The organism is Vibrio cyclitrophicus (genome assembly GCA_023206055.1).
GTDB lineage: Bacteria > Pseudomonadota > Gammaproteobacteria > Enterobacterales > Vibrionaceae > Vibrio > Vibrio cyclitrophicus_A.
The window spans coordinates 115344-346029 of record CP065366.1; the positions used below are offsets into that span (position 1 = coordinate 115344).

Sequence of the window (230686 nt, forward strand, 5' to 3'; positions counted from 1 at the left end):
GCTGATGAAGTACCTGCTGTTACCGTTCCGTTTGCTGGGTCAAATACCGGGCGAAGCTGAGATAGACCTTCAACCGTTGTTTCTGGGCGAATAACTTCATCGTAATCCAGAGTGAACAGTGAACCGTCTGCTGCGTGAGCTTCTGTTGGTAGGATTTCGTTCTTGAAACGACCTTCTACTGTTGCAGCTTGTGCTCTAGCGTGTGAACGAGCAGCGAAGGCATCTTGGTCTTCACGACTGATACCGTGCATTTTGCCAAGCATCTCAGCCGTTAAGCCCATCATTCCTGCTGCTTTTGCTACGTGTTTAGACATGCCTGGGTGGAAATCGACACCGTGGTTCATAGGTACATGACCCATGTGTTCTACACCACCTATCAAGCAGATTTCCGCATCTCCAACCATGATTGAACGAGCAGCATCATGCAAAGCTTGCATAGATGAACCACATAAACGGTTCACCGTTACTGCACCAATTTCAATCGGTAGGCCAGCAAGCAAGGCAGCGTTACGAGCCACGTTAAAGCCTTGCTCTAGCGTTTGTTGTACACAACCCCAGTAAATGTCTTCAATTTCGACAGGGTTTACTTCTGGGTTGCGCTCTAAAATGCCTTTCATCAAATGTGCCGATAGATCTTCAGCACGAGTGTGACGGAAAGCTCCACCTTTGGAACGTCCCATTGGGGTACGAAGGCAATCAACAACAACTACATTATTCATTTTGCTATTCCTTTTCCAAATGTGGGTTACAGAGAACTGGCTTGTTGGCCGTCGTAAAAGCTTTCGCCCTTCGCTGCCATATCAAGCAATAGTTGAGGAACTTGGTACATTGCACCTAAGTCTTGGTAGCTCTTCGCCATTTCAACGAAGTTACCAATACCCACACTGTCTAAGTAGCGGAATACGCCGCCTCTGAATGGAGGGAAGCCTAAACCGTAAACCAGTGCCATATCCGCTTCTTGCGGTGTTGCGATGATGCCTTCTTCTAAACAAAGCACCACTTCGTTGATCATTGGAATCATCACACGCTGGATAATTGTCTGGTCATCAAAGTCTTGCGGCTGTTGGCATACGTCAGCCAAGATAGGAAGAATGTCTTCAGAGAAGGTTTTCTTCGGGCGACCGCGTTTGTCCACGCTGTATGTATAGAAACCGCTGCCGTTCTTCTGGCCGTATTTCTCAGCGACGTAAAGCGCGTCAATTGCATCACGACCTTCTTTACCCATACGCTCAGGGAAACCTTGCGCCATTACTGCTTGTGCGTGGTGTGCTGTGTCTAAACCTACAACGTCTAGCAAGTAAGCAGGGCCCATTGGCCAACCGAACTTACGCTCCATGACGTTATCGATCTTCGTGAAGTCAGCACCGTCACGTAGCAACATGCTGAAACCGCCAAAGTAAGGGAAAAGTACACGGTTAACGAAGAAGCCTGGGCAGTCGTTAACAACGATAGGGGATTTACCCATCTTCGCTGCGTAAGCAACCACACGATTGATCGTTTCTTCTGAAGTATGCTCGCCACGGATGATCTCAACCAAAGGCATGCGGTGCACTGGATTAAAGAAGTGCATGCCACAGAAGTTCTCTGGGCGTTTCAAAGATTTCGCTAACAGGTTAATCGGAATCGTTGAGGTATTTGATGTAAGAACCGTGTCTTCACCAACCAAACCTTCCACTTCGCTCAGTACGGCTGCCTTTACTTTAGGGTTCTCTACAACGGCTTCCACAATCACATCTGACTGCTCAACACCTGCGTAATGTAGGCTTGGAGTAATAGAAGACAGAATACCTGCCATCTTGAATCCATCGAGACGACCGCGCGATAAACGTTTATTCAACAGCTTAGAAGCTTCATTCATTCCTAGATCAAGTGATGCTTGTGCGATGTCTTTCATCATCACTGGCACGCCTTTCAATGCTGATTGGTAAGCAATACCGCCGCCCATGATGCCAGCGCCAAGTACCGCTGCTCGTTCAGTCGCTTTGTTGGCAGACTTACCCGCTTGTTTCGCTAGGCCTTTGATGTATTGGTCATTCAAGAATAGACCGACCAATGCTTTTGCTTCTTCAGATTTCGCTAGCTTAACGAAGTGTTTACGTTCGATGTCGAGTGCTGCATCGCGATCACTACGTGCTGCTTCTTCGATAGCGATAACCGAAGTGATGGGTGCTGGGTAATGAGGCCCTGCTTTTTGAGCCACTAAGCCCTTAGCCATGGTAAAGCTCATCATCGCTTCTAGTTTGCTTAGTGAAAGCGCTGATGTTTTTTGTTTACGACGTAGCTGCCAATCGAGTTTTTCATTGGCTGCCAGAGAAACGGTGTTGATAGCCGATTCTAATAACTGGTCTGTATCTACAATGGCATCTAGCAAGCCAACCTTAAGCGCTTCATCAGCACGGCATGCTTTGCCTTGAGTGATAATTTCCATTGCGCTGTCAGCACCGATAACACGAGGCAGGCGTACACAACCACCAAAGCCAGGCATGATGCCAAGTTTGGTTTCAGGTAGGCCAATGCTGGTGGTCTTGTCACCGATACGGAAATCGGTAGCCAGTACACATTCACAGCCTCCGCCAAGGGCATGGCCACGCATCATTGAAAGAGTTGGGACAGGAAGGTCTTCGAGCTTGCTGAAGATTGAATTTGCGAATCTTAACCATTCATCAAGTTCTGCTTCTGGCTTAGCGAATAGGCCAAGAAATTCAGTGATGTCTGCGCCTACAATGAACGCGTCTTTGTTTGAAGTTAAGATTAAACCACGTAATCCTGCGTGAGCATTAAGAGCGTCTAACGCTTTATCTAGTGATTCTAAAGTAGCAAGGTCGAGTTTGTTTACAGAGGCCGGAGCGCAGAAGCTTAATTCCGCAATACCATCTTGTAATTCCTTTACCTGTAGGGTGTTAGCTTGGTAAATCATTGTCTATCTCCATGACATACAATCCACGATTGTTTGAGAGAATCTTGTTATCTTTCTATTATTGTAGAATACCTGGTAAGACCAGTTACCTTAGTCTGTACCTCTGCTTGGTGAATTTCAATACATTTTTTAAACAATTGTTTAACATTGTGCGATAGCACAGATCCTCTAACCCTTATTATTCACGCGTGATACACTTCGCCGCTCTTATTAATTAAGTTAACGATATGAATGAACAGCCCTATTTAATACCGTCTGCGTCGGCTCTGTTTGAAGAAGAGATAAAAAAGAGCGTCTTTATTACTCATCTTGCTCATACTCCAAGTGTAGAAGCTGCCAAACAGTTCGTAGAGCAGGTAAAGAAAGAGCATTCTTCAGCGCGACATAATTGTTGGGGTTTTGTGGCAGGGCGACCTGAAGATTCAATGCTTTGGGGCTTTAGCGATGATGGTGAACCCTCAGGTACAGCAGGTAAGCCGATCTTGGCACAACTGTCTGGTTCTGGTGTCGGTGAGTTAACGGCTGTGGTGACTCGTTATTCAGGTGGAATTAAGCTTGGAACGGGTGGTTTGGTTAAGGCCTATGGCGGAGGAGTGCAACAAGCTCTCAAGCTGCTTCAAACAATCGAGAAAAAAATAACCACAAAATTACGGCTAGAGTTAGACTATGGCTTTGTGCCAATTGCGCAATCCATCATGGCTCAGCATCAAGCTGTTGAGGTCCAAGCGGATTATGGTGTTCAAGTTGAGCTTATTATTGAAATAGAGCTCCTGCAGGTAGATTCGTTTACCCAAACCATGATCAATAAAAGCGGTGCTAAGGCACTGGTAACGAAAGTCAAAGATAACTAGGAAGTGTGAAGCATTTCGCTTCGTTCAATAGCTCATGCAATTTCGCTCAATTATTCGAATCGTCGGATTATTATTAGCACTTTTTAGTGTATCAATGCTCGCACCTGCGCTAGTCGCACTTATCTATCGAGATGGTGCGGGTGTGCCATTTGTGACGACTTTTTTCGTTCTATTATTTTGCGGAGCAACTTGCTGGTTTCCAAACCGCCGCTATAAACATGAATTGAAAGCGCGTGATGGTTTTTTGATTGTTGTTTTGTTCTGGACGGTAATCGGCAGTGCGGGTGCGTTACCGTTTTTGATCGCTGATAACCCGAGTGTTTCGGTAACCGATGCCTTCTTTGAATCCTTTTCTGCATTAACTACCACAGGGGCGACGGTTATTGTCGGCCTTGATGATCTGCCTAAGGCTATTTTGTTTTATCGCCAATTCCTGCAGTGGTTCGGTGGTATGGGTATCATCGTATTGGCGGTAGCCATTCTTCCTGTTCTTGGTATCGGTGGCATGCAGCTGTACCGAGCTGAAATTCCAGGCCCTGTAAAAGACAGTAAGATGACCCCGCGTATCGCTGAAACGGCAAAAGCGCTGTGGTACATCTATCTCAGTCTAACGATTGCTTGTGCGGTAGCGTTTTGGCTAGCCGGTATGAGTTTCTTTGATGCGATCAGCCATAGTTTCTCGACTATCGCTATTGGTGGCTTCTCAACGCATGATGCAAGCATGGGCTATTTCAACAGTCCTGCTATCAACATGATTACGGTTGTGTTCCTTCTTATATCTGCGTGTAATTACTCACTTCACTTCGCTGCTTTTGCTTCAGGTGGTGTGCATCCTAAGTATTACTGGAAAGATCCTGAATTCCGCGCTTTTATCTTTATTCAAGCAGTGCTGTTTTTGGTTTGTTTCTTATTGTTACTGAATCACCACTCTTATGACTCGTACTACGACGCTTTCGATCAAGCCTTGTTCCAAACCGTGTCTATATCTACAACTGCTGGTTTCACCACGACTGGTTTTTCAGAGTGGCCACTGTTCTTGCCCGTACTGCTTTTGTTCTCTTCTTTTATAGGGGGATGTGCAGGTTCTACGGGTGGTGGTATGAAAGTGATTCGAATCTTACTACTTACTCTGCAAGGTGCTCGTGAAATGAAGCGTCTTGTTCACCCGCGCGCTGTCTATACCATCAAGGTTGGTGGTTCTGCACTACCACAACGTGTCGTGGATGCGGTTTGGGGTTTCTTCTCTGCATACGCTCTGGTTTTTGTGGTTTGTATGTTGGCTCTTATTGCAACCGGCATGGATGAGTTGAGTGCGTTCTCTGCCGTGGCCGCAACATTGAATAACCTCGGCCCGGGCCTTGGCGAAGTAGCGGTGCACTTTGGCGATGTGAATGACAAAGCAAAATGGGTACTTATTGTATCTATGCTATTTGGCCGATTAGAAATTTTCACCTTATTAATCTTATTGACCCCTACGTTTTGGCGTAGCTAAGGACAACATTGTGGCAAAAGCTCTATTTTTGTATTCAAGCCGTGAAGGCCAGACCAAGAAAATCTTGAACTATATAAAAGAAGAAATGAATGAGTTCGAATGTGAGCTTCAAGATCTGCACACAACTGGTAATGTCGACTTTGCTCAATATGACAGGGTATTGATCGGTGCATCGATTCGTTACGGCCACCTTAATAAGAAGCTATATCAGTTCATTGATGCCAACCTTAGTCAGCTGCAATCAAACAAGGTTGCGTTCTTCTGCGTGAACTTAACAGCGCGTAAAGAAGACCAAGGCAAAGATACACCAGAAGGGAGTGCTTACATTAAGAAGTTTCTTATAAAGTCTCCGTGGCAGCCGACGTTAATCGGTGTATTTGCCGGTGCCCTCTATTACCCACGTTACAACTGGTTCGATAAAACCATGATTCGCTTCATTATGAATATGACTGGTGGCGAAACGGATACAACCAAGGAAGTTGAGTACACAAACTGGGAAAAAGTCTCTTTATTCTCTAAGAAACTGCAAGAGATGTAAGAGAAAAGCCTACTTTTGAGGCGTTTTGTGCTCTTTTTAATCGAACGAATAAAAAAACGAGAAAAACTTCAAAAAGGGCTTGCCAGTGTGATCGAAATCTCTATAATGCCACCTCGCTGACACGGGATGGCTTCGAAGCTTAGGTTTCAAAAGCAGGAACGAATCAGTAGGTCAAATTAGCCAAGCTAAGCGCTTGAAAAAAGTTTTGAAAATAGTGGTTGACACTAAAACTTAAATCGCTAAAATGGCCGTCCGATTTGAGCGAAGCTCAAAAAGGAAAAGCTCTTTAACAATTTAAACCTATCAATCTGTGTGGGCACTCGTTGATGAATATCAAAACGTTATTACTTAGGTAGTAACAGTTACTTCGGTAACAAACTTGATTTCAATGAACTGAGTGACCAATACAAAATTAAGTTTACTTAATTTTGGCACAGTCAATTCATTACCATTCTGTTGGAATGGTAATAGCTTTAAAATTACACTCTTTATTTATAAAGAATAGTTTTGAAGTCAGTATTCGTTGAGTCACAAAATCTTAAATTGAAGAGTTTGATCATGGCTCAGATTGAACGCTGGCGGCAGGCCTAACACATGCAAGTCGAGCGGAAACGACACTAACAATCCTTCGGGTGCGTTAATGGGCGTCGAGCGGCGGACGGGTGAGTAATGCCTAGGAAATTGCCTTGATGTGGGGGATAACCATTGGAAACGATGGCTAATACCGCATAATGCCTACGGGCCAAAGAGGGGGACCTTCGGGCCTCTCGCGTCAAGATATGCCTAGGTGGGATTAGCTAGTTGGTGAGGTAATGGCTCACCAAGGCGACGATCCCTAGCTGGTCTGAGAGGATGATCAGCCACACTGGAACTGAGACACGGTCCAGACTCCTACGGGAGGCAGCAGTGGGGAATATTGCACAATGGGCGAAAGCCTGATGCAGCCATGCCGCGTGTATGAAGAAGGCCTTCGGGTTGTAAAGTACTTTCAGTTGTGAGGAAGGGTGTGTAGTTAATAGCTGCGCATCTTGACGTTAGCAACAGAAGAAGCACCGGCTAACTCCGTGCCAGCAGCCGCGGTAATACGGAGGGTGCGAGCGTTAATCGGAATTACTGGGCGTAAAGCGCATGCAGGTGGTTCATTAAGTCAGATGTGAAAGCCCGGGGCTCAACCTCGGAACTGCATTTGAAACTGGTGAACTAGAGTGCTGTAGAGGGGGGTAGAATTTCAGGTGTAGCGGTGAAATGCGTAGAGATCTGAAGGAATACCAGTGGCGAAGGCGGCCCCCTGGACAGACACTGACACTCAGATGCGAAAGCGTGGGGAGCAAACAGGATTAGATACCCTGGTAGTCCACGCCGTAAACGATGTCTACTTGGAGGTTGTGGCCTTGAGCCGTGGCTTTCGGAGCTAACGCGTTAAGTAGACCGCCTGGGGAGTACGGTCGCAAGATTAAAACTCAAATGAATTGACGGGGGCCCGCACAAGCGGTGGAGCATGTGGTTTAATTCGATGCAACGCGAAGAACCTTACCTACTCTTGACATCCAGAGAAGCCAGCGGAGACGCAGGTGTGCCTTCGGGAGCTCTGAGACAGGTGCTGCATGGCTGTCGTCAGCTCGTGTTGTGAAATGTTGGGTTAAGTCCCGCAACGAGCGCAACCCTTATCCTTGTTTGCCAGCGAGTAATGTCGGGAACTCCAGGGAGACTGCCGGTGATAAACCGGAGGAAGGTGGGGACGACGTCAAGTCATCATGGCCCTTACGAGTAGGGCTACACACGTGCTACAATGGCGCATACAGAGGGCAGCAAGCTAGCGATAGTGAGCGAATCCCAAAAAGTGCGTCGTAGTCCGGATTGGAGTCTGCAACTCGACTCCATGAAGTCGGAATCGCTAGTAATCGTGAATCAGAATGTCACGGTGAATACGTTCCCGGGCCTTGTACACACCGCCCGTCACACCATGGGAGTGGGCTGCAAAAGAAGTGGGTAGTTTAACCTTTCGGGGAGGACGCTCACCACTTTGTGGTTCATGACTGGGGTGAAGTCGTAACAAGGTAGCCCTAGGGGAACCTGGGGCTGGATCACCTCCTTATACGAAGATACTTACGATGAGTGTCCACACAGATTGATTAGGTTTAGAAAAGCAAAGAGATGAAGAACTCCCAAGTTCTTCAAGGTTTGTTTCTACTTTTTAAAGTAGAGATGAATTAGCAGTGTCCCGTTCGTCTAGAGGCCTAGGACACCGCCCTTTCACGGCGGTAACAGGGGTTCGACTCCCCTACGGGATACCATTGGGTCGTTAGCTCAGTTGGTAGAGCAGTTGACTTTTAATCAATTGGTCGCAGGTTCGAATCCTGCACGACCCACCATTCTTTCTCCGCGAAGGAATTAAAACTATCGTGGGCGATTAGCTCAGTTGGGAGAGCACCTGCCTTACAAGCAGGGGGTCACTGGTTCGAGCCCGGTATCGCCCACCATTCTCTAAATATTCTTGGAAGTTAAATCTCCAAACCACTTCTTATGTCGTTGGTTGGATTTTTCGACTGTGAGAGTCTTTAGAAAATGTGAATTTTAGAACACTGGTTCTTAAAGTCTCATGCTCTTTAACAATTTGGAAAGCTGACTGATTTGATTACTTACGAGTAATTCAAATCAAATTTAAAAGTTCTCAATGTTTACCTTTATGGTAAACACAACAAACACATTCAAGTGTCTTGTATTCGAATCAATGTTTACATTGATTCACAATTGAGTCCGGCAAACAGTTATCAAGAATTAACCCTTCTTGATGACAACCAAAAACCTTGGTTAGTTGCCATACGCTAAGACCCTTTCGGGTTGTATGGTTAAGTGACTAAGCGTACACGGTGGATGCCTTGGCAGTCAGAGGCGATGAAAGGCGTAATAACTTGCGATAAGCCCAGATTAGGTAGTAATAACCTTTTGAGTCTGGGATTCCTGAATGGGGAAACCCACTTGCATAAGCAAGTATCCTGTTGTGAATACATAGCAACAGGAGGCAAACCGGGGGAACTGAAACATCTAAGTACCCCGAGGAAGAGAAATCAACCGAGATTCCGAAAGTAGCGGCGAGCGAAATTGGATTAGCCCTTAAGCTTTTAATGAGACAGATGAAGGCTCTGGAAAGTGCCGCAATAAAGGGTGATAGCCCCGTAATCGACATCTCATAATCAGTGAAAACGAGTAGGGCGGGACACGTGATATCCTGTCTGAATATGGGGGGACCATCCTCCAAGGCTAAATACTACTGACTGACCGATAGTGAACCAGTACCGTGAGGGAAAGGCGAAAAGAACCCCTGTGAGGGGAGTGAAATAGAACCTGAAACCGTGTACGTACAAGCAGTAGGAGCACCTTCGTGGTGTGACTGCGTACCTTTTGTATAATGGGTCAGCGACTTAATTTTAGTAGCAAGGTTAACCGTTTAGGGGAGCCGTAGGGAAACCGAGTCTTAACTGGGCGTACAGTTGCTAGGATTAGACCCGAAACCAGGTGATCTAGCCATGGGCAGGTTGAAGGTTGAGTAACATCAACTGGAGGACCGAACCGACTAATGTTGAAAAATTAGCGGATGACTTGTGGCTAGGGGTGAAAGGCCAATCAAACCTGGAGATAGCTGGTTCTCCCCGAAAGCTATTTAGGTAGCGCCTCGGACGAATACTACTGGGGGTAGAGCACTGTTAAGGCTAGGGGGTCATCCCGACTTACCAACCCTTTGCAAACTCCGAATACCAGTAAGTACTATCCGGGAGACACACGGCGGGTGCTAACGTCCGTCGTGGAGAGGGAAACAACCCAGACCGCCAGCTAAGGTCCCAAAGTATAGCTAAGTGGGAAACGATGTGGGAAGGCTCAGACAGCCAGGATGTTGGCTTAGAAGCAGCCATCATTTAAAGAAAGCGTAATAGCTCACTGGTCGAGTCGGCCTGCGCGGAAGATGTAACGGGGCTAAGCTATACACCGAAGCTGCGGCTACGTACCTTAGGGTATGTGGGGTAGGGGAGCGTTCTGTAAGCCGTTGAAGGTGGTCTGTAAGGGCTGCTGGAGGTATCAGAAGTGCGAATGCTGACATGAGTAACGATAAAGGGAGTGAAAAACTCCCTCGCCGGAAGACCAAGGGTTCCTGTCCAACGTTAATCGGGGCAGGGTAAGTCGACTCCTAAGGCGAGGCCGAAAGGCGTAGTCGATGGGAAACGGGTTAATATTCCCGTACTTCTTACAATTGCGATGGGGGGACGGAGAAGGCTAGGTGGGCCTGGCGACGGTTGTCCAGGTTCAAGTATGTAGGCGGAAAGTTTAGGTAAATCCGGACTTTCTTAACGCTGAGATACGATGTCGAGCTACTACGGTAGTGAAGTCATTGATGCCATGCTTCCAGGAAAAGCCTCTAAGCTTCAGATTGTAAGGAATCGTACCCCAAACCGACACAGGTGGTCGGGTAGAGAATACCAAGGCGCTTGAGAGAACTCGGGTGAAGGAACTAGGCAAAATGGTACCGTAACTTCGGGAGAAGGTACGCTCTTATCAGTGAAGTCCCTTGCGGATGGAGCAGACGAGAGTCGCAGATACCAGGTGGCTGCAACTGTTTATTAAAAACACAGCACTGTGCAAAATCGTAAGATGACGTATACGGTGTGACGCCTGCCCGGTGCCGGAAGGTTAATTGATGGGGTTAGACTTCGGTCGAAGCTCTTGATCGAAGCCCCGGTAAACGGCGGCCGTAACTATAACGGTCCTAAGGTAGCGAAATTCCTTGTCGGGTAAGTTCCGACCTGCACGAATGGCGTAATGATGGCCACGCTGTCTCCACCCGAGACTCAGTGAAATTGAAATCGCTGTGAAGATGCAGTGTACCCGCGGCTAGACGGAAAGACCCCGTGAACCTTTACTACAGCTTGGCACTGAACATTGAACCTACATGTGTAGGATAGGTGGGAGACTATGAAACCGCGTCGCTAGATGTGGTGGAGTCGTCCTTGAAATACCACCCTTGTAGTTTTGATGTTCTAACGTTGGTCCCTGAATCGGGATTACGGACAGTGCCTGGTGGGTAGTTTGACTGGGGCGGTCTCCTCCCAAAGAGTAACGGAGGAGCACGAAGGTGGGCTAAACACGGTTGGACATCGTGTGGTTAGTGCAATGGCATAAGCCCGCTTGACTGCGAGAATGACAATTCGAGCAGGTGCGAAAGCAGGTCATAGTGATCCGGTGGTTCTGAATGGAAGGGCCATCGCTCAACGGATAAAAGGTACTCCGGGGATAACAGGCTGATACCGCCCAAGAGTTCATATCGACGGCGGTGTTTGGCACCTCGATGTCGGCTCATCACATCCTGGGGCTGAAGTCGGTCCCAAGGGTATGGCTGTTCGCCATTTAAAGTGGTACGCGAGCTGGGTTTAGAACGTCGTGAGACAGTTCGGTCCCTATCTGCCGTGGGCGTTGGAAAATTGAAAGGGGCTGCTCCTAGTACGAGAGGACCGGAGTGGACGAACCTCTGGTGTTCGGGTTGTCATGCCAATGGCATTGCCCGGTAGCTAAGTTCGGAATCGATAACCGCTGAAAGCATCTAAGCGGGAAGCGAGCCTTGAGATGAGTTTTCCCTGGCACTATAAGTGTCCTAAAGGGTTGTCGTAGACTACGACGTTGATAGGCAGGGTGTGTAAGTGCTGCGAGGCATTGAGCTAACCTGTACTAATTGCCCGTGAGGCTTAACCATACAACACCCAAGGGGTTTTGTGGACTCAATAGAAAGACAGACCTTGAATGAGTTTGAAGAGAAATAACTTTTAGATAAGCTTTCCGAATTTTAAAATTTGCTTGGCGACCATAGCATTGTGGACCCACCTGATTCCATGCCGAACTCAGAAGTGAAACACAATAGCGCCGATGGTAGTGTGGGGCTTCCCCATGTGAGAGTAGGACATCGCCAGGCTTTAAATATCGTTACCTGTGTATACATGTAACAACATCTACAGTGTACTAATCTGTTGATGACAATTTGTTGGAGGGATGGCTGAGTGGTCGAAAGCACCGGTCTTGAAAACCGGCAACCGTTAATAGCGGTTCTAGGGTTCAAATCCCTATCCCTCCACCACCATTGAAAAGCCCGCTGAGAAATCAGCGGGCTTTTTTCATATTTGTCGTTTAGAAAAACAATAAAGAGCACTAACGTGCTCTTTATCTGTGACTCCACACCGGCTTGTTATCACTTATAGATAACTAGTCTTGGAGGTATTTACCTTCAGCGACCTGCCAAAATGCTCTAATTAACGGATTTTCTAACTGCGATCGCTTACAGCACACTCCCAATTCAAACGGCTTGATTGGCTCTATTTTTAAGCGGTCGACTTTATCTCTCACAGGGCTGTTGTTGATTACAACGTCTGGCGCGATACCAACCCCACAACCAAGAGCAACCATACTTACGATCGCTTCATGACCTGATACCTGAGCGTAAATGTTGGGCTTTATCTTCATCTTTTTGAACCACGCGTTCGCACGTTCTCGTGCAGTACCTGCTTCTGGGATGATAAAAGGTACTTCATTCCAGTTTGGTTTATCTGATTGCAGCTGCTGGCTAAAACTACTCACGCCGGATGGGATGATGACTGACAGTGGTATGTCGCTGATGGTTTCGAACTCTAATCTTGAGGGAAGAATGTCTGGCTTCGCTGAGATAGCGATATCTGCTTCATCATTTAAAATTTTGTCGATAGATTGAGCCGGATCGCCAGTAGAGAGCTTAAATTCAATATACGGATGAATAGCCCTAAATTCGGTTATGAGTTCAGGTAGGTGACTGTAGCTAGCCGTTACTGAACAAAATATACGGATCTCACCTTTAAGTTCTTGCTCTCCGCCCTTCAGGTGAAGGTTATATTGCTGCCACTCTCCCACGATGCTCAATGCTACAGGCAATAGGTGTTTTCCTGCTGGGGTAAGATCAACACTGCGGTTGTCTCTGATTAGCAGTTCTTGTCCTGTTTCCTCTTCAAGCTTTTGTACCTGACGGCTCAGCGCAGAAGGACTGACGTGCATAGCAGCAGCGGTTTTGCTGAAACTTTTGCTGTCACATAAATGTATAAATAATTGTAGAGATTTTATGTTCATGTTCTGCGATCGTTTCCATGTTGCATTTATTGCAATAACTAATTGTGAATATATCACTTTCAGCAACGGAGTGTCTGTTTTAGTATGAAGTCATTCGATAGAGAGATATCGACCTTACGGACTTATTTTTAAAGGAGTGCCCTAGAATGGCTAACTATTTCAATACATTAAACCTTCGTGAACAACTTGACCAATTAGGTCGTTGCCGCTTTATGGATCGTGAAGAATTCGCGACAGAAGCTGAGTATCTTGAAGGTAAGAAAATCGTAATTGTTGGTTGTGGTGCTCAAGGCCTAAACCAAGGCCTAAACATGCGTGATTCTGGTCTAGACGTATCTTACGCTCTACGCCAAGCAGCAATTGATGAAAAGCGTCAATCATTCAAAAATGCTGATGAAAACGGCTTTGTTGTGGGTAGCTACGAAACGCTAATCCCTCAAGCAGACCTAGTAATCAATCTTACTCCTGATAAGCAACACACAAACGTTGTTGAAACAGTAATGCCTCTAATGAAGCAAGGTGCTGCTCTTGGTTACTCTCACGGCTTTAACGTTGTTGAAGAAGGCATGCAACTACGTGATGATCTTACGGTTGTAATGGTTGCACCTAAATGTCCAGGTTCTGAAGTTCGCGAAGAGTACAAGCGTGGCTTTGGTGTACCAACATTGATCGCTGTTCACCCAGAAAATGACCCTAAAGGCGAAGGTTGGGATATCGCTAAAGCTTGGGCTGCAGGTACTGGTGGTCACCGTGCTGGCTGCCTAGAGTCTTCTTTCGTAGCGGAAGTTAAATCTGACCTTATGGGCGAGCAAACTATCCTTTGTGGCATGCTACAAGCAGGTTCTATCGTATCGTACGAGAAGATGATTGCTGATGGCATCGAACCGGGCTACGCAGGCAAACTTCTACAATACGGTTGGGAAACGATCACTGAAGCACTGAAGTTTGGTGGCGTAACTCACATGATGGACCGCCTATCTAACCCAGCTAAAGTTAAAGCGTTTGAGCTTTCTGAAGAGCTTAAAGACCTAATGCGTCCGCTTTACAACAAGCACATGGATGACATCATCTCTGGTCACTTCTCTAGCACGATGATGGCTGACTGGGCGAACGATGACGTGAACCTACTAGGCTGGCGTGAAGAGACAGGCGAAACGGCATTCGAAAACTACCCGGCTTCTGACGTAGAAATCTCAGAGCAAGAGTACTTCGACAACGGTATCCTAATGGTTGCTATGGTTCGTGCCGGTGTTGAGCTAGCATTCGAAGCTATGACGGCATCAGGCATTATCGACGAGTCTGCTTACTACGAATCTCTACATGAGCTTCCACTAATCGCAAACACAGTTGCTCGTAAGCGTCTTTACGAAATGAACGTTGTAATCTCAGATACTGCTGAATACGGTAACTACTTATTCGCTAACGTAGCAACACCGCTACTACGTGAGAAGTTCATGCCTTCAGTAGCAACAGACGTAATCGGTCGTGGTTTAGGTGAAACATCTAACCAAGTTGATAACGCTAAGCTAATTGAAGTAAACGAAGCTATCCGTAACCACCCTGTAGAATACATTGGTGAAGAGCTACGTAGCTACATGAGCGACATGAAGCGTATCGCTGTAGGCGGTTAATTAGTCGCTTAGATACTGATAAATATGTAGAAAAAGCAAAGCAGTATCACTAACTCCTTACAGGTTGGAGTTGTAAATAAGCAGCACAACATCTAATAGAAAGGCTTGGTCGCCGTTGACCAAGCCTTTTTTGCTTTTAGGGAAAAAGTATTACAAAGTAATTAAGTAATATTGCTTGATAGGTCTTCGTCGACTTGCAGTTATTGATTGATCCTCAGAAATACAAAAGGGTTGGTGCTTTCACACCAACCCTTTCAGTTTTCTTGCTTTACGCTTACTTGTCGGCAATCTTTGCTTCTAAGTCCGCTAGCTTTTGTTCCATTTCAGTCAGCTTTTGGCGAGTGCGCAGTAGTACTTGTGTTTGAACATCAAACTCTTCACGGCTCACAACGTCTAGCTTGTTTAGTTGGCCTTGGATAACTTGGCGAACTTTTTGATCTACGTCTGAACCAAGCTCTTTTACTGGTTGAGGCATAGAATCGTGGATCTGCTTAGCAATCTGCTCTAGTTTTTTTGGATCAAACATATCAATTAAAACTCCTGAATATTTACCACTATTCTATTTAATCACACTTGAGATGTCGCCTATGGCGTATAAAAAAAGGCCACCGAAGTAGCCTTTTTATTGTTAATACGACTTAGCGATTACTTATTATCAGCTAATTCTCTGTGTGCTGCTTTTGCTTCATCGACGCGAGCTAGCTTTTCTAGGTCTTTGTCTTCAACAAATACAGGTAGAGGTTTGTGTTTTTCAGCCAAGTAGCTGTAAATCACTGGCAGTACAAATAGCGTGAAGATAGTACCAATCGCTAGACCAGCAACGATTACGATACCAATACTAAAGCGCTGAGCTGCACCCGCACCACTTGCGTACATCAGTGGGATTAGACCCGCGATCATCGCAGCTGTTGTCATCAGGATTGGACGAAGACGAACCTTCGCGGCTTCCATTACCGCTTCGATACGAGTTTTGTGATGATGCAACTGTTCTTCTTTTGCAACTTCACAGATCAAGATACCGTGCTTGGTAATTAGGCCGACCAAGGTGATCAAACCTACTTGCGAGTAGATGTTCATCGTTGCCGCACCCCAAGCCAGAGCGATTAGGGCACCACAGATCGCCAGTGGTACAGATACCATGATAACTAATGGATCTTTCAGGGATTCGAATTGAATCGCCAATACCAAGAAGATGATAGCCAGTGCTAGACCAAAGGTCGCGTAAAGTGCGCTACCTTCAGTTACGTATTGGCGTGCTTCACCCATGTAATCGTGGTTGTAGCCACTTGGAAGCTTATTCGCCGCCGTGTCTTCAAACCATGCAATTGCATCACCCATTGCAGCGCCTGGAGCAGGTACCGCACCAATCGTCGCAGAGTTCAATTGGTTGAAGTGAGGAAGAGAGCGAGGCTCTGCCACAACATCAATCGTGATCAAACTTCCTAGTGGTACAGCATTACCGTCCGCAGCTCGTACGTAGTAGTTATTCATCGACTCTGGGTTCAAACGGAATTTACGTTCAACTTGAGGGATAACCTCGTAAGAACGACCATTCAAGTCGATACGGTTTACGTAGCCATCTGACATCATAGTACCTAGCGTGATACCGATATCTTGCATGGTCACACCGTATGCGCCCGCTTTATCCTTGTCGATGTGTACTTTCATCGTTGCTGAGTCATAGTTCAGATCGAGATCCGAGTATACGAACAGTGGGTTTGTCGCTACATCAGTCAAGATGTCAGTGGTGATCTGGAACAAGCTCTCAAAACTGTTTGGTGTTGTTATAACAAACTGAATTGGAAGACCTGAACCCGCACCTGGTAGTTCTGGCATTTGGAAGGCTGTTACTGCCATTCCAGGCACATCTTTCACCAAACCACCAACGCGGTTTGCTACCTCAGATTGGCTTGCTTCACGCTCACTCCAAGGAACCATAGATGCAATACCAAACGCTTGGTTTGCATTAGGAACACCTGTGAACACCTGCGCGTAAGCTACTTCTGGCTGATCAGACAGAATCTTGTTTACGTCGTTCATGGTATTTTGCATGAAGTCTAAGTTCGCATTAGATGGTGCAGTACCCATCAGCATGATTACACCTTTATCTTCTGAAGGTGCTAATTCACTAGGGATGAACTTAAACAGCATCGGCAAGCTTGCAAATACGATAACAGCAAAGCCAATGAATACTGGACGGTGATTCATAACCGCACCAAGCATACGCTCGTAACGGTTAGTCATACCATCCAAAACGCTATGAACTTTCTGCTCAAACTTGCTCGGCTCAGCGTGAGCTTTTAGCATTTTTGAACACATCATTGGCGACAAGGTTAATGCCACGATACCTGATACAAATACTGAACCTGCTAGGGTTAACGCAAACTCTTTAAATAGTGAGCCTGTGATACCACCCATCATTGCGATCGGCGCGTATACCGCGCCTAGCGTTAGTGTCATTGCGATAACAGGAACCGCAATTTCACGAGTACCGATGATCGCAGCACGGAAAGGGGACTCCCCGAGCTTGATATGCCTATCGACGTTCTCAAGTACTACGATCGCATCATCTACCACCAGACCGATGGCGAGTACCATTGCTAGTAGCGTCATCAAGTTCCAAGAGAAGCCCATTGCCTGCATTACCATTGCCACACCAATCAGAGACAGTGGGATAGTAACGATAGGGATCAGTACCGCTCGGAATGAACCTAAGAACAAGGTAATTACGATCAATACGATTAATGCCGCCTCAAGAATTGTCTTGATAACTTCTTGAATTGACTCGTTAATCGCAATAGTTGAATCGTACATTACGTTCATAGAGATGTTGCTTGGTAGGTTCTTCTCTAGTTGAGGAAGAAGCTCAAGTACATCTGCAGCGATGTTGATTGGGTTTGCACTTGGTGCCGCATTAATTGCAGCAACAACTGCTTCCTGACCGTTCGCACTTGCACGATAAACGTCGTGGCTCTTCTCTAGAGAAACCTTAGCGATGTCAGATAGGCGAATAATCTCACCTTCACCACTTCTAACGACTAAGTTCTCTAGCTCTTCAGTGTTTGATACTTGCGTGTCAGCACTGCCGTTATAAAGAACAAATTCACCTGTAGCTTGACCCGTAGCTGATTGGTAGTTGTTCGCATCCAATACCGCCATTACGTCAGTTGCCGTTAGGTTTACTGCCGCCATTTTTGATGGGTCTAGCCACACGCGCAGTGCGTATTTCATACCACCATATAGGTCAACTTTAGATACACCGTTTACCGTGAATAGTTGCGGGTTGATTACACGCTCTAGGTAATCGGTAATTTGACTCGATACCAACTCATCACTAGTAAAACCAATGTAGAGTACCGCCGTCGTTGAACCGGTCGACATAGTTACGGTTGGATCTTCGGCTTCTTTAGGAAGCTGAGAACGCACCGAGTTAGTCTTGGCCAGTATGTCAGACAGCGCCGCATTCGGATCGGTGTTCAACTTCATGTTCACGGTAATAGTAGAACTACCGAGCACAGAAGAAGAAGTCATATAATCGATGTTATCCGCTTGAGCCACAGCCTGTTCGAGAGGCTGGGTGATAAAGCCTTGGATAAGATCGGCACTTGCACCGTAGTAACTCGTGGTTACGGTTACGACGGTATTCGTCATTTCAGGGTATTCACGCACCTGCATTTTGAAGATTGCTTGTAAGCCAAGCAGTGCAATCAAAAAGCTGATGGATACCGCTAAAACTGGACGTTTAATAAAAACATCAGTAAAGCGCATTGTGCCTCCAGTTACAGCTTAGGTGTTTCAGATGGTGGAGTGATTGCATCACTTTCAACAACCTTAACTTTGGCACCGTTACTTAGACGTACTTGGCCAGAAGTTACAACCGTATCGCCGGCTTTAACGCCTTCAAGGATGTGTGCAATATCAGCTGTACGCTCACCTACTTTTACAACATGTTGAGCAACACGTTGAACGCCGTCTTCTTCAGTCAGGATGTAAACATTGTCACCGTATAGAGTGAAAGTAATCGCTGTTTGAGGCAGAGTTACTTGGTTCTCTAGTTTAGGCAGAATGATGTTAGCGCGAGCGAACATACCGCTACGAAGCTTGCCATCATTGTTTGGAATGTCTGCTTGAACTTGGATAAGACCACTTTGGATGCTTACTGCGGGTTCAATTGCACTGATAGAACCTTCAAACGGTGTCTCTGGGTAAGCATCAACAAAGATGTCGATAGCTTGACCAACATTGATACGTGAGATGTCTGTTTGAGAAACGGTGAAGCGCAGGCGCATTACACTGGTGTCTTCTAAACGAACGATATCTGTACCCGATTGTAGGTATTGGCCTAGGTATACGTTGCGAATACCAACAGAACCGTCGAATGGTGCGCGAATTTCACGGCGCTCGATCGATGCTTTTAGGCTTTCAATGTCAGCAGATAGAGAGAAGTAGTTCGCTTCTGCTTCATCGTACGCTTCTTTAGAGATGGAGCCTTTCTTGAATAGACCTTGGTAACGCTTGTATTTTGCTTTCGCAGCAGGCAAACGAGCTTCAGAACTCTTTAGGTTTGCTTTCTCTACGTCAGAATCAAGACGTACCAGTTGCTGGCCACTCTTAACATCCGTACCTGACTCGAAAGAGATCTGGTCAATAACACCGCTGGTTTCGTTTGCTAGTGTCACACCTTGGTTAGGTTCGATGAAGCCGATAGCTTCAATTACTGGAACCCAGTCGATCGGCTGAACTTCAGTTACCGTTACTGGAAACTCTGGTTCAGGGCGGTTGGCCATATACTCAGCAATTTTTTGTTGTTTGAACATGTTAAACCCAATAACGCTGCCGAAAAGTAGTACAGCGATGAGTAACATGAAGAAAGTCCACTTTTTCATTATGGTCAAAACTCCGATCTAGTGTTTAATTATTGCGTCCCAACTCGCTTCGATTGCAGATTCTAGTTCTGCCTCATCAAGTTGGTAAAATCCTAAAGAATGCTTGCGTGCTAGAGAAACACTAGCCGACAAGCTCAATCCACCTAATACTTCATTGTTAAGTGGTTTAAACAATCCTTGTTCTTTCCCCTCATTAAATAACAGCTCAACTTGGGCAAACATTTTACGTTCTAGTTCCCTGAAGTTTAGGCTATTTGTTATGGGTAGAGAGTCATACTGAACCCGATTTTTTATTGCGGCTAAATTCGTTCCTGCTAAGTTCCATATGTTCAACCACATAGTACGGTAGCGTTGCTTAATTGGATCCGAATCATTAACCCCATCTTGAACAGCATCAGCTACTCTTTGAGTCACGAGCATTCGAACATCTTCTATCAAGTGCTCTTTATCATCGAAGTAGCGATAGATAGTGCCTGCAGCTACTCCTGCTTCTTTGGCTAATTTTTGCATTGAAAGGCCTTGGAAACCAACCTCTGCAATTAGCTTTTCAGCTGCAGAAAGTATTTGCTGGCGTTTATCCCGAGGTGCATGAGTTGTCATATTTCAACCACCAATGAATGAACGTTCATTCATTATAGCCTAATAACCACACACATGTGCAACAAAGTTTTACATAATCAGCGTAAAAATCTTGTATAAGAGAACGTAGCATTCGTGCTGTTGCAGCATTATTATAGGCGCGCAATTGAATTCGCCCCTCTAGACCAAACTGAGAATCAAATGAAACTGAACCCAAGACAAGATGAAGCCGTGAAATATGTTTCGGGCCCCTGCTTAGTATTAGCGGGCGCTGGATCCGGTAAAACACGTGTTATCACCAATAAAATTGCTTATCTGGTTCAGGAGTGTGGTTACAAGGCGCGTAATATTGCGGCGGTGACTTTTACCAATAAAGCAGCACGCGAGATGAAAGAGCGTGTTGGGCAAACTCTAGGTAAGGGTGAATCGAAAGGGCTGATTGTTTCGACCTTTCATACCATGGGTTTAACCATCATTCGTCGGGAATATAAAGCATTGGGTTTGAAAGCGGGCTTCTCTCTGTTTGACGACCAAGACCAGCTAGCTTTGTTAAAAGAGCTAACTGAGAGGCAGATCGATGGTGATAAGGATCTGTTACGCGCTTTGATGAGTACCATTTCGAATTGGAAAAATGACATGCTGACGCCAGATCAGGCGAAAGCGCGCGCTCAAGGCGAACAAGAGCAGCTGTTTGCTTTCTGTTTTGAGATGTACCAAAAACAGATGAAGGCCTATAACGCACTCGACTTTGATGATTTGATTGCGATGCCGGTATTGCTACTCAAAACTAATCAAGAAGTGCGCGAGCGCTGGCAGTCGCGTATTCGCTACCTATTGGTGGACGAATACCAAGATACCAACACCAGCCAATATGAATTGGTTCGTCTGCTTGTTGGAGAGCGCGGTCGCTTGACGGTGGTAGGTGATGATGACCAATCTATCTATTCATGGCGTGGCGCAAAACCGCAAAACTTGGTGTTGCTGGGTGAGGATTACCCGAACCTTCGCCTGATCAAACTCGAGCAAAACTATCGCTCGACCAGTCGAATCTTGCGTGCCGCGAACATCTTGATCGCCAATAACCCGCACGTTTATGAGAAGTCTCTATTCTCAGAGATCCCTGACGGTGAAAAGCTCAAGGTCTTGAATGCTAAGAATGAAGAGCATGAAGCGGAACGTATTACCGGTGAGATCATCGCGCATAAGTTTTTGAACCGTACCGAATACAAAGACTATGCGGTGCTTTACCGTGGTAACCACCAATCTCGCCTGATTGAAAAAGCACTGATGCAGAACCGTGTGCCTTACAAGATCTCTGGCGGTACTTCTTTCTTCGCTAGAGCAGAAATAAAAGACATCATGGCTTACCTACGTGTGTTGGTGAACCCTGATGATGACAACGCCTTCCTGCGTATTGTGAATACGCCGCGTCGTGAGATCGGCCCTGTTACGCTGGAAAAATTAGGCAGCTACGCCAACATGCGCGGTAAAAGTCTGTTTGAAGCCAGCTTCGAAATGGGTTTAGAGCAAACGCTGACGGGCCGTGGTTTGGAAAACCTGCGTCGTTTCAGCGATTGGATTGTTCGAATTTCAGATAATGCTGAACGTGGTAATACAGTTGAGGCGGTTCGCTCTTTGGTTCGTGACATTAATTACGAAGATTGGCTCTACGAAACCTCTCCAAGCCCTAAAGCCGCTGAAATGCGAATGAAGAACGTGTCTGATCTCTATAGTTGGATTGTGGCTGACCTCGAAGGTGACAACTACGATAAAGAAGAGAAAACACTTCGTGAGGTTGTTCAACGATTAACACTGCGTGACATGATGGAACGTGGTGAGGATGATGACGATGCAGACCAAGTCCAATTAATGACATTGCATGCATCGAAAGGCCTAGAGTTCCCGTATGTATTTCTGATGGGAGCAGAAGAGGGCATCTTGCCGCACCAAACCAGTGTTGATGAAGGCAACGTAGAAGAAGAACGTCGTCTTATGTATGTAGGGATTACTCGAGCGCAGAAAGAGCTGACCTTTACTAAGTGTCGCGAGCGTCGTCAATATGGTGAATTAATAAAGCCAACACAAAGCCGCTTCCTTGATGAGTTACCACATGATGATGTGGAGTGGGAAAGCGTTAAGAAGCCTCAATCTGCTGAAGAAAGGATGGAAAAAGGGCAGGCACACATTGCGAATATTCGCGCGATGTTCAACAAGAAATAATGCTCTGCTTTAATAGCACTATATAGAAGCCAATAAAAAAGGTGACCATGAGGTCACCTTTTTTGAATCTGGTATTTTTAATTACAGACCGGCAATCATGTGCTCGATAGCATCTTTGATTTCGTCGTCTGAACAGTCCATACATGAACCTTTCGCTGGCATCGCATTGAAACCATTGATTGCGTGGTCAGCTAGGATGTCGCGACCTTGAGCAATTCGTGGAGCCCAGTCACCAGCATCACCTGTTTTAGGTGCGCCACTTACGCCAGATGCGTGACAAGCGATACAAAAGGTACCGTAAACTGCTGCGCCATCACGAGGGCCTGTTGGTTCTGCGGCTACTGGCTCGCTGCCGACTAGGTAAACTTGGCCAACTGGTTTGATGCGTTCAGCAATTGCATCGTGCTCCGCTTCGCTTAGGCCTGCAGCCATTGCGCCAGTTGAAAAGGTTAAAACTGCGATGACAACGGTTAAAATTCGACGAGACATATCCATTAAACTCACTTTACATTCCCAAGGTAAGTACATGCTTACCAATTTATAGTGTTGGAAGGGTGTTTTGGCTTTAACCAGCAAAGAGCAACTGTTAAACCAATGTAAATAATGGGTGATTATATCCCGATAAGTTGTTGCAATAAACAACAACTTATAAGCTGTGGCGGGTTGTAGTACTCAAATAAGGGGTTTATCACATATTAACTGTCGAAAAAGAGACCAAACAGAAAAAAAAGTTAAAAAAGTACTAGACGGCATTGGGTGATATACGTATTATTCCACTCCGCCGACAGGGCATGCGCCTGTAGCTCAGCTGGATAGAGCGTTGGCCTCCGGAGCCAAAGGCCGAAGGTTCGAATCCTTTCAGGCGCGCCATCCGGTCTCTTACTTCGGTAAGTGAGAATTGGCAAAAAAGAAACAATGGTGGCTATAGCTCAGTTGGTAGAGCCCTGGATTGTGATTCCGGTGGTCGCGAGTTCGAATCTCGTTAGCCACCCCATTCTTTCTTTACAAAATATCGGTAGCTTCGGCTTCCAGTGTTGATTCATTATTCCCAAGAGTCGATACAAAACTAGTCGGTGAATAGCGCAGCTTGGTAGCGCATCTGGTTTGGGACCAGAGGGTCGGGGGTTCGAATCCCTCTTCACCGACCACTATTTCAATAATCGCTTTTAAGCGGTTATATAAAAAATTAGTGGTGGCTATAGCTCAGTTGGTAGAGCCCTGGATTGTGATTCCGGTGGTCGCGAGTTCGAATCTCGTTAGCCACCCCATTAATTTTGGTAGCTTCTTTGAAGTTCCCAGTTTGAGAAATCAAACGAAACGTCTCGGTGAATAGCGCAGCTTGGTAGCGCATCTGGTTTGGGACCAGAGGGTCGGGGGTTCGAATCCCTCTTCACCGACCACTTTAAGAAGCCTCGTCAGAAATGACGGGGCTTTTTTACGCCTGAAATTTAGATAATTTGAGACCAGAGGGTCGTGGGCTGGATCGCCAGTCCGATCAAATCCCTCTTCACCGACCACCTTTAAGAAAGCTCATCAGAAATGATGAGCTTTTTTTCATCTGTAGATCACTAAATTGGAACCCAAGTGGGGTTCGCCTGATGTTCAAAGAATGTCTCTTCACCGATCACTTAAGAAGCCTCAACTAGCCTTCCGCGTCAGAAATGACGGAGCTTTCTTGCATCTGTCGCTTCCGTATTTTTTGATTTTGAATATTGGGGGCCTATCTGCTTAGACACCTTGTCTGTTGTCGCCTCTGTCTCTTCCTTCTTATATAAGGCAGATTCCTATCGTTCCGCTTGATTATGGTGCTGATACAGAGTCGCTTTCTTTATCAAATGCATAGATCTATGTCTAATTTTATATAAATAGGTCACTCAACAATTCGACATATTAATGGGTTTAGTCTAGAGACTTTTATGAAAAGTGAAATCTGAACCTAAATTTGCTCACTAAGGCCTGAATTTGACAGCTTTCTACGCATTTGGTCGTTCAAAAACTCCTCAGATTTATTAAGCTTTTCGTTTCTCTGTTTTGTATTTGCCAAAACAATATAAATGGTTCAATGTATGGTTGATTTGCGTGTATCTGGTTGTTTTATTTGTTCAAAGTAACAAAATTAGCGTTTGTTTCTATAGTGTTAATTGTTTTTTGGAATAATTATTTGTTTTTAGTGACTGGTAGTGAGATCTGCTTTGAAGCACGGATTTAACTCTACAAGTAAGTATTAGTAGGGAGTTTGTGAGTATTTCTTACCGAGAATATAATGTTGATTTTTCTTACTATATGCTCTTTGGGTGAATAGTTATGTGGTACTTTTGCTTGCTAAGCGTTTAATGTCGACTTTTTATCCTATTTTTGTTGCTTTTCTGTGAATTATTTGCCAAATTGTCAACCGTATAAAATATCAGAACAATATTCTGGTAAGAATGGATTCAATTTTGCAGACAGGGCAGAAAGCTGCCAAAGCAGTAGAGGTCTGGTAATGTCACTTTTAGAAGTAAAAAATCTTCGTATCGAATACCCATCTCGTCATGGAGTTCACGCCGCAGTTAAATCGCTTTCGTTCAACATTGAACGTGGTGAGATCGTTGGTGTTGTAGGCGAGTCTGGTGCAGGTAAATCAACAGTAGGTAATGCTGTGATCGATTTGCTGAGCCCTCCCGGCCGCATTGCTAGCGGCGAGGTATTTCTGGATGGCGAAAAAGTCTCTGGCTTATCTCCTGAACAGATGCGTTCTGTTCGCGGCTCAAAGATTGGTTTTATCTTCCAAGATCCAATGACGTCTCTTAACCCTCTATTTACGGTAGAACAACAGTTAAAAGAGACGATTCATGCCAACATGAAGGTTTCGGATCAAGAAGCTTATCAGCGTTCATTAGACTTAATGAACCAAGTGGGTATCCCACAACCGGAAAACCGTTTAAAGCAGTACCCACACCAGTTTTCTGGTGGTATGCGTCAGCGTGTAGTTATTGCGATCGCATTGGCAGGTGAACCTGACCTAATCATTGCTGATGAACCAACAACAGCACTGGATGTTTCTATACAAGACCAGATCTTGGGTTTGATTCGCGACCTATGTATCAAGAAGAACGTAGGTTGTATGTTGGTCACGCACGACATGGGCGTGGTATCTAATGTTACCGATCGCGTAGCGGTAATGTATCGTGGTGATCTCGTTGAGTTTGGCCCAACAGCGAAAGTACTAGGTACTCCTGAGCACCCATACACGCACAGTCTTATTTCTGCCGTTCCTCGTTCAGATCGAAAACTCGATCGTTTCCCTCTTGTTAGCTACATCGAAGAAGCACAAGAGATGGAACCTCTTGATGTGAAGAACCACTGGTTAGGTCAAAGCCAAGATCATCGCGACTACACTGGTCCACTGTTGAACGTTGAAAACGTAAACTTGCGTTTCACCACCAAAGATTCTTTCTTTGAGAGTCGTCGTGAGTACGTTCAAGCATCAAACAACGTGAGCTTTGAAGTGCATGAAGGTGAGACGTTTGGCTTAGTAGGTGAATCAGGCTCTGGTAAATCAACGATTGCTCGTGTGATTGCTGGCTTGTACGCACCCAACTCAGGCAAGGTAACGTTTGAAGGCGTTGACCTTACCGGGCTTAAATCTGAAAAAGAGCGTCGCCCGATGCGCCGCCAAATGCAGATGGTTTTCCAAAACCCTTACACATCAATGAACCCTCGAATGAAGATATTCGACATCATTGCTGAGCCTATCCGATTCCATAAACTTACGCGCAACGAGAATGAAACTCGTCAGATCGTGAACGACCTGTTAGAGCACGTTGGTTTAGGCGTAATGGCAGGGGTTAAGTACCCACACGAATTCTCAGGTGGTCAACGTCAGCGTATTTCTATCGCTCGCGCTTTGGCAACTCGCCCTCGTCTTTTGATTTGTGATGAACCTACCTCGGCACTGGATGTGTCGGTACAGGCTCAGATCCTTAATTTATTAAAAGACTTACAAGACGAGCTAAACCTAACCATGTTGTTCATCAGTCACGATTTACCGGTTATTCGCCAAATGTGTGACCGAGTAGGCGTGATGCAAATGGGGACACTGTTGGAGGTTGCTCCAACTGAGCAACTGTTCCAATCGCCTCAACACGAATACAGTAAACACCTAATTTCTTTAATGCCTGAATTTACAGGCTTAAGAGAAGAAAAAGCAGTGGCACAAGCCGCGGTATAAAAATCAGCAGGCTGGATTTAGCTTGCTAAAAACAATAAACAGACGCAAATACAACAACTAGGGATCTGGATTCCCGCATGAAGGAGTTATGCAATGAAAACCATGAAAAGCAAATTAGTAGTAGCTTTAATGGCAGCTGGCCTAAGTTTTAGTGCAGCAGCAGCAGATATCACCGTTGGCTACGCAGCTGACCCAGTATCACTTGACCCGCACGAGCAGTTGTCAGGCGGCACACTACAAATGTCTCACATGGTGTTTGACCCTCTAGTACGTTTCACACAAGAGATGGATTTTGAAGGACGCCTAGCATCAAGCTGGGAGCGTGTTGACGATACGACTTTCCGCTTCAACCTACGTAAAGGTGTGAAATTCCACTCTGGTAACGAGCTGACTGCTGATGATGTTGTGTGGACTTTTGAACGTCTACAAGCTTCTCCAGACTTTAAGTCTATCTTCACGCCATACGAAAAAATGGTAAAAGTGGATGACTACACAGTTGAGCTAGTATCAAAAGCGGCTTACCCACTAGTACTACAAACAGCAACTTATATCTTCCCAATGGACAGCAAGTTCTACTCTGGCCAAACAGCGGAAGGTAAAGACAAGTCTGAGCTAGTTAAGCACGGTAACTCGTTCGCTTCGACTAATGTTTCAGGTACTGGTCCATTCATCGTAACGCAGCGTGAGCAAGGCGTTAAAGTAACGTTCGAGCGTTTCAACGATTACTGGGACACAGAAACCGAAGGTAACGTAGACAAGCTAACACTTGTACCAATCAAAGAAGATGCAACACGTGTTGCAGCACTTCTTTCTGGTGACGTTGATATGATTCACCCAGTAGCACCAAACGATCACAAGCGTGTTCAAAACGCTAAGAATATCGATCTAGTAACGCTACCTGGTACTCGTATCATTACGTTCCAAATGAACCAAAACAGCAACGAAGCACTGAAAGATGTTCGCGTTCGTCAGGCGATTGTTCACGCAATCAACAACGAAGGCATCGTTAAGAAGATCATGAAAGGCTTCGCAACAGCTGCCGGTCAGCAAAGCCCAACAGGCTACGCGGGTCATGACGATTCCCTAGTACCTCGTTACGACCTGAAAAAAGCAAAAGAGCTAATGAAGGAAGCGGGCTACGAAGATGGCTTTACGCTAACGATGATGGCACCAAACAACCGTTACGTGAACGATGCGAAAGTAGCGCAAGCGTCTGCGGCAATGCTATCTAAGATTGGTATCAAAGTTGATCTTAAAACGATGCCTAAAGCGCAATATTGGCCTGAGTTTGACCTATGTTCAGCAGACATGATGATGATCGGCTGGCACTCAGATACAGAAGATTCTGCTAACTTCAGCGAGTTCTTAACGATGACTCGTAACGAAGAAACTGGCCGCGGTCAATACAACTGTTCTGGTTACTCAAACCCAGAAATGGATGCGATTGTAGAAGCTTCTAACACTGAAACTGACCCAGTTAAGCGTTCTGAAATGCTGAAAGGCGTTGAAGCAACACTTTACAACGACGCAGCATTCGTACCGCTACACTGGCAAAGTGAAGCGTGGGGCGCGAAGTCTAACGTAGGTGCAGCAGACGTAGTAAACCCAATGGTTATGCCTTACTTCGGCGACCTAGTTGTAAAATAATCTAGCTTGCTAGAATTGAGAGCCTGAAGCTTTTCGGGCTCTCAAATTATTAAGAAATAGATTTAAGTTTCGGTATTTGGTCTTCCTTCAGTCTGGCTAAATACCTTTTTTAAGACTGAATTTTGTTATCTAGTCGCGGATTTCGACTAGATAGTCATGGATAGATAAGGGGCAAGGAATGGTTACGTTTCTGGTCAAGCGCCTGTTTCAGGCACTGATAGTGATGTTTGTGATCAGTTTGGTGGCGTTTGCCATTCAGGATAACCTGGGCGACCCGTTGCGTGAGTTAGTCGGTCAATCTGTTTCAGAATCGGAGCGTCAAGCGCTGCGTGATGAACTCGGCTTAAATGATCCCTTCATTACAAAATACACTCGCTTTGTGGGCGCAGCTCTACAAGGTGATCTTGGTACTTCATATTTCTTTAAACGCCCTGCTGTGGACGTAATCTTAGATAAATTGGTCGCGACGCTTGAGCTTGTGTTTGGCGCTTCTCTGATTATCGTTTGTCTGTCGATTCCACTTGGCGTTTATTCTGCAATACACCCAAAAAGTTTCTTCACTAAATTGGTGATGGCGGGCAGTAGTATCGGTATTTCGGTACCTGTTTTCTTAACCGCAATCATGCTGATGTATGTGTTCTCTATTGAGTTAGGTTGGCTGCCGTCATTCGGACGTGGTGATACCGCAAACTGGTTTGGTTGGGAATCTGGCTTCTTGACGCTAGATGGCCTTGCGCACTTAGTGCTGCCGAGTATTGCTCTCGCATCGATCATGCTACCTCTGTTCATTCGTCTAGTACGTTCTGAAATGCTCGAGGTTCTTAGCTCTGAATATATAAAGTTTGGTAAAGCAAAAGGTTTAGCCCTGAACAAGATCTACTACCAACATGCTTTGAAAAACACAATGCTGCCAGTACTAACGGTAGGCGGTGTTCAAATCGGGACTATGGTGGCTTACACCATTCTTACTGAAACTGTATTCCAGTGGCCGGGTACCGGCTTCCTATTCCTTGAAGCGATTAACCGAGTGGATACTCCACTGATTACCGCATACGTTATCTTCGTAGGTCTTATCTTCGTAGTAACGAACACCATTGTTGACCTGCTTTACGGCATCATTAACCCAACAGTGAACATCACAGGGAAAGGAGCATAATCATGGAACACACAACAACAGCTCCATCTCGTTGGGAGCGATTCAAGCAGTCAGACATTCTGTACTACTTCTTACGCGATAAAGTAGCAATGGTGAGCTTCGCTATCTTTGCAGCTTTCCTTATTATGGCATTGGCGGCACCGATTCTAGCGCCAACAGATCCGTATGACGTGACGTCTATCGACATCATGGATTCTGAGTTGCCACCATCTTGGATGGAAGACGGCGAAGAACGCTTCTTACTCGGTACTGATGAGCAAGGTCGTGACATCTTATCTACGATGCTTTACGGCTCCCGTCTGTCACTGACGATTGGTTTTCTAGCGGTAGGTCTTCAGCTGACTCTAGGTATCATCATTGGTCTGTCTGCGGGTTACTTCGGTGGTCGTATCGATAGCTTCCTGATGCGTTTTGCCGATGTTCAGCTTTCGTTCTCAACCATGATGGTTGCGATCATTGTCTCGGCCATCTTTAAGGCAAGTTTCGGTAGTGACTTCTACGCTCAATATGCCGTTGTTATGCTGGTGGTGATCATCGGTATTGCCGAATGGCCTCAGTATGCTCGTACGATTCGTGCATCGGTATTGGCAGAGAAGAAGAAAGAGTACGTAGAAGCGGCACGTGTGATGGGCTTTAGAGCACCTCGCATCATGTTTCGTCATATTCTGCCTAACTGTTTATCACCGATTTTGGTTATCTCTACGGTACAGGTGGCAAATGCCATCATGTCAGAAGCGGCACTTTCTTTCCTAGGTTTAGGTCTTCCGGTAGACCAACCGTCACTTGGTGCCCTGATCAGCACTGGTTTTAACTACATTTTCTCAGGAGCATGGTGGATCACAGCATTCCCAGGTGTGCTTTTGGTAACATTGGTTCTAGTTATTAACCTATTAGGCGACTGGTTACGCGACGTGTTTAACCCGAAAATTTATAAAGGGTGATAACTCGGTTTGATTTTTAGTAAAAAAAGTCACTAAATTAAGAGCCGTAAGCAATTACGGCTCTTTTTTTGCTTAATGGTTCTGGAACTTAGTATTATTGATAGTGTCAATAATACTTAAAATGGAATTCATGTTTTATCGACATAGATTCGGTAATAATTAGCCCGCAAGGGTTTAAGTGGTGGTTATGAAATTGACAATGAATGCTGTATGTCGTGCTGTTACGAGAAATTATCGTATGGGGCTTATCGCTGCATCTCTTTTGGTATCGAGCCAAGTGAATGCAGAGTCGGTTCTATGTGATGCAACTCAGGCAAGCACCAACCAATTACCACAGCTAGAGCAATCATGTCCGATCGGTAAGGGTGTTTGGGGGAGCAAGGCACCCAAACATCATTCAGATAACGAGCTGTTTTGGGTTCAATGTGGCCTGCTGAACAAGCCTCTGTCACTGAGCCGAGCAAAGCCCCTATATGAGAAGATCTCGACCAACGTTTGGATGAAGCCGGAAGGCGGAGACTACCGTTGCTTAATCGGACCTTATTCTACTTTCTCTGATGCGAGAAAAGACCTAACTCAGGTACGTAAGGTTCCTGGTTACGGTGAAGCCTTTATTCGTATGGTCGATAAGTCGAAAACCTCATCACAGCCTATCGTTGCAAAAGCGGCAGAGCCAAAGGCTCCTGTAAAAGCAAAAGTAGAAGCCAAGTCTGCATCGAAACCTGTGGCTGCTAAGCAAGCGGCGGTAACGAGTGCTGCTGCTATTCAGACGCTACCAAGTGGTAACGCGAGCTCAGACAATGATCTAGAGATCGAGGTTCGCGTGAAAGCAGAAGTTGCGGGTAGCCAATATGCGATTCCTTACCTTCTAGACCATCAACAACAGTTCTACATGGAGCAAGGTAAGCCTTGGAGTCGCCTAGATTATGACAGCGCTAAATTGGTGTGTAATCAGGTCAACATGAAGCTGATGAGTGAAAAGCAATGGCAGAGCATCTTGAACTCAAAGGTTATGGAAAAACAGAACTGGCCAATGCATCTCCCTTATTGGGGCGCAGATAAGAAAGGTTTGTTTACCAACGGTAACGTAAATCAATTGAAAGGTTCTTCATTACTTAACGTGATGTGTGTGAAGTAGTGTTAAGAGCATTTGAGTTGCTGTAGGCCAAAAGGCTCTAATAAAAGAAACCCCAGCGATTGGCTGGGGTTTTTGTTTTTTAGTTCGTTGAATTTTAGTCTTGGATTAGTGGCAGCTTAGCTATCACTTTTTCCATTGATGCTTGGTCGTATGAGTACAAGCCAAAGTCAGGAGCCGATACGTAGTTCCACTGTGGCTCTTCGCTCCATTTAACCCCAATGTAGAAGTCACCAAACTCACGTTGGATGTAGCGGTAGCGCGTTTTGTAATCTGAATCTGAACCAGTCTCTTCCAATACTAAACCTTCGCGGCGATTGTCATCGAAAACAAAGCTTAGATTTCCAGGTGTATAGAAACCTGTAGGTTTAATTGAAGTATATTCATAACTTTCTTCAGCATATTCAAATTGACCAGCAGCGTATGTCAGCGGATAGCCATCAAGCTCTGGGTCAAACTCATCTCCTTTTTCCACTGTCAAATCGAAATCGGTGAAGCCGGAAGTAATCTTGCTTGAAGCCTGAGACGTTTGTGCAAATGTTGAAGACGTTGAATCTAGCCAGAATAGTTCGTCTTGATTTACTTTCAAGATAATCTGGTATTCGCCCTGTGTTGGTTTGTGTTGATAAAGCATCTCATAGAGTGTGCCTTCTTTATCAATCATCTTTCCATCATCGAGTGTCACATCCATACAATCTTTATCTTGATGCGACATGTAATCATTGTGTTTATCTAGTTCAGCTAGCTTAGCAAAAGGTGCGTAGCTATTACCCCATTGATCGAGCGAGTCGCTCATATTATCAGAATAGCTTTCGTCGCTATTTGAACCCCAGCAGAACATCAGTCCGAGTTCGTCTTTTACAAGTGATGCGTAGCCGATTTCACCATCATTGTCTGCGAAGCTACCCATTTTCCATTCTTGGTTATCGAAGTGTGCTTCAGTAAATCCAAGTTCAGGTGCTGGTGGATCAACTTCATCAGTTGGTTTTACATTTGGTAATGCAAAGATAACCATTTCAGATTCAATATCATTCTCGTCACTACCAGAGAAGTTGATTCCTTTTGCCACATAAAGCATGACACCGTTGGTTTCCGATGTAGGTGTACCTTCCAGTGTGACTAAGCCACTTGCGTCTACATTTACGGAAACACCAGGAATTGGGTTGTGTACTGGTTCATTGTCGTGAGCAGCGTAGTTTGCGTAGTATTCAACGTCACCAGACACACTTGAGGTAAATAACTCGCTAATATCTAGCTGCTCAGAGAATGCTTCACCGGCTTTGAGTGACCAAGTCTTTGTAATAGTCTCTTGCAGGTCGGCTTTCACTGTAGGTTCAATAGTAATATTACCTAGTGAAATAGTTGGTAGGTCAAAACTTGCAGGCTCAGACACCATGAATGTTGCAGCGTGTCCGTCATCGGCTGTGATGTTGAACTGCTTGATATCTTCTGTTGGCGTTTCCGGGTGGCCTGAGATAACTAGTTTGCCTAATTTAGCATCGTATTTTGACGTCAGACCTTTTACGACAGAGCTAATGTTGGAGTCATAAGTTAGAGTATCGTCCTCACGGTCTGTAAATAGGCCGGTAACAGATAGCTCTGCTGAGAATGCTTCACCCTGCTTCATTGTCCAGTTGTCAGTAATCTCGCGCTGTATTTCTGATTGTGCTTCGGGCTCTACTTTTGGCGCAGTATTTACCAGTGAAACATCGAATGAGAATGTAGTACTTAATTCACTCAATACTTTTGAGTCAGCAGTAGCACGATCAACTGCTGTCAGAGTAACAATGTAGCTGCTTAGTGTAGGAACAAAGCTATCTTTTGCTGAGATAGTTAATGTCTCGCCTTCTAGCGTTACCGTAACTTCTTGCTCACCATTCACTTCAGCACGAGCGATAGCTATGTTTTGATATTTATCTTCAGAACTGTACTTATCTTGGAATAAATTTTCAGGAACAGTGATAGTCTCCGTAAACCCTTGACCTTCAACTACCTCTAGTTTTGCAAATTCTGATTCGAGATTAGCTTGTGCAGTATGGTCTACCAGTAGCTTGTAGTTAGTCACAACGGTTTCTGGTTGGCTTGGATCGATTACAGGCTTCTCGTTAACAAGTTCCTCAGAACCCATGTTCTCTTCTGTTACGATCTCTTTAGAAGTTTCTGCAGCGGTCTCGGTAATGCTATTTGCATTATTTTCGTAGGCTGTAGGATCTTGTGCTTTGGATTCAGTAAGAATTTGTGCAGTTTTGTGCAACTGTGCGCTTTCAAGATCATCTTTTGAAGTTGCTACAAAGTCTGAAAATAGATCGATAGGTTCTTCAATCGTTCCGCCTAAATTTTTGTTTACAGATGTCGTCGCATCTTCGAATGAGCTATTGTTTTTCTGCATTTCAATAGCAACGAGGTCGGTAATTGGAGAGATAACTAATGCAGTTTTATCAGTACCTTCAGGCGTGCGGAATACCACGCTGTTAGCCATTGGCTGGCCTTCATGGTCCATGTCTGTGGTGTAAACATCCATAAAATCAGAATAGCTATCCGCTTTAGAGCTCAACGCCGAAAGCTCTTCAGCAAGCGCTTTAGTCATATCGCCTGGACGAAGTGTTTTTATGGCTAGTTTTCCATCAATTTCAGTATCTACTGGAAGTGTGATTTTGCCATCTTGGTCTGTTAAGCCAAAGATAGTATCTGTGCCAACCTCTAAAACGCCAGATTGACCGACATCGTCAAATACAACTGCATTTTTAAAGTAGCCGTCGAAGCCAGTAATCACAATACCGCCTGGAGTTGCACCATCTGACGAGCCACCGTCTGAACCGCCACAGCCTGATAACGCAATAGCCACTGACGCTGCTAGTAAACTAACCTTCTTCATTCTTTTCATCCTTACCGAGTGAAATCTATTATTTTTTTGAGGTGATATAAAACTGGCTAGTTTTTACAGCTTGTATGAATGAGGTGCAAGATACGGAAATGAATGGAAAATCCGTAAAAATTTTAAAACAATATTTAGTGGAATTAGGAATTCAGAAGGAGTGCTTACATTCGAGGTTGTATTTGTCAGGAGAATAAAACCCCGCATTGGCGGGGTTTTGAGTTAAAGGTTCAGTGCTCTATTTGTTCCAAGCATCGTGGATGTGCTTGATCGTTTCTTCCTGATTTGACTTGATAAAGAAGAAACCGTTGTCATCGTGGCCGTAGCCGAACTGTGCATTTTTATTGTGATCACCAACACCGATAGTCAGTTCACCAAAGTCGCGGTAAGTAAAGTAGCGACGAGTTACAACACAGTTACAGTCGTCGTTGTCTTCAACTAAACCTAGGTATGGGTTGATCAACGTTTTATCGTAATTATCAACATTCTCACCAACAAGCCAATTATCTGACCAGCTTTCACCTGGTTCGGTGATTGATGTTGCTGTGTACGTGCGCTCTGCAAGATTTTCAGCATTCTTACCTGTCATTGAGTAAGTAAACTTATCAAGTAAAGGGTAAAGGTCGTTATATCCACCGTCATCATCAACAAGCAGGTACTCATCAAGAGTTACTCCTACTGTCATGTCGTTTTGGCTTGGGTAAGAGAACGAGTTGTAGTTAACACCATCTTCTACTTCTGTTGAGTCCATCCAAAACAGCTCTTTATGACCAGTAGACTCTTCAATTAGCATCACAATCTGATAATCACCATCTTTCGTGATATTTTGGTAGAGCATTGTTGCCGTATCTGTACCTGCATCACTAGGCAAATCGACTGTGCCGTTGTTGTTTAATGTGACTGCGAAACAGTCGTCATCTCTGAGTAGACTCTCACGACCAAGATCCCAGTAGTTATGCTGCATGTTGTCTAGTGTGCTTAACCAATCTTGACGACTAAGTGTTGAGAAGTCACTTGAATCATCTGTTGCAAAACATAGCTCATTCTGGTCATTGTTAATACGTAGAGATGCAAATGCTACCTCTGCATCACCATAGTCAAAGCTACCCATTTGCCATACGCCACCTTTATCGAAGTGTGCTTGAGTGAAGCCTAATTCTGGTTGTGGTGGTTCTACAGGAGTACCTTCTAATACTTCAGGTAAAGTAAATGTCACATAGGTTGGTGCGCCATCGTTATCAACACCACCGACATTGAAGGTTTGTCCTGCTGAGTAAGATTTACTCGGTGTTCCCGAAATAGTAACGATTGAATTTGTGTCTTCCGTTGGGGTAATGGTTAACCCATCAACAGTCAGAGCACCAGAGCGGTATTTAACGATGTCACCATCAGAATCGTTAAATAAGCCTGATAAATCGATAGTTTGGTTGAAGACTTCACCTTCTTGAAGCTGCCAGCCATTAATTACACTTTGTAGCCTTGTTTGCTCTTCTTCGACGACTTCTGGAGCTAGGTTCTCAGCTAACTTAATGACCTTAAGACTCAGCGGGTATGACAGTGCACCATGCTCATCTTTTGCGAAGATTTGGTAATCGTAAGTGCCAGCCTTAGTAAGGTCACCACTGATAATGCCAGTGTTGCTATCGATCACTAGTCCGTTGAGCTCGTCAGCGAGCTCTTTGAGTTCGAACGTTAATGTATCGCCTTCAGCATCTTGGAAAAAAGTAGAAGCATCTAGGTCTAACCAAGCATCTGAAGGATCGAGAGTAATGTCTTTCAATACACCATTTTCACTATCAACTGGACGAGAGTTAGGTGTCACCGTGATAGGGCTATCACCTGCAGGAATGTCTACGATAGGCGAGAAGTCGTCTAAGCTCTCTTCATTAACGATAATTGCTTGAACCTCTACCGCAACTGCGTCAGTCAGTTCTAGCTGCTTCTTGATAGTTAAGTCTGAGTTATTAACCAGTGTTTCACCAATGACATTTAGTGCTTGTGCTTGCTCAGAATCATCAGCAATGTAGTCACCAAAGATCAACTCTTGAGAGGCTGTTAGCCCAGAACTTGTTACCGATTCAACAACCTTTTCTTCTGCTTGTTCTTGAGTTAATTCACTATCAGCTGCTTTGGCTACTTCAAGTTGTTCAACAACCATGCTTGTCATTGGGTTGATGATGGTTGAACCCGCAGTTGTAGCCAGTTCGAAGTTGTCCGTCACTAGACCGCGCGTTTTATCAATGGTTTTATTTTTAATTGCTTTGATAAAGACAACGCTGTCTTTGTGTTCGCTTGGCAGAGTGAATTGACCATTTTCATCTGTCTCGACGCCGAGTTTTTTATCAGTGGCATCAAGTTCGAAGTTGCCATCTGTATCAACCCATACTTCTGCATGCTGTAAGTAACCATCAATAGCGGTAATCACCACACCACCTGGCGCTGCACCAGCGCTATCACCGTCTGAACCACCACAGCCTGTTAAGGCGAAAGCCACTGACGCCGCAAGTAAACTAACTTTTTTCATGTCATATCCTTTGTAGAGAGCTCTAGCCAAGCCCTATTTGTTTCATTTTCTGATGCTTACATTTGTTGTGTGAATGTTTTACTGGGTGTTGATTACTTTTTCAACATACGTAAAAGCGGGAAAAATCCGTAAAATTTATTTGATGTTTATTTGCTCGACTGCTCTTCAAATTGATTTCCAATTTCAATAGCATGCTGCCCCGAATTGGTTTGGTGGATATAAAAATGAAAAAATGGATCGGTTTGTCTTTGTTGCCCTTTTCTGCAGTGGCTCAAGAGGCAGGTGTGAGTGATAAATACAGCTATTCGTACTTCACTGTCGGTGTTGAAAACGTCACTTATCAAGAGTTCTATGGGGGGCTTACCTCGGAAGTCACCGTGATTAACCCTGTCTTAAACTCTGGTGGTTTGTATTACGTCAATCAAGACTTTGACTTCTCAGTTGATGCATTGGCCTCATTCTCTCCACAAAACTCGACAGAAGATTGGAATAATGTCGGTTCGCTGCAGCAGAACAACCAGTTGGAATATCTGAAGACAGCGACAAATATCCAGCTTCATTACAAGTTTCAAGATAATTGGCGTGTGATTGGCGGCCCTTCGTTGACCTATCAAACCTTCACTCGCTATGGCGTAAAAAATTACACCCAAGAGGGTAATAAATATTTCTACGGCACTTGGGAGGAGACCTCAACGGACATCTTCATGGATGTCGGGTTAGCTTATGATGACGGCAGTCTCTACCTAAATGACAAATGGCACATCAGTGGTAAGGCGACTTTTGGTCTACCGATTTGGAGCGTTACGTCGAATACGCAATTTGAGGACGTCGATTTCTACGATTTCGGTTACCGAGCAGCAGTTGAAGGTACGGTGAGCTATGAAGTGATACCCGGTTTTCATTTAGGCTGGTATACGATGTTTGGCTACGAGAAACGCTTCCAATCCGACACTGAAACTGTCACGACCACGTATTGTAAAACCATGGTTGATGGCGTGTGTACGGAATACGTAACTGAACAAAAAAAGGCGACCTTACCTGAAGCCGACACGTTCACTTTCAGTACTGGCTTACAGGCACTGTGGAGCTTTTAAGCGTCAGGGGCTAGATACCGAACGTTGAGCTTCATCTCTTCAACCTTATGGCGCCACTCTTTTTTAGGGCGAAGTATGATGCTAAATACTTCGCCATGTTTGAACTCATCGAATTCAAGAAAATCGACATCGAAGAAAGAGTATTGAAGGTGACTTAGAGGGCGCTCTTCACACTTGATAGGCTCGAAGTTTTCGCCGATGGTTTGGCCTATGATGTCGCCATATACCCCTTGTCCACCAATGGAGTAGTGATCAAATTTACTGAGTAAATCTTCGCAAATAACCGTGGTGTTGTAGGATTGGACATTGAGGTCGCCATCCATTCGATCTGGCCAAGTTGGATCTGTTTGTTGGTAGTTGCTTAGGTGCATACCATACCAACTGAGGTAGTAGCGACCATCGTTTGCTAAATACATGTAGTTGACGGGTGTCATTTGCAGCGCTTCTAAGCCTGTAACTGTGTTTATGCGTTGTTCTATTTGCGCTTTCGAGGCAATTGTATAGGTTTCATACTCATTGCCCATTTTAACTTGCGTGACATGAGCGGTCGTGAAGGTAGGGTGACTTGGGTAGGTCTCTAATATTTTCCAGCGCATGTCAGTGTCAAAAATTGACTGATTGCTAGAGACAACCAAGGTATTGCCATCGACATGATACCCTCCAACTTTACGCAGCTCGTGCTCACTCGGGCAGGTGGTTAAACTACTTGAAGAGGCAAAGAACACTTCGTCATTGATGAACTTAAACGCTTCGCAGTAGACCTTTTCATAATTGTACGTCTTACCAGCAAATTGATGGTTGGTCTCTAGTCGATACCAAGTTTCGCCAATCAAAGGGTGTAAGCCATCTTCCTCTAAACCTGAAGACATGGAAGGGAAGGGGAAGTTGGTGGTAACCCAAGCACTTTCGTCTGAGCCGTGATAATCATCTTTGGCACGAGCAATAAGCTGAGTCGGCGCTTCGCCGACTTTAGGTGTACCTTGGACGTTGGTTTCTCCACCGAGATTTGAAACAGAAAACTTGGGATGATTAACTGCAAGCTGTGTCGTCATAAGATCATCATCTGGGTCCTCAAACAGCCCAGCAATATCAATCGAGTAGTTGATCGGGGAGTTTTCGGTGAATGACCATTGATTGATTTCGTGCTGAATACTTTGTTGAACTTCTAGGTTTACTTGTGGCTTTTGGTTGCGATCAGCTCTGTCTTTTCCATCTGCAACGACCAGTATTTGTGTCTCGAGATCCTGTTTGTCAGCGATCACCGTGAATGGTTCGTTGTGCTGTTGCGCAGGAACGAGCGGTATCGTCACGTCTGAGGTCGGTTGTTCAGCTCTATTTTTTATCAGAACACCAGAAACGGTACCATCTTGTTGCTTTTTATTCGCTTCGAGTTGGAGTGATGGAGCACTAGCCGTTGGCGAACTAAGTAAGGGCCCTGGCTCACTACTTACAACATTGGCCTTACTCACTTCTTTTGAGGCAAGCCAAGGTGGCAGCAGAACTAATGCTCCACAGCCAGACGCGAATAAGAAACAGAGGCGCTTTTTCATTTTAAACCAGTTTACTTTGTAACCAACAACGAGAGAACTTGAGATCTTTTTCAATCAAACTTGCACTGCACTCAAGCAATTCACTGATCTCGCGGTTTCTCATTCCCATAAGGTACTTTAGCTTTAGTGCTTTAGATTGACGTGGGTAGTAGATGCTGAAGTTATCGAGCGCTTTATCCATCATCATAAATTGCTCAAACTTATCCCCTTCATGGTTGCTCAGAATGGTCATTTGCTGACGTTTTTGTGCTTGAAGGTGGCGAGCGTTATCAATCAAAATTTGGCGCATCACTTTCGCTGCCATCAAGAAAAAGTCTTTCTTATTCTCGATCGAATGCAAATCTGAAGACGAGATTTTGAGGTATGCATCATGGATTAAGGCGGTGGTGCTATTCATGCTGTCACTGAGTACTTGGTTATCTGTACCGTACTTTTGAGCACTGCGTGAGCGCTCTTGTTGCGCTATTTGCCTCAACTGTAAGTAAGCGAACTGATACAAATCGGCTTCAGCACTTTTGTCGCCGGATTGCCACTGTTGGATTATCTGTGTGATGTTTGGAGTTGTAGTTGCCATTAGCTGTTAGACCTCACTTTAGTAAACTCAGAAACAGATAGGGTGCTGATATTATGAGATTTATCAGGGTTTAGCGAAATTTTTTGTTTGAATCTGTAGAGTATGCCTTGGTCCCAATCTTTACCTGCTGGTAGATATTCCCACGCTGTGAAATGTTGCTGGGGTACGGAATCATACCAACGAATAGCAACGTTCATTTGAGCAAGAGAGACCGTCGGTTCTGCATTGGTCAGCCACCACATGTCTCCAAATTTCTCTGTCACATCTTGGGTGTATTGTTGGTGGTTTGTCGGACAGGTTTCGCCATCGTTATTGCCTAACATAATGCGTCTATCTTTAATCAATAAGCATTCAGTAATAATGTTGGTCTGCTGATACAGGGTGTGTTGCCAGATACCTTCATAGGGGATGTGGTTTCCACGCTCATTGGTGTAAGTAAACCAGATCATTTCTGCTTTATTCGGATGGCGAATATGTTCTTTTTGGCCCAAGCCTTGGGTCTTCTCCATCAAGAGTTCGGTCTCGGTATCGAAGTCCAAAGCGACGGTACGGTATTTCCAGTCACCTTCATCGTTGTAGTCTTCAATAGAAAAGCCGCTTAGATCGTGGCGAGTACAGCCCTTATGGGCACAACTGGTGAAACCGGTCCAACCATCGCCGACGGAAAGAGGTTCACGGATGATTTCTTGAGGTGTGTGATAAGGGCGCAGGTTACATCCGTTAAAATAGTCACCTGTTCCAGGGAACTGAATGAGTTCTGTGTCTGTGATTGTGTAGCTCAGCTCACCGATCGGTCCTTCGTATTTTGGATTAGCGTGGTGAGCTAAGTCGTAAAAGCAGGCGCGTCCAGCATAGTCTTTCTTGGCAATAATAATGTTATGAAGCACTTTGTCTTTTGGCGAAAAAATGATCTCTTCGGAAGCGAAGTTATTCTTGATGTATTCTTGGCTCTGGTTGAGGTGCTTTGCTGCTTCTTTGACTGAAACAAGGTCAATACCTAATTCCTGAGCATCTAAATAGCTTAGGTCGAGATTTTTGAGTTTCTTTTGAAATTCTACGTCAGATAAAACTTTACTCGCTAAGATGATTTCATCACGATGCTCTGGTGTGTCATCTAGTGACAGCAGTAATCGAGTCATGTTGATGCTACGGCTTGGGCGTGTCGAAGATAAGGTTGGAGTGATGACTTCTTGCCCTGACAGCGTTGTCAGTAGGTATCCGGAGTTATCCGTACCAATGAAAAAGCTGACAATATCACCTGAATTGTATTGGAATGCCCCTTTGTCAGTAGTGCCCGAAAGGTTGGAGCTGGTTTCGTAATAAAGCCCTGATACTGGCGAATCAATAAAATATCCGGTAAGAACTTCGCTGCCATTAGCATGGATGTAAAGGCTCGTAGACCAGAGAGTTATCAGTGGGATAAGTATTTTTTTCATAATTAATCGTTGGATGACTTTTCTTTGTTTTTATTATTCACAGACTTTTCAGGTGATGGTGTCAGCATCGCCAATAGCATTTTTTGCTTAACGTCTTTGGGTAAATCGGGGTTTGATAAAATTCGACGTCTAGTGAGCTCAAGCATCGTGCCTACTGACATTTTTGCAGCATCGCTACCTTTGGCATGAAACAATAGGCTCGTCACTTCATACATCATCTCTTCCGCGACTAGTTTTTCTTTTTGTAGCTGTAAATTCTTATTGAATATAGCGGTTGAAAACGTTGTGCCTGACAGTAGTAATAGAATCGTTAGAGCACTCTGTACTGGGCGTCGCTTTAATAGTTTTGATAATGAATAGAGTGGCTGCTTCTCTCTCAACGAAATGGGACGGCATTCTAAGATACGGACTATATCTTGGCGCAATTCACTTACGCTGGCATAGCGACGGTAGGGTTCGTGGTTTGTCGCCTTTTCTACAATTAGATTAATATCTAAGTTTGAAGAAGAGTCAAAAACCAGTGCTAGAACTTTACCCAGTGAGTAAATATCACTTTGTTGAGTTAGGAAGTGACCTGCAATCTGCTCTGGGCTGGCATAAGCCTTGCTGTAGGCAGTTAGTATGGAAGCATCTGAGCTTTGGTGAGGCGCAGGTTGTTTGACCTTTTGGGTTAGGTTGAAGTCGAGAATCTTAGGTGAACCAAAAGGATCAATTAAGATATTCTCGGGCTTGAGATCAGCATGCAGCACCTGTTTTTGATGAGCATGTTCAATGGCCGAACAAATTTCTTTAAATAAATTGAGCCGTTGTTTTTCACTGTGAGAGCGATTTTGCAAATACAGAGAAAGTGTTTCTCCTTCAACTCGTTCCATCACAATGTAGACCGACTCTTGGTAGACTCCGCCGTCAAACACCTTAGCGATACATGGATGGTTTAGGTGTGCGAGTAATTGTGCTTCTTGAAATAGAGCATGCTCACCTAAAATATGTGAAAGAGAGGGCTGTATGAATTTAACTGCTAAGTCTTGCTCAAAGGTTCTATCTGCTCGACTGGCTGAATAGACAATCCCCATACCACCACGACCGAGTTCATGCGATATATAGTATTTATCGACTAAGGTGTCGGTTAGGTTGAGCTCGCTTTCTGTTGCTTGTTGTGCGTAAAAGCCGAGCAGCGATGTTATCTGCTCTGAGGGTACTTCGTTAATGAGAGGAAGTACTTGTTGATATAGACTGGGCTGCTCTTGTTCTAGTCGTTCTAGGTAGAGACTTTTCTTCGCGTCGGAGAGATCCATGAGGCGATAGAAAACCTCAGTGGCCCCACTGCTTGCATTTTGCACAACTGATCTTTTTTTATGTTTCTTATTGTGCGTGCATTCTATAAGAGTTTTAGATGTTTTTTCGATGTTTTTATCAGTTACATATAAAAAAATAAGCTAAAGAGTCGCATTTTTGAGAGGTGGCATCAAAAATACGGGTATGTGATCTTCTTTCCAAAGTTTAGCTATTGATTTTCTCTCAAATATTGACGGTGAATAGTGGTTAAAGGCTCGCTTTATGGAGGTGGATTATGCCAAATTGTTCTCTAACCTTATTTGTTTCGTATTGCCTCTGACTCACATCAATGAGGTTATCAAGATATGAAATTGAATAAGTGGCTAGAGGGCGTATCCCCTCAATTCGAAGCGGGTGGTAAGTACGAAAAGCTTTACCCTGTCTATGAGGCGTTTGCCACCATCTTTTACACGCCCGGCAATGTAAATCGAGGCTTGACCCATGTTCGAGATAGTATCGATCTCAAGCGTATTATGATTCTAGTGTGGCTGGCGACCTTCCCGGCGATGTTCTGGGGGATGTATAACGTCGGACACCAGAGTGTCTCGGCACTAAACTCCAGTTATCAACTCAATGAGCTTGCCTCTGTTATTGAAAGCAGTTGGCGCTTGTCATGGGCATTTGGTGATGCTCAGTCATTGATGGCAAGTGGTTGGGGAAGCCAGATGTTTCTCGGTGCTCTCTATTTCCTACCCGTTTATGCCACAGTGTTTGTGGTTGGTGGTTTTTGGGAAGTCTTATTTGCGGTTGTACGAAAGCACGAAGTTAATGAAGGCTTTTTTGTTAGCTCGGTTTTATTTGCCTTAATTCTTCCGCCGACTATTCCGTTATGGCAAGCAGCGCTTGGCATCACCTTTGGTATCGTTGTCGCCAAGGAGCTGTTCGGTGGTACAGGACGCAACTTCCTTAACCCAGCACTGGCTGGTCGAGCATTCCTTTATTTTGCCTATCCTGCCAACATGTCAGGTGGCTTGGTATGGGTTGCCGCTGACGGCTATTCAGGAGCGACTCCGCTTAGTCAATGGTATGAAGGCGGTAGTTCGTCACTCATCAACAACATGACTGGCGAGACAATAACGTGGATGGACGCGTTTGTCGGCAACATACCAGGCTCGATGGGTGAGGTTTCTTCGTTGCTCATCATGTTGACGGGGCTGATTCTGATTGTCATGAAAATCGCCTCTTGGCGCATTGTCGCCGGTGTGATTATTGGCCTAGTGGTGACATCGAGTTTGATGAACTGGATTGGCTCTGATACCAACTCGATGTTCTCGATGCCGTTCTATTGGCACTTTGTGTTGGGTGGTGTTGCCTTTGGTACCTTCTTTATGGCGACCGACCCAGTTTCTGCCGCTTTTACCAACCAGAGTAAGTGGGCTTACGGGATTCTTATCGGTGTGATGACGGTCGGTATTCGAGTGCTCAACCCTGCTTACCCAGAGGGCATCATGTTGGCCATCTTGTTCGCCAACCTCTTCGCACCACTGTTCGACTTTATTGTGAAAGAGCAAAATATCAAACGCAGACAGAAACGGACATCGCGCTGATATATGTAGATATCAAGGAAGGTTACTCCCATAAGAAAGGCTTGCATCATTGCAAGCCTTTCAATTTCTATCGCAATTGATTTGAAGTTGATTTAACTCCACTTCAAATCAATCTCGAACGGTTGGGTACTACCACAATGCTCACCACACATCTCGTCGTAGGCACTGTTATGAATGAGAGTTGCCGAGGCTACGCCTTGGTCACTAAAGTGGTCGCGTGCTTGGTTAACACTTAAAAACTTCATTGGGTGCTGGTGGTCGTCTTTAATTAACTGCTTTTGCTCGCCAATGATTTGGTAAGCCAAGTAGATCCCGCCTTCGAATGATTCAATTAGTAGATTCATCACAAACTCCTTTGTTGTTCTAGATAGGTGGATATTTGTGTTACGTCGAATCGATAGCTAAGGTTCAGAGCGGATATAAAAAAAGCAGGCACAAGGCCTGCTTTTTAAGAGATATCAACAAATAGCGTTGATTATCTCATCGTTACGAACTCTTCGCTGCCCGTTGGGTGAATCGCCACAACAGAGTCGAAGTCTGCTTTGGTTGCGCCCATCTTCATTGCAACGCCGAAGCCTTGAATCATCTCGTCAACAGTGAAGCCGATGCCGTGTAGGCCGACTACGGTCTCTTCTTCGCCAGCACATACTAGCTTCATCTTACAAGGTTGACGGTGCTTGGTTACTGCTGTGTACATCGCAGTGAAGCCTGATGTGTAAACCTTGATGTTGTCTTTGCCGTACTGCTCTTCAGCTTCTTGAGTTGTTAGACCGATCGTGCCGATAGGTGGGTGGCTGAATACAACAGTAGGAACTAGCTTGTAGTCCATCTTAGCGTTAGTTTGACCGTTGAATAGACGCTCAGAAAGTTGACGACCTGCTTTAACCGCTACAGGAGTTAGCTCGATACCGCCTTCCATGATGTCACCAACACAGTAGATGCCAGGAACGTTAGTCGCTTGGAACTCGTCTACCTTGATGTAGCCACGGTCGTTAGTCTCAACGCCAGTTGATGCTAGGTTGATAGCGTCAGTTGCTGGGTGGCGGCCGATAGCCCAGATTAGGTGGTCAACGTTTTGAGTGTTGCCGTTCTCTAGGTGCAGAGTCAGTGTGCCATCCGCTTCTTTCACAACTTCTTTAGGCACTGAGTGCGTGTGAAGTGTTGGACCTTCTGCTTCCATTACTTCTACTAGCGTTTCGATGATCATTGGGTCGAAGCTACGTAGTGGAGATTCTTTACGGCAGAACAAGTGTGTTTCTGTGCCAAGCGCGCTTAGTACACCTGCGATCTCAACTGCGATGTAACCAGCACCGATAACAGCAACGCGTTTTGGTTGCTCCATCAGGTCGAAGAAGCCATTTGAATCGATGCCGTATTCTGCACCTGGGATGTTTGGAATCGTTGGACGACCACCTACCGCGATCAGGATGTGATCTGCTGTGTAGTGTTCACCGTTAACTTCAACAGTCTTCTCATCAACGAACTTAGCAAAGCCTTTGATTACGTTTACTTTGTTGTTACCCAGTACGCGGTCGTAAGATTGGTGGATACGACCAATGTACGCTTGGCGATTTTCAACCAGTTTGCCCCAGTTGAAGCCTTTTACGTCAACATCAAAGCCGTAGTCTTCAGAGTAAAGGTTGATAGCTTCAGCGACTTGAGCACCGTGCCACATTACCTTTTTAGGAACACAACCAACGTTTACACAAGTACCACCAAGGTCTTGAGCTTCGATAAGTGCAACTTTTGCACCATGCATAGCAGCGCGGTTTGCTGATGCGATGCCGCCTGAACCGCCACCGATACAGATGTAATCAAAATGAGTCGCCATTACTTTCTCCATTTATTGAAGGTTGTAGTCACAGTGAGAGCACTGGATACCTACGTCCTATAGATTCTTAAATTGTCTAATTATTATATTGAGGGCAGATCGGTTGAACTCAATCTCCCTGTTTAAAATTTATTCGTCCCCATCACAGTCTGTTGAAGATTCTTCAGTCTATGATGTGGATTCGAGATTACTCGGGTACGATCCACTCTACTTTGAAGTGACCGGTTGCCGGTGCAATTGCTTCCTTCAAGAATGGAAGAATCTCGTTCATTTGGCTTTCTAGCTTCCAAGGCGGGTTGATAACAATCATGCCTGAGGCTGTCATGCCGCGCTCGTTGGTGTCTGGTGATACGCCAAGTTCGATTTGTAGAATCTTGTTGATGCCTAAGCCTTCAAGACCTTCGATCATATCTTCGATGTCACAACGGTTTACTACCGGGTACCAAATTGCGTAGATACCGGTTGCCCAGCGCTTATGGCTTTGAGCAATCGCAGTCACCACATCGCGGTACTCTCTTGCTAGCTCATAAGGCGGGTCGATAAGTACCAAACCACGACGCTCTTTCGGTGGCAGGCTGCCTTTTAAGCGTTGGAAACCATCTTCTTTGTAGATAGATACCTGACGATCGCGGTGGAACTCTTGCTCAAGCAGCGGGTGATCGGCTGGGTGAAGTTCGGTCAGTACCATGCGGTCTTGGTCGCGCAGGTGAGCACGTGCAACACGTGGTGAACCCGGGTAGTAGCGCAGCTTGTCACCGTTATTTAGTGTTGAGATAGACTCAAGGTAGCTTTGAATGTCTTCAGGAAGGCCTTTTTGTTCCCATACGCGTGCAATACCTTGCTTGTATTCACCGGTTTTTTCAGACCATTCATGCGTTAAGTCGTAACGACCTACACCAGAGTGAGTGTCATGATAAACAAAAGGCTTATCCTTCTGTTTCAAAGAATTAAGAATAAGGCTCTGTACGATATGCTTTACTACGTCGGCGTGGTTACCTGCGTGGAAGCTGTGGCGATAACTTAACAAATTAAACTCTCGTAACACTCTCGATTTAGAGTGTGGTTAGTGTAGGTGGGGGTAATCAGACCATTATAACCCTCAATGGACCATAAATTCTCGAACAATTCAGGAACAGTCGTTCGCAATATGTGGTTAGTTATTGGTTCTCCTATTGAAATTTGCCTTATTGGGCACTATTTAATAATTATTCGCAGGTGATTTTTTTAGGGCGAACCTGAGCCTGATGACTGTAAGACGACCTCATTACAAAAAAGACGAAAGTCTCTAAAGCCAAAGGAATGTTTATATGTCTAATCCGCTATTAACCTTCACGGACTTACCTCCGTTTTCACAAATCAAACCTGAGCACGTTAAGCCAGCGATTGAGCAAGTGATTGAAGCGTGTCGCAACAAGATAGAACAAGTACTTGAAGGTAATACTTCACCAAGCTGGGACAACCTAGTTGCTCCGATTGAAGAAGTGGATGATCGTTTAGGCCGTATTTGGTCACCAGTAAGCCACATGAACTCTGTTGTGAACAGCGACGAACTGCGTGAAGCGTATGAGAGCTGCCTACCAGTACTATCTGAGTACGGCACTTGGGTTGGTCAACACAAAGGCTTGTTTGAAGCGTACAAAGCGATCAAGGCGAGCGAAGCATTCTCGGCATTAAACCGAGCTCAACAAAAAACCATTACCGATGCACTGCGTGACTTCGAACTGTCGGGCATTGGCTTGCCAGCTGACGAACAGCACCGCTACGGCGAGATCAGTAAGCGCCAGTCTGAGCTAGGTTCTCAATTCTCAAATAACGTGCTTGATGCAACTATGGGTTGGAGCAAGCAGATCACAGACGTAGCTGAACTGGCGGGTATGCCTGAATCAGCACTGGCGGCAGCACAAGCCGCAGCTGAATCTAAAGAGCAAGAAGGTTACCTACTGACTCTGGATATCCCATCATACCTACCGGTGATGACCTACTGTGATAACCAAGCGCTACGTAAAGAGCTGTACGAAGCCTATGTAACGCGCGCTTCAGATCGTGGTCCAAATGCAGGTAAGTGGGACAACACTGAGATCATCACGGAGCAACTTAAGCTGCGTCACGAGATCGCTCGAATGCTGGGTTTCAGCACTTACAGCGAAAAATCACTGTCGACTAAAATGGCTGAAACGCCAGACCAAGTACTGGGTTTCCTTAACGACCTAGCAGTAAAAGCTAAACCACAAGGTGAGCGCGAAGTAGAAGAGCTACGCCAGTTTGCTGAGAAAGAGTTTGGTGTCTCTGAGCTAAACCTGTGGGACATCGCTTACTACAGCGAGAAACAAAAACAGAACCTGTTCGAGATCTCTGATGAAGAGCTTCGTCCTTACTTCCCTGAATCAAACGTAGTTTCAGGCCTGTTTGAGGTGCTTAACCGTGTGTTTGGTATGTCGGTAACAGAGCGTGAAGGTGTCGACACATGGCATGAGTCAGTTCGCTTCTTCGACATCTTTGATGCGACAGGTGCACTGCGTGGTAGTTTCTACCTAGACCTATACGCACGTGAACACAAACGTGGCGGCGCTTGGATGGATGACTGTCGTGGTCGTCGCATTACTCAATCTGGCGAGCTACAGACGCCTGTTGCTTACCTAACGTGTAACTTCAACAAGCCTGTTGGTGATAAACCAGCACTGTTTACTCACGACGAAGTGGTTACGTTGTTCCACGAGTTTGGCCACGGTATCCACCACATGCTAACGCAAGTAGAAGCGGGCGCAGTTGCGGGTATCAATGGTGTACCTTGGGATGCCGTTGAGTTACCAAGTCAGTTCCTAGAAAACTGGTGTTGGGAAGAAGAAGCGTTGTCGTTTATCTCGGGTCACTTTGAAACGGGTGAAGCATTGCCAAAAGAGATGCTAGAGAAGATGCTAGCGGCGAAGAACTTCCAGTCAGCGATGTTTATCCTGCGTCAGCTAGAACTTGGCTTGTTCGATTTCACGCTACACACAGAGTACGACCCTGAAGTGGGTGCCCGTGTACTCGAAACGTTGGCGGATGTTAAGTCTAAGGTGTCGGTTCTGCCAAGCCTAGATTGGAACCGTTTCTCACACAGCTTTGGTCACATCTTTGCTGGTGGCTACAGTGCGGGTTACTACAGCTACCTTTGGGCAGAAGTGCTATCGGCAGATGCGTTCTCAGCATTTGAAGAAGAGGGTATCTTCAACACAGAAACTGGTAATCGCTTCCTGAACAACATCCTTGAAATGGGTGGCAGTGAAGAGCCAATGGAGCTGTTCAAACGCTTCCGTGGTCGTGAGCCACAAATTGATGCAATGCTGCGTCATGCGGGAATCAACGCATAATCACGGTAACTATCTAGTTTATTAAGAGTTAATTGCGAAAAGAGCCTCTATTTAGAGGCTCTTTTTTGTCTGTGTTTGATGCCAATCAAGGCGAATCAATGTTATGGATTCACATTGCGGTTGATAGGGTTCTGCAATGAAATCAGTGTCTCTGTCGACTGAACTTCATCGATCGCTTGCAGCTTATCGATCAATACAAACTGCAGCTCTTCTATCGATTTACACATCAACTTCACGAAAATATTGTAAGCACCAGTGGTGTAATACGCCTCAACCACTTCATCTAAGGCATTCAGCTTAGCGATCGCCGAGTGGTAATCTTTGGCAGCATTAAGGTTGATGCCAATAAAGCAACACACGTCGTAACCTAGCTTTTTGGTGTTTACCACAACTTCCGTTCGCTCAATAATGTCTGCCGATCTCATCTTTTCGATGCGAACGTGAATCGTCGCAGGGCTGACATCGAACTGCTTTGCCATTTCAGCATAAGGAGTACGTGCATCTTCCATCAAGGTTTTGAGAATGGCACGGTCTAGATCATCTAAACGAGCTGCGGTTGTGGACATGCATAATCCTTAGGTTGAATGAAAAACATACTGGCTTGAGTACACATCATAGCCAAGGGTGATAATATTAGCAGTAACTATAGGGTTAGGGTGAATTCAGTGCGATTTTCGTTATTTTTTATTGTGATGTGTTGGAGTGTTTTTGCTTCAGCTCAGGCAAAAGATGTGTTGGTTATTCACTCTTATCATCAAGGCTTTTTCTGGACAGATGATTTCCATAAAGGATTATCTGATGAGCTCGATCGCGATGATATGTCTTATCGTGTCGTTTATCTTGATAGCAAACGCTCTCAAAACCCTGAATACCTAGAGCGTGTGTATCAGCTTTATCACACCAAGCTACAGCATGAAGAATTTGCAGCGATTGTCGTTAGTGACAACAACGCGCTCAACCTAATGAAGCGTCTTGCACCCGACCTCAAAGGCACACCTGTCATCTTTGGTGGCATCAACAATTTCTCCCCTGAAATGATCGAAGGTTTGAACGCAACGGGCATCACTGAAGATATCGACTTAGTGGGCAATATAGAACTGGTTAAGCGTCTTCAAGCGACCGTAAAGAAGATCTACATTGTTACCGATCACTCGGTCACGGGGGAGGCGATTCGTTCTCAAATCGATCTGTTCATCAAAACCCATCCCGATTTTTCTGACCTCGTTGAGCACTATGTGCCGGATTCCTACCAAGAGTTAATAGCCTTTTCTCAACGTGCTGACTTAGGTAAGAGCTTGCTGTTTTGGGCGTATTACCGCGATGCGCAAGGCAGGGTGAGTAGCGATGAAGATTGGCGACAACTGAACATCAAAACCCAAATGCCATTGTACATGGTGCACGACCTAGGGCTAGGTTTTGGTGCGATTGGTGGTGTAATTCAAAGTGGTGAAAAGCAAGGTCGAGATACAGGGCGCGTGCTATTGAGTGTGCTGAACAATCCTAATGCGCCATTGCCATTGGTGGTTGCTGGCGCGCCAGAAATCAAACTCGATTACCAACAGATCTCACGTTGGGATTTGGGTGCAGAGAATGAAGCCTCGGTGACCTTCCTTAACAAACCGAAGTCATTTTTAGTGCGCTACCGCGATGAAATTCGCACCATAGGTTTACTGTTTTTGGTGATGTCGTGTGTCATCGCGACCTTGGTGTATTACCTCAATCGCCTTAAAAAAAGTGAACGTGCCAGCCGACAAAGTCAGTTGCTGCTTGAGTCGATATTCGACCAAAGCCTGCAGTTCATGGGAATCATTGATAAGAGTGGTGTGCTGCTGTCGAGTAACAGTAAGTTACATGAGCTGCTTTATAACCAAGGCTATAAGCTGGGAACGCCTCTGCAACAACACCAACATTGGGAAAGTTCTGCGCGAGAAGTGCTAGCCGAATATTTCATCGCAAAAAGTGAGCACCCATCCTTACGATTTGAAGCCGAGGTGTGGTGTCGAGATCGTGGTGCGATGGTGTTGGATATTTCATTGAAGCCGATGCCGGGCAGTGAAGAAGAAGATACCCAGTTTCTCTTTGAGGCGCGCGACGTGACCTCACGTAAGCTTGCTGAGAATAAACTATTCCAGCGTGAAGCAAACTTGAAGCTGTATTACGACAAACAGCCGGTGATGATGATTACGCTCGATGGCAATAATCGCATTCAACAAGTGAACCAGTTTGCCGAAGAGCTTTTGGGTTACCCACTCGAGCAGTTGTTGGGCCATCGCCCTAGAGAATTCTATGTTGATGAGAACGCGATGATTCCTCGCCATATCTTGCTGCAACCTCAGCATAAAATTCGTGGTGTGTGGCGTCGTGATATCGAATATCGCCATGCCGACGGCAGCAAGATCTGGATTCGTGAAAATATTCGCCCTTTGGTTGAGTCTGATCAGCTGTTGATTGTGGGTGAAGACATCACCGAGACGCACGAGCTCTCTGAAAAGTTAGAGTATCAAGCTCGCTATGACCTGCTAACCGATACGTTCAACCGTAACCATTTTGAGCAAGAGCTGCAAAAAGCACTCAAAGAGGTTGAGAGCCACATGCGTACCCACGCAATGTTGTTCTTAGATCTAGACCAACTGAAGGTGTTGAACGATACCGCAGGACATGAAGCGGGTGATGCTGCGATCTTGTTTAGCGCTAAGTTGCTAGAAGACGTGCTGCCTTACAATGCGGTGTTAGCGCGAATGGGTGGTGATGAGTTTGCTGTATTAATGAAAGACTGTACTGAGCGAGACGCGGTTAATGTGTGTCGCAGTATTATCTCGATGATGAGCGAGAATCCATTCTTGTGGGATGATATTCGACTTAACCTGACTTGCTCTATCGGTATTCGATTGATTGACCATACTGCGGCTTCACCGCAGATGGTGCATGCTCAGGCGGATGCGGCTTGTCATGCCGCTAAAGAAGAAGGTCGCAATCGCTATCACCTTTACCACCAAGACGATGAAGACCTGCGTCGTCGTCATCTTGAGATGGAGTGTGTCAACCTAGTGCATGAGGCCTTGGCTAATGATCGCTTAGAGCTGTTTGCTCAGCGCATTCTTGGCCTAGATGAAGACAGCGATAAAATGCACTTTGAGATATTGGTTCGCATCAAGAACATCCAAGGGGAATACATCTCTCCGGGGATCTTCATGCCAGCCTCAGAGCGTTATAACATCGCGCATTTGATTGATCGCCGAGTTGTCAGTCAAACCTTGAGTTGGTTGGAGCAACGCCCTGAGGTTATTGAGGAGCTGGGGATGTGTTCAATCAACCTTTCTGGTCACTCGATGGGTAACCGTGAGTTTGTCGAGTTCTTAATAGATAGCTTGAGCGATTCATCGATACCGTGTCATAAGATTTGTTTAGAGATCACCGAAACGGCCGCCATGAGTAACATGAAGCAGGCGATCAAGTTCTTCACACGAATCAAAGAGCTTGGCTGCATGATTGCATTGGATGATTTTGGCTCAGGGTTATCGTCATTTGGTTATCTGAAAAAATTACCGGTCGATATTGTGAAGATCGATGGTTTGTTTGTGCGCGATATTGATGTGAATGAGATGGACCATGTGATGGTTCGCTCGATCAATGATCTCGCCAAGCAGATGGGCAAGCACACCGTGGCTGAGTTCGTTGAAAATACCCAGATCATCGATAAGCTGATCGAACTGGGTGTGAACTACGCGCAGGGCTACATCATAGGCCGACCTAAGCCACTCGCGGAGCTCGTTGAAGAGTTAAGACAAGAACGAGAGACAGAGCCATTGGTTTAGATAAGCCGACTTTAGCCGGGAATACTTTTCACCGCTAATATGTATTGTTGAGGCAATCAGGTAAACTGGTTGCCTCTTTTGTTTTGAATACTACTGTCTGTTGGAGACGACCTTGCAACTACAACTGATTTGCGAAGATGCTACCCAAATCGATCATTTGAATGACTTAGCGACCCGCTGGAACTTATCTCATGATGAAAGCAGCGATTTTGCTTTGGTACTGACCAGTGAGCGACTTGAGTTACGTAAAGTCGATGAGCCTAAGCTTGGCGCTATCTTTGTTGACTTAGTGGGAGGCGCTGTCGGTCACAGACGTAAGTTTGGTGGTGGTAAAGGTCAGGCAATTGCTAAGGCAGCAGGTCTAAACAAAGGCGCAACACCAACTATCTTAGATGGCACTGCAGGCTTAGGGCGCGATGCGTTTGTGTTGGCTTCTTTGGGCTGTAAGGTGCAAATGGTCGAGCGTCACCCAGTTGTGGCTGCACTGCTTGATGATGGCTTGCAGCGAGCGCAACAAGATCCAGACATCGGTGGTTGGGTAAGTGAACGTATGAAGCTGATTCACGCATCCAGTCACGATGCGTTAGATAAGCTCAGCAACGATCCTGACTTCGAACAACCTGACGTGGTGTACCTTGACCCAATGTACCCACACCCAGAGAACAAAAAGAAATCGGCTTTGGTCAAAAAAGAGATGCGCGTATTCCAATCTTTGGTTGGCGCCGATCTGGATGCTGATGGCTTGTTTGAGCCTGCGATGAAGTTGGCATCGAAGCGAGTTGTGGTTAAAAGACCGGATTACGCAGCGTGGTTAGATGAGCAAAAACCGAGCATGGCGATCGAAACCAAAAAGAACCGTTTTGACGTCTATGTGAAAGCATCAATGACTTAGTGAAAGCATCAATAACTTAGCTACACACTAAGAAAATTTCCCGTCATAAATACGATAAATTGCCATTTAACACTTGCGATAGTCGCGTTACGGATGTATATCTAACTAAGAATCATTATTATTCTTAGCTGGAGTTGTAGCATGGCTAAACGCTTTTGTAAGTTAAACCGTCGAGATATCACTGAACACTTGGGCGAAATCCACAGCTTGGTCACTGAACCTAAGTTCGTGTGTCGTTCTTGTGCGCGTTCATCGTCGGATCAAGCGAACCTATGCAAACCAACAGCCATCCCACCGATTGATTGTCAGAATAAACCCGTTGAAGAAAAAGTCGCGTGTGGTCTACTTGCCGAAACATTGCCAACTCCAGAAGTTTCTCTTATCGAGGTCATGGACAGCGCTGAGTCGACGGTACAAATCTTTGACCCTGCGGTTGTAGCAACAGCGGATAAAGTCGCGTTGAAGAAAGCCAAGCTGAAAAAGTTGATGGCGAAGGCGAGTGGTGATGAGAAAGCGGAACTCAAACAAGCGAAAAAAGCGGCTAAGAAACAAGAGAAGTACAACAAAAAGCTCGCGAAGATGATTAAGAAGCAGCAAAAGCTGTTTAAGAAAAGCCAGAAACTGGAAAGTGACCTTGAACGCATCAACCTACAACTTGATGACGTATCCTTCACTGAAACCAAGACTCAGGTAGTGAGCCATAATCACATCCACTGACGTTGATTCGAATGGTTTATTGCTACAGCGATGATTTAAAAAGAGCGACCTACGGTCGCTCTTTTGCTTTTTTGGGTTATCCTAGCTAGCTCATGCAACTCGTTCAAATCAGCTAAGCGTTGCTTGCGGATCTTGCTACGCGCTTCTTCGCCCACGTCTCATTGACGAATAGAGAGAACAAGATAACGGCGCCACCAATAGACAAGCGAACTAAATCGACGTCTCTGTTCCAAATCAGGATGTTCACCACAAGTCCCGCAGGAACCAATGCATTGTTCATTACCGCCAGTGCGCCAGCATTCACCATGCACGCGCCTTTATTCCACATAAAGTAACCCAGCCCCGAGGCAATTAAGCCAAGGTAGATCAGGATTCCCCATTGAAGCGTGGTGGTTGGCAGTTTCTCTGGGTTACCCAATAGCATGAAAGCAACCGAAGCAACACACAATGCTCCTAAGTAGAAGTAACCAAATACGGTTCGCTGAGGTAACTCGGTCGACTCCTTCTCCATCACCACTTTGTAGCCCACCTGACCGATAGCAAAGCACAGGTTCGCGCCTTGCACGACGAGGAAGCCGACTAAAAAGTTGTCGTTGATACCGGCAAACTTAATGAACACCGCGCCTAATACTGCAATAGCGGCTGTCACTAGATACCAAGGTGAGAATTGCCCTTTGAGAAAGTCATAAATAAGCGTGACATAAATTGGGGTAAAGACAGTAAACAGAAGGACTTCAGGTACGGAGAGTAGCAAAAAAGATTGATAGTAGAAGCAGTACATCAGCCCAAGCTGAATACCACCAATTGCCATCAATTTTCCGATCAACTTACGCGAGACACCGCGAAACTTAAGGAAGGGAAGAAACACGATACCAGCAAGGGCAACACGCATCAGAACAGAGAACCAAGAATCAACCTGACCGGCAAGGTAAACGCCGATCAGGCTAAAGGAGAAGGCCCATAGGAGGGTAACACCAGCTAAATAGCTCATAGAGAAACTTCGTTAATAAGATATGACCTGTATGTTACCTAACCTTAAATCATTAGTCTTCTGAATCTCTTAGAGGCACGACCAGCATATCAACCGGAGAAGCGTTGATCAGTTGTCGTGTTGACGAAAGCAGCTTGCTCCAAAAGTCTTGATGGTGACCGCAAACCACGAGATCAACATTGAACTCGTTGATGGTGTCACACAGCTCATGACTCAGGTCGCCACTGCCTACTAAGGTGTGGGTGATAGGGTACTGAGCATGTTCAGCAAAATTTTGTAGCTGAACACGAGATGCTTCCATCGCGTTATGCTGAGTTTCTGCCATGTTGATGTCGATAAGGCCGGTATACAGCTCGGCATAGTTAATATCAATATGGATAAAAGAGACTTTTGCCTCTAATGGCTTAGCCAGTGCTACCGCTTTATCGACAATCAATTTACTGTCATCAGATAAATCGACCGCAACCAAAATATGTTTGTAACTCATATTGCTACCTCCCTATTCATTGTCTAATTAAAGATTAGCACTATGCGATGGCTTTTTTTGCTGAAGTGATCTCATATCCATCGTCTTGCGTACTGGTTCTGTAAATTGTTGGTTAAGTAATGGTCAGCGAGATATTAATTAAATAGTGATATAGTAGAGAAAACTAAGGTGTAATCAGGAGACTTAAATGCTGTCTAAAACAATGGTTGATCAACTCAACGATCAAATTAATCTAGAATTTTTCTCATCCAACCTATACTTACAAATGAGTGCTTGGTGTGAAGACAAAGGATTTGAAGGTGCAGCAGAGTTTCTGCGTGTTCATGCAGTAGAAGAAATGGAACACATGCAGCGTCTTTTCACTTACGTTAGTGAAACAGGTGCAATGCCAATTCTAGGTGCGATTGAAGCGCCAAAACATGAATTCGACAGCCTTGGTGCCGTGTTCCGTGAAACATACGAACATGAGCAAATGATCACTGAAAAAATCAACAAACTGGCTCACGTTGCTTTCACATCACAAGATTACTCAACCTTTAACTTCCTGCAATGGTACGTTGCAGAGCAACACGAAGAAGAGAAGTTGTTTAAAGGTGTATTGGATAAGCTAGAACTTGTTGGTGAAGACGGTAAAGCACTGTTCTTTATTGATAAAGACCTAGCGCAATTGGCAAAAGATGGTTCATCTTCAATTATGGAAGCTCCTGCCGTTTAGGTAGTACGAGAAAGACACTGATTATCTTTTTCTTTTGAGTTTTCTTATGAAGATGTAGGGAGGAAAGGATGATCAGCGGCGACACTATTCTATTTGCACTAATGGTTGTGACTTGCGTGAACTGGGCGCGTTATTTTACTGCGCTAAGAACGCTTATTTATATTATGCGAGAAGCGCATCCTCTACTTTATCAACAAGTAGACGGAGGCGGTTTTTTCACAACCCATGGCAATATGACCAAACAGGTTCGCCTGTTCAGTTACATCAAAAGCAAAGAGTATCACCACCATCATGACGAAGTTTTTACTTCTAAGTGTGATCGCGTAAGACAGTTATTCATCCTCTCTTCCGCTCTGCTAGGTGTAACCTTGCTGTCTTCTTTCATCGTCTAAGTGTTTTAGTACGTGTGAAGTCTAGCTTAGGTTTTGGTGTGAAGCTTCGGTTGTTGGTTCGCTAAGCCAAGTAGTGGTTTTGCTGCTGTCTGCAAATTGTACAATTGAACATCAATTGCAAAGTTTAAAATTGCCGCTAAAATAGCGAGCAATTAGTAAGGATGTGCTGTTTATGCACATCCTTTTTTATTGATGGCATTTCGAGAACAGGGCGTACTCGGGCTGCAAAAGTGAAGAAAAGCAGAACCACATGAGTGAAAAATTTGATGTAATCGTAATTGGTGCAGGCGCCGCGGGCTTAATGTGTGCTGCGGAAGCTGGTAAACGCGGCCGACGAGTGCTGGTGGTTGATCATGCAAAGAAACCAGGCAGAAAAATTTTAATCTCAGGTGGCGGTCGTTGTAACTTCACTAACTATGATGTTTCAGCCAACAACTTCCTGTGTAGTAACCCTCACTTCGTGAAGTCAGCTTTATCTCAATACACCAACTGGGATTTTATCTCGATGGTGAGCAAGTACGGCATTGAGTTCGAAGAGCGTGATCACGGCCAGTTGTTCTGTGTGAATGACCACACCGCAAAAGACATTGTGAGCATGCTACTTGAAGAGTGTAAGCAAGCGAAAGTAGAGCAGCGCTATCGCTGTGATGTTCACTCAATCGAAAAGACTGATTCTGGTTTCAAGATGCACCTTAACACCGACGAAGTTGAGTGTGACTCGCTAGTTGTCGCGACAGGCGGTTTATCGATGCCTAAGCTGGGCGCAACCCCATTTGGCTACAAGATTGCCGAGCTATTTGGTTTGTCTGTGATGCCAACTACCGCAGGCTTAGTGCCATTCACTCTGCATAAAGAAGATAAAGAAGCTTTCGCAGAGCTTTCTGGTATCGCAATTCCTGCCGAGATCACCGCGCAAGACGGAACCTTGTTCAAAGAAGCGTTGCTGTTTACTCACCGCGGCCTATCGGGTCCATCAGTACTGCAAATTTCTTCGTTCTGGAAAGCGGGTCAATCGGTTTCGATTAATCTAGTACCTGAAGTGGATGTGGCTGAACTGTTGGCTAACTCTCGCGAGAAACACCCAAATCAGAGCCTGAAAAACACCTTGGCAAAAGCATTACCAAAGCGTTTCGTTGAGGTGTTGATTGACCGTAAAGAGCTGGAAGACAAGCCGCTCAAGCAGTTCAATGAAAAACAGCTGAACGACATCGTAGAGCACCTAGAAAATTGGAAAATCGCGCCAAACGGCACCGAAGGCTACCGAACGGCTGAAGTGACTTTAGGCGGCGTCGATACTAACCACCTATCTTCAAAAACCATGGAATGTAAGAGCGTGTCTGGCCTGTACTTCATCGGTGAAGTAATGGACGTAACGGGTTGGTTGGGTGGCTATAACTTCCAATGGTGTTGGAGTTCTGGGTTTGCAGCAGGTCAGTGGGTTTAAGTTTTTAGCTTACCCATTAGATTTTAAATGACATAAAAATGGCGAGTCATCCGACTCGCCATTTTTGTATCTAGCTTAGAGTTAAAAGTAACCAAATTGAAGGTTTTCGTGCTCAATCGAACCTTTTAGCTCTTATTTATGCAGCTTTGTTTTTTGAAAACTTGATCTGTTGAATCACCAAGCCAGCAATAATCAGCATCAAACCAAACAGTGTTGCCGGGTGAATCTCTTCGCCAATGATGGTGGAAAGAAGCATCAGTGAGATAAATGGCGAGGCAAAAATTAGGTTGCTGATACGCGCCGTATTGTTGGTTAGCTTGAGTGCTGATAGCCACAAGACAAAGGTAATACCCATCTCGAACAAGCCTACATAAGTCACCGCCATCCAACCTTTCGCTGTGATTTGGCTAAAACTCTCGCCTTCGTAAAGGGTTAAACCAATCGCGAATGGCAATGCCACTAAGAAACCAAGCAATACACCCACCACAGGGTCAGCTTTATTTTTGGTATTGAGAATCCAGTAGCCCGCCCACAGCAGCGTTGAAAGCAGAGCCAAAGCCACACCGAGTGGGCTATCGAACTGCATGCCTAACACATCACCTTTGGTGGCAATCACTACCACACCTGCATAGCTGAAGGTACACGCCACCCAATCTTGTTTACGAATCTTCTGCCCTAGAAACACCGCCGCCATTAGGGTCAGCGTGATCGCCCAACTGTAGTTGATGGCTTGTGCTTGAGAAGCGGGCAACAGGTCGTAGGCTTTGAATAGAATCAGGTAATACGCTAGAGGATTCACCAAACCAAGCAGTAAGTAATACCAAGGGTTTGAAAGGAACGTGGTACTCAGTTGAGAGAGCTTGCCTTGAAACGCGCAAACCGCGATCAGCGCAATCGACGACACAATGCTGGCGATGGTCAGCATTTGAATCGGTGAAAACTCAGCAAGGGTCAGCTTAAAAGCAGTAGCGACTGTTGACCACAGCAATACCGCAGCAAGGCCAAAGCCCAAGGCACGACGTTCGTTCATAGCAACTCATTCTAATTTGATGGGACAGAATACGGAGCGCCTAGTCTATCTGTCGAATTTTAATACGGCAAACTGGACATTTATCCAGTATCAAAATACCATTTAATGAGTTATCTCCAATTAGGCTAAATCATTATCATGCAATGGATTATCGAACATCAGTCAACGCTTATTGCTGCTATTTCCGGCGCGCTCGTCAGCGGCGGTGTGGTGGGCTGGTGGATCAAACAGAAGTTCTCTTTTCAGCAGCGACTTCTTGAACAGCAACTAGAGTCCGACCGTTTGCTGCATGAGTCACAACAATCTCAGCTCAAATCCTCACTCATAGAGGCGCAACAAGAGCTCAATGAGTTGGATGATGATCGAGACAAAGCGGCATTTGAACTTAAGCAGGCCCATGGCAAGGTGATGGCTGCGATGGAGAAGCTGCGCTACTTTGAAGCCGTGAAGCAAGAGCGTCAGCAGTATGCCGATGATATCAATGTTCTTAAGGAGCATAAGTCTGAGTTGGAGGCTGAGCTGCGTGAGCAAGAAGCTAGGCACGACCAAGAAAATCTCGCCAACAGTGAGAAACTGCAATTGTTGGAGCAAGCCGAATCTCGACTTAAGCAACAGTTTGAATTGTTAGCGAATCAACTGTTTGAGAACAAAACCGCTAAGGTCGATCAGCAGAATAAACAGAGCCTAGAAGGTTTGTTGTCTCCATTGAGAGAGCAGTTGGAAGGCTTCAAGAAACAAGTGAATGACAGCTTCAGCCAAGAGGCCAAAGAACGTCACACCTTGGTACACGAACTGAAGAACCTACAACGTCTCAATGAGAGCATGACACGTGAAGCGGTGAATCTGACTCAAGCGCTCAAGGGTGATAATAAGCAGCAGGGTAACTGGGGCGAAGTGGTGTTGGCGCGTGTGTTAGCAGAATCAGGGCTACGAGAAGGCCATGAATACCAAACTCAAGTGAACCTACAAAACGATGCGGGTAAGCGTTATCAGCCGGATGTGATCGTGCATTTGCCACAGGATAAGCAAGTGGTGGTGGATTCAAAAATGGCGTTGGTGGCGTTTGAGCGTTACTTCAATGCTGAAACTGATCAACAACGTGATGCTGCATTACGTGATCACTTGGTGTCATTAAGAGCGCATATCAAAGGCTTGAGCCAGAAGGATTATCATCAGCTCAAAGGCATACAGAGCCTTGACTATGTGTTGATGTTTATTCCGGTAGAACCTGCGTTTCAAGTCGCGATTCAAGCCGACCCTAGCTTAGTTAAAGATGCGATGGAGCAAAACATTATCTTGGTCAGCCCGACCACTCTGTTGGTGGCGCTGCGTACCATTGATAACCTGTGGCGTAATGACAGACAAAACCAGAACGCGCAAGTCATCGCGGAACGTGCGAGCAAGCTTTACGACAAGCTACGCCTGTTTGTTGATGATATGGAAGGCCTTGGCAGCTCACTTGATAGAGCGAACCAAAGCTACCAAGGTGCGATGAATAAGCTGGTGACAGGTCGTGGTAACGTGATTCGTCAGGCGGAAAGCTTCAAACAACTAGGTGTTGAAGTGAAGAAACCGATCTCGATTGGTTTGGCTGAAATGGCGCAAAATGAGGCTTTTTCAGAAAATGCCTCCTTAGTAGAAAGACAACCCGCTGAGGATAAAGTAAACTAATCGGCCGCAGCGCCTCTAAATACAAAGAGCGTTGTCGATGAAAACTTACCATGGTAGATAACAGCATTATGGACACAAGCGTGCAGACAAATTCAGCAGTAGAGTCAGAAACCACACACTTTGGTTTCGAAACAGTCGCAAAAGACGAAAAAGTCGCGAAAGTAGCAGAGGTATTTCACTCTGTAGCCGCTAAATACGACATCATGAATGACTTAATGTCGGGTGGTGTTCACCGCTTGTGGAAGCGATTCACGATTGATTGCAGTGGTGTTCGTCCGGGTCAACGTATCCTAGACCTTGGTGGTGGTACTGGTGACCTGACTGCGAAATTCTCACGCATCGTTGGCGAAAAAGGCCACGTGGTTCTTGCTGATATCAACAACTCAATGCTGAATGTTGGCCGCGATAAACTGCGTGATAGCGGTATTGTTGGCAATGTACATTACGTGCAAGCTAATGCTGAAGAGCTGCCTTTCCCAGACAACTACTTCGATTGCATTACCATCAGCTTCTGTCTGCGTAATGTTACCGACAAAGACCAAGCGCTGCGTTCAATGTACCGCGTGCTTAAGCCGGGTGGTCGTCTGTTGGTTCTTGAGTTTTCTAAGCCAGTACTTGAGCCACTATCAAAGGTTTACGATGCCTACTCTTTCCACCTATTGCCAAAAATGGGTGAGCTGATTGCCAACGATGCAGACAGCTATCGTTACCTTGCAGAATCAATCCGCATGCACCCGAACCAAGAAACCTTGGAAGGCATGATGCAAGAAGCGGGTTTTGAAAATACAAAATACTTCAACCTAACGGGCGGCATTGTTGCGCTGCACCGCGGTTACAAGTTCTAGTCGAACTTGGTAGCAGGCTCGTTGAGTATGCTAAAAAATAAGAATAAAGACAGAACGGATAGGTTAAGGCTTATCCGTTTTCAAAGGTAAGGACAGTCATGCCATTTGATCCATTGGTCACCGCGGTTATTGAAACCTCTTTAAATACTTTCGTGAACGATGATCCAGCTTTGGTTCGTCGTTTGTCTCGTTTAAAGGGGCAGATCATTCAAGTTAATTTGAAAGAGCTGAATAAAACTCTCACTTTCGTTTTTAGCCAACAGATCGATGTGTTGTCTGAATATGAAGGGCAGCCTGATTGCTACCTATCTTTGAATCTGTCGGTACTGCCAGAACTGCGTGAGCAATCGAACATCACCAAACTGATCAAGCAAGACAAGCTGATCTTAGAGGGTGATATTCAATTGGCTCAGAAATTTGCTCAGCTAATGACAGACTGCAAGCCTGACTTGGAAGAGTGGCTATCGCGTGTGACGGGTGATGTGGTTGCTCATACCTTGGTACAAGGCGTTAAGAATGTCGGCGGCCTTGTGGCTAAGCAAGCGACTAAGCATCAAAACCATCTCGCTCAGGTATTAACTGAAGAGTGGAAGATTGCACCAGCGCCCTTAGAAGTGGCACATTTTTGCGATCAGGTTGATGACGTGAAAAGCTCAGCTGCACGCCTTGAAGCCAAATTGAACGCTCTGTTGGAGAAAGCATGACCCCAACAGAACTGAAACGTCTTTATCATATTATCAAGGTACAGTTGGAATACGGCCTTGATGAATTGATGCCTGAGCACCAGTTGACTAAAGCCCCTTTGCTGGCGAGAAAGTCACTGTTTTGGCTTAAAAACAAGCACCAAGATAAAGAGTTGGGTCATCGCTTACGTCTCGCGCTGCAAGAACTTGGGCCAGTGTGGATCAAGTTTGGTCAAATGATGTCGACACGTCGTGATCTGTTCCCTCCTCATATCGCTGATCAATTGGCTTTATTGCAAGACCAAGTCGCTCCATTTGATGGCGCATTGGCCAAGCAAGATATGGAAAAGGCGCTGGGTGGCAGCTTAGATAACTGGTTTATTGACTTTGATATCGAGCCACTGGCTTCTGCTTCTATCGCTCAGGTGCATACTGCAAAGCTCAAAGAGAGCGGTCGCGAGATTGTTCTGAAGGTCATTCGGCCTGATATTCGCCCGGTGATTGACGCAGATCTAAAACTGATGCACCGAATGGCGCGTATAGTCGCTAAGTCGCTTCCTGAAGCACGTCGTTTGAAACCTGTTGAGGTGGTTCACGAGTACGAGAAAACGTTACTTGATGAACTCGACCTGCGCCGCGAGGCGGCGAATGCGATTCAACTACGACGTAATTTTGAAGGCAGTGAAGAGCTGTATGTCCCAGAGGTTATCCCTGATTTAAGCAGTGAAACCCTGATGGTGTCAGAGAGAATCTATGGTATTCAAGTATCCGATATTGAAACTCTGAACGCCAACGGCACTAACATGAAATTGCTGGCTGAACGTGGTGTGACGGTATTCTTTACTCAAGTGTTCCGCGACAGTTTTTTCCATGCAGACATGCACCCGGGCAACGTATTCGTCAACCCAGAGAATCCAGATAACCCTCAGTGGATTGGTTTGGATTGTGGCATTGTCGGCACGCTCAACAGCGAAGATAAGCGCTATTTAGCAGAGAACCTACTGGCTTTCTTCAATCGAGATTATCGTAAAGTTGCCGAGCTTCACGTAGATTCAGGTTGGGTTCCACACGACACCAACGTCAATGATTTTGAGTTCGCGATTCGCATGGTGTGTGAGCCGATTTTTGCAAAACCACTTGGCGAGATCTCATTTGGCCATGTGTTGCTAAACTTATTTAATACAGCAAGACGTTTCAATATGGAGGTTCAACCTCAGTTGGTACTTCTGCAGAAGACCTTGTTGTATGTGGAAGGCCTAGGCCGCCAGTTGTATCCGCAACTTGATTTGTGGGCAACGGCGAAGCCTTTCCTTGAAACCTGGATGATGAATCAGGTGGGGCCACAAGCTGTGATTAACGCAGTAAAAGAGCGTGCGCCATTCTGGGCAGAAAAACTGCCAGAACTGCCAGAGCTACTTTATGACAGCTTGCGCCAAGGTAAAGCGATGAACCATAGAATGGATCAGCTTTATCAAGGTTATAGAGAGAGTAAGCGTCAGCAAGCAACTGGAAAGTTTTTGTTTGGCGTTGGGGCCACTTTAGTCGTATGCTCCGCAATATTAGTTTCAAGCCCTTATGAGCAGCTATCTATGGGCTGTGGCATCGCAGGTGTCACATTTTGGCTGCTAAGTTGGCGAGCTTACCGTCGTTAGACAGTAGACTTCCTTAATATTTTTTATGTGTAGACAGACCCGAGGACAATGACAATGGGTGGTATCAGTATTTGGCAACTTCTAATCATTGCTGTAATTGTAATTTTGCTATTCGGAACGAAGAAGCTGCGCGGCATGGGCGGTGACTTAGGTTCAGCGGTTAAAGGCTTCAAAAAGGCAATGAGCGATGAAGACAAGCCTGCAGATAAGAAAGATGCAGACTTTGAACCAAAGAATATTGAACAGCAGAAGAAAGAAGCGAGCGCTGAAACAACTGCTGAAACAAAGAAAGACAAAGAGCAGGCGTAAATCGTGTTTGATATCGGTTTTTGGGAACTGGTATTAATATCTGTCGTTGGGTTAGTGGTTTTAGGACCTGAGCGTTTGCCGGTGGCGATTCGTAGTGTTTCCAAGTTTGTTGGACAAGCGAAAAGCATGGCAAATAGTGTGAAAGATGAACTTTCTCATGAGCTTAAGGTGCAAGAGCTGCAAGAAAACCTACGCAAGGCGGAAAAAATGGGTATGGAAGATTTATCTCCAGACCTTAAAGCGTCAGTCGATGAACTCAAGCAGGCCGCTGCTGAGGTTCAACGTCCGTATGCTAAGCCTGAGTCTGATAAGCCAAGTGAGACTAAACCTAGTGTCACGGAAACTGTGGAATCTGAAACCATTCAGGTCAACAGCGAAGCTTCAGCACCGTCAGATAAGAAAGCCGAATAGTCTCGCAAGGAGGAGTCGCCGGATACTTGAGTCGCTAGATGTTTAAATCGATAGCTATTCAAGTCGATATCTATTCAAGTGGATACCAATTCAACTGGATAAATAGGTGTGCGGCTCCTTTTCGATCTTCCTGTTTAAGAGGTTTGACATGTCTTCGACTGAGCAGACACAGCCTTTAATTAGCCATCTTCTAGAACTTCGTAATCGCTTACTACGTGCGATTATTGCGGTTCTGGTGGTGTTTGTTGGGCTAATTTATTTCGCTAATGATATTTATGAGTTCGTCTCTGCACCTTTGGTAGATCGCTTACCTGAAGGCGCGACGATGATCGCAACCGATGTTGCGTCGCCATTTTTCACACCACTGAAATTAACCTTGATCGCGTCTATATTCCTCGCGGTTCCGTTTATTTTGTATCAGGTGTGGGCTTTTGTTGCTCCGGGCTTATACAAGCATGAGAAGCGCTTGATCATGCCGTTATTGGCTTCAAGCTCATTGCTGTTTTACTGTGGTGTGGCGTTCGCTTACTTCATTGTATTCCCGTTGGTATTTGGCTTTTTTACCGCCATATCATTAGGGGGAGTAGAGTTCGCAACCGACATATCGAGTTATCTTGATTTTGTACTCGCGTTGTTCTTTGCCTTTGGTATTGCTTTTGAAGTGCCAGTCGCGATTATCTTGCTATGTTGGACGGGTGCAACGACGCCTCAATCTCTGTCTGAAAAGCGTCCTTACATCGTCGTAGGTGCTTTCATCATAGGTATGATGCTGACACCACCAGATATGATTTCGCAAACACTGTTGGCGATTCCAATGTGTATTCTGTTTGAGATTGGTCTGTTCTTCGCTCGTTTTTATACGCGTAAGCCAGGTGCGGATGAAGAGGAAGAAGCTGAATCTTGATTCGGAATGCTTCAGTAAAAATCACATAATAAAAAAGCGGCCTAGGGCCGCTTTTTTATTATGTCTGTTTATCGAATCTTTAACTGATAGCCACAGTTATGACATATATAGAGCTCTTTGATGCCCCAAATTTTATGCCATAGAGTTCGATGTTGACGTTGTAAGTGTTGTGAATGGTCACACATAATCAACTACCTCCATATGCAGGTGGTTGATAGTATACATATCACATTGCTTTCTCAAATGAATTCAGGGTAAATCCGTAATATTTACTTATTAATAGTTTTATCATAGATTAAACAATGATTTAGCATTGGTGGTGGTTATGTTTTCGACTTCTTCAAGGGTAATTCCGCGTAATTCAGCGATGCGTTTTGCTACTAACTCTGTGTAGGCTGGTTCGTTGCGTTTACCGCGATTCGGTGTTGGTGCTAAATATGGGCAATCTGTTTCTAGGATGACGTAATTCATATCCAGATGTGGGATCACCTTATCCATACCTGAATTCTTAAAGGTCGACACGCCACCTAAACCTAAATGAAAGCCTAGCTCGTTAATCGCTTGAGCTTCCTCTAAGCTGCTGCCAAAACAGTGGAACACGCCACGTAAGCTGCCATCTTGTTCTTGGCGAAGCAGTGCAAGTGTCTCTTCAATGGAATCACGGGTGTGGATCACGACAGGTAGGTCTAGATCTTTTGCCCACTGAAGTTGAGTCACAAACGCCATCTCTTGTTCGGCCTTAAAGGTTTTATCCCAGTACAGGTCGATACCGATCTCACCCACGGCGATAAAATCATGCTTATCAAACCAAGCTCGAATGGTTTTCAGGGTCTGCTCAATATTTGCATCCACATAACAAGGGTGTAAGCCCATCATTGAACGACACACATCAGGAAACTGCGCTTCTGTCGCTAACATTGGCTCGATAGATTCTAAATCGATGTTCGGCAATAGAATCGTATCAATACCTTGGGCAAGTGCGCGCTGCACCACCTGTTCGCGGTCTTCGTCGAATTCGCTCGCGTAAATATGGGCATGGGTGTCGATCATTATTTTTGTCCTGAAAGCGGTCTGTACTGAGTTGTCATGAGTATACGGCAGTGTGAGGAGAAGGTCATTTTTTGCCATTTATCCCTTTTTTTGAATGGGTTTTCGCTTTACTGCTAGCGTCCTGAGCCATCAGTGATATGCTTTTGCCAGTATTTAGCACTTTTCATATCTAAGCATTTTGGTGTTTAGACTAGGCAAGGAGAATCTAGTGTCTGTTTCAATTCAAGGTCAATTCCCAGGTCGTCGTATGCGTCGTATGCGTAAACATGACTTTAGCCGTCGCTTAATGGCAGAAAATCAATTGTCTGTAGATGACCTAATCTACCCAATGTTTATCTTGATGGGTAAAGAGCGTCGTGAGCCTGTAGAGTCAATGCCAGGTGTTGAGCGTCTGTCTATCGACCTTATGCTTGAGGAAGCGGATTACCTGTCAAAACTGGGTGTCCCTGCGATTGCTCTATTTCCAGTCGTGAACCAAGATGCTAAAAGTTTATGCGCAGCTGAAGCTCATAACTCAGAAGGTTTGGTGCAGCGCGCTGTACGTTTACTAAAAGAGCATGTGCCAAATATGGGTGTGATTACTGACGTAGCACTAGACCCGTTCACCACTCACGGCCAAGACGGCATCATTGATGAAGATGGTTACGTGATGAATGACGAGACGACTGAAGTCTTGATCAAGCAAGCATTATCACACGCTGAAGCGGGTGCGGATGTGGTTGCACCGTCAGATATGATGGATGGTCGCATTGGTAAGATCCGTGAAGCTCTAGAAGAAGCGGGCCATATTCATACCCAAATCATGGCTTACTCTGCGAAATACGCATCGTGCTACTACGGTCCATTCCGCGATGCGGTCGGCAGTGCTTCGAACCTGAAAGGGGGTAACAAGAAGAACTACCAGATGGATCCAGCAAACAGCGATGAAGCGATTCACGAAGTGGCGATGGATCTTAATGAAGGTGCGGATATGGTGATGGTTAAGCCAGGCATGCCTTACCTAGACATCGTGCGCCGTGTTAAGCATGAGCTGCAAGCGCCGACTTTTGCTTATCAAGTGTCTGGTGAATATGCGATGCATAAAGCTGCGATCCAAAATGGTTGGCTGAAAGAGCGTGAAACCGTAATGGAATCACTGTTGTGCTTTAAGCGTGCTGGTGCTGATGGCATCCTGACGTACTTCGCTAAAGATGTCGCAGAGTGGCTTGCTGAAGATAACGCACAAGCTGCTGAGCACCTGCAAGGCAAGTAAGTATCAAGCAAACCATATGATCACCAAAGGGTTGGCCGTTGTGCCAACCCTTTTGTTTTATTAGGATGAAACAAGATGTCTGTCATTGTGCGTGAAGGCTCATTAGAAGAGGTGGTTTCTGTTGTTGAACAGATTACCGAGTTTGCCAAAAAAGAGAGTGTAACGTCTTTATCGGAGCGATTAGCGGGTAAAACAAGCCTGATCCTCGTTGCTGAAGAAGCGGGTGTGTTACTGGGTTTTAAGATCGGTTATGAATTGGATGAAAACACATTTTATAGCTGGTTTGGCGGTGTTTCATCATTGGCGAGAAACAAGGGTGTGGCGCAAGCGCAACTTGATGTTCAAGAACAGTGGGTGAAGCAGCAGGGCTATCAACAACTGAAAGTGAAGTCTCGTAACCAGTTCCCCGCAATGTTGCGCTTGTTATTAAGAAACGGTTACCTAATCGAAAAATTTGAAGAAAAAGAAGACATTAATGACCATAGAATCCATTTTTTGAAGCAAATTTGAGCACTGCTGTTAACGGTTTATAAATTAAATGAGATTTATTATCATTTAAGTGTTGACTATCAAATGAGAATCATTATTATTAACTTTGTCTTAGGGAATGAGGAAATGTTCACAAGGATGTTAAGTACTCAAGTATCTACTTGGTTACCCAACAGAATTCTCGCGAACTTGTACTAAGTTCTTTTTGACACGACATTGCTCACATTGCTTCCAGTGTAATTTATAGCTTTTAGGTAAAGCTGTGGTATTCAATTTGAATGGCTTTACCGGTTTTTGCTAGGCGACATCTTCGGGTGTCGCTTTTTTTATACCTCCATTTCAACAAGATGCATATTTAGTGGCACATATTTTTATGAATAAAACGCCATCAGTATTCTTTTCCACAACGCAAGATCGTAAAAAGATCGTTGATCATATGTTCGATCTGTAATTTTATTCTTTATTTTCATGTGTTTATTGGTATTTTATTGCTTGTTGTGCTTAGTTTTCAACAAGGTGGATAAATAATATAAACAGAGTTATCCACAGAACGCTTGCGTCTAAGAACAAAAAATAACAATAAATCGATTATAACGAACACAACCGAGTGAACGGATACAGATCGACAACGTGGAATCCAACCAACAGACGTGGCATTCTTAACAGATAATTTCTGTACTTACTGGATACACAAACATTATGGCTCGTATTCCTGATAATCCATTGATTCTGATCGATGGCTCTTCTTACCTATATCGCGCGTTCCATGCTTACCCTGGCACAATGAGCAATGGTGATATCCCTACCAACGCTGTTTACGGTGTAGTTAACATGTTGCGCAGCATGATGCGTCAATTTGCTTCTGATCGTATTGCGGTAATTTTTGATGCGAAAGGAAAGACGTTCCGTGATGACATGTACCCAGAGTACAAGGCAAACCGTCCACCAATGCCTGACGATCTTCGTTGTCAGATAGAACCTCTGCACAATGTTATTCGTGCGATGGGTTTACCACTTATCTCTATTCCTGGCGTTGAAGCGGATGATGTGATCGGTACGCTTGCTTCTCAAGCTTCAGCTCTCGGTATGCCTGTGCTTATCAGTACTGGCGATAAAGATATGGCGCAGCTTGTCGATGACAACGTTACTTTGATCAACACTATGACCAACGTAGTGATGGATCGTGAAGGTGTGATTGAGAAGTTTGGTATTCCGCCAGAGCTGATTATCGACTACCTTGCGCTGATGGGCGATAAAGTCGATAACATCCCAGGTGTTCCGGGTGTTGGCGACAAGACAGCGACTGCTCTGCTACAAGGCATTGGTAGCATCGAAAAGCTGTATCAAAATCTTGATGATATTGCGGCGCTTGGCTTCCGTGGTTCAAAAACCATGGCTAAGAAGCTAATTGATAACAAAGACAATGCTGACATGTCTTATGAGCTTGCAACAATCAAACTGGATGTTGAGCTTGAAGAGACGCCTGAGTCGCTTGTCAAAGCACAACCAAACACGGATGAGTTGATTAAGCTATACGGTCAACTGGTCTTCAAATCTTGGTTAAACGAGCTGCTTGAAGGTGGCAGTGGTGTGGTTGAGGCGGATGAAAAGTCGGGCGCAGTGCGTAGCAACACGGCATCAACCCCTTCTACCGTAGAAATGAACACCTCTGCCGTGACGATTGATCGCAGCAACTACGAAACCATCCTCGATGAAGCGTCATTCAATGTTTGGTTAGAAAAATTGAAAGCATCTGAAGTGTTTGCTTTCGATACTGAGACAGACAGCCTAGATTACATGGTCGCGAACCTTGTTGGTCTATCATTCGCAACCGAGGAAGGCGTTGCCGCTTACGTGCCAGTTGCTCATGACTACCTAGATGCACCGCAACAGCTGGATCGCGATTGGGTACTTGAACAACTGAAGCCAATTCTAGAAGATGACGCACAAGCTAAAGTCGGTCAAAACCTGAAGTACGATATGAGTGTGCTAGCGCGCTACGGCATCGAGATGAAAGGCATCAAACACGACACTATGTTGGCGTCTTACGTTTTCAATAGCGTAGGTGGCAAGCATGATATGGACAGCCTAGCGCTGCGTTTCCTACAGCACAGCTGCATCTCATTTGAGCAAATCGCAGGTAAAGGTAAGAAACAGCTTACTTTCAACCAGATTGAGCTGGGCGAAGCGTCTCCATACGCTGCAGAAGATGCGGACGTAACACTACGTCTTCATAACCGTTTGATGGAAAACATCGAGCAAGATGAAAAGCTAAAAGCCATCTATGAAGAGATCGAAGTACCACTGATTCCTGTTATGTCTCGCATTGAACGTACAGGCGTATTCATCGATGACATGTTGCTAGGGGCTCAATCGCAAGAGATTGCGGTTCGTCTGGATGAGCTAGAACAGAAAGCCTACGAGATTGCAGAGCAAGAGTTCAACATGAACTCACCAAAACAGCTGCAAGCGATCCTGTTTGAGAAAATGGGTCTGCCAGTAATCAAGAAAACGCCATCAGGTGCACCTTCAACTAATGAAGAAGTGCTACAAGAATTGGCGCTTGATTACCCGCTACCTAAGCTGATCATTGAGTATCGTGGCCTTGCGAAGCTTAAGTCGACGTACACAGATAAACTGCCGAAGATGATCAACGCCGAAACGGGCCGTGTTCACACGTCTTATCACCAAGCGGTGACAGCAACGGGCCGTTTGTCTTCGACCGATCCAAACCTACAGAACATCCCAATTCGTAATGAAGAAGGTCGTCGTATCCGCCAAGCATTCGTTGCACAACATGGTTGGAAGATCCTAGCGGTCGATTACTCTCAAATTGAATTGCGTATCATGGCGCACCTATCAGGTGACAAAGCGCTTCTGGAAGCATTCCAACAAGGCAAAGATATCCACGCGGCAACGGCTGCTGAGATTATCGGCGTGGCCATTGATCAAGTTACCACTGAACAGCGTCGTCGTGCTAAAGCCGTTAACTTCGGTCTTATCTACGGCATGAGTGCCTTTGGCTTGGCTAAGCAATTGGGTATTCCTCGTGGCGAAGCACAACACTACATGGATACTTACTTCGAACGTTACCCTGGCGTGATGCAGTATATGGAAGACACACGCAGTGCGGCTTCAGAGCAAGGCTTCGTTGAAACCATTTACGGTCGTCGTTTGCATCTTCCTGAAATTCAATCTCGTAATGGTATGCGTCGTAAGGCGGCTGAACGTGCGGCGATCAACGCGCCAATGCAAGGCACAGCGGCAGACATCATTAAGAAAGCGATGTTGCTAGTTGATGAGTGGATTCAAGCCGAAGGCGATGGTCGTGTGAAACTGCTTATGCAGGTACACGATGAATTGGTATTTGAAGTGGAAGAGTCAGCTTTAGCCGAAATTGAAAGTAAAGTACAACAATTGATGGAATCCGCTGCAGAGCTAGAAGTGCCACTTGTGGCGGAAGCTGGCCACGGTGACAACTGGGATCAAGCCCACTAATCAGTTTTTGACCTTATTAAGTAAATTAGTATGAGCCAGTGCACAAACACTGGCTTTTTTTTGTCTCGAATAAAGATGAGCTGTGAAAAGAACTTAGGTGTTTTAATAAAACATTCATGAAAAAAAACTACAAAAGTTGTTTTCATCTCTGAGCAATTGTTGTACATTAAATCTCGTAGGGTACAGAGGTAAGATGTTCTATCTTTCAGACCTTTTGTTTCACGTTATTGGATTAGGCTGATTCAGCCGCCCCAGTCAGTATTTGACTGGGGCGTTTTTTCTTGTGCGAAAGAAAAATATTTCCAACCTATCATCCCCCCATAAAATCTCTTATTTTCAGCACCTTTCATTGCGTTTTCTCAAGCACCTTGATTACCCCCTGATTTTCCTTAGATCTGGAATTCGATCAGCTTTTGGTAATTTAAATCCATCCTTAAGTCGATTGTTTTATCACTTAAAATAACTTTTACTTTACAAATGACAGATAAAGGATTGATGGCTCACGCCTTATTTATCAGTGTATTGAGTCGGTGAATGTTCAATGTAGTCCATGATTTTCTGTTGTTTCTCAGTGCTGTATTTCAGTGCTTCGGCGGTGATCTGGATAGATTGCGCCATCGAAGAGATATTGTGGGTCGCTTTCACCAAGGTTTGCTGCATGGGTTTGAGGATCAGCAAGTAAATAGCGGTCAGGGCGATAATAATTACACCGACAACGGCAACCAACGCGATGATGACTTTGGTTTGTATATCATCAAGTAGCGTTTGGCTTGTCTGTTTAAAGGCGACGCGTGATTGATCTAAGGCTTGTGGGAGTTGATTGAGCGAGGTCTTGGTGGAGCTCGCAAGCTTATTGATGCTTTCAACGGTTTGATTTAGGGCTTGTTGCTGGTCGTCGCTTAGGTTTGGGTTGTTGACGATCGCCTGCAAAGATTGCGATATCACCTCAAGGGACTCACTCGCATCTTGGGCGTACTTTTCCATGCCATCGAGATCTAAGGTCATATCGACATTAATCAGTGGGGCTTGTTCTTGTTCTGTTTCAGAGGCAAACCCTGTCAGTGAGACCAACATAAGTGCAATGATGGCCAATGGTGTTTTCCACATGAGTATTCCTTTCTCATTGTTCTGGTTATTTAGATGTGTCTTTTAGTATGGTTCACTTCTATTGGTTTTAGTGGGTAAATCCGATCTTTAGCGCTAAAAATCTAGGCTTAACTCACTAACTTTCAGGCAAAAAAATACCCCACCTATATAAGGAGGGGTATTGATAAGGCTCAATCACTTGCTGTAAGTGCTCTAACCTATAGTGATAAGAGAGGAACTACTCTGAGTCGTTGTGCTCTTCGTCCGCTAGCTCATCAATGATTTGATCAGCAAGCGCAGGGGCAAACCACTCATCCATCTTGGCACGCAGTTGGTCAACGCCGATGCCCTTCATTGAAGAGAAGACATCAACCGCAACATCACCACCGAAAGATTTCGCGTCGTTACGGATTTTCAGTAGCTGTGCTTTACGCGCACCACTTTTCAGTTTGTCTGCTTTTGTTAACAAAACCTGCACTGGGATACGGCTATCGATAGCCCAATAGATCATTTGTTGGTCAAGGTCTTTCATTGGGTGACGGATATCCATCAATACCACTAAACCTTTCAGGCTTTCACGTCGTTGTAGGTATTCACCTAACGACTTCTGCCATTTTTTCTTCATCTCAAGTGGTACTTGAGCAAAGCCATATCCAGGTAAATCGACGATATGACAACCGTCCGTTACCTTAAATAGGTTGATTAGCTGAGTTCGACCGGGTGTTTTACTGGTTTTCGCCAAGCTTTTTTGGTTTGTAACGCGATTTAGCGCGCTAGATTTACCAGCATTGGAGCGTCCTGCAAACGCAATTTCGATCCCTTCGTCTTCTGGTAAATGACGAATATCAGGTGCACTGGTAATGAAATGCGTGTTTTGATAATGAATTTTTACGCTCACTGTTAACTCCATCTCGACTTTGTGTAGTCGATTGATTACTTTTTTGTGAATTTGTGTAAAATAACCGTGCTCGGCATAAGGTCGCCTATTGTACCATGAGTGGCAACATAGAGTGGTACTGGAAGCTTGATAATTATAATGGAATGTCATGAAGAAATTAGCGCTAATTTTGAGTCTTTTAGCCAGCTGCTCAGTATGGGCTCAAGGTAGTATTGAAGCTGGTAAAGCCAAATCACAAACATGTGTTGCCTGCCACGGTGCTGACGGCAACAGTCTGATCACTCAGTACCCTAAGCTGGCTGGTCAACATGAGAAGTATCTAGAGAAGCAGTTAAAAGAGCTTAAGCTAGGTATGACAAGTGGTGGTAAGCAAGGTCGTTACGAACCTGTAATGGGTGCAATGGCGATGCCTTTATCTGAAGAAGATATGGCTGACCTAGCGGCATACTACGCCTCTCTACCTATCTCTAGTAACTCTACGCCTGAAAATGTAGTAGATGAAGGTAAGGTTCTTTACACAGCAGGTAACGCAGAACGCGGCGTAACGGCGTGTATTGCTTGTCATGGCCCTCGTGGTAATGGTACCGAACTTTCTGGTTTCCCTAAGATTTCAGGTCAACACGCAGATTACATCAAGGCTCAACTTGAAAAATTCCGTGATGGTGACCGTAATAACGACATGAATGCGATGATGCGTGATGTAGCTAAAAAGTTAACAGACGCTGATATTGATACCTTATCGAAGTACGTTGGTGGTTTACACTAATTTGTCGGTTTCTTGCTCTTAGCCAGAGTAAAGGAATGTACGTTCGAGCGAGATTGAAGAGACGCCCCGATCAGTAATGGTCGGGGCGTTTTCTTTTGTATTGGTTTTATTAATGTATTTTGTGTTTGTGTCTGATTTATCAATGTGTGATCGATTTGTGTACAAAAGTGTGAAGTCGCACTCTTGTAGTCTTTTTGTAACACGGTAAAGTAACCGCCATCAGCTAGGAGCTGACTTAGATATGGATGATCATCTAGTCTAACGGTATAGACAGAAATGGATCAGGCTAGGACAGCCCAGTAACAAGGTGTTAGAAAAGGATAGCCAAAACTCATCAGGATGATGAACAACAAACAAATTTGGCATGGAAAGCACCAATAACAAATGGAGATTTGTGTACCGAGTTGAGTATGCAAATTTTGGCCGATATAGGCAGATTTAGAGAGCGATAGGTTTTCCTATCGCTTTTTTTATTGATTTGATGAAAAAACACCCAATACCTCTCCACTATAAACTCAGTTTCTGGTATGTTTCGCATCCCTGTTTAAGGATGTGCTATGTATACTTGTCCCTTATGCCATCACCAAGGCGTGAATCACTATTTTGAAGACAAACGCAGAGCCTATCTGCAGTGTCAGCAATGTGAACTGGTATTTGTTAAACCTGAACAAAGGTTAGAAGCAAAAGAAGAAAAAGCACACTATGATCTCCATGAGAACGATCCTAGTGATGCAGGCTATCGCCGTTTTTTATCTCGCATCGCAGATCCTCTAACAGACAAAATTTCATCTAACTCACAAGGGTTGGATTTTGGTTGTGGCCCAGGCCCTACGCTATCTATTATGTTAGAAGAAGCCGGACACACCATGGAGTTGTACGATATCTATTACCATCCAGAGACTTCTGTGTTGGAAAAAACGTATGACTTTATGACTGCCACGGAGGTGATAGAGCATCTTTATCATCCAGACAAAGTGTGGCAGCAATGGTTGAATTTAGTTAAACCCAAGGGCTGGATTGGTCTTATGACTAAACTAGTAATAGACGTAGATGCGTTTGCTGGTTGGCACTACAAGAATGACCCGACACATGTCGTCTTCTTTAGTCGTCAAACATTCCAGTTTTTGGCAGAGCGGGATAAGCTCGAACTAGAATTTTTTGGAAATGATGTAATTTTACTGAGGAAAGTGCAGTAATGGGTCGTAGTAAGAAATCAAGAAAACCAGGAGCACTTGGCGCTCCGGAACCTATGGTTACTCGTAACCGTAGTGAATCTGATGTTGAAGGTCGTGAACGTAAGCGTGTTAAAAAGCGTAAAGGCCTTAAGTCTGGCAGCCGTCATTCAGATGGTAGCGAAGCAAAACAGCGTAAAGCTGCACAAGCTCGCGACCCTCGTTTAGGCAGCAAGAAAAAAATCCCGCTGATCGTTGAACCAGCGAAGAAGCCGACTAAACAAGAGCGCAAGCTATCTAACGAACAAGAGTTAGAGATGCTTGAGAATGATGCTCAACTGAACACACTGCTAGATCGTATCGAAAATGGTGAAAACCTAGGTGCTGGTCTGCAGAAGTTTGTTGATGAGAAACTTGATCGTATCGAACACCTAATGGGCCGCTTAGGTCTACTAGAGCCAGAAGACGATGAAGAAGAAATCTTCGAAGAAGCACCGGTTGCATCTAAGAAGAAAGCGAGCTCTGACGAAGACTTGCTATCTCAATTCGAAGATTTCGATTTAGACAGCTTTAAAGGTTAATAGCCAATGAACGTAACCTTATTAGCAATTGCTGGTGGAATTATCATTCTCGGCTTGGGCTCTTACGCAGGTTACCTTCTACTTCAAGTGAAGAAGCAGACGGAGTTGCAAAAGCAGCATCAAGCACTAGCCATTGAAAAACGTAACGCGACGATTTACGACAACGTAAATACTTTGTGCTTAGCGGGCATTCAAGGACAATGTGACTTACCTGAGATCAGTATCCGAGTATGTATCATTATGGATAATGTTCAGGGTGATGAGCGTGTCGATTTTGATTCTGAATATCCTGCTCTTTCTGAGCTGTACCATATCGTAAAAGATATGGCTCGCGGAGATGCAAGACAGGAACTGACGAAGAAAGAACGCATGCAGCAGAATCTCACGCGCCATAAGGCAGAGACTCGCTTGAATGATGCGGTCATTGAAGATCTGAAAAGGTTGCAAGAGAAGGTTAAACCTCTCAACAACCAAATCAACATTCAGATGATCTAGTCGCTAGACTATTTAAAATAGAGGCTTGTTTAATACAGGGTGTTCTTAAGACACCTTATCTATGTAGATAGTGTTAAATGAGCCTTCTTACCTTTGCGTCTCGTTAATCCCGACGCTTTGTTAGTGATCAAGCTAGCAGTTCTGAGTTTTTGTCTAAAAAATTGATTTTGTCTTGGAACGACCTTACAGGTCGTGTGGCAAAATAACCCGTCTATATTTTAATGTATGTAAAATGATTTGAGAGACCTTAGGTTCTCGCGGATCTAAATTGGAAATACCGCTATGTCGAGCAAGCCAGTAACAACGAATCAGCAAATCGTTTGGGATCAAGAGATCTTGAACAAGTACAACTATTCGGGACCTCGTTACACCTCATACCCAACTGCGTTGGAGTTTCATGAAGCGTTTACCGTCGCTGATTACGACATGGCGTGTACTCAATACCCTGAGCGTCCACTTTCTCTTTACGTGCATATCCCGTTCTGCCACAAGCTTTGTTACTACTGTGGTTGTAATAAAGTCATTACTCGTCACTCGCATAAAGCGGATGAGTACCTTGATGTGATTGAACATGAAATCCGCCAACGCGCCTCTTTATTGAATGGCCGTGAAGTGACGCAATTGCACTTCGGTGGTGGTACGCCAACGTTTTTGACCAAGACACAAATCACTCGCTTGATGATGATTTTGCGTGATGAATTTAATTTCACCGATGACGCTGAAATCAGCATTGAAGTTGACCCGCGTGAGATTGAGCTAGACGTACTTGATCACCTGCGTAGTGAAGGCTTTAACCGCCTGAGCATTGGTGTTCAAGACTTCAACAAAGAAGTGCAAAAGCTGGTTAACCGTGAGCAAGATGAAGAGTTCATCATTGCGATGGTTCAACGTGCGAAAGAACTGGGTTTCCGCTCAACTAACCTTGATTTAATTTACGGCCTACCAAAGCAAACTCAAGCTTTGTTCGCTGAAACATTGAAGCAAGTGCTAGAGATGAAACCAGGTCGTTTATCGGTATTTAACTACGCACACATGCCTCAGCTGTTTGCTGCGCAGCGTAAGATAAAAGATGAAGACCTGCCAGAAGCAAAAGAGAAAATGGCTATCCTGCAAGATACTATCGAGACTCTAACGGGGGCGGGTTACCAGTTCATCGGTATGGACCACTTCGCACTACCTGAAGACGAGCTTGCGGTTGCACAGCGTGAAGGCATTCTGCATCGTAACTTCCAAGGCTACACCACCCAAGGCGAAGCTGACCTAATTGGCTTTGGTGTTTCTGCGATCTCTATGGTGGGTGATGCTTACGCACAAAACCAAAAAGAGCTGAAGAAATACTACGCTCAGGTGAATGACCTGCGCCACGCACTTTGGAAAGGTGTGGCACTTGATAGCGATGACCTTCTACGTCGTGAAGTGATCAAGCAGCTTATCTGTAACTTTAAGCTGGATAAGACCATGATCGAATCTGAGTTCTCGGTTAACTTTAATCGTTACTTCAAGGAAGACTTAGAGCTTCTACAAACCTTCATTAACGATGAGCTGGTTGAAGTCGATGACAAAGAGATCCGCGTGACTCTGCGTGGCCGTTTGCTGATTCGTAACATCTGTATGTGTTTCGATAAATACCTGCGCGCTAAGGCTCGCCAACAGCAATTCTCTCGCGTCATCTAATTGCTCGATAGAGAATAGAATAATAAAAAATGCCAGCAATCATGCTGGCATTTTTGTATCTGACTTATTCGATTCTTGTCTGACTTAGGAGAGGCTCTCTTCGGCATTTTGTTTGACCTTGGCATGTTGCTTGGTGTTGCTGAGGTCGGTTGGCCATTGGTCAAATGGAACTGGACGACTGTATAAGAAGCCTTGAGCAAGCGGGCACTGCAGTTGCTTGAGGAGTTCAGCCTGTTGCTGTGTTTCAACGCCTTCTGCCACCAAGCTTACTTTGAAACCTTTAGTGATATTAACGATGGCCGCGACGATGGAGCTGTCGAGGCTCTCTTTGTTGAGCTTGCTAACGAAGCTACGATCGATCTTCAGGCAATCAAATGGCAGCTTTTGCAGATAGGCTAGGGAAGAGTAGCCAGTACCAAAATCATCAATTGCGATTGAGATCCCTAATGCCTTTAATGTCAGCATGTTATCGATGATGGTCGGGTCGTTGTCGACGATACGTGATTCGGTGATCTCTAGTGTCAGGTTACTCGCTGGCAGCTTGGTGTCTCGCAGTGTGCCTTTTACTTGTTCAACAAAGCCACTTTCGCTTAGCTGGTCGACTGATAGATTGACGTGAATCGAGAAGTCTTTGCTCCACTTTCCTGACTCAATCGCGATGGCTGTATCTCGACAGGACTTATGCAGAATTTGTTTTCCGATATCGTAAATGAGCCCGTTCTCTTCCGCGAGGGGAATAAACTCGAGCGGAGAGATCACCCCTTCATCGGTTATCCAGCGTGCTAAAGCTTCTGCCCCTATGGTTGAGCCGGATTCCAGATCAATAATAGGCTGGTAAAACGGTTCGAACTGTTGAAGCTCAATCGCTCGGTTCATTCGCGTTAGCATCTTGGTGCGATGTCTCGATGCGTTACCCATCTCAGGGCTGTAAATGCTGACACTGGTTTTGTCTTGTTTCGCGTTGCTCAGTGCAATGCTGCTGCTGCGTAATAGGAGTGTAATGTCGTGGAGATTCGAGACATTCACTATTCCCATCGATACCTTAATCACCACGCTTTCCGATTCCATTGAAAATGGGGAGGCGAAGGTTTGAAGTAAGCGGTTAGTCAGTAGCTGAACATCATCGCTTTGCGTAACGTTTGGCGCGTAGATGGCAAACTCATCACCACCAGTTCGAGCTAGCAGGTATTCGGATGGCAGTGTGCCTCTTAAACGAGCGGCCGCAATGATAAGTAGCTGATCACCATTGTAATGACCAAGGCTGTCATTGATGTCTCGAAAGCGATCGATACCAATCAGATACAGCGTGCCTTCTTCGTTGTCAGGGTGTTTCTTGGCCGCATCAATAAAGCCTTCACGGCTGTATAGCTTGGTTAATGAATCATAGGTAAGCTGAGACTGTAATGCGTGAAACGAGGCCTTTAAGTTGTTGGCCATTTCATTGAATGACTCCACTAACATGCTGGTTTCATAGATATGCCCCGTCTTTGGCATACTCGTGTCCCAATCGCCATTAGCAAGGCGTTTGGCTGCATCTGCTGTCGAGGTGATGGGTTGGGTTACGCGATTAAAGGCAACTAATCCTGCAATGACCCCAAGGCAACTCAGTGCTAGCCCGAGCAACCAACTGTTTCTTTGATTTTCTGGCAATTCACCGAGCAGATAGCTTTCAGGGATCGAAACCCCAATAAACCACGTGAGGCCATGCTCATCTTCGTAGGGGGTGATTTGGTTGAAGTATCGTTCGTTGTCTAGGCGGAAGTTAAAGCGCTGCTCGCCCAAATTATCGATTAGGTGGAATTGGTCTACGTAGCTAGCACTTTCACGTATGACTGGGTTAGCACTCTCTGTTGCCAGTAAGCGTTGGCCTTTGTCAGTTTTTCCTGTTCCCCATGAAACGACACTGCCTCCGCCTGAGTGCGCGACCAAGCGTTGCTGCTTATCGATGATATAAACAGAGGCATCTGTTCTATCTTTGAGTTTTCTGAGAAACGCATTGAAGGTATTAATCTTGATGTCGCTGACGACGACGGCTTTGAATTCATTATCATCATAGATAGGCGCGAGAGCAGATAAGGTGATTTCTTGGCGTTCGTCAGCATTAGCATAAATTGGTGACCATACTGCTTTTTTCTGTGTCGCAACGGGAGTGTACCAAGGACGGATTCTTGGATCGTAACCTGATATCACCGATCGAATGTCTTCACTAATATTGCTGCCACGGTAAATGACCAACTGATCATTGGTGCGTTCGTCTTGCACCATCAAGGTGTAGCCTTTGTTGGCTTCTTTACGGAAACCGACGTAGTTACCATCTTCAGAACCAAAGCCGATCACATCGAGTTGAGGTACAGCAGTGTAATGGTCTGAAAACGTATAAAAAATATAGTCTTGGACCTTACTAAGGTTGCCCGCTTGATAAAGATGGTGGTAGCCGATGTTATGACTGAGCGAGAGGTTCGCGTGAAATGGCTTTTCTAAAAAATTAGACAGGCTTTGATGAACATTGTCAGTCAGTGATGTCAGTTGGCGTGCACTAACATCACTCACCATCTCTTTGTAGCTTAGCTTTTGAGTGAAAACCATTACGCCCATAGTGAACAGAAAAATCATCACGAATGGCAGAACCACTGCGGATCTCAAAGTAATTTGTGTTTTCAAAGACATCTTTAGCTACAATTTTGGTGAATAGTGTACTGTAATTGTACCGACACTATCCAAACCAAGCGACACTTTTTTGGTTAAAAAGTAGCTGCATCGAGAATCATATAAGGTCTAGTACAGTTCTTTGAGTTTACGAGTTAGGGTATTTCTTCCCCATCCCAAAACCTTAGCTGCGTCCTGTTTATGACCATTAGTATGGTGGAGTGCAGCCTCTAGCAGTATACGTTCAAACTCTGGCAGAGCATAAGTCAGCAGCTCTTTTTCTCCTGAATCAAGCGCACACTTTGCCCAATTAGCGAGCAGTTGTTGCCAGTTATCTCCGGTACCAGAAGTGGTCACGACTTTCTCTTCCAACAGCTCTGGTGGCAGGTCTGAAGGGAGAATTTCGCTTCCGCTCGCCATCACGGTGAGCCAACGACAAATGTTCTCAAGCTGACGCACGTTACCTGGCCAATTGAGCTGGTTGAGCTTCAAAATGGTCTCAGGATGCAGTGTCTTCACTTCTACACCGAGCTCTTCGGCGGCGGATGCTAGGAAGTGATGAGTCAGCTTTTCAATGTCTTGTTTACGTTCACGCAGTGCCGGGATATGGATTCGGATAACGTTGAGTCGGTGGAAAAGGTCTTCACGGAAGTCGCCTTCATGCACCAATCGTTCAAGATCTTGGTGGGTTGCGGCAACGATACGAACGTCAACCTTAACCGCAGAGTGTCCACCGACACGATAAAATTGGCCATCAGAAAGTACACGTAGTAAGCGAGTTTGAATATCGAGTGGCATATCGCCGATCTCATCAAGAAACAGTGTACCGCCGTTGGCTTGTTCGAAGCGCCCTTGGCGAACGCTGTTAGCCCCAGTAAAGGCGCCTTTCTCGTGGCCAAACAGTTCAGACTCGATCAGATCTTTGGGAATTGCTGCCATGTTCAAGGCAATGAAGGGTTTCTTAGCTCTTGGGCTGTGACGATGCAGAGCGTGAGCGACCAATTCTTTACCGGTACCTGACTCACCGTTAATAAGAACCGAAATGGACGAACGAGATAAACGACCAATAGCGCGGAAAACTTCCTGCATCGCAGGTGCTTCACCGATGATTTCTGGTGCGTTGGTGTCTTCAGCGACTTCACTGGCTTGCTCGCGTTTCTGCTCTTGGCTGTGCGCGATTGCTCGTTCTACTAGAGTCAATGTCTCATCAATATCGAACGGCTTTGGTAGATATTCAAAGGCGCCTTTTTGATAAGCATTCACCGCCGCATCAAGGTCTGAGTGCGCGGTCATAATGATCACGGGCAGGTCGGGAGAGCGCTGGTGAACTTGTTGTAACAGCTCAATTCCGTCAATGCCAGGCATGCGAATATCAGACACCAATACGTCAGGTGTCTCACGCTCAAGCGCAAGTAACACGCTCTCGGCATCAGCAAATGTTTCACACTTTATATCCGCAGATGAAAGTGTTTTCTCTACTACCCAACGGATAGAGCTGTCGTCATCGACGACCCAAACGTATCCCTTACTCATAATTCAATTCCTTTGCAGCCAAATCTATTGTGATAATCATTGTTGTTTTTATGATGTCTTAATCTTTGTGTTACCGAGTTAAGCTTTTCATCTCGCTGTCTAATCGCGAAGTTCTGGTGACCTAAATCGGAAGGTAAATCGTGAATGTGGTGTTGCCCGGCCAGCTTTCAACATCAATTTTCCCATTGTGTTGATCGATCAGGTTTTGAGAAATCGATAGCCCCAGCCCCGTTCCACCTTCTCGTCCGCTGACCATTGGATAAAACAGGGTGTCTTTTAAATCATCGGGGATACCCGGACCGTTATCGCTGATCTCAATACGAGCCGCGAGTTTGTGTCGCTGCCCATGAATATTTGCTTGATGCACCGTTCTGGTGCGAATAGTGATTTTTCCAGAATCCTGAGTCTTTAAAATCTGCGCTGCGTTGCTCACAATATTGAGCATCGCTTGTTCAACCTGTGCCGAATCCATCAAGATGTCCGGTAGGCTAGGGTCGTAATCCCTTTCAATAGCCAGTGTTGAGCCTGATTCAAGCTCTACCAACTGTCTTACTTTCTCAAGTATCTGATGGAGGTTCTCTTCTGACTTAGTCCCCGGCTTCTGAGGGCCAAGCAAGCGGTCGACCAAAGCCCTTAGGCGGTCGGCTTGCTCAATAATGATCTGGGTATATTCATTAAGAGACTGATCAGGAAGCATTTTTCCAAGTAACTGCGCCGCACCTCTTAAGCCTCCTAATGGGTTCTTAATTTCATGTGCTAACCCGCGTACTAGCAACTTAGCCGCTTGTTGTTGTGCATGTTGGTTGAGTTCTTGGCTAAGACGTCTTTGCTGGTCTATCTTGCGCATCTCTACCAATAGCAAGGTTTCACGTTGCCAAGATATTGGGCTAACTGTGACTTCAAGCATCAGTGGGCGATTATCGACAACAAAGGTAACGTCACTGTCGGTAATGCTCTGGCCACTTTGCAGAGGTTGTGTCAGGAGGGCTAAATCGAGAGAGGCATGTTGGATGAGTTGACTCAATGGATGATCAACGATGCGTCTCGCGCTTTGTGAAAAGAGTTGTTCAGCCGATGGGTTGGCGTATCGCACATACAGTTGTTCATCGAGCATCAATGTCGAGGTCACCATATTGTCGAGAATGGCGCTGGAAAGTTGATGTGTATCTATGCTGTCGCGTTTCGCTGATCGATTCACTATTTCGTCCTTGAACTGGTGTTTTCTTGCTGCACCAATTTGGTGCGTAGCTAAGTTCAAGTATGGCGCATATCAATCAGAAGCTAAAGTTAATTCATTAAAGCTGCTGAGAACAGGTGAAAAGTTGAGGTAATTCAGTCTCTTTTAACACACAGGCCTACTTGATCGTCGCTCGATGTAAATACACGGTGACTGGACTAGTAGATGCAATAAGCTTGCCGCTTCTATGTGCTTGAATTGCAATGGTGTGAGTACCTCGATCGATGTCTTTTAATTCCCAAATAGGTTGGGTCTGTGGGGCGCCATATCGACGGCCATCAAGTATCAATTGAAATTGCTCCCCTATACCAAGTTTTCGGTTGAGATCTATCTGAATCGGGATTAAGCCACGGTTGCTACGAATAGTTTGATCATGAATTGGAGTCAGCATGGTAAGGGCTAATTGAGTGGGAACCTCGCGTTCTGTGGTTTCTGTTCCTGCTTGATTTTTATCTGGCGCTGCCGTTTTAGTTGTAGATGAAGCCGCGGCGTCAACCGGAGTAGAGGCTTCAAATTTAGGGGCGGGTGCTGAAGCTTGCACATCTGGCAGGCGAAGGGCCTCGGCATCTTGATCGCTAGGGTTATCACTAAAGTGGAGCACGCCATCTTCATCTACCCAGGTATACACCGTTTGAGCAGAGCATGAGAGTGCGACTGTTAACCCGATCAGGAACAGTATATTTTTCATATCTTTAGCCTCTTTTCACTGCTAGGTGATTTCACGTTTGGCGTTGGTTTTATTGTATTTAGCGCGACAGCCTCTGAGGACTTTTGTCTAAGGTATGGTACGAGGAGGGGAGCGTCGAGAGAATATAAAAAAGGCCCACCTGCGAGGCGAGCCTAATATTTTTTAGCACTTCTTACATGTTGCAGTAAGAGTTACTACACGATTATTAATCGAGGATTAAACTGAGTAGTACAGTTCAAACTCAAGTGGGTGTGTAGCCATGTTCACGCGTTGTACGTCGTCAGATTTCAGAGTGATGTAAGAATCGATGAAATCGTCAGAGAATACGCCGCCAGCTGTTAGGAACTCACGGTCTTCGCTAAGCGCTGCTAGAGCTTGTTGTAGAGATTCTGCAACTGTTGGGATCTCAGCTGCTTCTTCTGCAGGAAGGTCGTATAGATCTTTATCCATAGCTTCGCCTGGGTGAATCTTGTTCTTGATACCGTCAAGGCCAGCCATAAGCATTGCTGAGTAGCATAGGTATGGGTTAGCTGCTGGGTCACCAAAACGTAGCTCGATACGACGTGCTTTAGGGCTTGGTACTACTGGGATACGGATAGAAGCTGAACGGTTACGTGCTGAGTAAGCAAGCATTACCGGTGCTTCGAAACCAGGTACAAGACGCTTGTACGAGTTAGTTGATGGGTTAGCAAACGCGTTGATTGCACGAGCGTGCTTGATTACACCACCGATGTAGTAAAGAGCCATTTCAGATAGGCCGCCGTACTTATCACCAGCAAACAGGTTAACGCCGTCTTTTGCTAGAGATTGGTGAACGTGCATACCAGAACCGTTGTCACCAACTAGTGGCTTAGGCATGAATGTCGCTGTTTTACCAAATGCGTGAGCAACGTTGTGTACAACGTACTTGTAGATTTGAGTTTCATCAGCTTTCGCTGTTAGCGTGTTGAAGCGAGTTGCGATTTCGTTTTGGCCCGCAGTTGCTACTTCGTGGTGGTGAGCTTCAACTACTAGGCCCATCTCTTCCATTACTAGACACATTGCTGAACGGATGTCTTGAGATGAATCTACAGGAGCTACTGGGAAGTAACCGCCTTTAACGCCAGGACGGTGACCTTTGTTACCGCCTTCGATGTCAGAACCTGTGTTCCAAGCTGCTTCTACGTCATCAATCTTGAAGAAAGAACCAGACATGTCGTTTGAGAACTTAACGTCATCAAATAGGAAGAATTCTGGCTCTGGACCCACTAGAACTGTGTCAGCGATACCTGTAGAACGTAGGTATTCTTCAGAACGCTTAGCGATAGAGCGTGGGTCACGGTCGTAGCCTTGCATTGTTGCAGGCTCAAGGATGTCACAACGGATATTTAGCGTTGCGTCTTCTGTGAATGGGTCCAGTACAGCAGAAGCTGCGTCTGGCATCATTACCATGTCAGATTCATTAATGCCTTTCCAACCAGCTACTGAAGAGCCGTCAAACATTTTGCCTTCTTCGAAGAAGTCTGCATCAACTTGGTGAGAAGGAATAGAGATATGCTGCTCTTTACCTTTTGTATCAGTAAAACGTAAGTCGATAAATTTAACTTCGTTCTCTTGGATCAGGGATAGTACATTTTCTACTGACATCTTGGATAACCTCCAGTGTTATTAATTCGGTATTAGCTCGATTCGGTTGAAACTAGCATTGATTAATGTCTATAAGTGCATTAATCGATGCTGATTTATCTATAGCCAAAAACGTGCCAAAAAAATTATTCCATTAATTTCAATGATTTACTTGTTTTACTGTTTTGCCTCATCTGGTTTTTGCACCAAAATGATCTCAGCTCGCACCTTATTGGTGCAATCGTTTGTCTGTGCACCAATATGAGACACGAGCGAGCACCATTCAGCAATGAATTGCCTAAGTTGTCAATCCACTTTTGTTATTTTGCCGGAGATTTGGCTTGCCACTCGCAGGTGATACTTTTTAGAGTCCTACGAATTTAGCTACTCAACACTGTACTGAATCAAAGTTAAGCGGATATGAATCGCTAATAAAGAAAAAAGCCTCGGTTCAGATCACATATTTCTGGGTTTTTGTCTAGAATCTGGTATATTATTGACCGTTTTTTAAATCAAGCTAGCGGTTATTATCCAAACTTTTGGATAAGTGACGGCTACTTTTATGAGTGAATCGAGAATCCATGTCTACTCCACAGATTGATAAGTTAAGAAATATCGCGATCATCGCGCACGTTGACCACGGTAAAACGACTTTGGTTGATAAACTGCTACAACAGTCAGGCACTCTTGAGTCTCGTGGTGAAGCTGAAGAGCGTGTCATGGATTCGAATGACATCGAAAAAGAGCGTGGCATTACAATCCTTGCTAAGAACACAGCAATCAACTGGAATGATTACCGCATCAACATCGTAGATACTCCGGGACACGCGGACTTCGGCGGTGAAGTTGAGCGTATCATGTCTATGGTTGATTCAGTTCTTCTGATCGTAGATGCAGTTGACGGCCCAATGCCTCAAACTCGTTTCGTAACGCAAAAAGCATTCGCACACGGTCTTAAGCCAATCGTTGTAATCAACAAGATTGACCGTCCTGGTGCTCGTCCTGATTGGGTTATGGATCAAGTATTCGACCTTTTCGACAACCTAGGTGCTACTGATGAGCAACTAGACTTCACAGTTGTTTACGCTTCAGCTCTAAACGGTTGGGCAACAATGGAAGAAGGCGCAGTTGGCACAGACATGGAACCACTGTTCCAAGCTGTTGTTGATACAGTAGAAGCGCCTGCAGTTGACCTTGACGGTCCACTACAAATGCAAATTTCGCAACTTGATTACAGCTCTTACGTAGGTGTTATCGGTGTTGCTCGTGTTACTCGTGGTTCTGTTAAGCCAAACCAACAAGTAACTATCGTGAATGCTGAAGGCAAGAAACGTAACGGTAAAGTAGGTACTGTACTTGGTTACTTAGGTCTTGAGCGTCACGAAGTCGAACAAGCTAACGCTGGCGACATCATTGCAATCACTGGTCTTGGTGAGCTGAAAATTTCAGACACTATCTGTGACGTAAACAATGTTGAAGCAATGGAACCACTGTCTGTTGATGAACCAACAGTAACAATGACTTTCCAAGTAAACACTTCTCCGTTCGCGGGTAAAGAAGGTAAGTTTGTAACTTCACGTAACATCCTTGAGCGTCTTGAAAAAGAATTGGTTCATAACGTTGCACTACGTGTTGAAGAAACTGAAAGTCCAGACCGTTTCCGCGTATCAGGCCGTGGTGAGCTTCACCTTTCTATCCTGATCGAAAACATGCGTCGTGAAGGTTTCGAGCTAGCAGTATCTCGTCCAGAAGTAATCATCAAAGAAGAAGATGGTCAGAAAATGGAACCGTTCGAAACGGTTACTATCGATGTAGTTGAAGAGCACCAAGGTGCGATCATGGAAAGCATCGGTCTACGTAAGGGTGAGCTAACAGATATGGCACCAGATGGTAAAGGCCGTGTTCGCATGGACTTCATGATGCCTTCTCGTGGTCTTATCGGTTTCCAAACTGAATTCCTTACAATGACGTCTGGTTCTGGTCTTATTTACCACTCGTTCGATCACTACGGTCCTTACAAAGGCGGTATCATTGGTCAGCGTAACAACGGTGTTCTAATCTCGAACGCGACTGGTAAAGCACTGACTTACGCTCTATTCTTCCTTCAAGCTCGTGGTCGTCTATTCACAGAGCACGCTGATGAAGTTTATGAAGGTCAAGTAATCGGTATTCACAACCGTTCAAACGACCTGACAGTAAACTGTCTGAAAGGTAAGCAACTAACGAACGTTCGTGCATCTGGTACTGATGAAGCACAAGTTCTTTCTCCACCGATCAAGCACACTCTAGAGCAAGCTCTTGAGTTTATCGATGAAGATGAACTAGTAGAAGTAACGCCACTAAACGTACGTATCCGTAAGAAACTTCTTACTGAAAACGAACGTAAGCGTGCAGCACGTCCAGCTAAGGCTTAATTGCCAGCTGACTAGCTTCTAGCTAAGTAGATAAGAAAGCCCCGAGTAGCCCAGCTGCTCGGGGCTTTTGTTTTATGTGGTGTTATTCGCATTGATACGGGTAAACGAGATGCGAGATACGAAGAGCGTGTTTAGATTGGATATAGCCAGATACTAAGAGGGTGAGATCTTCGATACCTGTTCTCTTTCATCCATTTCTATTCATCGGATCGTCATTCCAGAATCGAGGGACGAGATATCTGGAATCTTTCTTTTAAGGCATCCAAGAGATTCCCTATCACGCTCGTTCCTCACTGTAGGGAATGACGGTAAGTTTGTTTAGATGCAGGTAAACGAGATGCGAGATACGAAGGGCGTTTAAGTATTCGTCATCCTCAAGAGGGAGGAACGAGCGAGTTGGGGATCTTGCTTTTGATACCTAGGAGGCTTTTAACAAATAGAGCCCGTTCTTCGACTGACATAAATGGCACCTCAACCACCTCATAACCAAGTTCTTGGTAGACTGTTACTAACGCGTGGTGAATCTCTAGTGCTTCCTCATACGGATAAGGGCGTACTTCATCTTGAACATAGATAGAAGCCTCAGGGCGACAGAATAGGACTTGGGAGTGATAGCCCTTGCTCGCTTCTCGGTAGTTCTCATCAATATCGAGGTTCGCCTGAGCTAAGTAACCGCAGATATCTGGAATCGCACGGTCGAGAAACGCAATCTGGTGTTGATTCGCTTGCTCTTTTTGTTCACTCATCACGGTTAAGCATAAGTGAGCAAAGCCCGGAAGGTCTAACCAAGGTAAGATACCGTTCTCAAGTTGGCTCTGCTGTTCAATTAACTGTCGAGAAGATTCCGCGAAGGTTGGGTAACCCATGTCACCCAAGGCATTGATCAATGTTGTCTTCCCGGCTCCTGGGCCGCCAGTAATAATGATTGGGTTCATACGGATTTATCTTAATTCGTTTCTAATAGCACTATTTCTGATTGAGTTGAGCTAGGAATTTATCCGACTCTGCTATTGCCGCATTCATCTGCTCTATTGCATAGGCGATGTCTTTTTCTAAGCTCATAAATTCACCCTGCAACGAACCAACAGCACTCGCATTGAGGTTGTGCTTGAGATAAAGCGTATTGTCACGAAGGGTGTTGAGAACAGGGTCCATTTTCTTCTCAGCTCGTTTCATCGCTGACAGCATGGTTTGGTAAGACGATTTGGTTTCTCGCAGCTTTTGCTCACTTGAACGACGCAGTGAATCACTAGTGTAAAGGTCTAACTCACCTTGCCACTCTTCAAATAGTGCATCGGACACATCTTCAATCGCAGCAATACGATCACTGACATTTTGTGCGGCTTTCTCACTGTCTTGGTATTTATCGTTGATTTGGTTGTACATGTCTTCAAGGTCGCCGCCACTGAAGTTAGTCAGGCTACTTAAGGCTTCAAGTGCGCTGGTAAACTCTTCCTGAGCATCCTGCTGCGACTCTTTAGCGTCTTCCACTCTATCGACCATAATGTCGCGCTTGTGGTAACCCACTTGCTCCATGGCGGAGTAATAAGCTGACTGGCATCCAGTAAGAGTAAAAATAGAGAGGACTATAACTATTAAATAAGGCATCCTAGTTTCCTATAGTTAATTAATATCAATCGTAGTAAATAACTGCTCAACCTAGCTTGTTAAAATGCTCGATAACGGCGTTAGAATTTTTGATTGTAGAATAACTACTCATCAAAAAAGCTGCCTTGTTCTCAAACCTTTTTCCTACGCTATTTTTGAACATTTACTTACTGTGATTGATATGTCGGAATATTAATTAGGACTATGAACGAGTTACAAGGGAGTTACAAGTTGAAGATAAAAAAGGTCGCCACACTCAGTATTCAGTTTTCTCGCTATCTTTTGGCGCGAATGACGCACGATAGAGTTAATGTGAATGCAGGCTACTTGGCGTACATTACTTTGCTCTCGATCGTTCCTATGTTGACGGTTCTGCTCTCTATCTTGTCTTCATTCTCCATCTTTGCTGATGTTGGGCTCGTGATTCAAAATTTCGTTATTACCAACTTTGTTCCCGCGTCTGGGGATGCAGTACACGGTGCTTTGTTAGAGTTCGTTGCCAATACCGGAAAAATGACGGCGGTGGGTAGTGTGTTCTTATTCATTGCAGCACTGATGCTGATCTCTAATATTGATAAGAACTTAAACTACATCTGGCGAGTCGATGAGAAACGACGAGCGGTGCTGTCTTTCTCTATGTACTGGATGGTGCTCACGCTTGGGCCTATTTTAGTTGGGGCGAGTATTGCTGCTACCTCTTATGTGACATCATTGAGTTTGCTGCAAAACGAAGTGGTGTCTGGCGCCTTTAATACTGTGATTCGCAAGCTTCCTTTGATTCTCTCTTTCTTTTCGTTCTTTGGCTTATACCTGCTTGTTCCAAACAAAAAGATACACTTTTCTCATGCTGCGGCGGGTTCTCTGGTTGCGGCTCTGTTGTTCGAACTCAGTAAGAAAGGCTTTGCAGCCTACATTACGCAATTTCCTTCTTACCAGTTGATTTATGGCGCATTAGCGGCAATTCCAATTCTGTTTGTTTGGGTTTATTTGTGCTGGTTGATTGTGCTGGTTGGTGCTGAAGTGACCGCTGCGCTTGGTGAGCAGGAACAGTGGAGTGGCCCGCAAGAAATGGTACACTCAACGGATAACGACAAAATTACAGAGCAAGGAAACAACAGTGATAGCACTGATCCAGAGAGTAAGTGAAGCTGCCGTCCGTGTTGATGGCGAAGTAGTTGGTGAGATTGAGCAAGGCTTATTGGTTCTGTTAGGCGTAGAAAAAGGTGATGACGAAGCCAAAGCCAAACGTTTGATGGAACGAGTGACCACTTATCGTGTCTTTGGAGATGAAGACGATAAAATGAACCTCAACGTGAAGCAGGTAGAAGGTAAGGTATTAGTGGTGTCTCAATTCACTCTTCCAGCTGACACCAAAAAAGGGACACGAGCAGGATTTTCTCGCGGTGCTCACCCAGAAGATGCCGAGCGTCTATATAACTATTTCTCTGACCAATGTGAATCCGTGTTGCCAACGGAACGTGGCCGATTCGCAGCCGACATGAAAGTGTCTTTGGTTAATGATGGCCCAGTGACATTTTGGCTGCAGGTTTAGGCTTAAAGGAATAAGCATGTTTAAACTCATAACACCAACTACCGAAAATCAGTTAAATAAGTATTACCATTTTCGTTGGCAGATGCTCCGTGAACCTTGGCGAATGCCGGTAGGTTCAGAGCGCGATGAATATGACCCAATGAGTCACCATCGTATGATTGTTGATGGTCGAGGTCGCCCGATGGCTATTGGACGTCTTTATATCACCCCTGATCTAGAAGGTCAGATCCGCTACATGGCGGTTAAGAATTCTCGCCGCAGTAAAGGTATGGGTTCGTTGATTCTCGTTGCGCTTGAGTCACTGGCTCGCCAAGAGGGCGCCAAGCGCTTGGTGTGTAATGCACGTGAAGATGCTATTTCATTCTACGAGAAGAATGAATTTGAACGTCGCGGTGAGATTAACGATCAACGTGGTCCTGTGCGTCACCAACAGATGGTTAAACACCTAGATCCAATGGCAGACGTTCTGCGTAAGCCTGAGTGGTGTAATGAGCTACAACAACGCTGGGAAAATCAAATCCCGATCAGTGACAAGATGGGCATCAAGATTAACCAATACACGGGTTACCAATTTGAGTGTAGTGCTCAACTGAATCCTAATTTGAACCCTCATAACACCATGTTTGCAGGCTCCGCCTTTACCTTAGCGACCTTAACCGGTTGGGGCATGACTTGGCTGCTGATGAAAGAGCGTGGGTTGACTGGTGACATCGTGCTGGCAGACAGTAATATTCGTTACCGTCACCCGGTTGAGCAAAACCCAGTCGCATCCACGTCATTGGATGGGATCAGTGGTGACTTGGACCGCCTCGCGTCAGGCAGAAAGGCACGTATCATCATTCACGTGACCATTCATAGCGGCGATGTGGAAGCGGTAGAGTTTACCGGAACCTATATGCTGATCCCTGACTACAAAAAGATACTCTCGACAGATTCTAATGTGAGCGAATAGCTATCACCGGTAATGCTGTCGATATTGAATGAAAGCGCTACTCCTGAGGAGTGGCGCTTTTTTGTTGGCAGTCATTAATCTCTGAATATTCAGCTTGGTCGAGCTTTCCTGAGATTTGATGACATTGGTCAGACAGGGTAATAGAAAGCGTGTGTAGCTCGGTTTTAAGCAAGTCGAGCTCTCCTGTTACCTCACCATTTAACGTTTGAACCCTTTGCGAGCCTTCCTCGGCTGCGGATGCACCAATGATGTGCATCGGTTCGAGAGTGAAACGGCCACGGTCAAAATTGGCCTTGAGCTCTGGGATCTCGAAGACGTTATCGGTTGAGGTTTCAGAAAGGGTGTCGTTAAAGGTCATCACGCCTTGGCGAACGCTGCCTGTGAGTTGCCCTGTGGTTGAGTAACCGAGCATCAGTGAGTCGCCATATAAACCTGCGGCTTGAAGTTCAAATTCACCATAACCGGTTGCATCGAGCGGTAATTCAAGTTGCTGCAGCATGGGCGTAATGGGTAACCCATCGGCAGAAATATCTAAGCTCCATGGCTTGCTGATTTGGTTAAAATCGAGTGTCGCATTAGCTTCAATATAGCCATTCCTGAGGGGAGCAAACAGACGTGTTAGCGTCCATTTCCCTTGGTCGCTATTCATCTTAACCACAGGCTGAGCGCTAACAATGTTTTGGTAGCTAGCATCATTGGCGCTTGCCATCAGCTTCCCTTGCCACAATCCTAGCTTTCTATCTTGTAACAGTTGAACCTGATGTCCTTCGACATGTAGCCCTGATACTTGCCAGTAAGGCTTTTGTGCGAGCTGGATAAGTTGGCTGCGTTCTATATTAAGCTGGCTAATTTCGACGTTCTGGAGTTGTGTGAGCCAAGGTAATAGGCGAGCGGCGGGTAGAGGACTATCTTGGTTTTCGGTAATCCACTTGATGCCTTGCAAGTCAAACTGCACTAATTGAATGCTGCTAGGGGTGACTTCGCCATTGAGCTGAACAGTGCCCTGCAGGAATTGCGTATAGAAATCGTCAATCAGAATCTGGTTTGCCTCTAGGTTGAGCTTGAGACTTGGTTCGATGAACATGTCATCATCAATGGTCACTCCTTCTGCTTGCAGAGATAAAATGGCTTTCTGTTGATTCCACAGTTCAAAGGGCAATTGGATATTTTCTAGTGAGGCATCAAAGGCTGCAAGGTGACCATCTTTCCACTCTATGTCGCTACGCAGGATATCTAAGCTGTTGATGTGGTTGATCTGAATACCTGCCACATCCCATTCTTTGTTCAATAGGCTTTGAGTTTGTTCTTCGTTTAATCGCAAACCATCGATTGTCACATTCACCAAAGACCAATCATGTTGATATTGTTCGGCTTGCCCAGAAATCTTGGCACCACGCCAATCAAATGAAGCGCCATAAAGGGTGCTGTCACTCGGCTTTAGGTCTAGGTCTATCAACAGGTTATCGAAGGCTTCGCCTTGCCAATATAACTGCGAGGCGGAGAGTTGGGTTTTGCCATAAGGCAGCAGTGAGTTTTGGTCACCCCACATGGGTTCGGCGATCTGAAGGTCGATGCCTCGTGCATTAAAGTCTGGAGTCGAGAAATCTAGATTATTGATCGCTAGTTGGCGCAACTTGAGTTTTGGTTGGGTAAACATTGATGTGAGTGTGTCCAGATCGTCTGCTTCTAACTGCAGGCCGCTGATCAACACAGAGTCCAAAACCAGCTTAGCATCAAGAAGAGAGTCTGGGCTGAACCAGATGTCGAGCTTGTCGATATACAGAGGGGGTTGTTTTTCAGGTTGGTTTTGGGTGATGCCCATCAAGGTGATGTGATAAGGCGCCTGATACTCAACATCTTCAATCAGCACCGGTTGTTCAATCGTATGTTTGATAAAAAAGTTAGCAACATCGGCGCGGTATTGGGTCTGTAGGCTTAATAGCAACGCTGCGATAACCGCAACGGCGATAGCCAACACAATGCCGAACACCATGAATACCTTTTTCATTCCTTGAAAGCCTTAAATTTCAATAGTCTCAAAACAGAGTGGAACAAAAAGGGGCAAGCAGCAACAAAAAAGCCCCTCAAAAGAGGGGCTTGCTACAAAAATATCATTTTAAATTGGGCGTTCGCTTTTGGCTAAGCCCGAGCAGATGGTTGGCTTAGTCCAGTTGAGGACCAGCTGCAACCAGTGACTTACCTTCAGCGTTGTCTGTGTACTTATCAAAGTTGTTGATGAAGCGTTCTGCTAGATCTTTCGCTTTGCTTTCCCATTGTAGTGGGTCAGTGTACGTGTCGCGTGGGTCAAGAATCGCTGGGTCAACGTCGTGTAGTGCTAGTGGCACTTCTAGGTTGAACATAGGGATAACCTTAGTATCAGCCTTGTCGATTGAGCCATCTAGGATAGCGTCGATGATGCCGCGAGTGTCTTGGATAGAGATACGTTTACCAGTACCGTTCCAACCTGTGTTTACTAGGTAAGCTTCAGCACCTGCCGCTTCCATACGCTTCACAAGCACTTCAGCGTACTGAGTTGGGTGAAGAGTTAGGAATGCCGCACCAAATGCCGCAGAGAACGTTGGTGTTGGCTCAGTAATACCGCGCTCTGTACCCGCTAGCTTTGCAGTGAAGCCAGATAGGAAGTGGTACTTCGTTTGCTCTGGAGTCAGTTTAGAAACTGGAGGTAGCACACCGAATGCATCCGCAGTTAGGAAGATAACCTTTTGAGCGTGACCTGCTTTTGATACTGGTTTAATGATGTTGTCGATGTGGTGAATCGGGTAAGAAACACGAGTGTTCTCAGTTTTTGAACCGTCATCAAAATCGATAGAGCCATCACCACGAACCGTGACGTTTTCTAGCAGTGCATCACGGCGGATAGCATTGTAGATTTCTGGTTCTGCTTCTTTAGATAGACGGATAGTCTTCGCGTAACAGCCACCTTCAAAGTTGAAGATACCATCGTTATCCCAACCGTGTTCATCATCACCGATCAGCTCACGCTTAGGATCGGTTGATAGGGTTGTTTTACCTGTGCCTGATAGACCGAAGAAGATGGCTACATCGCCTTTTTCGCCAACGTTTGCACTACAGTGCATTGAAGCAATGCCTTGTAGAGGTAGTAGGTAGTTCATCATTGCGAACATGCCTTTCTTCATCTCACCGCCGTACCAAGTACCACCGATGATTTGAACGCGCTCTGTTAGGTTGAAAGCAACGAAGTTTTCCGAGTTTAGGCCCTGTTTTTCCCAGTTCGGGTTGGTTGTTTTAGCACCGTTCATTACCACGAAATCAGGTTCGAACGTTGCTAGTTCTTCGTCAGTTGGACGAATGAACATGTTCTTAACGAAGTGCGCCTGCCACGCTACTTCAGTGATAATACGTACACTTAAGCGCGTATCAGGGTTAGCACCACAATAACCGTCGATGACAAACAAGCGCTTGCCAGATAGCTGAGTTGTCACAAGCTCTTTCAGCTCACTCCATACTTCAGTTGTAATCGGTTTGTTGTCATTTTTGCCTTGATCTGACCACCACATGGTATCGCGGGTCGTGTCATCTTTAACAATGTACTTATCTTTTGGTGAGCGGCCAGTAAAGATACCAGTGTCTACCGCAACAGAGCCTAGTTCTGTTACTACGCCTTTTTCGTAGCCTTCTAAACCTGGCAGTGTTTCTTCAACGAATAACTGCTCGTAGCTAGGATTACGAAGAACTTCAGTAACGCCAGTCAGTCCGTGCTTAGTTAGATCAATTTGTGCAGCCTTAGTATGTTCCATAACGGTCATAGGTGCTCCTTGTAGGATATTTTGTAGGGATTTTGTAATAATTTTTTATTGTTATCTGCTCACCATGCTAGCAACGAGGCTCGGGGGAAACAGGGATACAGCTCAAAAAATATCCATATTAACCTTGGGGTTTTAAGCGCCTCGTCACATATTGGCCCAACTAGTCTATCCTGTACGCAAACCTTTGCGCTAGGGGCGAGAACATTATTAATTGATTAAAATTAAGCGGTGATTTTATTACGAGATGTTACGGAGTTTGCGCTATTTTGATCACAAAAAAGGCCAGCTGAGTGCTGACCTTTTTGGGGTAAATTACGTGTTTTTGGTACGTCGTAAATTAATGAACCGTATTGCTGCCTTTATCTGCCGCTTCTGCGTACAGAGCATCCACATCATTCTTGTCGAACGAGTAATTTGTGCCACAGTAATCACAGTGTAGGCCCACGCTACCTTCTGTACTTAGAATGTCGTAGATCTCTTCTTGAGCAACGGTAATGATAGCCGCAGCGCTTCGATCACGCGAACAGCCACAGAAGAACTCAACAGGCTGTGGTGTGAACAGCTGTACTTTTTCTTGGTTGTACAAACGGTAAAGCAGTTCGTTAGCTTCTAAAGAGAACAACTCTTCGTTTTTAACGGTGTCGGTTAGTTGCTCTAGATGTTCGAAATCATCTGGCGTACCTGTGCCGTCAGGCATAACTTGTAAAAGCATACCTGCAGCGTGAGCTTTACCTTCATGTTCGCCAGTGCGTAGCCATAGACGAGTCTTAAGCTGTTCTGAGTTAGCGAAGTAACCTTCCAGTACTTCCGCTAACGTGTCACCTTCAAGACCAACGATGCCTTGGTAACGCTCACCTTTTTTAGGATCGATTGTGATCACTAGGTGGCCTTTACCTATTAGGTCGTGAAGGCCAGCGTCGTCAGCAATATCACCGTCAAAGCGAGCAACACCACGGATCTTCTGATCGTTATCGCCATTAATAACAGCGAGAGATACTGGACCATCACCTTGCAGTTGCATCGTGATAGAGCCTTCAAACTTTAGGGTTGCTGTTAATAACGTCGTTGAAACCAATAGCTCACCCAGTAGCTTTTGAACTGGTGCTGGGTATTCCTTGCTAGAAATAATTTGTTGGTACGCTTCATCGATTTGTACCAATTCACCACGTACTGATAGATCTTCAAATAGGTAGCGATTTAAAACATTACTTGTAGACATTGGGTCTGCCATTTGGCTATTCCTTCTAGCTTATTGATTCTTGAACTTGATAATGTCACGACGTTGCTTTTTATCTGGGCGACGTTCAGGTGCTGGGCTATGAGCGTTCAGCTTACGTTGTGTGGCAAACTCTTCTCTTTTTGCCACGCTCTCAGTGGTTTCTGCATAGAGTGTTTGAGCGATCGGAGCTCCACCACGATGAGCCGAGATTTTCTCTATTGTCACCGTTTTTTCTTCATTACCTTGACGCAGTGTAATCACTGCACCAAGTTCGACAATTTTACTTGGTTTGCTACGCTGACCATTATAGTGGACTTTGCCACCATCGACCATGTTGCGAGCAATAGACCGGGTTTTGTAAAAACGAGCTGCCCACAACCATTTATCGAGTCTGACAGCTTCATTAGCAGTTTTCATATAGGGCTGCGCCTTATTAAGTAAGAAATGAATGCGGTTTAACTGTAATGAACAGTGCGCAACATGTTTTTTTGATGATGCTTATCACATTAAGTAGAAGCTTTAAGTGGAGGCGGTTGGCATTTTTTTCAAGTCATAATACAAAATAGCCATGTTATACCGATTTACCGATTTGCTATGGTATAGTTCAGGATCTTATTGCTTAGATAAGCTTGGTATTGAACGAATGAATAAAAAAGCTGAAAGTTTAATGATTTGCAGCGTTTGTCGTCATGAAAAGGGACAAGGAAAGTGAACTTTTTGGAGCTCAAAAATCGCATAGGGAATTCTCCTATGTTGAGCCGCTTATTAGAGAATGGATTTGTACTTCAGCAGAAACTAAGCTTAGCGACCTGTTGTGTATTGATTGCAGCTTCCGCATGGATTTTAGGGCAGCTTGCGTGGTTTATTGAACCTGCCGAGCAAACTGTTGTGCCTTGGGTAGCAACGGCTTCATCGTCTTCTGCTCCTCAATCGACTCTTGATATCTCTTCTTTACAGCAGAGCAACATGTTTGGTGCCTATAACCCAACCACGCCTGCTGTGGTTGAGCAGCAAGTTATCCAAGATGCGCCTAAGACAAGATTAAACCTCGTTTTGGTGGGTGCAGTCTCCAGCTCGAATCCAAAATTGAGCTTAGCGGTGATCGCGAATCGCGGTACGCAAGCGACTTACGGGATTAATGAAGAGATTGAAGGCACCCGAGCCAAGCTCAAAGCCGTATTAATCGACCGCGTGATCATTGATAACTCAGGACGAGACGAAACCCTGATGCTTGAAGGTATTGAGTACAAGCGTTTAGCGGTATCAGCGCCTGCGTCACCTCGGAGCTCTTCTTCGGTTCGTGGTAATAACCCGGCTTCTGCAGAAGAGAAGCTTGATGAAATTAAAGCGAAGATAATGCAAGACCCGCAACAAATCTTCCAATATGTTCGCCTGTCTCAGGTGAAGCGAGACGATAGCGTTATTGGTTATCGTGTGAGCCCTGGCAAAGATTCAGAACTTTTTAACTCAGTAGGGCTCCAAAGCGGAGATATTGCTACTCAGTTAAATGGTCAAGACCTGACAGACCCCGCCGCTATGGGCAACATATTCCGTTCTATCTCAGAGCTGACAGAGCTAAACCTCGTTGTCGAGAGAGATGGTCAACAACATGAAGTGTTTATTGAATTTTAAAACTTTGCGTCTAACGAAGGACGAAAGTGTAGGAGAAGTACGTGAAGCATTGGTTTAAGAAAAGTGCATGGTTACTGGCAGGAAGCTTAATCTGCACACCCGCAGCCATCGCGAGTGATTTTAGTGCCAGCTTTAAGGGCACTGATATTCAAGAGTTTATTAATATTGTGGGTCGTAACCTAGAGAAGACCATCATCGTTGACCCATCGGTGCGCGGAAAAATCGATGTACGCAGCTACGACGTATTGAATGAAGAGCAATATTACAGCTTCTTTTTAAACGTATTAGAGGTGTATGGTTACGCGGTCGTTGAAATGGACTCAGGTGTTCTTAAGATCATCAAGGCTAAAGACTCTAAAACCTCGGCAATTCCAGTCGTTGGAGACAGTGACACGATCAATGGCGATAGCGTAGTGACACGTGTTGTGACGGTACGTAACGTATCGGTTCGTGAACTTTCTCCTCTGCTTCGTCAACTGAACGATAATGCAGGCGCGGGTAACGTTGTGCACTACGACCCAGCTAACATCATCCTTATTACAGGCCGAGCGGCGGTAGTAAACCGTTTAGCTGAAATCATCAAGCGTGTCGACCAAGCGGGTGATAAAGAGATTGAAGTCGTTGAGCTAAAGAATGCATCAGCGGCAGAGATGGTGCGCATTGTTGATGCCCTAAGCAAAACCACAGATGCGAAGAATACGCCTGCATTCCTACAGCCTAAACTGGTTGCCGATGAGCGTACCAATGCGATTCTTATTTCTGGTGATCCCAAGGTTCGTAGTCGTTTAAGAAAGCTTATCGAACAGCTTGATGTCGAAATGGCGACCAAGGGTAACAACCAAGTTATCTATCTTAAATATGCAAAAGCCGAAGATCTGGTTGATGTGCTGAAAGGCGTGTCGGACAACCTGCAACAAGAGAAACAATCATCAACCAAAGGCAGTTCATCGCAACGCAACCAAGTCATGATCTCTGCTCACAGTGACACCAACTCTTTAGTGATCACTGCCCAGCCAGACATCATGAATGCCCTGCAAGATGTGATCGCTCAACTCGATATCCGTCGTGCTCAAGTGTTGATCGAAGCGCTGATTGTTGAAATGGCAGAAGGCGATGGCGTAAACCTTGGTGTGCAATGGGGTAACCTGGAAACGGGGGCCATGATTCAGTACGGCAATACTGGTGCATCGATTGGTGGTGTAATGGTTGGTTTGGAAGAAGCGAAAGACACTGAAACGACCACTGCAGTCTATGACGACAATGGCGACTTTGTGCGTAATGAGACAACTACAGAGGCAGGCGACTACTCAACTTTGGCTTCCGCTCTTTCTGGCGTTAATGGCGCAGCAATGAGTGTCGTTATGGGTGATTGGACAGCGTTGATCAGTGCGGTAGCGACCGACTCAAACTCAAATATCCTATCTTCTCCAAGCATTACCGTGATGGACAATGGCGAAGCATCGTTCATTGTGGGTGAAGAGGTTCCGGTTCTAACGGGATCAACAGCGGGCTCAAGTAACGATAACCCATTCCAAACGGTCGATCGTAAAGAAGTCGGTATCAAGCTTAAAGTGGTACCACAAATCAATGAAGGGGATTCGGTTCAGCTACAAATAGAACAAGAAGTCTCTAACGTATTAGGAGCGAACGGCGCGGTTGATGTGCGTTTTGCTAAGCGTCAATTGAATACATCAGTGATTGTTCAAGATGGTCAAATGTTGGTGCTCGGTGGTCTAATTGATGAGCGCGCGCTTGAAAGTGAATCTAAGGTACCATTCTTGGGCGATATTCCAGTAATTGGACACCTGTTTAAATCAACCAGTACTCAGGTTGAGAAAAAGAACCTAATGGTCTTCATTAAGCCAACTATTATCCGCGATGGCATGACCGCTGATGGTATCACTCAGCGTAAATACAATTTCATTCGTGCTGAACAGTTGTACAAGGCTGAGCGAGGGTTGAAATTATTGGCAGACGATAACATCCCGGTATTGCCTAAATTTGGTGCCGATATGAATCATCCGGCTGAAATCCAAGCCTTCATCGATCAAATGGAAACAGAATAATGGCTGAATTGGTAGGGGCGGCACGTACATATCAGCGCTTGCCGTTTAGCTTTGCGAATCGCTACAAGATGGTGTTGGAGTATCAGCACCCAGAGCGCGCACCGATACTTTATTATGTTGAGCCATTGAAATCAGCAGCGATCATTGAAGTAAGCCGTGTCGTCAAAAATGGCTTTACTCCTGAAGCTATTACTGCAGAAGAGTTTGATAAAAAACTGACCGATGCTTATCAACGTGATTCGTCAGAAGCGCGGCAGTTAATGGAAGACATCGGTGCTGACAGTGATGATTTCTTCTCATTGGCAGAAGAGTTACCCCAAGATGAAGATCTACTCGAATCAGAAGACGATGCACCGATCATCAAATTAATCAATGCGATGCTGGGTGAGGCGATCAAAGAAGGCGCTTCTGATATACACATCGAAACCTTTGAAAAGTCACTCTGTATCCGTTTCCGAGTTGATGGTGTACTACGTGATGTTCTAGCGCCAAGCCGTAAATTGGCTCCGCTGTTGGTTTCGCGTGTCAAGGTTATGGCTAAACTGGATATTGCAGAAAAACGCGTGCCACAAGATGGCCGCATCTCTTTGCGCATCGGTGGTCGAGCGGTGGATGTTCGTGTTTCAACCATGCCTTCTTCGCATGGTGAGCGTGTGGTAATGCGTTTGTTGGACAAAAACGCGACTCGTCTAGACTTGCACAGTTTAGGCATGACGGCAGAAAACCACGAAAACTTCCGTAAGCTTATTCAGCGCCCACACGGCATTATCTTGGTTACTGGTCCTACGGGCTCTGGTAAATCAACGACCTTGTACGCTGGTCTGCAAGAGCTCAATAGCAACGAGCGCAATATCTTAACCGTTGAAGACCCAATCGAATTCGATATCGATGGTATTGGCCAAACGCAGGTGAACCCTAAGGTGGATATGACCTTTGCGCGTGGTTTACGTGCCATTCTTCGTCAAGATCCCGATGTGGTCATGATTGGTGAGATACGTGATTTGGAAACCGCTGAGATTGCTGTACAAGCCTCTTTGACGGGTCACTTAGTAATGTCGACTCTTCACACCAATACGGCAATCGGTGCGATTACGCGTCTACGTGATATGGGCATCGAACCCTTCTTGATCTCTTCTTCGCTGCTGGGGGTTCTGGCTCAACGCTTGGTTCGCACTCTGTGTAACGACTGTAAAGAACCTTACGAAGCGGATAAAGAACAGAAGAAACTGTTTGGATTGAAGAAAAAAGAGAGCCTGACGCTTTACCATGCGAAAGGTTGTGAAGCGTGTGGCCATAAAGGTTATCGAGGCCGTACCGGTATTCATGAACTGTTGATGATTGATGATTCAGTTCAAGAGCTGATTCATAGCGAAGCGGGTGAACAGGCGATTGAAAAAGCCATTCGTAGCACGACACCAAGCATTAGAGATGATGGCTTAAGCAAAGTTCTGAAAGGGATAACGTCCCTAGAAGAAGTGATGCGCGTGACCAAGGAAGTCTAGTATGGCGGCATTTGAATACAAAGCGCTGGATGCTAAAGGTAAAAGTAAAAAAGGGTCTATCGAAGCGGATAACGCTCGTCAGGCTCGCCAGCGCTTAAAAGAGCAAGGCTTAATGCCGGTTGAGATGACTGAAGCCAAGGCAAAAAATGCTAAAGGCTCCCAACCTTCGACCAGTTTTAAGCGCGGTATCAGTACGCCGGATCTTGCTTTGATTACACGTCAAATATCAACGCTTGTTCAATCTGGTATGCCGTTGGAAGAATGCTTAAAAGCGGTCGCCGAGCAATCGGAAAAGCCACGTATTCGAACCATGTTACTGGCCGTCCGCTCTAAAGTGACGGAAGGTTACTCGTTAGCCGATAGCTTGTCAGATTATCCACATATTTTTGATGAACTGTTCAGAGCCATGGTCGCGGCGGGCGAAAAATCAGGGCACTTAGATGCGGTGCTTGAGAGATTAGCCGACTACGCCGAAAATCGTCAAAAGATGCGCTCTAAGTTGCTGCAAGCGATGATCTACCCAGTCGTGCTGGTGGTATTTGCGGTGACGATTGTTTCGTTCTTACTGGCAACCGTAGTACCTAAGATCGTTGAACCCATTATTCAAATGGGCCAAGAACTTCCGCAATCGACACAATTTTTATTAGCATCGAGTGAATTTATCCAGAATTGGGGCATCCAATTACTGTTGTTAGTCATTGCTGTGATTGTTCTGGTTAAGACCGCGCTGAAAAAGCCGGGCGTTCGTATGAGTTGGGATCGCAAACTATTGAGTATCCCACTGATTGGTAAAATAGCGAAAGGGATCAATACCTCTCGCTTTGCACGAACACTTTCTATCTGTACTTCAAGTGCGATTCCAATCCTTGAGGGGATGAAGGTCGCGGTTGATGTCATGTCGAATCACCATGTGAAGCAACAAGTGTTACAGGCATCGGATAGTGTCAGAGAAGGGGCGAGCCTGCGTAAAGCTTTGGATCAAACCAAACTCTTCCCACCGATGATGCTGCATATGATTGCCAGTGGTGAGCAGAGTGGCCAGTTGGAACAGATGCTGACAAGAGCTGCGGATAACCAAGACCAAAGCTTTGAGTCAACCGTTAATATCGCGCTAGGTATTTTTACCCCAGCCCTTATCGCCTTGATGGCAGGCTTAGTGCTATTTATCGTGATGGCGACGCTGATGCCGATGCTTGAAATGAATAATTTGATGAGCGGTTAACTTACTGCTCATAAGACGTTAGTTTTTGGATTATCGAGAAGAAGGACATTATTACCTTCACTCGCTGTCTGTAATTTGGAGAAAATAATGAAAAATAAAATGAAGAAACAATCAGGCTTTACCCTATTAGAAGTGATGGTTGTTGTGGTTATCCTTGGCGTTTTGGCGAGCTTTGTTGTACCTAACCTATTGGGCAACAAAGAGAAGGCTGATCAACAGAAAGCCATCACTGATATCGTGGCGCTAGAGAACGCGCTGGATATGTACAAACTGGATAACAGTGTTTACCCAACAACGGATCAAGGTCTTGATGCATTGGTTTCTAAGCCAAGCAGCCCAGAGCCTCGTAACTACCGTGACGGTGGCTACATCAAGCGTCTACCTAACGACCCATGGGGTAATGAGTACCAATACCTAAGCCCTGGTGATAACGGTACGATTGATATCTTCACTCTTGGTGCTGATGGCCAAGAAGGTGGTGAAGGTATTGCTGCGGATATCGGCAACTGGAACATGCAAGACTTTCAATAGGCTTCGGCTCATTGATTGATGCGTTATTGTTGTTTGATTCGTTATTGATGGTAGGACATAAACAGATGGAGTCTAAAGGTGAAAACTAAGCAAACACAGCCAGGTTTCACCTTGATTGAGATTCTTTTGGTGTTGGTGTTACTGTCAGTAACGGCGGTCGCGGTGATCGCGACCATACCTACCAACAGTAAAGACGTCGCCAAAAAATATGCCCACAGCTTTTATCAACGAATTCAGTTGCTTAATGAAGAGGCTATTTTGAGTGGCTTAGATTTTGGTGTTCGTGTTGATGAAAAGAAATCGACTTACGTTCTGATGACTTTGAAGTCTGATGGCTGGCAAGAAACTGAGTTCGAAAAAATCCCCTCTTCAACTGAATTACCGGAAGATCTCTCATTGTCACTGACCTTAGGTGGTGGCGCATGGGAAAACGATGATCGGTTGTTCAATCCAGGAAGCTTGTTTGATGAAGATATGTTTGCTGATCTTGAAGAGGAAAAGAAGCCAAAGCCACCACAGATCTACATCTTGTCGAGTGCTGAAATGACGCCATTTGTATTGTCGTTTTATCCAAATGCCGGAGACACCATACAAGATGGTTGGCGTATTCGAGTATTGGACAATGGTGTCATTCGATTGCTAGAACCGGGAGAAGAAGATGAAGAGGAATAAACGTTCTCCTTATCGTTCTCGTGGTATGACTCTTGGTTCTCGAGGAATGACTCTGCTTGAGGTGTTGGTTGCACTCGCTATCTTTGCGACTGCGGCGATCAGTGTGATTCGTGCAGTCACTCAGCACATCAATACTCTCAGTTACCTAGAAGAAAAAACCTTCGCGGCAATGGTCGTTGATAATCAAATGGCTTTAGTGATGCTGCATCCTGAGAAGCTAAAAAAAGCGCAGGGCACACAAGAGCTGGCCGAGAGAGAGTGGTTTTGGAAGGTCACGCCAATCAATACTAGCGATGATTTATTAAAGGCGTTTGATGTGAGTGTAGCTACCAGTAAACAAGCTTCTCCAGTGGTCACGGTGCGCAGTTATGTGGTTAATTAAAAGCATGTGGTTAAGTAAGTGCATGTCCACCAATAAGCGTGTGTCTCGCAAGCAAGGTCTTTCTTCTAAAGGTAAAGGTTTTACCCTAATTGAAGTTTTGGTCTCGATCGCTATCTTTGCCACGTTAAGCATGGCGGCTTATCAGGTAGTGAATCAGGTTCAGCGCAGCAACGAGTTGTCAATCGAGCGCAGTGCTCGTTTAAATCAACTGCAACGTAGCTTAGTCATTTTAGATAATGATTTTCGCCAGATGGCGGTGCGACAATTTCGTACCAATGGTGAAGAAGCATCATCTAAGCTGATCTTAATGAACGAGTATTTATTGGATTCCGACAGTGTTGGCATCATGTTTACTCGCCTAGGTTGGCACAACCCGCAGCAGCAATTTCCTCGCGGAGAAGTCACTAAAGTTGGCTACCGCATCAAAGAAGAGACACTCGAGCGAGTGTGGTGGCGTTACCCCGATACCCCTGCAGGCCAAGAAGGTGTGATTACGCCTTTGCTTGATGATGTAGAAAGCTTGGAATTCGAGTTTTATGACGGAAGCCGTTGGGGGAAAGAGTGGCAAACCGATAAATCGCTACCGAAAGCGGTAAGGTTAAAGCTAACCTTGAAAGATTATGGCGAGATAGAGCGTATTTATCTCACCCCTGGTGGCACGCTAGATCAGGTCGATGATTCTTCAAGCAGTGACTTTTCAAGTAGTAATGAGGGGAATAATGACTCATCGAACTAACAAGTTTGCACTGACAAGGTCTGCCATGGGTCGCAAGCAGCGTGGTGTCGCGTTGATCATTATTTTGATGCTATTGGCGATCATGGCAACGATTGCTGGCAGTATGTCGGAGCGTCTGTTTACGCAATTCAAGCGCGTTGGTAATCAACTGAATTACCAACAGGCTTATTGGTACAGCATTGGTGTAGAAGCGCTGGTGCAAGATGGCATTAGGCAAAGCTACAAAGACAGTGATACCGTGAACCTAAGCCAACCATGGGCGTTAGAAGAACAGGTTTACCCATTGGATTATGGACAAGTTAAGGGGCGCATTGTTGATGCTCAGGCATGTTTTAATATCAATGCGTTGGCTGGTGTGACGACGACTTCAAGCAACCAAACACCTTATTTAGTGACGGTTTGGCAAACCTTATTGGAAAACCAAGACATTGAGCCTTATCAGGCCGAGGTTATCGCACATTCAAGCTGGGAATTTGTTGATAGTGATACCCGAACCACCTCTTCAGCAGGTGTAGAAGACAGCACTTATGAGGCGATGAAGCCATCCTATTTGGCGGCGAATGGCTTAATGGCCGATGAATCGGAGCTACGACCGGTTTATCAAGTCACTGGTGAAGTGATGAATAAGGTTCGTCCCTTTGTTTGCGCTCTGCCGAGCGACGACTTCCGTTTGAATGTGAATACATTAACGGAACAGCAGGCGCCGTTATTGGAAGCAATGTTTGCCCCAGGCTTAAGTGAATCGGATGCGAAACAGCTGATAGATAAACGCCCATTTGATGGTTGGGATACGGTAGATGCATTTATGGCTGAGTCTGCCATTGTTGGTGTCAGTGCCGAAGTCAGCAAAAAAGCGAAAGCATATTTAACTGTAGATAGTGCCTATTTTGAGCTAGATGCAGAGGTATTAGTTGAGCAGTCACGTGTACGTATACGGACGCTTTTCTATAGTAGTAATCGAGAAACAGTGACGGTAGTACGCCGTCGTTTTGGAGGAATCAGTGAGCGAGTTTCTGACCGTTCGACTGAGTAGCGAACCACAAAGCCCTGTGCAGTGGTTAGTTTGGTCGACAAGCCAGCAAGAAGTGATAGCAAGTGGCGAACTGTCGAGCTGGGAACAGCTTGACGAGTTAACGCCTTACGCTGAAAAGCGCAGCTGTATCGCTTTATTGCCGGGAAATGAATGCTTAATTAAGCGTGTTGAGATCCCGAAAGGTGCTGCTCGCCAGTTCGATTCTATGTTGCCGTTTTTGTTAGAAGACGAAGTCGCACAAGATATCGAAGACTTACACCTGACTATTTTAGATAAAGACGCAACGCACGCGACAGTGTGTGGTGTCGATCGTGAATGGTTAAAGCAAGCTTTAGACCTGTTTCGCGAAGCCAATATTATCTTTCGTAAGGTGTTGCCAGATACACTGGCCGTGCCTTTTGAAGATCAAGGCATCAGTGCATTACAGATCGACCAGCATTGGCTATTACGTCAAGGTAACTCTCAACGCCAAGGTCACTATCAAGCGGTATCGATCAGCGAAGCATGGTTACCGATGTTTTTGCAAAGTGATTGGGTTGTCGCTGGTGAGGAAGAGCAAGCGACGACTATCTTCAGCTATACAGCGATGCCGAGCGACGACGTTCAACAGCAAAGCGGTCTCGAGTGGCAAGCAAAGCCTGCGGAATTGGTGATGTCTTTATTGAGTCAGCAAGCGATCACAAACGGCGTAAATTTACTGACAGGCACCTTTAAAACCAAATCTTCATTCAGTAAATATTGGCGTGTTTGGCAGAAAGTGGCGATTGCTGCTTGTTTGCTGGTGGCCGTGATTGTGACTCAACAAGTGTTGAAGGTTCAGCAATACGAAGCGCAAGCACAAGCTTACCGCATGGAGAGTGAACGTATCTTTAGAGCCGTTCTGCCAGGTAAACAACGTATTCCGACAGTAAGCTACCTTAAACGCCAGATGAACGATGAAGCCAAGAAATATGGCGGCTCAGGCGAGGGTGACTCCTTACTCGGCTGGCTAGCATTGTTGCCTGAAACCTTAGGGCAAGTGAAGTCGATCGAAGTTGAAAGTATTCGTTACGACGGTAACCGTTCTGAGGTTCGACTGCAGGCTAAAAGCTCTGATTTCCAACACTTTGAGACCGCCAGAGAGAAACTCGAACAGAAGTTTACCGTTGAACAAGGGCCATTAAATCGTAATGGCGATGCCGTCTTTGGCAGTTTTACTCTTAAACCCCATCAATAACCTGCGTAAGGAGATCAGTGATGAGAAATATGATTGAGCCACTCCAAGCGTGGTGGACTTCAATAAGTCAGAGAGAGCAACGATTAGTTATTGGTTGTTCAATTCTATTGGTGGTCGGTGTCGTTTATTGGGGGTTAATCCAGCCACTCAGTCAGCGAGCTGAACTTGCGCAGAGCCGTATTCAAAGTGAGAAGCAACTACTGGCTTGGGTAACCAATAAAGCCAATGAAGTGGTTGAATTAAGAGGCAGCGGCGGCATCAGTGCGAGCCAGCCTTTAAACCAGTCGGTACCCGCTTCTATGCGTCGCTTTAATATCGAGCTGATACGCGTGCAACCACGTGGCGAGATGCTGCAAGTGTGGGTAAAACCTGTGCCTTTTAATAAGTTTGTCGACTGGCTAACATACCTGAAAGAAAAACAGGGTGTTGAGGTTGAGTTTATGGATGTAGATCGCTCTGAGAACCCTGGGGTTATTGATGTCAACCGACTACAGTTTAAACGAGGTTAATGTGAAACGCGGTTTATCTTTTAAGTATGGCCTGCTCTTCAGTAGCATCTTTATCGTCTTCTTCTCAGTCAGCTTGTTGCTGCACTTGCCGGCTTCTTTTGCTCTCAAGCAGGCACCTGTTGTGCGTGGTTTGAATATCGAAGGCGTTGAGGGCACCGTTTGGCAAGGCAGCGCTAACAATATCGTTTGGCAGCGCATCAATTACGGTTCAGTGCAGTGGGACTTCCAGTTTTCTAAGCTATTTCAAGCCAAAGCAGAACTAGCGGTTCGTTTTGGTCGCAATAGCGATATGAACTTGTCAGGAAAAGGGCGTGTTGGGTACAGCATGAGTGGCGCATATGCGGAAAACTTAGTGGCTTCAATGCCAGCCAGCAACGTGATGAAATACGCACCAGCTATCCCAGTGCCTGTGTCTATTGCAGGGCAAGTTGAACTGACGATCAAACATGCGGTTCATGCTCAGCCTTGGTGCCAATCGGGCGAAGGTACGCTTGCTTGGTCTGGTGCCGCAGTCGACTCGCCAGTGGGTTCGTTAGATCTTGGCCCTGTGATTGCGGATATTACTTGTGAAGACAGTACTATTGCAGCGAAAGGCGCTCAGAAGAGCGTTCAAGTGGACAGTGAGTTCTCAGCGAGCTTAACACCTAACCAGCGCTACACATCAGCGGCATGGTTTAAGCCAGGTGCGGAATTCCCGCCAGCGATGCAGGCTCAGCTTAAGTGGTTGGGTAACCCTGATAGCCAAGGTAAATACCAATTTACCTACCAAGGTCGTTTTTAGTGCTTTTTTAAAAGTGAACGAGTAAAAGAAAGGGCGATAGAATTTAATTCTATCGCCCTTTCTTTATGGACTAATAGTTACTTTGCGTCATCTACATATTGATAAGCAATCACAATATCAGCGCCTTGTGTCGGAATAGCTGCCCCTGTAAATACGATAGACTCAGATAGTGGGTAATATTGCCACCCGTTCGAAGAGTTACGGTTTACTTTCGTGCCGTTAACGGTGACTAGAATCGATGATGAAAGAATATGTTGTGCTTCAGCTTTAGAAAGCTTATAGCCAGCACTTGAAGCCCCAGCATTTTGGGCCATCACCTCAACGAACGCCTTGTACTCAGAAGTAACATTGATATTTAAGGTCTTACCTAGAGTCGATGTAGCAAGGTCATCATATTGGCTGCGAGTTGCATCTGATGGGTCGACAATAGAGTAAACTCGATAGCTGTTATCAAGGAATAAGTTGTTGTTTGGATCAAACTCTGGAGTGTTGTACTGTTTGTATTGGCTGGGTTCATCACTCATGATGACGACTGATAGTGAAGCGCCAGATCTTGGGTATCCTGCAAGTTCTACAGTTCCATCGGTTTGGAGTGCAAGTTCAGAGTAATATATCCCACGTTCCGTAGCGCTCCCTCTGGTACCAGGTTTAAAATCTTCAGCAATCTGGACTAAGTCATTAGTAAATCCATTCCCACGCAGTTCATCTGAATCTGTAGTAATGGTACCAACCATGAAATCCACACCCGCGTTTTGAATTGTGTCTGTAAAGGCTACAGTCAAATCACTGATCGCTTGCTGCTCATTGCCCATGCTGCCTGAATTATCGATGACAAATAGGAAATCTGCTTTAGAAGTCGTTTGATCAAGAGCGGTAAACGTATCATTTTGCAACTGCAGTGTTGCATCTTTAGATGCTTGGATACTTTCCGATGTCGTTGAGACAATCAGATCTGAGTAATTCAAAACCTTGTCGTTCTGCACCAATGTACTGGTAATAACTGCACTGTCTGCAACCTTGTTGTAGCTAGTTGTAATATCAAGTTGGTACTCAGTTTGTATTACTTCAGAAGCCGCAGGAACTAGGGCACTTGCTGTCCCCCCAACTTTATTCACGGCTACTTGATTTATTAGAGTATTCAGAATGTCCGTGAGTTTTAACCCAGTTCGTAATGTGATCTTGTAGGTTGCATTAACATCACCATTTTCCAAAGTGGTTAGAGAGGTTTGTACTACTTGGGCACTATTTAGTTTAGATGCAAAAGCACTAACCCCAGCAACAAGGATTTCTTGAGCTGTTGTTTGTCCCGTTAATGCCCCTCTCTCTGCAACAAACCCTGCAAGCTCAGTGTTATCTGGTGTTGGAAGTGAGCTTCTTGTCGAAGCGGCCGCAACGGTAGTCACAGGCTCAGCGTAGATAATAGTACCTGTTACATCACCAGTAAGAGCACTGGTTGTATAACCTTCAGGTAAGAACACTTGTTGGCTGTCGAGAACGACAGACTGTGTTGGCGCAGGAGCTTCCGCGACGGTGATGATGATCTCTTTGGTTTGTAGTACGATTTGACCTTGATCGTTGGTCGTTTCAATGCTGAGTTGATACTTCTCTTGGCCGACAGCAGCTCCTGCCTGAACAGTGATTTGGAGTGGGTCGGATGTGGTTAATTCATCCCCATTTCCGTTATACCAAGTGACTTTATCACTCGATTGAAGGTTACTGATGGTTGCGGTTAGCGTTGTTTGTGCGCTTGCAGCAACGATGGCCGGATTAGCTGTAATTGAGTTGATTACGGCACTTGGCGCGAAATCAGCCCCGATACTACACAATACTTCTGATGATTGAACTTCGCTGTTATCAAGAATACTATTATTGTTAGTATCTACCCCAAGAGTAACAAGTTGCCCTCCTGCATCACATCTGGTGTCCGCTTTAGCTATTAAAGCAACCGACACTAGAGCTTGATTGAAGATATCGCTACCTTCTTGCTGGGTATTATTTATTCCATCGTGACAAATGGTTTTGTTGGAAACATGTTCACTATCTTCTAGTACGTTATTTTCGTTATCATCGTAACCAGCAATAACTTTCAAGCCACCATTAGCGCATTCCGAATCACCAACAGGGAGAGTTAACGTAGAAATTAACGCGTCTTTCTGTACAGTCCCTCCATTTGATGCGCTATTTGAAGAGTCACTGTCGCTCCCACAACCAGAAAGTAAAATAGACACTACAGAAGTAGCAATTAGAGTTTTTTTTGTAAGCCTAGCATTGACGCTCATTATCATATCCTTGTGATATATGAAGATTAATATGGATATATGTAATGAATGTTTTTATAGGACTGTTCAAACTTTGTAAATGAAACAAGTATGATATTGATGAAAACTTTGAGTCACTTAACCTTATGAATGATAATGATAAAATTATTAGTTATCTATTGATAAAATTGTTATGTTGGTTCAGAGATTTGATAAGAAAAGCACCACATTGAAAGTGGTGCTTGAGAAAAGCTTAATCTTTACCTTGTAAGATTTCTGCCCAAGGTAAATCTGCATCACCAAGAACAATGAAGTTCGGGTTTTCTAGCGTCTCTCTTTCATTGTAAGAGAGCGGTTCTAGTTGAGTACTTAAGATACGTCCGCCAGCTTCTTCAACAATGCACTGTGTTGCGGCTGTATCCCATTCTCCGGTTGGTCCAAGGCGCAGATAACAATCCACAGCACCTTCTGCTACTAAACATGCCTTAAGCGCTGCTGAGCCAAGAGGAACCAAATCATAATTCCATGCTGAGCTCATACGGCTAGTGATGCGATTGATGTCTTGGCGACGGCTGATCGCCATCGCGATCGACTGGTTTGGTAGCTCGTGACGATGCGTTTTGATTTTCACGCTGTCATTAAGGTCTGGGATCTTCCAAGCGCCTTTGCCACTGTAAGCGTAATAGCTCACACCTGAAACGGGTGCGTATACCACGCCCATTACTGGCTTGTTATGTTCGATTAAGGCAATAATTGTCGCGAAATCACCACTTCTTGCAATGAACTCCTGCGTACCATCCAGCGGATCAACCAACCAGTAGCGATCCCATTGAGAACGCTGCTCTAGGCTGATGTCGGCATCTTCTTCGGATAATACGGGAATATCAGGCGTTAGCTCACTGAGTTTTTTTAATATCAGCTTATGCGCAGCAAGGTCAGCACTGGTTACCGGAGTGTCATCACTCTTGGTGAACTCTTCGTAATCCTTTTTCTCATAGATCTCTAAGATGAGTTGGCCAGCAGAGCGAGCAATCTCAATGACAGAGGGTAGGAGGTGAGACAAATCTTTTGTTATTGGCATAAATATTCTCTTACTCTTCGAGCGAGCCTGAATGTTCTAGTTATTGTTTAATACACGAAGGCTTAAAAGCAGGGCTGTAATACTACGAGCCTCACAGAAATCGAGATGTGTTAACAGTTCTTCGGCTTGAGCAAGTGGCCAGCGCACAATGTCGAGTGGCTCTGGCTCATCACCTTCTAGCTTTTCTGGGTAGAGGTCTTCTGCGATAAACAGCGTCATTTTGCTAGAGAAGTAAGAGGGTGCAAGGATCACTTCCTTTAATGGGGTAAGCTTGTTGGCACCAAAGCCAATCTCTTCTTTCAGTTCGCGAACGGCGGCTTCGTTTGGCTGCTCGCCGGGATCAATCAGTCCTTTTGGAAAGCCCAGTTCATAGCGTTCAGTACCCGCTGCGTATTCACGTACTAACAGAATATCGCCTTGCTCAGTAATCGGAACCATCATTACTGCGTTGCGGCCGCTAGGCTTCATGCGTTCGTAGGTACGCTCTACACCGTTGGAAAAGCGCAAATCGAGAGACTCGATAGAGAATAGTTTTGATTGAGCGACAGTTTGCTGAGCCAAAATTTCTGGCTTGGTCCTTTTTGTCATTGCGCTCGCTCCTTAGCTCATTGGAATTCTTTCTTATAAAGTCATTCTAATATAGGGGAAATAGAGTTGAGTTCCTAGATCCTAGTTTTCATATCCTGAAATTATTGAATCAGGAACCGATTGCGATCACTTGAATACCTTACTCCAAATGGTAACGGCTCGTTATTATTGGCATTGAATGAGAAATAGACGGTTCGGAAGTACTCTTGTTGTTTTAAACACAAAAAAAGGTTGATGCTTGCGCATCAACCTTTTCATTAAATCTTTAACTTTCTACTGGCTAAGACTGTATGAGTGCTTAGTCGTAGGAGCTCTTAGTTGTAAGGTGCTTAGTAGTAAGAATGCTCACCGCGATCGTGCTCAGTTGCATCACGAACTGCAGTCAATTCACCTTCGAATTGTTGAAGAAGTTCTTTCTCGATGCCTTCTTTAAGCGTTACATCAACCATAGAACAACCGTTACAACCGCCGCCGAATGCAACGATAGCCGCACCTTCTTCAGTGATCTCTACTAGGCTAACGTGACCGCCGTGGCCAGCAAGCTGTGGGTTCACTTGTGTTTGGATTGCATACTCAACACGCTCAATCAGAGTTGCGTCGTCTGATACTTTACGCATCTTTGCGTTTGGTGCTTTAAGTGTAAGTTGAGAGCCCATTTTGTCTGTAACGAAGTCAATTTCAGCTTCATCTAGGAATGGTAGGCTTAGCTCATCTACGTACGCAGAGAAAGCTTCAAAAGAAAGCTTTGTGTCAGATGCTTCGATAGCATCTGTAGGGCAGTAAGAAACACCACACTCAGCGTTTTGCGTACCTGGGTTTACCACGAACACACGAATGTTTGTACCTTCAGGCTGCTGTGACAGCAGATTGGCAAAATGAGTTTGAGCGGTTTCTGTAATAGTAATATTTGACACGACGAATACCTGAGTAGATTTGTAGGTTATTAGCGCCATTCTACTCCTGTCAGATTTGTAATTCAGCCCTTTTTTGTTGGATTGCTGTACAAGTAGTGATTCACACTATTTATCCAGAGGGCTCAGGAGTGCGGCAGATACAGTAAATATCAATCCTTTTCACGCCCACTTCAAGTAGTAATTGGCATAATTGATACACTGTACTGCCTGTGGTTACAACATCATCAATTATTGCAATGTGAGGATAATCAGTCGCTTCAAAGTCGCGGTGAAGAAGCGTGAACGCTCCGCTCAGGTTACGCAACCTTATAGATTTGGTTAACTCTTGTTGAGAAAGCGTGGCGCGATTTCGCCGAAACAATACATCACTTTTCACCCCTAATTCTTGAGCGGTATAGTTCGCCAATAACTGGCTTTGGTTAAAGCTGCGTTGAATGTATCGTGTCCAATGTAAAGGAACACTGGTAATCAGCGGGGCTGAATGGTCAATGCGTGAGGCTAGTAACTTCGACAGATCGCGAGCAAACCAAAACTTATTGGAATACTTCATCTGCTGAATATAGCGCGCGGTTGGGAAGGTGTAATCGCCCACACAATAGAGACGATGCCAAGGCGGAGGTTTAGATAGGCACTGACCACATTGCTCGACAGCGGTCAGTGTTTTTAAGCCACACCGCTGGCAGCGCGGCACTGGCTCGAAGAGATTAAGACAATCATTACACCATCGCGGATGAGCATCATGGGGGGATTTATCCAATTTACATAGGTGGCATTGAGGTGTGACCAGCCGTGGTGTGTGTTTTTGTAGCCAATCAGATAACATAGCTCGCAGTGCTTTTGGGTTATGGTGTTCTTTTTACTCACCATACTGAAACGTACCCTTGATGGTGGATGAAATAAGTAGGGAATATTGAGAATGAGTGACGCGTTATATTGGCATGTTTCAGGACAAGGACCCGATTTGGTACTGGTCCACGGCTGGGGAATGAACGGTGCGGTATGGCAACAAACCGTGAATGCGCTAGAAGCTGATTTTCGAGTACATGTTGTGGATTTACCGGGGTATGGGCACAGCGCGCATTGCCACGCTCAAGATCTTGAAGAGATTGCTCAACAACTGATTGTCGACGCTCCTAAGCAGGCGATTTGGGTTGGTTGGTCTCTGGGTGGCTTGGTCGCGACACATATGGCTCTGCATCACTCAGACTACGTGAGCAAACTGGTAACTGTCGCTAGCTCACCTAAATTCGCTGCGGCAAAAGAACCCGTATTATGGCGAGGCATTCAGCCAAATGTATTAACCGCATTCACCGAACAGCTGGTTGAAGATTTTCAGACCACTATCGAACGCTTTATGGCGCTGCAAGCCATGGGCAGTCCTTCTGCAAGGCAAGATGTCAAACAGCTCAAGCAAGCGGTGCTTTCACGCCCGTTGCCGAATCCTGATTCTTTATTGGCAGGCTTAAAGATGCTGTCTGATGTCGATCTACGTGAACAGTTACCTCAAATTTCAGTACCGATGCTGCGCTTGTATGGTCGACTGGATGGTTTGGTGCCAATAAAAGTCGCCAAAGATTTGGGTACCGCACTGCCTCATACCGAGCAATATATCTTTACTCAGTCTTCGCATGCGCCATTTATGACCGAAGCGGATGCCTTCTGCAGTGAACTGATTAGCTTCGCACAAAAATAATCGCTAAATTTATATCCGGCTTGGTCGATATATAATCTAACCAACGTGTTGCATGATACTCAGACCTAACTCTCTCCAGAGCTGATTGCGGTAAGTTGGGCTATGCCTGTTGTGCGTTCTCGGTACAGCAGTGTTATGGCAATAGCGATGGGCGATTCTTGAGGAGAGTTCGCGATGATTGTGTCACCTGCAACTGCAGTAAGTGTGCCACTGATCGCCCCATCCGTTAATGTGCAAACAGAGCAAGTTGCGCGTGATAATAGAGTTCGAGAGCCTGTCGCTCCCGCAGTAGCATTGGCTAAAACCAATGCAGAACGAAAGGTAAAACCGGACGATAAACGAAGGCAGCAGTCGGCTTGGGATCCTTCAGACCATCCTGGTTATGAAATGGAGAACGAGCCAGAAGCCAATTCGATTAGCCATGAAGAGCCTCAAGATCCTTTTGATAGGTTATTCAGCTTGTTGGCACTGAAGACATACAGTGCCGACCAAGGAAAAGGCTATACCATGCGTTTCCGCCTGCCAAAGCATGTTTTAGATGCGGCGATCCGGGAGGGACAGATGGAGAAACGACGTAAGGTCATAAAATACCATTATGGTCATGCTGTTGCGCCTCATGCTCCATCAGAAATGCTGATTGTGTTGTAAATGATCGTGTTGTGATTAGAACACACAGAAGACAACCAAACTTCGGTGTCTCTTTTGAACACATAATAAAAAAACCTGCATACCCTAAGGGATGCAGGTTTTCTGTTTTAGGCGGGTCAGTTCTGGTGAAGATTAAACTGACGTTTTAGCCGTTGCGTCTTTGCCAGCGTTAGAAATTGTTATTTCTTCGCTTTAGCAAAGGCAGCAGCGAAAGCACCGCCCATCGCAGCGTTTTGTTGCGGCTCCTCACGACGGCGTTGTCCACCTTGTGAGTTTTGATTCGGTCGACTTTGCGTACGAGGCGCGCTTGAACGTTGTGCTCGGTTATCTTGTCCAGGTTCATCTTTCATGCGCATGCTTAGTGCAATACGTTTACGCTGAACATCCACTTCCATCACTTTCACTTTCACGATATCACCCGCTTTCACCACTTCACGTGGGTCAGCGACAAAGCGATCGGTCAGTGCTGAAATGTGTACCAAGCCGTCTTGGTGAACACCAATATCGACGAACGCACCAAAGTTAGCCACGTTCGACACTACACCTTCTAAGATCATGCCAGGTTCTAAGTCAGACATACTATTTACGCCATCGGCGAACGTTGCTGTCTTGAATTCAGGACGAGGATCTCGCCCCGGTTTATCCAGCTCTTTGATGATGTCGGTTACTGTCGGTACACCGAAGTTCTCATTGGTGTAATCAACCGCATGTAAACCACGTAAGAAGTCTGTATTGCCTACCAGAGACTTGATGTCTTTCTGGTTTTTCTCTGCGATGGTTTTTACCAATGGGTAAGCTTCTGGGTGAACCGATGATGCGTCTAGCGGGTTCTTACCATCCATGATACGCAGGAAGCCAGCACACTGTTCAAAGGCTTTTGGCCCTAAACGAGCGACTTTCTTCAAGGTAGTACGGGCTTCAAAGCGACCGTTTTCATCACGGAAATCCACGATGTTTTGAGCGATGGTGCTAGAAAGACCAGCTACGCGGGTTAGAAGCGCAGCAGAAGCGGTATTCACATCAACACCAACCGCGTTTACACAGTCTTCGACAATCGCATCTAGGCGCTTAGCGAGCATAGTTTGGCTAACGTCGTGTTGGTATTGGCCCACACCGATCGATTTAGGGTCTATCTTCACTAGTTCTGCCAGTGGATCTTGCAGACGACGCGCAATAGACACCGCACCACGAATCGAGACATCCATATTCGGGAATTCTTTTGCCGCTAGCTCAGAAGCAGAATAAACCGATGCGCCCGCTTCGCTAACAATGATTTTCTGTGCTGTTAGGTTGCCACGCTTAATCACATCAGCAACAAAGCTGTCGGTTTCGCGTGAAGCCGTACCATTACCAATCGCAATCAAATCAACATTGAACTGGCGAACCATCTGCTCAACCACGTGTGCAGATTTGTCGTATTGCTTTTGAGGTGGGTGAGGGTAAATGGTCTCTGTTGCCAGAACCTTACCCGTAGAATCCACCACAGCGATTTTCGAACCGGTACGTAAACCCGGATCCAAGCCCAAGGTTGCACGAGGACCAGCAGGTGCTGCCATCAACAAGTCTTTAAGGTTGGTTGCGAACACTTCAATCGCTTCGATTTCACCGCGTTCTTTCATCGCGCCCATAAGCTCAGTTTCCATGTGCATAGAAACCTTGATGCGCCATGCCCAGCTAATCACTTGCTTACGCCATGCATCTGCAGGTGCGCTGCTCAGGGTTATACCGTAGTGATCAGAGATGATGTTTTCGCAGTAAGAACCACGGACACCTTCTTCTTGTTCAGGGTCAGCATTCATCGCCAGCGTTAGGAAGCCTTCATTGCGGCCTCGTAGCATTGCAAGTGCGCGGTGAGAAGGTACTTTATTGAGTGTTTCGTTGTGTTCGAAATAGTCTTTGAACTTCTCGCCAGCTTGCTCTTTGCCTGCCACGACACGCGAAACGAGCTCAGAGTTACGTGTTAGATGTTGGCGAATCTTTTCAAGTAGGTTTGCGTCTTCTGCAATACGCTCCATCACGATCGCACGAGCACCATCTAGCGCGGCTTTAGTATCAGCAATGCCTTTATCGCTGCTGATGAAGTTAGCGGCTTCGGTTTCAGGATCGTGCTGTGGTTCATTCCAAAGTGTATCGGCAAGTGGCTCTAATCCTGCTTCGATTGCGATCTGACCTTTGGTACGACGCTTTGGTTTGTATGGCAGGTATAAATCTTCAAGGCGCGTCTTGCTGTCGGCTTGAGTGATGTCACGCTCCAGTTCTGGCGTGAGCTTGCCTTGGTCTTGAATCGACTTCAGGATCGTTTGGCGACGATCGTCGAGCTCGCGAAGGTATGAAAGGCGACTATCAAGGTTACGTAGTTGGGTATCGTCTAAGCCACCCGTGACTTCTTTACGGTAGCGGGCAATAAAGGGAACGGTGTTACCGTCGTCAATTAGGTTTACTGCGGCGGTGACTTGCTCTGAACGAACATTCAGTTCTTCAGCAATCAGTCGACAGATAGCTTGGCTCATCCGATGAATCTCTTATTTAATATCATGACAAATACATGGGGGTGAGCGTACGCTTTTTCTAGCTTTGGCTGTGTAATTATCCTGTCAGAAGTCGAATTTCCGTTTGTGATACCCACTTTGTGCGAGATCTCTCACACGTGGTGTGCGACTAAGTCACTTTAAATCGATGTGATCGTCTTAAAATAAACCTAAGTTATTGATTTTATTTGGTTGTGTGTTTGTGGGCGTATTTCTCACCTGAAATGTTTTTTGGGACTGTCTAGGAAACTCGCCCAAATACCGTAATATTTAACTTGTCGACAGGGAGTTGGCAGGAACAGGAAAAAGCCTAATGGACTAGGTATCTTCAGGATGAAGATTTGATTACTTAGGATGAGTGGTCAGCAAGGAAGTGATAATCTCTGGATGAGATTCGCCAGTCAGGATGACAGGCTAGAATGGACACCGCTAGGATGGCGATGAACAAAAAGGAAATTGGTTAAAGGATTTAGCCACTATCAAGGAAAGATGCAGGGAGCACCTTATCTCGAAGAGATAAACAGTAGCCGGATTGCTGCGATAGAGACTTAACCCCGTCAGGCGAAAGCCTAGCGGGGTTTTCTTTTATCTGGCGTTTGTGATTTTAGAGCGTGTGCTTTAGCTTCTGTTGGCAAGCAGGGGGACGGGATGGTTAACTTTCTACGTAGTGAATCGCGTTAATGAACCACTCTTTGTCGCCTTCTGGTGTGGTTACCGTAAACTCATCATCCACTTCTTTCTTGAGCAGAGCTCTAGCCATTGGTGAGTCGATAGAGATATAGCCTTTAGCATCGCCGTAGATCTCTTCAGGTCCTACAATGCGAAACTTCTTAATTTCCCCATCATCATTCTCAATCTCGACCCAAGCACCGAAAAATACCTTACCTTCTTGTTGTGGCGAGTAATCCACGATAGTGACATCAGGTAGGAATTTGCGTAGGAAACGCACTCGGCGATCAATCTGACGAAGTAAACGCTTATTGAACGTGTAATCTGCGTTTTCTGAACGATCTCCAAGGCTTGCAGCCCAAGTGACTATCTTAGTAATTTCAGGACGCTTCTCGTGCCATAAGTGGTCATGCTCTGCTTTGAGCTTGTTATAACCTTCTCGGGTGATAAGTTTGGTTTTCATAAATCTGACTTAATGAAATGATGATCTAAGATAGAATATATAGAAAGGCAACATACGTTAACAATTATTTAGGCGACTTTTTCTCCAATAATGTTACATTTTTAATGTCTTATACCAATATACAATGTACCAAGAATGCTTAACCTTAGGTTTAAGCTTTAATAGGTGGAACCATTACATGCAAGAGAACTACAAAATTTTAGTGGTCGATGACGATGCTCGTTTACGTGCACTGTTAGAACGCTATCTGTCAGAGCAAGGCTTTCAAGTGCGTAGCGTGGCAAACAGTGAGCAGATGGACCGCCTGTTAACCCGTGAAAATTTTCACTTGATGGTATTGGATTTAATGTTGCCGGGCGAAGACGGTCTGTCGATCTGTCGCCGTCTAAGAAACGCAAACAACTCGCTACCAATCCTGATGCTGACCGCAAAGGGTGACGAAGTGGATCGCATTGTGGGTTTGGAAGTGGGTGCTGATGACTACCTGCCAAAACCATTTAACCCGCGTGAACTGCTTGCTCGTATTAAAGCGGTAATGCGTCGCCAAGTGATTGAAGCACCGGGCGCGCCAAGCACAGAAGAGTCTGTGGTTGAGTTTGGTGAGTTCCGTCTGAACCTAGGTACGCGTGAAATGTTCCGCGGTGAAGAGCCAATGCCTCTTACCTCGGGTGAATTTGCGGTTCTTAAGTCGCTGGTTACTAACGCTCGTGAGCCAATGTCTCGCGATAAGCTGATGAACATGGCACGTGGCCGTGAGTATTCAGCAATGGAACGTTCAATCGATGTTCAGATTTCTCGTCTGCGTCGTCTTGTTGAAGAAGATCCAAGTAAACCTCGCTACATCCAAACGGTGTGGGGCTTGGGTTACGTATTCGTTCCAGATGGCAAAGCTGTGTAATCTAGCTTTATAAGCTCAAAAGCGGCTTTATCAATTCTGTGAATCAGAATTCTTTATTTACGGGTCATCTCATTAATATGCGATGGCCCGTTTTGTATTCAGCACAATGGTTTACAGCTATAGTTCCCACTATATCCCTTTATCATCCCTCACTTTAGGTCTCCTATGCGCATACGTAGCTCCTTTACTCAGTCGATAGTGCTCTTCTTAACCCTGTTGGTTGCTAGCCAAGTTTTTTCTTATTACGCCGTGTTCAACTATGCCTTGATGCCAAGTTTGCAGCAGTTCAATAAGATTCTGGCTCACGAGTTAAACCTAGTATTGGATCAAGGGAGCGATATCGAAATCGATGCGCCACTGCGCCAGCGTGTGCTTGAGCAGCTTGGGGTGACCGTTCACGCCAAAGACAGCGAAGCATCGGGTGAGTATTACCATGCGATGGCGATTGACCTAATGAGTGAGGAAATGACCAAAGAGTTAGGCTCTGAAACGGAAGTTCGGCTGATTCTAGGCAAAGAGAGCTATGTACTGTGGATGGACATCGATCAGCTGCCGAATTCATTGATTCGCATTCCTCTGTCTGAGCTACAAGAAGAGGACTTCGCACCTCTATTTCGTAATAGCTTGATCATGGCGATGTTGATTGTTGCTGGTGGTTGGCTGTTTATCCGATTGCAAAATCGTCCGTTGATAGCGTTAGAGACAGCAGCGCAAGGCGTAGGGCGTGGCGACATTCCACCGCCACTGCCAGTGCAGGGGGCGCAAGAGATTCGCTCGGTGACTCGAGCCTTTAATCAGATGTCGAAAGGCATTCAAGAACTGGAAGAAGATAGAGCCCTGCTGATGGCGGGTATCAGTCATGACTTACGTACGCCACTCACTCGCATTCGCTTGGCCACTGAAATGATGTCACCCGAAGACAGCTATTTAGCGGAAGGGATCATCAGTGATACTGAAGAGTGTAACGAGATCATCAGCCAGTTTATGGACTACCTAAAGCCCGTTGATCGAGAGTCATTCCAAGCGGTATTTGTCGATGATATTGCCCGTGAAGTGTCCAGTTCAGAGGGTGGCTACGAGATACAAATTGAAACAGACATTCCGGAAGCAATGAAACCTGCATTAGGTAACCCGATTGCGATGAAACGTGCCGTGAGTAACTTGGTGGTGAATGCACTGCGTTACGGCAATGGCTGGGTGAAGGTTTCGACGGGGATGACAGCCGATAATAAATTGGCTTGGGTCACTGTTGAAGACAATGGCCCAGGGATCCCGCAAGACCAAGTAGGTAAATTGTTTGAACCGTTCACGCGTGGTGATACCGCTCGTGGTAGTGAAGGTACTGGCTTAGGTTTAGCGATCGTTAAACGCATTGTCAGTCAACATCAAGGTGCGGTAGTCGTGAATAATCGTAGTGAAGGTGGCTTAAAAGCGCAGATCAGTTTCCCTGTGAAGCCCTAGATCTGAAAGTTTATTAGCACTAAAAAGGCTTCCTTGAAGGGAAGCCTTTTTGTCTTTTTATGCAGTCTCAGCGTTAGCTAAGCCTTGGAATAAACATCGCGCTCGCCTAGCCAGCGGTTGATGATCGCCTTAGCATTATCTGGGTAGCTATCGTGAATATGACGCGCAATACGCTGCACTTCAGGGATCAAACGTTGGTCTCGTACCAAGTCAGCAATCTTAAAGTCTGCCAAGCCCGTCTGCTTAGTGCCAAGCAGCTCACCGGGCCCTCGAATTTCTAAATCTCGCTGTGCAATGACAAAGCCATCGTTACTTTCACGTAGCACACCTAAGCGTTTCTGAGCGGTTTTAGACAGTGGTGAGTGATACAGCAATACACAATGGCTTGCGACCGAACCACGGCCGACACGGCCTCGTAGTTGGTGCAGTTGTGCAAGGCCAAGACGCTCTGGGTTTTCGATGATCATTAAGCTCGAATTCGGTACATCCACGCCTACTTCAATCACGGTAGTCGCGACCAACAAATGCAGTTTGTTCTCTTTGAATTCCTGCATCACAGCTTGTTTCTCAGCAGGCTTCATTCGGCCGTGCACGAGACCAATTTTGACGTCAGGCAGTTTGTGTTGCAGCTCTTCAGCGGTATCAGCCGCAGCTTGAGCTTCTAATACTTCGGACTCATCAATCAGCGTACATACCCAATAGGCTTGTTTACCTTCATTGAGACACGCATTTTTCACACGTTCGACAATGTCATCCCGCTTGGTATCAGGAATTGCCACGGTTTGAATTGGTGTTCGACCCGGTGGCAACTCATCAATAATTGAGGTTTCGAGGTCGGCATAGGCCGTCATCGCTAACGTTCGTGGAATCGGTGTTGCCGTCATGACCAATTGGTGTGGGTAATAACCTTGCTTTGCACCTTTCTCACGCAACTCTAATCGCTGGTGGACACCAAATCGGTGTTGCTCATCAATGATCACTAAACCAAGGTTTTTGAACTCGACATGCTCTTGGAATAGCGCATGAGTACCGACCACCATTTGTGCTTCACCACTGGCAATATGAACGAGCTCGGTTTCGCGAGCCTTGCCTTTGAGTTTACCTGCTAGCCACCCAACTTGAATGCCCATCGCCTCAAACCAGTTAGCAAAGTTGATCGCGTGTTGTTCCGCGAGCAATTCGGTGGGTGCCATTAGCGCAACTTGTTGACCGTGTTCGAGTGCGCGAACAGCCGCAAGCGCAGCGACCAAGGTTTTACCTGAGCCTACATCGCCCTGAACTAAACGCATCATTGGGTGCGGTTTTTCAAGGTCAGCTTCGATCTCCTTGGTTACTCGTGTTTGTGCATTGGTTGGTGAGAACGGTAACTGAGCGAGTAGCTTATCTTTAAGTGCATGTACTGGAGGAAAAGGCATCGCTTTGTCTTGTTGCCCCTTACTACGAACAGACAGCATCGATAAGTTCTGAGCCAGTAGTTCTTCCATAATCAGGCGTAGCTGCGCAGGGTGTTTACCCTCATCAAACAACTCTAGGTCAATACCTGGAGGCGGCCTGTGAATGGTATGCAGTGCTTGTGCGAGGGTAATTTGGTGATCGTATAAACCTGATGGTAGCAGCTCATTCACCGCGGCTTTGTCGATCAGTTCTAATGCTTGGTCGGTGAGGTTACGCAGCGTGACTTGCCTTAACCCCTCGGTGGTTGGATACACCGGAGTCAGATTGGCTTCAACATCTGGTTGTTGCCTAGGCGCAAAGAATTTGTAGTCAGGGTGGACGATCTCAAGCCCCATATTACCGCGCTTGATCTCACCGTAGGCATGCACTTGTTTGCCTTCGGCAAAGTTATTCTTCATACCAGCGGTGAAGTTGAAAAAGCGCAGAGTAATGGTGCCGTTACCATCACTGATTTTTACCGCCAACATCTTACGTTTACCGAAAATGGTATCGACGTGCATCACCTTGCCTTGCACAGCAGCCCAAAGGCCAGCGTGCAGTTTGACGATTGGATAGATGCGAGTTCTATCTTCATAGCGTAAAGGGAGGTGAAATAGCAGGTCTTGTACGTTGTTAAGCCCAACCTTCTCCAGTTTCTCTGCGACTTTAGCGCCGACTCCAGATAAAGAGTTGAGAGGGATAGCAGATAAAAGCTGTGACATAACAAGGCTCATAAACGTAAGAGAGATAATCTATTCAAGCATTTTACTGGATTTTTGTACAGGGTAAAGCGTAAGAGCAGATTTGGGATGCGGGTAAACGAGATACGAAAGGATAAGAGCAGATTCGGGATGCGAGTAAACGAGATGAGAAGAGATTAAGAGCGGATACGGGATTCGAGTAAACGAGATTCGAAAAGACTAAGGGCAGATGCGGGATACGGGTAAACGAGATACGAAAGGATTAAGAGCGGATGCGGGTAAATGAGTACGATAAAACAGGGCAGTACAAAAAATTAAAGCAGACTCGAAATACGAAGAGTTGAGGTGGTGAAAAGCTTTTGCTCTTCGCATCTCGAGACTCGTATCTCTCATCTGCTTTTTAATCTGCTTCTAGATCTAGTTCTTACGACGTCTTACTTTTAGCGCGTGTGGCATCACACGGAGCTTTTTCATAATACTTGCAAGGTGAACACGATCTTTGGTGGTCAGCAAGATAGTCACTGTGTACAGGCGTCCATCTCGTTCTTCGGTTGAAATACCGTGAATGTTTGAGCCCGTTTTAGAGATAACGTTCGTTAACTCAGCCAGCGCACCTTGGTGGTTCTGCAGATCGATCTGAAGTTCAGCCGTGAACTCTTGATCGTAATCGTCAGACCATTCTACCGCCATGTATTTGTCTGGTTCTTTTTGGTAGCCACGAACGTTTGGACACGTTTCGCGGTGAACCACAAGGCCACGACCTGGGGATACATGGGCAATGATGTGATCGCCTGGGATCGGGTGACAACAATTAGCGAAAGTCAGTAGTAGACCCTCAGCACCACGGATAGGCAATTTCTTCCTTGGTGTGTCGCTGTTGTTTATCACTTCTGTCAGTTCGTCAGCATCACCTAATAGGCGACGAGCAATGACGATACTCATCAATTCGCCAAGACCAATCGATGCTAGCAAGTCTTCAACGCTTTCTAGGCGTAGGTCAGACAATACGTGCTCGAGGTTCTCTTGGCCGATATCGGCAATAGAGTGTTCACCAAGTGCATGATTCAGTAGACGGCGACCTAGCGTAATAGACTCTTCACGACGCATGGTTTTCAGAACCTGACGGATCTTAGTACGTGCGCGTGAGGTCACTACGTAGTTGAGCCATGCAGCATTCGGACGTGCGCCCGGAGCACTGATGATCTCAATGGTTTGACCGTTCTTCAGCGATTTGCTAAGTGGATAAGGGTTCATGTCTACACGAGCACCTACACACATGTTGCCGACATCGGTATGCACCGCGTAAGCAAAATCGACCGCTGTTGCGCCCGCAGGAAGTTCGACAATGCGACCTTTTGGCGTGAACACAAAGATCTCATCTGGGAACAGATCTGATTTAACGTTTTCAATGAATTCGAATGAGTTACCTGCGCTTTGTTGCAGCTCAAGTAAGCTCTGCATCCAACGTTGTGCTTTAACCTGTGCGGTTGTCCCGTTACTGCTGCGCGAGCCATTACCTTTGTAAGACCAATGCGCCGCGACACCTTTATCTGCCATTTGCTCCATATCTTCAGTACGGATCTGGACCTCAACTGGCACCCCGTGAGGGCCGATCATTGACGTGTGCAGAGATTGGTAGCCGTTGGCTTTTGGTACCGCAATGTAATCTTTCATGCGGCCAGGGCGGGGCTTGTACAGGCTGTGAGCTTGACCAAGTACGCGATAACAAGTATCTGGTGTATCAACCACGACGCGGAAAGCGTAGATGTCCATAATGGTGTGAAAGCGCTGTTCTTTGGTTTTCATCTTGTTATAGATGGAGAACAGATTCTTTTCACGACCAAGTACGCGAGCAGGTAAACCGACTTCTTCAAGGCGGCCTTCGATTTCGCTATGGATACGTTGGATCATCTCCTTACGGTTACCACGCGCAGCTTTCACTACGTTTTTCAGTACGCGATAACGGTTCGGATAAAGGGCTTCGAAGCCCAACTCTTCTAGTTCGGTCTTGATGTTATGAATACCAAGACGGTGAGCTAGCGGAGAATAAATTTCGAGGGTTTCACGAGCAATACGACGCTTTTTGTCAGGACGAAGAGCCCCAAGCGTGCGCATGTTGTGAGTACGGTCAGCTAATTTGATCAAGATAACGCGGATGTCTTGCACCATGGCGAGAACCATCTTACGGAAGTTCTCTGCTTGCGCTTCTTTGCGATCACGAAATTTAAGCTTATCCAGCTTAGATACACCATCAACCAATTCAGCAACGGTATTGCCGAACTTTTCCTCTAGATCTTCTTTAGTGACATCACAATCTTCGATGACGTCATGAAGCAAGGCTGCTTGTAGGGTTTCGATATCCAGACGCATTTCTGCCAGGATTCTTGAAACAGCAACAGGATGGATTATGTATGGTTCACCCGTTGAACGGGTTTGCCCTTCATGGGCGTCTCTCGCTACCACATAAGATTGACGCAGAGCCTCAATTTGAGGCTCTGTTAGGTATTCTTGGGCAACGTCTTTGAGGCTATCGAATAGATACAAATTAAAGGCCCGGAAGGTTAATTAGTTCGAATAACGCTATTAACGAGTGTGAGCGATGCTGCTTACTGCTGCAAGTTCAGCCGCTTCTTGCTCTTGTTGCTCTTGACGCTCACGAGCATCTAGTACGTCTTTAGTGATAAGACCTTCTTCGATTTCGCGAAGAGCGATAACCGTTGGCTTATCGTTTTCTTCAGGCACTAGTGAATCTTTACCGCCAGTTTGCATTTGACGTGCGCGGCGAGCCGCAATAAGAACTAGGTCGAAACGGTTGCCAACTTTTTCAACAGCGTCTTGAACAGTTACGCGTGCCATGAGGACTCCAAATAGTAATTAACTAATAAATTTTTGATGACGAGAAAGTATACAAGTTTAACTAGAGACTTTCTAGTTCACCGTATACTTATCTCAATGGAAAATCCAGTTCTAGATTATTCCGCTAGTAGTGCTGTAAGCATGCCGCTGTATTTAGCTGCTTGCTTATCTTCTTTTAAGCGCTCCGCACGAATGATAGCTCTGAAGTCCATTAGGGCTGCATCAAAGTCGTCATTCACGATCACATAATCATATTCTGCATAGTGAGAAATCTCTGATTTTGCTTCGCTCATGCGTTTCGCAATAACTTCGTCGCTGTCTTGACCACGAACATTCAAACGACGCTCTAGCTCACCATTTGATGGTGGAAGAATGAATACACTCTTCGCTTGAGGCATTTGTTCACGGATCTGACGAGCACCTTGCCAGTCGATATCTAGGAATACATCGATACCGCGGTTTAGGTTTTCTTCAATCCATACGCGTGAAGTACCGTAGTAGTTGCCGAACACTTCAGCGTACTCTAGGAATTCACCTTTAGTAATAAGGTCTTCAAAATGATGCTTCTCTACGAAGTGGTAGTGAACACCATTTTCTTCACCAGGGCGCATACCGCGAGTGGTGTGTGAAACAGATACCTTCATTGCGTAGGTTGGATTGGTTTCTAGCATTGCTGAGATCAAGCTCGACTTACCTGCGCCACTAGGTGCAGATACGATGTAAAGAGTACCTTTGCCCATCTGTATATTTCCACTGTTGGTTGGATTGAGTGAAGGCAATAAACCGACACTATAAAAGATAGCACTGACTCTAATTGTTGTTCCGTTGGTTACGTCTATTAAAGGGATAACGAGTAAAACTAATAGAAGCAACTGGTGAAAATTAGGTCAGAAAAATGGAGGCGAAGAGTAGCATATTTAGATGATTGAGAACAACTGGCTTGATCGTTATTTATTAGCGAATGATCTTCTCAAAGATCTTTGTATAAATGTAATCATTCACCATCTGTACTTTTTTATGTGATCTGTACAAAATTTGTTGAAGTTTTAATCTCAAGCCTTACAATCCGCGCAAACGATTAAATGCTGTATATGTTTGATGAAATGGGTCAAATGTTTCTACTACCGAGCCTACCTTGGTAACTACAGTTTTTAGTGTAGAGACCTCTCTATTCTCACAGCATTTGAATCACCAAATTCTTAATTTATTGCAAAGGTTTTGTTGTGAGTACCGATTCCACCCTGAAAGCCCAGAACACCTCTGGCTCGCTTGATTCGATGTTTAAAATCACTGAAAGAAAAACCACGATTGGCACTGAGCTGTACGCGGGTTTCATTACTTTCTTGGCAATGAGCTACATTCTGGCGGTGAACCCTGCAATTTTGGGTGATATTCCAGGCATGGATAAAGGTGCCGTGTTTACTGCGACGGCTTTGTCTGCGGCAATCGCAACCCTGATCATGGGTATTTGGGGTAACTACCCAGTAATGCTTGCGCCAGGCATGAGCATGAACGGCTTCTTCAAAGGTTTGTTGCTAAGTGGTTCGGTAGCTGTGCTTTGGAATGAGGCGCTGTTCGGCATCTTCCTATCAGGTATCCTGTACCTCGCGTTCTCGTTAACCAATATTCGTAAATCGATGATTGAGTCGATTCCTGAAGATTTGAAGTTGGCGATTACCGTGTCTCTTGGATTGTTCATCGCTTTCTTGGGTCTTAAGAATGCGGGCATCATCGTTTCTAACCCATTTGTATTGGTTGGCTTAGGTGATATTTCCGATCCAAAAGTGATCATCGCTTACGTGAGCATCTTCATCGCACTGGGTTGTATGGTTCGTGACATCAAGCTAGCAACCTTCATCTCGTTCGTTTCTGCTATCGCGCTGACCATTCTTGCTGATGTATTCATGGGCACATCAAACGCACCAATCCCAGACCAATTTTTTTCTATGCCACCAAGCATGGCAGGCAGCTTCGGCGCTATCTTTGATTTCTCTGCTTTCACGCCTGAAAAAATGTTCGATCTATTGTTCATTGTACTTATCTTCCTGATTGTCGATTTCTTCGATGGTTTAAGCACGATTGTTGGTGTTGGACGTGATGCGGGTATCATCGACAAAGACGGTAAGGTACCAAACGCGAAATCGGCACTAGTAGCAGATGCGGGCGGTACTGTGATTGGTTCGATCCTTGGTACCACATCGATCACTGCTTTCTCTGAGTCTGGTATTGCTTCTTCTCAAGGTGCGAAGACGGGCTTAGCGGCAGTGATGGTTGCAGGTTTGTTCCTAATCTCGCTTTTCCTATACCCAATCTTCTCTATCTTCTCAGCGGCTATGGTTGCACCGGCGATGGTCGTGGTGGGTATCTACATGGTTGGCCGTCTTGGTCAGATTAACTGGGAAAAGAAAGAGTCTCGTATTGCGGCTTTCTTCACCATCATGTTTACCGTTTTAAGCTTCTCACCAGCAAACGGCATGGCGATGGGTTTCATCAGCTACGCATTTACGATGGTTGTTGCGGGTAAGCGCAAAGAAGTACACCCGCTTATCTACGGACTGTGTGTGGTGTTCTTAACTTACCTGATTCTACTTTAAGGCTAATTAGCCACTAAGAAGTCGCTAAGTAAAAGACAAACAGATGGCTCTGCAGTGAATGTGGGGCCATTTTTGTATCTGTTGCTTGTTTGGCTCACGTTTAATTGAAGGTGTTATCCTAAACTTGAGAGTACGCGACTTATATTGATGCATGCTATTGTAGAGACTGGATTAATTATTTTTTGAAGAGTGACTATGCCTTCTCACTTACCTAAGTCTTTTAGTAAGCCTTTCCTTAAGGTTTTCCACATTCTTGAAGCCGTTCTATTGGTGGCGATCACACTGGCGACACTGTTTGCCATGATGGAAGAGTTCATGCACGTCTTTGCGGAACGTCGAGTGCAACTGACCGACATTCTTCTGATGTTTATCTATTTAGAAGTGTTGGCGATGGTTCAGCAGTTTGTGATGAACGGTAAGATTCCAGTACGATACCCGATCTATATCGCGATGATGGCGATTGCTCGTTACATCACTTTGGGCATGAAAGAACTCGATGCGGTATTGATCGTTTGGTTATCTTTAGCAGCATTTATCTTGGCCGCGGCAACATTGTTGATTCGTGTTGGACACCATTATTGGCCATATGTAGACCTTAGAACCAAGCAGCCAGATGAGTAACACTTTGAAGGTTAAGGTTTTATAAATGAAGCCCAGCGATATCGTTGGGTTTTTTATTGGGTTGATTGAACAAAAAAACATCAATTCTTTCAAATAAAGCTTTACAACCCGGCTCAGATCACCAAGAATGGCGTCGCTCTGTTTTCAGAGTTATTAAATGAAACATCCAGTTGTAAAGTAAAACCCTTAGTATTGCTTCATTGTTATTCTCAGTGTTTCCCTTGGCTTCATAGATACATTAAATAATTCAAGCTTTCAGCGCATCGCACTTTTGGCGATTAATTTTTTATTTTTATATAAGGGACACATCATGTCTAACAAAACAAACGGCGTAGTAAAATGGTTTAACGAAGAGAAAGGTTTCGGTTTCCTAACTCAAGACAACGGCGGCGCTGACGTATTCGTTCACTTCCGTGCTATCGCATCTGAAGGTTTCAAGACTCTTAAAGAAGGCCAACAAGTGTCTTTCGAAGTAGAGCAAGGCCAAAAAGGTCTTCAAGCTGCAAACGTTGTAGCTCTATAAGATTTTAAGTCGGCGCAGGTTGCATTAGCAACTTGCGTCACTTTCCCTGCTTAATCTTCACTTTCTATACCTCTTCTGCTTTAGCTTCTATCTCCTGTTTAAAAATTTTCATTTCCCTCTGAAATACCCTTAATACCCTTTTACTCTCGTTATCCCCATTGTTTCGTTATACCCACAACTTCGTTACCCCCTTATCGTAATCTACAATCTATACTTCGTTCTAAGCTACTTCTCCGGTTCAACTCTCTGATCTCCGATTTCTGTTCATTGACTTACGGTGATTGGCATTATTGTATCCATAAAAAAAGCCCCTAAAACTAGGAGCTTATCTTGATCTAATCACACTGTTAGTTAATCAACACTGTTTCAGCTAATGGCTATTCACAGCGTGTTACTGACAAACTGTTATTCAATGTTCTGAATTTGCTCACGCATCTGTTCGATAAGAACTTTAAGTTCTACGCCCGATGCTGTGATGTCTGTGCTAATAGACTTAGATGCTAGCGTGTTTGATTCACGGTTGAATTCTTGCATCATGAAGTCAAGCTTACGGCCACAAGCGCCACCTTTCTTCAATACTACGTTCGCTTCTTTCACGTGAGAGTCTAGACGGTCTAGCTCTTCTGCTACGTCTGACTTCTGCGCGAGTAAGATAAGCTCTTGCTCAACGCGAGAACCTTCAAGTTCAATTTTCGCATCTTCAAATTTGGTAAGAAGACGCTCACGTTGCCATTCTAGAATCTCAGGCATACGTGCACGGACTTTCACTACTTCTTCAGTGATCGCATCCAAGCGCTGTACGATGAGCGCCTTCATGTTTTCACCTTCACGAGCACGAGCGTCAATGAACTCTGCGATTGCATCGTTGAACGCTTCAAGTAGGTCTTTATTAATAGCATCCATGTCTTGCTCTGGCGTTTCCATCACGCCAGGCCAGTTCATAACTTGGAATGGGTTCAGACGGCTGTCTTCACCTGTCATGGTCATTACTTGGTTAGCAGCATTGATCACTTGCTGAGCCAAACCTTCGTTAATGCTTAGCTCGCCTTTCGCTGCTGGGTTTGCTTCGAAGCGTAGGTTACATTCAACCTTGCCGCGAGCTAGACGCTTACGGAAACGCTCACGTAAGATTGGCTCTAAACCACGGAACTGTTCAGGCATACGGAAGTAAGTTTCTAGGTAGCGTTGGTTTACACTACGGATTTCCCATACTGCTGTACCCCAATCGCCTTTTACTTCTTTGCGTGCGTACGCGGTCATACTATAAATCATCGAATTTTCCTGTCTTTTATCATTCTGAAAATAACGCGCACGCATAGTATCACGATATGGTGTGCTCCCGAAGCTTGTCGCTTTTCACTATAAATAGCCTTTCATGATAAATAGCTTTCAACGGTAAATAGATTTGAAAGATAAACTGCTATATAATCTTGCCCCAATCAAAACTGTCTCACCCCTTTCTTAGGTGATGCACTCTTTCGATAGTAAATCACTTCAGACTGTTAATAAGGTAGATACCAATGCGTCCAAATGACCGCGCTGTAGATCAAATTCGTCCAATTAAAATTACTCGTAACTACACAGCTTATGCTGAAGGTTCTGTATTAGTTGAGTTCGGCAACACTAAAGTTCTATGTAATGCGACGGTAGAAGAAAACGTGCCGCGTTGGTTAAAAGGCCAAGGAAAGGGTTGGGTAACGGCTGAATACGGCATGCTTCCACGTGCAACGCACACTCGTAACCGTCGTGAAGCGGCGAGCGGTAAGCAAGGTGGTCGTACGATGGAAATCCAACGTTTGATCGCTCGTAGCTTACGTGCAGTTGTTGACCTGAAAGTAATGGGTGAAATCATGATCACTGTCGATTGTGATGTTATCCAAGCAGACGGCGGTACTCGTACTGCTTCTATCTCAGGTGCAAGTGTTGCAATGGCGGATGCTATCAACAGCCTACTAGCAAGCGGTAAACTGAAAAAGAACCCAATGAAAGGCCACGTAGCGGCAGTTTCAGTGGGCATCGTTGGTGCACAAGCACTGTGTGACCTTGAGTACGTTGAAGACTCAGCAGCCGATACCGATATGAACGTTGTAATGACGGAAGACGGTAAGATGATTGAGATTCAAGGCACCGCAGAAGGCGAACCGTTCAGCCACGAAGAGCTGATGCAGCTTTTAGCCCTGGCGAATAAGGGCATTGCCGATATTGTTGAAGCGCAGAAGTCGGCGTTAGCAGAATAGTTTTTAGATAGCTCCCAAATGGGGGCTATTTTTTTATTTTCGTCATAGATAACTCTACACCTGTGTTAGCTACAATTTTTCACCCTAATCACATAGGTTTCCTATGCTCATAGGGCTGAAAAACTTTGCTGCCTTGTTGTAGAGCTATCTATTTAGAAAATACATCATCGTTAGCTTTCGAAGTGATCGGAAGTTAGGAATTGGAAAGTAAATTAATTTAGAGGATGAGCATGAAAGCATATCAACGTGAATTTATTGAATTTGCACTAGAGAAAGAAGTACTTAAGTTTGGTGAGTTTACTTTAAAGTCTGGCCGTAAGAGCCCTTACTTCTTCAATGCTGGATTGTTTAATACAGGTCGTGACTTAGCGCGTTTAGGTCGCTTCTACGCAGCAGCATTAGCAGATTCAGGCATTGAGTTCGATGTACTATTTGGCCCTGCGTACAAAGGTATTCCAATCGCTACAACAACTGCGGTTGCACTTGCTGATCACCACGATGTGGACACGCCTTACTGTTTCAACCGTAAAGAAGCGAAGAACCACGGTGAAGGTGGCAACCTAGTGGGTAGCGAACTTGAAGGTCGCATCATGTTAGTTGACGATGTGATCACTGCAGGTACTGCAATTCGTGAGTCGATGGAAATCATCCAAGCAAACGGTGCTGACTTAGCGGGTGTTCTGGTTGCGATTGACCGCCAAGAGAAGGGCAAAGGCGAGTTGTCTGCGATTCAAGAAGTAGAGCGTGACTTCGGTTGTGCGATTATCTCAATCGTTAGCCTGACTGATCTGGTGACTTTCCTTGAAGAGAAAGGCACCGACGCAGCGCACCTCGAATCTGTAAAAGCGTACCGCGCTCAATACGGAATCTAATACTACTCGTAATTAGATTATAGAATGCACAAGGGGCTGATGATTCATCAGCCCCTTTTGTTTTGGTTCAGAAGTATTTACTTGTAACGGGTACTCTATTTATAACGAATGCCGCGCTCCACTTCTGGGTCTTCCATGGTCTTGAAGCGCTTGTGCAGCCACATCCATTGCTCAGGTGCTCGTAAGATGATCTTCTCAAGATAGCTGTTCATATACGCGGCGGCCGCTTTCTCATCTTTCTGCGGATAGTTTTCTTCGATTGACTCATCAGCCATGATCTCATATTTGCCGTCGGCATTTCTAAAACCAGATCCCGGAACAAGTGCACATCGGCTAGTGTAAGCCAAAATACTGGTGCCCGTTGTGGTACATGCATCTTCTACTGCGAAGAAAGGGACAAACACAGACTTGTTACGGCCGTAATCATGATCTGGCAGGTAGAAAAGGATCTCCCCCTGACGCAGGATTCGAATCATGCGTTTCACATCTTTACGGTGAATCAGGCGATTGCCATTCTGAGTACGACCACGGTATTGAATGAACTCATAAGCCGGATTGTTGTGTGGGCGGTAAACACCTAAACCTGAAATACCTAGAACAGCCATTGCTCGCGCAGTGATCTCTAAGTTCAAGGCATGCACACAGCACAACAAAACACCTTTGCCGTTGGCTTTGTGAGTACGCAGCATTTGGGTGTCTTTATCCACTAGGATTCTTTTGAAACGCCAAGTTGGCCAAAACCACGTAATGCCGGTTTCTATCAGTGCCATACCCGTATTTTTGAAGTTTTCACTGACCATAGCCGCGACTTCGTCTGCTGGCTTATCTGGGAAGGCAAGCTCCAAATTACGCGTTGCCACAGCGACACGCTTTTTGCCATAACGAGCGCCAAGAGAGCCTAATGAACGGCCTAACAACAGTAAGACACGGTAAGGTAGAACGTTAACGAGAAACGCCAGTAACCCAAAACCGAACCAAACTCCCCAATGTTTAGGGTGGAGCAAAGCCAAGGTAAAAGGTGGCTTAGTAAGAACGTGTTGTGCGGTGCTGTTTTCCGGAGAAGTTTTCGTCGTCATAACCATCACTTAAGGTTTGATTGCTACTTAATTTTATTGCTACTTAATCTGAGCGCTCAGCAGTGCCCAGTAAGCATCAAAATTTTCGGTTGGTTGATATTTGAAATCAGAGCGAACAAATCGATTCAGGCTGCCTTCAACTTGACCTAGCAACTGAGCCGCTAAGATTTTCTCATCAACCGGGAACGATTTCCCTTCACGAAGCTTTCTTTCACGAAGAATCTGGCGAAGTTGAGTCTCAATACGTTCGAAAAGCTGATTAATTCGTTCACGAAGACGCTCATTCTCAAACATTAGGGCATGACCCGATAAAATACGAGTTAAGCCTGGATTACGCTCAGAGAAGACTAAGATCAGTTGCATCACTAAGCGGATACGCTCAAGTGTGTCTTTCTCTTCATCGAGAATACGGTTGATTCGAGACATCAACGCTTCTTCAATGAACTCGATCAGGCCTTCAAACATGCGAGCTTTGCTTGGGAAGTGGCGGTATAACGCAGCTTCAGAAACACCAACTTGCTTGGCCAACTTTACCGTTGTGATACGAGAAGCACCTTCGGTCGATTCCAACATTTGTGCGAGAGCTTGTAGGATTTCTTCACGACGGTTTGATTTTCGAGTACCAGCCATCTATTTACTTCCTTTCCTAAAGATGAGGATTGAGTGAAGAAGGATTATAAACACCATTCAATTCTGTTTCCTAGTTTTGTGAGCCCTAGGTCAACAGAATCGAGAGGTGTCAGCAGATTGTCAGAGCTAAATCGTGTATTTATTCGACAATAAGTTGTTGGATCTGATCGAGGATCTGGAAACCTAGCGTATCTTTGCTCTCTAGTGGTAGAGATTTATCGCCGCCTTTCCAGTAAAGGTGCAATTCATTGCTACTGCTATTGAAGCCTTGGCCTTCAACAGAGACATCGTTGGCGCAAATCATGTCGAGGTTCTTTCTCTCCAATTTGCCACGAGCGTATTTTTCTACATCTTGAGTTTCAGCTGCGAAGCCGACAGTAAATGGACGGCCTTCGGTCATTGAGGCAACAGAAGCGACAATGTCTGGGTTCTTAACCATTTGAATGGTCATGTCGTCTTTACCATCGACCTTCTTAAGCTTTTGGTCTGCGATGGTCTCAGGGCGGTAATCGGCAACCGCAGCGCAGCTGATGAAAATATCGTGCTGAGCGGCGTTAGCGCTAACGGCATCAAACATCTGTTGTGCGCTGTCGACATCAATGCGATTAACTTTGTTTGGCGTTGCCAGTGATACAGGACCGCTGACTAGAGTCACTGTTGCGCCTTGTTTCGCGGCTGCTTCAGCCAGTGCATAGCCCATTTTTCCTGAACTGTGGTTAGTAATGTAACGTACAGGGTCGATCGCTTCACGAGTCGGGCCTGCAGTAATAAGCACAGAACGGCCAGCAAGTGGCTTAGGTTGGAAGAAGTCTTCACAGCGATGCACGAGCTGCATTGGCTCTAACATGCGCCCCATACCAACATCACCACACGCTTGTTCGCCTGCAGCTGGCCCCCAGATTTCACAACCACGACGTTTTAGCGTGGCAATGTTCTCTTGAGTCGCCGGGTGGCTGTACATTTGCTGGTTCATTGCTGGGGATACCGCAACTGGCGCATCGGTCGCCAAAACCAGAGTGGTCAGCAAGTCGTTGCCCATGCCCGCCGTCATGCGAGCAATAAGGTCAGCCGTTGCTGGCGCTAATAGTACTAAATCAGCCCATTTTGCGAGTTCGATGTGCCCCATCGAAGCCTCAGCAGCAGGATCAAGCAAACTATCAGACACCGGTCTTCCAGATACAGCTTGCATGGTGAGAGGAGTGATGAACTCCTTAGCCGCATTTGTCATGACGACTTGTACCTGCGCTCCACGTTCAATTAAGCGGCGAGTCAGTTCGGCACATTTATAAGCTGCGATACCACCACTAATACCAAGTAGGATTTTTTTGCCAACTAAGCCTTGTTGGTCAGCGCTGCTCTGTTGATTAACCAGTGTTTGCATGATTCTGTTCCTTAATTTCTCTGGGACTTACGATATCAGAACAAAGGATTAGTGCCTAGAAGCAGAATTGGAACAGATTTGACGCTCATCAAGTTGGTGTTATCAAACTTATCAATTACATCATTCTGCTAGGCATTAGTCTTCTTTGTAACGCTGTGAAAGCTGTCCACTGGCAAATAAATTAGGCTGATGGATCGTGTTCATGACCCACTGATTAGTTTTTATATGTCCATAAGTAAAATACCTGTTGAATCGATGCCAAGAGAAAAGTTATTGAGTCGAGGACCTGATTCCTTGAGTGATGCGGAGTTGTTAGCGATATTTCTTCGAACGGGTACACAAGGAATGAACGTTCTAGAGCTTTCTGACAAGTTGATCAAAGATTTTGGCTCGCTGCGTCATCTTTTTTCAGCAACGGAGGCCGAGTTTTGTGCTCATAAGGGAATGGGGCAGGCAAAGTACGTCCAATTGCAGGCCGTATTGGAGATGACGCAACGCTACTTAGCAGAGACATTATCTCGAGGGGACGCGTTGACCAGTCCGAATCATACCAAGTTGTATCTTTCGAGTATGTTACGCGATCGCCAGCGAGAAGCCTTCTATATATTGTTCTTAGATAATCAAAACCGGGTAATAAAGGATGAAGTCATGTTTGAAGGAACCATCGATGCAGCGTCGGTTTACCCAAGAGAAGTCGTCAAAAGGGCACTTCATCATAATGCCGCCGCATTAATCTTGGCTCACAACCATCCTTCTGGTGTTGCGGAGCCAAGCCAAGCAGACAGGCGAATTACACGCCGCTTAACCGATGCATTGGCGCTGGTGGACATCCGAATTCTCGACCATTTTGTGGTTGGAGATGGTGAAGTTATCTCTTTTGCAGAGAGAGGATGGATTTGAATCACATTTTAGGTTGTTAGTTGCGTTAAATCTGCTATTATTCCGCCCACATTTTAGAACCTTAAATCAGCTCTGATTACTCAAATAGCTGCGGTGTTCAAAAAAAGATCACGAAATCCTTAAAAAGGATCTGTTCGGGTCTTGAGCAATGCATGTCAAGTTAGTATAATACGCGACCTTTGATAGCCTTGAATGGATTTTCCATTGTGGTTTTTACCTCTATTTTCAGAATTGATAGAGAGGTTCGGCCACCAAGGTTGATATCGAGCTGAAACGATTTGGAGAGACATTCATGTCCCGAGTATGTCAAGTAACTGGTAAGCGTCCAGTAACGGGTAACAACCGTTCACACGCACGCAATGCTACCAAGCGTCGTTTTCTGCCGAACCTACAAACTCACCGTTTCTGGGTAGAGAGCGAAAAACGTTTTGTTAAACTACGTCTAACTGCTAAAGGCATGCGTATTATTGATAAGAAAGGCATCGATGCTGTTCTTGTTGATATCCGTGCACGTGGCGAAAACGTTTAAGAGGAATTAAGCAATGGCTAAAGGCATTCGTGAGAAAATCCGTCTAGTATCTTCTGCTGGAACTGGTCACTTCTACACAACTGACAAGAACAAGCGTAACATGCCAGGCAAATTTGAGATCAAAAAGTTTGATCCAGTAGTTCGCCAGCACGTTATGTACAAAGAAGCTAAAATCAAGTAATTGATAGCCCCTTTGTCTCTTCTTTTTATAGAAGAATAAATTAAAAACCCAGCTTATAGCTGGGTTTTTTTATGCCTGAAATTTGTCTTTTTAAGTCTTTTCTAGCAGCTTATACCAATCACAGTAAGTAAGAGATTGGTATTAATAGAAAACAGCACAGAATAGAAAACATCGCCGTTTTCACGATATACTGATTACTCAATAAGTTAGATGAGCAGAATCAGATGAGATATCGTGGACGCCGGTGGAACAACATACTCATGCTAAGCGTGATAGCTTTTATTGGGGTGCTAAACCTTCCAACACTGATCAAAACGTACCTTATCGAACCTGAGCCTGAACTTCAGGCAAACAGCCCTTATCCTTATCTTTTAAACCCAACAGCTGAGCTTCAAGCTTTGCACTTTGCTAATTGGTCAGTTGTGCTAGAAGACGATCATTGGGTTTATCAATTTAAAGAGACAACACTTCCTCAAACTACCAGTGCACAAGAGTTGTCGCAGCGATGGACAGAGCTTGTGGGTACCGAAGTCGATTCTCAAACCTATACTGACCTCTCACCACAACTGAATACCCCGCATACCATCGAGGTGTGGTATCAAGATCAAGAAGAGCCACAGCGCATTACCTATTATCAACTGCCTGAGTTTTGGTTGTTAAAAAACTGGAATGATCAGTGGCTAGCGGTGTCTATTGAAGAGAGCTACCTGTTTCCAAGTCTCAGCTCGAACAACTCCTCAGAATCGGACGACTAAACTATGCCTGAATTACCCGAAGTCGAAGTAAGCCGCATGGGGATCTCGCCTCATTTAGTCGGCGAGACCATTAAAACCCTTACCTTTCGCACCCCTAAGCTGCGTTGGGATATCCCCCAAGAACTTAAAAAATTAGAAGGGCAGGTGATTCGCTCGATCTCGCGTCGCGCAAAGTACCTACTGATTGAAACCGATATGGGCACAGCAATTGTTCACCTTGGTATGTCTGGCTCACTGCGTGTGTTAGACGCAGATTTCCCGCCTGCAAAACACGATCACGTGGATCTTAAGCTAACCAATGGCAAGATATTGCGTTACAACGATCCGCGTCGTTTTGGCGCATGGTTGTGGTCTGCGCCCGATGAAATCCATTCAGTTTTGCTTGGTTCTGGCCCTGAACCGTTAACGGACGACTTTAACGCTGACTACATAGCCGAGAAGGCAGAGAAACGTAAAGTCGCCGTAAAGCAGTTCATCATGGACAATAAAGTAGTGGTCGGGGTAGGAAATATCTACGCCAATGAAGCGCTATTTTCTTCACGAATCCATCCACTTCGCCCAGCGAACAAGATCACTCAAGCTGAGTGGATCTTGTTAACTCAGGAGATAAAACAAGTACTCGCGACGGCCATCAAACAAGGCGGCACCACCCTAAAAGATTTCGCACAAGCGGATGGGAAGCCAGGATACTTCGCACAAGAACTGCAAGTTTACGGTAAAGCTGGTGAACCCTGCCCAGTGTGTGCTGAAGAGATTCAAGAGCAGAAGATTGGGCAGAGAAATACTTTCTTGTGTGGGGAATGTCAGAGGTGAGAGGGGGAGCTAGGTGCTCCCCTCTTCTAGTGTGATCTAAACCCTCTCATTTGAGAGTTAATGAACATGCTTTGTAATTTTGAATGTTCCACATCAATATCAGGTGTAGGATTTGGTACAGCCTCGTTTTCAACGGCTAGGCTAAAGTCATCTTTCCAAGGGTAGATCTCTTTCGCATTAGCACTATGGGATACCCCTTTGGAAGTGAAAGTTACACCACTGGTATAAGCATATGGAACTTTTGAGTCATGTTCAGCTAACAAATTTCGGCCACCCAACGAAGTGTACTTGGTGCCAGATAAGCTAAAGTTATATAGTGTAGGAAATATATCTCTATGAGAGCCTATTCGGTTAGATTGATACTGATAGTTTGAATTATCCAATATAGTTTTTGGAACATACAGATAAAATGGTACAGCATGAGCAACACCAAGATCCTTAGGGTAGGATATGGAATAATTACGTAAACGATGGTCACCAGAAGCAGATATAATCGTATTCTTGTTCAGTTCGCTGCTTTTTATGCTACTAATAAAATCACCTAGAGCATTAGAAGAGTACTGATAGGTTTCATAAATCTTTCTAGAGTTCTCCTCATTCAAAGACATTTTCTTCAACGCATATTCACTAACCTCAATGGATCTTGGACTATAGTTGCTAGGTATTTGGTAAGGAGGATGATTAGTTTGTGTTTGAATCATAACCATAACTGGCTGAGTATTTTCTTCGAGTAACTTTTTAGCAAGCTTGAAGGCAAATTCATCCGGAGCTCCCCAAGTACTAGCATGTTCTGTAGACTCTGGGAATGCTTCGTATATGTCATCCTCCGAATAAAACTCGTCAACACCCTGTATTGGCATATAGTATTTGAGATTACGCCACAGTGGACTCCCTCCAGTGATATAGATAACCTTATACCCAGCTTTTTTATAAGGTAAGAAGGCTGAACCAGAAAGAGGAGTCTTTTGCTCTTGTCCATGACTGATTGAGTTAACATTACTGTGGAATAACATCATTACTATACTGTTGATCGTACCTCCCGTACCTGGTAGAAATCGCTCAAAGCTAAAATCGTTTTCGTAATGTGTTCTAAATGAACCTAATAGATCGGTGGTTTTTCCATTATCTTCAATAAGTAAGTTCGTTCCCATACTTTCCATTAGCGCAAATACAACGTTGGGTTTGTTGTCTTCGAGATACTGGTTCTTTGCTGTTTGATAAATTGGGTATGATTGGCCTAATACTTCCTGAGTTTGTTGTTCATACAATGGCTTTGATACCGGTGCAAATGTCGCGCTTTTTTTGTGTGCACTCTTTGCCCAATCTAACGCAAGGAACGCATTAGGAGTTACTTTATTTAACACTTCATAGCTTGAGACATTGGCATGATATTGCTTCAGTGGAAAAGTGCCTATTGAGCCCCTTGCTAGTACAAAGTAGACCGCAATGGTGATGAATAATGTACCTACAGTAACCAATATGTTTTGTTGTGGGAATGCCTTTGTCTTGATACTGCGCCATACCCTAATTGTTAATTTGGACAAAACCATCGTGATAAAGAGTGACAAAAAAGACATCATTATGATTGGATAATCTTGCCACATTGTGAGAAGCACAGCCGCAGTATCATCTTCAACAAGGCCAAACATGAAGATATCAAAGTGATTACTATATGTTTTATAGTAATAGTAATTACCAATTGATACAGATATGCCTAAGAAATATACAATATATGAATAGTATGGAATGGCTTTTTCTATGATTTTAAAAAGTCTAGAACCTGAAAGTATAAGACCAAATAAAAATAAAGGTGCAAACGCAATGGTAGCGACTCTTAAATCAAACCTTAATCCGATAAAAGCTGATTGAATATAGTCTGGAAATAGTTGGTATATTGTATTTTCGTCACCAATTAAAAAAGTGAAAACTAGACGGAATATTGATAGTAAAAGAGCGAATAAAGCCACTTGCAACCAAATGATTCGCGTGATTTTTTTTACATTATTTTGAAACATGAATTAAACTTATACTAATATTAAAAACCAAGTGAATATAGCAAATAAGATTGTAACCATTACAGCTGCTGAACCTATATCTTTAGCTTTTCCACTTAGTTCGTGGTGTTCTGGTCCTATTCTATCGACAACAGCTTCAATTGCTGAATTTACCAACTCGAGTATAAATATCAAAACAAGAGAGCCGACTAATGCAATAGTCTCTGTTTTGCTTATGTCTAGGTAGAGTGCTATAGGGATAAAAATGGCACACAGTGCTAGCTCTTGTCTTACGGCTGCCTCACTTTTAAAAGCTGACTTTAAGCCTTTCATTGAGTAACCAGTAGCTTTAATTACTCTACGAATCCCTGTATCTCCGGGTTTATTCATGTTTTTGGTCTTGTTGTGATTTTTCAAAAAATTTATTTACAACTAATAGTGAAACTAAACGCTCACGTTTAGAGTCTTTGAATTGTTCCACCCATTTATTAGCATTATCAATAATCTGAGTGGCTTCATTTGGGTGTGCCAAATAGTACTCTACTTTTTCTATTAAGTTTGAGTAATCATCTTTTACTTCGACATAATGAACGCCAGCTTTGAGACAACCTTCCATAAACCAAGTTTCATATTTTGGCTTGGACATAATTACGAGAGAGTTAGATGACATCGCCCATTTCAAATTTGTCGCTACGTCATTTCCTTCAATAGCTAAAATAAACTTGTACTTTAGCTGTTCTTCTATTGTCATTGATGGTTTTTCAAGCGGAGACCCTTCAACGGGCTTTGTCCTTCCAATGTTACACATTGGGTGATTATAAAATTGTTCAATAACAATATGTCGATGTTTTTTCCCTCCGGCACCTCGCCATACAACTAGGTCTTTTTTCTCTTCATAGACATTTTTATCATCAACAAATTGAAAGTGACGAATCTCATTCAACTTTAAAAGAATTGCATTTTCGTTTTTATCCGAAATCGGGCGACTTTTCACAAAACCTGGTTGTTCAGGGACATGACGTATATCGCCATTGTAGAATGTTACCCAGAATTTAGGATTAAAGTACTTAATCACTTTCAACGAATCTAAGTAATAAGTTCTACCGCCAGTCTTTTTAAACTCATCTATACGGCTATTAGAGACATAATAATTATAGCTATTATCACCTAATTCTCTTCTTGTCGTACCCTCTGGAAGACTTTTATCTATGGAAAAATCACTCGTCAGCTTATTGTAATAGTTAACTCTTTTCATAATATAAGGGTCATCAGTATTAGTCATCTGAGACCGTAACTCTCGACGGAAGAGTTTAAAAAAATAGTGAGGAGTAATAGAGATGAGCGTACTCACTAAATAGTATTTGAGCTTTGAATTTTTCATGAACTGACTTTACCTTTCAGTGCTAGACTCACGACTCCCGGGACAAAGCTATCGATATTACCACCATGGATAGCAACTTCTCTTACTATTGTTGAGGACAAAAAAGCAAACTCTTCTGATGGAGTTAGGAATATGCTCTCTAATCCAGGAAGTAATTTTTTATACATGCTTGTAAGGCCGAACTCGTACTCAAAATCCATGGTTGTACGCAAACCTCTTATTAAGATATTTGCTTTTTGCTCTTTAGCAAAGTCCACCAAGAGACCGCTGAAGCCTACAACTGATACATTCTTTAAGTGTTGGCAAGATATCTGCACTAACTTGACACGCTCCTCGAGAGTAAACATGGTTTTTTTGGAAGGACTCGCAGCAACGCCAATGATTACATGTTCAAACATGCTAGCCGATCTCTCGATCAAATCTAGGTGGCCATTCGTTAGTGGGTCAAAAGTCCCTGGGTAAATTACCGTTTTATTCATGATTGGCTTTCCATAAATTGGTCAATACCATTACTGCAGCGGGTTAATTTACGCTCAATAGTGTTATCAAGAATTGCATCATTTTCAGGCAAAGAACCTCGAGAGTTTTCTACGTGATAAAGGTGGTAACCAACGCCTGAGAATTTAAGGTAGAGTCGGGAATGTCCAGAATTCAACATTCTATGGACGAATTCGCTGTCTTCTCTTCCCCAACCAACAAAGTCTTGATTGAATCCGTTTACGTTTACAACATCTTGCTTCCAAAAGGCCATGTTGCAACCACGTGTTGCCTTATCGTTGTTGCGTTCATATGAGAACCAATTTGATAACAGAGAATTGGTTATGCAATTCTTGCGGTTGCGAATCCCTTTACTGAACGCAGAAGGAATGAGTCCGTTTTCCATTATTTCTCTACTGCAAGCTTCGTCAGTTAGAACTCGCCCGCCTTGGACAAACCAATTAGGCTTCGCAACTCTTTTATGAGATTCAATAAAGGTTTCTGATAACACCATATCACCATCAACCATAATGAGGTAATCACTAGTAGCTTTGGCAATAGCACGGTTTCGACTCATTGAAAGTTGGAAACCATTGTCTTCATGCCAACTATGGACAAGTGGTACAGGAAAATCAGATTTAAATGATTCTATTAATTCTTTTGTATCGTCCCTGGAGCCATCATCAGCAACGATAACCTCGTCTGGTAATTGAGTTTGACGTTTTACACTTTCTAAAACGGCTTTTAACGCTTCTTTCCAGTTATAAGTTGTAATAATTAAAGTTGTTTTCATTATTTCTTTGCCTGTTCTCGTAGGTATAGATCGATATATTTTACGAATGTAGAGTGCATACATAGCCAAGCTAGAATAAAGCCATGCTTACCGTCTAAGAAACCACGTTTAATAATATACATCTTAATGAAGCTTGCAAAAGCGTGAGTTAGTGCTGTTGTTAGACCGGCACTCTTTCTACCTTCTCTCTCATCCGTCCAGGCTTTTAAGTAACCTGTCGTTTTATTGATGTAGTGGTGAAGGTGCTCGTAGGTATAGTGATGTAACCGCCCATCGAGTTTTTGTATCGCGTAGTTTTGATTCTCAACTTTCTCATGGACAAGAGAGTCATTATATTGAGTGTAATCTGTACGATAGAGGCGAACTATCCAATCTGGGGACCATCCTGAGTGATAGATGAATTTTCCGAATGCGGCACTTAATCGATTTACTTGAAACAGCGTATTGGGTTTATCTTCTGCCACTGCCTTTAAAATGCTCTGTTTTAATTCAGGGGTCACTTGTTCATCAGCATCCAACCATAAAACATAATCAGCCGTAACATATTGTTGAGCAAGTTGTCTTTGCTTCCCAAAGCCGGGCCACTCTAAATTGGTGTAGAACTTATCGGTGTATTGCCTTGCGATCTCTTCTGTGCGGTCGCTGCTACCAGAGTCGAGTAGGACGATTTCATCGACCCAACCTTTTACAGTATTAAGGCATGCCTCAAGATGCTTCTCTTCATTCTTTACAATTAAAGCAACGGCTAAAGTTGGTTTAGACAAGATTTCTTCCTTATTCGTGCGGTTTAAGGCGTTGGTATTGTGGGTAAATATCAGTGACTATTTGGTCAAACATGCGAATGACCGTTTCACTTTTTATAAGCTGCATCGCTTGCTCATCTTTTGCTCGTGTGCGCCAGCTTAGATCTTGGCTCGTTTTACCCGTCTCTGCCAGTATCGCCTCTTCGTAAACCGACACCACATATTGCAGGTAGTGGTAAGGCCCAACGCGGCGTGGGTTATGGTGAGCGTATAAACCAATAACCGGTGTTTGCATCGCATTCGCCATATGAGTTGGGCCGGTATCGGGGGCAATGACAAGCTCTACTTTATCAATAATAGCAAGCATCTGCATGATAGAGCTTTTACCAACCAAGTTGCGGCAAGGTTCGGTTAGCTTTTCTTGAATTGCTTGTGTCAACTCGACTTCAACCTGTGCTGGGCTACCTGCCAGAATGACATTCCAACCTTGATTGCGGGCATGGTTAATCACATCAACATAACCTTGTGCATGCCAGTTTTTATAGGCTTTACTTGCTCCAGGAACGAGGAGCAGGTTAGGTTTGTTGGTATCGAGCTGTTGCTGTGCCCATGCGTTGTCTGACTCTTTATAGGACAGAGACCAATTCAGCGTTTTATCGTGAACCCCAATGTGTTGAGCAAAGGCCATTAGCCCATCTGCGACATGCAGCGAAGAGGGGGAGCTCACTTTGATATTGGTAAATAACGTCTGAAAATCTTGACTGCGATCGGCCGCAAACCCGAGTTTGTATTTTGCCTTGATACCCAGAGTGGCAAAGCTTGCACGAAGTGCGTATTGCATATGAAGTAGCGCATCAAACTCTCGACCTTTGAGCTGTCGCCACAGCGACTTGTAGCCTTCAAGGCCTGCTTTCTTGTCAAAGGTGAGCACTTCCACTCCTTCAATTGCAGCGAGTAATTGAGCTTCTAACTTTCCGGTGATCCAAGTGATTTTGGTAGCAGGCCATTGCTTTTGAATTGCTTGAACAGTGGCGATGGTGTTGCACACGTCACCTATCGCAGAAAGTCGCAAAATACAGAGTGATTTAGGGGCTGATTCGAACAAAGACATGAGGTGAGCTCTATCAAATTGATTAATAAGAATTATGCAGTTGGGCTAAGGGAATGTAAAATAAAACTAAGCAATTAGGTAGGTAGATAGGATGCAAACGCTTAACTTTGACAATCAAGTGATTTGGTTTGACGAAACATTAATTTCACAAGATCAGGCAAAGCATGCCTTTGACGCTGAATATTGGCAGCAGCAAAATAAAATCATAGGGAGCGCCACCGGGCGTGGTACGACGTGGTTTGTTGAGTTAGACACTATTCAAGCAGCATTGCGCCATTACCGTCGTGGTGGCTTATTCGGCAAGCTTGTAGAAGACAGTTACCTATACTTTGGTGATGAGAAGACTCGTAGTTACCAAGAGTTCGAACTGCTTAAAGTACTTCAGAAGTCGGGGGTTAAAGTCCCTAAGCCGATTGCTGCTCGAGTGGTGAAAAGAGGGCTCACTTATAAAGCCGATCTTTTGAGTGAAAAAATCCCTAATGCTCAAGATCTCGTGGCGATCTTACGGGAAAAGGCATTGCCTAAGGAAATGTACCAAAAGATAGGTGCTGAAATTCGTAAGATGCATGACGCCAAGGTCAATCACACGGATTTGAACATTCATAATATTTTGATTGATGAGCAGAATGAAGTTTGGATCATCGACTTTGATAAGTGTATCCTTGATAAAGGTAATTTATATAATAGAGTAAACCTTAATCGCTTACATCGCTCTTTTCTTAAAGAAAAGAAAAAACACAATATTTTTTGGGAAGAAGAGTTGTTTGACATTGTTAAGGTTGGATATGAATACTATGTATAGTCATGTTGAATTTATAATTGATGGTGAGGTGTTAGGTTGAAAGCTATATATTTACCAGCAGGCCGAAAGGTTTGGATAAATGTTGCAAATTACCTAAAGGATAATAGTGTCGATGTGAGGATTTGGTTAGGAGACCCTGTTCTCGACGAGGCAGCAAAAGAAATATACCCAAATTGTAACGTTGAAAGCTTCTTTCAAGTAAATAAAGGTGAACTAGAGGAAAGAAACCTCAAGTGTGCACCAGGGCAAGATATTTTGACCAATCCAAAATTTTATATACTAAAAGATAAAGTATATAAAATTATGGATAGGCAAGATGATGAACGAAAGTTTGGTCGTTTAGAGAGAGAAGCTGTATTTTATAGTATTTTTAATTACTATTATGATTTGGTGATTACTGAAGAAATAGAGATACTTATAGCTTCAGAGGCTCCTCATGCCACTGCCGGAATGATACTGTACGGTATTTGTGAAATGTTAGAAATTCCAACCTATCATTTGATGACGGCAGGCGTTGCTCCACTAGCTCATGTTTGCAAAGACTTTTATGGTGATACAATAGAAGTTAAACGAGAGAATAGTGATGAGATTAAGCTATTCAGTCAAGTTTTAACTGATTATGTTCATTCATTCTCAAGTGCTCCAAAAGAACCGGAGTACATGACGAACCAAAAAAACTATGATGGAAAAAAATCAAAATTCGCAATTATTAGATATTTAGAGTTATTAGGTAAAGGATTTAGATATTCAAATAAATCTAGAATAAAAACTACATATACGATAAATCAAACATTTTTTAAGTCGAATAATAATCGTAGTGTGTTTTCAAAAATAAGAACAGATGCCATTCACTCTAAATTAGAGAAGGCTTATTATGATAATATATCATCAGTCAGCTTTGATGGAGACTATGTTTTTTATCCTCTGCATTATGAACCAGAGAAAACATCAACGCCGGACGGCGGGCATTATTACCAAGTTTATGATGCAGTAATTGCGTTGAGAAGTTTTGTACCATTACATATCCCTATTTATGTCAAAGAGCATTATTCTCAATTTACTCGCATGCTACCTGGGTATAGAGGGAAAAGCCCTTACCTTTACAACGCGTTAAAGAGCCTTCCCAATGTGCATTTAATTGAGCCTACTCTTGAATCGAGTAAATTGGTTCGAAATGCTTTGCTAACCGTTAGCCAAACAGGAACCGCCTGTTTAGAAGCGGCGTGTTACGAGAAAAAATCTATACTGATGGGGGATACTTGGTTCTCCGGTACTCCAAACGTATACTGTTTTAACGAGCTTAGTTCTTTTGACGACCTTATGGCATCTGACATAAAATCAAGGGAAGAAATCGCCAAGTCAATGATGGATTGGTTAGAGAAGAAAGCGATTGTTGGGTGTGTAAACCCATCAATGGAAGGCTATTTTTTAAAAAAATTTCCTGACGATAGGTACGCAACAATGTTTGATGATGAGTTAATGGCAAAAAGGTTCATTGACACAATTCTTGCTGACGTATCACAAAACAATAGATGTAACCGAGCTTAATATAGCTTGATGTTCAAGTTAAGTTAGCCGAAACCGAACAATGATGGAGAAAGCATGTTAAACAATAAGAGTGTACTGATTACTGGTGGTACAGGGTCGTTCGGAAAACAGTTTATTAAAACGATTTTAGAACGATACTCTGACGTAAAAAAAATAATCATTTTCTCTCGTGATGAGCTAAAGCAATTCGAAATAAAGCAACAGTATCCTCAGAAAGATTTTCCGCAATTACGTTTTTTCATTGGTGATGTTCGCGATCGTAACCGTATGATTCAAGCGTGTGAAGGTGTTGATGTGATCATCCACGCTGCCGCGATTAAACAAGTAGATACTGCAGAGTACAACCCTACAGAGTGTATCCGTACGAACGTAGATGGTGCAGAAAACGTGATTAACGCTGCACTTGCATGTGGTGTGAAAGATGTTGTGGCTTTATCTACAGATAAGGCATGTGCACCAATTAACTTATATGGTGCAACTAAGCTTGCTTCAGATAAACTTTTTGCTGCTGCTAACAACATTAAAGGTTCAAAAGATATCCGTTTTAGCGTTGTGCGTTACGGTAATGTTATGGGCTCACGAGGGTCTGTAATCCCATTCTTTATGAGCAAGCGTGACGAAGGTGTGCTACCGATTACTCACGAAGAGATGACTCGTTTTAACATTTCACTGCAAGATGGTGTGAATATGGTGATGTATGCCTTAGAAAACCATCTAGGTGGTGAGATTTTCGTACCCAAAATTCCATCATACAAAATCTTGGACATTGCAGAAGCTATTGCACCAGGTGTAAAGACTAAAGTTGTGGGTATTCGCCCTGGCGAGAAGTTGCATGAAGAAATGATCACCGATACTGACTCTCTAAACACCATTGACTTAGGGAAGTATTACGCAATTTTGCCATCTGTATCATTTACATACACAGAAACAGAATACCTCGATCATCACAAAGCAGAAAAAGTGCCATTTGGCTTTAAGTACAACTCAGGTACGAATACTGAGTGGGAAACGATTGAAGGCCTACGTGATTTAATTAAAGAGCACGTTGATCCTAACTTTACAGTGTGAGAATAGTAGTGATTCCTTACGGTAAGCAAGATATCAGTCAGCAAGACATCGATAGTGTTTTGGATGTTTTGAAATCAGACTTTTTAACACAGGGGCCTCAGGTTCCTGCATTCGAGAATGCGCTTGTTGAACATACTGGTGCGAATTACGCATTGGCGGTAAACAGTGCAACATCAGCGTTGCATATTGCTTGTCTGGCTTTAGGACTAGGGCAAGATGATTGGCTGTGGACATCTCCAGTCACTTTTGTTGCATCGGCAAACTGTGGTTTGTACTGTGGTGCGAAAGTGGACTTTGTTGATATTAACCCGGACACATACAATATGTGCCCTAAGCGTCTTGAAGATAAGCTGATTAAAGCCAAAACTGAAGGTAAATTGCCAAAAGTTGTTGTACCGGTTCATTTATGTGGGCAGCCATGTGATATGGTTGCCATCGGTAAGTTGGCGAAAGAGTATGGCTTTAAAGTTATTGAAGATGCCTCTCATGCCATTGGTGGCCGATATCAAGATCAACCGATAGGGAACTGCGAATACTCAGATATAACGGTTTTTAGTTTTCACCCAGTAAAAATCGTGACAACTGCTGAAGGTGGCGCGGCACTGACCAATAGTAAAGAACTTGCTGATAAAATGGCGCTGCTGCGCAGTCACGGTATTACGCGTGATCCAGAGTTGATGCGTGGTGAATCTCATGGTGGTTGGTATTACCAACAAATAGACCTTGGATTTAATTATCGTATGACAGAGCTGCAAGCTGCACTGGGCGTGAGCCAAATGAAGCGCTTGAATGAGTTTGTCTCTGCTCGTCACGAGTTAGCACAGGGCTATTATACTAAGTTAGACAATCTACCGGTTGTCTTGCCTTATCAGCTTCCTGATACCTACTCAGGGTTACATTTGTTCGTGATTCGTTTGAAATTAGATGATATTACACTCAGTCATCAACAGGTTTTTGATGCGCTACGCGAGCGTGGTATCGGTGTGAACTTGCATTATATTCCAGTACATACCCAGCCGTATTATCAAGACTTAGGTTTCACTGAAGGGGAGTTCCCTGAATCAGAACAGTACTACCGCGAAGCGATTTCTCTGCCGATGTTCCACGGTATGACGGAAGCTCAACAGAATACGGTTGTCGACGTATTAACTGATATTCTAAAAGGTACGTAATGAAAATAGCAATTATCCCCGCTCGTGGTGGCAGTAAGCGTATCCCGAGAAAGAATATTAAAGCTTTCCATGGCAAGCCAATGATCGCTTATTCGATCGAAGCCGCTGTGACATCGGGTTGCTTTGATAAAGTGATTGTTTCTACAGATGATACAGAAATTGCAGAAGTCGCAAAAAAATACGGTGCAGAAGTGCCGTTTTTGCGCCCTGTTGATATTTCTGACGATTATGCGACCACCATGGATGTAATGGAACATGCTATACGTTGGTGTAAAAGCGAAGGGTGGAATGTAGAAGCAGTCTGTTGCTTGTATGCAACCGCCCCGTTTGTTTTACCTGAAGATCTTCAGAAAGGTTACGAGTTAGTTAGGGATGCTAGTGTGCAATTTGCATTCAGTGCTACATCGTTTCCATTTCCGATTCAGCGTGCAATCAAGCTTGACGAGCAAGCTTCTGTCTCGATGTTTTCACCTGAAAATGAACAGGTTAGATCGCAAGATCTTGAAGAAGCGTACCATGATGCTGGTCAATTCTATTGGGGGCAAACGTCAGCTTTTTTAAACAAGCTATCAATTTTCTCTCCTCACTCCAAAGCTGTACTCCTGCCTAGATGTCGTGTTCAAGATATTGACACGCCTGAGGATTGGGAGTTGGCAGAGAAACTGTTTAGCATTCTTTAAAAACACTATGAAAAAAATAATTTTCCGCGTAGATGCATCTGTTTGGATAGGTAGTGGGCATGTTATGCGCTGCCTAGTATTAGCTGATGAATTGACTCGACATGATTATCAAATAGCATTTGCATGCATTCCTCAAAAAGGGGACTTATGCAGCTTTATTGAAGACCGTGGGTACTCGATAATCAAGCTTACACCACCTGAATGTCAAGTTATCCCAAAGCACACTGGCGATTATTTGGGTTGGCTTCAACGTGGCATTGCAGAAGATGTCCAGGACTTTGCTCCATATCTAGAGGGTGTAGAGTGGGTCATCAGTGATCACTATGCACTAGGGGAAGAGTGGCAAAAACAAATAAAACAACGCACAGGTGTACAGATATTAGCCATTGATGACCTTGTAAGAAAACATTGTGCTGATATTGTATTAGATCAAACATTATCTAGAAAAGCCGATGCGTATAAAACAACAGGGAAAGTGTTAGCTGGAGTCAATTATGCTTTGTTAAATCCTGAGTTTAATGAGCTTAGAAACTTCGCGGAAAATCGGCAACCAAATTTAGATAGCCCCAAAATATTGATCTCTATGGGCGGGATTGATTTGCCCAATGCCACTTTTGCTGTATTGCAATCTCTTGAAAGTGAAAGTATTAGCGCCAAAATTACAGTGTTGATGAGCCCTCGTTCTCCCCATTATGACCAAGTTTCTGATTGGTGCAAAGTTAGGGAAAATATCGAGCACATTGATTTTACCAATCATATGGCTCAAATGATGCTAGAGCATGATATCGCAATTGGTGCGCCTGGCAGTACCAGTTGGGAACGAGCCTGTTTAGGTTTACCGAGCATTGTAGTCCCGTTAGCGGACAATCAAAAAGACATTTGTCATCAGTTAGTTGTAGAGAACTTATCTCGTAAGGTTGAAGTGAACTCTATTAAAAATGAGTTATTTAGAGCTTATAAAGAGGTATGCTCAGATTGGCATCAGATGCATCTAAACAATTTAAGAGTGTGTGATGGCTTAGGTACTCGTAGAGTCGTATCAGAAATCATAGAGCTAGAGAATGAAAGTAACAATTTTATGTAGCGATAGCTGCCACCCTGTTTATAAGCACCTACTCCATTGGCAAAAAACCAATGAGAGCAAGTACAAAATTGAAATATTAAACTCTGTGAGCTCAATACAAGAAGGTGGAGATATTCTATTTTTGATTTCGTGCTCAGAGATTGTTAGACAAGAAGTAAGAGATAAATTCAACTATACATTAGTGTTACATGCGAGTGACTTGCCTCAAGGACGAGGCTGGAGCCCTCACATCTGGGATGTGTTAAATGGTGCAAAAGAGCTGACTCTTTCACTACTAAATGCCGAAGATAGTGTCGATACCGGTGATATTTGGCAGAAATTAACAATTCCAATGGATGGCCTAGAACTCTATGACGAAGTGAATAGAAAGCTATTTGATGCAGAACTTCAGTTAATGGACTGGGCGTGTGAAAATATTTATACCTCAGAGCCTGTGAGTCAACCAAATAGTGAAAGCAGTTACCACAGGAAAAGAACTCCAGAGGATAGCCAAGTTGATATTAATGGCAGTATAGCCTCTCAATTTAACTTGCTACGGATCAGCGATCCAGATAGATACCCTGCTTACATTGTAGTGAAAGGCACAAAATACAAAATTAGATTGGAGAAAGTCGATGACTAACACATTTATAGAAATTGATGGCAAAAAAATTGGTTTAGATTTTAAACCATATATTATTGCTGAACTTTCTGCGAATCATAATGGCGATATCAATAATGCATTCAAGATTATTGAAATAGCTAAAAAAGCTGGAGCTGATGCAATTAAGTTGCAAACTTATCGTCCAGATACGATCACGATCGATAGCGACAATGAAGATTTTCAGATTCATGGGGGGTTATGGGATGGAAATAGCCTATACCAACTTTATGAGTGGGCTCATACTCCATGGGAGTGGCATGAAGCTCTATTTGAGAAAGCGAAAGAGGTTGGGATTACGATCTTTAGTTCACCTTTTGATTTCACCGCTGTCGATCTACTTGAAGAATTGAATGCCCCTGCATACAAAATCGCCTCTTTTGAGCTAGTTGATCACGCTTTGATTGCAAAAGTCGCTAAGACTGGTAAGCCAATGATTATGTCAACGGGTATGGCTAATGAAGAAGAGATTCATGAAGCCATTGCAGTTGCCAAAGAGAACGGTTGTAAAGAGCTGGTTGTTTTGCATTGTGTCAGTGGATATCCAGCACCTGCAGATCAGTACAATTTGAGAACCATTAAAGATATGCAGCAACGATTTAATGTTTTGTCGGGGTTATCTGATCATACTATTGATAATGCTACGGCTGTGGCCTCCGTTGCTTTAGGTGCGTGTTTGATTGAAAAGCATGTGACACTTGACCGAAATGGTGGTGGCCCTGATGACAGCTTCTCTTTAGAACCTCAAGAACTAGAAGCTCTCTGTAAAGATACAGAAACGGCATGGCAAGCTCTTGGGCAAGTTAATTATGAAAGAACAGAAGCTGAGAAAGGAAATGTGAAATTCCGTCGCTCATTATATGTCGTAAAAGATATTAAAGCTGGTGAAACCTTTACTGAGGAGCATGTAAGAAGCATCCGCCCGGGATTTGGCATAAAACCGAAGTTCTACAATGATGTGATAGGTAAACTAGCAACTCAAGATATTCAGCGTGGTTCAGCGCTGTTAAATGAGTTTGTCGATTGGTAGCTAAATGCTTAGCTTATACGAAGTGTCTTTGATCACTTCGTATGATAAAACGGATGACAGGCGCTTTTGATGGTAAAGTCATCTTATTATTACTAATGTATGTTAAGTAATTGAATAGAGCTTACAATGTTCTAGAAGTGGAAATTGATCGTTGCTTAGTGAAAAAAAACATCCTCAAGTGAAATTAAGACCTGCAAGTTATGATGATATCGAGCTTGTATACACTTGGCAGTGCCATCCGAATACTAGAAAGTATGCTCTGAACCCAAAAGTTCCCACATGGGAAGAGCACAAACAGTGGATGAATGAAAAGCTATCAAATGATATAGATTACTTTTATATAATAGTGGATAGCGCTGGACATGCTCTTGGTGTCGTCAGGTTAGATCATATTAAAAATAGTGATTTTTTGGTGTCTATATTTATCTCACCAGATAACTATGGTCAGGGTATAGCAACGATGGCATTAAAAAATGTTGACAGCCAACATCCAGAGCTAACATTGCATGCTACGATTTTGGAGAGTAATCAATCATCACAACATCTATTTATAAAGATGGGATATTTGAAAGTAGCTAATGAAAAATATGTTAGATCTCCATTAAAAAAGGCGCCTTAGGAGCGCCATTTTTTCTATGAGATATTAATATTCACAATTCTACTTCTATTGAACATATCTAATATTCGCTCCTCTCTTTTCTGAACAATATCTGTTAGTGAAAAATCAGAGCTTTGCTTTTTATTAACAAGGTTAAATATAGGCATGTTAGGGTATAACAATAATGCAGTGTACTGTGCTGTTGATAAAATACCGATAAGGCCGGATAAATATATTTGTTTTTCGAGTATTTCTAATTCAAGGGGTAATTCGCAAATATGATATTCTAGGCCTTCTATTTTACTTAGACGCTCACGTACTTCACTTGATTCTGTTCTGTGTGGAAAATAGAGAATTGATTTTTTATGCTCTTTGATAAAGAACTTTATTTCCTCTTCATAAGCATCGATTGTTTTTCTTCTCTTATGTCCAATTGCGCCTTGCCCGATAAATCCTAAAGGGGAATCCTTATCATATAAGGTTTCCGATTTATGTTTATCTTTCAGTTTTGAAAGTGTATTTTTGATTATTTTATGTTCTGGGTTTGGAATATCAAAGATAGTGAATATTTCAAAGTTATTACTTTGTTCCATTTTCCCTATTGGCTTGCAGCCTCTTAATCGAATCGTTAAGTCCTGTATAAACCTTGATCTATGGTATACAGTTTTTGGTCTAATTGATTCTTCGTATTCATTGATTGTTAATGTACCATCGTCAAAGTAGATCTCCTTTATTACAGGAAGATTTCTCAGCATTAGCTTCGTACGCCATGATTTATATTCACCATGGAAAAAATTATCTATACTTTCATTATTTAGTATTTCCTTTATTTTTTTTATAGTGAGAGGTATGTTCTTACTTCTATTTTTTCTCTCTACACGTATTACGTAGTCCCAGTCATTTGGGTTAACCGTTTTTTTCTGTTGAGTTATTCCTGGTTCCGAGTCTTGCTCGATAATAACAAGAATATTTTTAGATGTTTGATATTGGTACCTGGCTTCATTAGCACAAATATATTGAAATGGAGATGTTACAAGGAATAAGTTCATAGTTGGCTGCCTATATACTTTGTATCTGCTTCATTGTGTTTTTTATAGAACCAATGTTAATCGCTACCACTTTTAATGCATTTATTGCGAGGGTATCTCGTTCCTTAACATTAGATAAATGAAAGTCGACAGTGTAGTTCAATTTTTTTTTATTTGAGATAACTATACCATCATTTGATATCAACTGATTCACAACTTCTGAAAAGTTAAAATAGCTCGGCCCAGTAACCACCGGGATACCTAAAGCCGCAGGCTCTAATACATTGTGCCCACCTACTTTATCTCCAATTAGGCTTCCACCCATAAAGCAGATATCGGCTGCACCAATTAGTATCAACATTTCTCCCATGGTATCGCCTAAGTAAACTTGGGTCGATTCGGTTACTTTTGCTTGCCCTGTTCGACGAATGGTATTAAACCCTCGTTGCTGGCAAAGCTCAAACACACTATCAAATCGCTCTGGGTGGCGAGGAACTATAATAAGAAGTGCATTTGGGTGTGCCTCTAGAACCTTCTGATGGGCATCTAACACCTGTTCATCTTCACCCTTATGAGTGCTGGCAGCTATCCATACAGGACGGTTTGCACCAAGCTCAGCCCTTAGTGCTTTGCCTTTTTCTTTTACTTCGTCTGAAATTTGAATATCAAACTTAATTGAACCAGTGATAGCCAATTTGTTTTTATCTACACCTAAACATTCGAAGCGTGCAGCGTCAGATTCAGTTTGGCAAAGTATTTTGGTTAGGCAGGGATGCAGCAAATTAAATAGCGGTTGAACCTTGGCATAGTTGTTACATGACTTTTCTGATAGACGAGCGTTAACGACGGTAATTGGAATCTCTGCTTTATTAACCACGTTAAGTGTATTTGGCCAAAGCTCGGTTTCGATAATCAGCATCTGTGTTGGTTTTATCGCTTTTAGGAAACCTTTAACAGCAAAGCTAAAGTCGATAGGCATGTAACGGTGTTCAACAAGATCGCCGAGTTTTGCGATTTGCTCAGCCCCGGTGCTTGTAGTTGTGGTGACCAAAATGGGTTGATTAGGGGCTTGTTTCTTTAGTTCTTTAATTAGAGGTACAGCGGCAATGCTTTCACCAACAGAGACCGCATGAATCCAAATGGGAGATACGTCACTGACTAGCTTTGGAGTGAAACCAAAATGCTCTTTCCAGCGAGCACCAAACTTAGGCTTATTGGGTTTATTTTTATATAAGCCAAATAGCAAGATTGGTGCTGCTAGTGTTAGCACAGCTGTATAAAGAATGCGGATTAGCATGCGCTGACCGAAATGGCTTCCAGTTTTTGAATGCTATCGAGCACTTGCTTAGGAGATAGCTCAGTAAGGCATTTCAGGTGCTTGAATTCACATTCGCGCTTAAAGCATGGGCGGCAGTCGATGTCGGTTTGCACAATCTCTACTTTCTCAGCCAACGGCGGGGTGTATTTAGGTGATGTGGAACCATATACCGCAACGACATTGCAACCGACTGCAGCAGCGACGTGCATTAAACCTGAATCGTTGGCAACCACGGTGTCGCACGCACCCAGTAAATCAACAGCTTCAATTAAGCTTGTTTGGCCAGATAAAACATGAATACGGTATTGCAGCTCTTTAGGTACTAATGCTTTGATGTTGTTGCAAGTTTCGAGATCTTTTTGTGAGCCAAATAGCCATATTTGTTTGCCGGCTTGGCTCATGTGAGTTGCAACCTCTGCGTAGTGTTCTTCCGGCCATTTTTTGGCTGGGCCGAACTCTGCACCTGGACATAAGCCAATAATTGAGCTGTCATTCTCTAGGTTAAATTTGGCAATGGTTGCTGTTTGTTCCGTTTCATTAATGAATAATTGAGGACGAGGAAGAGTATCTAGGCCACCCAGCGATGAAGAGTCAATCATCTCTTTTTCGGTGTAGGCTAGGGCAACATAGCGCTCAACCATGTATTGGAAAGACTTCATGTTAGGGCGCAGGTCGTTTAATAGACCATAGCGCATTTCACCTTTCCAACCTGTACGCAGTGGGATGTTGGCAAACCAAGGAATAAGGGCAGACTTGGCAGATTTCGGTAAAATATAGGCGTGGTCATATTGGTTTGCACGCAAAGATTTACCTATCTCTCGACGACCCAATAAGTTAAATGCGCCATGGCCAATAGGCATCTCAATTGCTTGGTGTATTTCTGGCATACGTTCAAGGATTGGTTTACACCACCCTGGAGCAATCACGTCTATCTGGCTTTCAGGGTGAAGCTTCTTCAATACAATATAGAGTGATTGAGACATAACCATGTCGCCAACCCATGAAGGACCAATAATTAGGATCTTTTTCATTACTTTATGCGCCAGTCTGTTTTGTATCTTGGTTTGAAGAGGTTGTAGTAATTATTGCCATCTTCTTGAGAGTGCAAAAGCTGAAGTATCCACATGTACTGTTCAGGTTTGTCCCCAACAAAATATTCGATAGCTTGATTACACGTTCTTGCGTCTTGCTCTTCACCTTTATCGAGCTCAAAAGCCGGTAATATCTCGATATTAAAAGAGCCGTCTTCGGTATTCATTGAGGCAAACAATGGCAAGACTTTTGCGCGAGATAGCTTCGCTATTTTCCCTAAACCTGGCAGAGTCGCTTTTCTTGTCGCGAAAAAGTCGACAAAAACACTATGCTCAGGCCCATGATCTTGGTCTGGCAGGTAGTATCCGATATAGCCATCTCGAATTGATTTCAAAAATGGTTTTATTCCACCAGAACGCTCATATACACGGCCACCGTGTTGAACACGTTGCTTGTGCATAAGCCAATCAGTTACATCATTTTTCTGTTTCTTTGCCATGGCAGACACTGGCATATCCATAGACGCAAGAAGAATGGCTGGTACATCAATCGCCCACGAGTGGGGCACCATTAATATGACATTCTCATTGGCGTCAATGTGGCCTTGTAATATATCTAAGCCTTTAATCTGGCAGCGCTTCTTTAGCCACGAAGCAGGTTTTAAGCTCAATAAACCAAAGCGAATGAAAAATAGTGATGCAGTAAACAGTGTTTTTTCAATCAGGGCTTCGCGCTCTTCAAATGTCTTCTCTGGAAAGCAGAGTTCAAAGTTAACACGACTCCGGTGAGCCGGGCCTTTATGAGATTTTGCGAGTTTAGCTGCAATAGTTTTGGCAAGCCATTTTTGAGCTTTGAGAGGCAATAACGCAAGAGGGAGGCCAGCAATAACCCCGAACCAGGTTCCCCAAAATTTAGGTGTTAGGAAGCTTCGGTTAAATGTTGGATTATAGGCTTTTGGATCAAAATCGTTTCTTTGGGTCATAATCACTACTACAGCAGTTCATTATCTGAACCGCTGTTATTATTGAATATCAAAGCTATATTAAGTATCAAAGCTATACTGAGTATTAAAGCTTATTTGTTTTGAAGTGCCATATATTCTGCAACGCCTTGCGCCACAGTTTTAAATACCACATCACAGCCAGCTGCTCGAAGTTTCGTAAGGTCAGCTTGAGTAAACTCTTGGTAAGCGCCTTTTAAATGCTCAGGGAAAGGAATCGTTTCGATTTCACCTTTACCGTGGTGCTTAATTACCGCTTTGGCAACTTCGTCAAAAGACTCAGCATTGCCGGTACCTAGGTTAAAGATGCCAGAAACACCATTTTCTAAGAACCACAGGTTTACTGCTGCAACATCACCGACATACACAAAATCACGCTGGAATGTTTCGCTACCTGCGAACAGTTTAGGGTTCTCACCGGCGTTCATTTGGTTGTTTAGGTGGAAAGCAACAGAGGCCATGCTGCCTTTGTGATCTTCACGTGGACCGTAAACATTGAAGTAACGGAAACCAGTAATTTGAGGTAACGTCTCGTTATGCGCTACAGCATCCGCGGTTAAGCGACGAACATAGTTGTCAAATTGTTGTTTAGAGTAACCGTAGACATTTAATGCGCCTTCATACTCTTTCTCTTCGATGAAAGTCTCTGTCTCACCGTAAGTTGCAGCTGAAGAGGCATATAGGAAGGGAATTTCACGCTCAACACAGTAGTGCAGTAACTCTTTTGAGTACTCATAGTTGTTAAGCATCATGTATTTACCATCCCACTCGGTCGTTGCCGAACAAGCACCTTCATGGAAAATAGCTTCAATCGGGCCGAAATCATCGCCAGCCATAACTTGAGTTAGGAAGTCGTCGCGATCCATGTAGTCAGTGATGTCTAGGTCTACAAGGTTCTTGAACTTTTTACCGTTCTTGAGGTTGTCGACAACTAGAATATCGTTGTGGCCTGCGTCATTGAGTGCTTTCACAATATTGCTGCCAATCATGCCAGCACCACCAGTTACGATAATCATATTTTCCCTACTCTTTTGAATATAAAACTACCGCAAGTATAGCAAGGAATGACAAAGACGGGCTAGTGGAATAATTCCTTAAGCGGAGTATGATATGAGCAGATTAGTCTTAAATAAGTGCACAGTAAGCACCAGAAATTATAGGTATTATCATGAAAATTGCAGTTGCGGGTACCGGTTATGTAGGTTTATCCAATGCGATGTTGTTGGCGCAGAATCATGATGTTGTTGCAGTTGATATCATCGAAGAAAAGGTATCGATGTTGAACAACAAGCAATCGCCAATCATGGATGTAGAGATTGAAGAGTTTTTGGCTAATCGTGCTTTGAGTTTTCAAGCCACAACCGATAAGCAAGCGTATCAAGATGCCGATTTCGTTATTATCGCTACGCCTACAGATTATGATCCTAAAACGAACTATTTTAATACCAGTTCAGTAGAATCGGTGATTCGTGACGTCATGATGGTTAACCCGAATGCCGTGATGGTGATCAAATCAACGGTACCTGTTGGTTATACTGAGCGCGTTAAGCAAGATTTGAACTGTGAAAACGTTATGTTCTCACCAGAGTTTTTGCGCGAAGGCAAAGCGCTATACGACAACTTACACCCATCACGCATTATCGTCGGTGAGTGTTCTGAGCGCGCTAAAGTGTTTGCAAACCTTCTTGTGGAAGGCGCAGAGAAAGAGAACATCGATGTACTGTTTACTCACTCAACGGAAGCAGAAGCAGTAAAGTTATTCTCAAATACTTATCTAGCGATGCGAGTTTCTTACTTTAACGAATTAGACTCTTACGCGGAAGCGCATGGCTTAGATTCTCGTCAGATCATCGAAGGTGTGGGTTTAGACCCTCGAATTGGCAATCATTACAACAACCCTTCATTTGGTTACGGTGGTTACTGCTTACCAAAAGACACCAAGCAACTGTTGGCGAATTACCAAGATGTACCTAACAACATTGTCGGTGCTATTGTTGACGCGAACCGTACCCGTAAAGATTTTATTGCGGAATCAATTATTAAGCGCTCGCCGAAAATTGTCGGTATTTATCGTTTGATCATGAAGGCCGGTTCAGACAACTTTCGTGCGTCGTCGATTCAAGGCATCATGAAGCGTTTAAAAGCTAAAGGCATCGAAGTCGTCGTGTATGAGCCGGTATGGGAAGAAGAACACTTCTTTAACTCTAAAGTTTATTCTGACCTTGAAGAGTTCAAAGCCGTATCGGATGTGATTGTATCTAATAGAATGGTAGAAGAAATCGCAGACGTTGCAGATAAGGTGTATACACGAGACCTGTTTGGCAGCGATTGATTACAGTAGCGGTTGATTGTACGAGCGATTGATTACAGCTGGGATTGATTAAAGGTGTGATCGATTGAAGGTGAATTTTAGCGTTTGCTAATTCGACCAGATGTTAACAGCTCGATCTATCCGTTTAGTGGCGATATACTGAACCTCTAAACGGATAGGGACACTTATTACCAATGAAAACACGTGACAAGATTGTTTATGCTGCTCTAGAGCTTTTTAATGAGCACGGTGAGCGCAGTATTACGACCAATCATATTGCTGAGCATATCGAAATTAGCCCTGGTAATCTTTACTACCACTTCCGCAACAAACAAGAAATTGTCCGTGATATCTTCACTCTCTATTCGACAGAGTTGCTTGAAAGGTTCACACCGATTCAAGGCCAGCAAGAAAGCCTGACGCTATTAAAGACCTACTTAGATTCTATCTTCACGCTAATGTGGAAGTACCGATTTTTCTATGCGAATCTACCTGAAATATTGTCACGTGATGAAAAACTCCATCTTGATTACATGGCTGTGCAAGAAAGATTGCAAACCAACCTTGTCGATATTATGAGAGCCTTTGTTGAGTTGAACTTGCTCAAGGCAACAGATGCAGAAATGAAGTCGATGGTGACGTCTCTTCACTTGATTGCATCGGGTTGGTTGGCGTATCAATCTGCGATGTCTCCAAAAGCTCAAATTACCGAGCAAGTGGTCCATCAAGGAATGCTGCAGATGATCGCGACAGTTAAACCGATTGCGACAGCTCAAGGTTTTGAGCAGCTGACATTATTGGAAGATGGTGTAAGGGCGTTGAACAGCTAACGCCAGATTCGAGTAAACGAAGAGCTTAAAAGCAGATGCGAGTAACCGAGATTCGAGATACGAAGAGCGGTGGTTACTCATTAATACGATTACTGCACTCGCTTTTTAAAGCTCTTGGTTAATATGTTATTCGTATCGATGTCTTCATCACGCATTGTAAATAGCGACGTCATTCCCTACGACGAGGTACGAGCGTGATAGGGAATCTTTGTGTTGTGGTGAATCAAACATGACAAATAATATATGATACTGAGATTCCAGATATTTCGTCCCTCAATTCTGGAATGACGAGGTTTTGTACGTGACTAGTTCAAGGCCTCTTAACTTTTTTGGGTTGCTCAAGATTAATTAGTACCTTTTCCTCGTACCGACTTTAACCCTTCTGTATCTGGAGCACCCGCATCTGCTTTTAAGCTCTTCGCATCTCGTTTATTCGAATCCCGCATCTGTTTTTAAGCTTTTCGCATCTCGGTTACTCGAATCCCGTATCTGTTTTTAAGATCTGAGCATCCCGTATCTGCTCTTACCTAACCAACCAACTCTTTGGGTTTTGAGCTTGGCTGTTTCTGCGAATTTCAAAGTACAATGATGGGCGTGTTTGGCCGCCAGTGTCACCTGCAAGCGCGATGGCTTCACCCGCTTTAACCTTGTCACCTTCTTTCTTCAGTAGTGCTTGGTTAAAGCCATAGAGCGTCATATCACCTTTACCATGATCGAGAAGAACCACTAAACCATAGCCTCGCAGATACTCGGCAAATACCACCGTACCTGAGTAAACGGATTTAACCTGCTGACCGTACTTGGCGTTGATCACCATGCCTTTCCAGTTAATTTGCCCCGTTTGACGTGAACCGTAGTTATGTAGAACTTTATCTTTGATCGGCCAAGGTAGCTTACCTTTACGTTTTGCTAGGCCATCCATCGGGACTGCATTACGTCGTTCTCGAGCCGCTTTTTCTGCTTTTGCTATTTCAGCTTTCAGGCGAGTTTCATTTCGCTGAAGTTCAGCCAAGTAATTTTTGTCGCCAGAAATATTCTTCTTAATACTGCCAACGGTTTTCTTACGTTGTGTTTGAGTCTGAGACAACTTGTCACGCTTAGTGGTTTGCTGTTTTAACAATGTTGCGATTTGTTCTTGCTCGAGTTGACGCTGTTTGTGGCTTTCTTCTAATTCGAGTTGCGTCTGTTCAATCGTTTTAATGGTTGCGGAGCGAGCTTTGGCAAGGTGCTGGTAATAATGACTGATGCGGTCTTCTTCTACACCGGTGTTGAGAATGTGAGAAGAAGCCTTAGCTCGACTCGTCATGTAGTAAGTCTGAATGAGCTGCTCTAACTTGTCTGTCTGGACTTTTTTCTGGGCAGTGAGCGCTTTAATCTTTGTGTCTAAGTTAGCAATATTAGCATTAGCGGTATTGAGCTGCGCTTTGCTATCGAGAATTGCTTTTTCAAGTGAAGCGATGGATAGCTCCTGCTTCTTGAGGTTTGCCTGTAGGCTATCGAGTTTCTTTTGTTGGGAAGAGAGCGCTTTCTGTTGACGAGAGATTTCGCTTGATACGCCTTTCAGTTCACCTTGAGATGCAGCAAATGACGACGTAGATAACAGAGCAACACCAAGGCTGGCAGATATCAAAAGAGTCCGACTAATAGCTAGAATTTGTTTCATCATTATTGTCATTTAGTTGTATTCATCTGCTCTTGATTTTTCGAATTTCGCTGAATCGAATCCCGCACCTGCTTTTTAGCTCTTCGCATCTCGGTTACTCGAATCTGCTCTTAAATCCCATCACCATGGATGAAGTTCTGAGAGCGACCGTTAAACCCCTGATCCATATCCAAAGACGGCTTGTCTGTTTTCGGTTTTCCAACAATTTTTGCAGGAACACCAGCGACAGTTGTATGAGGCGGTACAGCTTGAAGAACCACAGAGCAAGAACCAATTTTCGCGCCTTCACCCACTTCAATATTGCCAAGTATTTTAGCACCGGCACCGATCATTACACCTTCTCGGATTTTAGGGTGACGATCGCCACCTTCTTTACCGGTACCACCTAAAGTAACGTCTTGAAGGATAGAGACATCATTTTCGACGACAGCAGTTTCACCAATAACAATACCGGTGGCGTGGTCGAGCATGATCGCTTTGCCGATACGAGCGGCTGGGTGAATATCCACTTGGCAAGCAACTGAAATTTGGTTCTGTAGGTAAGTAGCAAGTGCGATACGCCCTTGCTTCCATAGCCAGTTAGCCACTCGGTAACCTTGCAACGCGTGGTAGCCTTTCAGATAAAGCAGAGGCATCGAGTACATCTCGACCGCAGGATCTCGATTTACTGTTGCACAAATATCACAAGCAGCCGCATCAATAATCGATTGATCTTGCTTAAATGCTTGTTCAACCACCTCACGCACTGCCATTGCGGGCATTGAAGCCGTCTTTAGCTTATTGGCTAGGATATAACTTAATGCAGCGCCTAAGCTTTCGTGGTTGATAATGGTGGCATGGTAAAAACTCGCAAGCATAGGTTCTTGCTCTGACTGTTGTCGAGCTTCCTTCACAATGCATTGCCAAACCTTTTGCTGTTCACAGTGTTTCATTTTTCCATCCATTCTTTTAAACCAGATACGTGCAGCGAGATGAGAGATGCGAAGAGCTATAAGAGCAGATGCGAGTAACCGAGATTCGAGATACGAAGAACGAGATGTAAAGAACAGATTAGAGTAGCGAGTAACGAAAAGCAGCCTTATTTAAGCGCTCAACATGCTCTTACTTCTCTTCGTTACCCGTTTACTCGTATCTCGTATCTGCTTTTACTCTTTTCGTTACCCGTTTACTCGTATCTCGTTACTGCTTTTTACCTTTCTGACTTCTTGTCTCGAGCAAGCAGATCTTGTGCCGCTAAGTGTGCATCTTTCCCTTGATACAACACTTGATAAATTTGTTCAACAATTGGCATCTCAACGCCCATACGTTCGGATAGTAACCAAACTTCTTTAGTGTTGCGATAGCCTTCGACCACTTGGCCGATCTCTTCTTGTGCAGTATCGACGTCTTTACCTGAACCTAAAGCCAATCCAAAACGACGGTTACGTGATTGGTTATCAGTACAGGTTAGTACTAGATCGCCCAGTCCTGCCATACCCATAAAGGTTTCGGGTTGTGCACCCAGTGCAGCGCCTAAGCGACTCATTTCAGCTAAACCACGCGTGATCAGTGCTGTACGTGCATTAGCACCAAAGCCAATACCATCCGACATGCCTGCGCCAATTGCGATAACATTTTTCACTGCGCCGCCAAGTTGCATGCCGATGAAATCTGAGTTTGCGTATACGCGGAATGTTTTACCGCAGTGGATCTTCTCTTGCAGCTCTTCTAAGAATACTTCATCTGGTGAAGCGACAGAGATAGCCGTTGGCATGCCCATCGCTAACTCTTTGGCAAAAGTAGGCCCTGATAGAACCGCTAACGAGTACCCATCACCAAGCACATCATGTGCGACATCTTTAAGTAAGCGGCCTGTTTCTGGCTCTAGGCCTTTGGTCGCCCAACAGATGCGAGAATCCGTACCTAAGTAAGGTTTCAGGCTGTTTAGAACAATACCAAACACGTGGCTAGGCACAACAACGAGAAGGTCACGACTTGCTGTTACTGCTTTCTCAAGATCGGATTCGATGATTAAGCTGTCTGGGAAAGCTATATTTGGTAGAAACTCATTGTTCGCACGCTCAGATTCAAGGCGAGCCATATGAACAGGGTCATGTCCCCAAAGAACAACATTGGCACCGTTACGCGCTAGAGATATCGCTAAAGAGGTTCCGTAAGAACCGGCACCAATGACAGTCATGGCGATGTCTTTGCCGTAAGCGCTGTCTTTACCGTAAGCATCTGTCGCGTGAGTTGTGCGAGTTGTGTCTGTCATGCTTCCACCTAAAAATAATGAGGAAAATCGAAGAGTTCTGTAGAAACTCTCTATTAAGAAGAAAGTGTTCTACTAAGAAGGAAAAGCTATCCACTAAAATAAGAAGAGCTTTCAATCTTAGTACAGTGTAAAGAAAAAATGCACATCGCAGAAGTTGCGATGTGCATTTAAAAGCTAACTAGCACTTGAATCGTTAGAGTTAAGTTCTACTTTGAGACTTAAGCCTGTTCGCCTTCAGCTTGCTGAGCTTGGCTCTGTAGGTAGTTCATGAACAAAGCATCAAAGTTTACTGGAGCTAGGTTCAATTGTGGGAACGTACCTTTAACCACTAGGCTAGAAATTGTTTCACGAGCGTATGGGAATAGGATGTTCGGGCAGAATGCACCTAGGCAATGTGCCAGTTGGCCCGCTTCCATTTCGCTTGCAGAGAAGATGCCGCCTTGTTGAACTTCACAAAGGAATGCTGTGTCTTCTGCGTTCTTAACAGTAACAGTTAGACGTAGGATGACTTCGTAAACGCCTTCGCCAAGTTCACGGCTTTGAGTGTCTAGGTCCAGTTTTACATCTGGGTTCCACTCTTTTTGAAACATGTCTGGAGAGTTTGGCGCTTCGAAAGATACATCTTTTAGAAAGATACGTTGGATTGCGAAGTTCTGTTGTGCGTCTTGTTGTGCTGCTTCAGCCATTTTCTTGTCCTTAAAAATTTATAATTAGGTTTTGTTCGTTATATTTGCCGAACAAAACCTTAAAGTCATATTTGTGTAATCAGGTCAGTCTGCTTCTTGTCGTTAACGGTTTATTGCCTTTAACTACTTCTTACCTTTAACCAAAGGAAGATTAGCTTCGCTCCAAGCCACTAAGCCACTTTTCAGTACGCTTACGTTTTCGAAACCGGCTTTAACCAGTAAGTTAGCGCTTTCTTGAGCAGTTTGACCTGTCTTGCATACTACGATGATTGGGTCTGCTTTGTGACTTTCAAGGCTACCAAAGTTATTTGCTTTGATATCTGACGGCAAAATGTGAACTGCGTCAGTAATATGGCCTTTCTTGAACTCATCCTTAGTACGAATATCAACCACAACACCGTTTTCACGGTTAATCATGTGTGTGGTTTGCGCTGCCGTGATCTCTTTATAAGCTGCGTTTGATGTCTTGATAACGTTCGCAATGATGGCAACAACCAAGCCGATCCATACGATGGCTAAAATCATATTCTCTTGAACAAATGGAACTAACTCTTGCATGTCTTGAACTCTTATTCGTTATTGGGCGAAAAACTATAGGTCAGGAGTATAGCGATAAAGGAAGGGAGAATACAGAGGGAGCATAGGGTTGTGATAATAGGCGAGATACAAAATGATTTCTGTCTACAAATTATGCATTTACTTGAACACGTTTATTCACTAGTATTATCAAATGATTGTTTAAGCTGAACAATCAGTTGAGGACATTCTTAGCCTCAACATATAAACGTTTATATTAATGGGAATCATTATGAAAAAAATGGCTTTAGCGGCAGCACTAGCTGTTAGCTTCTCTGGCGGTGCTTTTGCAGCAGCAGAAGGTGCAGCAGCAGGCGCTGGCGCATCAACAGCAGCAGCGGGTACAGCAACAACAGTAGCAGTAACAACTGCAGCAGTCGCAGTAGGCGCAGCAGTTGCTGTTGCTTCTAACGACGGCGGCGCTACAACTACAACTACAACTAACTAATTTATAGTTGTAGTCTGTATAAAACCATTTTATGTGAAAGCATAGAATGGTTTTTTTATATCAGTGTGTCCTAAATAGCCTCGCTAGGAAGCAAAATAATCATGATCAAACCGCTTATCGTATTTTTAGGGCTGCTAGTTACTGGTTGCTCACAACAGTTCCAAGATCTTAATTCGACATTCAATGAAGCTCTCTTTGGTGATGCCGACGTCAGTACCTCGGCCGAATATATTCAAGATCTGCCTTACGCGAGTATCTATGCCGAAATTAACGACCAAGGTAAGATTTTCATGGTGTTGGCTTTTGTTGGTCAAAATCCTGTAACCGGGGTTGAGCAACTCAAATGGATGTCATCAGACAAAGCCATTATCGTGACGGAAAATGGACGAGTGGTTCAAACCTTATTACTGCCTTATGAAAATCTATCAGGTTTAACCGTTAAACCGGCCAATGCATTAGTACCGAGTTTTGATTTGTCGGCAACGCCCAAGGCTCAAGAGTGGCAAGCCACTTACGATTGGCAACCAGATTACCGATTTGGCTACAGTGCAAACATTGTTCGAACATACATTAGTGAAGAAACCGTACAAACTCCGATTGCGAACATTGAAGCGCGTAAGTTTGTAGAGCAGATCCGTTACCCAGCCCTAGGGCAAGGTATTGAGAATCAGTATTGGGTAAACAAAAAGGGACAGGTAGTCAAAACGGTTCAATACCTTGGCCCAGAGATGACCCGTTTAGAGTTGACCTTGCTAAAGCCTTATCAAACGAATAAGTCAAAGCCCAATCAAATTAAAGAATAAAGTGGTAAGTGAATAAGATGAATTATTTAAAAAAACTAGGGTACACAGCAGTACTCACGGTTTGTAGCGTTCTAGTGCCACCACTTGCCACGGCTCAAAGCCAAGTTCCAGTGCTTGCGGTTGAGTTACCGATGCAAGGTATCACGCTGCAATATTCGCAACCTACGCGCTTAGAACAAGTATTAACGGATGCCAATGCGAATGGCGCGTTAGGGTACTTCCCGCTGTCTGCCCAGTTATTTGATCGCAATGCTCAACCGCAGGTAGACAAGGTAAAACAACAGGTGTTGGATAAGCTCAAGCATTTAGCCTTACAAGAGCCACAAGCAACATCTGTGCTTAAGCAGCTCGAATCTTTTGATTATCAAGCACGTTACTTTGTTGAGTTAGACCAAAATGCAGTGATGTCTCAGGCAGATAAGAATCCTTTATTGGTTTCAAAAAAGCCAGTAGCGGCATCAACACAGCTAGCTATGGCATCAAAACAGTCAGCGACGGCGTCGAAACAAACAGCTTCGCAAGGGGTTAATGCTAAATCAACGGAACAACAGCATTTTGAGTTATATCTAACCGATCGCCCAACCTCTGTGAATGTCGTCGGGGCAGTAAAGCAAGCTCACACGCTGCCTTTGGTTGAACACGCTCAGCTAGATAACTATTTAACGCGGTTGCCAAAAGACCAGTTGTTAGATGTTGCTGATCACAGTACGGCATTTGTCATCCAACCCGATGGGCAAGTGAATGAAATCAGTTATGCCTACTGGAACAGTAAGCCTGCTTATTTTGCTCCCGGTGCTATTATTTTTATCGCCTTTGATTCGCTCCCTTCTGAGTTTTCCACTTTGAATCAAGACATTGTCGAACTTCTACGTCATAAGGTTAATCTGTAATGTCGGCTACTCAATCATTTCCATTAACCCTGCTCGCAAGTTCGATTACGGGTACCTTACTGGCTTTCAGCAGTTTTGCTGTTAATGCGCAATACCTTTCTGCCACCACGCAAGAGCAGCAACCTTCTGAAGTCGAGGTTTCTAGCTTTAGTACGCCAACGTTAAAACACTCTCAATCGGATTTTGGGGGTGTGGGCTTAATGCAAATGCCTACCGCGCGTATGGCTCCAGAGGGTGAATTCAACCTAAGTGCATCGTTCAATAACGAATATTATTTTTATAACGTTAGCCTGCAATTGATGCCTTGGTTAGAAACCACGATTCGTTACACACAAACACAAGATGTACTTTATAGCGGGGATAATGCTGGGGACCCTAATTGCTCTGCTAATAATTTTAGTGGTTGTAACACGCACGCTGACAAAGGCATCGATTTTAAAGTTCGCTTAATAGAAGAAGGCTACTATTTGCCTGAGCTGTCTGTCGGAGTGCGTGACTTTGGCGGTACAGGATTATTTGATGGCGAATTTGTCGCGGCGAGTAAACGATTTGGCCCACTTGATGTCACGTTAGGTATGGGCTGGGGCTACATGGGCACCAGTGGTAACGTCACCAATCCATTCTGTAAAGCAAGCGACAAGTATTGCGAACGTCCATCAGATACTAAAGGCAACGGTGGCAGCGTTGATTTTGAGCGTTGGTTTAAGGGCGATGCGGCAATCTATGGTGGTTTAGAATATCAAACGCCTTATAAGCCATTAACGCTTAAGCTTGAATACGACAGCAATGACTATTCACAAGATTATCCTGTAACGAATGGTGCTGCGGTTATGACGCAACATACCCCTTGGAACGTGGGGGCAGTATACCGTTTTACTGATTGGGCAACGGCAAAAGTCAGTTATGAGCGTGGTGACACCTTAACCATGGGCTTTGACTTAACCACCAACTTTAATCAAATAGCCTCCGTGTGGCGAGATACCGAAGCGGCGACTTTGCGACCAAGCGAAGCAAGCAGCATGGATGAGGTTGAACTGGCCAAGTTGACCCAAGAACTTGAGACCATCGCGGGTTATGAGCAAGCACAGGTCTTGGTCGACGACAATACGCTGATTGTGAAAGGCGAGCAGGTCAAATACCGCAATCGAGAGGTTGCGCTGGAACGTGGGGCAACGGTTATTGCTAACCATGTCCCTGACTATATTGACACCTATAAGATCGTTGAAACCAGCAACGCAGGCGAGTTAAATCAAACCGCTATCGATGCCAATCAATTTAAGCAAGTTGCTACATACCAGTATTTGGACTCGGATATTCAAGACGCTGCACAGCCAAGTGATGTCGAATCGAAATCGGCGATCGCTTATCACGACGGCAGAGAACGTTTTGATGTGTCTGTCGCGCCTAACTTGGCGCAATCTTTTGGCTCAGCGGAAGATTTTTACCTATATGCTCTAGGCTTATACACTAATGCGTCTTTCTGGGCGACCAACAACATTGAGCTGTCTGGTTCTTTGTATATCAACTTGATCGACAACTACGATAAGTTTAATTATGAAATTCCAGAAGATGGCACAGCGCAAACACCACGAGTGCGAACGCTTTTCCGTTCTTACGTTGACGAACCGGTTCGTTTAGACCGCTTGCAGCTGACGTGGTTCGAAGACTACGGCAGCGGTATCTATACCCAAGCTTACGGTGGCTACCTAGAGAGCATGTTTGCAGGTGTGGGTGGTGAAGTACTTTACCGCCCATACAACAGTAACTGGGCAATTGGTGCCGACGCGACAGCCATCAGCCAGCGTGACCCAGAAAGTTGGTTTGGTACGTTTGATGAAGAGCTGCAATACCATGAAAAAGATCAGGCTTACTACAAGGTGATTGATAAAGGCACCACCGGATTTGTTACCGGCTACTACATGCCGCAGTGGGATTTCTTAAGTGACACTTTGTTTAAAGTTGGTGTGGGTAAATTCTTAGCGGGAGATATTGGTACTCGTATCGATTTCTCTAAGCAGTTCAAGAGCGGTGTTATCGCCGGCGCGTTTGTTAGCTTAACCGACATGACCACAGAAGAGTACGGTGAAGGCAGTTACACCAAAGGCTTTTACGTATCGATTCCATTTGATTTAATCACGGTTAAGCCGAGCTCAAGCCGTTCACAATTCACATGGCAACCACTGACTCGTGATGGTGGACAAGTGCTGAATAAGCAATACAACTTGTTCGATCAAACCGACGCTCGCTCACCTTGGTTCCAAAGACCAAGTAGCGTTAAGTAGATTTAGGGGCAGATACGAGTAACGGGATGCGAGATTCGAAGAGCGAGAAAAGATAGATACGGGTAGCGGGATGCGAGATTCGAAGAGTGATATGGCCCCTAAAAAGTAGACACAGGGGTTTAGTTGATTAGTTCAAAGTCTATGGGACTCACTCCACCTAGAGTCCCATGTCTTCTTACTGGATTATAATAGGTATCGATATAAATGCGACTCTGCATCGTCATTTCTTGTCGTGAAAGCTGATCTAAGTTGTTCATCCACTCTTTCTTATATTGCGCAAAGAAGCTTTCGGAACAAGCGTTATCCCAACAGTTTCCTTTTCTCGACATGCTGACTTTAATCTTTCGTTTACGGTGCCAACGGATCGTCTCCAACGCTCGATACTGTATACCTTGATCGGAGTGAAACAAAAGCTCGTGACCTAAGGGCTGCCTTTGTTCCCAAGCCTTATTCAGGCTTCTAAGCACTAACTTTGCGTTATTAATGCGACTTGTCGACCAACCAATCACTTTGCGTGAAAACAAATCTAAGACGACGCACAGGTATTGCCAGCCATCCGTACAGCGCACCTGAGTTATATCAGACACCCAAACTCGATCGGGTTTATCCACCTTAAATTGACGGGCAAGAATGTTATAGGCTGGTATAAGAGCATTTTGTCTTGGCGCTCGTCCATATCGCCTCTTACTCGCGCAAGAGCGATAGCCCATATTCTGTAGAAGCCTCTGTACTCGCTTCTTATTGCAAATAAAGCCGTTAGCGACTGCTGCTTCCCAAAGCTTTCGATAGCCTGGAATACAATACTGAGCTTTGCTTTCTCTCCTCAAGTAGTGACTTAAAGACTCATTGTCTGTCTCTCGCTTCGATGGTTTCCTTGTTAGCCACTTGTAATAACCCGCTTTAGAAACGCCTAACCATTTGCATAGTCGAATGACAGGAAACTTCACACTGGCCTTCTTAAGGATATACTCGAACCTTATTCTTTTTGGCTGTCGAAGAAAGCCTTCGCTTCCTTTAAGAAATCATTCTCCAGCTCTGCAATCTCAAGCTTCTTTTTCAATTGACGGATCTCTTTCTCCAGTTGTGCAACGGATTTTTCGGGACCGTGATTAGGTATTGGGAGGGAGTTATTAGTCTTCTTCGACGTCATTTGGCATCTCCATTTAGAAAGTAGCACCGGCGATATTCCTAAGGATAGTGCTACTGACTTAACGGTGTCAGAAGAATCAAGAGATCGCTGAACAGCTTCTCGTTTAAATTCGTCTGTATATTGCCTTTGTGATTTTACTTTCATGACACTCAATGCTCTGTATTAAGTGTCTACTTTTATGGGGTCACATCAAGAGCGAGAAAAGATAGATTCGGGTAACGAGTAGCGAGATACGAAGAGCGAGAAAAGATAGATACGGGTAACGAGTAGCGAGATAAGAAGAGCGAGAAAAGATAGATATGGGTAACGAGTAACGAAGAGCAAGGAAAGAGCAGAACCTCTCACCTGCTCTTAGGCTCTTAAGTGTACTAATTCAGACCTGATCTGACAGTTACCCACTTTTAGACTCGGTGCCTGTCAGATTATATCTGGGCTAAATTCTTTTCAGCCCAGATTGATTTCCCATCCTCTAATGTCTCTATTGGCGTTCTGCCACAACACATTTTTCCTTGATGAGTACGATGATTGTTATAGTAGTCCATCCATTCGTCCAGATCTTTCTGTAATTCCTCCATTGAGCCATACAGTTTCTTTCTGAAGGTCACTTGGTAGAACTCGTTTAATATGGTCTTGTGGAAGCGCTCGCAGATACCATTTGTTTGTGGTGACATCGCTTTAGTCTTTGTGTGGTCGATATCATTGATGGCAAGATAGAGTTGGTAATCGTGCTGTTCAACACGGCCACAGTATTCAGTACCTCGGTCTGTCAAGATTCGCAGCATTGGCAGCTCATGAGCCTCGAAGAATGGGAGAACCCTATCATTCAACATGTCCGCTGCGGTGATTGGTGTTTTTGTCGTATAGAGCTTAGCGAAGGCGACTTTGCTGTACGTATCAACAAACGTCTGCTGGTAGATGCGTCCAACACCTTTAAGGTTGCCAACATAAAACGTGTCTTGAGAGCCGAGATAACCTGGATGCGCTGTTTCTATCTCACCACAAGCCTCGTCATCATGTTTCTTGCGCTCAAGGGCTGCAACTTGCTCGTCCGTTAAAATGATACCGTTCTCAGCGACCTGTTTTTCTAAGGCAATAAGTCGCTTTTTGAAGTTTTCTAAGTCATTACGAAGCCAGATTGAGCGAACGCCACTTGGAGAAATAAATACACCGAGTTTCCGTAGCTCGTTGCTTGTTCTCACTTGCCCGTGAGCTGGGAAGTCGATGGCGTATTTTAGGACGGCTTGTTCAGTTTCACTATCAACTCGGTTCTTTAAGTTTGGTGTTCTTCTGCTCTGATTAATCAGAGCATCAATACCGCCAGTTTCAACCAGCTCTTGATAGCGATAAAACGTGTCTCGAGAGACACCCATAACCTTGCAAGCTCTAGATACATTGCCAAGTTCCTCTGCAAGATTGAGAAGCCCAGCTTTGTGTTTGATGATTGGATTGCTAGTATGAAGCATGAGAGTTACCTCTATTGTCTTTGATTAGTGATTAAGCACCTTTAATCAAAGTGGGTAACTCTCTTCTTTTCAAATTGAAGTGTCAGATCTAGTCGGAACTAATACAGCTTAAGCTTTTCGTATCTCGTTTACCCGTATCTCTATACTGCTCTTTAGTATCCCGCATCTGCCCTTAAGCTCTTCGCATCTCGTTTACTCGCATCTCGATACTGCTCTCATCTACCCTTTAACCATTCAACTAGGTTGATAATAAGCATAAATTGTGGATAATGTTCACGAATTAAACTAACCGTGTGCAGTGGTATTTTTTGCGACGTTTAGTTGCTCAGTTAGTCAGATAGCCCTATTCAATTTTAAGCGCCTTTTGGGGCTAGCTAAGTGAGTAAATCAAATAAGTTACGCAGTGTGATGTCGCGGAGTATCGAAGGGCGGTAGCGTCCCCATTTTTAATTGTAAATGGGAGTAAGATCTTACTATTTTTTATTACTTTCTCTAATTTCCTCTTGTGTAACTGATAAAATCACAAAATCTCTATTCTTTGGATGCCCTTTTAGGCCCCAGACACATTCCGTTTCTATGAATTGGTAAACATGAAGATTAATAAAAATCGCCTCCTTTTAGCGCTCCTTCCTGCATTACTGGCAGGCTGTACCACTCCTGGAGCTCACCTTTCTACCGACAATAAGAATGTGATTCTTCCTTCTGAAGAACAGCAAGAATCTGACATTTCTAATGTGGTTAATCTTTATCCACTCACAGCTCAATCAGTAGCTAGTTACCGAATTGATACCTTATCGGTTTCCCAAGCTAATCCGAAATTGGATGTTGACATTGCAAAATATGAATACCAAGTGGGTATCGGTGACATTTTAAATGTTACCATTTGGGACCACCCAGAGCTGACCATTCCTGCGGGTTCTTACCGTAGTGCTGAAGAGGCGGGTAACTGGGTTCGTTCAAACGGCACTATCTTTTACCCATACATTGGTAGCGTTGATGTATTAGATAAGACTGTCGATGAGATTCGTACTGATATCACGAAGCGTCTGTCTAAATATATAGAAAGCCCTCAAGTTGATGTTAACGTAGCAGGTTTTCGTTCTCAAAAAACCTATGTTACAGGTGAAGTTGAGCAACCAGGACAACAAGCGATTACTAATATCCCTTTAACGTTATTGGATGCAATAAACCGTTCGGAAGGATTGTCGGAAGATGCGGATTGGCGCAATGTTTCATTAACTCGCAATGGAGTGCAAGAGTATATTTCTTTATATGCGCTGATGCAGAAAGGCGATTTGACTCAAAATAGGTTGCTGCAAGCGGGCGATATCGTTCACGTGCCGCGTAATGACGCTCAAAAAGTCTTTGTGATGGGTGAGGTCAATGACCCCCAACTATTAAAAATTGATCGTGCAGGAATGAGCCTAACAGAAGCACTCAGCAATGTAGGTGGCATCAATCAGCTGACAGCCGATGCAACGGGTGTGTTTGTGATTCGTACTTCTGATGATAAATCAGAGCGCATGGCCGATATCTACCAACTGAATATGGAAGATGCCTCTGCATTGGTGATTGGCACCGAGTTTGATTTAAAACCTTACGACATTGTTTATGTTACGGCAGCACCTATTAGCCGCTGGAACCGTGTGATTGGACAGCTTGTGCCTACCATTTCTGGCTTTAATGAGCTGACCGAAGGTATGTTACGCGTCCGTAATTGGTAATAACTGAGTATTAATCATCAGGTTGCATTTTGCGTGTAACCTGATTTTTATGCTTATAGGCCCAATACAATTAGAGACAATTATGTTTAATAAAATTTTAGTCGTCTGCGTGGGTAATATTTGCCGTTCCCCGACGGGAGAGCGCGTTCTTCAAAAGCTGCTCCCCAACAAAGAAGTGGCCTCTGCTGGTATTGCTGCCGAAAAAAGTCGTTTAATCGGTAAGCCAGCAGACGATACAGCGATTTTAATCGCCGCAGAAAACGGGGTCGATGTTGAAAATCATCAGTCTCAACAAGTGACGCCACAGCTTTGTGCTCAGTATGATTTGATATTGGTGATGGAGAAGGGCCATATGGAGGCGCTCACTCAAATCTCACCAGAGGCACGCGGTAAAACTATGCTTTTTGGTCAGTGGATTGACCAAAAAGACATTCCCGACCCGCACCGTCAAAGCCGTGAAGCGTTTGAATACGCTTACAAACTGATTGACGAAGCCGCACAAGCTTGGGCAAAAAAACTGTAGGTTTAAAAATACAGTAGGTTTAAATAGACAGCTTTTTAAATGTCATGCTCTACACGTAGGCGTGGCTAAACCACCAACAGAATCATATAGAAGAGAAGTACGCGGAGCGTATATATCGTCTCTTAAATAGCAATAATTTAGGAAGTAGTAATCTGATGACAACACAACCATCTCAGCAATCACACACAGATAACTCTGATGAGATAGATCTAGGGAAACTGCTTGGTATCTTATTAGATGCTAAATGGTTAATCATACTGACCACATTTGTTTTTGCTGTGCTTGGTATTGCGTTTGCTCTACTTTCAACGCCGATATACAAAGCCGATGCTTTGATTCAAATAGAAGAGAAGAGCTCTGGCGGCATTTCATCCATGGTTGGTGACATGGGAGACGTGTTCTCTCAGGAGTCTTCTGCCACAACAGAAGTGGAGATCATCAAATCGCGTATGATCTTAGGCGAAACGGTTGATAAATTCAATTTAACCACTGTAACTGCACCGAGTTATGCACCGATTGTCGGTAAAGGGTTCGCCCGCTTAACCGGAGATATCAACCACATCGCAGTGAGTCGTTTTACCTTGCCAAGCTATGCGAGCGGTTACGCACACACCATTCAGATTGTTGATGCCGAGCAGGGCACTTACCAACTGGTTCGTGACGATGAGCGCGTTATCTTGCAAGGCAAAGTAGGTGAGCTAGCCACTGCCGACGACTACAGCTTGTTTGTGGCAGGTTTTGAATCACACAACGGTTTTGAATTCTCGATTGGCAAGCGTAGCCGATTAGCTGCAATTGAATGGTTGAAAGCTTCTTTGTCTTTGTCTGAGCAAGGTAAGCAGACCGGTATTTTGAAGCTAAGCTTTGAAGGTGAAAACAAGCAACAGATTTCTGAAATTCTCAACCACATTAGCCAGATCTACTTCTTACAAAACGTGAAGCGCAATTCAGCAGAAGCAGAGAAGAGCCTAGAGTTCTTAGAGAGCCACCTTCCGGGCATTAAATCTGAGCTAACTGGCTATGAAGACGTACTGAACAATTACCGTCAAAAGAACGAATCGATCGATTTGGGCTTAGAAGCACAATCAACCTTAAAGGTAATGGTAGAGCTTGAAGCGCAATTAAATGAACTGACGTTTAAAGAGAGTGAAATCAGCCAGCGCTTCACTAAAGATCACCCTGCATACAAAGCCTTGCTCGATAAGCGTAAAACGCTATTGGGTGAGAAAGAGCGCCTAAACAAACAAGTACAAAAGCTACCGAAAACACAACGTGAAGTACTGCGCATGACACGTGATGTTGAAGTAAACCAACAAATCTACATCCAGTTGTTAAACAAGGTTCAAGAACTGAGCATTATTAAAGCCGGTACGGTTGGTAACGTTCGTATCTTAGATGATGCACAAGCTTATGCTCGCGCCGTTAAACCGAAGAAGCCGTTGATTGTTGTATTAGCGACGCTACTGGGTGGTATGTTGAGTGTCGCGTTTGTATTAGTGAAAGCTGCGTTCCACCGTGGTGTTGAAAGCCCAGACCAAATTGAACAAATTGGCCTTCCGGTTTACGCAGCGGTACCAAAATCTGATTTACAGATTGAGCTAACCAACCGCTTTAAATCGAAAAAACAGCAAACCAAGGGTACCCAAGCGCTGCTTGCTGAATCTAACCCTGCGGACCTTTCGGTTGAAGCGCTGCGTGGCCTTCGTACCAGTTTGCACTTTGCGATGCTAGAAGCAAAAAATAATGTCTTGATGATCTCTGGCCCTGCGCCAGGCATTGGTAAATCATTCATCTCGACCAACTTTGCCGCAGTAGCTGCAAAAACAGGCCAAAAGGTACTGTTGATTGATGCCGATATGCGTAAAGGTTACCTACAACAAAGCTTTGGTGTGAAGTGGGACAACGGCCTTTCTGATGTATTGAGCGGTAAGCAAGAGTTCGCCCAATCTGTTAAAACAACACCGGTCGAAAACCTAGACATTATTACTCGTGGCCAAGTGCCACCCAACCCATCTGAGCTGTTGATGCACCCACGCTTTGCAGATCTCATGGAATGGGCTTCAAAAGAGTATGACTTGGTGATTGTTGATACCCCGCCAGTACTCGCGGTAACCGACCCAAGTATTGTTGGCGCCTTTGCGGGTACCACATTAATGGTTGCGCGTTATGGCCAAAACACCATTAAAGAGATCGACGTTGCTCGTCACCGCTTCGAACAATCGGGTATCGAAGTGAAAGGCGTTATCTTCAACGCCATCGAGAAGAAAGCATCAAGCTCATACGGCTACGGTTACTACAACTACACGTATTCGAGCGACAAAAAATAAAGAGCAGTAACGAGATGCGAGTAGCGGGTAAACGAAGAGCTTAAGAGCGAAAGCGGAGATTCGAGATACGAAAAGCGCCGCTCTTCGCATCTCGTTTACTCGTTACTCGTATCTACTTCTTTATAACCCCTCCCGTTAAATACAATCCAATTGTGGCTAACACCGGATAACCAAACGCTTCATTGGTCATTTCCCCCAACGGCTTCCAATCGTAGCCGTGCATACAACCCAAAATCACCATCACATGCAGTGCCACATAAGGAATGGTGAACAACAACACAATGTAGCGTTGTACCAACTTAAAAGGTTCATACGCTTTAAGCAGTGCCAGCTTGTGCTTCGCTTTTTCTTCATCAGTAAAAAACATCGCATCTCCTGTGTTGGTGAGTGCATCTACCCCTTTGTTAATAGAAGACTGGCTCCCGAATATTCTCCCGAACAATGTCATACTGCTCCTTGGTTTATTGATTGGCTTTGACCGCATGTATAGCCTTTGACTGTATAACCTTATGGTTCGACAACCTTAGCGAGACCTCTCCTCCGCCATTTATCCGTTGAATTAGATTCCCTATCACGTTCGTCCCTCACTGTAGGGAATGACGACTACTTTTATTAAGTTAATAATCCCGCGACTCCGTCATTCCAGAACTGAGGAACGAAGTATCTGGAATCTGCTTTTAGTCTCTTCGCATCTCGTTTACCCGTCACCCGCATCCGCTCTTGAGCCTTTCGCATCTCGTTCACTCGAATCCCGTAACTGCTCTTAAGCTCTTAAAGCCATAACCGGACACGCCTTATTCACGCCCCAATCTTTATGCCCCTTCACATTCTCATCTGAAATCAAGAACTGCTCTTGCAAGGCTGCCATCAAACCAAACAGTGCCTTACGCTGCGCAAGCGTGAAGTTATCTTCTGGTTGCAGCTCAGCATTACATCCACCTACCATACAAATTCCAATATTGCCCTTGTTGTGTCCTTTCACATGCGCGCCGGTATGCGACAACGGCCTGCCCAATTGGACATCCCCATTGCGACGAACCACAAAGTGATACCCGACATCGCGCCAGCCTTTCTTTTTATGCCATCGGCGAATCTCGGCTACGTCTACATCTTGCTGTGGCGGCGTGGCGCTGCAATGCACCGTAATAAAAGAGTAGGGCGGGCAATGAGGCAAACGAAGTAAAACCGAAACCAAGCTGAAAGAATAAGATGCTGAAGGCAAACAAGGATCTAACGAAGGAATGAGCTCCACCTTGCTAGCCCGCTGTTGCGAGTCAATTCGTTCTTTGGTGCAAGCCTGTTTTTGCGAACAATCCCGCTCTTGCAAAGCAGATTCCTCTATCGGCTTGTGTGGAACTCGATCAGTTGCTGGTGGAGTGTTTGACAAAATAAATCCTCGTGTTGTTGTAACCAGGTCACTAAAAACGTTGATAACGACTCTTTTAAATCAGGTTGCAAGGCAATGTGTTTTCGCAAATTGGCTTCAACGGCTTTTGCATAGCCAGAGTGGTGGTTTACATAGCGTAAATACATCACGTAATAACCCAGTGGTGCTTCACGCCGCGCCCGGCTGATCATCCAGCAAATATCCTCATAGTTAGGATTTTCAAAGTGAGTATCTTCAAAGAGCAGATTTTCACAACGAGCACCTTCAAAATCAGGCTCTTCGAAATGCTTATCTTCATAGCCCTTGCCCTCATAATCCTTGTCTTTATAACCCCCAACCTCACCGCCATATTGGTCATCACATAACAATGTGTGGCGCGACTGAATGAGGGAGTTAGCATGGCATTCGATACTCGCCATGCTGGGTTGATACGCTGAAACAAAAAGAGAAACTATCTCCTTCATTAAGCACCTTATTGCTGTATGGGGAGAGCAATGTACTTCAAGAATCTTGATTGGGGTTGGTGGCAATAATGCGAAAACGGAGGAACGCAGAAAAGTGAGAGGTGCTTCGAAGGTAATCAGCCTAATTGATGTTCTTGTTGCATATTGATGAGAGCAAGCAGGAAAAACACTTTTTGTTACTTTTTACCTCGCCTCACCTTTGCCCCCAATGCTCAAAAAAGTGGTGTTAATAACTTGTTATGCAGTGAGCTGCTTTAGCCAGATCTCCCTAATCGCCAAATCAATGGTGGTAGCGAGGCCAAGAACTTTCGCTAGGCCAAGGTCAATCAAACAGTCATTCAACAAGGAATTTTACCCATGTGTGTTTCTCTTATTCTTTCTTTTATCCCATTAAAAACCGGCTCGCCTATCAGTAAGTTGGTGTTATTAAAACTGGCCGACAATGCAGACGCGCGCGGCGTGTGTTTTCCTTCCTTAAATTACTTAGCGCAATATTGCGAAGTGTCGGTAAGAACCGTGAAACGACATGTTAATGAATTGGAAAAACAAGGCTTTGTGAAGCGGATAAAGCGGTTTGATGATTCAGGACGCCAGCGCAGCAACATATATCAGCTGCGCCTACCCAGCGATAGCCACATTCAGCAGACCGATCTAGACCAAGCAGCCAGAGCTCTCGATCAAGAAGACAGAGATCTAGACTTAAATGATCAAACCGATCTAGATAACGCCAATGCAGAACAAACAGACTTACCGCCAGCCTCGCCAGAAAATGCACAGAAGACAGAACGTACAAAGACAACAGAGCATGCGCAGAAAACAGACCATTCAGACACTCCCCTGGGTGACTCAAGATCCAACACGGAGAGTGATCACCTGGCACACATAATCTTTCATAAAGAACATAAAACAGAGTTGAGCTTGAAAAACGGCATCTTGGATGACACTGATGTTCTTGAACCTCCAAGCGGTTCTGAAGAGCATGAGACCTCCACCTCCAACCCCCAAAGCAAAACCAACAATGAAGCCGTGATTCACCTGCTCACCAAAGAGGGCAGCGCGCCGATTTATCATGAGTTCACCACAATATTAGAACGCACCTACCCAAAGTTAGATGTGCTGCAAGAACTGCATGCTATGCAAGCGTGGTTGTACATCAACCCCGATAAGCGCAAACCCTTTGAGCACATTGGCCACTTTGTGAATGGCTGGTTAAGAAGAAGCGCCCAAGCTAAGGCAAAGCGAGACTCATCGCCATTTCCCCATCAAACAAGAGCGGCTAAACAAACAAGGGCTTCTACAACAACCAAGGAAGCTAAACTTCAAGAAGCCATGCAAGCGATCGATTCCGCAAAAGTAATACAGGCTGCTAAGCCCATGGAACCCAAGCAACCCACACCTGTTTCTCAGGCCCTAGCGGACTACAAAGCCAAAAGCACCACTAACCCGTTCGAAGCGCGTATCAAGGCCCTAGTTCAATCCAAGTCGCCCTGCACGGATTCTAAGCAGTGACCATTCGATTGTTCACAGATTAAGCGCTTGCTTACACGGCCCAAAGCTTAGGAAACCAAAAGCTAAGGAAAACTCAACGCTAAGGCAGACCAAACGCGAATACAGACAAAAAACGTCAAGAGACAAAAGTAGAATTAGGGAGAGGGCACCATGGAAGATACCAGCCTAAAAAAACTGACAACGGAAGAAAAAGTCACTATTTTAGAGAAAGAGATAGCGCGAGTTGAAGGGCGTATTGGCGAGTTCTTGAAACTGCTGGTTAGCCACTACCCACAAGGGCTAACACGCACAGAGATTAAAGCGTTATTGGTTGTAAATAACAACCCAAGCTTCGTCTCGCTGTACCGCAACGGCAACATTTTCATTGATATAGAAAAACGCTATTGCAAGGCAGCACAAGAAAACCGCTACCACATAGGCACTCAGTACCTGCAAGACGTACAATGCTTCCGTTGGTTAAATGCTTGGTGAGAGGTCAGTCCAAATGGGGTTAATTTCAAACTGGTTAATATGCACTTACTTTGCTAAAATGCGCAGCATATTTAAAATCGTATGAAAACCGCATAAAGCGTACAAATTGTAATTATTGCCTTTAGGAGCCAAACCTAAGGGCGGTAGCGTACCCAAATGCAGCTTGTTAGCAAGTAATAGCAAGTTAAAATATGCGGCAAGCCTAAAGGGTTTGATTAGCAGTTTTTTTGGCCTATTGGGGCGGTTTTAAGAAAGTAAGTAAAATCTAGGTTTTATTAGAGATTGTCTAAAATTGCCGTCTCAGAATGAATTGAAAATTGTCTCAGAGGCTTTGATATACTGAGGCAACTTTGTGAGTAAATAACTCTCTAAGAATTAAGAATTAAGAATTAAGAATATTAGGAATAGATATGACGTCCATGTTTGAAAACACCAAAGTAGCGATAATTGGCTTGGGTTATGTTGGCTTGCCGCTCGCTGTAGAGTTTGGTAAAAAAATGCCAACGTTAGGCTTTGATATCAACCAATCTCGCGTTGATGAGCTTAAAAGTGGTTCAGATTTTACGCTTGAATGCTCAGAAGAAGAACTTAAAGAAGCGGAGCTTCTTACGTATACGGCAGACCTTAATGAACTCAAAGAAGCCAATGTTTATATTGTTACGGTTCCAACGCCAATTGACGAGCATAAACAGCCTGATTTAACCCCATTGATCAGAGCATCAGAAGCTTTGGGCTCGATTGTAAATAAAGGTGATGTCCTGATTTATGAATCGACTGTATATCCTGGAGCTACCGAAGAGACGTGTTTACCTGTGGTCGAGCGTGTTTCAGGCTTAACGTTTAATAAAGACTTCTTTGCTGGTTACTCTCCAGAGCGTATTAACCCGGGTGACAAAGAACACCGAGTGACGAATATCTTAAAGGTTACAAGTGGCTCGAATGATGAGATTGCCGAATTTGTTGATCAACTTTATAAAACTATCATTACAGCAGGCACTCATAAAGCTTCAAGCATCAAAGTAGCAGAAGCGGCAAAGGTAATAGAGAACACTCAACGTGATGTAAACATTGCCTTGATTAATGAACTTTCAATTATCTTCAATAAGCTAAATATCGACACCTTAGAAGTATTAGAAGCGGCTGGCACTAAATGGAACTTTTTACCGTTCCGTCCAGGTTTAGTTGGTGGCCATTGCATCGGTGTTGACCCATATTACCTAACACACAAAGCACAGACTGTTGGTTATCATCCTGAGATGATCCTAGCTGGTCGTCGTCTAAATGATGGCATGGGACAATACGTGGTTTCAGAGCTTGTTAAAAAGATGCTTAAACAGCGTATCCACGTAGAAGGTGCAAATGTATTAGTGATGGGTTTGACTTTCAAAGAAAACTGCCCAGACCTACGAAATACGAAAGTGGTTGATATTGTCGCTGAACTAAAAGAATACAACATAAATGTCGATGTTGTTGATCCTTGGTGTTCAAATGAAGAAGCACAGCATGAGTACGGCTTATCGTTAACTCAGCCAAAACCTAACCATTACGATGCCATAATCATGGCGGTAGGCCACAATGAGTTTAAGGAAATGGGTGCATCAAAAATTCACGCATTAGGTAAAGAGTCTCACGTACTCTACGACTTAAAATACGTACTGGATAAATCAGACGTAGACATGCGTTTATAGGTTGGTTTACGGGAGGGCAGATGTTAGTTACTTAAAAGAATGATTATCCCTCCTTATCTCCTGAAGCACTGAATCGTTAGTAAAGAGACATTATGACTAAATTCGAACAAATCAAAAGCGAACTTGTTGCCGCTCCCAAAACCTGGTTAGTAACCGGTGTTGCCGGCTTTATTGGCTCCAACCTTCTAGAAACGTTATTAAAACTAAACCAAAAAGTGGTTGGCTTAGATAACTTTGCAACCGGCCATCAGCGTAACCTAGATGAAGTAAAAGGTTTAGTTGAGGTTAGCCAGTGGGATAATTTTACCTTCATAGAAGGTGACATTCGTAATTATGAAGCCTGTCAGGATGCCGTTAAAGGGGTTGATTATATATTGCACCAAGCAGCGTTGGGCAGCGTGCCCCGTTCTATTGCTGATCCTATTACTACTAATGCAGCGAATATCACGGGTTTTCTTAACATGCTCACTGCTGCAAAAGAAGAGCAAGTAAAAAGTTTTACCTATGCGGCGAGTAGCTCGACTTATGGCGACCACCCAGCGTTGCCTAAGGTTGAAGAAAATATCGGTAACCCACTATCTCCTTACGCAGTGACCAAGTACGTAAATGAACTTTATGCGAATGTGTTTGCTCGTACTTATGGATTTAAATCAATTGGCCTACGTTACTTTAACGTGTTTGGCCCTCGCCAAGATCCAAATGGCGCTTATGCTGCGGTAATTCCAAAATGGACCGCTGCCATGATCAATGGCGAAGCTGTTTATATCAATGGTGATGGTGAGACAAGCCGAGATTTCTGTTACATCGATAACGTTGTACAAATGAACATATTGGCAGCGACAGCAGAAGATAACGTAAAAGATGAGGTCTGTAATGTCGCTGTGGGGGATAGAACAACACTAAACGACCTGTTCAATGCTATTAAAAATGCTTTGAATGTAAATGGTGTGGAAATTAATACTGATCCTATTTACCGTAGTTTTCGATCAGGGGATGTTCGACATTCTCAAGCATGTACGAAAAAATCTGAAGAAAAACTAGGTTATACCAATAAAATTGATATCAAAGAAGGGATGGGTAAAGCAGTAAAATATTATTATGATAAAAACTGAATTGATAAAAGTTGTTAGTACTGTATTTTATAAGTTCGGTATTACAATTTTTAATGCCGCTACATTAGCTTTGATATCTTGGTTTTATGGTAGTGAGGGCGTGGCTTTTTTTGCATTAGTAAGAACGGTCCCTTTAATATTTACGATATTAACTGATCTAGGTTTATCACACTCATATTCGTATATGATAAACTCTAGAAAATGTAATGTTAGTACGGTTATTAGTTCACAAGTTGTGCTATTTCTAATGTTGTCATTATTACAGATTACGCTGTGGTACTTAATGACATTAGGAATGTTCGACATGATCTCAGTCCCGATAGATATATATAATAGCCCTCATTTAATGTTACTTCCTCCTCTGATGGTAGCTAGTTTTCATTTTGTAAATATTAGTCGGGCTATGGGGGAATTAAAACAAGCTAATAATTCTTTGATACTTATTGAACTTCTAATATTTTCTACGGTTGGCTTTTTAGTTTTCTTTGATAAAGATATAAAGCTTTTAAACGAATGTGTTACGTTATCCTATATATGTACAATATCTTATTATACTATCAAAAATTTCTCGAGGTTTAAGGGAGTAATTAAATTCAAAATATCTAAGCCAGAAATTAAAGAGATAATATCATTTGGAGTAAAAAGTCAATTGGGGAATGGATGCCAAATATTAAATTATCGCTTTGACCAAATAATAGTAAACCATTTTTTAGGAAGTGAACTTCTTGGTGTTTATGTTATTGCGGTTAAGTTTGCGGAAATTTTCAGAGTAATTAATACTTCTATAATTTTTGTTTTTGAGCCTTTCTTGTCAAAAATTGATAAGAAAGATAGCCATCAAATTATTATTAAAAATTCACTTATAGTTTTTATAGCTAACTTTTTGATAATATTTCTGTCTTCGCTAGTGGTACCTTACATCATACCTGTTGTTTTTGATGATTGGGCTCTTTCTGCTTTACCTTCATTTTACATCATAGTATTGGGTTTGGTTGTTTCTGGCGGTAATGCATTGACAATAGCATACTTTTTAGGAAATGGTCACCCACAATATGTAACAAGTAGTATAGGGGGAGGTTTTTTATGCAACATAATATTGAACCTTATCTTGACACCATATTATGGACTTATTGGTGCCTCCATCTCGAGTGCTTCTTCATATTTAATTTCTACAATAGTTCTATGGACATTATTTATATATAAAGGAAAAAGTAATGGTTAATGATTTTATATTTAGAACTGTAATGCTGTTTACAAATATTTTCCCTGAAATTACTCCAACTTTAAAGTTACGTGGCCTTTTGACTAAAAGTTGTTTTCGATCTTGTGGGAAAAATTTACAAATAACTAAAGATGTAAGACTATATAATTGCCATAATATTTCTTTTGGCAATGATGTATTTTTGTCTTCAGGAGCTTGGGTAATGGCGTCTTGTAATGTGACAATTGAAGATGAAGTTATGCTTGGTCCATATAGTATAATAATAACTGGTGATCATACTAAAAAAGATAACTCATTTAGATTTGGTAACGCAGTTAGAGAACCAATTAAATTAGGGAAAGGTTCTTGGATAGCATCTCATTCAGTCGTTACTAGAGGAGTAACTGTTGGAAAAGGCAGCCTTTTAGCTGCTTGTAGCGTTGCGAACAAAGATATCCCTGATAATAGTCTTTATGGCGGTGTTCCTGCTAAGAAAATAAAGGAAATATGATGGCAAAGCTAATGCTAAATGCTAGCTATCTTAAAAATAATATAGATTTCTTTTCTGAACTTGTTGGTAAGAGTAGAATATGTGCTGTTCTCAAAGATAATGCATATGGTCATGGAATTGAGGAAGTAGCACAACTGGTTTCCTATTTTGGTATTAGACATTGTTCTGTAAAAAATGAAAAAGAAGCTCAAGTAGTTCTTCAGTATGATTTTGACTCAGTTTTAATATTGTATCCCGAATCATATGATATTAATGATGAAAGAGTCATTTATTCAATAAATGAAATTAAAAATCTTGATTCGGTTGAAAAAGGCATAAGTATTGAAGTAAAAGTTGATACTGGGATGTCAAGAAATGGGATAAAGATTGAGGATTTTTCTTACGAATTTCTATCTAATCTATTGGTGAATTTTTCAGTAAAAGGGTTCTTTTCTCATTTTGCATCTGCTAACGAAGATGAAGTACATCTAATAAAGCAAAAAAAATCTTTCGACGATTTTAAGTCCATGCTTTTTGAATTGCATGATGTTGATAATAGTATTAGATTTCACATATGTAATTCTGATTCAACGATATTACTCCACCATGGAAAAAGCCATGATACTACCTATTATGACATTTATAGAATTGGGCTTGGTTTATATGGCTACTCTTATTCTACAGTTTTTAATGGTGATTTATTAAAACCTGTAATGTCTCTAGAAAGCAAGCGCATTTCAACTCGCTTTATAGAGCCTAGTAATCGTATTGGGTACGGGGTGTCTGGTTACAAATGTAATCGTTCAATGATGGTTTCTAACTATGATCTAGGTTACGGTTCAGGGTTCCCAAAAATTAAAGAGCAAGAAATGTACTATTTACCTAATGGTAATCAAATGCTAGGTGCTATGTCCATGGATAGTTTTTCTGTTGAGGGAAGTGAAGAATATATTATTGTTGCAGAAGATTTTATTTCGTTATCTAAGCTAAAAAATATAGATTACTACGAAATTCTTGTAAAGTTTACTCAAAATATAAGTCGTGAGGTGGTGTTGTAATGAGTCTTGTTAGTTCAGTAAGGAAAGTTTATTGGAGATTGATTGGTAGAGATATAAATAAATTTTCCATAGAAAAAGAACAGACATACTCTATGACAAGTGATCAAATTGAAGAACTTCAATTATCAAAGCTCAGGAATGTTCTAATTAATGCTTACGACAATGTGCCACATTATAGAAAGAGTTTTGATGAAATTGGTTTTGATCCAAGAGATCTAAAAAGTTTAGATGAATTTTATCAAATTAGTTACTTTACAACGAAAGAAGATATTCAAAAGGACACTCAAAGCTTTATTTCAAGAAAAGCCAAACAGAATGATCTATCTTGGCACCGCACTGGTGGTTCCACAGGTGAACCCCTCTATTTTGCTACCGACAAAGCCACTGATTCTGGTAGCCAAACTTCAATAATGAGAGCATTAAAGTGGTTTGGAACAGAATTTGGTGCCAAGCATGTTATTTTTTGGGGAAGCCCTGGATATGTTGTCAGAAATAAAAAGGACCTTGTTAAGAAGTTCATAAATATTACTAGAGATAGACTAATGAATAGAATGTTTATTTCAAATTATGATCTTTCTTCAAAAAACATGCAAAAGTATTATGAAGATATAGTCAAATTTGACCCCGACTACGTACGTGGTATGGCATCTTCGTTATATATTTTTGCTAAGTTCATGAATTCAAACGATTTAAGATTTGATAACATCAAAGTAGTTCACTCTGCATGTGAGCAGCTTTTTGATTGGCAAAAAGTGGAAATTGAAAAAGCTTTTGGTTGTCACGTTGCAAATACCTACGGGCTAAGTGAGGTATGTGATATAGCTTATGAAGCACCTTGTGGAAATTTACATATTAGTGATGAAGATGTTTTATTAGAACTTGTTAGCTCTAAACTTGGTAACGAAATTGTTGTAACACAGTTAAATAACCTCAACTCTCCATTAATAAGGTATAGAACAGCGGACTTAGCAGAAAGTATTGGTTTTATTGGGAACGTTCAGAAGACCAGAGTGCTAGTTGGATTAAAGGGTAGAGCCCATGACACCATTAAATGTGACGGAGGTAAAGTCATACACGGTCAAGCATTTACTCATATAATGGTATTTATAGAAGGTATTGTAAAATATCAAATAATTCAAGTGGGTTACTTTGAATTTGAAATAAAACTTGTTGTTTTTGAGTTGGCAGAAATTGAAATAATTGAAAAAGAAATAAAAGAAGGTTTTTGTAGATTGGTATCTGAAAATGTTGATTTGACGTTTTTATATGTTAATGAAATCCCATTAACCCCTTCAGGAAAACATAGATGGATCATATCAAAGCTATAATTAAACTAATCTTCAATAAAACTAAAATGAAATTAGGGTACTTGAAATATAAGTTTTTTTCGACAGTTTATTTGAAGGAATCTTCAATAGGAAATGATGTTTCATTAGGTGAAAATTGCAAACTGTACAGATGCTCTATTCAAGGTAATGTTATAATTGGCAAATATACTTCAATTTATGGAGATAATACTAATATCTTTTCAAAATTGGGAAAAATAAAAATAGGAAATTTTTGCTCAATTGCAAACAATGTTTTAATTATTGACTATGCTCATAAAATCAGAAGGCCTTCATCATATTATATGTCTCAAAATATATTTGGAGGCTCAGTTATCGATGACTTAGAGTCTAAAGGGGATATAGTTATAGGTCATGACGTTTGGATTGGGAGTTCATGCACTATTCTATCAGGTGTTGATATTGGGAATGGATCTGTAATAGCAGCTAACTCTCTTGTTAATAAAAATGTTCCTCCTTACGCGGTTGTTGCTGGAAACCCAGCTAAGATAATAAAATATCGTTTCTCAGAAGAAAGAATAAGCGATCTTCAAAAAATGGAGTGGTGGAATAAAAATAAGAAAGAAATATTAGAAATGAAAGAATTTTTTCTGGAGGAATTATGATGAATTCACCTGTTTTTTCGGTGTTTACCCCTACCTTTAATAGACGCCACCTTATAAACCGAGTATATGAATCATTATGCGCTCAGACGTTTAAAGACTTTGAATGGATAATTATTGATGATGGCTCTGTCGATGATACAGAGTCGCTTGTTAACCAGTACATAAGTGAAGGATCTTTAAATATAAAGTACAAGAAGATTGAAAATGGCGGTAAGGTTAACGCTGTAAATCTAGGCTTAGATATGGCTTCAGGATTTTTCTTCTTAGTATTTGATAGTGATGATTGGTGTACCTCTAATGCACTTGATTCCTTTTACCAACATTGGTCAAAGCTTGATAACCCCAATGATTATTGTGCAATATCTTGCCTCAAGTCTTACCAAGATGGATGTGTTGTTGGAGAAAAGTACACAGACTATTTAGGTAGTTTAGATTCATATGTTGATCGATTTAATGTATCGCTCAAGGGTGACAAATGGGAATGTATTAGAACTGATATACATAAAAATTATAAATATAACCTGTTTGCTGGGGAAAAATATCAAGCTCCAGAGTACTCTTGGTTACTTATGGGTTCTGAGTATAAAACTCTATTTATTGACGAAGTATTTAGTATTGTGGAGTATCAAGATGAAGGAATATCTAAAAATAATATAAAGCACCGAGTGAATAGCGCCGAATCAGCATGTAGATTCTATGAATTAGCAATGAAGAAATCAAAGTCTTCAAAGAAAAAACTAACATCGTATTTAAACTTAAAGAGATTTGAAGCTCATTCAAAAAATAAATCGGGGTTTCATTTTATTGGTTATACTTTAGCTTCATTAGACAGGTTAAGAATTAGGTTTTTAATGTGATAAAACTCTGCTTATACTTATTTGGTCTATCTTTTTGTACTTTGAGTTTTACTTCATTACGTGCTTTTAACGTGTTAGGAGTTTCTGAGGTTTCAATTTTTTTATCTCTCGTTTTATTAATAATTTTAAAAGGTAAAAAATTATTAATTCTGTCGGGGCATAGACTCTTAGATACTTATTGGTTGATCTTTATATCATTGTTAACAGTTACTTTATTTTTTGCAGAGTTATCTGGTATATCATATATAGGGAAAAGCTATCACGACTATTTTGCTTTTTTATTTTGCTTTTTGGTTGTTATTACTTTTTCGAATCTTTGCAAAATTTTTGGACTTAATGAGGTCTTGAGAGTAACTGTCAGGTTTTCCTTCATCGCTACTTTTTTTCTGATATTTTTGTATCCAGTATTGAAAGGTGGCGTAAGTGATTTATTTGTCATTAGATACTCAGGTTTATCACATAACCCTAATCAGTTAGCGCTATACTCAATATTTTCTTTATATATATCAATTTATCACTTTATTTCCACATCGACTAGGAAAGAAAAGTTAATTTCTTTACTTTTGTCATTTTTGTCAGTAGTTCTTGGTTTTCTATCTATTAGCGATGCATTTCTATTATCCTTTTCAACTTTTTTATTACTCTTTATAGGATACCAAGTTTTATTGAATCTGTTAAAGCCTGTTGGTATTTTAAGAAAATCAGTTTCATTTTTCTGCCTTATCTTTATTTCTTTAGCATCTTCAATCGTATTTGGCCGTGTATTAAATGGTTTGATTGGTATGAGCGAAGAAAATGGCCAGGGTAGTGTCAGGTTTACACTTTGGAGGCATGGATTTGAAGCTATGCTAGAATCTCCTATATTTGGTTTAGGGCCAGGTGCATGGTCAGGATTAGATTATCCCATTCAAGGTCATGAAGCACATAATTCTTATATAGATTTTGGTAACAGTTTTGGTTTTCTGGGAATATTAATGATGGCAATACTGATTTTTTATAATATTTCTAAGTTAAAGAGAGAGAATTACATCTATCTTATATTCTCTCTTTTTTCATTGTTGGTTTTTGGTGTCTTTCACTATATTTTAAGATTTCCATTTACTTGGGTAATATTAAGTGTTCCATTTTTCATTAGGGCTAAGTAGTTATGTGTGGTATTTCTGGTTTTATTACATCTGATCTTTTGGAATCAAGATCTATCATCTCAAAAATGAATGATACTTTGATCCATCGTGGTCCGGATAGTGGTGGTATTTGGGTTGGTGAATGCGACGCTACTAATATTGCTTTAGGCCATAGACGTCTTGCCATACAAGATCTTTCTGCCGCTGGTCATCAGCCAATGATGTCTGAGTCAAATCGATATTCTTTAATTTTCAATGGTGAAATTTATAATCACTTAGCTCTTCGGGCTGAGTTGGGAAATATATTTTGGAAGGGACATTCAGATACAGAGACAATCCTAGCATGTATTGAAATGTGGGGATTCCAAGATACGATTAAAAAACTAAAAGGTATGTTTGCAATCGCACTTTGGGATTTTGTTGAGAAAAAGCTATTTTTAACCAGAGATAGAGTCGGTGAAAAACCTTTATATTATGGTTCTTTCAATAACTCATTCGTATTTTCATCTGAACTTAAAGCTTTTAACAGTTTTCCTCATTTTAAGAAAGTAGTTAATAGGGATTCTTTATCACTATATCTAAGGTATAACTACATTCCTGTCCCTTTTACTATTTACAATGATGTATTTAAGATGGTGCCTGGAACAATCATAGAGGTTGGTCGGGACTTGGTAGTTTCTGAATATTCTTATTGGGACCCTTCGTATGTTGTAGAGTCTGGTGTCAAGAATACCTATAAAGGCACATATGAGTCTGCTGTAAAAGAATTAGAAAGTTTAATCTCTGAGTCTATTCGCTCCCAAACTATTTCAGATGTACCTTTTGGAGCTTTTTTGTCAGGTGGCATAGACTCTTCACTTGTAGTTGCTCTAATGCAAAAACAACTAGCCACTCCAGTTAAAACTTTTACAATAGGGTTCCATAACGAAGCTTATAATGAAGCAGAGCACGCAAAAGCTATTTCTAAGCATTTGGGAACGGAACATACAGAGCTTTACCTAAACGACGATGATGCTATGGCTGTTATCAAAGAGTTAGCCTGTATATATGATGAGCCTTTTGCTGATTCTTCACAGATCCCAACCTATCTAGTATCGAAGATGGCTAAAGAGTATGTGACGGTTGTTTTGTCAGGTGATGGCGGTGATGAGCTATTTGCTGGTTATAATCGACATAAACTTGCTCAGACCCAATGGCCAATGTTGGTAAAGTGTCCATTATTTATTAGAAGTATAGTTTCTAAGTTAATCAAGATAAATTCCCCAGAAGTATTAAATAATGTTAATTATATTCTTCCTCGCCATAAGAAGATGCGATTGATTGGTGATAAGCTTCATAAAGCTTCTGATTCTATGGTAGCAAAAGACCATAAAGAACTTTACTTATCGTTAGTGTCTCAGTGGAGTGAGCCTGAAAAGATTGTAATCAATTCTAACGAACCTGCTAGTTTGGCTTTGAATAATGAATTGAGTTCTAGTTTATCTCCAACAGAGTATATGATGGCTTTAGATATGATTACTTATATGAGTGATGATATTCTTGTTAAGGTAGATAGAGCTTCAATGGCGAATTCTCTAGAAACTAGAGTACCTCTTTTAGACCACTCTATAATAGAGTATGCATGGTCGCTCCCCCTTGAGTATAAATTGAAAAATGGAGTGACAAAGTCTCCATTGAGAGATATTTTATATAAACATGTACCAAAAGAGCTTATTGAAAGACCGAAAATGGGTTTTGGTATTCCCTTAGACAGTTGGCTAAGATATGGGTTAAAAAACTGGGCTTCAGGTTTGTTGTCACCTGACAGATTACAAAGCGAAGGTTATTTTAATGAGCCAGAAGTAACTAAAATTTGGAAAGAACATTTATCTGGTAATTTTAATCATACGCAGAAACTTTGGTGTATTCTCATGTTTCAAGCTTGGTTGGATGAGAACCTTTATGTTGGGGAAGAATAATAATGAATATTATGGTTGTTGGGACGCTTCCTCAGTCTCTTATTAACTTTAGAGGTGAACTGCTAGATATTTTAGCTAGTAAGAAGAATGTTTCGGTATTTGCTATGGCATCAGGAGCGAGTCCGAAAGAGATTAAAGCGATTGAATCCAAAGTTGAAGGCTACTTTGATTACCCTGTAGTTCGTAGTGGTCTCAACCCGATACGTGACTTTGTTACTCTGCTCTCTCTCATAAAAAATTTCAGACTTAACAATGCAAATATTATTTTGGCATACACGGTTAAGCCTGTTATTTGGGGGGGGATAGCTTCTCGGTTTACTAATGACTCTTGTTTTTATGCTCTCGTTACTGGGTTGGGGTATGCATTTCAAAAAGGTGGAGTAGCAAAAAGTATACTCAATATCCTTGTTAAACACTTATACAGCTTGGCATTGAAAGGGGCAAAAGGTGTCATCTTTCAAAACCGAGATAACATGCAAGTGTTTATCGACGAAGGAATCGTACCTCAAGAGAAGTGTTTTCTCGTCAATGGCTCAGGCGTCGATCTTAGCCATTACCAAATTTCTCCTTTGCCTGCAAAGCCTCACTTTTTACTTATTGCTCGATTACTTGGGGATAAAGGTATTCGCGAATACGCAAAGGCAGCAGAGATAGTTAAACAACAGTACTCTGAAGCTGTCTTTGAGTTGGTGGGCCCGGAAGATCCATCTCCTGATGGTATCAACTTGGATGAGGTCAACAAATGGGTCTCTTCTGGTGCTATTGAGTACAGTGGTGCAACAACAGATGTGCGGCCCTTTATTAAAAATTGCTCGATCTACGTTTTGCCTTCTTATCACGAAGGAATGCCTCGTACAGTATTAGAGGCAATGGCTATGGGGCGGCCAATTCTAACCACGGATGTTCCTGGTTGTCGTGAAACTGTTGTCGATGGTGAGAATGGTTGGCTAGTCGAAAAGGCAAACGTAGAGCAACTCGCTGAGCGCATGATTTGGTTTATTGAAAACCAAGAACAATGGTCAGTGATGGGCGAGAAAAGTCACACTATGGCAAACGAGAAGTTCGATGTTAATAAAGTGAATGCTGAAATCTTAAAAATTGTGGGGCTTTCCGATGAAAAGACTGTTTGATTTTCTTACGTCTCTTATTGCACTTTTCTTGTTAGCCCCTGTTATTGCTTTAGTGGCTTGGAAGATCCGTAAAAGCCTTGGCTCTCCCGTTTTATTTCGTCAATCTCGCCCTGGGTTGAACGGAAAGTCATTTAAAATGGTCAAGTTTCGCAGTATGAAAGATGCAGTGGATCAACAAGGTAATCCGCTACCAGACGATGAACGTATGACACCATTTGGTGACAAGTTACGTTCAAGTAGCCTAGATGAGTTGCCAGGCCTTTGGAATGTTTTGAAGGGGGACATGAGTTTAGTGGGCCCTCGTCCTTTATTGGTGCAATATCTCCCTCTTTATAATAAAGAGCAAGCTCGCCGCCATGACGTTCGTCCTGGGATAACGGGATGGGCGCAAATTAACGGGCGCAATGCAATCAGTTGGGAAGAGAAGTTCGCATTAGACGTTTGGTATGTGGACAACAGAACCCTTTGGCTAGATATTAAAATTCTTTTCTTAACGGTAAAAAAAGTCTTCGTTAAAGAGGGCATATCAGCAGATGGGCACGTTACCATCGAACCTTTTACAGGTTCACCGCATCAAGGTAATAACCAATCATGAAGAGCTGCGCCATTTTAGGGGCAAGTGGGCATGGAAAAGTAATCGCCGAGATAGCTGAACTTAATGGTTATCACAATATTGTATTTTTTGATGATCGTTGGCCAAGCTTAAAATCCGTTGAACACTGGTCGGTGTCTGGTGATACAAGTACGCTTACCTCTACCGTGAAAGAGTATGATCTTGTTGTTGTCGCGATTGGTCACAATGCGACTCGCTGTTCCAAACAGCGTGAATTGACTTCTGCGGGAGCGAACTTTGGTGTACTTGCTCACCCCAAAGCTGTAATAAGTAAGTACGCTAATATTGGTATCGGTTCGGTTGTTATGGCGAATGCGGTCGTTAATCCTTTTAGTCATATTGGCGTGAGCTGCATTATTAATACAGGCTCCACTGTCGATCATGACTGCAAGCTCGCTGAAGGTGTCCACATTAGCCCTGGTGTAAACTTGGCGGGTGGCGTCGAAGTTGGCAAAAATACTTGGATCGGAATCGGAAGCCAAGTTAAACAACTTGTTGTTATAGGATGTGATACCGTCGTTGGCGCAGGTTCAACGGTTATCAATAATGTTCCAAATTATCAAATCGTCGTGGGCTCTCCGGCTCATGAGCTTATCAAATCATAAAAATTAAAACTGATTAGGTGAATCGTGCTTAATACATCATTTTCCCCATGGCCTTCGTTTACTCAAGAAGAAGCGGATGCCGTAAGTAAGGTTGTACTTTCAAATAAAGTTAACTATTGGACGGGTCAAGAAGGTCGTGAATTCGAAAAAGAGTTTGCGGCTTGGGTTGGCTGTGAATATGCAGTGGCTCTGGGTAACGGTACTCTAGCGTTAGATGTTGCACTGAAAGCGTTCGGAGTTGGTCAGGGTGATGAAGTGATCACCACATCTCGTACTTTCTTAGCATCGGCTTCGTCAATTGTAACGGCTGGTGCGGCGCCTGTTTTTGCGGATGTGGATCTGAACAGTCAAAACATTACCGCTGAATCGATACAAGCGGTACTTACGCCAAAAACCAAAGTTGTGATTGTTGTTCACCTTGCAGGCATGCCTGCCGAGATGGATGCAATTATGGCGCTTTCTGAACAGCATGGCTTCAAGGTAATCGAAGATTGTGCTCAGGCGCATGGTGCGAAATATAAAGGTCGCAGTGTCGGTACGATTGGTCATATTGGTGCTTGGTCTTTCTGCCAAGACAAGATCATGACCACAGGTGGCGAAGGTGGAATGGTAACGACTAACGACAAAGAACTATGGTCGTTTATGTGGTCTTATAAAGATCATGGTAAAAGCTACGACGCCATTTATAACCGCGAGCACGCACCGGGTTTTCGTTGGCTACATGATAGCTTTGGTACCAATTGGCGCATGACAGAAATGCAAGCGGTTATTGGGCGTATCCAAATTCAACGCATGGCTGAGTGGACGCAAAAGCGTCAAATAAACGCAGCTGTGATTGAAGCAGCTATTGCTGACCTTCCCATTGTTCGAAGTGTGAATATTCCAAAATACGTTGAACATGCAGAATATAAGCATTATATGTTTATCCGCCCTGAGCATCTAAAAGCAGGTTGGACTCGTGATAAAATTGTTGATGCGATTGTTGAGCGAGGTGTGCCTGCATACCAAGGCAGTTGTTCTGAGGTTTATCTAGAAAAAGCATTTGATGGCACAAGCTTCAGGCCAGAAACACCATTAAAGAACGCAGTTGAGTTAGGTGAAACCAGCTTAATGTTTTTAGTGCACCCAACCTTAACGCAGAGCGAGATTGAGAAAACGGCGGAAGTGCTGCGAGCGGTTTTACTTGAAGCACAAGCTTAATTAACCTCACCAGTAAAAGAGCTTTTTCTTTCAGCATCTTTGGTCTCATTATTATTGGCTTATTGGCTTATTGGCTTATTGGCTTATTGGCTTATTGGCTTATTGGCTTATTGGCTTATTGGCTTAAGTGTTCAATATATGAGATGCTCGTTAGCTTAAGCTCCTTTCTTAATAAGCTATAGACACCCCAATAGATTAACGTTGTCGAACTATTGGGGTATTTATATCAATAACAAATTAAAGCGCGAATTCAATGTTCGAGTTGTCTTTTGCAAGCTCTCTTTGCGAATTTAAATCATGTTCAACACATCCCACTCATGCAGTCTTTGTGGTTTACTAAATACCAATAAATAAGAATAACTTTATGCAACGTCTAAACTTCATATGGCACCTTTCTCGTTTTAAAAAGCGGGTTATCAGTGTTTCTATTGATACCTTGCTTATTGTACTTGCTCTGCATATTGCGTTGTGGACAAGGCTAGGTGATTTTCAATTTTTGACTGATGGTGACAATTTATTACTGATAGGCTTAACAGTAATAACAACGGTGGCTATTTTCACAAAAATTGGGCTCTATCGCGCAGTGCTTAGGTACCTTACCTTTCAGGCGCTGTTTGTAGTAACGGCCGGCGCACTATTGTCTGCAGTCTCCTTGGCGTTATTTGCCTATTACTTGCACGAGCCAATTCCTCGTACTGTGCCCATTATTTACTGTGCTTATTTAGCTTTGTTGTGCGGCGGCTCTCGTTTAGTGGTTCGTAACCTTGTTGCCACTACTTCACCTTCGAAAGACTCTCGTCAAGAAGTGTTGATTTATGGTGCAGGCTCTGGTGGTCGACAACTTGCAGTTGCACTTCGTGCCTCTGAAAACTATCGTATTCGTGCGTTTATTGACGACGATAGCACCCTCACTAACACGATGATCTTAGGGTTACCGGTTGTTGGTTTAGACAAAACCCAAGCTTTGATCGATAAACATGATATTTCTAAAATATTACTGGCGATCCCTAGTGCCTCTCGCGCTCGCCGTAAGCAAGTTTTAGATTTACTAGCCCCGCTTCCTGTCGAAATTCAGACGGTGCCTGATATGGCCGATATTGTCTCAGGCAAAGCGAAAATTGATGAATTGAGCGATGTACCGATTGAAGATTTGTTAGGTCGAGATGCGGTTGCGCCTCAGCAAGTTTTGATGGAAGCTAACATCAAAGGTAAAGTCGTAATGGTGACTGGTGCCGGCGGCTCTATTGGATCTGAACTGTGTCGTCAAATTTTAAAACAACAGCCTAAAACTTTAGTGCTGTTTGAAGTCTCTGAATTTGGCTTGTATCAAGTAGACCGTGAGCTCTCTTTAGTCAAAGAGACTAAAGGGTATGATGTGGAAATTGTTCCTTTATTAGGTTCAGTGCAACGCTCGCATCGTTTGTTAACCTCAATGAAGTCTTTTGGCGTACAAACGGTTTATCACGCGGCCGCTTACAAACATGTTCCGTTGGTTGAGTACAATGTAGTCGAAGGAGTACGCAACAATGTGTACGGCACTTATTATACAGCTAAGGCTGCTATTGACGCAGGCGTTGAGTCTTTTGTCCTTATTTCAACAGACAAAGCAGTACGCCCAACCAATGTGATGGGCACGACTAAGCGTATGGCGGAACTAGGCCTACAAGCTTTAGCTCAGCAAGAAAACCAAAAAGAGAATGGCACTCGTTTTTGCATGGTGCGCTTTGGTAACGTATTGGGTTCTTCGGGTTCCGTTATTCCATTGTTTAAGAAGCAAATTAAAGCCGGCGGCCCTCTAACGGTCACTCACCCAGATATCACCCGCTTCTTTATGACCATCCCTGAAGCTGCGCAATTGGTGATTCAAGCGGGCGCAATGGGTAAGGGCGGTGATGTGTTTGTGCTTGATATGGGCGAATCAGTAAAAATTACCGATCTCGCGGAAAACCTGATTAAGCTTTCTGGTCTTTCTGTGAAGAACGAAGAGAATCAGCACGGCGATATTGAAATCAAATTCTCAGGCTTGCGTCCGGGAGAAAAACTGTATGAAGAGCTATTGATTGGCGATAATGTCGCACGTACAGCTCACGAACGAATCATGACCGCACAAGAGGTGTTCTTGCCGATTGATGAGTATGACACGCTACTTGAATCCTTAGACTTTGCTTGCCATAACCTAGAACATGAAGCTATTCGTCAGCTACTTCTTGATGCGCCGACCGGATTTTCACCAACGGATGGGATTGGTGATTTGGTTTGGAATGCGAGCCAAATGCAAGAAGCGCCAAATGCAACTCATATTTAGTAAAAGCTAATGCTTAGTGCGAAGCCAATGCTTCTTAGCGAAAGCGGATGATAGCGGTGAAAACCGATGATAACGGTGAAAGTAAATAGCTAATAGAGAGCCTCGTAATGTGATTACGGGGCTCTTTTTGGTTGTGTTGAATACGTAGCGAGTACTTAATCTTCTAAGTGATTAGAACAGTCAGCTAAACACAAAATGACGTTCTTTTTCATATTCGATCATCCTACCTGCGCCCTTTCTTGATCTTCCACTACAGTTTTGACTGTAAACTGTAGTAAAATTACGCTAATTTGTTTTTATACCGATTTATTTTGAATTGAACGAGGTCAGTCCTATGTCAGCTAAGAAGCCAATGGCTCTAGTGATCCTTGACGGTTACGGTTACCGTGAAGACAACCAAGACAACGCTATCGCGAACGCTAATACACCCGTATTAGACGGTCTTATTGCTAACCAACCTAACACGCTAATCTCGGCTTCTGGCTTAGATGTAGGCCTACCAGATGGTCAAATGGGTAACTCTGAAGTGGGTCACACCAACATCGGTGCGGGTCGCGTGGTATACCAAGATTTAACGCGTATTACTAAATCAATCGCAGACGGTGAATTCGGTCAAACTGAAACACTCGTGAATGCTATCGATAAAGCAGTAAAAGCGGAGAAAGCGGTTCACATCATGGGCCTTATGTCTCCAGGTGGCGTTCACTCTCACGAAGATCACATCTACGCAGCCGTTGAAATGGCAGCAGAACGTGGCGCAGAGAAAATCTACCTACACGCATTCCTAGACGGCCGTGATACGCCGCCACGTAGCGCAGAAAACACACTAGCACGCTTCCAAGAGTTGTTCGCTAAGCTAGGTAAAGGCCGTGTTGCTTCTCTTATTGGTCGTTACTACGCAATGGACCGTGATAACAACTGGGATCGCGTTCAAGAGTCTTACGACCTGCTTACTCAAGCGAAAGGTGAATTCACATTCGATACGGCGGTTGCTGGCCTAGAAGCGGCTTACGCTCGTGACGAAAACGATGAGTTCGTTAAAGCGACGGAAATCAAAGCGGAAGGCGAAGAGTCTGCGGCTATCGTTGATGGCGATGCGGTTATCTTCATGAACTACCGTGCTGACCGTGCGCGTGAAATCACTCGTGCATTCGTACCCAACTTCGACGGTTTTGAGCGTAGCGTATTCCCAGCAATCGACTTTGTGATGCTGACTCAATACGCAGCAGACATTCCACTGCTTTGTGCATTCCCACCGGCTTCTCTAGAGAACACTTACGGTGAATGGCTATCGAAAGAAGGCAAAACGCAGCTACGTATCTCTGAAACAGAGAAATACGCGCACGTGACGTTCTTCTTCAACGGCGGTAAAGAAGACGAGTTTGAAGGCGAAGAGCGTCAGCTTGTTGCTTCTCCAAAAGTAGCGACTTACGACCTACAGCCAGAAATGAGCGCACCAGAGCTAACTGAAAAGTTGGTTGCAGCAATCAGAGGCGGCAAATACGACGCTATCGTTTGTAACTTCCCTAACTGTGACATGGTTGGCCACACTGGCGTTTACGATGCAGCGGTTAAAGCGGTAGAGTCGCTAGACGAATGTCTTGGCAAAGTGGTTGAAGCAATCAAAGAAGCCGATGGCCAACTGCTTATCACTGCAGACCACGGTAACGCGGAAATGATGGTAAACCCAGAAACGGGCGGCATCCACACAGCGCACACTAACCTACCAGTGCCACTTATCTACGTTGGCAACAAAGACGTTGAGTTCAAAGAAGGCGGTAAGCTGTCTGACCTTGCACCAACGATGCTTTCTTTGTCTGGTATTGCAATCCCGGCTGAAATGTCAGGTGATGTGATCGTTAAATAGCTTTTAACTTTCATCGAATACAAAAACGGCTGCACGCGAGTGTAGCCGTTTTTTTGTATCTGGAATTTGAGTATAGATACGGGATGCGGGTAAACGAGATACGAAGAGCTTAAGAGCGGATACGGGATGCGAGTAGTCGGGATTCGAAGAGCTTTAAAGGTCGATCCGGGTAAGCGAGTAGCGAAAAGCGATAAAGCCAAAAGCAGAAAGAGAATTCCTTCTTTGCTTTTCGTATCTCGCAACTCGTTTACTCGTATCTATGTCATATGCTTTTCGCATCTCGTCACTCGCTACTCTCATCTTGCTTTCAAAACCGAACGCTCAAAATCCAACAACCACTCTTTGCGGTTCATGCCGCCGGTGTAGCCGGTTAATGTACCATTCGCACCAATCACTCGATGGCAGGGTACGACAATGCTAAACGGGTTTTTACCATTCGCACCACCCACTGCTCTTACGGCTTTTGGTTTGTCCATTCTTTTCGCTTGTTCGCCGTAACTGATGGTTTCGCCATAAGGAATGGTTGTTAATGCGGCCCATGCTTTACGTTGAAAGTCAGTACTTTTTATTGCCCTCAATGGTAAATCGAATTCTGTTCGTTGACCTGCGAAGTACTCATCTAACTGTTTCGTCGCCAGTTGGCAAAGCTCATCTGGATTGTTAGTCATTAGCTCTTCGTGATTTATATGGTCAATTTCAATAAGCGACACACCATTGCTCACAATGATCATCTTGCCAATCGGTGCGTCATAAAGCATTTTGTAAGTGGTTTCTTCCATGTCACCTTCCTTCTTTTAGTCTCTTTTCCGCTTTTAAGCTCTTCGTATCTCGACACTCAAATCTCTCATCTGCTTTTTTAGGCTCTTCGAATCTCGATACTCGAATCCCGTATCTGCTCTAAAAATCTCTTCGCATCCCGCTTACCCGCATCTCGAATCTTTCTCTACTCGAAGCGCAAAGCAATACCCGGATATACCGCCCATGATGTTCCCCAAGGCTAAGCCAATAAACAGTCCTTCGACACCATTTATTTGGCTGCCGATCCAAGCGAATGGCAGTGTGAATACAAACAGACGCATGAAGCTCCATTGAAAGGCTTTAAGTGGTTGATGCATCGCGTTCATGCCGCTGATCAACATCATCACAATACCTTGGAACCCATAGCTAAAGGGGACGACTAACAGGTAATGCCACAAAATGCCTCGTACAGATTCTTCTTGAGAGAACAGGGCGGCCAAAGGAATGCTCAGTGGTACCATCATTAAGAAGACCAACCCTTGGAATAATATGGCAAAACGCATGCTTAGAAACAGTGCCTTAAAGCTGCGTTGAGGGTTGTTTGCGCCAAAGTTCTGAGCCATGAAAGGTGTAAGAGCCGAAGTAAGAGACATCAGCACAATGATAAGAATGGATTCAATACGCTGGGCAGCACCATAAGCCGCAACCGCTTCAGTCCCTTGTTTGGCCAACATTATCATGATGATAGCGCCAGCAAGTGGGTTCAGAGCGTTAGACAGAGCGGCTGGTGTGCCGATGGTTAAGATCTGTTTCCAGTCATCGATGATGTTTTTTAGTTTGGGCGGAGCAAGCAGCTTTTCTCGCATGGTTAACACATACAGTGAGCCACACAACGCACCAAACCAACTGAATCCGCTAGCAATGGCTGCGCCTTGAATCCCTAGTTCAGGAAAAGGCCCGTAACCGAAGATCAGCAGCGGGTCGAGAATACCGTTAATCAGGCCAGCCAACATCATGATCTTAGCGGGTGTTTTGGTATCGCCACTCGCACGTATTGCGCTGTTGCCTGCCATAGGAATAACAAGCAGTGGAATGGCTAAATACCAGACTGACATGTATTCGGATATCAGTGGCAGTAACTCAGGCTCGGCGCCCAATAAGGTAAACATGGGCTCTAGCGTTAGTAGGCCCAGCGTAGACGCAAAACCGACAAGCAGCACAGCAAGCAATAAACCGTGGCAGGTAAAACGAGCTGCATTTTGCGCGCAACCTTGGCCAAGTAATCTTCCTATACATGTCGACAAGCCAATGCCTATGCCCATAGTAATGCAATTGATGGCGAAGGTGACGGGGAAGGTAAAGCTGACCGCTGCAAGAGCTTGTGTGCCGAGCAATGAAATAAAGAAAGTATCGACAAGGTTAAACATCAAGATCGCCACCATACCGAATATGGTCGGTATGGTCATGGTACGCAATGTACTCTCAATAGGGGCGGTTAAGAGCCCGTGCTTATCTTGCATGTAACACGCCGATAGAAACCAAAACCGTAGGATAAACAGATGTGGGCGGGAAGGGAATAGCTTAAAGAGCAGATACGAGATGCGAGTAAACGAGTATCGAAGAGCTCAAGGGCGGATTTTGAGGCATGAGTATCAAACTTTAAAGCATACGGGCATTACACACTGCTCAGGGCATCCTTATTTGGCTTCGTCATTCCCTACAGCGAGGAACGAGCGAGATAGGGAATCTCTTTAGCTTCAACGTTGGTGTTTGGAGATTCCAGATACTTCGTCCCTCTGTTCTGGAATGACGGAATAGAAAGTATAAAAGATTCGAGATGCTAGGGCGGAAAGGGAAGAAACGAGCTTTATAAGCAGATGCGGGTAAACGAGTATCGAAGAGCTAAAAGCGGAGAAAAGAAAAGCAGCCTTCTTTTGCTTAACCCCCTGACATTTACACAGGATTATTCGCAGGGGCGTTTTTGCTTTTCGTATCTCGCATCCCGTTTACTCGCATCTGCTCTTACTTGCTCTTACTTGCTCTTATCTGCTCTTTCGATCACAATTTTTATCTTTTCCCCCTTGGGATCTTCCGCATCGCCCCAACATACTCTTTAACCCCATGCCAATCGTGGCAACTATCAAATTAAATGGAAATTATCAGGAGATCCGACCGATGAATATCCGTCCTCTACACGACCGAGTTATCGTTGAGCGCCAAGAAGTTGAATCTAAATCTGCTGGTGGCATCGTTCTAACTGGTTCTGCCGCTGAAAAATCAACGCGCGGTATTATTCTAGCTGTTGGCAAAGGCCGCATTCTAGAAAACGGTTCAGTACAACCATTGGACGTTAAAGTTGGCGATACTGTTATCTTTTCTGAAGGCTACGGCACTAAAACTGAAAAGATCGACGGCAAAGAAGTTCTGATCATGTCTGAAAACGACATCATGGCGATCGTTGAGTAATCCGACCCATCAAACTGAACTGACTGAATAAAGAATTTTAAAGGAAATTAAGATGGCTGCTAAAGACGTTAAATTTGGTAACGACGCACGTATTAAAATGCTAGAAGGTGTAAACGTTCTGGCTGACGCAGTAAAAGTAACACTAGGTCCTAAAGGCCGTAACGTTGTTCTAGACAAATCATTTGGCGCACCAACGATCACTAAAGATGGTGTTTCTGTTGCACGTGAAATCGAACTTGAAGACAAGTTCCAAAACATGGGCGCACAAATGGTTAAAGAAGTGGCTTCGCAAGCGAATGACGCGGCGGGCGACGGAACAACGACAGCAACAGTATTGGCTCAGTCTATTATCGCTGAAGGCTTAAAAGCGGTTGCTGCTGGCATGAACCCAATGGATCTTAAGCGCGGTATCGACAAAGCGGTTATCGCGGCTGTTGAAGAGCTGAAGAACCTTTCTGTTCCTTGTTCAGACACGAAAGCTATCGCTCAAGTAGGTACTATCTCTGCGAACTCAGATTCGACAGTAGGTAACATCATTGCTGAAGCGATGGAAAAAGTAGGTCGTGATGGCGTTATCACGGTTGAAGAAGGTCAGGCTCTGCAAGACGAGCTAGACGTCGTTGAAGGTATGCAGTTCGACCGCGGTTACCTGTCTCCTTACTTCATCAACAACCAAGAAGCAGGTTCTGTTGATCTAGAAAGCCCATTCATTCTTCTTATCGACAAGAAAGTTTCGAACATCCGTGAACTTCTTCCGACTCTAGAAGCAGTTGCTAAGGCATCTCGTCCACTTCTTATCATCGCTGAAGATGTAGAAGGCGAAGCACTAGCAACTCTAGTTGTGAACAACATGCGTGGCATCGTTAAAGTGGCTGCTGTTAAAGCGCCAGGTTTCGGCGACCGTCGTAAATCTATGCTGCAAGACATCGCAATCCTAACGGGCGGCACGGTTATCTCTGAAGAGATCGGCCTAGACCTTGAGAAAGTAACGTTAGAAGACCTAGGTCAAGCTAAGCGTATTACTATCACTAAAGAAAACTCAACCATCATTGATGGTGCGGGTAATGAAGAGATGATCAAAGGTCGCGTCTCTCAAATTCGTCAACAAATCGAAGATGCAACGTCTGACTACGACAAAGAGAAGCTTCAAGAGCGCGTAGCTAAACTAGCTGGCGGTGTTGCAGTAATCAAAGTTGGCGCAGCAACTGAAGTTGAGATGAAAGAGAAGAAAGATCGCGTTGAAGATGCACTTCACGCAACTCGCGCTGCTGTTGAAGAGGGTGTGGTTGCTGGTGGTGGTGTTGCACTTATCCGCGCTGCATCTAAAGTTGCTGGCCTTGAAGGCGACAACGAAGAGCAAAACGTAGGTATCCGTGTTGCACTACGTGCAATGGAAGCGCCTATCCGTCAAATCACGAAGAACGCAGGTGATGAAGAATCTGTTGTTGCTAACAACGTTCGTGCTGGCGAAGGTAACTACGGTTACAACGCGGCAACGGGCGAATACGGCGACATGATTGCTATGGGTATCCTAGATCCAACTAAGGTAACTCGCTCTGCACTTCAGTTCGCAGCATCAGTTGCTGGTCTTATGATCACAACAGAAGCGATGATCACTGACAAGCCTCAAGACTCTGGCCCTGCAATGCCTGATATGGGTGGCATGGGTGGTATGGGTGGCATGGGCGGCATGATGTAATCATCCCCCTTTCTCGTAACAGAGAAAGCCATACATAAGCTTTAGAACGGAGACCTCGGTCTCCGTTTTTTTTGCTCGTTATAATTGGATTCGTCGTTAAACTGAGATTCCAGATACTTCGTTCCTCAGTTCTGGAATGACGGTTGTTATTACTGGAGTTATTTTGCGTTTCGTCATTCCCTACAGCGAGGCACGAGCGTGATAGGGAATCTTTACAACCTTCAAATAGAAACATAGGCCTAGATCGCTACTCTTACCTCTCACCGTATCCCTTTCTTTATATTGCTCTTTATGACTTAGCGGCTTATATTCAACAGTACAGTTATGACATTGATTTAACATGGATAGCTGTTTAATAACGGACAATAAATGCTTGATTGAAAATGGATTAATCAAGTCAACAATAAGTCAGTGGAGACTCCCCAATGAAAAAACTACTTTCAGTACTTGCTGTGTCTGCAGCGGTAATGGCGCCAGCAGCATTCGCTTCTTCGCCAGTTATGTTTTCAACGATTAACGGCTTTAATGCTCCGGATTCAGATGCGGTTGGCGGTGTACGTGTGGCGTTGCTTCATGGCCAAGTGAATGACCTTAAAGGTGTCGACCTTGCTATTATTGGTATGTCAGAGACGCAAACTACGACGGGTGTGAACCTGGGTATTTTTGGTGCGCATAAAGTAAACCAAGAAATGACCGGTGCTTCTTTGGGTATATTCAACTGGAACCCAGGAAAAACCACAGGTTTGAACTTGGGTGCCGTTAACATCACTAACGATGTGAAAGGCGCGAACGTGAGTTTTGTAAACTACTCGGAAGGCGACACTTTGGTTGATGTTGGTGCTGCAAACCTTTCAGAAGTATCTACGGTTCAGGTGGGTATCTTCAACAAAACTAAAAAAATCGAGGGCGTACAAGTTGGTCTGATCAACTGTGCTGACAACGGCTTCTTCCCGTGTTTCCCGATTGTGAACTTCGCTAAATAAGTTTATTGATGAATGCTTGGTTTGCTATTTATTGGCGAATCGAGCGTATTGTTAAACCGATTTTATTGTTAAATCGAGTTTATTTATACGCCTAAGCTCCATTATTTATACGCCTAAGCTCCTTTGTTTAGGCGTTATTGCTTCAATCCCCCTCTACTCTAAACTTTTTAAATTAACCAATAAGCACTTGGTTTGATACTTCCTATTGCAGTATTTTTACTTATAAGTACAATGTTCGATAAATTCCCAACGATGATTTATATGCTTTGATTAATCCCCATACCGTCGATTTTAAAAAGGCTTTCTTAAGCCTTACCGCCAGTTTTTTAGTCGTTTTGGGCTTATTGCTCGTTGATTCAGCGGAAGAATCAGATAAACAGTATGGAATCGAAAAACAAGGCGTGACACGCTCTTTAGCGGAGCTCACACAGATCATAAATGCACTTGAGTACAACATCACGGCGCTTTATCCACTGCATGGGGATACCTACGTATTCTCGCATGAGAAAAAGCTTGAAGGTGAGACGTGCCACTTCACCAGCGAGAAGCAAAATGCCCCTCGTTTTGATTTTATGTTCTCTGGCCCTCGCGAGATGTGCAACCCGAAATCGGACCTTTATACCGAAGCGGGTAAGCGCTTGTTCATCGCGCCGACCATGGCTTATTTTGCCAACACCATTGATACCATCTCTGCGATTTACTTCATTTCAAAAGAGAAGTTTATTATCTCTTCGCCTTCTGATTTTGCCAGTTACATTAAGGGTGACACCTTTGATTCTGTGGTGAATAGCAGGCCTTATTGGGTGAACACGATTCGCTTTGGCTTAGCTCAAGGGCAGGACCAAGTGGTGTATACCGGCCAGTATGATGACTACCTGACAGGTCAGAAAGTGGTGACCTTAACCAAGGGAATCTACGTAAATGGTGAATTTAAAGGGGTATTGGGTGTCGATGGGTATGTCTCCAACCTAGTATCGAACCCGACTCATGGTTATAAAATCACCAGCACGCGAGGTGCAAATAAATACGGGTTTATGGATTTCACCTATTCCAAGCCTCTGTATGTGGATGACATTAATACGCAGCTATATCTGACTATCGAAGAAGATAAGAGTGAACATTTTCTACATATATTGGAGATGGAGAGGATTCAGCTTTCGATATTGTTGGTTTTGTATCTGCTCTCGGTTTTATGGCTATGGCGCTTTTACACAAGGCAAGAGCACCAGCGTTTAAATGACTTAGCAATGCACGACCCACTCACTGGCTTGTTAAATCGACGCGGTTTTGAAGCTCGATTATTGGCACAGGATGAACAGCCGATTGTTGGTGTTGGCGTGTTCGATATCGATGATTTCAAAGTCGTTAATGATCAGCATGGCCATAAAGTGGGGGACGAGGTGATTTGCCATGTCGCTCAGTTGATGCTGAACAGCGTTAGACAGCAAGATATCGTGGCGCGATTTGGTGGTGAAGAGTTTGTTGTGGCGATTACGGGTGAATCATCTGAACTGCTTTCATCGATCTTTGAGCGAATTCAAAATGACATTAACCTACAGAGTTATCGATGCCCAACAGGTGACAAGGTGAATATCTCAGTGTCAGGTGGTGCGACGCTCTACTCTCTGTATAAGTTCGACAGTGTCGGGCACTTGTGGGAAAACCAGAGCATTCGTTCGTCTGATGAGCAACTCTATAAGGCAAAGGCTGCGGGTAAGAACCAGGTGTGTATTCACGTGCATTAAGCGCTTTCGTAAAAACTCAAAGCCTAGTCGTTTGGCTAGGCTTCTTTTTATCTCGAAGAATTTGCCTCTAAGATTTAAGTGTCTCTAAGGTAACGTATTTAAAACTAGAGACTATTTCTTCACGCGACCTTTACGCATCCATTTCTGATGCACACCACGGCGTAGGCTTTGGAAGCTGTTTTCCACTTTGTCGACACCAAGCAGAATGACTAGAGCCATTAGCGTGATAATTACCGATTGGGAAAGGTGACCAAGTGCGATCATCATACCTAATGCCGCGAGCACCCAGATGATCGCGGCTGAAGTGACACCATGAATCTTGCCATCCAGAGTCATCATTACTCCAGCCCCAAGAAATCCCACACCCGTTATTATCTGACCGAGCACACGAGCTTGATCGAGCGTGTTAGGGGAAAGGCTAATCGCCATCGTAAGGAAGAAATAAGTACCGCTGATGATCAGAATCGATGTCCTGATCCCTACCGGTTTACCGCGTGTTTGTCGTTCGATGCCGATTAACGACCCACACAGCATGCATACTGCAAGACCTGCCCAGCTAAAGGGGGCAAGGTTGAGAGCTTGTTCTATAAATTGTGTCATATCACCCCTCCTAAAAATTTAGAATAGAGCCGAGTATGCTAATAATAGACCGGACGATCGAACAAAAACTTTTTGTCTTAACGATTGATAAAGGTGACTTAAAGTCTAGCAGCCGTCTGTTGTTAAGGTGAAGCTAGGGAAGTTTTTCTTTTGTCGCTTCTCGCTTCTCGATGCTCAAGACGATAAGAAGCGACCATTGCTCGAGATAGAGTTATTCAATATGCAGATCGAGCGGTGTCTTACTGCTGCGACCGCCGATCTCACGAGTTAACTTAGGTACGAGGTAGCCAGAAACCTCAGAGATTAAACCCTTGAAGTGGTGCTTCGCTTCTTCATCTGAAATATAGAAGTGAGCGGCGCCCTGAACCTTATCAAGAACATGCATATAGTAAGGTAAAACACCGGCATCGAATAGCTTTTCACTTAATTCTTTCAATGAGTTAGCGCTGTCATTTACGCCTTTTAGCATCACGCCCTGATTAAGTAGAGTCGCACCACTGAGTTTCAACTTATGGAAAGCTTGTTTGAGCTCCACGTTGATTTCATTGGCGTGATTGATATGGCTGACCATGACCACATTGAGGCGAGTTTGAGCTAACAATTGGCATAGTTCATCAGTCACTCGAGCAGGGATCACAACCGGTAATCGGCTATGAATTCGAACGGTTTTTACATGTGGGATCTGTTCGATGGCATGGATAAGCCACTCGAGTTCGCTGTCTTTTGCCATTAGAGGGTCGCCACCCGACAAGATTACTTCGTTGATCTCTGAGTGAGCAGCTACATAATCGAGGCTGGTTTGCCACACCGACTTAGAGCCCTTGTTGTCTTGATAAGGGAAATGACGACGGAAGCAGTAGCGGCAGTTAATCGCGCAGCCACCTTTTACGATCATTAGTGCGCGGCTTTTATATTTGTGCAGCAGTCCGGGGATTGCGTTGTCTTGCTCTTCCAGTGGATCCGCCGAATAACCTTGGTGTACTTCGAACTCTTCGGTTAAAGGTAATACCTGACGCAGTAATGGGTCGTGAGGGTTGCCTTTTTCCATTCGCTCGACAAAACTTAGGGGCACCCGAAGGGCAAATAACTCACGAGCAGCAAACCCTGCTTGCCACGGTGTTGGGTCTATTTCCAATGCTTCAAGCAGTTTTGTCGGGTCAGAGATCGCATTCGATAGTTGTTTGAGCCAGTTTTGCTCAACAGATTCGACTTTTCGGGTTATGATATGCGGCATTGAAATTAACTCAAAGATGTGGAAGAGAAAATCATGGCGTCAGTAAGCACCAATGAATTCAAAGGCGGTTTAAAATTCATGTTAGATAACGAGCCTTGCGCAATTATCGACAATGAATACGTTAAGCCAGGTAAAGGCCAAGCGTTTAACCGTGTAAAACTTCGTAAACTGCTGTCAGGCAAAGTGTTAGAGAAAACATTCAAATCAGGCGAAAGCTTTGAGCTTGCAGATGTTGTTGACGTTGAACTAGGTTACCTATACAACGATGGCGAATTCTACCACTTCATGAACAACGAAACATTTGAGCAAATCGCAGCAGACGTAAAAGCAGTCGCTGACTCAGCAAAATGGTTAGTTGAAAATGACGTTTGTACTCTAACGTTGTGGAATGATAACCCTATCACTGTTACTCCGCCAAACTTTGTTGAGATCGAAGTAACTGAAACCGATCCTGGCCTTAAAGGCGATACACAGGGTACGGGTGGTAAACCTGCAACTCTAGCAACAGGCGCGGTCGTTCGTGTACCTCTATTCATCGCTATCGGTGAAGTTGTTAAAGTTGATACTCGTACTGGCGAATACGTTGGTCGTGTGAAGTAATTTGATTGTATCCATCTTGTTTAAGGTGGCTCAGTGAAATAGAAAAGGTCGCTTATCGCGGCCTTTTTTGTATCTGGCGATCAGGAGAAGCGGTAGGGGCAGATGCGAGTAAGCGAGATGCGAGATACGAAGAGCTTGAAGGGCAGATGCGCGTAAGCGAGATGCGAGATACGAAGAGCTTGAAGGGCAGATGCGCGTAAGCGGGATGCGGGATACGAAGAGCTTGAAGGGCAGATACGAGTAAACGAGATACGAAGAGCGGGAAGATCAAGAGCGAGTGAGTTAGATGTGTGCTATTCGACAAGCAACAAAAAAGCAGAACAAGATAACCCTGCTCTGCTTTTAAGCTCTTCGAATCTCGATTACCCGATACTCGAATCTGCTTTTAGCTCTTCGATACTCGTTTACCCGAATCCCGAATCTGCTCTTAACTGTTAAATCATAAAGATGAAGATAACAGACAACGCGCTGATTAGGCCTGCAACGAAGTAGCAACCTACTTTACCAGCAACACCGACGTGGAACTTAAGGTCGTGCATGCCGTGGTGAAGACGGTGCATTGCGTGCCACATTGGTAGAGCTAGCGTACCGATGATGAATAGCGCACCGATAATGCTGGTGGCGAATTCAGACACACGCTCGTAGCTCATTGCATCCGCATCGATAATGCCCATTGGCACTAAGATACCTAACACTAGAATCGTGATAGGTGTGATCATCGCGAACCAAGTACCGCCAGCGCCAAATAGGCCCCACCAGATTGGCTCATCAGAGCGTTTAGGATCGTGGTTAACAGGTTTCACTTTGTAATTTGTGTTCATAACGAAAGCTCCTTACACCACAACAAGAACGATTAAAGAAATAAAAGCCACCGCTGCCCACTGAGTCAGTACGATGATTCTCTTATCTACCAGCTTGCCTTTAAGGCGGATTGGCATTACTTGAGGCATCATGCTGAAGAAGGTCTGAGCGTGCAGTAAGCTGCCTAGCAGTGCCACGATGTTGATACCAACAACGATAGGGTTAGCCATAAAGCTCAACCAACCAGCCCACGCTTCAGGGCCTTTCACTAGCGCACCCAAACCGAAGGTTAGGAACAGAGTGAATAGAATCAAAGGCAGTACTGTCGCTTCACGTAGCATGTAGAAGCGGTAGAACGGATGGTTGCTCCACCACGTTCTCTTCATCTCACGAACATAAGGCTTACGATTGCTCATATTATGCCTCCTCTGCTGTTTTTACTTGCGATCCATCAGGCTTGAACATCGAGATAACGAAGTCCATTGAAGACTCAACTTTGCCTTGGTTTACTGCCGCTGCTGGGTCTACTTTCTTCGGACATACGTCAGAACAGTAACCTACAAACGTACAGCCCCAAGCGCCATTGTCGCCATTGATAAGCTTCATGCGTTCAGCTTTACCATTGTCACGGCTATCTAGGTTGTAGCGGTGAGCAAGAGCAAGTGCCGCAGGGCCGATGAACTCAGGGTTTAGACCAAACTGAGGACACGCTGCGTAACACAAACCACAGTTGATGCAGCCAGCGAACTGTTTGTACTTCGCCATTTGCTCTGGAGTTTGGATGTTGGTGCCGTCTTCTGGCTTACGGTCGTTACCAATGATGTAAGGCTTGATTGCTTCAAGGCGCTCGATGAACGGCGTCATGTCGACAATCAAATCTTTCTCGATTGGGAAGTTAGCCAAAGGCTCAATCTTGAAGCCATTCGGGTAGTCACGTAAGAAGCTCTTACATGCCAGTTTTGGCACACCATCAACCATGATGCCGCAAGAACCACAAATCGCCATACGACAAGACCAACGGTAAGACAGGTCTTTATCTAGGTTATCTTTGATGTAACCAATCGCATCAAGTACCGACATGGTTTCATCAAATGGAACTTCAAAGGTTTGAAAGTGAGGTTCTGCATCGTGCTCTGGGTCATAACGCAGGATTTCAATTTTTTGGATTCGATTCGCTGACATTATGCTTGCTCCTCTTCGCTCTTCTTCGCATTCTCTTCTGCCGCTTTTTCAGCAGCAGCGGCTTTCTCGGCTGCTTCACCGTATAGACGAGCTTTAGGTTGAGATTTAGTAATCTTAACGCCGCTGTAGTCGATAGTTGGTGCTGCATCTTCGTTGTAGAAAGATAGAGAGTGTTTCAGGAAGTTCACATCATCACGTTCTGTGCAGTTGTCGTCTAGACGTTGGTGTGCACCGCGAGATTCTTTACGAAGAATCGCTGAGTGAACCATCGCTTCGGCAACTTCAAGGCCGTAACCCACTTCGATAGCGTAAAGTAGGTCAGTGTTGAACACTTTGCCTTTGTCTTTAATGCTGATCTTCTTGTAGCGAGCTTTCAGTTCAGTGATTTTGTCGATGGTTTCTTGCATCAAGTCTTCTTGACGGTAGATACCACAACCCGCTTCCATGGTGTGACCCATTTCAGTACGGATGTCAGCCCAGTTCTCATCGCCTTCTTGAGCCAAGATACCTGCGATGCGATCTTCAACTGCTTTAACTTGCTTAGCAATAGACTCTTCGTTCCAGCCTTTGAATTCAGCTGCACGTTTCACGGCTTGTTCACCCGCTACGCGACCAAATACTACGAATTCAGCCAGAGAGTTAGAACCTAGGCGGTTTGCGCCGTGTAGGCCAACTGAAGCACACTCACCAACAGCGAATAGGCCTTTGATGCGTGTTTCACACGTACCGTTAGTTTCAATACCACCCATGGTGTAGTGAACGGTAGGGCGAATTGGGATTGGCTCTTTTGCTGGGTCGACGTTTACGTACGCTTTTGCTAGCTCACAGATAAACGGTAGACGTTCTTGCAGGTACTCTTCACCAAGGTGGCGAAGGTCAAGGTGTACGACATCACCAAGCGGGTGCTTGATGGTGTTGCCTTTCTGCTGCTCGTGCCAGAATGCTTGAGAAACTTTGTCACGAGGACCCAGTTCCATGTATTTGTTTTTCGGCTCGCCCACTGGAGTTTCAGGGCCCATACCGTAATCTTGGAGGTAACGGTAGCCGTTCTTGTTGACGATGATACCACCTTCACCACGACAACCTTCGGTCATCAAGATGCCAGTGCCCGGTAGGCCTGTTGGGTGGTATTGAACGAACTCCATATCACGCAGTGGTACACCGTGACGATAAGCCATTGCCATACCGTCGCCAGTTACGATGCCGCCGTTGGTATTACAGTGGTAAACACGACCTGCGCCACCCGTTGCTAGAACAACAGATTTTGCTTTGATGGTAACAAGCTCACCTTCAGACATGTGAATCGCGATTAGGCCTTGTACTTCGCCATCTTCAACGAGCAAATCCACCACAAAGTACTCATCAAATCGTTTGATTGTGTCGTACTTCATCGAAGTCTGGAACAGAGTATGAAGCATGTGGAAGCCGGTTTTATCCGCTGCGAACCACGTTCTCTCTACCTTCATACCGCCGAATCGGCGTACGTTTACTTCACCGTTTTCTTTACGACTCCATGGGCAGCCCCATTGTTCCATTTGGATCATTTCGCGAGTCGAGTTTTCAACAAAGTATTCAACAACATCCTGTTCACATAGCCAGTCGCCACCGCCAACAGTATCGTTGAAGTGGTTATCTAGGCTATCTTCGTCTTTAATTACTGCTGCTGAACCGCCTTCTGCTGCTACCGTGTGCGAACGCATTGGGTAAACTTTAGAAATCAGTGCTACTTCCAATTCAGGATTAGCTTCAGCCGCAGCGATAGCTGTACGAAGACCAGCGCCGCCTGCGCCGATGACTGCGATATCTGTGGTAATTGTCTTCACAGTTATTCTCCAGTGTGATGCGGAGTATTCCGCTTGTTATTATAAAAAGCTTATTGGTGGCACTTACTAATTGGCAGTACTTACTTATTGAGAGCACTTACTAACTAATAGTACTTAAACGGCATCAACCGCTTATCACCCCTAAGCCTTAAGTGGTAGGTTCAGTGTACGAGAGGAAGGTATTTTAAAAGTTGATGTATTTGGGTTTTTAGGTCGGTAATGCATATGGGGGCATAGAAATTATAGGTTATGTGACTGCAATCACGGCAATGAATTGTTGATAACGATTCCCCCACAAGAGGCGTGTTAACGGCTTGTTGAGTATGATTTTTGTTATCAATGTGGATAGCGGCTAAATATTAGTAAATGTATTGTAGTACGTAATTTTATGGCTTCATCAAAACAACATGCTGGTTTGATAAGGCAAAGATAGAAGCTTACAAAAGAGACGAAAAGTGGTAATTTTCGTCGCCTAGAATTCAGTGATATGGAACTTAATAATGCACTCCACATGGCAACCTGCCGCAACCATTAAGCAGTTAAAGCAACGTGCTGATATCCTTACTCAAATCCGTCATTTTTTTGCAAAGCGAGACGTGATGGAAGTGGATACGCCGGCAATGAGTCACGCCACGGTGACGGACGTGCATTTACATACCTTCAAAACTGAATTCGTAGGGCCGGGTTATGCGCACGGTCAGCCCTTGTTCTTTATGACGAGCCCAGAGTTTCATATGAAACGACTGTTAGCGGCGGGCAGTGGTTGTATCTACCAAATTTGTAAGTCTTTCCGTAACGAAGAAAATGGTCGTTATCATAACCCTGAGTTCACCATGTTGGAGTGGTATCGCGTGGGGTTTGATCACCACGATTTGATGGACGAAATGGACCTCCTATTGCAGCAAATTCTCAAGTCTGACAAAGCGGAGCGAATAACTTACCAGCAAGCCTTTATTGATGTGTTGGGTGTTTGTCCGCTGGAAGACTCGATGGATACGCTGAAGCAAGCGGCTGCACCACTTGGGTTAAGTGATATTGCGGATCCTGAAGAAGATCGCGATACGCTATTACAGCTTCTTTTCAGTATTGGGGTAGAGGCTAAAATAGGCCAAGATGTTCCGGCCTTTGTTTATGATTTCCCAGCATCACAAGCGGCGTTAGCTAAGATCAATCCTGATGATTCAAGAGTAGCGGACCGCTTTGAGGTGTATTTCAAAGGCATTGAGTTAGCTAACGGCTTCCACGAGTTAGATAAACCGCAAGAACAACTTAAGCGCTTTGAAGATGACAATGCAAAACGTATCGAGATGGGCTTATCACCTCAACCGATTGATCATCATTTGATTGAGGCATTAAAAGCGGGCTTACCAGACTGTGCAGGTGTTGCTTTAGGTATTGATCGTTTGATCATGTTGGCTTTGGGCTACGACCATATCGATGACGTGACGGCTTTTCCTTTCCCTCGTTCTTAGCTTTTTGTTTTTGTTGTTATTGAGAGTTAATGGTCATTAGCTATTAACGGTTAACTATTAACTCTCCGCTTCTAATCAGCTTTACTCGCTGACCAGAATACCGGTGCTCTATCTGACCAAAATACCTGTACCCACTAGCTGACCAGAATACCAGTGCCAACCACAGCAACAATAGCACCGATCCAAGCGTAGGCATTTGGTCTCTGTTTGGTGTACAACCAGAGTATTGGTAACAACATGATTGGCGTGGTCGAAGATAACAGTGCGACCATACCGACATTCCCTTCCTGCAGTGCATACAAGATCAGCGTCATTCCCACTGCCATCGCTAAAAAGCCATTAACAGCAGTAATTGCGAATATCTGTTTATTCATTGGATTGATCGCGCGCGAAAGCTTGGCGCCCGTTAAACGAAACAGAGAGTGAGCGACAAAGGCGGTGATCATTCGAATGGCAGAGGCTGCTATTGGGTCGATGTTGGTTTGCATTACAGGCTTGGCAATAATACCGCCCAATGCTTGGCAAATCGCGGCGGTGATCCCTAGAGCAACTCCAATCCACACTGTGCCTTTGATGGTTTCGAGCTGGTTTTTTGCTTGTCCTCGACGACCAAAGAAGATTGCGGTCAATACACCACTAAACACCAACGCTGAGCCGATAAGCTCAACCGAAGTCATGCTTTCGCTAAATAGGAAGTAGCCGAGAATCGCCGAGAACACCGCGTGACAAGAGAACAGCAAACCCGCTTGGCGTGGCCCCATGCGATTTAAGCACGCGAATAGGGCGGTATCACCAATGAATATACCAATCAGGCCAGACAGCATCATGGGTGTGACGAGGTCGGTTTCGACCGTTGACCACCCACCGGTGAACCAAGCCATGCTTGATAAGATGATCGCGGTACAACCCATTCGCCAGCGGCTATAGGCGAAAGAACCTAAGTGTTGAGCAGGCTTTACTGACATTAGACTCGCAATCGCCCATAGAAAAGCGGCTGCTAAAGCTAACCATTCGAATCCCATCTGAATAACATCCTTGTGTCTGGGATAAATTAGCTCATCAATATGCATCAAACCGAACTGAGAACAAAGCGATTCTTAATAAAAGCACCGCCTTGCTCCTCAGTTACCTTCTTGCTCCTCAATAACTGGTTTGTTCCAGCTATCCGTTTCACTTGTCTGACTAACAAGGCTTTATACCTTAAAGCGCTCCACGTCTCGGCGCATTGACTCAGCCGCGCTACTCATTTCATTTGAGCTATTGCGACTGCTTTCCGCTTGTTGTGCAAGATCATCAGAGGCATCTTTGATCCCTTGTGTATTGCGACTGATGTCTTCGCTGACTGCACGTTGTTCTTCGGCTGCACTCGCTATCTGCAATGCCATGTCGTTGATTTCGGTGATCGCTTGGGTGATTTTAGATAGGCTGCCATGAGCTTGCTCTGCAAAGCCAACACTGTTCTCTGCCAGTTGAGTGCTGGTGGTCATGCTTTCGACGGCATGTTCAGTATTCTTCTGCAGGGTATCAATCATCACGCGGATCTCTTCGGTCGAGCCATGCGTTCTTTGGCTTAACACGCGCACTTCATCGGCGACAACCGCAAAGCCACGACCTTGTTCACCGGCACGAGCGGCTTCAATCGCTGCATTCAATGCCAACAGGTTGGTCTGTTCGGCAATGCCTTGAATGGTAGATAGGATTTGATTGATGCTTTGCGCGTTGTTTTCCAGTTCTCGGATAACATTGGCAGCGTCTTCAACTTGAGTCGCCAGGCCAGTAATCGCATCGCGGTTTTGTTGGATAACTTCTTGGCCTTCGTTACAAGCGGAGGCTGACGCTTGAGAAGCGGATGCAGTGAGTTCGGCATGGCTAGCCACTTCGGCTGCTGTAGCCGACATCTCATGAATCGCGGTCGCAATTTGGTTGATATCGTTTTGTTGATTCTCAACTCGAATGGATGATTGGGTCGCCAGTTGATTGGCTTTTTCGGCATGATTGTTGAGATCGTGGCTGTGCTCGATAACACCCTTCAACATGCTTTGCATTTGGCTTAAGAACTGGTTCACGAGCTCGGCAAGTTTACCGATTTCATCCATACGCGCGATATCAATGCGTTGGGTGAGGTCGCCTCTACCTTGAGCCAGCTGAGTCAGCGCTTCTGATAAGGTTTGTAATGGAGAAAGTAGGCGGTTGATCACCATTGTGCTCGCAATTGAAATGACGATGTACAAAATCAAAGAAGTTAGGGATATGAATTGAATCGCGTCAGATACTGCAGAAAACGCCAGTTCTTTATCGATGACAATACCCAGAGACCAGTCGGTGTTCGGCACGTTGGCAATGTAAACCAACTTATCGCCCTGACCTGGCCAAGTTAATGTGGTGATGGTGTGATTTTGAATCAACTGTGACACTCGGTTTTCGGTTAACTCTGGATTTAAGCTTGTGAGTGGCTTTTGACTTAGTGCTTCATCACTATAAGCAACGATGTTGTTGTTACCATCCACTAAAAACGCGAAGCCATCGTTATCAAGTTTTACATTGAGAACCGTATCAATAATGCTGGTGACGGTTAAGTCTGCCGCGAGGACCCCCTGTCTTTCACCGTTGAATGCTTTCGCAAAGCTGATGACGATGCTGCCATCGAAGTCTTGATAAGGTTCGGTAATGATGAGTTCGGATGTTGCGTTGGCATCTTTATACCAAGGGCGGGTGCGTGGGTCATAGCCTGCTGGCCAATCTTCACCTTTGTCGCCATAAGCGATAGTGCCGTCGCTAAATCCTGCATAAACAGACAAGAATTGCCCGGCTTGTTTGGTGATCAGTAACTCTCGGTCAGAGTTGCTATTACTTGAAATAGTCGATTCATTGGCAAGCATCATATCGCTGCGAGTCGAGAGCCAATCGGCAATAAAATTCGTGGTGCCAACACTGACATTTTTCATTTCTTGGTTGATCGCGACTTCAGTCTCTTGAGTCAGTTGATTAACCGATATCCAGGCTTGAGTGCCACTCACGACGGCGATAATGACCGCAATGGCGATCTGAATTTTAAACTTAATAGTATGTCTCAAGGTCCATTCCTCTCTGATTAGACAAAACCTAACTACGGTGACGTACTTAATAATGAAGTGATGTGTTTCCAATGGGGGTATAGTGCCGCTGTCTTAGACTGAATGACTGTGTTTAAAATCATAAATTCTAAATATATTTACTCTGCTTTTTGTAAAACAGTGAAGTAAAATCACAGTTACCTGTTGATTTAAATGTCAGTTAATTACTTGGGATGGAGTGGTATAGATCGAAAAAAGCGCCAAATTTACATTCAGCGCTTTAGTTAGGATTAAAGGTGAGCGTTAACGCTTACTAGGTGATGATAAACAGTGCGAGGTAAACCATCAGCAAGCCGACAATCCCTAAGATGATGCCCATCTTCGCCATGTCTTTGCTTTCGATAAGCCCCGTTGAGTAAGCCAGCGAGTTTGGTGGTGTTGATACTGGCAAAATCATACCAAGTGACGCAGAGAAGGCGACCACAACCAGCAAGCCTTGTAGGCCACCAATCGCGACCAAGCTTTCCATGGATGCGCCAATTGCAGCGGCGATCGGCATCAACAAGTTGGCCGTTGCGGTGTTTGACATGAAGTTCGCCATTAACCAACACACGATAGATAGCGTCAGTACCACAGCAGCAGGTGAGAGCGATTCATAGTCAATGGCGTGTGCCAATGCCGCAGCTAAGCCTGTTTTATCAAGGCCAATACCAATCGCAATACCACCTGCGACCAGCCATAACACATCCCAGTTAATCAGCTTGAGCTCTTCTTTGCCCATGATGCCGGTCAGAGTGAACACCGCCAGTGGAATGATCGAGACCACATAGGTGTTCATGCCATGCAGTTTGGTGGTCATCCATAACAGAATAGTGGCAGCGAAGGTGATGTAAACCACTATCGCTCGCCAACTTTTTCTAAATTGTCCATCAAGCTTGAGGACCATGTTTCTTTCTTTAGAAGGGAAGAGTTTTTGCAGAAGAAACCAAGCGATGGTCAGTTGGATGATCACAAAGGGTAAGCCCATCATCATCCAGCTAAGGAAGTCGATACTGTTCTCGCCAGTTAGGTATTGCAGTGCGATGGCATTGGGCGGTGTGCCGATTGGTGTCGCGATACCACCGGTGTTAGCTGCAATTGGAATACACAACACGAGCGCTTTAATCCCCATGTCGCCTTTAGGCGCAGACGCTACGATAGGGCCTAGCAATGCGAGCATCATTACCGTTGTTGCGGTATTTGACATGAACATTGAGAACACGGCGGTGATCAGCATTAAGCCGAGCATAATGAAGCGCGGTTCTGTACCAAATGGTTTGAGCAATACTCGCGCTAAGTTGTTGTCGAGTTCGTACTTAGATGCCGATATCGCGAGAGCGAAACCACCCATGAAGAGGATGATGATTGGAGACGAAAATGCACCGAATATGTCGGTATATTTGATTAACTCACCGAGATCGTGTCCCGCTGGTGGATTTCTAAATAAGTGCAGGCCTTTGTCGGAGATCATCACCAGTTCAAGCGCAATAATCAGAATTGAAGTGGCGAATACCGGAACGGGTTCTAGCACCCAAAGCAATGCTGCTAAGAGGAATATGGCGAGCAAACGGTGTTGAATTAGCGTGAGATCATCGATTGGTATTGAATCTATCGGCATGAATAACACGCCCAAGGGAATCGCAAAACAAATCAACAGCTTGACCAGAACGCCAACATTGAGTTTAGGCATGTACAAAGACCCTATGAATAAAATATCTTCAAATAGAGTAAGTTATCTGGATTTTTGGTACTTGGATACGGGTTGTAAAATCGGAAAGTTGTTTAAGGTTTCGACAGTTGTTTTGTTTTTGGTCAATCTTTTTATGGGGTGTTCTGAGTTTATTACGAACAGCACGGGCAGCTAAGAGAAAGGCGCGTTATTTACTCGAAATAACGCGCCTTTAATATGTCTATGAGTGAACTTGCATCGACAAGTAATATCGACAGGTTAACTCAGGAAGTTATGCTTGGTCTGTATTCTCAACAGTTTCAGCAGTCTCTTCATTTACTTCAGCGTTTTTGCCTGCAATATGCGCGAAAGGGGTGCCTAGAACGGTTTTCTCACCATTCTGCATCGTTTCGTCAAACTTGATCGCATCTTTAGCGAACAGGTTAATAACGGTTGAGCCAAGCTTAAAGCGGCCCATCTCTTCGCCTTTCTTCAAGACGATAGCTTTATCACCTTGTGCAGGGTAGTCCCATTTGTAAACTGAGTTACCGCGAGGTGGTGTGATAGTGCCAGCCCATACTTGCTCGATGCTGCCAACGATCGTTGCGCCAACCAGCACTTGTGCCATTGGGCCAAACTCTGTATCGAAGATACAAACCACACGTTCGTTACGTGCGAATAGGTTTGGAACGTTCTCTGCCGTTAGCGGGTTTACAGAGAAAAGGTCACCCGGAACGTAGATCATCTGACGCAGTGTGCCGTCGCATGGCATGTGAACACGGTGGTAATCACTTGGCGATAAGTAAAGCGTTGCGAATTCGCCGTCTTTGAACTCATCCGCCAGGCTTGAATCACCGCCTAATAGTTCGCGAGCTGAGTAGTTATGGTTTTTAGCTTGAATCAGTTGGCCGTCAGTAATTGGGCCAAATTGACTTACGCGAGCATCGGCAGGGTGAACGATAACAGACTCGCCTTCAGTGATAGGGCGCATGCCTTCTTTCAATTCACGTACGAAGAATTCATTGAATGTCTTAAAGTGTTTTGGATCGCTATGCAGAGCTTCATCCATGTTCACTTTGTATTGCTTGATGAACCAGTTGATGATCGCTGTCGTTAAGCCGCCCGCTTTAGCAGACGCAAGTTTGCCGACTAGACGAGTCAGTCCATGTTGTGGAATCCAGTACTGCAATCCAACTTTAATCTTATCCATTGTATTAATTTTCCAATGCTATTTGTTGTTCAATTAAATCTGTCGATGACGCTTTAGGGCGCGAGATGTTACTTAAATTCACGCCAATTGTCAGTAAATGCACACATTTGTTCACAAAAACGCGATTAGAGATCGGCTTTCTTGCTTCGCGAGTACTGACGGTTATCTTTGTTGTCAGCCATGGTTTCAATAATGCGATGGTAGCTAGCAAAACGTAAACGGCTGATTCTACCGTCTTCTACGGCTTCACGTAGAAGGCATCCTGGGTCGTCATTGTGTTTACAATCACGGAACTTACAACCACCTAGGAATGGCTTGAATTCAATGAAAGCGTCAGTGATTTCGTCTGGTTCTAAATGCCATAAGCCGAATTCACGCACCCCTGGGGAATCGATAAGATCACCACCAGAAGGGAAGTGATACAAACGTGCTGCCGTTGTCGTGTGTTGACCCAGTCCTGAGTTTTCAGAAACGGCGCCTTCCTCGATATCTAGTGTTGGCATGAGTGCATTCACTAAGCTTGATTTACCCACGCCAGATTGGCCAACAAAAATGTTGATGCGATCTTTGAGTTCAGCTTCCAGCTCTTTGATGCCGTAACCCGACTCTTTACTCACGAACATCACCTTATAGCCGATTTTTTCGTACACTTTCAGTGTTTCGCGGTATTCAGCAACCTGCTCATCAGTCAGTAGATCGACCTTGTTCAGCACAACAAGCGGCGCAATGTTGACGGTTTCTGAAGCAATTAAGTAACGATCGATAATATTAAGTGATAGCTCGGGTAGCACGGCAGATACGATAACCATTTGGTCAACGTTCGCAGCAACCGGTTTTAGGCCATCGTAGTAATCAGGGCGAGTTAGCATTGAAGTTCTCGGTTCAACCGCTTCCACAACGCCAGAAATGCCGGCCATGGATTCTAAGCCTGCGCGCCAAGTCACTCGGTCACCAGAAACTAAAGTCTCAATACTGCGGCGTAAGTTACAACGGTGAACTTCGTTGGTTTCAAGATCTTCGATATCGGCATGTTGACCAAAGCGCGTAATCACGAGTCCGCTTTTGGTTCCACCAAGCATGTTCTCATCCCACTGGATAGAATCTTCTTTCTTGAGTCGCTTGTTCTGGTTGCTACGTACACGACGTACTTGACCTTTGGTTAACTTCTTTTTTTTAGCCACAATTTTTCACTTAACACATCTAACTTGATGATTGGGGACTCAAACAGGATGTTGCTGGTACCACGTGATTTCGATGGCCCTAGAGCTAGTTTGAGTATAGTTATTTGGGTATAGTACCTCTTTTATACATAAACAAATAGGCGACGCCTTATGTCCTTTAGCGATCAGAACCTTATTTGGGTTGATCTAGAGATGACAGGACTTGATCCTGAAACTCATAAAATCATTGAAATTGCTACTATCGTTACTGATAGTGAGCTTAACATCCTGGCTGAAGGACCTGTTTTGGCTATTCACCAACCTCAGAGTGAATTGGATAAGATGGATGAGTGGTGTACGACGACTCATACTGGCAGCGGTTTAGTGAAGCGAATTCAAGAGAGCACGGTTTCAGAGCAAGACGCCATCCAACAAACGATTGAGTTTCTTGAAAAATGGGTACCAAAAGGTAAGTCACCGATTTGTGGCAACAGCATTGGTCAAGATCGCCGTTTCTTATACAAACACATGCCAGAGTTAGAAGAGTACTTCCACTACCGCTATGTTGACGTAAGCACTCTGAAAGAGCTGACTCGCCGTTGGAAGCCAGAAGTGTTGGATGGTTTTTCTAAGTCGGGAAGTCACCTTGCGTTAGACGATATTCGAGAGTCGATCGCTGAGCTGCAGTACTACCGAAAAACGATTATTAACATCTAGTCGAATAAAATGATCACGTTTATCTAACTTTTCAGGGACATAAGAGCCGTTTTTTTTGCAAATCTGCGTGCTTTTACAGCAGTTGAGTAAAAACTTTCGTAATTTTGCATTAAGGACTTGCATCACAAAAAAATGCTCTTATAATTCGCAGCCCTGAACGGCGAAAGACGTTTCAGTTTGCGATACTAGCTCAGTTGGTAGAGCGCAACCTTGCCAAGGTTGAGGTCATCGGTTCGAACCCGATGTATCGCTCCAATTTGTAGGTTACGGCGAAAGCGGTAATCGAAAGGTGAAAGACCTTTTATAATGCGATACTAGCTCAGTTGGTAGAGCGCAACCTTGCCAAGGTTGAGGTCATCGGTTCGAACCCGATGTATCGCTCCAAATTAGCCTTTTAAAGGCAAGATTCATTGACTTAAACAATGCATCCGGACGCGGGATGGAGCAGTTTGGTAGCTCGTCGGGCTCATAACCCGAAGGTCGTCGGTTCAAATCCGGCTCCCGCAACCACATTACAGTTACACGTTGATTTGATGCTTCTTAGCAGAAAAGATGAACGGTTAGCTTATGCGATACTAGCTCAGTTGGTAGAGCGCAACCTTGCCAAGGTTGAGGTCATCGGTTCGAACCCGATGTATCGCTCCAAATTCTATTCTTAGAAGCTGTCTCTTTGAGAAAGTGCTCAGAATGAAAATGGTTTAGTTTCATTGTCTTAAACAATGCATCCGGACGCGGGATGGAGCAGTTTGGTAGCTCGTCGGGCTCATAACCCGAAGGTCGTCGGTTCAAATCCGGCTCCCGCAACCACTATACAGTTAAGCGCTATCTGTTGCCCAAGGCAGTAAGAGCAGCGATTAACTAATGCGATACTAGCTCAGTTGGTAGAGCGCAACCTTGCCAAGGTTGAGGTCATCGGTTCGAACCCGATGTATCGCTCCAATTTCTCTCTTAGGATTGATGTTGGGAATAGAGTCATTGTCTTAAACAATGCATCCGGACGCGGGATGGAGCAGTTTGGTAGCTCGTCGGGCTCATAACCCGAAGGTCGTCGGTTCAAATCCGGCTCCCGCAACCACATTACAGTTAGGCGCTATCTGTTGCCCAAGGCAATAAGAGCAGCGATTAACTAATGCGATACTAGCTCAGTTGGTAGAGCGCAACCTTGCCAAGGTTGAGGTCATCGGTTCGAACCCGATGTATCGCTCCAATTTCTTTCTTAGGATTGATGTTGGGAATAGAGTCATTGTCTTAAACAATGCATCCGGACGCGGGATGGAGCAGTTTGGTAGCTCGTCGGGCTCATAACCCGAAGGTCGTCGGTTCAAATCCGGCTCCCGCAACCACATTACAGTTAAGCGCTATCTGTTGCCCAAGGCAGTAAGAACAGCGATTAACTAATGCGATACTAGCTCAGTTGGTAGAGCGCAACCTTGCCAAGGTTGAGGTCATCGGTTCGAACCCGATGTATCGCTCCAATTTCTATTCTTAGAAGCTGTCTCTTTGAGAAAGTGCTCAGAATGATAATGGTTTAGTCTCATTGTCTTAAACGATAATGATGCGAAAAGAGAAACATCCGGACGCGGGATGGAGCAGTTTGGTAGCTCGTCGGGCTCATAACCCGAAGGTCGTCGGTTCAAATCCGGCTCCCGCAACCACATTACAGTTAAGCGCTATCTGTTGCCCAAGGCAGTAAGAGTAGCGATTAACTAATGCGATACTAGCTCAGTTGGTAGAGCGCAACCTTGCCAAGGTTGAGGTCATCGGTTCGAACCCGATGTATCGCTCCACTTTTATTCGAACAAGAAGTAATATTCTTAGAAGCTGTCTCTTTGAGAAAGTGCTCAGAATGAAAATGGTTTAGTCTCATTGTTTTAAACGATAATGATGCGAAAAGAGAAACATCCGGACGCGGGATGGAGCAGTTTGGTAGCTCGTCGGGCTCATAACCCGAAGGTCGTCGGTTCAAATCCGGCTCCCGCAACCACATTACAGTTAGGCGCTATCTGTTGACCAAGGCAGTAAGAGCAGCGATTAACTAATGCGATACTAGCTCAGTTGGTAGAGCGCAACCTTGCCAAGGTTGAGGTCATCGGTTCGAACCCGATGTATCGCTCCAAATTCTCTCTCACGCTTTATGCTGAAGATGAAAATGGTTTAGTCTCATTGTCTTAAACGGTAATGATGCGAAAAGAGAAACATTCGGACGCGGGATGGAGCAGTTTGGTAGCTCGTCGGGCTCATAACCCGAAGGTCGTCGGTTCAAATCCGGCTCCCGCAACCACATTACAGTTAAGCGCTATCTGTTGCCCAAGGCAGTAAGAGCAGCGATTAACTAATGCGATACTAGCTCAGTTGGTAGAGCGCAACCTTGCCAAGGTTGAGGTCATCGGTTCGAACCCGATGTATCGCTCCAGCTTTCTTCTAAAAAGCTATTAAGACTCTTTAAACCACCGTGTTTTTCTTTAGATCACAGAGTTTAAAGACGACCTTAAGGGTCACGCTCTTTCTTTAATGCTGCGAAGCATAATCCCCCCAAAAAGCAAATAATCCTCCATCTTGGTGGATATTTTTTTGTCTTAAATTTTTCTTAGCAACTGGAATGCTAGTAAACATCAGGTCTCTGAAGCAGATACTTGAGGTTTTTCATATCTATAAACAGACTTATCCACAAAATGTTAGGTGTGGATAACTTGGTTGATAAAGTTATTTCAGTCTTAATTCTTTATATATCCCTAAAAGATCTTTCTTGTTTTCAATATATTAGCTGAATCGTATCGATCGTAACTTATTGTTTTTTATCAAGTTGAATGCTTGTCTTGAATTTAACAAAAGATCGTTAACTTGTTGTTTTTTGATCTTAATCATTTATCGGTACT

Annotated in this window: 192 protein-coding genes, 25 tRNA genes, 3 rRNA genes and 1 riboswitch (1 of these 221 running past the window's edge); of the genes, 135 read left to right on the forward strand and 85 right to left on the reverse strand. The window is 44.3% G+C overall.

The annotated features are described in order from the left end of the window. Both fadA and fadB read right to left on the reverse strand, forming a co-directional pair. Window positions 1-719 carry the 5' portion of an acetyl-CoA C-acyltransferase FadA gene (fadA, locus tag ITG09_00570; GenBank protein UPR52211.1) on the reverse strand. It extends 445 nt beyond the left edge of the window, so the window shows 719 of its 1164 coding nt (coding positions 1-719); its start codon is at window positions 717-719; the stop codon falls past the left edge of the window. Window positions 720-745: 26 nt separating this feature from the next. Continuing rightward, the gene (gene fadB / locus ITG09_00575) at window positions 746-2917 is read right to left on the reverse strand and encodes a fatty acid oxidation complex subunit alpha FadB (protein ID UPR52212.1); all 2172 of its coding nucleotides are present in this window, start codon (window positions 2915-2917) and stop codon (window positions 746-748) included. Between the two features lie 227 nt (window positions 2918-3144). Between fadB and ITG09_00580 the strand changes: the two genes are divergently transcribed. The 10 genes from ITG09_00580 to ITG09_00625 all read left to right on the forward strand — a co-directional run bounded on the left by ITG09_00580 (window position 3145) and on the right by ITG09_00625 (window position 11916). Beyond that, the gene (locus tag ITG09_00580; GenBank protein UPR52213.1) at window positions 3145-3768 is read left to right on the forward strand and encodes a YigZ family protein; all 624 of its coding nucleotides are present in this window, start codon (window positions 3145-3147) and stop codon (window positions 3766-3768) included. Between the two features lie 34 nt (window positions 3769-3802). Next, window positions 3803-5260, forward strand: a complete 1458-nt coding sequence (locus ITG09_00585) for a potassium transporter (GenBank protein ID UPR52214.1) — start codon at window positions 3803-3805, stop codon at window positions 5258-5260. Between the two features lie 10 nt (window positions 5261-5270). Continuing rightward, window positions 5271-5798, forward strand: coding sequence for a menaquinone-dependent protoporphyrinogen IX dehydrogenase (gene hemG, locus ITG09_00590; GenBank protein UPR52215.1), 528 nt, complete (start codon window positions 5271-5273; stop codon window positions 5796-5798). Window positions 5799-6338: 540 nt separating this feature from the next. After that, window positions 6339-7893: ribosomal RNA gene (locus tag ITG09_00595) — 16S ribosomal RNA — on the forward strand. A gap of 123 nt (window positions 7894-8016) precedes the next feature. Next, window positions 8017-8092: transfer RNA gene (locus ITG09_00600), tRNA-Glu, on the forward strand. Window positions 8093-8094: 2 nt separating this feature from the next. Then, window positions 8095-8170: transfer RNA gene (locus ITG09_00605), tRNA-Lys, on the forward strand. A gap of 32 nt (window positions 8171-8202) precedes the next feature. Further along, window positions 8203-8278 (forward strand) — tRNA-Val (locus tag ITG09_00610). Window positions 8279-8645: 367 nt separating this feature from the next. Then, window positions 8646-11538: ribosomal RNA gene (locus ITG09_00615) — 23S ribosomal RNA — on the forward strand. 100 nt (window positions 11539-11638) lie between these two features. Beyond that, window positions 11639-11754 (forward strand): 5S ribosomal RNA (gene rrf, locus ITG09_00620). The 16S, 23S and 5S rRNA genes sit together here with 4 tRNA genes alongside, the layout of an rRNA operon. Window positions 11755-11825: 71 nt before the next feature. Then, window positions 11826-11916, forward strand: a tRNA-Ser gene (locus ITG09_00625). Window positions 11917-12041: 125 nt separating this feature from the next. Here ITG09_00625 and ilvY read toward each other — a convergent pair. Next, the gene (gene ilvY, locus ITG09_00630; GenBank protein ID UPR52216.1) at window positions 12042-12932 is read right to left on the reverse strand and encodes an HTH-type transcriptional activator IlvY; all 891 of its coding nucleotides are present in this window, start codon (window positions 12930-12932) and stop codon (window positions 12042-12044) included. A gap of 146 nt (window positions 12933-13078) precedes the next feature. Between ilvY and ilvC the strand changes: the two genes are divergently transcribed. Further along, a complete protein-coding gene (gene ilvC, locus ITG09_00635; GenBank protein ID UPR52217.1) occupies window positions 13079-14563 on the forward strand; it encodes a ketol-acid reductoisomerase in 1485 nt (494 codons plus the stop codon). A gap of 274 nt (window positions 14564-14837) precedes the next feature. On the opposite strand, the gene ITG09_00640 is transcribed toward ilvC, so the two are convergent. From ITG09_00640 to ITG09_00655, 4 genes are all read right to left on the reverse strand, one after another. Next, window positions 14838-15089 carry an accessory factor UbiK family protein gene (locus ITG09_00640; protein UPR52218.1) on the reverse strand — a complete coding sequence of 84 codons (252 nt, stop codon included), beginning with the start codon at window positions 15087-15089 and terminating at the stop codon, window positions 14838-14840. A 119-nt stretch (window positions 15090-15208) separates the two neighbouring features. Further along, the gene (locus ITG09_00645) at window positions 15209-18331 is read right to left on the reverse strand and encodes a multidrug efflux RND transporter permease subunit (GenBank protein ID UPR52219.1); all 3123 of its coding nucleotides are present in this window, start codon (window positions 18329-18331) and stop codon (window positions 15209-15211) included. Between the two features lie 11 nt (window positions 18332-18342). Continuing rightward, window positions 18343-19449 carry an efflux RND transporter periplasmic adaptor subunit gene (locus ITG09_00650; GenBank protein UPR52220.1) on the reverse strand — a complete coding sequence of 369 codons (1107 nt, stop codon included), beginning with the start codon at window positions 19447-19449 and terminating at the stop codon, window positions 18343-18345. 18 nt (window positions 19450-19467) lie between these two features. Continuing rightward, window positions 19468-20049, reverse strand: coding sequence for a TetR/AcrR family transcriptional regulator (locus ITG09_00655; protein ID UPR52221.1), 582 nt, complete (start codon window positions 20047-20049; stop codon window positions 19468-19470). Between the two features lie 180 nt (window positions 20050-20229). Here ITG09_00655 and rep point away from each other — a divergent pair, with 180 nt between their 5' ends. Next, complete coding sequence (gene rep / locus ITG09_00660) at window positions 20230-22248, forward strand: DNA helicase Rep (GenBank protein ID UPR52222.1); 2019 nt, start codon at window positions 20230-20232, stop codon at window positions 22246-22248. Between the two features lie 81 nt (window positions 22249-22329). On the opposite strand, the gene ITG09_00665 is transcribed toward rep, so the two are convergent. Further along, window positions 22330-22743 (reverse strand): cytochrome c5 family protein, encoded by a 414-nt coding sequence (locus ITG09_00665; GenBank protein UPR52223.1) that lies wholly within the window; start codon window positions 22741-22743, stop codon window positions 22330-22332. A 298-nt stretch (window positions 22744-23041) separates the two neighbouring features. Between ITG09_00665 and ITG09_00670 the strand changes: the two genes are divergently transcribed. The 10 genes from ITG09_00670 to ITG09_00715 all read left to right on the forward strand — a co-directional run bounded on the left by ITG09_00670 (window position 23042) and on the right by ITG09_00715 (window position 31340). Then, window positions 23042-23118, forward strand: a tRNA-Arg gene (locus ITG09_00670). Window positions 23119-23166: 48 nt separating this feature from the next. Then, window positions 23167-23242, forward strand: a tRNA-His gene (locus ITG09_00675). A 77-nt stretch (window positions 23243-23319) separates the two neighbouring features. Then, a tRNA-Pro gene (locus ITG09_00680) sits at window positions 23320-23396 on the forward strand. 44 nt (window positions 23397-23440) lie between these two features. Next, window positions 23441-23516 (forward strand) — tRNA-His (locus tag ITG09_00685). Window positions 23517-23571: 55 nt separating this feature from the next. Next, window positions 23572-23648, forward strand: a tRNA-Pro gene (locus tag ITG09_00690). Between the two features lie 1082 nt (window positions 23649-24730). Further along, window positions 24731-26458, forward strand: coding sequence for an ABC transporter ATP-binding protein (locus tag ITG09_00695; GenBank protein UPR52224.1), 1728 nt, complete (start codon window positions 24731-24733; stop codon window positions 26456-26458). A gap of 93 nt (window positions 26459-26551) precedes the next feature. Next, entirely contained in the window at window positions 26552-28105 is a 1554-nt protein-coding gene (locus ITG09_00700; protein UPR52225.1) for an ABC transporter substrate-binding protein, read from the forward strand. A gap of 178 nt (window positions 28106-28283) precedes the next feature. Next, window positions 28284-29261, forward strand: coding sequence for an ABC transporter permease (locus ITG09_00705; GenBank protein ID UPR52226.1), 978 nt, complete (start codon window positions 28284-28286; stop codon window positions 29259-29261). 2 nt (window positions 29262-29263) lie between these two features. Continuing rightward, entirely contained in the window at window positions 29264-30202 is a 939-nt protein-coding gene (locus ITG09_00710) for an ABC transporter permease (protein ID UPR52227.1), read from the forward strand. A 187-nt stretch (window positions 30203-30389) separates the two neighbouring features. After that, complete coding sequence (locus ITG09_00715; GenBank protein ID UPR52228.1) at window positions 30390-31340, forward strand: SPOR domain-containing protein; 951 nt, start codon at window positions 30390-30392, stop codon at window positions 31338-31340. Window positions 31341-31434: 94 nt separating this feature from the next. On the opposite strand, the gene ITG09_00720 is transcribed toward ITG09_00715, so the two are convergent. Both ITG09_00720 and ITG09_00725 read right to left on the reverse strand, forming a co-directional pair. Then, window positions 31435-34212, reverse strand: a complete 2778-nt coding sequence (locus tag ITG09_00720) for a hypothetical protein (protein UPR52229.1) — start codon at window positions 34210-34212, stop codon at window positions 31435-31437. Between the two features lie 238 nt (window positions 34213-34450). Further along, window positions 34451-36736 (reverse strand): hypothetical protein, encoded by a 2286-nt coding sequence (locus ITG09_00725; GenBank protein ID UPR52230.1) that lies wholly within the window; start codon window positions 36734-36736, stop codon window positions 34451-34453. 224 nt (window positions 36737-36960) lie between these two features. Between ITG09_00725 and ITG09_00730 the strand changes: the two genes are divergently transcribed. Beyond that, window positions 36961-37830 carry a hypothetical protein gene (locus tag ITG09_00730; protein ID UPR52231.1) on the forward strand — a complete coding sequence of 290 codons (870 nt, stop codon included), beginning with the start codon at window positions 36961-36963 and terminating at the stop codon, window positions 37828-37830. Here ITG09_00730 and ITG09_00735 read toward each other — a convergent pair. The 4 genes from ITG09_00735 to ITG09_00750 are packed head-to-tail and all read right to left on the reverse strand — an operon-like array spanning window position 37827 to window position 42685. Beyond that, window positions 37827-39380: a hypothetical protein gene (locus tag ITG09_00735; protein ID UPR52232.1), complete on the reverse strand. Its 1554-nt coding sequence runs from the start codon at window positions 39378-39380 to the stop codon at window positions 37827-37829. The genes ITG09_00730 and ITG09_00735 overlap by 4 nt on opposite strands. Window position 39381: 1 nt before the next feature. After that, window positions 39382-39954 (reverse strand): sigma-70 family RNA polymerase sigma factor, encoded by a 573-nt coding sequence (locus ITG09_00740; GenBank protein UPR52233.1) that lies wholly within the window; start codon window positions 39952-39954, stop codon window positions 39382-39384. Next, on the reverse strand, window positions 39954-41390 hold the full coding sequence (locus tag ITG09_00745) for a chromosome partitioning protein ParA (GenBank protein UPR52234.1): 1437 nt from the start codon (window positions 41388-41390) through the stop codon (window positions 39954-39956). The genes ITG09_00740 and ITG09_00745 overlap by 1 nt, the downstream gene beginning before the upstream one ends. A gap of 2 nt (window positions 41391-41392) precedes the next feature. After that, window positions 41393-42685 carry a serine/threonine protein kinase gene (locus ITG09_00750; GenBank protein UPR53560.1) on the reverse strand — a complete coding sequence of 431 codons (1293 nt, stop codon included), beginning with the start codon at window positions 42683-42685 and terminating at the stop codon, window positions 41393-41395. Window positions 42686-43030: 345 nt separating this feature from the next. Between ITG09_00750 and ITG09_00755 the strand changes: the two genes are divergently transcribed. Further along, a complete protein-coding gene (locus tag ITG09_00755; GenBank protein UPR52235.1) occupies window positions 43031-44272 on the forward strand; it encodes an NADH:ubiquinone reductase (Na(+)-transporting) subunit B in 1242 nt (413 codons plus the stop codon). Between the two features lie 92 nt (window positions 44273-44364). On the opposite strand, the gene ITG09_00760 is transcribed toward ITG09_00755, so the two are convergent. The 3 genes from ITG09_00760 to ITG09_00770 form a co-directional block, all read right to left on the reverse strand. Next, window positions 44365-44616, reverse strand: a complete 252-nt coding sequence (locus ITG09_00760; GenBank protein UPR52236.1) for a Na(+)-translocating NADH-quinone reductase subunit B — start codon at window positions 44614-44616, stop codon at window positions 44365-44367. A gap of 131 nt (window positions 44617-44747) precedes the next feature. Further along, window positions 44748-46103, reverse strand: a complete 1356-nt coding sequence (gene gorA / locus ITG09_00765; protein ID UPR52237.1) for a glutathione-disulfide reductase — start codon at window positions 46101-46103, stop codon at window positions 44748-44750. A gap of 187 nt (window positions 46104-46290) precedes the next feature. After that, window positions 46291-47130 (reverse strand): 23S rRNA (adenine(2030)-N(6))-methyltransferase RlmJ, encoded by an 840-nt coding sequence (locus ITG09_00770; GenBank protein UPR52238.1) that lies wholly within the window; start codon window positions 47128-47130, stop codon window positions 46291-46293. Between the two features lie 280 nt (window positions 47131-47410). Here ITG09_00770 and prlC point away from each other — a divergent pair, with 280 nt between their 5' ends. Next, on the forward strand, window positions 47411-49453 hold the full coding sequence (prlC, locus tag ITG09_00775; protein UPR52239.1) for an oligopeptidase A: 2043 nt from the start codon (window positions 47411-47413) through the stop codon (window positions 49451-49453). A 101-nt stretch (window positions 49454-49554) separates the two neighbouring features. On the opposite strand, the gene asnC is transcribed toward prlC, so the two are convergent. Further along, window positions 49555-50019: a transcriptional regulator AsnC gene (gene asnC / locus ITG09_00780; GenBank protein ID UPR52240.1), complete on the reverse strand. Its 465-nt coding sequence runs from the start codon at window positions 50017-50019 to the stop codon at window positions 49555-49557. A 126-nt stretch (window positions 50020-50145) separates the two neighbouring features. Between asnC and ITG09_00785 the strand changes: the two genes are divergently transcribed. The 3 genes from ITG09_00785 to ITG09_00795 all read left to right on the forward strand — a co-directional run bounded on the left by ITG09_00785 (window position 50146) and on the right by ITG09_00795 (window position 54877). Beyond that, complete coding sequence (locus tag ITG09_00785) at window positions 50146-53268, forward strand: EAL domain-containing protein (GenBank protein UPR53561.1); 3123 nt, start codon at window positions 50146-50148, stop codon at window positions 53266-53268. A gap of 112 nt (window positions 53269-53380) precedes the next feature. Continuing rightward, on the forward strand, window positions 53381-54160 hold the full coding sequence (locus tag ITG09_00790; GenBank protein ID UPR52241.1) for a class I SAM-dependent methyltransferase: 780 nt from the start codon (window positions 53381-53383) through the stop codon (window positions 54158-54160). 141 nt (window positions 54161-54301) lie between these two features. Continuing rightward, the gene (locus ITG09_00795; GenBank protein ID UPR52242.1) at window positions 54302-54877 is read left to right on the forward strand and encodes a hypothetical protein; all 576 of its coding nucleotides are present in this window, start codon (window positions 54302-54304) and stop codon (window positions 54875-54877) included. A 112-nt stretch (window positions 54878-54989) separates the two neighbouring features. Here the strand turns inward: ITG09_00795 and ITG09_00800 are convergent, their stop codons facing one another. Continuing rightward, window positions 54990-55868, reverse strand: coding sequence for a DMT family transporter (locus ITG09_00800; GenBank protein ID UPR52243.1), 879 nt, complete (start codon window positions 55866-55868; stop codon window positions 54990-54992). A 52-nt stretch (window positions 55869-55920) separates the two neighbouring features. Continuing rightward, window positions 55921-56355 (reverse strand): universal stress protein UspA, encoded by a 435-nt coding sequence (gene uspA / locus ITG09_00805; protein ID UPR52244.1) that lies wholly within the window; start codon window positions 56353-56355, stop codon window positions 55921-55923. Window positions 56356-56542: 187 nt separating this feature from the next. Here uspA and ftnA point away from each other — a divergent pair, with 187 nt between their 5' ends. The 3 genes from ftnA (at window position 56543) to ITG09_00820 (ending at window position 58906) form a co-directional block, all read left to right on the forward strand. Then, a complete protein-coding gene (gene ftnA / locus ITG09_00810) occupies window positions 56543-57070 on the forward strand; it encodes a non-heme ferritin (GenBank protein ID UPR52245.1) in 528 nt (175 codons plus the stop codon). Between the two features lie 68 nt (window positions 57071-57138). Beyond that, window positions 57139-57462: a universal stress protein UspB gene (gene uspB, locus ITG09_00815; GenBank protein UPR52246.1), complete on the forward strand. Its 324-nt coding sequence runs from the start codon at window positions 57139-57141 to the stop codon at window positions 57460-57462. Window positions 57463-57712: 250 nt separating this feature from the next. After that, window positions 57713-58906 carry an NAD(P)/FAD-dependent oxidoreductase gene (locus tag ITG09_00820; protein ID UPR52247.1) on the forward strand — a complete coding sequence of 398 codons (1194 nt, stop codon included), beginning with the start codon at window positions 57713-57715 and terminating at the stop codon, window positions 58904-58906. Between the two features lie 136 nt (window positions 58907-59042). Here the strand turns inward: ITG09_00820 and ITG09_00825 are convergent, their stop codons facing one another. Beyond that, window positions 59043-59936 carry a DMT family transporter gene (locus tag ITG09_00825; GenBank protein UPR52248.1) on the reverse strand — a complete coding sequence of 298 codons (894 nt, stop codon included), beginning with the start codon at window positions 59934-59936 and terminating at the stop codon, window positions 59043-59045. Between the two features lie 138 nt (window positions 59937-60074). On the opposite strand from ITG09_00825, the gene rmuC reads away from it, so the two are divergent. The 7 genes from rmuC to tatC all read left to right on the forward strand — a co-directional run bounded on the left by rmuC (window position 60075) and on the right by tatC (window position 66411). Beyond that, the gene (rmuC, locus tag ITG09_00830) at window positions 60075-61607 is read left to right on the forward strand and encodes a DNA recombination protein RmuC (protein ID UPR52249.1); all 1533 of its coding nucleotides are present in this window, start codon (window positions 60075-60077) and stop codon (window positions 61605-61607) included. 65 nt (window positions 61608-61672) lie between these two features. Beyond that, window positions 61673-62452 carry a bifunctional demethylmenaquinone methyltransferase/2-methoxy-6-polyprenyl-1,4-benzoquinol methylase UbiE gene (ubiE, locus tag ITG09_00835; GenBank protein ID UPR53562.1) on the forward strand — a complete coding sequence of 260 codons (780 nt, stop codon included), beginning with the start codon at window positions 61673-61675 and terminating at the stop codon, window positions 62450-62452. 98 nt (window positions 62453-62550) lie between these two features. Then, on the forward strand, window positions 62551-63156 hold the full coding sequence (locus ITG09_00840) for an SCP2 domain-containing protein (protein ID UPR52250.1): 606 nt from the start codon (window positions 62551-62553) through the stop codon (window positions 63154-63156). Next, entirely contained in the window at window positions 63153-64787 is a 1635-nt protein-coding gene (ubiB, locus tag ITG09_00845) for a ubiquinone biosynthesis regulatory protein kinase UbiB (protein ID UPR52251.1), read from the forward strand. The genes ITG09_00840 and ubiB overlap by 4 nt, the downstream gene beginning before the upstream one ends. A gap of 54 nt (window positions 64788-64841) precedes the next feature. Further along, window positions 64842-65096 carry a Sec-independent protein translocase subunit TatA gene (tatA, locus tag ITG09_00850; protein ID UPR52252.1) on the forward strand — a complete coding sequence of 85 codons (255 nt, stop codon included), beginning with the start codon at window positions 64842-64844 and terminating at the stop codon, window positions 65094-65096. Window positions 65097-65099: 3 nt separating this feature from the next. After that, window positions 65100-65507, forward strand: a complete 408-nt coding sequence (gene tatB / locus ITG09_00855) for a Sec-independent protein translocase subunit TatB (protein UPR52253.1) — start codon at window positions 65100-65102, stop codon at window positions 65505-65507. A 148-nt stretch (window positions 65508-65655) separates the two neighbouring features. Further along, window positions 65656-66411 carry a twin-arginine translocase subunit TatC gene (gene tatC / locus ITG09_00860; GenBank protein UPR52254.1) on the forward strand — a complete coding sequence of 252 codons (756 nt, stop codon included), beginning with the start codon at window positions 65656-65658 and terminating at the stop codon, window positions 66409-66411. A gap of 288 nt (window positions 66412-66699) precedes the next feature. Here tatC and ITG09_00865 read toward each other — a convergent pair whose 3' ends face one another. After that, window positions 66700-67461 carry a TatD family hydrolase gene (locus tag ITG09_00865; protein UPR52255.1) on the reverse strand — a complete coding sequence of 254 codons (762 nt, stop codon included), beginning with the start codon at window positions 67459-67461 and terminating at the stop codon, window positions 66700-66702. A 208-nt stretch (window positions 67462-67669) separates the two neighbouring features. On the opposite strand from ITG09_00865, the gene hemB reads away from it, so the two are divergent. The 3 genes from hemB (at window position 67670) to polA (ending at window position 72700) form a co-directional block, all read left to right on the forward strand. After that, the gene (gene hemB, locus ITG09_00870; protein ID UPR52256.1) at window positions 67670-68713 is read left to right on the forward strand and encodes a porphobilinogen synthase; all 1044 of its coding nucleotides are present in this window, start codon (window positions 67670-67672) and stop codon (window positions 68711-68713) included. A gap of 75 nt (window positions 68714-68788) precedes the next feature. Further along, a complete protein-coding gene (locus ITG09_00875; protein UPR52257.1) occupies window positions 68789-69223 on the forward strand; it encodes a GNAT family N-acetyltransferase in 435 nt (144 codons plus the stop codon). A gap of 678 nt (window positions 69224-69901) precedes the next feature. Continuing rightward, complete coding sequence (polA, locus tag ITG09_00880; GenBank protein UPR52258.1) at window positions 69902-72700, forward strand: DNA polymerase I; 2799 nt, start codon at window positions 69902-69904, stop codon at window positions 72698-72700. A gap of 507 nt (window positions 72701-73207) precedes the next feature. Here the strand turns inward: polA and ITG09_00885 are convergent. Both ITG09_00885 and ITG09_00890 read right to left on the reverse strand, forming a co-directional pair. Beyond that, window positions 73208-73807: a GTP-binding protein gene (locus tag ITG09_00885; GenBank protein UPR52259.1), complete on the reverse strand. Its 600-nt coding sequence runs from the start codon at window positions 73805-73807 to the stop codon at window positions 73208-73210. Between the two features lie 217 nt (window positions 73808-74024). Then, window positions 74025-74684: a YihA family ribosome biogenesis GTP-binding protein gene (locus tag ITG09_00890; protein ID UPR52260.1), complete on the reverse strand. Its 660-nt coding sequence runs from the start codon at window positions 74682-74684 to the stop codon at window positions 74025-74027. 148 nt (window positions 74685-74832) lie between these two features. Between ITG09_00890 and ITG09_00895 the strand changes: the two genes are divergently transcribed. The 5 genes from ITG09_00895 to hemN all read left to right on the forward strand — a co-directional run bounded on the left by ITG09_00895 (window position 74833) and on the right by hemN (window position 79372). Beyond that, entirely contained in the window at window positions 74833-75450 is a 618-nt protein-coding gene (locus ITG09_00895; GenBank protein UPR52261.1) for a cytochrome c4, read from the forward strand. 557 nt (window positions 75451-76007) lie between these two features. After that, entirely contained in the window at window positions 76008-76646 is a 639-nt protein-coding gene (locus ITG09_00900; protein UPR52262.1) for a class I SAM-dependent methyltransferase, read from the forward strand. Next, on the forward strand, window positions 76646-77203 hold the full coding sequence (yihI, locus tag ITG09_00905; GenBank protein UPR52263.1) for a Der GTPase-activating protein YihI: 558 nt from the start codon (window positions 76646-76648) through the stop codon (window positions 77201-77203). Before ITG09_00900 ends, yihI begins: the two co-directional genes overlap by 1 nt. A 6-nt stretch (window positions 77204-77209) precedes the next feature. Then, complete coding sequence (locus tag ITG09_00910; protein ID UPR52264.1) at window positions 77210-77698, forward strand: DUF2489 domain-containing protein; 489 nt, start codon at window positions 77210-77212, stop codon at window positions 77696-77698. Window positions 77699-77980: 282 nt separating this feature from the next. Continuing rightward, window positions 77981-79372: an oxygen-independent coproporphyrinogen III oxidase gene (gene hemN / locus ITG09_00915; protein UPR52265.1), complete on the forward strand. Its 1392-nt coding sequence runs from the start codon at window positions 77981-77983 to the stop codon at window positions 79370-79372. A gap of 84 nt (window positions 79373-79456) precedes the next feature. Here hemN and ITG09_00920 read toward each other — a convergent pair whose 3' ends face one another. The 5 genes from ITG09_00920 to glnA form a co-directional block, all read right to left on the reverse strand. Then, a complete protein-coding gene (locus tag ITG09_00920) occupies window positions 79457-82039 on the reverse strand; it encodes an EAL domain-containing protein (GenBank protein UPR52266.1) in 2583 nt (860 codons plus the stop codon). Window positions 82040-82147: 108 nt separating this feature from the next. Continuing rightward, window positions 82148-83551 carry a nitrogen regulation protein NR(I) gene (glnG, locus tag ITG09_00925; GenBank protein UPR52267.1) on the reverse strand — a complete coding sequence of 468 codons (1404 nt, stop codon included), beginning with the start codon at window positions 83549-83551 and terminating at the stop codon, window positions 82148-82150. Window positions 83552-83672: 121 nt separating this feature from the next. After that, window positions 83673-84749: a nitrogen regulation protein NR(II) gene (gene glnL / locus ITG09_00930; GenBank protein ID UPR52268.1), complete on the reverse strand. Its 1077-nt coding sequence runs from the start codon at window positions 84747-84749 to the stop codon at window positions 83673-83675. Window positions 84750-84906: 157 nt separating this feature from the next. After that, the gene (locus tag ITG09_00935) at window positions 84907-85476 is read right to left on the reverse strand and encodes a DUF4124 domain-containing protein (protein ID UPR52269.1); all 570 of its coding nucleotides are present in this window, start codon (window positions 85474-85476) and stop codon (window positions 84907-84909) included. 216 nt (window positions 85477-85692) lie between these two features. After that, window positions 85693-87102, reverse strand: a complete 1410-nt coding sequence (glnA, locus tag ITG09_00940) for a glutamate--ammonia ligase (protein UPR52270.1) — start codon at window positions 87100-87102, stop codon at window positions 85693-85695. Window positions 87103-87662: 560 nt separating this feature from the next. On the opposite strand from glnA, the gene typA reads away from it, so the two are divergent. Further along, window positions 87663-89495 (forward strand): translational GTPase TypA, encoded by a 1833-nt coding sequence (gene typA / locus ITG09_00945; protein UPR52271.1) that lies wholly within the window; start codon window positions 87663-87665, stop codon window positions 89493-89495. 374 nt (window positions 89496-89869) lie between these two features. Here typA and ITG09_00950 read toward each other — a convergent pair whose 3' ends face one another. Continuing rightward, on the reverse strand, window positions 89870-90430 hold the full coding sequence (locus ITG09_00950) for an AAA family ATPase (GenBank protein UPR52272.1): 561 nt from the start codon (window positions 90428-90430) through the stop codon (window positions 89870-89872). 31 nt (window positions 90431-90461) lie between these two features. Further along, the gene (locus tag ITG09_00955; GenBank protein UPR52273.1) at window positions 90462-91103 is read right to left on the reverse strand and encodes a DUF2959 domain-containing protein; all 642 of its coding nucleotides are present in this window, start codon (window positions 91101-91103) and stop codon (window positions 90462-90464) included. Window positions 91104-91307: 204 nt separating this feature from the next. Between ITG09_00955 and ITG09_00960 the strand changes: the two genes are divergently transcribed. Genes ITG09_00960 through ITG09_00970 form a run of 3 tightly spaced genes read left to right on the forward strand, consistent with a single transcriptional unit; the run spans window position 91308 to window position 93607 of the window. Further along, window positions 91308-92249 (forward strand): virulence factor BrkB family protein, encoded by a 942-nt coding sequence (locus tag ITG09_00960; protein ID UPR52274.1) that lies wholly within the window; start codon window positions 91308-91310, stop codon window positions 92247-92249. Next, the gene (gene dtd, locus ITG09_00965) at window positions 92221-92655 is read left to right on the forward strand and encodes a D-tyrosyl-tRNA(Tyr) deacylase (GenBank protein ID UPR52275.1); all 435 of its coding nucleotides are present in this window, start codon (window positions 92221-92223) and stop codon (window positions 92653-92655) included. The genes ITG09_00960 and dtd overlap by 29 nt, the downstream gene beginning before the upstream one ends. Before the next feature lie 16 nt (window positions 92656-92671). Continuing rightward, entirely contained in the window at window positions 92672-93607 is a 936-nt protein-coding gene (locus ITG09_00970) for a YiiD C-terminal domain-containing protein (GenBank protein ID UPR52276.1), read from the forward strand. Between the two features lie 37 nt (window positions 93608-93644). Here the strand turns inward: ITG09_00970 and ITG09_00975 are convergent, their stop codons facing one another. From ITG09_00975 to hslR, 4 genes are all read right to left on the reverse strand, one after another. Then, window positions 93645-95600 (reverse strand): AsmA family protein, encoded by a 1956-nt coding sequence (locus tag ITG09_00975; GenBank protein ID UPR53563.1) that lies wholly within the window; start codon window positions 95598-95600, stop codon window positions 93645-93647. Window positions 95601-95769: 169 nt separating this feature from the next. Further along, window positions 95770-97395, reverse strand: coding sequence for a phosphoenolpyruvate carboxykinase (ATP) (gene pckA / locus ITG09_00980; protein UPR52277.1), 1626 nt, complete (start codon window positions 97393-97395; stop codon window positions 95770-95772). Window positions 97396-97732: 337 nt separating this feature from the next. Then, window positions 97733-98626, reverse strand: coding sequence for an Hsp33 family molecular chaperone HslO (gene hslO / locus ITG09_00985; protein ID UPR52278.1), 894 nt, complete (start codon window positions 98624-98626; stop codon window positions 97733-97735). A gap of 18 nt (window positions 98627-98644) precedes the next feature. Then, window positions 98645-99031: a ribosome-associated heat shock protein Hsp15 gene (hslR, locus tag ITG09_00990; GenBank protein UPR52279.1), complete on the reverse strand. Its 387-nt coding sequence runs from the start codon at window positions 99029-99031 to the stop codon at window positions 98645-98647. A 333-nt stretch (window positions 99032-99364) separates the two neighbouring features. Here hslR and gspC point away from each other — a divergent pair, with 333 nt between their 5' ends. From gspC to ITG09_01050, 12 genes are all read left to right on the forward strand, one after another. Then, the gene (gene gspC, locus ITG09_00995; GenBank protein ID UPR52280.1) at window positions 99365-100246 is read left to right on the forward strand and encodes a type II secretion system protein GspC; all 882 of its coding nucleotides are present in this window, start codon (window positions 99365-99367) and stop codon (window positions 100244-100246) included. Window positions 100247-100287: 41 nt separating this feature from the next. Next, on the forward strand, window positions 100288-102312 hold the full coding sequence (gene gspD, locus ITG09_01000; protein UPR52281.1) for a type II secretion system secretin GspD: 2025 nt from the start codon (window positions 100288-100290) through the stop codon (window positions 102310-102312). Further along, the gene (gene gspE / locus ITG09_01005) at window positions 102312-103814 is read left to right on the forward strand and encodes a type II secretion system ATPase GspE (GenBank protein ID UPR52282.1); all 1503 of its coding nucleotides are present in this window, start codon (window positions 102312-102314) and stop codon (window positions 103812-103814) included. The genes gspD and gspE overlap by 1 nt, the downstream gene beginning before the upstream one ends. 1 nt (window position 103815) lies before the next feature. Beyond that, window positions 103816-105036 (forward strand): type II secretion system inner membrane protein GspF, encoded by a 1221-nt coding sequence (gspF, locus tag ITG09_01010; GenBank protein UPR52283.1) that lies wholly within the window; start codon window positions 103816-103818, stop codon window positions 105034-105036. A gap of 87 nt (window positions 105037-105123) precedes the next feature. Further along, a complete protein-coding gene (gspG, locus tag ITG09_01015) occupies window positions 105124-105567 on the forward strand; it encodes a type II secretion system major pseudopilin GspG (protein ID UPR52284.1) in 444 nt (147 codons plus the stop codon). 78 nt (window positions 105568-105645) lie between these two features. Continuing rightward, window positions 105646-106239 carry a type II secretion system minor pseudopilin GspH gene (gspH, locus tag ITG09_01020; GenBank protein ID UPR52285.1) on the forward strand — a complete coding sequence of 198 codons (594 nt, stop codon included), beginning with the start codon at window positions 105646-105648 and terminating at the stop codon, window positions 106237-106239. Next, complete coding sequence (gspI, locus tag ITG09_01025) at window positions 106226-106621, forward strand: type II secretion system minor pseudopilin GspI (protein ID UPR52286.1); 396 nt, start codon at window positions 106226-106228, stop codon at window positions 106619-106621. Before gspH ends, gspI begins: the two co-directional genes overlap by 14 nt. After that, window positions 106608-107357, forward strand: coding sequence for a type II secretion system minor pseudopilin GspJ (gene gspJ / locus ITG09_01030; protein UPR52287.1), 750 nt, complete (start codon window positions 106608-106610; stop codon window positions 107355-107357). Before gspI ends, gspJ begins: the two co-directional genes overlap by 14 nt. Next, on the forward strand, window positions 107341-108390 hold the full coding sequence (gene gspK, locus ITG09_01035) for a type II secretion system minor pseudopilin GspK (protein UPR52288.1): 1050 nt from the start codon (window positions 107341-107343) through the stop codon (window positions 108388-108390). Before gspJ ends, gspK begins: the two co-directional genes overlap by 17 nt. After that, window positions 108359-109606 (forward strand): type II secretion system protein GspL, encoded by a 1248-nt coding sequence (gene gspL, locus ITG09_01040; GenBank protein ID UPR52289.1) that lies wholly within the window; start codon window positions 108359-108361, stop codon window positions 109604-109606. The genes gspK and gspL overlap by 32 nt, the downstream gene beginning before the upstream one ends. Window positions 109607-109626: 20 nt before the next feature. After that, window positions 109627-110115, forward strand: a complete 489-nt coding sequence (locus tag ITG09_01045; protein ID UPR52290.1) for a type II secretion system protein M — start codon at window positions 109627-109629, stop codon at window positions 110113-110115. Between the two features lies 1 nt (window position 110116). Beyond that, a complete protein-coding gene (locus ITG09_01050; GenBank protein UPR52291.1) occupies window positions 110117-110896 on the forward strand; it encodes a type II secretion system protein N in 780 nt (259 codons plus the stop codon). Between the two features lie 77 nt (window positions 110897-110973). Here the strand turns inward: ITG09_01050 and ITG09_01055 are convergent, their stop codons facing one another. The 5 genes from ITG09_01055 to ITG09_01075 all read right to left on the reverse strand — a co-directional run bounded on the left by ITG09_01055 (window position 110974) and on the right by ITG09_01075 (window position 116560). Next, window positions 110974-113181, reverse strand: a complete 2208-nt coding sequence (locus tag ITG09_01055; GenBank protein UPR52292.1) for a VWA domain-containing protein — start codon at window positions 113179-113181, stop codon at window positions 110974-110976. Window positions 113182-113407: 226 nt separating this feature from the next. Continuing rightward, the gene (cysQ, locus tag ITG09_01060) at window positions 113408-114235 is read right to left on the reverse strand and encodes a 3'(2'),5'-bisphosphate nucleotidase CysQ (GenBank protein UPR52293.1); all 828 of its coding nucleotides are present in this window, start codon (window positions 114233-114235) and stop codon (window positions 113408-113410) included. 36 nt (window positions 114236-114271) lie between these two features. Continuing rightward, window positions 114272-114823, reverse strand: coding sequence for an ADP compounds hydrolase NudE (nudE, locus tag ITG09_01065; protein UPR52294.1), 552 nt, complete (start codon window positions 114821-114823; stop codon window positions 114272-114274). A gap of 329 nt (window positions 114824-115152) precedes the next feature. Beyond that, a complete protein-coding gene (gene nfuA, locus ITG09_01070; protein UPR53564.1) occupies window positions 115153-115737 on the reverse strand; it encodes a Fe-S biogenesis protein NfuA in 585 nt (194 codons plus the stop codon). A gap of 109 nt (window positions 115738-115846) precedes the next feature. Beyond that, window positions 115847-116560 carry a ComF family protein gene (locus tag ITG09_01075; protein ID UPR52295.1) on the reverse strand — a complete coding sequence of 238 codons (714 nt, stop codon included), beginning with the start codon at window positions 116558-116560 and terminating at the stop codon, window positions 115847-115849. A 93-nt stretch (window positions 116561-116653) separates the two neighbouring features. On the opposite strand from ITG09_01075, the gene bioH reads away from it, so the two are divergent. Beyond that, window positions 116654-117430 (forward strand): pimeloyl-ACP methyl ester esterase BioH, encoded by a 777-nt coding sequence (bioH, locus tag ITG09_01080; protein ID UPR52296.1) that lies wholly within the window; start codon window positions 116654-116656, stop codon window positions 117428-117430. A gap of 174 nt (window positions 117431-117604) precedes the next feature. Next, window positions 117605-118078 (forward strand): ATP-dependent Lon protease, encoded by a 474-nt coding sequence (locus tag ITG09_01085; GenBank protein UPR52297.1) that lies wholly within the window; start codon window positions 117605-117607, stop codon window positions 118076-118078. A 179-nt stretch (window positions 118079-118257) separates the two neighbouring features. Here the strand turns inward: ITG09_01085 and ITG09_01090 are convergent, their stop codons facing one another. Continuing rightward, window positions 118258-120588, reverse strand: a complete 2331-nt coding sequence (locus ITG09_01090) for an RNA-binding transcriptional accessory protein (protein ID UPR52298.1) — start codon at window positions 120586-120588, stop codon at window positions 118258-118260. Between the two features lie 670 nt (window positions 120589-121258). Beyond that, window positions 121259-121738, reverse strand: coding sequence for a transcription elongation factor GreB (gene greB / locus ITG09_01095; protein UPR52299.1), 480 nt, complete (start codon window positions 121736-121738; stop codon window positions 121259-121261). A gap of 178 nt (window positions 121739-121916) precedes the next feature. Here greB and ompR point away from each other — a divergent pair, with 178 nt between their 5' ends. Both ompR and envZ read left to right on the forward strand, forming a co-directional pair. Beyond that, entirely contained in the window at window positions 121917-122636 is a 720-nt protein-coding gene (gene ompR / locus ITG09_01100; GenBank protein UPR52300.1) for a two-component system response regulator OmpR, read from the forward strand. A gap of 165 nt (window positions 122637-122801) precedes the next feature. Further along, window positions 122802-124097 (forward strand): two-component system sensor histidine kinase EnvZ, encoded by a 1296-nt coding sequence (envZ, locus tag ITG09_01105; GenBank protein ID UPR52301.1) that lies wholly within the window; start codon window positions 122802-122804, stop codon window positions 124095-124097. Between the two features lie 77 nt (window positions 124098-124174). Here the strand turns inward: envZ and recG are convergent, their stop codons facing one another. From recG to gmk, 4 genes are all read right to left on the reverse strand, one after another. Then, the gene (gene recG, locus ITG09_01110) at window positions 124175-126253 is read right to left on the reverse strand and encodes an ATP-dependent DNA helicase RecG (protein ID UPR52302.1); all 2079 of its coding nucleotides are present in this window, start codon (window positions 126251-126253) and stop codon (window positions 124175-124177) included. Window positions 126254-126649: 396 nt separating this feature from the next. Further along, window positions 126650-128776, reverse strand: a complete 2127-nt coding sequence (gene spoT / locus ITG09_01115; GenBank protein ID UPR52303.1) for a bifunctional GTP diphosphokinase/guanosine-3',5'-bis pyrophosphate 3'-pyrophosphohydrolase — start codon at window positions 128774-128776, stop codon at window positions 126650-126652. Between the two features lie 39 nt (window positions 128777-128815). After that, window positions 128816-129088, reverse strand: a complete 273-nt coding sequence (rpoZ, locus tag ITG09_01120) for a DNA-directed RNA polymerase subunit omega (GenBank protein ID UPR52304.1) — start codon at window positions 129086-129088, stop codon at window positions 128816-128818. Window positions 129089-129204: 116 nt separating this feature from the next. Further along, window positions 129205-129828 carry a guanylate kinase gene (gene gmk, locus ITG09_01125; protein ID UPR52305.1) on the reverse strand — a complete coding sequence of 208 codons (624 nt, stop codon included), beginning with the start codon at window positions 129826-129828 and terminating at the stop codon, window positions 129205-129207. 325 nt (window positions 129829-130153) lie between these two features. Further along, a riboswitch (purine riboswitch) is annotated at window positions 130154-130253 on the forward strand. A gap of 58 nt (window positions 130254-130311) precedes the next feature. Here gmk and ITG09_01130 point away from each other — a divergent pair. The 3 genes from ITG09_01130 (at window position 130312) to ITG09_01140 (ending at window position 132826) form a co-directional block, all read left to right on the forward strand. Further along, window positions 130312-131682 (forward strand): NCS2 family permease, encoded by a 1371-nt coding sequence (locus ITG09_01130; protein ID UPR52306.1) that lies wholly within the window; start codon window positions 130312-130314, stop codon window positions 131680-131682. A gap of 195 nt (window positions 131683-131877) precedes the next feature. Continuing rightward, entirely contained in the window at window positions 131878-132303 is a 426-nt protein-coding gene (locus ITG09_01135) for a phosphate-starvation-inducible PsiE family protein (protein UPR52307.1), read from the forward strand. A 310-nt stretch (window positions 132304-132613) separates the two neighbouring features. Further along, window positions 132614-132826, forward strand: a complete 213-nt coding sequence (locus tag ITG09_01140) for a cold-shock protein (GenBank protein ID UPR52308.1) — start codon at window positions 132614-132616, stop codon at window positions 132824-132826. Between the two features lie 405 nt (window positions 132827-133231). Here ITG09_01140 and ITG09_01145 read toward each other — a convergent pair whose 3' ends face one another. Next, a complete protein-coding gene (locus ITG09_01145; GenBank protein ID UPR52309.1) occupies window positions 133232-134098 on the reverse strand; it encodes a YicC family protein in 867 nt (288 codons plus the stop codon). Between the two features lie 248 nt (window positions 134099-134346). Here ITG09_01145 and rph point away from each other — a divergent pair, with 248 nt between their 5' ends. Continuing rightward, window positions 134347-135063 (forward strand): ribonuclease PH, encoded by a 717-nt coding sequence (rph, locus tag ITG09_01150; GenBank protein ID UPR52310.1) that lies wholly within the window; start codon window positions 134347-134349, stop codon window positions 135061-135063. 230 nt (window positions 135064-135293) lie between these two features. Beyond that, complete coding sequence (pyrE, locus tag ITG09_01155; protein ID UPR52311.1) at window positions 135294-135935, forward strand: orotate phosphoribosyltransferase; 642 nt, start codon at window positions 135294-135296, stop codon at window positions 135933-135935. Window positions 135936-136030: 95 nt separating this feature from the next. Here the strand turns inward: pyrE and lpxL are convergent, their stop codons facing one another. From lpxL to coaBC, 3 genes are all read right to left on the reverse strand, one after another. Next, on the reverse strand, window positions 136031-137011 hold the full coding sequence (gene lpxL, locus ITG09_01160) for an LpxL/LpxP family Kdo(2)-lipid IV(A) lauroyl/palmitoleoyl acyltransferase (GenBank protein ID UPR52312.1): 981 nt from the start codon (window positions 137009-137011) through the stop codon (window positions 136031-136033). Window positions 137012-137050: 39 nt separating this feature from the next. Then, window positions 137051-137641, reverse strand: a complete 591-nt coding sequence (gene slmA / locus ITG09_01165; protein ID UPR52313.1) for a nucleoid occlusion factor SlmA — start codon at window positions 137639-137641, stop codon at window positions 137051-137053. A 139-nt stretch (window positions 137642-137780) separates the two neighbouring features. Beyond that, window positions 137781-139022: a bifunctional phosphopantothenoylcysteine decarboxylase/phosphopantothenate--cysteine ligase CoaBC gene (gene coaBC / locus ITG09_01170; GenBank protein ID UPR52314.1), complete on the reverse strand. Its 1242-nt coding sequence runs from the start codon at window positions 139020-139022 to the stop codon at window positions 137781-137783. Window positions 139023-139247: 225 nt separating this feature from the next. Here coaBC and radC point away from each other — a divergent pair, with 225 nt between their 5' ends. The 5 genes from radC (at window position 139248) to mutM (ending at window position 142200) form a co-directional block, all read left to right on the forward strand. Continuing rightward, complete coding sequence (radC, locus tag ITG09_01175) at window positions 139248-139922, forward strand: DNA repair protein RadC (GenBank protein ID UPR53565.1); 675 nt, start codon at window positions 139248-139250, stop codon at window positions 139920-139922. 292 nt (window positions 139923-140214) lie between these two features. Beyond that, window positions 140215-140451, forward strand: a complete 237-nt coding sequence (gene rpmB / locus ITG09_01180; GenBank protein UPR52315.1) for a 50S ribosomal protein L28 — start codon at window positions 140215-140217, stop codon at window positions 140449-140451. 13 nt (window positions 140452-140464) lie between these two features. Then, a complete protein-coding gene (gene rpmG, locus ITG09_01185) occupies window positions 140465-140632 on the forward strand; it encodes a 50S ribosomal protein L33 (GenBank protein ID UPR52316.1) in 168 nt (55 codons plus the stop codon). A 224-nt stretch (window positions 140633-140856) separates the two neighbouring features. Continuing rightward, window positions 140857-141387 carry a hypothetical protein gene (locus ITG09_01190; protein ID UPR52317.1) on the forward strand — a complete coding sequence of 177 codons (531 nt, stop codon included), beginning with the start codon at window positions 140857-140859 and terminating at the stop codon, window positions 141385-141387. 3 nt (window positions 141388-141390) lie between these two features. Continuing rightward, window positions 141391-142200, forward strand: coding sequence for a bifunctional DNA-formamidopyrimidine glycosylase/DNA-(apurinic or apyrimidinic site) lyase (gene mutM, locus ITG09_01195; protein UPR52318.1), 810 nt, complete (start codon window positions 141391-141393; stop codon window positions 142198-142200). Window positions 142201-142226: 26 nt separating this feature from the next. On the opposite strand, the gene ITG09_01200 is transcribed toward mutM, so the two are convergent. From ITG09_01200 to ITG09_01230, 7 genes are read right to left on the reverse strand one after another with little or no spacing between them, the layout of a single operon-like run. Then, a complete protein-coding gene (locus tag ITG09_01200; GenBank protein UPR52319.1) occupies window positions 142227-144215 on the reverse strand; it encodes a sulfatase-like hydrolase/transferase in 1989 nt (662 codons plus the stop codon). Window positions 144216-144224: 9 nt separating this feature from the next. Next, the gene (locus tag ITG09_01205; protein ID UPR52320.1) at window positions 144225-144584 is read right to left on the reverse strand and encodes a diacylglycerol kinase; all 360 of its coding nucleotides are present in this window, start codon (window positions 144582-144584) and stop codon (window positions 144225-144227) included. Continuing rightward, the gene (locus tag ITG09_01210; protein ID UPR52321.1) at window positions 144577-145575 is read right to left on the reverse strand and encodes a lipopolysaccharide A protein; all 999 of its coding nucleotides are present in this window, start codon (window positions 145573-145575) and stop codon (window positions 144577-144579) included. Before ITG09_01210 ends, ITG09_01205 begins: the two co-directional genes overlap by 8 nt. Further along, complete coding sequence (gene coaD, locus ITG09_01215; GenBank protein ID UPR52322.1) at window positions 145572-146054, reverse strand: pantetheine-phosphate adenylyltransferase; 483 nt, start codon at window positions 146052-146054, stop codon at window positions 145572-145574. Before coaD ends, ITG09_01210 begins: the two co-directional genes overlap by 4 nt. After that, complete coding sequence (locus tag ITG09_01220; GenBank protein UPR52323.1) at window positions 146051-146845, reverse strand: glycosyltransferase family 2 protein; 795 nt, start codon at window positions 146843-146845, stop codon at window positions 146051-146053. The genes coaD and ITG09_01220 overlap by 4 nt, the downstream gene beginning before the upstream one ends. Beyond that, a complete protein-coding gene (locus ITG09_01225) occupies window positions 146845-147609 on the reverse strand; it encodes a glycosyltransferase family 2 protein (GenBank protein ID UPR52324.1) in 765 nt (254 codons plus the stop codon). The genes ITG09_01220 and ITG09_01225 overlap by 1 nt, the downstream gene beginning before the upstream one ends. A 10-nt stretch (window positions 147610-147619) precedes the next feature. After that, complete coding sequence (locus tag ITG09_01230) at window positions 147620-148693, reverse strand: glycosyltransferase family 9 protein (GenBank protein ID UPR53566.1); 1074 nt, start codon at window positions 148691-148693, stop codon at window positions 147620-147622. 97 nt (window positions 148694-148790) lie between these two features. On the opposite strand from ITG09_01230, the gene ITG09_01235 reads away from it, so the two are divergent. The 9 genes from ITG09_01235 to ITG09_01275 all read left to right on the forward strand — a co-directional run bounded on the left by ITG09_01235 (window position 148791) and on the right by ITG09_01275 (window position 157342). Next, window positions 148791-149501: a 3-deoxy-D-manno-octulosonic acid kinase gene (locus ITG09_01235; protein UPR52325.1), complete on the forward strand. Its 711-nt coding sequence runs from the start codon at window positions 148791-148793 to the stop codon at window positions 149499-149501. A 36-nt stretch (window positions 149502-149537) separates the two neighbouring features. Further along, window positions 149538-151049, forward strand: a complete 1512-nt coding sequence (locus ITG09_01240) for a hypothetical protein (GenBank protein UPR52326.1) — start codon at window positions 149538-149540, stop codon at window positions 151047-151049. Window positions 151050-151103: 54 nt separating this feature from the next. Next, window positions 151104-152117 (forward strand): UDP-N-acetylglucosamine 4,6-dehydratase (inverting), encoded by a 1014-nt coding sequence (pseB, locus tag ITG09_01245; GenBank protein UPR52327.1) that lies wholly within the window; start codon window positions 151104-151106, stop codon window positions 152115-152117. Then, complete coding sequence (pseC, locus tag ITG09_01250) at window positions 152114-153289, forward strand: UDP-4-amino-4,6-dideoxy-N-acetyl-beta-L-altrosamine transaminase (GenBank protein UPR52328.1); 1176 nt, start codon at window positions 152114-152116, stop codon at window positions 153287-153289. Before pseB ends, pseC begins: the two co-directional genes overlap by 4 nt. Then, window positions 153289-153969, forward strand: coding sequence for a pseudaminic acid cytidylyltransferase (gene pseF, locus ITG09_01255; protein ID UPR52329.1), 681 nt, complete (start codon window positions 153289-153291; stop codon window positions 153967-153969). The genes pseC and pseF overlap by 1 nt, the downstream gene beginning before the upstream one ends. Before the next feature lie 7 nt (window positions 153970-153976). Further along, window positions 153977-155053, forward strand: a complete 1077-nt coding sequence (gene pseG / locus ITG09_01260; GenBank protein UPR52330.1) for a UDP-2,4-diacetamido-2,4,6-trideoxy-beta-L-altropyranose hydrolase — start codon at window positions 153977-153979, stop codon at window positions 155051-155053. Beyond that, window positions 155031-155675, forward strand: coding sequence for a UDP-glucuronic acid dehydrogenase (locus tag ITG09_01265; GenBank protein UPR52331.1), 645 nt, complete (start codon window positions 155031-155033; stop codon window positions 155673-155675). The genes pseG and ITG09_01265 overlap by 23 nt, the downstream gene beginning before the upstream one ends. Beyond that, window positions 155668-156723, forward strand: a complete 1056-nt coding sequence (gene pseI / locus ITG09_01270; GenBank protein UPR52332.1) for a pseudaminic acid synthase — start codon at window positions 155668-155670, stop codon at window positions 156721-156723. Before ITG09_01265 ends, pseI begins: the two co-directional genes overlap by 8 nt. 151 nt (window positions 156724-156874) lie before the next feature. Continuing rightward, window positions 156875-157342, forward strand: a complete 468-nt coding sequence (locus ITG09_01275) for a GNAT family N-acetyltransferase (protein UPR52333.1) — start codon at window positions 156875-156877, stop codon at window positions 157340-157342. Between the two features lie 14 nt (window positions 157343-157356). Here ITG09_01275 and ITG09_01280 read toward each other — a convergent pair whose 3' ends face one another. The 5 genes from ITG09_01280 to rfaD all read right to left on the reverse strand — a co-directional run bounded on the left by ITG09_01280 (window position 157357) and on the right by rfaD (window position 162715). Beyond that, entirely contained in the window at window positions 157357-158370 is a 1014-nt protein-coding gene (locus ITG09_01280) for a glycosyltransferase 52 family protein (GenBank protein ID UPR52334.1), read from the reverse strand. Window positions 158371-158380: 10 nt separating this feature from the next. Continuing rightward, window positions 158381-159646, reverse strand: coding sequence for a lipid IV(A) 3-deoxy-D-manno-octulosonic acid transferase (gene waaA, locus ITG09_01285; protein ID UPR52335.1), 1266 nt, complete (start codon window positions 159644-159646; stop codon window positions 158381-158383). After that, window positions 159640-160698, reverse strand: a complete 1059-nt coding sequence (waaF, locus tag ITG09_01290; protein ID UPR52336.1) for a lipopolysaccharide heptosyltransferase II — start codon at window positions 160696-160698, stop codon at window positions 159640-159642. The genes waaA and waaF overlap by 7 nt, the downstream gene beginning before the upstream one ends. Then, complete coding sequence (gene lpxM / locus ITG09_01295) at window positions 160698-161684, reverse strand: lauroyl-Kdo(2)-lipid IV(A) myristoyltransferase (protein UPR53567.1); 987 nt, start codon at window positions 161682-161684, stop codon at window positions 160698-160700. Before lpxM ends, waaF begins: the two co-directional genes overlap by 1 nt. 89 nt (window positions 161685-161773) lie before the next feature. Beyond that, window positions 161774-162715, reverse strand: a complete 942-nt coding sequence (rfaD, locus tag ITG09_01300; protein ID UPR52337.1) for an ADP-glyceromanno-heptose 6-epimerase — start codon at window positions 162713-162715, stop codon at window positions 161774-161776. A 152-nt stretch (window positions 162716-162867) separates the two neighbouring features. On the opposite strand from rfaD, the gene ITG09_01305 reads away from it, so the two are divergent. Further along, window positions 162868-164031 carry a nucleotide sugar dehydrogenase gene (locus ITG09_01305; protein ID UPR52338.1) on the forward strand — a complete coding sequence of 388 codons (1164 nt, stop codon included), beginning with the start codon at window positions 162868-162870 and terminating at the stop codon, window positions 164029-164031. Between the two features lie 173 nt (window positions 164032-164204). Continuing rightward, window positions 164205-164840 (forward strand): TetR/AcrR family transcriptional regulator, encoded by a 636-nt coding sequence (locus ITG09_01310; protein UPR52339.1) that lies wholly within the window; start codon window positions 164205-164207, stop codon window positions 164838-164840. Between the two features lie 523 nt (window positions 164841-165363). Here ITG09_01310 and ITG09_01315 read toward each other — a convergent pair. The 5 genes from ITG09_01315 to ITG09_01335 form a co-directional block, all read right to left on the reverse strand. Next, window positions 165364-166515 carry a peptidoglycan DD-metalloendopeptidase family protein gene (locus ITG09_01315; GenBank protein ID UPR52340.1) on the reverse strand — a complete coding sequence of 384 codons (1152 nt, stop codon included), beginning with the start codon at window positions 166513-166515 and terminating at the stop codon, window positions 165364-165366. A gap of 98 nt (window positions 166516-166613) precedes the next feature. Next, complete coding sequence (cysE, locus tag ITG09_01320) at window positions 166614-167435, reverse strand: serine O-acetyltransferase (protein ID UPR52341.1); 822 nt, start codon at window positions 167433-167435, stop codon at window positions 166614-166616. Between the two features lie 257 nt (window positions 167436-167692). Further along, the gene (gene gpsA, locus ITG09_01325; GenBank protein UPR52342.1) at window positions 167693-168757 is read right to left on the reverse strand and encodes an NAD(P)H-dependent glycerol-3-phosphate dehydrogenase; all 1065 of its coding nucleotides are present in this window, start codon (window positions 168755-168757) and stop codon (window positions 167693-167695) included. A 218-nt stretch (window positions 168758-168975) separates the two neighbouring features. Next, window positions 168976-169443, reverse strand: a complete 468-nt coding sequence (gene secB, locus ITG09_01330; protein UPR52343.1) for a protein-export chaperone SecB — start codon at window positions 169441-169443, stop codon at window positions 168976-168978. A 123-nt stretch (window positions 169444-169566) separates the two neighbouring features. Beyond that, window positions 169567-170001 carry a rhodanese-like domain-containing protein gene (locus ITG09_01335; GenBank protein ID UPR52344.1) on the reverse strand — a complete coding sequence of 145 codons (435 nt, stop codon included), beginning with the start codon at window positions 169999-170001 and terminating at the stop codon, window positions 169567-169569. A gap of 250 nt (window positions 170002-170251) precedes the next feature. Here ITG09_01335 and ITG09_01340 point away from each other — a divergent pair, with 250 nt between their 5' ends. The 4 genes from ITG09_01340 (at window position 170252) to ITG09_01355 (ending at window position 174442) form a co-directional block, all read left to right on the forward strand. Beyond that, the gene (locus ITG09_01340; protein ID UPR52345.1) at window positions 170252-170467 is read left to right on the forward strand and encodes a hypothetical protein; all 216 of its coding nucleotides are present in this window, start codon (window positions 170252-170254) and stop codon (window positions 170465-170467) included. A 101-nt stretch (window positions 170468-170568) separates the two neighbouring features. Next, complete coding sequence (locus tag ITG09_01345) at window positions 170569-171270, forward strand: YjbF family lipoprotein (protein ID UPR52346.1); 702 nt, start codon at window positions 170569-170571, stop codon at window positions 171268-171270. A gap of 17 nt (window positions 171271-171287) precedes the next feature. Further along, window positions 171288-172160 (forward strand): capsule biosynthesis GfcC family protein, encoded by an 873-nt coding sequence (locus ITG09_01350; GenBank protein UPR52347.1) that lies wholly within the window; start codon window positions 171288-171290, stop codon window positions 172158-172160. After that, a complete protein-coding gene (locus ITG09_01355; GenBank protein ID UPR52348.1) occupies window positions 172160-174442 on the forward strand; it encodes a YjbH domain-containing protein in 2283 nt (760 codons plus the stop codon). Before ITG09_01350 ends, ITG09_01355 begins: the two co-directional genes overlap by 1 nt. Window positions 174443-174561: 119 nt before the next feature. Here the strand turns inward: ITG09_01355 and ITG09_01360 are convergent. Next, window positions 174562-175736, reverse strand: a protein-coding gene (locus ITG09_01360; GenBank protein UPR52349.1) for an IS3 family transposase whose coding sequence is annotated in 2 segments (ribosomal slippage) — window positions 174562-175451 and window positions 175451-175736 — 1176 coding nt in all. Because the reading frame shifts where the segments join, the coding sequence is not laid out codon by codon here. A gap of 278 nt (window positions 175737-176014) precedes the next feature. Next, window positions 176015-177055 (reverse strand): IS481 family transposase, encoded by a 1041-nt coding sequence (locus ITG09_01365; protein UPR52350.1) that lies wholly within the window; start codon window positions 177053-177055, stop codon window positions 176015-176017. A 590-nt stretch (window positions 177056-177645) separates the two neighbouring features. Between ITG09_01365 and ITG09_01370 the strand changes: the two genes are divergently transcribed. The 3 genes from ITG09_01370 (at window position 177646) to ITG09_01380 (ending at window position 181629) form a co-directional block, all read left to right on the forward strand. Then, window positions 177646-178779 carry a polysaccharide export protein gene (locus ITG09_01370; GenBank protein ID UPR52351.1) on the forward strand — a complete coding sequence of 378 codons (1134 nt, stop codon included), beginning with the start codon at window positions 177646-177648 and terminating at the stop codon, window positions 178777-178779. A gap of 82 nt (window positions 178780-178861) precedes the next feature. After that, window positions 178862-179302 (forward strand): low molecular weight phosphotyrosine protein phosphatase, encoded by a 441-nt coding sequence (locus tag ITG09_01375; protein ID UPR52352.1) that lies wholly within the window; start codon window positions 178862-178864, stop codon window positions 179300-179302. Between the two features lie 155 nt (window positions 179303-179457). Beyond that, entirely contained in the window at window positions 179458-181629 is a 2172-nt protein-coding gene (locus ITG09_01380; GenBank protein ID UPR52353.1) for a polysaccharide biosynthesis tyrosine autokinase, read from the forward strand. A 112-nt stretch (window positions 181630-181741) separates the two neighbouring features. Here ITG09_01380 and ITG09_01385 read toward each other — a convergent pair whose 3' ends face one another. The 3 genes from ITG09_01385 to ITG09_01395 all read right to left on the reverse strand — a co-directional run bounded on the left by ITG09_01385 (window position 181742) and on the right by ITG09_01395 (window position 183480). Next, window positions 181742-182077 (reverse strand): hypothetical protein, encoded by a 336-nt coding sequence (locus ITG09_01385; protein UPR52354.1) that lies wholly within the window; start codon window positions 182075-182077, stop codon window positions 181742-181744. Between the two features lie 315 nt (window positions 182078-182392). Next, complete coding sequence (locus tag ITG09_01390) at window positions 182393-182956, reverse strand: N-acetylmuramoyl-L-alanine amidase (GenBank protein ID UPR53568.1); 564 nt, start codon at window positions 182954-182956, stop codon at window positions 182393-182395. Window positions 182957-182967: 11 nt separating this feature from the next. After that, complete coding sequence (locus ITG09_01395) at window positions 182968-183480, reverse strand: hypothetical protein (GenBank protein ID UPR52355.1); 513 nt, start codon at window positions 183478-183480, stop codon at window positions 182968-182970. A 357-nt stretch (window positions 183481-183837) separates the two neighbouring features. Between ITG09_01395 and ITG09_01400 the strand changes: the two genes are divergently transcribed. From ITG09_01400 to gpmM, 18 genes are all read left to right on the forward strand, one after another. Next, window positions 183838-184989, forward strand: a complete 1152-nt coding sequence (locus ITG09_01400; protein UPR52356.1) for a helix-turn-helix domain-containing protein — start codon at window positions 183838-183840, stop codon at window positions 184987-184989. A gap of 150 nt (window positions 184990-185139) precedes the next feature. Beyond that, window positions 185140-185460, forward strand: a complete 321-nt coding sequence (locus tag ITG09_01405) for a hypothetical protein (protein UPR52357.1) — start codon at window positions 185140-185142, stop codon at window positions 185458-185460. Window positions 185461-185879: 419 nt separating this feature from the next. Further along, a complete protein-coding gene (gene tviB, locus ITG09_01410; GenBank protein ID UPR53569.1) occupies window positions 185880-187148 on the forward strand; it encodes a Vi polysaccharide biosynthesis UDP-N-acetylglucosamine C-6 dehydrogenase TviB in 1269 nt (422 codons plus the stop codon). A 92-nt stretch (window positions 187149-187240) separates the two neighbouring features. Beyond that, a complete protein-coding gene (gene tviC / locus ITG09_01415) occupies window positions 187241-188260 on the forward strand; it encodes a Vi polysaccharide biosynthesis UDP-N-acetylglucosaminuronic acid C-4 epimerase TviC (protein UPR52358.1) in 1020 nt (339 codons plus the stop codon). After that, complete coding sequence (locus ITG09_01420; protein ID UPR52359.1) at window positions 188247-189482, forward strand: oligosaccharide flippase family protein; 1236 nt, start codon at window positions 188247-188249, stop codon at window positions 189480-189482. The genes tviC and ITG09_01420 overlap by 14 nt, the downstream gene beginning before the upstream one ends. Beyond that, window positions 189475-189972, forward strand: coding sequence for an acyltransferase (locus ITG09_01425; GenBank protein ID UPR52360.1), 498 nt, complete (start codon window positions 189475-189477; stop codon window positions 189970-189972). The genes ITG09_01420 and ITG09_01425 overlap by 8 nt, the downstream gene beginning before the upstream one ends. Further along, window positions 189972-191009 carry an alanine racemase gene (locus ITG09_01430; GenBank protein ID UPR52361.1) on the forward strand — a complete coding sequence of 346 codons (1038 nt, stop codon included), beginning with the start codon at window positions 189972-189974 and terminating at the stop codon, window positions 191007-191009. Before ITG09_01425 ends, ITG09_01430 begins: the two co-directional genes overlap by 1 nt. Further along, on the forward strand, window positions 191009-192337 hold the full coding sequence (locus tag ITG09_01435; GenBank protein ID UPR52362.1) for a phenylacetate--CoA ligase family protein: 1329 nt from the start codon (window positions 191009-191011) through the stop codon (window positions 192335-192337). The genes ITG09_01430 and ITG09_01435 overlap by 1 nt, the downstream gene beginning before the upstream one ends. Beyond that, complete coding sequence (locus tag ITG09_01440; protein ID UPR52363.1) at window positions 192316-192960, forward strand: CatB-related O-acetyltransferase; 645 nt, start codon at window positions 192316-192318, stop codon at window positions 192958-192960. The genes ITG09_01435 and ITG09_01440 overlap by 22 nt, the downstream gene beginning before the upstream one ends. Next, window positions 192957-193817, forward strand: a complete 861-nt coding sequence (locus ITG09_01445; protein UPR52364.1) for a glycosyltransferase family 2 protein — start codon at window positions 192957-192959, stop codon at window positions 193815-193817. The genes ITG09_01440 and ITG09_01445 overlap by 4 nt, the downstream gene beginning before the upstream one ends. After that, a complete protein-coding gene (locus tag ITG09_01450) occupies window positions 193814-194962 on the forward strand; it encodes an O-antigen ligase family protein (GenBank protein UPR52365.1) in 1149 nt (382 codons plus the stop codon). Before ITG09_01445 ends, ITG09_01450 begins: the two co-directional genes overlap by 4 nt. A 2-nt stretch (window positions 194963-194964) precedes the next feature. Continuing rightward, window positions 194965-196899, forward strand: coding sequence for an asparagine synthase (glutamine-hydrolyzing) (asnB, locus tag ITG09_01455; protein UPR52366.1), 1935 nt, complete (start codon window positions 194965-194967; stop codon window positions 196897-196899). Between the two features lie 2 nt (window positions 196900-196901). Beyond that, window positions 196902-198029: a glycosyltransferase family 4 protein gene (locus ITG09_01460; protein ID UPR52367.1), complete on the forward strand. Its 1128-nt coding sequence runs from the start codon at window positions 196902-196904 to the stop codon at window positions 198027-198029. Then, the gene (locus ITG09_01465) at window positions 198013-198624 is read left to right on the forward strand and encodes a sugar transferase (protein UPR52368.1); all 612 of its coding nucleotides are present in this window, start codon (window positions 198013-198015) and stop codon (window positions 198622-198624) included. Before ITG09_01460 ends, ITG09_01465 begins: the two co-directional genes overlap by 17 nt. Beyond that, window positions 198621-199247 carry an acetyltransferase gene (locus tag ITG09_01470; protein ID UPR52369.1) on the forward strand — a complete coding sequence of 209 codons (627 nt, stop codon included), beginning with the start codon at window positions 198621-198623 and terminating at the stop codon, window positions 199245-199247. Before ITG09_01465 ends, ITG09_01470 begins: the two co-directional genes overlap by 4 nt. A gap of 24 nt (window positions 199248-199271) precedes the next feature. Then, window positions 199272-200447: a DegT/DnrJ/EryC1/StrS aminotransferase family protein gene (locus ITG09_01475; protein UPR52370.1), complete on the forward strand. Its 1176-nt coding sequence runs from the start codon at window positions 199272-199274 to the stop codon at window positions 200445-200447. A 364-nt stretch (window positions 200448-200811) separates the two neighbouring features. Next, a complete protein-coding gene (locus tag ITG09_01480) occupies window positions 200812-202752 on the forward strand; it encodes a polysaccharide biosynthesis protein (protein ID UPR52371.1) in 1941 nt (646 codons plus the stop codon). A 334-nt stretch (window positions 202753-203086) separates the two neighbouring features. After that, entirely contained in the window at window positions 203087-204619 is a 1533-nt protein-coding gene (gene gpmM, locus ITG09_01485) for a 2,3-bisphosphoglycerate-independent phosphoglycerate mutase (protein UPR52372.1), read from the forward strand. A 296-nt stretch (window positions 204620-204915) separates the two neighbouring features. On the opposite strand, the gene ITG09_01490 is transcribed toward gpmM, so the two are convergent. Together ITG09_01490 and ITG09_01495 are read right to left on the reverse strand one after the other, a co-directional pair. Further along, window positions 204916-205398, reverse strand: a complete 483-nt coding sequence (locus ITG09_01490; protein UPR52373.1) for a methylated-DNA--[protein]-cysteine S-methyltransferase — start codon at window positions 205396-205398, stop codon at window positions 204916-204918. 141 nt (window positions 205399-205539) lie between these two features. Further along, window positions 205540-206877, reverse strand: coding sequence for an MATE family efflux transporter (locus ITG09_01495; protein ID UPR52374.1), 1338 nt, complete (start codon window positions 206875-206877; stop codon window positions 205540-205542). A 655-nt stretch (window positions 206878-207532) separates the two neighbouring features. Here ITG09_01495 and ITG09_01500 point away from each other — a divergent pair. From ITG09_01500 to ITG09_01515, 4 genes are all read left to right on the forward strand, one after another. Then, complete coding sequence (locus tag ITG09_01500) at window positions 207533-207823, forward strand: co-chaperone GroES (GenBank protein UPR52375.1); 291 nt, start codon at window positions 207533-207535, stop codon at window positions 207821-207823. Between the two features lie 52 nt (window positions 207824-207875). Beyond that, on the forward strand, window positions 207876-209522 hold the full coding sequence (gene groL / locus ITG09_01505; protein UPR52376.1) for a chaperonin GroEL: 1647 nt from the start codon (window positions 207876-207878) through the stop codon (window positions 209520-209522). A 425-nt stretch (window positions 209523-209947) separates the two neighbouring features. Beyond that, window positions 209948-210505, forward strand: coding sequence for a phaC PHA synthase (locus tag ITG09_01510; protein UPR52377.1), 558 nt, complete (start codon window positions 209948-209950; stop codon window positions 210503-210505). A gap of 266 nt (window positions 210506-210771) precedes the next feature. Next, entirely contained in the window at window positions 210772-212250 is a 1479-nt protein-coding gene (locus ITG09_01515) for a diguanylate cyclase (protein UPR52378.1), read from the forward strand. Window positions 212251-212361: 111 nt separating this feature from the next. Here the strand turns inward: ITG09_01515 and ITG09_01520 are convergent, their stop codons facing one another. Beyond that, the gene (locus ITG09_01520) at window positions 212362-212850 is read right to left on the reverse strand and encodes an MgtC/SapB family protein (protein ID UPR52379.1); all 489 of its coding nucleotides are present in this window, start codon (window positions 212848-212850) and stop codon (window positions 212362-212364) included. 211 nt (window positions 212851-213061) lie between these two features. Continuing rightward, window positions 213062-214084, reverse strand: coding sequence for an EF-P beta-lysylation protein EpmB (epmB, locus tag ITG09_01525; GenBank protein ID UPR52380.1), 1023 nt, complete (start codon window positions 214082-214084; stop codon window positions 213062-213064). Window positions 214085-214117: 33 nt separating this feature from the next. Between epmB and efp the strand changes: the two genes are divergently transcribed. Further along, window positions 214118-214684, forward strand: coding sequence for an elongation factor P (gene efp, locus ITG09_01530; GenBank protein UPR52381.1), 567 nt, complete (start codon window positions 214118-214120; stop codon window positions 214682-214684). A 434-nt stretch (window positions 214685-215118) separates the two neighbouring features. Here the strand turns inward: efp and frdD are convergent, their stop codons facing one another. From frdD to frdA, 4 genes are read right to left on the reverse strand one after another with little or no spacing between them, the layout of a single operon-like run. Then, the gene (gene frdD, locus ITG09_01535; GenBank protein UPR52382.1) at window positions 215119-215505 is read right to left on the reverse strand and encodes a fumarate reductase subunit FrdD; all 387 of its coding nucleotides are present in this window, start codon (window positions 215503-215505) and stop codon (window positions 215119-215121) included. Between the two features lie 12 nt (window positions 215506-215517). Beyond that, entirely contained in the window at window positions 215518-215901 is a 384-nt protein-coding gene (gene frdC, locus ITG09_01540) for a fumarate reductase subunit FrdC (protein UPR52383.1), read from the reverse strand. A 1-nt stretch (window position 215902) separates the two neighbouring features. After that, window positions 215903-216667 (reverse strand): succinate dehydrogenase/fumarate reductase iron-sulfur subunit, encoded by a 765-nt coding sequence (locus ITG09_01545; GenBank protein UPR52384.1) that lies wholly within the window; start codon window positions 216665-216667, stop codon window positions 215903-215905. Further along, a complete protein-coding gene (gene frdA / locus ITG09_01550) occupies window positions 216667-218490 on the reverse strand; it encodes a fumarate reductase (quinol) flavoprotein subunit (protein ID UPR52385.1) in 1824 nt (607 codons plus the stop codon). The genes ITG09_01545 and frdA overlap by 1 nt, the downstream gene beginning before the upstream one ends. Window positions 218491-218990: 500 nt before the next feature. Between frdA and epmA the strand changes: the two genes are divergently transcribed. Next, a complete protein-coding gene (gene epmA / locus ITG09_01555; protein ID UPR52386.1) occupies window positions 218991-219962 on the forward strand; it encodes an elongation factor P--(R)-beta-lysine ligase in 972 nt (323 codons plus the stop codon). A gap of 134 nt (window positions 219963-220096) precedes the next feature. Here the strand turns inward: epmA and ITG09_01560 are convergent, their stop codons facing one another. From ITG09_01560 to rsgA, 5 genes are all read right to left on the reverse strand, one after another. Beyond that, window positions 220097-220984, reverse strand: a complete 888-nt coding sequence (locus ITG09_01560) for a DMT family transporter (protein ID UPR52387.1) — start codon at window positions 220982-220984, stop codon at window positions 220097-220099. Window positions 220985-221155: 171 nt separating this feature from the next. Then, a complete protein-coding gene (locus ITG09_01565; GenBank protein UPR52388.1) occupies window positions 221156-223036 on the reverse strand; it encodes a methyl-accepting chemotaxis protein in 1881 nt (626 codons plus the stop codon). A gap of 292 nt (window positions 223037-223328) precedes the next feature. Beyond that, on the reverse strand, window positions 223329-224744 hold the full coding sequence (locus tag ITG09_01570) for an SLC13/DASS family transporter (protein ID UPR52389.1): 1416 nt from the start codon (window positions 224742-224744) through the stop codon (window positions 223329-223331). A gap of 271 nt (window positions 224745-225015) precedes the next feature. Beyond that, window positions 225016-225933 carry a phosphatidylserine decarboxylase gene (gene psd / locus ITG09_01575; protein UPR52390.1) on the reverse strand — a complete coding sequence of 306 codons (918 nt, stop codon included), beginning with the start codon at window positions 225931-225933 and terminating at the stop codon, window positions 225016-225018. 125 nt (window positions 225934-226058) lie between these two features. After that, window positions 226059-227114 (reverse strand): small ribosomal subunit biogenesis GTPase RsgA, encoded by a 1056-nt coding sequence (gene rsgA, locus ITG09_01580; GenBank protein ID UPR52391.1) that lies wholly within the window; start codon window positions 227112-227114, stop codon window positions 226059-226061. A gap of 150 nt (window positions 227115-227264) precedes the next feature. On the opposite strand from rsgA, the gene orn reads away from it, so the two are divergent. The 17 genes from orn to ITG09_01665 all read left to right on the forward strand — a co-directional run bounded on the left by orn (window position 227265) and on the right by ITG09_01665 (window position 230223). Beyond that, window positions 227265-227810, forward strand: a complete 546-nt coding sequence (orn, locus tag ITG09_01585) for an oligoribonuclease (GenBank protein ID UPR52392.1) — start codon at window positions 227265-227267, stop codon at window positions 227808-227810. 179 nt (window positions 227811-227989) lie between these two features. Further along, window positions 227990-228065, forward strand: a tRNA-Gly gene (locus ITG09_01590). Window positions 228066-228118: 53 nt separating this feature from the next. After that, window positions 228119-228194: transfer RNA gene (locus ITG09_01595), tRNA-Gly, on the forward strand. Between the two features lie 49 nt (window positions 228195-228243). Further along, window positions 228244-228320, forward strand: a tRNA-Met gene (locus ITG09_01600). Window positions 228321-228379: 59 nt separating this feature from the next. Further along, a tRNA-Gly gene (locus tag ITG09_01605) sits at window positions 228380-228455 on the forward strand. An 85-nt stretch (window positions 228456-228540) separates the two neighbouring features. After that, window positions 228541-228617 (forward strand) — tRNA-Met (locus ITG09_01610). A 56-nt stretch (window positions 228618-228673) separates the two neighbouring features. Continuing rightward, window positions 228674-228749 (forward strand) — tRNA-Gly (locus tag ITG09_01615). Window positions 228750-228808: 59 nt separating this feature from the next. Next, a tRNA-Met gene (locus ITG09_01620) sits at window positions 228809-228885 on the forward strand. Window positions 228886-228941: 56 nt separating this feature from the next. Then, window positions 228942-229017 (forward strand) — tRNA-Gly (locus ITG09_01625). A gap of 59 nt (window positions 229018-229076) precedes the next feature. Continuing rightward, window positions 229077-229153 (forward strand) — tRNA-Met (locus ITG09_01630). Between the two features lie 56 nt (window positions 229154-229209). Further along, a tRNA-Gly gene (locus ITG09_01635) sits at window positions 229210-229285 on the forward strand. A 103-nt stretch (window positions 229286-229388) separates the two neighbouring features. After that, a tRNA-Met gene (locus ITG09_01640) sits at window positions 229389-229465 on the forward strand. A 56-nt stretch (window positions 229466-229521) separates the two neighbouring features. Then, a tRNA-Gly gene (locus ITG09_01645) sits at window positions 229522-229597 on the forward strand. Between the two features lie 120 nt (window positions 229598-229717). Beyond that, window positions 229718-229794: transfer RNA gene (locus ITG09_01650), tRNA-Met, on the forward strand. Window positions 229795-229850: 56 nt separating this feature from the next. Next, window positions 229851-229926: transfer RNA gene (locus tag ITG09_01655), tRNA-Gly, on the forward strand. 88 nt (window positions 229927-230014) lie between these two features. Beyond that, a tRNA-Met gene (locus ITG09_01660) sits at window positions 230015-230091 on the forward strand. Window positions 230092-230147: 56 nt separating this feature from the next. Continuing rightward, window positions 230148-230223, forward strand: a tRNA-Gly gene (locus tag ITG09_01665). Window positions 230224-230686 lie beyond the last annotated feature (463 nt).

Coding starts and splice junctions, on each gene's coding strand:
- fadB (UPR52212.1), bottom strand. CDS start 2,917: ATGATTTACCAAGCTAACACCCTACAGGTAAAGGAATTACAAGATGGT.
- ITG09_00580 (UPR52213.1), top strand. CDS start 3,145: ATGAATGAACAGCCCTATTTAATACCGTCTGCGTCGGCTCTGTTTGAA.
- ITG09_00585 (UPR52214.1), top strand. CDS start 3,803: ATGCAATTTCGCTCAATTATTCGAATCGTCGGATTATTATTAGCACTT.
- ilvY (UPR52216.1), bottom strand. CDS start 12,932: ATGAACATAAAATCTCTACAATTATTTATACATTTATGTGACAGCAAA.
- ilvC (UPR52217.1), top strand. CDS start 13,079: ATGGCTAACTATTTCAATACATTAAACCTTCGTGAACAACTTGACCAA.
- ITG09_00640 (UPR52218.1), bottom strand. CDS start 15,089: ATGTTTGATCCAAAAAAACTAGAGCAGATTGCTAAGCAGATCCACGAT.
- ITG09_00645 (UPR52219.1), bottom strand. CDS start 18,331: ATGCGCTTTACTGATGTTTTTATTAAACGTCCAGTTTTAGCGGTATCC.
- ITG09_00650 (UPR52220.1), bottom strand. CDS start 19,449: ATGAAAAAGTGGACTTTCTTCATGTTACTCATCGCTGTACTACTTTTC.
- ITG09_00655 (UPR52221.1), bottom strand. CDS start 20,049: ATGACAACTCATGCACCTCGGGATAAACGCCAGCAAATACTTTCTGCA.
- rep (UPR52222.1), top strand. CDS start 20,230: ATGAAACTGAACCCAAGACAAGATGAAGCCGTGAAATATGTTTCGGGC.
- ITG09_00665 (UPR52223.1), bottom strand. CDS start 22,743: ATGGATATGTCTCGTCGAATTTTAACCGTTGTCATCGCAGTTTTAACC.
- ITG09_00695 (UPR52224.1), top strand. CDS start 24,731: ATGTCACTTTTAGAAGTAAAAAATCTTCGTATCGAATACCCATCTCGT.
- ITG09_00700 (UPR52225.1), top strand. CDS start 26,552: ATGAAAACCATGAAAAGCAAATTAGTAGTAGCTTTAATGGCAGCTGGC.
- ITG09_00705 (UPR52226.1), top strand. CDS start 28,284: ATGGTTACGTTTCTGGTCAAGCGCCTGTTTCAGGCACTGATAGTGATG.
- ITG09_00710 (UPR52227.1), top strand. CDS start 29,264: ATGGAACACACAACAACAGCTCCATCTCGTTGGGAGCGATTCAAGCAG.
- ITG09_00715 (UPR52228.1), top strand. CDS start 30,390: ATGAAATTGACAATGAATGCTGTATGTCGTGCTGTTACGAGAAATTAT.
- ITG09_00720 (UPR52229.1), bottom strand. CDS start 34,212: ATGAAGAAGGTTAGTTTACTAGCAGCGTCAGTGGCTATTGCGTTATCA.
- ITG09_00725 (UPR52230.1), bottom strand. CDS start 36,736: ATGAAAAAAGTTAGTTTACTTGCGGCGTCAGTGGCTTTCGCCTTAACA.
- ITG09_00730 (UPR52231.1), top strand. CDS start 36,961: ATGAAAAAATGGATCGGTTTGTCTTTGTTGCCCTTTTCTGCAGTGGCT.
- ITG09_00735 (UPR52232.1), bottom strand. CDS start 39,380: ATGAAAAAGCGCCTCTGTTTCTTATTCGCGTCTGGCTGTGGAGCATTA.
- ITG09_00740 (UPR52233.1), bottom strand. CDS start 39,954: ATGGCAACTACAACTCCAAACATCACACAGATAATCCAACAGTGGCAA.
- ITG09_00745 (UPR52234.1), bottom strand. CDS start 41,390: ATGAAAAAAATACTTATCCCACTGATAACTCTCTGGTCTACGAGCCTT.
- ITG09_00750 (UPR53560.1), bottom strand. CDS start 42,685: ATGGATCTCTCCGACGCGAAGAAAAGTCTCTACCTAGAACGACTAGAA.
- ITG09_00755 (UPR52235.1), top strand. CDS start 43,031: ATGAAATTGAATAAGTGGCTAGAGGGCGTATCCCCTCAATTCGAAGCG.
- ITG09_00760 (UPR52236.1), bottom strand. CDS start 44,616: ATGAATCTACTAATTGAATCATTCGAAGGCGGGATCTACTTGGCTTAC.
- gorA (UPR52237.1), bottom strand. CDS start 46,103: ATGGCGACTCATTTTGATTACATCTGTATCGGTGGCGGTTCAGGCGGC.
- prlC (UPR52239.1), top strand. CDS start 47,411: ATGTCTAATCCGCTATTAACCTTCACGGACTTACCTCCGTTTTCACAA.
- asnC (UPR52240.1), bottom strand. CDS start 50,019: ATGTCCACAACCGCAGCTCGTTTAGATGATCTAGACCGTGCCATTCTC.
- ITG09_00785 (UPR53561.1), top strand. CDS start 50,146: ATGTGTTGGAGTGTTTTTGCTTCAGCTCAGGCAAAAGATGTGTTGGTT.
- ITG09_00795 (UPR52242.1), top strand. CDS start 54,302: ATGGCTAAACGCTTTTGTAAGTTAAACCGTCGAGATATCACTGAACAC.
- ITG09_00800 (UPR52243.1), bottom strand. CDS start 55,868: ATGAGCTATTTAGCTGGTGTTACCCTCCTATGGGCCTTCTCCTTTAGC.
- uspA (UPR52244.1), bottom strand. CDS start 56,355: ATGAGTTACAAACATATTTTGGTTGCGGTCGATTTATCTGATGACAGT.
- ftnA (UPR52245.1), top strand. CDS start 56,543: ATGCTGTCTAAAACAATGGTTGATCAACTCAACGATCAAATTAATCTA.
- uspB (UPR52246.1), top strand. CDS start 57,139: ATGATCAGCGGCGACACTATTCTATTTGCACTAATGGTTGTGACTTGC.
- ITG09_00820 (UPR52247.1), top strand. CDS start 57,713: ATGAGTGAAAAATTTGATGTAATCGTAATTGGTGCAGGCGCCGCGGGC.
- ITG09_00825 (UPR52248.1), bottom strand. CDS start 59,936: ATGAACGAACGTCGTGCCTTGGGCTTTGGCCTTGCTGCGGTATTGCTG.
- rmuC (UPR52249.1), top strand. CDS start 60,075: ATGCAATGGATTATCGAACATCAGTCAACGCTTATTGCTGCTATTTCC.
- ITG09_00840 (UPR52250.1), top strand. CDS start 62,551: ATGCCATTTGATCCATTGGTCACCGCGGTTATTGAAACCTCTTTAAAT.
- ubiB (UPR52251.1), top strand. CDS start 63,153: ATGACCCCAACAGAACTGAAACGTCTTTATCATATTATCAAGGTACAG.
- tatA (UPR52252.1), top strand. CDS start 64,842: ATGGGTGGTATCAGTATTTGGCAACTTCTAATCATTGCTGTAATTGTA.
- tatC (UPR52254.1), top strand. CDS start 65,656: ATGTCTTCGACTGAGCAGACACAGCCTTTAATTAGCCATCTTCTAGAA.
- ITG09_00865 (UPR52255.1), bottom strand. CDS start 67,461: ATGATCGACACCCATGCCCATATTTACGCGAGCGAATTCGACGAAGAC.
- ITG09_00875 (UPR52257.1), top strand. CDS start 68,789: ATGTCTGTCATTGTGCGTGAAGGCTCATTAGAAGAGGTGGTTTCTGTT.
- polA (UPR52258.1), top strand. CDS start 69,902: ATGGCTCGTATTCCTGATAATCCATTGATTCTGATCGATGGCTCTTCT.
- ITG09_00885 (UPR52259.1), bottom strand. CDS start 73,807: ATGTGGAAAACACCATTGGCCATCATTGCACTTATGTTGGTCTCACTG.
- ITG09_00895 (UPR52261.1), top strand. CDS start 74,833: ATGAAGAAATTAGCGCTAATTTTGAGTCTTTTAGCCAGCTGCTCAGTA.
- ITG09_00900 (UPR52262.1), top strand. CDS start 76,008: ATGTATACTTGTCCCTTATGCCATCACCAAGGCGTGAATCACTATTTT.
- yihI (UPR52263.1), top strand. CDS start 76,646: ATGGGTCGTAGTAAGAAATCAAGAAAACCAGGAGCACTTGGCGCTCCG.
- ITG09_00910 (UPR52264.1), top strand. CDS start 77,210: ATGAACGTAACCTTATTAGCAATTGCTGGTGGAATTATCATTCTCGGC.
- hemN (UPR52265.1), top strand. CDS start 77,981: ATGTCGAGCAAGCCAGTAACAACGAATCAGCAAATCGTTTGGGATCAA.
- ITG09_00920 (UPR52266.1), bottom strand. CDS start 82,039: ATGTCTTTGAAAACACAAATTACTTTGAGATCCGCAGTGGTTCTGCCA.
- glnG (UPR52267.1), bottom strand. CDS start 83,551: ATGAGTAAGGGATACGTTTGGGTCGTCGATGACGACAGCTCTATCCGT.
- ITG09_00935 (UPR52269.1), bottom strand. CDS start 85,476: ATGAAAAATATACTGTTCCTGATCGGGTTAACAGTCGCACTCTCATGC.
- glnA (UPR52270.1), bottom strand. CDS start 87,102: ATGTCAGTAGAAAATGTACTATCCCTGATCCAAGAGAACGAAGTTAAA.
- typA (UPR52271.1), top strand. CDS start 87,663: ATGTCTACTCCACAGATTGATAAGTTAAGAAATATCGCGATCATCGCG.
- ITG09_00950 (UPR52272.1), bottom strand. CDS start 90,430: ATGAACCCAATCATTATTACTGGCGGCCCAGGAGCCGGGAAGACAACA.
- ITG09_00955 (UPR52273.1), bottom strand. CDS start 91,103: ATGCCTTATTTAATAGTTATAGTCCTCTCTATTTTTACTCTTACTGGA.
- ITG09_00960 (UPR52274.1), top strand. CDS start 91,308: ATGAACGAGTTACAAGGGAGTTACAAGTTGAAGATAAAAAAGGTCGCC.
- ITG09_00970 (UPR52276.1), top strand. CDS start 92,672: ATGTTTAAACTCATAACACCAACTACCGAAAATCAGTTAAATAAGTAT.
- ITG09_00975 (UPR53563.1), bottom strand. CDS start 95,600: ATGGTGTTCGGCATTGTGTTGGCTATCGCCGTTGCGGTTATCGCAGCG.
- pckA (UPR52277.1), bottom strand. CDS start 97,395: ATGACCGTTATGGAACATACTAAGGCTGCACAAATTGATCTAACTAAG.
- hslO (UPR52278.1), bottom strand. CDS start 98,626: ATGGCAGACCCAATGTCTACAAGTAATGTTTTAAATCGCTACCTATTT.
- hslR (UPR52279.1), bottom strand. CDS start 99,031: ATGAAAACTGCTAATGAAGCTGTCAGACTCGATAAATGGTTGTGGGCA.
- gspC (UPR52280.1), top strand. CDS start 99,365: ATGTTGAGCCGCTTATTAGAGAATGGATTTGTACTTCAGCAGAAACTA.
- gspE (UPR52282.1), top strand. CDS start 102,312: ATGGCTGAATTGGTAGGGGCGGCACGTACATATCAGCGCTTGCCGTTT.
- gspF (UPR52283.1), top strand. CDS start 103,816: ATGGCGGCATTTGAATACAAAGCGCTGGATGCTAAAGGTAAAAGTAAA.
- gspG (UPR52284.1), top strand. CDS start 105,124: ATGAAAAATAAAATGAAGAAACAATCAGGCTTTACCCTATTAGAAGTG.
- gspI (UPR52286.1), top strand. CDS start 106,226: ATGAAGAGGAATAAACGTTCTCCTTATCGTTCTCGTGGTATGACTCTT.
- gspJ (UPR52287.1), top strand. CDS start 106,608: ATGTGGTTAATTAAAAGCATGTGGTTAAGTAAGTGCATGTCCACCAAT.
- gspK (UPR52288.1), top strand. CDS start 107,341: ATGACTCATCGAACTAACAAGTTTGCACTGACAAGGTCTGCCATGGGT.
- ITG09_01045 (UPR52290.1), top strand. CDS start 109,627: ATGAGAAATATGATTGAGCCACTCCAAGCGTGGTGGACTTCAATAAGT.
- ITG09_01055 (UPR52292.1), bottom strand. CDS start 113,181: ATGATAATGAGCGTCAATGCTAGGCTTACAAAAAAAACTCTAATTGCT.
- cysQ (UPR52293.1), bottom strand. CDS start 114,235: ATGCCAATAACAAAAGATTTGTCTCACCTCCTACCCTCTGTCATTGAG.
- nudE (UPR52294.1), bottom strand. CDS start 114,823: ATGACAAAAAGGACCAAGCCAGAAATTTTGGCTCAGCAAACTGTCGCT.
- ITG09_01075 (UPR52295.1), bottom strand. CDS start 116,560: ATGTTATCTGATTGGCTACAAAAACACACACCACGGCTGGTCACACCT.
- bioH (UPR52296.1), top strand. CDS start 116,654: ATGAGTGACGCGTTATATTGGCATGTTTCAGGACAAGGACCCGATTTG.
- ITG09_01085 (UPR52297.1), top strand. CDS start 117,605: ATGATTGTGTCACCTGCAACTGCAGTAAGTGTGCCACTGATCGCCCCA.
- ITG09_01090 (UPR52298.1), bottom strand. CDS start 120,588: ATGAGCCAAGCTATCTGTCGACTGATTGCTGAAGAACTGAATGTTCGT.
- greB (UPR52299.1), bottom strand. CDS start 121,738: ATGAAAACCAAACTTATCACCCGAGAAGGTTATAACAAGCTCAAAGCA.
- ompR (UPR52300.1), top strand. CDS start 121,917: ATGCAAGAGAACTACAAAATTTTAGTGGTCGATGACGATGCTCGTTTA.
- envZ (UPR52301.1), top strand. CDS start 122,802: ATGCGCATACGTAGCTCCTTTACTCAGTCGATAGTGCTCTTCTTAACC.
- recG (UPR52302.1), bottom strand. CDS start 126,253: ATGTCACAGCTTTTATCTGCTATCCCTCTCAACTCTTTATCTGGAGTC.
- rpoZ (UPR52304.1), bottom strand. CDS start 129,088: ATGGCACGCGTAACTGTTCAAGACGCTGTTGAAAAAGTTGGCAACCGT.
- gmk (UPR52305.1), bottom strand. CDS start 129,828: ATGGGCAAAGGTACTCTTTACATCGTATCTGCACCTAGTGGCGCAGGT.
- ITG09_01135 (UPR52307.1), top strand. CDS start 131,878: ATGCCTTCTCACTTACCTAAGTCTTTTAGTAAGCCTTTCCTTAAGGTT.
- ITG09_01140 (UPR52308.1), top strand. CDS start 132,614: ATGTCTAACAAAACAAACGGCGTAGTAAAATGGTTTAACGAAGAGAAA.
- ITG09_01145 (UPR52309.1), bottom strand. CDS start 134,098: ATGATTTATAGTATGACCGCGTACGCACGCAAAGAAGTAAAAGGCGAT.
- rph (UPR52310.1), top strand. CDS start 134,347: ATGCGTCCAAATGACCGCGCTGTAGATCAAATTCGTCCAATTAAAATT.
- pyrE (UPR52311.1), top strand. CDS start 135,294: ATGAAAGCATATCAACGTGAATTTATTGAATTTGCACTAGAGAAAGAA.
- lpxL (UPR52312.1), bottom strand. CDS start 137,011: ATGACGACGAAAACTTCTCCGGAAAACAGCACCGCACAACACGTTCTT.
- slmA (UPR52313.1), bottom strand. CDS start 137,641: ATGGCTGGTACTCGAAAATCAAACCGTCGTGAAGAAATCCTACAAGCT.
- coaBC (UPR52314.1), bottom strand. CDS start 139,022: ATGCAAACACTGGTTAATCAACAGAGCAGCGCTGACCAACAAGGCTTA.
- radC (UPR53565.1), top strand. CDS start 139,248: ATGTCCATAAGTAAAATACCTGTTGAATCGATGCCAAGAGAAAAGTTA.
- rpmB (UPR52315.1), top strand. CDS start 140,215: ATGTCCCGAGTATGTCAAGTAACTGGTAAGCGTCCAGTAACGGGTAAC.
- rpmG (UPR52316.1), top strand. CDS start 140,465: ATGGCTAAAGGCATTCGTGAGAAAATCCGTCTAGTATCTTCTGCTGGA.
- ITG09_01190 (UPR52317.1), top strand. CDS start 140,857: ATGAGATATCGTGGACGCCGGTGGAACAACATACTCATGCTAAGCGTG.
- mutM (UPR52318.1), top strand. CDS start 141,391: ATGCCTGAATTACCCGAAGTCGAAGTAAGCCGCATGGGGATCTCGCCT.
- ITG09_01200 (UPR52319.1), bottom strand. CDS start 144,215: ATGTTTCAAAATAATGTAAAAAAAATCACGCGAATCATTTGGTTGCAA.
- ITG09_01205 (UPR52320.1), bottom strand. CDS start 144,584: ATGAATAAACCCGGAGATACAGGGATTCGTAGAGTAATTAAAGCTACT.
- ITG09_01210 (UPR52321.1), bottom strand. CDS start 145,575: ATGAAAAATTCAAAGCTCAAATACTATTTAGTGAGTACGCTCATCTCT.
- coaD (UPR52322.1), bottom strand. CDS start 146,054: ATGAATAAAACGGTAATTTACCCAGGGACTTTTGACCCACTAACGAAT.
- ITG09_01220 (UPR52323.1), bottom strand. CDS start 146,845: ATGAAAACAACTTTAATTATTACAACTTATAACTGGAAAGAAGCGTTA.
- ITG09_01235 (UPR52325.1), top strand. CDS start 148,791: ATGCAAACGCTTAACTTTGACAATCAAGTGATTTGGTTTGACGAAACA.
- pseB (UPR52327.1), top strand. CDS start 151,104: ATGTTAAACAATAAGAGTGTACTGATTACTGGTGGTACAGGGTCGTTC.
- pseF (UPR52329.1), top strand. CDS start 153,289: ATGAAAATAGCAATTATCCCCGCTCGTGGTGGCAGTAAGCGTATCCCG.
- pseG (UPR52330.1), top strand. CDS start 153,977: ATGAAAAAAATAATTTTCCGCGTAGATGCATCTGTTTGGATAGGTAGT.
- ITG09_01265 (UPR52331.1), top strand. CDS start 155,031: ATGAAAGTAACAATTTTATGTAGCGATAGCTGCCACCCTGTTTATAAG.
- pseI (UPR52332.1), top strand. CDS start 155,668: ATGACTAACACATTTATAGAAATTGATGGCAAAAAAATTGGTTTAGAT.
- ITG09_01280 (UPR52334.1), bottom strand. CDS start 158,370: ATGAACTTATTCCTTGTAACATCTCCATTTCAATATATTTGTGCTAAT.
- waaA (UPR52335.1), bottom strand. CDS start 159,646: ATGCTAATCCGCATTCTTTATACAGCTGTGCTAACACTAGCAGCACCA.
- waaF (UPR52336.1), bottom strand. CDS start 160,698: ATGAAAAAGATCCTAATTATTGGTCCTTCATGGGTTGGCGACATGGTT.
- rfaD (UPR52337.1), bottom strand. CDS start 162,715: ATGATTATCGTAACTGGTGGTGCTGGCATGATTGGCAGCAATATTGTG.
- ITG09_01305 (UPR52338.1), top strand. CDS start 162,868: ATGAAAATTGCAGTTGCGGGTACCGGTTATGTAGGTTTATCCAATGCG.
- ITG09_01310 (UPR52339.1), top strand. CDS start 164,205: ATGAAAACACGTGACAAGATTGTTTATGCTGCTCTAGAGCTTTTTAAT.
- ITG09_01315 (UPR52340.1), bottom strand. CDS start 166,515: ATGACAATAATGATGAAACAAATTCTAGCTATTAGTCGGACTCTTTTG.
- cysE (UPR52341.1), bottom strand. CDS start 167,435: ATGAAACACTGTGAACAGCAAAAGGTTTGGCAATGCATTGTGAAGGAA.
- gpsA (UPR52342.1), bottom strand. CDS start 168,757: ATGACAGACACAACTCGCACAACTCACGCGACAGATGCTTACGGTAAA.
- secB (UPR52343.1), bottom strand. CDS start 169,443: ATGGCTGAAGCAGCACAACAAGACGCACAACAGAACTTCGCAATCCAA.
- ITG09_01335 (UPR52344.1), bottom strand. CDS start 170,001: ATGCAAGAGTTAGTTCCATTTGTTCAAGAGAATATGATTTTAGCCATC.
- ITG09_01340 (UPR52345.1), top strand. CDS start 170,252: ATGAAAAAAATGGCTTTAGCGGCAGCACTAGCTGTTAGCTTCTCTGGC.
- ITG09_01345 (UPR52346.1), top strand. CDS start 170,569: ATGATCAAACCGCTTATCGTATTTTTAGGGCTGCTAGTTACTGGTTGC.
- ITG09_01350 (UPR52347.1), top strand. CDS start 171,288: ATGAATTATTTAAAAAAACTAGGGTACACAGCAGTACTCACGGTTTGT.
- ITG09_01355 (UPR52348.1), top strand. CDS start 172,160: ATGTCGGCTACTCAATCATTTCCATTAACCCTGCTCGCAAGTTCGATT.
- ITG09_01365 (UPR52350.1), bottom strand. CDS start 177,055: ATGCTTCATACTAGCAATCCAATCATCAAACACAAAGCTGGGCTTCTC.
- ITG09_01370 (UPR52351.1), top strand. CDS start 177,646: ATGAAGATTAATAAAAATCGCCTCCTTTTAGCGCTCCTTCCTGCATTA.
- ITG09_01375 (UPR52352.1), top strand. CDS start 178,862: ATGTTTAATAAAATTTTAGTCGTCTGCGTGGGTAATATTTGCCGTTCC.
- ITG09_01380 (UPR52353.1), top strand. CDS start 179,458: ATGACAACACAACCATCTCAGCAATCACACACAGATAACTCTGATGAG.
- ITG09_01385 (UPR52354.1), bottom strand. CDS start 182,077: ATGACATTGTTCGGGAGAATATTCGGGAGCCAGTCTTCTATTAACAAA.
- ITG09_01395 (UPR52355.1), bottom strand. CDS start 183,480: ATGAAGGAGATAGTTTCTCTTTTTGTTTCAGCGTATCAACCCAGCATG.
- ITG09_01400 (UPR52356.1), top strand. CDS start 183,838: ATGTGTGTTTCTCTTATTCTTTCTTTTATCCCATTAAAAACCGGCTCG.
- ITG09_01405 (UPR52357.1), top strand. CDS start 185,140: ATGGAAGATACCAGCCTAAAAAAACTGACAACGGAAGAAAAAGTCACT.
- tviB (UPR53569.1), top strand. CDS start 185,880: ATGTTTGAAAACACCAAAGTAGCGATAATTGGCTTGGGTTATGTTGGC.
- tviC (UPR52358.1), top strand. CDS start 187,241: ATGACTAAATTCGAACAAATCAAAAGCGAACTTGTTGCCGCTCCCAAA.
- ITG09_01420 (UPR52359.1), top strand. CDS start 188,247: ATGATAAAAACTGAATTGATAAAAGTTGTTAGTACTGTATTTTATAAG.
- ITG09_01425 (UPR52360.1), top strand. CDS start 189,475: ATGGTTAATGATTTTATATTTAGAACTGTAATGCTGTTTACAAATATT.
- ITG09_01430 (UPR52361.1), top strand. CDS start 189,972: ATGGCAAAGCTAATGCTAAATGCTAGCTATCTTAAAAATAATATAGAT.
- ITG09_01435 (UPR52362.1), top strand. CDS start 191,009: ATGAGTCTTGTTAGTTCAGTAAGGAAAGTTTATTGGAGATTGATTGGT.
- ITG09_01440 (UPR52363.1), top strand. CDS start 192,316: ATGGATCATATCAAAGCTATAATTAAACTAATCTTCAATAAAACTAAA.
- ITG09_01445 (UPR52364.1), top strand. CDS start 192,957: ATGATGAATTCACCTGTTTTTTCGGTGTTTACCCCTACCTTTAATAGA.
- asnB (UPR52366.1), top strand. CDS start 194,965: ATGTGTGGTATTTCTGGTTTTATTACATCTGATCTTTTGGAATCAAGA.
- ITG09_01460 (UPR52367.1), top strand. CDS start 196,902: ATGAATATTATGGTTGTTGGGACGCTTCCTCAGTCTCTTATTAACTTT.
- ITG09_01465 (UPR52368.1), top strand. CDS start 198,013: ATGAAAAGACTGTTTGATTTTCTTACGTCTCTTATTGCACTTTTCTTG.
- ITG09_01470 (UPR52369.1), top strand. CDS start 198,621: ATGAAGAGCTGCGCCATTTTAGGGGCAAGTGGGCATGGAAAAGTAATC.
- ITG09_01480 (UPR52371.1), top strand. CDS start 200,812: ATGCAACGTCTAAACTTCATATGGCACCTTTCTCGTTTTAAAAAGCGG.
- gpmM (UPR52372.1), top strand. CDS start 203,087: ATGTCAGCTAAGAAGCCAATGGCTCTAGTGATCCTTGACGGTTACGGT.
- ITG09_01490 (UPR52373.1), bottom strand. CDS start 205,398: ATGGAAGAAACCACTTACAAAATGCTTTATGACGCACCGATTGGCAAG.
- ITG09_01495 (UPR52374.1), bottom strand. CDS start 206,877: ATGCAAGATAAGCACGGGCTCTTAACCGCCCCTATTGAGAGTACATTG.
- ITG09_01500 (UPR52375.1), top strand. CDS start 207,533: ATGAATATCCGTCCTCTACACGACCGAGTTATCGTTGAGCGCCAAGAA.
- groL (UPR52376.1), top strand. CDS start 207,876: ATGGCTGCTAAAGACGTTAAATTTGGTAACGACGCACGTATTAAAATG.
- ITG09_01510 (UPR52377.1), top strand. CDS start 209,948: ATGAAAAAACTACTTTCAGTACTTGCTGTGTCTGCAGCGGTAATGGCG.
- ITG09_01520 (UPR52379.1), bottom strand. CDS start 212,850: ATGACACAATTTATAGAACAAGCTCTCAACCTTGCCCCCTTTAGCTGG.
- epmB (UPR52380.1), bottom strand. CDS start 214,084: ATGCCGCATATCATAACCCGAAAAGTCGAATCTGTTGAGCAAAACTGG.
- efp (UPR52381.1), top strand. CDS start 214,118: ATGGCGTCAGTAAGCACCAATGAATTCAAAGGCGGTTTAAAATTCATG.
- frdD (UPR52382.1), bottom strand. CDS start 215,505: ATGAACACAAATTACAAAGTGAAACCTGTTAACCACGATCCTAAACGC.
- frdC (UPR52383.1), bottom strand. CDS start 215,901: ATGAGCAATCGTAAGCCTTATGTTCGTGAGATGAAGAGAACGTGGTGG.
- ITG09_01545 (UPR52384.1), bottom strand. CDS start 216,667: ATGTCAGCGAATCGAATCCAAAAAATTGAAATCCTGCGTTATGACCCA.
- epmA (UPR52386.1), top strand. CDS start 218,991: ATGCACTCCACATGGCAACCTGCCGCAACCATTAAGCAGTTAAAGCAA.
- ITG09_01560 (UPR52387.1), bottom strand. CDS start 220,984: ATGGGATTCGAATGGTTAGCTTTAGCAGCCGCTTTTCTATGGGCGATT.
- ITG09_01570 (UPR52389.1), bottom strand. CDS start 224,744: ATGCCTAAACTCAATGTTGGCGTTCTGGTCAAGCTGTTGATTTGTTTT.
- psd (UPR52390.1), bottom strand. CDS start 225,933: ATGGATAAGATTAAAGTTGGATTGCAGTACTGGATTCCACAACATGGA.
- orn (UPR52392.1), top strand. CDS start 227,265: ATGTCCTTTAGCGATCAGAACCTTATTTGGGTTGATCTAGAGATGACA.